The sequence below is a fragment of the Pseudomonas sp. NFACC25 genome, assembly GCF_900100935.1.
Classification (GTDB): domain Bacteria; phylum Pseudomonadota; class Gammaproteobacteria; order Pseudomonadales; family Pseudomonadaceae; genus Aquipseudomonas; species Aquipseudomonas marginalis.
Genome location: NZ_FMUC01000002.1, coordinates 515,816 through 743,457, shown reverse-complemented (window position 1 = coordinate 743,457; position 227,642 = coordinate 515,816). Strand labels below are relative to the sequence as shown.

The window sequence follows — 227,642 nt, the reverse complement described above, 5'->3', positions numbered from 1 at the left end:
ACCTCCAGCGTGGTGCAATCGATCTTTGTGGTGATCGTGCTGGATGCGGTGGCCGCGTTGTTCTTCATGGAGATGGGCTGGTGAGTCGTCTGCACCGTGCGCCCACCGAGGCGGTGATTGAAGTGCGTGGCCTGTGCAATCGCTTTGGCAGCCAGCGCGTACACGAGCATCTCGACCTGGATCTGTACAAGGGCGAAATCCTTGCGGTGGTCGGCGGCTCCGGCAGCGGCAAGTCGGTGCTGCTGCGCAGCATCGTCGGCCTGCGCCGGCCCAGTGAAGGCGAAGTGCGGGTGTTCGGTAAGAACCTGCCGAGCCTGCCGGAACATGAACGCTCGCTGGTGGAACGGCGCTTTGGCGTACTGTTCCAGAAGGGCGCGCTGTTCTCCTCGCTGACAGTGACCGAGAACGTCGCGCTGCCGCTGATCGAACATGCCGGGCTCAGCCGCCGTGATGCCGAGCACTTGGCGGCGGTCAAGCTGGCCTTGGCCGGACTGCCGCTGTCGGCGGCCGACAAATACCCGGCCTCGCTGTCCGGCGGCATGATCAAGCGCGCGGCCCTGGCACGCGCCCTGGCGCTGGACCCGGACATCCTGTTCCTCGACGAACCCACCGCCGGCCTCGACCCGATTGGTGCGGCGCAATTCGACCAACTGATCCTGACCCTGCGTGATGCGCTGGACCTGAGCGTGTTCCTGGTCACCCATGACCTGGACACGCTCTACACCATCACCGACCGTGTGGCGGTGCTGGCGCAGAAGAAGGTGCTGGTGGCCGATGCCATCGATATCGTCTCGGAAACGGACGACGCCTGGATTCACGAATATTTCCACGGCCCCCGAGGCCGCGCGGCATTGGATGCCGCTCAACCGCTCAACGAGGTATGACATGGAAACCCGAGCCCATCATGTGATGATCGGTCTGTTCAGCGTGATCGTGGTGGTCGGCGCGATGCTGTTTGGCCTGTGGCTGGCCAAATCCAGCGTCGACAGCGCCTTCCAGGATTACGAAGTGATCTTCAACGAAGCGGTCAGCGGTCTGTCCCAGGGCAGCTCGGTGCAATACAGCGGGATCAAGGTGGGCGATGTCATCAGCCTGCGCCTGGACCCCAAGGACCCGCGCCGCGTACTCGCGCGCATTCGCCTGGCCGGCCAGACACCGATCAAGGAAGACACCCAGGCCAAACTCGCGCTGACCGGCATCACCGGCACCTCGATCATCCAACTCAGCGGCGGCACGCCGCAAAGCCCGGAGCTCAAGGGCAAGGACGGCAACCTGCCGGAGATCATCGCCTCGCCATCGCCGATCGCGCGATTGCTCAATAACAGCAACGACCTGATGACCAGCATCAACCTGCTGCTGCACAACGCCAACGACATGTTCTCCGCGCAGAATGTCGAGCGCCTCAGCAACACCCTGGACCATCTGGAACAGACCACCGGCGCGATTGCCGACCAGCGTGGGGATATCAAGGTGGTGATGCAGCAATTGATGCAGGTAAGCAAGCAGGCCGGGGCCGCCCTGGAGCAGACCACGGCGCTGATGCGCAACGCCAATGGCCTGCTCAGTGATCAAGGCAAGCAGGTCTTCGGCAGCGCCGAACAGGCGATGAAATCCCTTGAGCAAAGCACCGCCACCATCAATACCTTGCTCACCAACAACAAGGACTCGGTGAACAGCGGCATGCAGGGTCTCAACGAACTGGCGCCGGCCGTGCGCGAACTGCGCGAAACCCTCGGTTCACTGCGCGCCATCTCTCGCCGCCTGGAAGCCAACCCCAGCGGCTACCTGCTGGGCAGCGACAAGAACAAGGAGTTCACGCCATGAAGCGTGCTTACCAAATGATCGCCCCTGTGGCCTTGGCGCTGATCAGCGCCTGCTCGATCCTGCCCAAGGCGGATCCGTCGGACGTCTACCGACTGCCCTCGGCCCAGGCCGCCAACCAGGGAGCGCCGGTCAGTTGGTCGCTGCGCCTGGCAAAGCCGCAGACCAGTGAGTTCCTCGACAGCCCGCGCATCGCCGTGGTGCCCAATGGCGATTTGATCAGCAGCTATGCGAACTCACGCTGGAGCGACCCAGTGCCCGTGCTGCTGCGCAATCGCCTGATGGACGGGTTCCAGCGCGATGGACGCGTGACGCTGTTGAGCACCGACGACACCAACCTGCAGGCCGATTATGAATTGGGCGGGCAGTTGCAGGCGTTTCAGAGCGAGTACCGGGGCAGTGCGGTAGCGGTGGTGATCCGCCTCGACGCACGCCTGGTGCGTGGGAGTGATCAGCGGATTATTGCCAGCCGGCGGTTTGAAGTGCAGCAGGCGGTGACTGACACCAAAGTGCCGGCGGTGGTGGCCGGGTTTGGGTTGGCGGGAGATCAGTTGAACAGGCAGGTGGTGGAGTGGGTTGTTCAGCAGGGCAATGGTGCGGGGAAACGCTGAGGGCCTCATCGGGGGGCCCCCTCCCACATGTGGATCTGTGAACACATTCAAATATGGGAGGGGGCTTGCTCCCGATAGCTATTTAAGCTTCAGCCAAAGAACCAGTAGCACACCGCGATCGCTGCGACCACACCAGCAAACTCAGCCAGCAACGCGCACCCTACGGCATGCCGCGCCCGCTGGATGCCGACCGAACCGAAGTACACCGCCAACACATAAAAGGTGGTCTCCGTACTGCCCTGAATCGTCGCCGCCACCAACGCCGGGAAGCTGTCCACCCCCTGGGTCTGCATGGTCTCGATCAACATCGCCCGGGCCGCGCTGCCGGAGAAGGGCTTGACCATCGCCGTCGGCAAGGCGTCGACAAAGCGCGTGTCCATGCCCGTCCAGGCCACCACATGGCGAATGCCTTCGAGGCCCAGGTCCAGCGCGCCGGAGGCACGCAACACGCCCACCGCACAGAGCATCGCCACCAGGTACGGCAACAGGTTCTTGGCAACGTCGAAACCTTCTTTGGCGCCTTCGACAAATGCTTCGTAGACCTTCACCTTGCGCAGCGCGCCGATCAGCAGGAACAGCATGATCAGGCCGAACAACGTGAGGTTGCCGAGGATTGACGACAATCCCGCCAATGCGGTGGCCGAGAGGGTCGCCAGCAGGGCCATGAACCCACCCAGTACCAATGCGCCTGGAACCAGGTAGGCCAGCACCACCGGGTCCCACAGCCGCAGGCGCTGCATCACCGCCACCGACAGCAGGCCCACCAATGTGGATGCGCTGGTGGCCAGCAGGATCGGCAGGAATACCAGGGTCGGATCGGGCGCACCTTGCTGGGCGCGATACATGAAGATCGTCACCGGCAACAGGGTCAGGGAGGATGCATTGAGCACCAGGAACAGGATCTGCGCGTTAGTCGCCGTGTTAGGGATGGGATTGAGCTCTTGCAGCGCCTTCATGGCCTTCAGGCCGATAGGTGTTGCTGCGTTATCCAGGCCCAAGCCGTTGGCGGCAAAGTTGAGGGTGATCAGGCCAATGGCCGGGTGACCGGCCGGCACTTCCGGCATCAGGCGCAGGAACAGCGGGCCCAGGGCCTTGGCCAGCCATTCGACAATCCCGGCTTTTTCGGCGATCCGCAAGAAGCCCAGCCATAACGTCAGGGTGCCGAACAACAGCACCATCACTTCCACCGACAATTTGGCCATGGCGAAAATGCTTTCGACCATCGCCGCGAAAATCCCGGCGTTACCGCCCACCAGCCATTGCGCCAGTGCTGACACCATTGCCACGACAAAGAAGCCAAGCCACAGGCCATTGAGCATCAGTTGAATCCCCCGAAAGATGGGGCGAATGATAGCGGGGCTGGCAGAAACGACAAACCCCGGAATTATCCGAGGTTTGTGTCAGCGCAATCGTACGATCAGCCGCGAGTGATCTCGCCGGCCGGCAGCGCTTCCTTGGTGCGCCAATGCGGCAGGGAGTTCCAGTAGCGCTCGCCCTTGGCGTCGTCGTACATGCCTTCCCAACGGGAGATGACCAGCACGGCCAGGGCGTTGCCGATCACGTTCAGGGCGGTGCGGGCCATGTCCATGATGCGGTCGACACCGGCGATGAACGCCAGGCCTTCCAATGGGATGCCCACGCTGCCCAGGGTGGCCAGCAGCACTACGAAGGACACGCCCGGCACACCGGCGATGCCTTTGGAGGTGACCATCAGGGTCAATACCAGCATCAGTTGCTGCCCGATCGACAAGTCGATGCCATACAGCTGGGCGATAAAGATCGCCGCGATGCTCTGGTACAGGGTCGAACCGTCGAGATTGAACGAGTAGCCGGTCGGCACCACGAAGCTGCAGATGGCCTTCGGCGCGCCGTAGGCTTCCATCTTCTCGATCACGCGCGGCAGCACAGTTTCGGAACTGGCGGTGGAGTAGGCCAGCACCAACTCGTCCTTGAAGATGCGCATCACTTTCAGGATTGAGAAGCCAAACAGGCGGGCGATCAGGCCCAGCACCGCAAAGGCGAAGAACAGGATGGCGACGTAAACCAGGATCACCAGCTTGGCCAATGGCAGCAACGAAGCGAAGCCGAAGTTCGCCACCGTCACCGCGATCAGCGCGAATACGCCGATGGGGGCGTACTTCATGATCATGTGGGTGACTTTGAACATGCTCTCGGACACGCCCTGGAACATGGTCACCAGCGGCTCGCGCAGATCCGGCTTGAGGCTCGACAGGCCCAGGCCGAACAGCACGGAGAAGAAGATGATCGGCAGCATCTCGCCACGGGCTACAGCGGCGAAGATGTTAGACGGGATCAGGTTGAGGATGGTCTGGATGAACGCATGCTCATGCTGCACCTCGGCGGCGGTCGCCTGGTACTTGGAAATATCGACGGTACCCAGGGTACTCATGTCGATGCCTGCACCCGGGTGGAACAGGTTGGCCAGCAGTAGGCCGACCACGATGGCGATGGTGGTGACCACTTCGAAGTAAAGGATGGTTTTGACGCCGATGCGCCCGAGCTTTTTCGCGTCACCGACACCGGCAATGCCGACGATCAACGAGGAAATCACAATCGGGATCACGATCATCTTGATCAGGCGGATAAAGATATCGCCCGCTGGCTGCAACACATTGCTGATCCACCAGGCCTTCTCAGCACTGAAATGGTTGAGCACTGCGCCGATTGCGATCCCCAATACCAAACCGATGAGGATCTGCCAGGCGAGGCTTAGCTTTGCCTTCTTCATGTCATTACCCTTACTTCAAGTGAACTTAAGGCAAATGCGCCAGCTGCAACGCTCGAGAGCGAAAAAGTGTGTGCATCTGCCTCCATGGAAGGTCACCGCAGCATGGCCGAAATGGCTTACTGGCAGGCGAAAAAAGGCGCAACTATTCCCATGCAAGGGGACGACGTCTAATGCCGTAAACGCCTACCCCATGCCAAATCGGCATGACTTTTTTTCATAATAACTGTCCGAACGGTCAGTTCAAATGTGACATTTTGTCCGGTGAATATGCCGTGAACCGGCCAATTCAGGCTCGCGCAGAGATTTTGCAGGTCTTGGAGAGGTTGGCAGAAATGCCCGGGAACTCTGCCGTCGAGCGTCGGAAACGTCCTATGGCGCGCGCAAAACTTTCTCGATAGATGGTCGCCCCGACACACCCAGAAATGGTTGGTCGAAAGCAAAATCAGGATTTGCGGCTATGGGCAGCATAGGAGGCGGGAATAAGAGTCACAAGCCCGCCGCAAGTTCAGCAAGCCGTGGGCTTGTGAACCTGCGTCGCAGCTTTTCGCCTGACCCGGCCCTTGCGCAGGCACTCCCTGTGCCCGTAGGTCACGCCGATCCCGATTGATCAGAGCAACCCGGCCCCCTGGTCATGCATCACCCTTGGCGGGCAATGCAGACAGAAAGAAGCGCGGGGCTTCTTTCCATGGACGCTGATTGCGCAGACGACAGACGCGTCAGACGCAACCTAGTACCAATTCGGATCTTTCTTCAGCTGCTCCATGAGGAGCTTTTGCATGCCTTCGTCCGGCTTACCGATAAACCGGTAATCGGCGTGCCGCGTCGGGGACTTGTCCGCCGGCAAACCGGCCGGGACTTCCACCAACATGGCGTAGGCATCTTCCTTGTCGAGGCTGAAGGCGACGATCAGGCGCTTTTGGAGGCATGTATCCGCAGTTTCGCAGAGCGGCCCCACCAGGTACTTGTCGCCATCTTCTTCCACGGCATTCATTTGCTCGGCCGTGCCCGAAAGGTTCATCACCCATTCCGGCAGGCGCTCTTCTTTCTTCACCACGCCTTGCCAGGTCTCGCGGTATTGCGGGTCCGCACTGAGCAATTCGTTGGCTCGGGATTGGCCGTCATTGGCGGCCATCGCCAGGCCGCTGCCGCCCAAGAGCAGGGCGGCAGCAATGGCTTTGAGGGACAAAGTGGTCATATTCAGCCTCGGCCGCGACGACCAAAGAAGAACGAAGCAATGAACATCACCAGGAAGACGACAAAGAGAATCTTGGCGATACCCGTGGCGGTGCCCGCGATACCACCGAAGCCCAGGACTGCAGCCACAATGGCGATGATCAGAAATGTGATTGCCCAACTCAACATGGTGATTCTCCTTACGCTTCTTTTAAGAGGTAACAGCGGTAGTGCCGGACGGGCGCTCGACATCAAGCGACCGACGTTCTTGCTTAAAACACCCAGCGCTCTTGAGTCGGCAGCTCGCCCAGGGTGGAATCCTGGTCGGCCACACGCAATTGCGGGGCGGTTACATCGGCGCTACGGGTGCCAATGGAACTGAAATGGGTCTGGGTCGTTACCGGACGGTCGAACGATGGGGCGTGCTGCTGACTCTGCTGCCATTGCTGCAACTGCTGGCCTGCAATCAGCGTGACCATCAGGGCCAGGCTGGCAAACAGCCCTTGTTGCAAGCGCAGTGGCGATACACGCAGTTGGCTGAGGCTTTGGCGAGTCATGCTGCATTTCTCCCACATTCTGATTATTCGTTGGGATAGCTATTGCAGAGCGCATGCCAGCTTTTTTATAAAATAAAAACCAATAAAATCAATAAGTTAAATATATGCACTAGGTCAATCGCCCAGCATCCTGCACGATGCCCTCTACTACGCCGTGCGAAATGCACGATGGTCAGTGGTCGGATGAAGGGATAGAAAGCACGGAGGGTGGTGCCGAAGGGGCAGACAGCATGAAAACGCTGTAAGGCGGGACTTCGCAGGAAGCCGCGCAGATAGCTGCACGACATCGCCTTTTATCGATCAGAATAAACCATGCAACTTGCCCGATTATTCCGGGACTAAACACCATCATTTATATAGTTAAGGAGCGCGGGACAGATGGAATCAGCCAAGGAACTTCAAGGCCGCATTCTTTTAGTGGATGACGAGTCCGCGATCCTCCGCACCTTCCGTTATTGCCTGGAAGATGAAGGCTACACCGTCGCGACCGCCAACAGCGCCGCCCAGGCCGATGCCCTGATGCAACGCCAGGTGTTCGACCTGTGCTTCCTGGACCTGCGCCTGGGTGAAGACGATGGCCTGGTGGTATTGGCCCAGATGCGTATCCAGGCGCCGTGGATGCGCGTGGTGATCGTGACCGCCCATTCCGCCGTGGATACCGCCGTGGACGCAATCCAGGCCGGTGCCGCCGACTACCTGGTCAAGCCTTGCAGCCCCGACCAACTTCGCCTGGCCACCGCCAAACAGCTGGAAGTACGCCAACTTTCCGCGCGCCTGGAAGTATTGGAAGGCGCCGTACGCCAGCAGAAAGACGGCCTCGACTCCCACAGTCCGTCAATGATGGTTGTGCTTGAAACCGCACGCCAGGTGGCGGGTACCGATGCCAACATCCTGATCCTCGGCGAGTCCGGCACGGGTAAAGGCGAACTGGCCCGGGCCATTCACGGCTGGAGCAAGCGCGCGAAGAAATCCTGCGTGACCATCAACTGTCCGTCGCTGACGGCAGAACTGATGGAAAGCGAGCTGTTCGGCCATAGCCGTGGCGCCTTTACCGGTGCCAGTGAGAGCACGTTGGGCCGAGTCAACCAGGCGGACGGCGGTACGCTGTTTCTCGACGAGATCGGCGACTTTCCCCTCACTCTGCAACCCAAGTTGCTGCGATTTATCCAGGACAAGGAGTATGAGCGCGTGGGCGACCCGGTCACCCGTCGCGCCGATGTGCGTATCCTGGCCGCCACCAACCTGAACCTGGAAGACATGGTGCGCGACGGTCGCTTCCGGGAAGACTTGCTGTATCGCCTCAACGTCATCACCTTGCACCTGCCACCGCTGCGCGAGCGCAGTGAAGACATCCTCACCCTGGCAGACCGCTTCCTGGCGCGCTTCGTCAAGGAATACGCCCGCCCGGCGCGGGGCTTCAGTGATCAGGCGCGCGAAGCACTGCTCAACTATCGCTGGCCAGGCAATATCCGCGAACTGCGCAACGTGGTGGAACGCGCCAGCATCATCTGCCCACAGGAAAAGGTCGAAATCATCCACCTCGGCATGGCCGAACAACCGACCAATAACGCCCCGCGCATTGGCGCGGCGTTGAGCCTGGACGAGCTGGAGAAAGCCCATATCGGCGCCGTACTGGCCACCAGCGATACCCTGGACCAGGCCGCCCGCACCCTCGGCATCGACGCGTCGACCCTGTACCGCAAACGCAAACAGTACAACCTGTGAGCTGCACCCTATGAAGCTAGCGATGAAACTGCGCACTCGATTGTTCCTGAGTATCTCAGCGCTGATCACCGTCGCCCTGCTGGGTCTGATCCTGGGTCTGGTCAGCGTCATGCAAATGGCCAAGACCCAGGAGTCCCTGATTCGCAGCAACTTCGTCACGCTGGACCTGGGGCTCAAGCTGCGCCAAAGCCTGGGCGACCAATTGATCATGATGCTGGAACATCGCCCCGATCCGCAGGCATTGCAAAGCTCCAAGCAGCATTACTTCGACCTGCTGGAGCAAGGCATCGCCCATGAGCAACGCGACGGCCATAGCCACGGCTTCAGCCAGGCGCGAGCCCAATACCAGGACCTGCTGGACGCCTTCGAGCAATCCCAGCAGGCGTCGCCACCACCGGGCAGCAAGGAAAAACTCACCGAAACCTTCAATGTGCTGCGCAACGGGCTGATTGCCGAACATAAGCAGGCCTTGGAAAACATCAGCACCAGCGAACACAAATCCCGCGCACGCGCCTTGCTGATCGCCGGTTTGCTGGGGTTGGTGGGCCTTGCCGTGCTGATCATCGGATTTGTCACGGCCCATGGCATCGCCCGGCGATTTGGCGGCCCGATCGAAGCGCTGGCAAAAGCAGCGGACAAAATCGGCCAGGGCGATTTTGAAGTGACGCTGCCGCTCTCTTCGGCAGCGGAAATGAACCTGTTGACCCGTCGCTTCGGCCTTATGGCCGAGGCGGTGCGCCAGCATCAGGCGACTAATGTTGACGAGTTGCTGGCCGGCCAGCAGCGCCTGCAAGCCGTGCTCGACAGCATCGACGACGGCCTGCTGATGATTGACCGCCAAGGCCGCCTGGAGCATCTCAATCCGGTTGCACAACGCCAATTGGGCTGGGACGAGGAACGCCTCGGCCAAGGCCTTGGCGAAGCCCTGGTGCGCCCGGAGCTGGATGAACAACTGCAACTGGTGTTGCGCGGCGGCACTCTGGAGCGCGCGCCGGAGGACCTGGAAGTCGAAGTCGAGGGCGAACTGCGCCTGCTGACCTACAGCCTCACCCCTGTCAGCCATACCCAGGGACATATCCTTGGCGCGGTGATGGTGCTGCATGACGTCACCGAACAGCGCGCCTTCGAACGGGTGCGCAGCGAATTCGTCTTGCGCGCCTCCCATGAACTGCGCACGCCGGTGACCGGCATGCACATGGCGTTCGGCCTGTTCCGTGAACGCGCGAAGTTCCCGCCGGAATCCCGTGAAGCGGACCTGCTGGATACGGTCAATGAAGAAATGCAGCGCCTGATGCAGTTGATCAACGACCTGCTCAATTTCTCGCGCTACCAGAATGGCCTGCAGAAACTCACCTTGGGCCCCTGCGACGTGACCGATCTGCTCGAACACGCCCGCGCGCGCTTTGTGGAGCCCGCCAATGCGCAACACATCGAACTGTTGGTAGAAGTGCAATCCGACCTGCCACGGCTGTATGCCGACCAGGCGCAATTGGAACGGGTGCTCGACAACCTGTTGGGCAATGCCCTGCGTCATACCGCCGACGGTGGGCAAATTCGCCTGCAGGCGCGACGTCATGGCGAGCGGGTGATTATCAGCGTCGAAGACAACGGCGAAGGTATCGCTTATGGCCAGCAAGGGCGCATCTTCGAACCCTTTGTCCAGGTTGGGCGCAAGAAGGGCGGCGCCGGCCTGGGGCTGGCGCTGTGCAAGGAGATCGTGCAATTGCACGGCGGCCGCATGGGGGTGTATTCGCGGCCGGGGCAGGGCACCCAGTTCTATATGGCGCTGCCCTTGTAGGCGCCAGCTTAGCGCCGGTTCAGGGCACGCAGGATGGCAGCACTTTCGGCATCCGGCACGCCATCGAACCGGGATGGCCGGAAGCGCATCTGGAACGCCGCGATCACATGGCGCGTGGCGACATCCAACTCACCCGTCTGGGGTGTCGGGTAACCGAGGAGCGCCAATTCTTCCTGGAACCAGGTAATGCTCGGCAATTCAGCGGCATACTGCACCTGGAAACGGGCGACGGCCTGGGCATCCGGCCACACACTCAGGCCTTCATCGGCCAGGCGCTTCCAGGGGAACAGCGGCCCCGGATCGAGCTTTCGCAGCGGCGCGATATCGCTATGGCCGATGATGTTCCTGGGGTCGATGCCATTGCGCTTGCTGATGTCCTTGAGCAGCACCACCAGCGATTTCACCTGGGCCTCCGAGTACGGGTACCACAAGCGGCCTGTGGGGGTGTCCTTGTAGCCAGGGTTTACGATCTCGATGCCGATGGAGCTGGAGTTGAGCCAGGTACGCCCCATCCACTCGCTTTCTCCCGCATGCCAGGCACGTTGGCTCTCATCCACCAGCTTGTAGATGGTGGCGCCGGCGTCGTCACCGATCAGGTAATGAGCGCTGACCTGGCCGTGGGTCAGCAGGGCGAGGGAACGCTCAAGGTTAGTGGAGGTGTAGTGCACGACCACGAACTGCACGCGGTTGTCGTGATTCGCCGAAGGGTGGCGGGTGTCCAGGCGCGGACCACTGGCGCAGCCGGCGAGCAGAAGAAATACACAGGCGAAGTACAAGGATTTCATGGCGGAAGACAGTACGCTGAAGACGATAATGCAACAGTGTAACGTACCGTTTGTGGCCAGCGGTCAAATTACACGATGGAACGCCTTTTACGCGGCCTGCACCTGATTACGCCCAGCCGCCTTGGCCCGATACAACGCCTCGTCGGCTCGCTTGAGCGCCAGCTCACTGCGCTCACCCGGCTGCAGTTGCGCCACGCCCATGGACACGGTAATCGTCACCGGCTCGCCCTTGAAGTGGAATGGGCAGGCCGCGATCGCGGCACGCAGTACTTCACCCACCGCCAAGGCGTCCGAGAGGGACGAGTCAGGCATCAGCAACACAAACTCCTCACCGCCAAAACGCGCGATAAAGTCATTGGGGCGCAGGCGCTTGCGCAGGACGTTGGCGATGATTTTCAGCACCTTGTCACCCGCCAGATGGCCGTAGCCATCGTTGATGCGCTTGAAGTGATCCAGGTCCAACATCGCCAGCGACAGGCTATTGCCACGCTGGTGCCAGGCATTGACCTCATGGTCCAGACGCTCGCTCCAGGCCGCACGGTTAGGCAAACCGGTGAGCGGATCGACCAGGGCCTTCTGGCGTTGCACCTCCAGGTGCTCACGGTAACCCTGGGCTTCCTGCTCCATATTGGCGACCCGCTCGGCCAGGCCTTTCAGGCGCGCCGCCACTTCCTGCTCGCGCTGGTCACGTTGTTGCTGGTGCTCGTCCATGGTCCCGAGCAAACCCTCCAGATGGCTTTCGAGCACCTGCTTGAGGCTGTCCAGGTCCGCGGCTTCCTGGACACTGCTTTGCAGGCCGTCGACCTGTTCGCGAATCTGCGTGTCCAACTCCCTGGCAGCGGAGCGGCTGTCGGCATGGCCGTCGCTGGCCACCTGCAGATGGCCCTGGAAGGCTTCAAGGCGTTCGTTGAGCTGTTTGAGGTAAGCCTCAAACTCGTGCTGACCGCTGTCGGTGATCGCCAGCATCAGCACCGCCAGGTCATCGAGGATCGGCAGCAATTCGTACCAATTCAAGCCGTGGGCCAAGCGTTCACGCATGGCTTCGGCCTGGGGCCGATGGCGCTCGGGCAGGGCCAGCTCCTCCAGCAGGCCGATCAGGGTGTCTTCGATGTGCTTGGCCACGGAGCTGTACGATGGCTCCGGTGAATCCGGCAAGGAGTAGAGGCCATCCGATTGAAGTTCGTCGGGGTCCGGTTCTTCGACGTCAAGAACCGGAGGGAACGATAGGCTGCCGATCACCGTCTCCGGCGGCGCCTCGACAGCAACCTGTGGCGTTTCGATAAAGGCGGCGAGCGCGCTTTCGGTGGCGGGCTCTTGCAACTGCGGCTCAGGCTCCCAGGGCTCGACAGGTGCTGGAGATACGTCGACAGCCGCAGCTACTGCGGCCCTTTGGGCAGGCGCCTCGTACACAAACTTTTCACTGGCGACATCGGCGGCCTTGGCGGGCGCTGCGGCTTCGGGCTGGGCGGCAAGCGGCGCCTGAGGCGGCGGCGCAAAGGCCCGCAACGCTTGCGTCAACTCGTCGGACTGCTCGGGCTCCTGGGGCTCGGCGGCGGGCTTGGGGGCAACAGGGGCCGGCGGCGGACTGGGGATGGGCTCGCTGGCCGGCGCCTCGCTCGAAGCGTCCTTGGCCCCAAACAGGCGTTGCAACAAACCCGGCCCGGGACGCACGGTTTCACCGTCCGGCTCCAGGTTATCCAGCGCCTGCCCTTGCAGGCTGCTCAACTCGCTGAGCAATAAGGGAATCTCGCGCGCCTGACTGACGCGGCCATCCAACTGCTTGGCAAAGGTTTTCAGCGGACGGGCGACCTCACGGGGCAGCGGCAGCTTTTGCAACTGCGTGACCAGGGAGGTCAGTGCGGTGCTCATCTGGTCGATCCGGGTTTCGCGGCGCTGCTCCGAATCCAGTACCGCCTTCTCCAGGCGCGGCAGCAAGGCGGCGAGGGCGGCGTCCATGTCGTCGGTACGCACGACGTCGCGCATTTCCTTCATGCACTGGTCAACCGCGCGGTCGGTGCCTTCTGCCGCCAGTGTGCTGCGCACCAGCCCACGACGCAGCAGGTCGAGGCGGGCAGCCCAACGGCGTTCGAGCTTTTCTTGTTGCTCGATGCTTAACAGGTATTTTTCTTTCCAGCGCTGGGCGTCGTCGCTCATGCAAGGGGTCCGCGAGGGCCGGGGCTCAACGCGGGCAATGCATCAGCCGTGAGCGAACCCGGCAGACGAATCTCTACCGCGACCGGCAGGTGATCGGAGATGGGCTGCGCCAGTACCTGCACACTCTCGAGTGTGAGGCTCGGGCTGAGCAGGATATGGTCAAGACAGCGTTGCGGGCGCCAGCTGGGGAACGTGGCTTCGACTTGCGGCGCCAGTAGTCCGAGGTCACGCAACGGGGAATTCAGCAGGAGGTCGTTCGCATGGGTGTTCATGTCACCCATCAACACCTGATGCTTGTAGTTGCCAATCAGGTCGCGCACGTAGGCCAACTGCAGGTTGCGCGTACGCCCCCCGAGCGCCAGGTGCATCATCACCACCACCAAGGCTTCAGGGCCTTCGCCAAAACGCACGAGAATCGCCCCGCGCCCCTTGGGGCCCGGCAATGGGTGATCTTCGATGGAGGTGGGCTTCAAACGACTGAGCACACCATTACTGTGCTGCGCCAGGCGTCCGAGGTTGCGATTGAGCTGCTGGTACCAGTAGGGGAAGGCCCCGAGGTGCGCCAGGTGTTCGACCTGATTGATATAGCCGGAACGCATGCTGCCGCCGTCGGCTTCCTGCAGGGCGACCAGGTCGAAATCATTCAACAGGTCGCCGATCTTCTGCAGGTTACCGGCCCGGCCGTTGTGGGGCAGCAAATGCTGCCAGCCCCGGGTGAGGTAGTGCCGGTACTTCTCGGTGCTGTTGCCCACCTGGATATTGAAGCTGAGCAGGCGCAGGCGGTTGTCTGCCGGCAAACCTGTGGACTCCAGGTGATGTTCGTTGACCTGCGGTTCACGCAGGCCAACCACACGTTCAGTACCCCAGCGGCGCATGAGGAGCCCCTTACTTGGCTGCGCGTTCTTTGGCGATCAACTGGTCGGCAACGTTGAGGGTCGCTTCAGGACCACCGGTAGTGCCCAGGTCGAAACGGTACTTGCCGTTGACAATCATGGTTGGTACGCCTTGCACGCCGTACTTCTGCGCCAGCTCCTTGGCTTGCTTGATCTGGCCCTGGATCGCGAAGGAGTTGAAGGTGGCCAGGAACTTGTCCTTGTCGACGCCTTGGGTAGCAATGAAGTCAGCCATTTCGTCCGGCTTGGTCAGGCGCTTGCCTTGTTTCTGGATGGCGTCGAATACCGCGTTGTGGACCTTGTGCTCCACCCCCATGGCTTCCAGGGTCAGGAACAGTTGGCCGTGGGCATCCCATGGGCCGCCGAACATGGCGGGGATGCGCTTGAAGTTCACGTCCTTGGGCAGCTTCTCGACCCAAGGGTTGATGACCGGCTCAAAAGCGTAGCAATGCGGGCAGCCGTACCAGAACAGCTCCACCACTTCGATCTTGCCCGGTACCGAAACCGGCACTGGGTTGGCCAATTCAACGTAGGTTTTACCGGCTTCAAGCGGCACATCGGCAGCTTGCGCGGTCATGCCGAAGAGGCTGGCAGTGACGAGAGCGGCGCTGAGGATCAGATTACGCATGCTTTACTCCTGGACAAATAAAGTCGCCTCACGCGACCTTTGTTGTGACAGGTCTACGCGGGCATGAGTTCGTTAGTGTAACGGCAGCGGCCACAAAAAAGGGCGGCCTCAGCCACCCTTTTTATGCTTGCATCGATGGATTAATCGAGCGTTAACGTTGCGTGCACCTTAGTGCAGGCCCTGGATGTAGCTGGAGACCGCCGCAATGTCTTCATCACTCAGCTTGCGAGCGATGGTGCGCATGATTGCCGCGTCGCCATCATTGGCTCGCCCGGCCTCTTCCTTACGGAAATCGGTCAGCTGCTTGGCAATGTAGGTAGCGTGCTGGCCGCTCAGGTGCGGGAAGCCGGCGGCGGCTATGCCCGCGCCATTGGGCGAGTGGCAACCGGTGCAGGCAGGCAGGCCTTTATCCAGGTCACCGCCGCGGAACAGTTTCTCACCACGGGCCACCAGTTTCGGATCAGCAGCTCCCACACTGCCTTTCTGGCTGGCAAAATACGCCGCGATATCCGCCAGGTCCTGGTCACTGAGGTTGGTCAGCAGGCCGGTCATTTCCAGGACCGTGCGCTTGCCATCCTTGATGTCGTGCATCTGCTTGGTCAGGTAACGCTCACCCTGGCCGGCCAATTTGGGGAAGTTCGGCGCCGGGCTGTTACCATCCGGCCCATGGCAGGCACCACATACGGCGGCTTTCGCTTGACCGGCAGTGGCATCACCTTTAAGGGGGCCCTCTGCGGCGACGGCAACACCGGTGATGCCCAAGGTCAACAGCAGACTCACGATCAGTTTGTTCATCAGCTAATCCAACTACGGCTAAGGGTTTAAGAGTTATCTACCGGGTTTACTCACCATCAACTCAATGATGGCCTGGTAATCCTCGGTACTGCAGTCCATGCACAAACCACGCGGCGGCATTGCCTTGAAACCCTGGGTCACGTGTTGCACCAGCGTGTCCATGCCCTGCGCCAGTCTTGGCGCCCAGGCTGCCTGGTCACCCCGTTTCGGGGCGTTCGGCAGTTGGCCGGCATGGCAAGCCACGCAAACTCGGTTGTACACCGCTTCCGGATCCTGTGTAGCCTGAGCGCCATACAGCGGAACCAGGGCACCGAAAGCGAGCAACCATCGGGTCATACATCGACCTTTTCAGGGTTTGAGAGCGTTTTGCGTTCTAATGCGCAATAAAGGTCTATCGCTCCCGTGAACTTCATCCTTCGCTGGGACAAAGCACACACAAAATCTGCGGCATTATATACTGGCGCTACTGAAACGGAAACGACACCGCTTGCCGCACCCTTTTTCGGCACCGCCCACATCGGAAATCTCATGCAACTCAAGAACCCCATCCTCGGCCTGTGCCAACAGTCCACCTTCATGCTCAGCGCCGCCAAAGTTGACCAATGCCCCGATGACGAAGGCTTTGAAGTCGCCTTTGCCGGTCGCTCCAACGCCGGTAAATCCAGCGCACTGAACACCCTGACCCACGCCAGCCTCGCGCGCACCTCGAAAACCCCGGGCCGCACGCAGTTACTCAACTTCTTCAAGCTAGACGATGATCGGCGTCTGGTCGACCTGCCGGGCTACGGTTATGCAAAAGTACCTATCCCGCTGAAGCTGCACTGGCAGCGCCACCTGGAGGCTTACCTGGGTGGCCGCGAGAGTTTGAAGGGGTTGATCCTGATGATGGACATCCGTCATCCAATGACCGACTTCGACCTGCTGATGCTGGATTGGGCGGTCGCCAGCGGCATGCCGATGCATATCCTGCTGACCAAGGCCGACAAGCTCACCTACGGCGCCGCCAAGAACACCCTGCTCAAAGTGCAGTCCGAAATCCGCAAGGGTTGGGGTGACACAATCACCATCCAGCTGTTCTCGGCCCCCAAGCGCATGGGCCTGGAAGATGCCTATACCGTGCTGGCCGGCTGGATGGAGTTGGCTGACAAAGGCGCGGAACTCGCCGAGTAACTTTTCTGCGGGCAAAAAAAACCCCGGACTTCGTATGGGGAGGGGAAGTTCGGGGTTCAAGTACCGGACCGCTAGGGCGGGGTCCGGATATCTGCCAACACTTAACACAACATAGGAGCATTGAAGGGCTTCACCACCCATTCAGTAACTCTGAGTAGCAGTTCACAGGTTAAGTTCCGGCAGGTTCAAAAAACTATTGGAAATAACTGCAGCGGATTTCCGATCTAAAGCATTCCGCCACCACGCCCGGTGGTGGCGGCGCCGCCAAATCAGTGCGCTTCGTCCCAGTTGTCGCCAACGCCAACGTCCACCACCAACGGCACATCCAACTGCGCCGCCGCACTCATGTGCTCGCGAATCTTCTCGCTGACCTCTGCCACCAGATCCTCACGCACCTCCAGCACCAGTTCATCGTGTACCTGCAGGATCACCTTGGCATCCAGGCCCGACGCGGTCAGCCAGTTATCCACCAGCACCATGGCTTTCTTGATGATATCCGCCGCCGTGCCCTGCATCGGCGCGTTGATCGCCGTGCGTTCTGCGGCCGCGCGCTCCTGGGGCTTGTTGGAGTTGATATCCGGCAAATACAGCCGACGTCCGAAGAAGGTTTCCACGTAGCCTTGATCGGCAGCCTGGGCGCGGGTGCGCTCCATGTACTCGCGAACGCCTGGGTAGCGGGCGAAGTACACATCGATGTAAGCCTTTGCGGTCTTGGTATCGACACCGATGTCCTTGCCGAGCTTCTGTGCCCCCATGCCGTAGATCAGGCCAAAGTTGATCGCCTTGGCACTGCGACGCTGATTGGAGGTGACCTCAGCCAATTCGACCTTGAACACCTCGGCCGCCGTGGCGGTATGCACATCCAGGTCGTTACGGAACGCATTCATCAGCCCCTCGTCCTTGGACAGGTGCGCCATGATCCGCAGTTCGATCTGCGAATAGTCCGCTGCCAGCAGTTTGTAGCCCTTGGGCGCGACAAATGCCTGGCGGATGCGTCGCCCTTCGGCGGTGCGCACCGGGATGTTCTGCAGGTTCGGGTCGCTGGAAGACAGCCGCCCGGTCGCCGCCACCGCCTGATGGTAAGAGGTGTGAACACGCCCGGTCCGCGGGTTGATCTGCTCCGGCAAGCGGTCGGTGTAAGTGCTTTTCAGCTTGCTCATGCTGCGGTACTGCATCAGTACCTTGGGCAGCGGATAGTCATCTTCGGCCAGCTTGGCCAGCACTTCCTCTGCCGTGGATGCCTGGCCCTTGCCCGTCTTTTTCAGCACCGGCAGGCCGAGTTTCTCGTAGAGAATCGCGCCGAGCTGCTTGGGCGAACCCAGGTTGAATGCTTCGCCGGCGATCTCGAACGCCTGGCGCTCCAGTTCGACCATCTTGTTGCCCAGCTCGATGCTCTGGACACCGAGCAGCTGCGCATCCACCAGCGCGCCCTGGCGTTCGATACGCGCCAGCACCGGTACCAGGGGGATTTCGATGTCCGTCAACACACTTGCCAGGCTCGGTATGGCGGTGAGCTGTGCGTACAGTGCCTGATGCAGGCGCAGCGTCACGTCGGCATCCTCGGCGGCATAGGGGCCAGCCTGTTCGAGCGGGATCTGGTCGAAGGTGAGCTGCTTGGCGCCTTTGCCGGCGATGTCCTGGAAACTGACGGTGTCGTAGTCCAGGTACTTCTTGGCCAGGCTGTCCATATCATGGCGGGTCGCAGTGGAATTCAACACGTAGGATTCAAGCATGGTGTCGAACGCGATACCGCGCACGCTGATGCCATTCGCCGGGTCGCCGCCAATGGCACAGTTGGCCAGGATATTCATGTCGAACTTGGCGTGCTGGCCGACCTTGAGCTTGCTCGGGTCTTCCAATAATGGCTTCAAGGCCAGCAGCACGGTGTCGCGATCCAGCTGCTGCGGCGCACCGATGTAGGAATGGGTCAGCGGGATGTAGGCGGCTTCATGGGGCTGCACGGCGAAGGAAACCCCCACCAGTTGCGCCTGTTGAGCGTCGATCCCGGTGGTTTCGGTGTCGAAAGCGAACAACGTCGCGTCGTTGAGTTTCTTCAGCCAGACATCGAATGTGGCTTGGTCGAGGATCGTGGTGTAGGTCGTTTCTGCGGGTGCCGCAGGAGTAGCTTCAATAACCTCTTCGGCAACAGGCGCGGCCTTGAGCTCCACTCGCTTGGCATCGCGCTGAATCTCATCGAACCAGCTCTTGAACTCCAGCAGGGTGTAAAGCTCCAGCAACTTTTCGCGATCCGGTTCAATCAGGTGCAAATCGTCCAGACCCACGTCCAGCGGCACATCGATCTTGATCGTCGCCAACTGATAGGAGAGGAATGCCATCTCCTTATGCTCTTCCAGCTTCGCCGGCAGCGTCTTGGCACCCCGGATCGGCAGGCTCGGCACAATATCCAACTGCTCATAAAGTTCTTTGAGGCCGCCGTTCACCCCCACCAGCAAGCCGGAAGCGGTCTTCGGACCAATGCCCGGAACGCCCGGGATGTTGTCGGACGAATCGCCCATCAACGCCAGATAGTCGATGATCTGCTCCGGAGCGACGCCAAATTTCTCCTTTACGCCCTCGATGTCCATCGAGCTACCGGTCATGGTGTTGACCAGGGTAATGTGCCCGTCGACCAACTGCGCCATGTCCTTATCGCCGGTGGAGATCACCACCGGACGGTCAGCGGCGGCACTGCTGCGGGCCAGGGTGCCGATCACGTCATCGGCCTCGACGCCTTCGACGCACAGCAAAGGGAAGCCCAGGGCGATCACGCTCTGGTGCAGGGGCTCGATTTGCACGCGCATGTCATCGGGCATGCTTGGGCGGTTGGCCTTGTATTCGGCGTACATGTCATCGCGAAACGTCCCACCCTTGGCGTCGAACACTACCGCGAACGGGCTGTCCGGGTACTGCTTGCGCAGGCTTTTGAGCATGTTCAACACGCCCTTGACCGCACCGGTCGGCAGGCCTTTGGAGGTGGTCAGCGGTGGCAGCGCGTGGAACGCGCGGTACAGGTAAGACGAACCGTCCACCAGGACGAGGGGGGCTTGGCTCATGAGCAGGATCAACCTTTTCGGCGGGTCAGGCGCTAGAATAGCCGGACCAATGAAAACAAAGGGACAAGGTTATCATGCGTACATTCAATCGCCTGCTGTTGACCGGCCTGATTGCACTCGCTCCGATGGCTGCCATGGCGGCAGACGGCGCGCCTTCGGGTGATCCGGAAGTGACCATTCGCACGGAAGGCGACCGGACCATCCAGGAGTACCGTCAAAACGGTTTCCTGTATGCAATCAAGGTGACCGTAAAAGGCGCACCGCCGTATTTCCTGGTACGCGCAGACGGAACCGACGCGAACTTCATCCGCTCTGACCAGCCGGATATGCTGATCCCGTCATGGAAGATCTTCGAATGGAAATGATTTCTTAACTTCAATTGGCGCCGCGCACCGCGGCGCCCGTACTGGCAGTTTTAACCATGTCTGTGTTCACCCCCCTGGCTCGGCCCGAGCTGGAAACCTTTCTCGCCCCCTACGGGCTCGGCCGCCTGCTTGACTTCCAGGGGATTGCCGCTGGTAGCGAAAACACCAATTTCTTTATCAGCCTGGAACAGGGCGAGTACGTCCTGACCCTGGTTGAGCGCGGCCCCGTGCAGGAGATGCCGTTCTTCATCGAACTGCTCGACGTGCTCCACGACGCCGACCTGCCGGTGCCCTACGCTCTGCGCACCACCGATGGCGTGGCCCTGCGCGAATTGGCCGGCAAACCGGCACTGCTGCAACCGCGCCTGGCCGGCAAGCACATCAAGGAGGCCAACCCACAGCATTGCGCCCAGGTCGGCGACCTGCTCGGCCATCTGCACTTGGCGACGCAGGGCGAGAAGGTGCTGGAGCGCAAGACCGATCGCGGGCTGGATTGGATGCTCAGCGAAGGTGCGCAGCTGATTTCGCACCTGGACGATGCGCAGCAAAGCCTGCTGCAAGCAGCATTGACTGAAATCGAGGCCCATAAGGCCGAGATCCTCGCCCTGCCACGCGCCAACGTGCACGCCGACCTGTTCCGTGACAACGCGATGTTCGAGGGCACGCACCTGACGGGTCTGATCGACTTCTACAATGCCTGCTCGGGCCCGATGCTGTACGACGTGGCGATCGCCCTGAATGACTGGTGTTCGGACGCCGATGGCGTGATTGATGGCCCGCGCGCCCGTGCGCTGCTGGGTGCCTACGCGGGCCTGCGGCCGTTCACGGCCAAGGAGGCCGAGCTATGGCCGACCATGCTGCGGGTGGCGTGCGTGCGGTTCTGGCTGTCGCGCCTGATCGCCGCTGAATCGTTTGCCGGGCAGGATGTGTTGATCCACGATCCCGCCGAGTTCGAGCATCGGTTGACGCAGCGTCAGCAGGTCAGCGTCCACCTGCCATTCGCGCTCTAAGGACCAACCCGGTCAAAATGTGGGAGCAAGCCCCCTCCCACATTTGATCTGCGCTGCGGCTTATAACGACTCCAGGCAACCTGCCAAGTCATTCCCCAATTTCTCCAGCACCTGCTCATAACCCTGGGCCGTGGCCGGGGTGTAGCCGCCCAGCGCATCCAATTCCGCCAGCTTCACCGGCAAACCTGCCACCAGGGTTTCGGCCAAACGCGGACGCAACGGCGGCTCACTGAACACACAGGTCTTGCCCACTTCCTGCAAACGCGTACGCATCGCCGCCACATGCTGGGCGCCAGGCTGCACTTCGGCAGCAACGCTGAACACGCCGGTGTGCTTGAGTCCGTAGGCGTCTTCGAAGTAATCAAAGGCTTCGTGGAACACGAAGTAAGGTTTGTCACCGATGCTCGCCAGGCGTTTTTTCAGGCGCGCATCCAGTGCATCAAGGCGCTCGTCGAAAGCCTTGGCATTACTCTGATAACGCGCGGCGTTCACGGGGTCGGCTGCACTGAGGTCAGCGGCCATACGCGCTGCGATCACCCGAGCGTTCACCGTGGACAGCCAAAGGTGCGCATCCAGGCTCCCCGGGCGGTGATCATGGTCATGTTCGTCGGCATCGTCGGCGTGGGAATGGCTATCTTCGGCGAACCTACGCAGTTTCATCCCCGGCAGGTCTTGAACCGCTACGGTCGGCGCGGTACGCCCCTTGAGCACGCGAGGCAGGAAGCCCTCCATGTCCGGCCCGATCCAATACAGCAGATCGACCGACTGCACACGCCGTACGTCGGATGGGCGCAAGGCGAAGTTATGGGGCGATGCACCCGGCGGCAGCAACACCTCCGGAACCGCCACACCGTCCTGCACGGCAGCGGCAATCAACTGCAATGGCTTGATGCTCGTGAGCACCTTGACCTCGGCCTGAGCGGCCCCAGCGAGGAACAAACTGGTGACAAATACGACAAAAACGGGAAAAAGTCGGGACACGATGACCACTCAATGACGTAGGAACGGGTAACATAATAACGTCTCTATCAAATATCTGTCGCCGCTCATGCCTAAAACACCGCTTGCCAGCCGTCCACACGACCACTCTCACTGCGTGCATACCGCGCTGTCGGAGGCCGACACCCTGTGCGCACAGAAAGGCTTGCGCCTGACCGCCCTGCGTCGCCGGGTGCTGGAACTCGTCTGGCAGAGCCACAAGCCCCTGGGTGCCTACGACATCCTGGGCGTGCTCAGCGAGCAGGACGGCCGCCGGGCCGCGCCGCCGACCGTGTACCGCGCGCTGGATTTCCTGCTGGAAAACGGCCTGGTGCACCGCATTGCCTCGCTCAACGCCTTTGTCGGCTGCAACCACCCGGAACACGCGCATCAGGGCCAGTTCCTGATCTGCCGCGAGTGCCACGCCGCCATCGAGCTTGAACAAAAGAGCATCAGCGACGCCATCATCAAGAGCTCCGCCGACGTAGGCTTCCGGGTCGAAGGGCAGACGGTCGAAGTGGTCGGCCTGTGCTCGGGCTGCCAGGGGGCTTGATGAGCAATGCGTTAATTCGCCTGGAGCAGGTCGGCGTCACGTTTGCCGGGCAAAACGTGCTGGACAACATCGCGTTGAGCGTCGAGCCGGGGCAGATCGTCACCCTGATCGGCCCCAATGGCGCCGGCAAGACCACCCTGGTGCGCGCCGTACTCGGCCTGCTCAAGCCCGACACCGGCAGCGTGTGGCGCAAGCCCAGGCTGCGCGTGGGCTACATGCCTCAAAAGCTGCACGTTGATCCGACCCTGCCCTTGTCTGTACTGCGGTTTTTGCGCCTGGTGCCCGGCGTGGACCGCACCCGCGCGCAGGCGGCCCTGAAGGAGGTCGGCGCCGAGCAGGTCATCGACAGCCCGGTGCAAAGCATCTCCGGCGGCGAAATGCAGCGTGTGCTGCTGGCCCGTGCCCTGTTGCGCGAGCCCGAGTTGCTGGTGCTGGATGAACCCGTGCAGGGCGTCGACGTCGCCGGCCAGGCCGAGCTGTACAGCCTGATTACCCGCCTGCGCGACCGCCATGGCTGCGGCGTGCTGATGGTCTCCCATGACTTGCACTTGGTGATGAGCACCACCGACCAGGTGGTATGCCTCAACCGCCACGTGTGCTGCTCCGGCCACCCGGAACAAGTCAGCAACGACCCGGCGTTCGTGGAACTGTTCGGCAAGAACGCCCAGAGCCTGGCGATCTATCACCACCATCACGACCATGCCCATGACCTGCATGGCGCTGTCGTAGACGATCCCGCGACGCCCCACACCCACGTTCATGGAGATAGCTGCAAGCATGGCTGATTTTCTGCTTTACGCCCTGCTGGCAGGCTTGGCTCTGGCGCTGGTGGCGGGCCCACTGGGCTCGTTCGTGGTCTGGCGGCGCATGGCGTACTTTGGCGACACCTTGTCCCACGCCGCGCTGCTGGGCGTGGCCATGGGCTTCCTGCTGGATGTGAGCCCGACCATCGCCGTGACCGTGGGCTGCCTGCTGCTGGCGGTGCTGCTGGTGACCCTGCAACAGCGCCAGCCACTGGCCTCGGACACCCTGCTGGGCATCCTGGCGCCAAGCACGCTGTCCCTGGGCCTGGTGGTGCTGAGCTTTATGCATGAAGTGCGCATCGACCTGATGGCCTATCTGTTCGGCGACCTGCTGGCGATCAGCCCCACCGATCTTGCCTGGATTCTCGGCGGCAGCGCCGCCGTATTGGTGCTATTGGTCGCCCTGTGGCGCCCACTGCTGGCCATCACGGTGCATGAAGAACTGGCCAGGGTCGAAGGTTTGCCCGTACCAGCGTTGCGCATGGCCCTGATGCTGCTGATTGCCGTGGTGATCGCTGTCGCGATGAAGATTGTCGGCGTATTGTTGATCACGTCGCTGTTGATCATTCCCGCCGCCGCCGCCCAGCGCCACGCCCGCTCACCGGAGCAGATGGCGATCGGTGCCAGCCTGTTGGGGATGCTGGCAGTGTGCGGGGGCCTGGCGTTGTCATGGTTCAAGGACACGCCTGCCGGACCGTCGATTGTAGTCACGGCGGCCGCCCTGTTTCTGCTGAGTTTTGTCCTGCCCCGTCGAGGGGTGTAGACTTGCTCGCTTTTTGCGCAAATAGAGAGTCGCAGGAATGAAGCTGTTCACCTCCCGTTATCTGCTCCTTGCCGCGTTTTCCCTGCTGCTGGGCGCCTGTCAAAGCACACCGCCCGCCGCCCCAGAGGCCCCGGATCCGCGTGCTGCGGCCATCGCGCAGCTGGAGCAAAACCTGGCCAGCAGTGAGCTGGCCACCGCCGAAGACCAACTGGCCGCACTGCAGGCCCAGTCGCCCAATGACCCGACGCTGGAACCCTACCAACGGCAATTGGCCGAGGCTTACCTGCAGCGCAGCCAGATCGTGCTGCAAAAAGGCGATGTAAACGCCGCCGCCACCGCCCTGAGCCGTGCCCGCGCGCTGATGCCCAAGGCGCCGGCGCTGACCGGTGGCGTCAACAGCGCCATCACCCACGCCCGTAAAGTCGAGCTGGATAAAGCCGAAGAGGCCCTCAAGGCCGCCGAAGCCAAGCCCGCTGCCAAGGTCATCGACCCGGCCGCGCCAAGCACCACCGTGGCGCTGAACCTCACTGATATTGAAGCGCTGCGCCATCAGCTGGATGCGATTGCCACCGATGTGGTGAATTACCAGTGTGATGTGACGATCCAGGCGCCACGCACCCAGGATTACCCGTGGCTGGCCACGTTGCTGACCAAACGGGTGAAGCGTATTGATTCAGGGTATGACCTGAAGATTCACCGGCAGATTCTTAAGCATATTCCGGCGCAGGTTGTGCTGACTCCGCGCAAGGCGGAATAACGCATCGGGGGCAAGCCCCTCTCACATTTGAATTGTGAGAGGGGCTTGCCCCCGATAGCGATCCAACAAGCAACCAATAAATTAAGCCGGAATCGCCTTAGCCTTCGGCTCACGATCCCAAACCCGATGCTGTGCAATCGCGGCAAAAAACGCCTTGAACGCCTTAGCATCCGACCCCACGATCAACCCCGCATCCGTCTCCAGCTTCAGCAGATCCAGCAGTGGCTTCGCGTCACTGGCAACCGCAATCGCCTTCAGGTGTTTGTAGGCTTCCAGAACGTAATGCAGCGCCACACCATCACCGCTCAGTGCTTTCACCGACTCTTTTCCGCCCGGGATAAACACGGCGTCAAACGCAATCGACGGCATGCCTTCCATCGACGCATCCACCGGCAGGCTCTTGCCATCGGCCGTCTTCACCGGCGCCGAGGTCGGCCCCAGCAACTTGGCATGGGCACCTTCTGCCGCCAGGGCTTTTTTCAGCGCATCGATAGCCGCGCCATCCACACCGTCAGCCGCGAGAATCGCGACTTTGCGCGTCTTGATATCGCCGGACAGCAGGTTCACCTGGCTCAATGCCGGCGACTCTTTCAGCGAAGACTCACGCGGCGCTACCGTGCCTTTGGTCGGCGCCGGCAGACCAAGGTTCTGCGCCACGCGCTTGGCCAGTTCCAGATCGATATTGGCCAGAATCTCGTTGACCTGCCGCGCGCGGATAAACTCACGCTCCACCTTGCCCAACTCGAAGCTGTAGGCCGCGATAATGTGCTCTTTCTCATGGTGGCTCATGCTGTGGAAAAACAGCGCGGCCTGGGAGAAGTGGTCGCCAAATGACTCACTGCGCTCACGTACCTTATTGGCATCGACGCGCTCGTAATAGGTTTCGAAACCGCCATCCTGGGCAGCCGGTGGCGTTTCTTTCGGCCAGCCGCCATCGATCGAGTTCGGCTCGTAAGCAGCACGGCCCTTGTCGATCACGGTGCGATGCTGGGCGTCGCGCTGGCCGTTGTGGAAAGGTACTACCGGCCGGTTGATCGGCAGCTCATGGAAGTTCGGCCCACCGAGACGGCTGATCTGCGTATCCGTGTAGGAAAACAGACGACCTTGCAGCAACGGGTCGTTGGTGAAGTCGATACCCGGCACGATGTGGCCCGGGCAAAACGCGACCTGCTCGACTTCGGCAAAGAAGTTATCCGGGTTGCGGTTCAGCACCATTTTGCCCAGCGGTGTGATCGGCACCAGTTCCTCGGGGATGATCTTGGTCGGATCGAGCAGGTCAAAGTCGAACTTATGCTCGTCTTCTTCCGCAACGATCTGCACACCCAACTCCCACTCAGGGTAGTCGCCGCTTTCAATCGCCTCCCACAGGTCACGACGGTGGTAATCGGTATCTTTACCGGCCAGCTTTTGCGCTTCGTCCCACACCAGGGAGCAGGTGCCGACCTTCGGGTGCCAGTGGAACTTCACAAAGCTCGACTTACCTTCGGTATTGATCAAGCGGAAGGTGTGAATGCCAAACCCCTGCATGGCACGCAGGCTTTTTGGAATGGCGCGGTCAGACATCGCCCAGATCACCATGTGCGCCGACTCCGGCTGCAACGAAACAAAATCCCAGAATGTATCGTGGGCCGAGCCGCCGGTAGGAATTTCGTTGTGCGGCTCAGGTTTTACCGCATGCACGAAGTCGGGAAACTTGATCGCATCCTGAATGAAAAACACCGGCATGTTGTTGCCGACCAGGTCGAAGTTGCCCTCGTCGGTGAAGAACTTCACCGCGAAACCGCGCACGTCACGCACCGTATCGCCCGAACCACGCGGGCCCTGCACGGTGGAGAAACGCACGAACACCGGGGTTTTATGCTCGGGGTTACGCAGGAAACCTGCCTTGCTCAGCGCGGAATGGTTTTCATAGGTCTGGAAATAGCCATGGGCGCCGGTGCCCCGGGCATGCACGATGCGCTCGGGGATACGCTCATGGTCAAAGTGCGTGATTTTTTCACGCATGATGAAGTCTTCCAGCAGCGAGGGGCCGCGGGCACCGACTTTCAAGGTGTTCTGGTTGTCGGAAATCTTCACGCCTTGGTTGGTACGCAGGGCCTGGCCGGTCGCATCGGAACGGAATTCCTCCAGGGCCTGCAGCTTGGCGTTGGTGTTGCCACGGTCCAGGGTGTCGGTGCCTGCAAGTTCACTCTTCGACGGGGTGGCTGGCTTCTTGGTACTCATCAGTCAAAACTCCTTATTCAAAGTGGCCAGAGCGGTCCCCGGCTCGTTTGAGCAAAACCCCAGGCACGGCACCTGGGAAATCGAGTTGCTTAAGTAGTGACTGACACGGTTTTCTGCCGTTCCTTTTTTATGACCTTTGATCGCGTTATTGCCAAATCACTGGTTGAATGCGAAATAAATGCTAAGAAACGCTATACGGACAGGCTAAAATGCGCGCCCGGCTAACCGCTGATCCCTTTTCAATGCGCCCCACAAGGTTCGCTACGTGATCGAGTTTCAAAACGTCCATAAAACCTACCGCGTCGCCGGTAAGGATATTCCCGCGCTGTACCCCACCAGCCTGCGCGTCGAAAACGGCCAGGTGTTTGGCCTGATCGGCCACTCGGGTGCAGGTAAAAGCACGCTGCTGCGCCTGATCAACCGCCTGGAAGAGCCCAGTGGCGGCCAGATCACGGTGGACGGCGAAGAAGTCACCGCCCTGGACGCCAACGGCCTGCGCCGTTTCCGCCAGCAGGTCGGGATGATCTTCCAGCACTTCAACCTGCTGGCGTCCAAGACCGTTGCCGACAACGTGGCCCTGCCACTGACCCTGGCCGGCGAATTGTCGCGCAAGGACATCGACCAACGCGTCGCCGAGCTACTCGCCCGCGTCGGCCTGTCGGACCACGCCAGGAAGTACCCGGCGCAGTTGTCCGGTGGCCAGAAGCAACGCGTCGGCATTGCCCGCGCCCTGGCGACCAAGCCGAAAATCCTGTTGTGCGACGAGGCCACCAGCGCCCTCGACCCGCAAACCACCGCCTCGGTCCTGCAACTGCTGGCCGAGATCAATCGCGAGTTGAAACTGACCATCGTGCTGATCACCCATGAAATGGATGTGATCCGCCGCGTATGCGACCAAGTCGCCGTGATGGATGCCGGCGTGATCGTCGAGCAAGGCTCGGTGGCCGACGTGTTCCTGCACCCCAAGCACCCGACCACCAAGCGCTTCGTGCAGGAAGCCGAGCAGGTCGATGAAGGCGAGCAGCGCGATGACTTCGCCCATGTACCGGGTCGCATCGTACGGCTGACGTTCCAGGGCGAAGCGACCTACGCGCCACTGCTGGGCACCGTCGCCCGGGAAACGGGGGTGGACTACAGCATCCTCGCCGGCCGCATCGACCGCATCAAAGACATCCCCTACGGGCAACTGACCCTTGCGGTCACCGGCGGTGACATGGAAGCGGCCTTTGCCCGCTTTACCGCCGCAGACGTCCACATGGAGGTGCTGCGCTGATGGACGTTTTCTTGAGTTTCTTCGCCAATATCGACTGGTCCGAAATCTGGCTCGCCACCGGCGACACCATGATCATGCTGTTCGGTTCGCTGTTCTTCACCGTGGTATTGGGCCTGCCTTTGGGCGTGCTGTTGTTCCTCACCAGCCCACGCCAGCTGTTCGAGCAAAAAGGCCTGTACGCACTGCTGTCGCTGGTCGTGAACATCCTGCGCTCGCTGCCGTTCATCATCCTGCTGATCGTGATGATCCCGTTCACCGTGCTGATCACCGGTACCTCCCTGGGCGTAGCGGGCGCGATCCCGCCGCTGGTCGTAGGGGCCACGCCATTCTTCGCGCGCCTGGTGGAAACCGCCTTGCGTGAAGTGGACCGCGGCATCATCGAGGCCACCCAGTCCATGGGGGCCAGCACCCGCCAGATCATCATCAACGCGCTGCTGCCCGAAGCACGCCCCGGCATCTTCGCGGCGATAACGGTGACGGCGATTACCCTGGTGTCCTACACGGCCATGGCCGGTGTTGTCGGCGCCGGCGGCCTGGGTGACCTGGCGATCCGGTTCGGTTACCAACGCTTCCAGACCGACGTGATGGTGGTCACCGTGGTAATGCTGTTGATCCTGGTGCAAATTCTGCAAACCGTCGGCGACAAGCTGGTGGTGCACTTTTCTCGAAAATAACGGCCATTGCCGGTCAAAAGCCGGCACATGCCCGAACAAGGAGCTTGTTGGATGAAAAAACTACTGGTTGCTTTCGCCGCCGTTGCCGCGTTTTCCGCCCACGCCGCCGAGACCCTGAAAGTCGCTGCCTCGCCGGTGCCCCACGCGGAAATCCTGGAATTCGTGAAGCCTGCCCTCGCCAAAGAAGGCGTGGACCTGCAAGTCAAAGTCTTCACCGATTACGTGCAGCCCAACGTCCAGGTAGCGGAAAAGCGCCTGGATGCGAACTTCTTCCAGCACCAGCCATACCTGGATGAATTCAACAAAGCCAAAGGCACTCACCTGGTGAGCGTCGGCGCTGTGCACCTGGAGCCTCTGGGCGCTTACTCCAGCAAGTACAAAAAACTGGAAGACCTGCCTGACGGCGCCAACGTGGTGATCCCGAACGACGCCACCAACGGTGGCCGCGCGCTGTTGCTGCTGGCCAAGCACAACCTGATCACCCTGAAGGACCCGACCAATATCCTGTCGACCATCAAGGACATCACCGCAAACCCGAAAAACCTGAAATTCCGCGAACTCGAAGCCGCCACCCTGCCGCGCGTGCTGACCCAGGTCGACCTGGCGCTGATCAACACCAACTATGCGCTGGAAGCCAAGCTGGACCCGTCCAAGGACGCCCTGGTGATCGAAGGCAATGACTCGCCTTACGTGAACATCCTCGTGAGCCGCGAAGACAACCAGGATTCGGACGCGATGAAAAAGCTGATTGCAGCCCTGCACACCCCTGAGGTGAAGCAATTCATCCAAGAGAAGTACAAAGGCGCGATCCTGCCGGCGTTCTGATCCGACTCGGTCTCCAACACGCTGGAGATCAAAAAATGTGGGAGGGGGCTTGCCCCCGATTGCGGAGTATCAGTCGCTGCATGAGCTGACTGACCTGCCGCCATCGGGGCAAGCCCCCTCCCACATGTGTTGTGCATTGCCTGTTACTTGCGCTGCAACAGCCCCGGCAGTTGCGCCACCAGCTTCTGGTTGTTCAACGGCGCACGGATAAAGCCGCGCTGGGTACCATCCGGACCGATCAGCGCGAGGTTGCCGCTGTGGTCGACGGTGTAGTTGGGCTTGTTGGTGTCTGCCGGGATGAACGGGATGCTCACGGCATTCGAAACCTTCTGCACATCCTCTACGTTCGCACCGGTGAGGCCTTGGAATTGCGGGTCGAAGTAGCCCAGGTACTGCTTGAGCTGGGTCGGGGTGTCGCGGTTCGGGTCGACGCTGACCAGGATTACCTGCAACTTATCCACAGCCTCCTTAGGCAACTCGCTCTTGATCTGGCGCAGTTGGGCGAGGGTGGTCGGGCAGATGTCGGGGCAGAAGGTGTAGCCGAAGAACAGCAGGCTCCACTTGCCTTTCAACTCGTTGACCAGCACCGGCTGGCCTTCCTGGTTGGTCATGCTCACCGACGGCAGCTGGCGGCTTTGCGGCAGCAGGATGATACCGGCATCAATCAATGCCGTAGGGTCGCCCTGGCCCTTGCCCGAGAGCACTTTGTTAACGGTCAGGCCCATGATCAACGCGACGATGGCCACCAGGATAAAGACGGTTTTTTGAGTTCGAGTCATAGGTTCAACAGTAAGTAGTGGTCTACGAGCAGGGCGATAAACAGCAGGAACAGGTACCAGATAGAGTACTTGAAGGTGTTGATCGCCGCGTGCGGCTGAGCGCCACGGTACAGCACCCAGGCCCATTGCAGAAAGCGTCCGCCCAAAACCAGCGCACAGGCCAGGTAGAGCGGGCCGCTCATGTGGATCACATAGGGCATCAGGCTCACCGCCAACAGGGCGAAGGTATAGAGCAGGATATGCACCTTGGTGTAGTGCTCGCCGTGAGTGACAGGCAGCATCGGGATATCGGCCTTGGCGTATTCCTCCTTGCGGTGAATGGCCAGGGCCCAGAAGTGCGGCGGCGTCCAGGCGAAGATGATCAGCACCAGCAACAAGGGCTCGGCGCTGACATGGCCGGTAACGGCGACCCAACCCAACAGCGGTGGCGCGGCACCGGCCAGGCCTCCGATAACAATATTTTGTGGCGTCGCCCGCTTGAGAAAACCGGTGTAGACCACCGCGTAACCGAGCAGCGAAGCCAGCGTCAGCCATGCCGCCAGAGGGTTGGTAAACGCCAGCAACAAGGCCAATCCTGCAACGGCTAGAAACAAAGCAAAGGCCAGCGCCGCCACCGGCGATACACGCCCCTCCGCCAACGGCCGCTTATGGGTGCGAGCCATCACTGCATCAATCCGTCGGTCCACCACATGGTTCACCGCCGCCGCACCACCGGCACACAGGGCTATTCCCAGGTTGCCGAAAATCAGTACCGCCCACGGCACACCGGCGCGGGTCGCGAGGAACATGCCGACCAGGGAGGTGATGAGCATCAGCACCACCACTTTCGGCTTGGTCAGCTCCAGGTAATCGCGCCAGATCGCCTGGCTGTGGCGCGCGCCGATCAAGGTCGCCATGGCATCTCTCCTTTAAGGGTGATGAGGCCCGATACGTGTTTGCGCGGGCTGAAGCGCCAGCCGAACGGCAACTGGTGACGCACCCGGACCAGACTGGTGCGGGCGTGGTAATTGACCAGCACCAGGGTCAATAACAGCGCCGCACCGCCGGCGTTATGGCCGACCGCAACCGGCAGTGGCAGGTGGAAATACACGTTGCTCAGGCCCAGGCTGATTTGTACCGCCAGGGCAATCAACAGCAGGCCCGCGAGCCGCGTCATACCCACCGCACGCAGCTGCCAGGCCAGCCCCGCAAGCACCAGGGTGACCAGCACCGCACCGATGCGGTGGGTCAGGTGGATAGCGGTGCGCGCGTCGCTGTCGAGTTGGCCGCCAAGGTAATTGGGGCCGATGTGCTGGGTCAGGTGAAAGCCGTTGGCGAAGTCCGCCGCAGGCCACCACTGGCCGTGGCAGGTGGGCAAATCGATACAGGCCACCGCTGCGTAGTTGGAACTGACCCAGCCGCCCAAGGCGATCTGACCGATCACCAGCACCAGGCCGGCCGTGGCCCAATATTGCAGGCGCCTGGGCACGATCAACGCGGGCAACACCCCAGACAAGCGCAGGGTCAGCAGAAACAGCAGGCTCAAGGTCGCAAAGCCGCCCAACAAATGCCCCGTCACCACCTGGGGCCACAGCTTCAAGGTCACCGTCCACATGCCAAACGCCGCCTGGGCAAACACCACCATCAACAGAAACAACGGCAGTTTCACTGGCTGGCCCGGATCACGCCGATGGCTCCACGAACGCGCCGCCAACAGCACAATCAACAGGCCCAGGGTGCCGGCGAAGTAGCGATGGGTCATCTCCGCCCAGCCCTTGTCAGCCTCCACCGGCGTATCGGGAAAATGCAATTCGGCATGGGCCAGCTGGGCCTCGCTTTGCGGCACGCTGATAAACCCGTAGCAGCCCGGCCAGTCCGGGCAACCGAGGCCGGCGTGGGTCAGGCGGGTGTAGGCGCCAAGCAGCACGACGATCAGCGCCAGCAGAGTGGCAAATAACGCGAGGCGAAATCCAGGTTTGGCCATGACGATGCCCTTATCCGATGTTCGACAGTTTCAACAGGTGGCGCAGGTCATTGAGCAAGTCCTTGCCCTTGACCTTGGCGTCGTAGCGCAGCACCAGGTTGCCGTGGGGGTCGACGATCCACAGTTGCGCAGCGCCCGGCGCGGCGGCGTTTTTGGTGAAGGTAGAGAGGTCCAGTGAGTAGCGCTGCAATTGCGGGTATTCAGCCTTGAGCTTGGCGTCATAGTCGGCAGCGACCGGTTGCGCACTGGCCAAGGCATGGCTGGCGCGTGAAGCGTCGCGCCCCAGGCCGATCTGCAACTGGCGCGCGAGGTACACCAGTTGCCGGCAATCGGCGGCGCAGGCGGCAGGCGCGGTGACCAGCAACTGCCAGCGCTGTTCATCGGCCTGCACGCCAATATCGGCGCGGGTCTGACCGTTACCGATCATTTCTCCGTGGTAGCTGCGACTGTCCGGCACCCAGAACTGCAGTTTGTACATGAAGGTGGCCAGCACCATCGGACCGATCACCATCAGCAGGATCAGCATCAGCTGCCAGCGGCCTTTGCGCCGATCAGGTACCTCAGACATGTTGAGTGGATTCGTGGCCGTTCCCATGGGGCTTCTCCTTTGTGGTGTGCCATCCGAGGTAGAGGTAAAGAGCCAGTAGCGCCAGGGACATGGCGAACCACTGCACCGCGTAGGCCAAGTGTTTTTCCGGCCCCATCGCAACGATGGGCCAGGTGGTTTCGTACGTGCCGGGGCCGGCTTCGGTACGCAGTTCATAGGCAAAACCGTTGCGGCCCAGCTCAGCCCACAGCGCGGCGGGGTGCAGCGCGGTCAACAGGCGCGGCCATTGCACGGTCGTGGGGTCCGCATGCAGCTGGAAGGTTTCGCCGGGCGCGACATACACCCAGGCGTCGAGATTCAAGGGCTGAGCGGGAGTAGTGAAGACGGGCGGGGTGCGCCGATCAGGCCACGGCAACCAGCCCCGATTGAGCAATAGCCACAGGCCGCTGGCTTGGTCATGAAAGGGTTGCAGCAACTCGACACCCGCCTTACCGTCGCGCATGCGGTTATCCAGCAATACGCTGTGCTCGGCATCGAACTGGCCGCGCAGATGCACGCGGCGAAAGGCCGGGTCCGCCATATCCCCGAGTTGCACACTGCTGATCGGCTCAGCGGCGCGGCGTTCGGCATAGCTGTCCACCAGCAACTGCTTCTCATGACCGCGCGACAGCTGCCAGACGCCCAGGCCCACCATCAAAGGCAGCAGAATCATCACCACCACGGTTGGTGCGATACCTGGACGAAAGCGTTTCATGGCGCTGGCTATACTTGTTTTCATTGCCCGCCCATCCCCTTGATGCCCACCAACGCCAGGAACCAGACCATGCTCAAAGCAGCCATTGCCCTGATGCTGATCGCGACCGTCGTGAGCCTGTTCAGTGGCCTGTTCTTCCTGGTCAAGGACGAGGGCAACTCCAACCGCCTCGTCACGGCCTTGACCGTGCGTGTGGTACTGGCCGTGATCACCGTGGCGTTGATCGCCTGGGGATTTTTCAGCGGCCAGCTGGTATCTCATGCGCCCTGGTAAGTCGCCTCACAGCACATAAACGAAGAAAAACAGCCCGATCCACACCACATCCACGAAGTGCCAATACCAACTGGCCGCCTCGAAACCGAACTGATGCTCGGCATTGAAATGCCCGCGCAGGATGCGCATCAGCATTACAAACAAAATGATGGTGCCGATGGTCACGTGGGCACCGTGGAAGCCCGTGAGCATAAAGAACGTCGCGCCGTATACCCCCGAACCCAAGGTCAGGCCCAGTTCTTTATAGGCATGGATGTATTCCTCGGCCTGGAACCCGAGGAATGCCAGGCCCAGCAAGACGGTGATCGCCAGCCAGATCTTCAGCGCGCCGCGATGCCCCTTGCGCAAGGCGTGGTGGGCAATGGTGATGGTCACGCTGGAACTCACCAGCAGGATGGTGTTGACCAACGGCAAGCCCCACGGGCTGATGGTGCCCTCCGGCGCGGGATAAAGTTTCGGGTCCGGGTTGTTGAGCAACGGCCAGGCAAACTCGAAGTTCGGCCACAGCATGTGCGCAATGCCTTTGGGGCCTTCGCCGGCCAACGCGGGGCCGGACAAGTGGCGCACGTAGAACAGCGCACCGAAGAACGCGATAAAGAACATCACCTCGGAAAAAATGAACCAGGTCATGCCCCAGCGAAACGAGCGGTCCATCTGGGCGCTGTACAAACCGGCGCGGCTTTCCTTGATCACCGCTCCGAACCAGCCAAACAGCATGTAGGCCAACAACAGCCCTCCGACGAAAAAGATCCACGGCCCGTGGGATTCCGGGCGTGCCGCCTTCAGGTCGTTGAACCACACGGCCAGGCCATACACGGTGACCAGCATGCCAATCGTGGCAATTATCGGCCATTTGCTTTGCGCTGGTACGTAGTACGTATCATGAGTCGACATGTATTCGCTCTCCTGATTGAGCGGGCAAACAGTAGCTAGCCGCCGGTACGAACAGCCACGGGCGGTTGGCGCGCAGTGATATCAAACAGCGTGTACGCCAGGGTCAAATGCTTCACATCCTTGGGCATGTCACGGTCGACAATAAAACGCACCGGCATCTCGATGCGCTGGCCCGGCTGCAGCACTTGCTGGGTGAAGCAAAAGCATTCGGTCTTGTGGAAATACATCGCCGCTTCGGCGGGGGAAATGCTCGGCACCGCCTGGGCGGTCATCGGCTTGTCAGTAGGGTTGTAGGCCACGAACAGCATCTCGGTGACGGCACCGGGGTTGACCACCACCTCATCAGCCTTGGAGTGAAACTCCCAGACCATGTCGATGGCATTGGTGGACAGGAACTGCACCCGTACCTGGCGCGTGAGGTCGACGACCTGCTCGCCTTCGTACTGCCCGGCCGTCTTGCCGTTGATGCCGAATGCCTTGCACATCACGTCGTAGATCGGCACCAGGGCAAAGCCGAAGGCGAACATCGCCACCACCAGGATCAGCAGGCGGGCAACCAGGCGCTTGAGAGGCACGGAGTCAGCCATGACCACCTCCGCTTACCCTGTTCATTTGACCTCCGGTGGCGTGGTGAAGGTGTGGTACGGCGCGGGCGAGGGCACGCTCCACTCCAGGCCTTCGGCGCCATCCCACGGCTTGGCCGGCGCGGGCGGGCCGCCACGGATGCACTTGATCACGATAAACAGGAAGAAGATCTGCGTGGCGCCAAACATGAACGCGCCAATCGACGAGACCATATTGAAGTCGGCGAACTGCAGGTTGTAGTCCGGTACCCGGCGCGGCATGCCGGCCAGCCCCACGAAGTGCATCGGGAAGAACGCCATGTTCATGCCCACGAAAGACAGCCAGAAATGCAGCTTGCCCAGGGTTTCGTCGTACATGTGGCCGGTCCATTTCGGCAGCCAGTAGTAGGCCGAGGCGAAGATGCCGAAGATCGCACCGGGCACCAGTACGTAATGGAAGTGCGCCACCACAAAGTAGGTGTCGTGGTACTGGAAGTCCGCCGGGGCAATCGCCAGCATCAATCCGGAGAAGCCGCCGATGGTGAACAGGATCACGAAGGCCACGGCAAACAGCATCGGCGTCTCGAAGGTCAGCGAGCCTTGCCACATGGTACTGACCCAGTTGAACACCTTCACGCCGGTGGGCACCGCAATCAGCAACGTGGCGTACATGAAGAACAACTCGCCGACCAACGGAATGCCCACCACGAACATATGGTGCGCCCACACGATAAACGAGAGGAACGCGATGCTCGCCGTGGCGTAGACCATCGACGTGTAGCCGAACAATGGCTTGCGCGAGAAGGTCGGGATAATCGAACTGACGGCGCCAAACGCCGGCAGGATCATGATGTACACCTCGGGGTGGCCGAAGAACCAGAACACATGCTGGAACAGCACCGGATCACCGCCACCGGCCGCACTGAAGAAGCTGGTGCCGAAGTGGATGTCCATCAGCATCATGGTCACACAGCCGGCCAGCACCGGCATCACCGCGATCAGCAGGAAGGCGGTGATCAGCCAGGTCCAGACGAACAGCGGCATCTTCATCAAGGTCATGCCGGGTGCACGCAGGTTGAGGATGGTGGCAACCACGTTGATCGCACCCATGATCGAGCTGATGCCCATCAAGTGGATGGCGAAGATGAAGAACGTCACGCTTTCCGGCGCGTAGGTGGTGGAGAGCGGGGCGTAGAACGTCCAGCCGAAATTCGGCCCGCCACCGGGCGTGAACAGGGTCGAGACCAGCAGCAGGAACGCCGCCGGCAGCAGCCAGAAGCTGAAGTTGTTCATGCGCGGCAAGGCCATGTCCGGCGCGCCGATCATCAGCGGAATCATCCAGTTGGCCAGGCCGACAAACGCCGGCATTACCGCACCGAACACCATGATCAGGCCGTGCATGGTGGTCATCTGGTTGAAAAACGCCGGCTCGACGATCTGCAGGCCAGGCTGGAACAGCTCGGCACGGATCACCATGGCGAACGAGCCGCCGAGCAGGAACATGGTGAACGCGAACCACAGGTACATCGTGCCGATGTCCTTATGGTTGGTGGTCAGCACCCAGCGCATCAAACCCTTGGCGGGGCCGTGGGCATGGTCACCGGCGTGGCCATGGTCATCGATCACAGCGCTCATGGCCGTTCTCCTGCAAGCGAGTGGGCGGGGCGGTTCGGGGCATACGCAATGAATGAAGTCATTTGCTTTCCGCCTGCTTGATGGCCAGCACGTCTTTAGGCGTGACCATGTCGCCTTTGTTGTTACCCCAGGCGTTGCGCTCGTAGGTCACCACGGCGGCGATATCCACTTCCGAGAGCTGCTTGCCGAAAGCCGCCATCGCCGTACCGGCCTTGCCGTGATAGACAAGATTCAGGTGGGCTTCCTTAGGCCCGGTGGCAATCTTCGAACCCTTGAGCGCCGGGAACATCGGTGGCAGGCCCTGGCCTTCGGCCTGGTGACAGGCCACGCAGGTGGTGTGGTAGACCTTGTCGCCACGGGCCACCAGCTCTTCCAGCGTCCACTCCTTGGAGGTCAGCTCCTTGAGCTTGGCGGCCTCTGCCTTGCGCTCGCCGAGCCAGGTGTCGTAGTCGGCCTTGGACTTGACCTCGACCACGATGGGCATGAAACCGTGGTCCTTGCCGCACAGTTCGGCGCACTGACCACGGTAGATGCCGGGCTTCTCGACGCGGGTCCAGGCCTCGTTGACGAACCCCGGGATGGCGTCACGCTTGACCGCAAAGGCCGGCACCCACCAGGAGTGGATCACGTCGGCGGCGGTCACCAGGAAGCGCACCTTGGCGCCCACCGGCAGCACCAGCGGCTGGTCGACTTCCAGCAGGTAATGTTCGCCCTTGGTGGCCTGGTTATGGATCTGCTCGGCGGGCGTGGCCAGGTTGCTGAAGAACTCCACGTCCTGGCCCAGGTATTTGTAATGCCACTTCCACTGATAGCCGGTGACCTGGATATCGATATCCGACTCGGTACTGTCGTAGATATTGATCAAGGTCTTGGTCGCCGGAATGGCCATCGCGACCAGGATCAGCAAGGGCACCACGGTCCAGAGGATTTCCACGGTGGTGCTTTCGTGGAATTTGGCCGCGACCTGGCCCGTAGAGCGGCGATGAAGGATCATCGACCAGAACATCGCGCCAAAAACGACAATGCCGATCACTACACAGATCCAGAAAATGGTCATGTGCAGGTCGAACACAGCGTGACTGACTTCAGTTGCCCCTGGCGCCATATTCGTTGTCCAGGCGGCGTGCGCCTGGCCGAATACCGACCACAACAGGAGGCCCATCCAAACATGTGGATGTCGCGTCATTGCGGGTTCCCCTTATCGTTCTTGTTATCCCGCCGGTTTGCACCTGCGTCGAAGGGAGCGGCTTCCATACTGCTTACAACCGCTTAGCCTTACCTGCTTATGCAGTCTGGCGTCATCAGCTAATCGCGTACAAACCCGAGTATAGACACGCTCTGCAACCCCGCAATGTGTAGGGGCAAATGAGCAAAAATGAGTGGCCAGGCCTAATAAAACCGGGTGCGGAATCGTTTATCCGACCAACGATGGCAATTCGATATAACGCCTGTGCATAACCATGAAATAATTATGACAAATGCGTCTTAGGCGCTCGTATAAACGAGCTACCTTATGCTGTCCCTATTCCTACGCCTGCTTCACTGGAGCCTTCATGAACACCGCCGCATTGCGCGAGCAGATTTCCCGTGCCCATCAACACGAATCCAGCACTGGCCAGTTGGCCAAGCAGCTGGAAGAGCAATTGCCGCACCTGCATTCGGCCATTTCCCTGGCTGATGGCGATCGCAACATTGTCATGACCCGCTTCGTCACGGCCTACATCGATCTGGTACCGGACCTGCTGGACGCCGCCAACGACGTGGCCCGCGAGGCCGGTATCGAAAGCCAGATCAAGCCAGTGCTGAAAATCGCCGAGCATTTCTTCCTGCAGCCCCCCGCCATCCTGGCCGGCCATGAAGGGCTCGACGGTCTGCTGGACGAGGCTTACCTGGCCCATCGCCTGGTGGAAGAGGTCAACGATTTGTACATCAAACACTTTGGCCAGCCACTGATTCCGGCAGATACCACCGTGGCCAACGTGATTGCCCATCAGTTGATCGGCGAAGCATTCGCCAACCAGCTGGATGAAGCCGTTCATCATGCGGTGGATGAAATGCTCAACGAAGACAGCTTTGCACTGGAGTCTGTCGAAGCATATCGCGAACAGCTGAAAAGCCCGGCAACGGAAGCCGCGTGGAAGCGCTGGCCGTGCCTGTCCCGCCAGCTGGGGGTTGAATTGGCACTGGACCAGCCAGCTTAAATCCTGAATTACACAGAGAACGAATGTGGGAGGGCAAGCCCCCTCCCACATGTTGATCCCACTCCCTCAGCCGATTGAGGGCGCCGAGCCGATCCCTGTCGTCGTCCTGACCCGGCCTTCGAGCCTGCGCTTCAACCCACGCGCCTCGATCACCAGCCTCGAGCCCTTGGCCGCATTCGCCCGGCCCCACTCCTCCAGCAACTCCAGGCAGGAATGGTCGATATAACTCAGGTTACTCAGCGGTACGTGCACAGTCGTGCCCGGAGGCACCGTCGCCAGCACCTGGGTCAACGCCGGCACTTTCAGGAAAGTCGCCGCACCGGTCAAACGCAGCTCCATTTCCCCCTCCAGGGGCAGGTCGATCAGACTGACTTTCAGGCGCGAGGCCTTGAGCGCCAGCTTGACCAGTGTGAGCCCGAAGCCCACCAGCACACCGGTCAGCAGGTCGGTGAAAATGATCGCCAACGCCGTGGCCGCGTAGGTAAACATCGGCATACGCCCATAACGACCGAGGGCCTTGAAGGCCTTGATGTCCACCAGCTTGATCCCGGTGTACACCAACACACCCGCCAGGCTTGCCACAGGAATGCTTTGCAGCACGCTCGACAGCAACAGTACGAACCCCAACAGCCATACGCCATGGAACATCGCTGACAACCGCGTGGTGGCACCGGCCTGCACGTTGGCCGAGCTGCGCACGATCACACCGGTCATCGGCAGGGCACCCACCAGGCCGCACAGCATGTTGCCCACACCTTGGGCGGATAATTCCTTATCGAAATCAGAACGCTGGCCGCTGTGCATGCGGTCGACCGCTGCCGCAGAGAGCAGGGTTTCGGCACTGGCGATAAACGCCACCGCAAACGCAGCGATCAACAACTGAGGGTCAGCCAGGCTCAACAGGTCGCTGGGACGCAGCCAATCGATGGCGTCGGCGAGATTCTCCGGGACTTCCACACGCTTGACCTGCAACGCCAGCACCAGGCTGGCCACCGTTGCCAGGCCCACGCCCAACAGGGCTCCCGGCACGAAACGCAGGGTTTGCGGACGGAATTTATCCCACAGGTACATCACCAGCATCGTCGACAACCCGAGCAATCCGGCCTGCCAACCCAGGCCGCCACCCAAGGTAGGAATCGCCTCCGCCAGCGCGGCGGGGAAGCCCGCCAGGTTATCCAGCCCTGAGGGCTTGGGCGCACCGTCGAGCATCACATGGATCTGCGATAGCACAATCAATACGCCGATCCCCGCCAGCATCCCGTACACCACCGCCGGCGCCGTGACGCGGAACCAGCAACCCAGGCGCAGGCGCCCGGCCACCAGTTGCAGGAAGCCGGCCAGCAGCAGGATCGGCCCGAGCATCAGCATCCCGTGCTGGCGCACCAGCTCGAACACCAAGACCGCCAGCCCCGCTGCCGGGCCGCTGACCTGCAGCGGCGAACCCGCCAGCCAGCCCACCACCAGGCCACCGATAATCCCGGTGATCAGGCCCTTGGCCGGCGGCATGCCGGACGCGATGGCGATCCCCATGCACAGGGGCAGGGCGACCAGAAACACAACCACGGAGGCGAGCAGCTCCCGTGGCAATACAGCTTTCAATTGAGCAGCACGCATGATGGCTCTCCCGAGGTATTCGCCGGGCGCGGCAAAGCCTGGCTGCATCCATGGCAGCCACCGCTTTACCCGGCAGGGAAGTGTTTAGAAGCGCGCTTTAGGCGTCGCGGAAGGAATCGGCCCTTCGCCGCTCAACGGTCGGAACGCCGACTGATCAGCATCGTAGGCTCGAATTTCACTGGTCTCGATGTTGTAGATCCAGCCGTGAATAAACAGCTGACCGTTGGCCATGCGCGACGCCACCGAAGGATGGGTACGCAAATGCTGCAGTTGGGCGATGACGTTTTCTTCGGTGAGCACTTTCATGCTCTCGCCTTCGTTGGCACAGTCGCAGTTGTCCTCGACCATGGACTTGGCGACTTCGGCGTGCCGCAGCCAGGCCCTTACCGTTGGCATCTTCTCCAGGCTGGCGGGGTTGAGGACCGCGCGCATGGCGCCACAATCGGAGTGCCCGCACACGATGATGTGCTGCACACCCAGGGCCAGTACCGCGTACTCGATGGCAGTGGAGACACCGCCGTTCATCTGCCCATAAGGCGGCACGACGTTACCGACGTTGCGGGTCACGAACAGGTCGCCGGGAGAGCTTTGGGTAATCAGCTCAGGCACGATGCGCGAGTCGGCGCAGGTAATGAACATCGCCCGTGGGCTCTGGGCCGTGGCGAGTTTCTTGAAGAGTTCTTCCTGCTGAGGGAAGACGTCGTGATGGAAATGCAAAAAGCCGTCAACGATATGTTTTAGCGCTGCATCGGCAGACTCTGCCACCTGAGGGGCTGAAGCCGACGCAGCCAACGGCTGTTTATCCTTGTCACTCATGATTCATCCTCTTGATTAATGCAGGGGAGTTTTCAGGTCAGTTCGACGCCAGGCCAGTGAAATAGTTGTAAAAGCCACAAACCAGGCTGCCGACTCATCAGTCACTCGCTGAACAAGGTAACCACCGAAACTTAACTCAAACTGAATGAACCGCTCTAGATCGCGGGTTTCAGTGATATCAAAACGCGACTATTCCTACAGGAACGGTGCATTCTGCCTTTTCAGTCTACAACAATGCCATCTGTCTGCCCGGTGGACAGAACGCCGTGCAATCCAGATTGAAGCCTTCTCTGCGATCGAGCCCCAGGCGTTTGATCGCCTTGCTGAAGCGCTGGGCCAGCAGGTCGGCGAACGGCCCCTCGCCCCGCATGCGGACGCCGAACCGACTGTCGTAGACCTCACCACCGCGCACCTGGCGCACCAGGCTCATGACATGGGCCGCACGCTGCGGGTAATGCGCCGCCAGCCACTCCTCGAACAGCGGCGCCACCTCCAGCGGCAGGCGCAACATCATGTACGCCGCACTCTGCGCACCGGCGGCATGGGCTTCGGTGAGCAGGCTTTCCAACTCGCTGTCGTTGATCATCGGGATCATCGGCGAGCACAGCACGCCCACCGGGATGCCCGCCCCGCGCATCACCCGTATGGCCCGCAACCGTGCCTTGGGCGCGGCGGTGCGCGGCTCCAGGATGCGCTTGAGCTCATCATCCAGGCTGGTGAGGCTGATCATCACCGCCACAAGGCGTTGCCTGGCCAGCTCCGCCAGCAGGTCCAGGTCGCGCAGGATCAACGAGCCCTTGGTAATGATGGTGACCGGGTGCCGATAACGCAGCAGCACCTCAAGGGTTTGCCGGGTGATCCTGTACTCGCGCTCGATAGGCTGGTACGGGTCGGTGTTGGAACCCAGGTTGATCGGCGCACACACATAGCCCGGCTTCGACAACTGCTGCTCCAGCACGTCGGCCGCGTTGCTCTTGGCGATCAGCCTGGTTTCGAAATCCAGCCCCGGCGACATGTCCCAATAGGCATGGCTGGGCCGTGCATAGCAGTAAATGCAGCCATGTTCGCAGCCACGGTAAGGATTGATGGAGCGGTCGAACGGCAGGTCCGGCGAGTTGTTGCGGGTGATGATGGTCTTGGCCGTTTCGATGCGCACTTCGGTGCCCTGGGTCGGCGGCACTTCCTGGTACCAGCCGTCGTCCTCGGCCACGCTGACGGTGGGCGCAAAGCGGTTGTGCAGGTTGGTGGCCGTGCCCCGACCACGGGGCGGCAGCGGAGTAGACATGAAAGCGCCTCGATACTGTTTTTATATACAGTACCGAGGCGCGAGGTTCCTGACCAGTGCCGTCTGGCGGTCAGTGCTTTTGGGTGACCTGCCCCAGGTCATCGCCCGAGGTGGTGCGCATGTCGTTCTTGCGCAGGTCGGCCACGTCACTGGCTTTCACCGCGGCCCCCTGGTTACCCCAACTGCCACGGATGAAGCTGACCACATCCGCCACTTCCTGGTCCGACAGGCGCCAGGCGAACGCCGGCATGGTAAAGGTCGACGGTGCCGTGTGAGTGGCCGGCAACGTGCCGCCGTTCAACACGATGTTGATCAACGACGTGGCGTCCGCCGTCTGCACCACCGGGTTGCCCGCCAACGCCGGGAACACCCGTGTGTAACCATGGCCATCGGTACGGTGGCAGGCCGCGCAGTTGTCGATATACACCGAGGCACCGGGCTTGCTGTCATCGCCCTTCCACAGCGCCTCGGCCACCTGCTTGTCATACTGGTGCGGCTGGTCCTGTGGGTCCACCGCCGGCAGGCTCTTGAGGTAACGGGCGATAGCGGTCAGGTCGTCCTGGGACATGTACTGCATGCTATGCACGACCACGTCGCTCATACCGCCAAACACCGCACTGCGATCACTGCGACCGGTCTTGAGGAATTGCACCAGCTGCGCCTCGCTCCAACTGCCGAGGCCGTCCTTGTGGTCACCGCGCAGGCTCTTGGCGATCCAGCCTTCCAGTGGCGCACTGCCGGACAGGAAGGCCTTGCCGTCAGTCGCGCTCAGGGCTTTTTCCTGCATGGTCAGGGCGCGTGGTGTATGGCACGCGCCACAGTGGCCAAGGCCTTCCACCAGGTAGGCGCCACGGCTGATCACCGGGTCTGCGTCGGCCACGACAGGCTTATCCACCACCTCAGGGGCAAACATCCAGCGCCACGCCGCCAGCGGCCAACGCATGCTCAACGGCCACGGAATGTCGCTGTCCTTGTTCACCTGGGCGACCGGTTCCACGCCCTTCATGAAGTACGCATACAACGCCTGCATATCGCTTTCGCTGACACGCGCATAGGACGGGTAGGGCATCGCCGGGTAAAGCGTACTACCACTCTTGGCGACACCGTGACGCACGGCCTTGTCGAAGTCCTCGAAGCTGTAGTCGCCCAGGCCGGACTTGTCCGGGGTGATGTTGGTGGAATAGATCACACCGATGGGGGTTTCCATCGGCAGGCCACCGGCGAACGGTTTGCCGCCCTTGGCGGTGTGGCAGGCCACGCAGTCGCCGGCACGGGCCAGGTATTCGCCCTGCTTGATCAGGTCGGTTTCGGCGGCACTGATCGAGCAGCTGCTGAGCAGGGCAAACGTCGCGATAACAAATGCTTTCATGGTCATCGCTCCTTATGCCTGAACCAGCGGGCCGGGGTTTTTCAGGTACTGCTCGCGGATCGCCCGGGCCGACCAGTAGGTCAATGCCGCCACCAGGCCGGTAGGGTTGTAGCCCAAGCCCTGTGGGAAAGCGGATGCGCCGGGGACAAACACGTTGTGTACATCCCAGCACTGCAAGTAGCGGTTCAGCGCACTGGTCTTCGGGTCGGTCCCCATGATCGCGCCACCGTTGAGGTGGGTGGTCTGGTACGACGCGGTGTTGAAGTGCTCACCGACTTTTTTGCCCAGCACCGCAATCGCCTTGGGGTTCATCGCTTCGGCGACCTTGCCCATTTTCTCGACCATGAAGCGGTTCATCTTGATGTCGTTTTCCTGCCAGTCGAACGTCATGCGCAGCAGCGGCAGGCCGTAGGCATCGCGGTAGACCGGATCCAGATCCAGGTAGTTACCCCGGTAGGATTGATGGGCACCGTGAGCATCCATCGACACCTGGTGGGTGTAGTAATCGGCGGTGGCGCGCTTCCAGGCACTGCCCCAGGCCGGTGTGCCGGGCGGGTTGGACGTACCGGCAATCGGCCGGCTGCCGGCCTGGTTGACCCACATCGGCGAACCGCCCACAAAGCCATGGGGCCCGTGATCGAAGTTGTCGGCGTTGAAATCATCGATGGCCACGCCATTGCCGCCGGCACCGATAAAGTTGTTGGTATGGGTGTCCTTGTCGAAGAACGCCTTGATGGTGGCCATGTTCTGGTAGGCAAAGTTCCTGCCCACCACACCCTCATTGGTCATCGGGTCGTAAGGCTTGCCGATGCCCGACAGCAGCATCAACCGCACGTTGTGGAACTGGAACGCGCCGAGGATCACCAGGTCTGCCGGTTGTTCGCACTCTCGGCCCTGAGCGTCGATGTAGGTCACGCCGGTGGCCTTGCTCTTGGTGCTGTCCAGATTGACCTTGAGCACGTGGGAGTTGGGCCGCAGCTCGAAATTCGGCACCTGGCGCAGCGCCGGCAGGATGTTCACGTTCGGCGAGGCCTTGGAGTACATGTAGCACACGTAGCCGCTGCAAAAACCGCAGAAGTTGCACGGGCCCATCTGCGCGCCGTAGGGGTTGGTGTAAGGCCCGGAGGTATTGGCTGAGGGCAGGTTGTAGGGCTTGTACCCGACGCTGGCGGCGGCTTTCTGAAACAGCTGTGCGGAGACTGTGTTCTTTTGCGCTTCCAACGGAAACGGGTTGGAACGGTCCGGCGCATAGGGGTTGCCGCCACGCCCTTCGCCCACCACCTGGCCTTTCACGGTCCAGGCCTGGCCTGAGGTACCGAAGACTTTTTCTGCATAGTCGAAAAACGGCTCCAGCTCTTCGTAGCTCACGCCGAAGTCCTGGATGGTCATGTCCTTGGGAATGAAATGCTTGCCGTAGCGCTCTTCGTAATGGCTGCGCATGCGCAGTTCAATCGGATCGACACGGAAATGCACGCCCGACCAGTGCAAGCCCGCACCGCCCACGCCGTTACCCGGCAAAAACGCGCCGAGCTGACGGTTAGGCAAGGCAACGTCATTCACGCTATGGCGAATCGTCACTGTCTCCTTGGAGATGTCCTGGAAGAGTTTTTTACGCACGCTGTAGGTCAGTTCGTCGATGACCTGGGGATAGTTGCCGTCCGGGTAAGTGTCCTGCATCGGGCCGCGCTCCAGCGCCAGCACGTTCAGTCCGGCTTCCGTCAGCTCCTTGGCCATGATCGCGCCGGTCCAGCCGAAGCCGACAATCACCGCATCCACTTTCTTCATGATGGTCGCCACGTTTATGCCCTCTCGCCGCGAATGGATACTGCCGGGAAGGGGTACTGCTCGTTGCGTTCCACCCAGTCCATGAAATCGGCGCGGGCGCCGGGGAAGCCGATCATGGTCCAGCCGACCATGCCTTTGTTGCCACCATGGATCGGGTCGCAGAAGAAGCCTTCCTTGGTGTTTTGCAGCAGCAGGTTGAAGAACATCTTCGGCGGCACCGCGTCAAAATGTGCCGTAACCTCACTGCCGCCCGCCTCCAGGCGCCGCAACATATCGTCTCGGGTAGCGCTGTCTTGCGCAGCAAAAACTTTGCCGTTGAACGCCTTCGACCAGGCATCCGTCGCGGCAATACCCAGGCGATAGATGTCCTTGGGCACCAATTTGCTCTGCCAGCCCATCTCCGGCGGCGCATCGGCATTAAACGGGCCTTGCATGAACCACAGGGCACCGCTGGCGTAAGGCGTGTTCATCTGCCGGTCGATGTACTCCGGCGCGCCAGCTTCCAGGGCGCCGGGGCCTTGGGCATCGGCCGGGATCAAACGCTCGACGGCAGCGTTGATAAACGCCCATTCCTCGGCAGTGAAATAGCTTGGCTCGTAGGCTTTTTCGCTGGCCGCAGGCTTGGCTGGCGCAGCCTCGACCGGCGCAGGCGTCGCCATCAGCATCGAACCGCCAAGGCCGGTGCTGGCAACCGTGACCACCGGGATCAAGGTCAAGGATTTGCGTAGAAAGTCACGCCGGGGGTTGTCTTGATCTTGATCAGACATGGTGGCACCTCATCATGTGGTCACGGGTTATCAGCCGCTTCTAGGGAGTGGCTTGGCGTTGTCGGGCGGCGAACTGGATCCAGGCGATCCAGGGAGATAGAGCGCAGCGCGCAAACAATAGTTACAAATGATAGCAGCCTAAGCATCGAGAGAATCGCTTCAGCGACTAAAGATTGAGGATTCACGATTCTTTGACGCACACCTCACACCTCCTTGACCCGCCGTGACCGACTCTGGGCGCCATCAACCACTCCCTATAGGGTGACGTCGCCCATGTACAAGCATCATTGGTTGCCGGCCCTGGGCCTGGCGTTCATGGCACTGTTCACCACAGCTTTTGCGCGGGCCGATGACGCTACGTCCCTTCGTTCTCCAGAATGGGCGCAGCCAGTGGGCGACCGCTACAACCTGCATCAAATGACGCCCACGCTCTATCGCAGCGCATTGCCGGATAGCAAGGCAGCGCCGTTGCTGGAACAGCTCAAGATCGGCACCGTGATCAACTTCCTGCCCGAGTCCGATAGCAACTGGCTGAAGGCGCCAGGCATCCGTCAGGTTCAGTTGAGTTATCGCACCAACCATGTGGATGACTCTGACGTGCTGGCGGCACTCAGGGCGATCAAGGAAGCGGAAGCTGACGGCCCGGTGCTGATGCATTGCAAGCACGGCTCTGACCGCACTGGCCTGATGGCGGCGATGTATCGCGTGGTGATCCAGGGATGGAGCAAGGAGGATGCGTTGAACGAGATGACCCTGGGCGGTTTCGGCACCAGTAACGGCTTCAAGGACGGCGTTCGCTACATGATGAGGGCCGATATCGACAAGTTGCGCACAGCCTTGGCGAATGGCGATTGCAGCACCAGCGCCTTTGCCCTGTGCTCGATGAACAGCTGGCTGAACCCGGCGAGCAAGGATCACGAGCTCGCCGAGGAAAAAACCGCACTGCTGGTTACCCCCTGAGACGCACTCCCAGGGGGTAGACGAGTCAGTCTTTCTTCAGCTTCGGGTTAGGGAAAAACTGCACCGCCTGAACCTTCGGGTCCGGCGCTTTCAACGCCGATGTATTGACCCGCGTGCCCAATTCCTTGGGCACCGACAGACCTTGATCATTCAGCGTATCGGTATACCCGCAGGCCACGCACTCACGATGCGGCACGCTGTCCTCGGTCCACATCTTCAACTTGTCCGGTTCGCTGCACGCCGGGCAGACCGCCCCGGCGATAAATTGCTTTTTGGTAATCACAGGCCCTTCACTCATGCTGCTGCGTCCTCACTCAGGCCGCTGTGGCGCAAGAGTGCGTCAATCGACGGGGCACGTCCGCGGAAGTCGACGAACAGCACCATCGGCGCCTGGGAACCGCCGCGCGCCAGGATCGCCTCGCGGAAGGCACGGCCGGTCTCGGCATTGAGCACACCATCTTCTTCGAATTTGGAGAAGGCGTCCGCCGACAGCACTTCGGCCCATTTGTAGCTGTAGTAGCCCGCGGCATAACCGCCAGCGAAGATGTGCGCAAAGCTGTTGGGAAAACGATTGTAGGCCGGCGGACGCATCACCGACACCTCATCGCGCACGCCTTCGAGCACCTGCGCCACGCTGCGGCCATCACCATGGGTGGCATGCAACTCGAAGTCGAACAGCGAGAACTCCAACTGGCGCACCATCATCAGGCCGGACTGGAAGTTCTTCGCCGCGAGCATTTTTTCCAGAAGGTCCTGGGGCAGTGGCTCGCCGCTTTCATAATGGCCGGAGATCAGCGCCAGGCCTTCCGGCTCCCAGCACCAGTTCTCCATGAACTGGCTTGGCAATTCCACCGCATCCCACGCCACGCCATTGATACCGGACACGCCGGCATGCTCGACGCGGGTCAGCAGGTGATGCAGGCCATGGCCGAATTCGTGGAACAGGGTGGTCACTTCATCGTGGGTCAGCAGGGCAGGTTTGCCGCTGTCGGCCGGAGTGAAGTTGCACACCAGGTTCGCCACCGGGCTTTGCAGCGCACCGTCGATGGTACGACGACGGTCGCGCGCGCCGTCCATCCAGGCACCGCCACGCTTGTTGGCGCGGGCGTAGAGGTCGAAGAAGAAGCGCCCGACGTGCTGGCCGTTTTCCTTGATTTCAAACAGGCGAACATCCGGGTGCCAGGTGTCGAAGCCTTTTTGCTCGGCAATCTCGATGCCGTACAAACGCTGCACGATGGCGAACAGGCCGCCCAGCACCTTGTCGATCGGGAAGTAGGCGCGCAGGGCTTCCTGGGACACACTGTAGCGCTGCTCACGCAGCTTTTCGCCGTAGAAACCGCTGTCCCAGCTTTGCAGGTCGGCGCAGCCTTGTTCGGCGGCGTAGGCCTTGAGCTGTTGCAGGTCCTGGGCAGCGAACGGCTTGCTGCGCTTGGCCAGGTCGCGCAGGAAGCTCAACACCTGGTCGCTGGACTCGGCCATCTTGGTGGCCAGGCTCAGCTCGGAGAACGAGGCGTAACCCAAGAGCTTGGCCAGTTCCTGACGCAGGTCGAGGATCTGTTCCATCACCGGGCCGTTATCGTTCTGACCGGCATTCGGGCCCTGGTCTGACGCACGGGTGCAGTAGGCCGCGTAGATTTCTTCACGCAGGGCGCGGTCCTGGGCGTAGGTCATGACCGCGTAGTAGCTTGGAAACTCAAGGGTGATCAGCCAACCGTCGAGGCCTTTGGCCTGCGCGGCAGCGGCCATCTGCGCCTTGGCCGAATCGGTCAGGCCGGCGAGGGTGGCTTCCTCGGTGACGTGCTTGGTCCACGCCTGGGTGGCGTCCAGCAGCTGGTTGGAGAATTTGCTGCCCAGCTCGGAAAGCTTGCTCTGCACTTCGGCGTAACGTTTTTGCTGCTCAGGCGGCAAGTCGATACCCGAGAGGCGGAAGTCGCGCAGGGAGTGTTCGAGGATGGTTTTTTGCGCCACGTCGAAACCGGCGGCTTCCGGGCTGTTGGCCAGGGCTTCGAAGGCCTGGAACAGCGCGCGGTTCTGGCCCATCTCGGTGGAGTAGGCGCTCAACGCCGGCAGGCACGCCTCGTAGGCTTCGCGCAGCTCGGCGCTGTTGCACACGGCGTTGAGGTGGCTGACCGGGCTCCAGGCGGCGCCCAGGCGATCATTCAATTCGTCCATGGCCAGCACCAGGCCGGCCCATGTCGGATTTTTACCCTGGCTTTGCAGGATGCCTTCGATGGCAACACGGTTATCGGCGAGGATCTGTTCGATGGCCGGCTGCACGTGCTCGGCACGGATCGCCGAGAACGGCGGCAGGTCGTAGGACTGCAGAAGAGGGTTGTTCGCGCTCACGGTTGGCACCTTGGCTGAAGAAACATGTAAGAACAAAGATGGGGCCATCTTAATTACAATCAACGCCCACCGCAGCTATCAGCACATAAGAGAGAGGCTATCGTGACCCTTCGCACCTATCAGAACCACACGCCAACCCTGGGCGCCGGGGCTTTTGTCGATATTTCGGCGGTGGTGATCGGCGATGTCGAAATCGGCACCGACAGCTCGGTCTGGCCGCTGACCGTGATTCGCGGCGACATGCACCGCATCCGTATCGGCGCGCGCACCAGCGTGCAGGACGGCTGCGTGCTGCACATTACCCATGCCGGACCGTTCAATCCTGACGGTTTCCCGCTGCTGATCGGCGATGACGTGACCATCGCCCACAAGGTCATGCTGCATGGCTGCACGGTGGGCAATCGGATTTTGATCGGCATGGGCAGCATCGTGATGGACGGCGCCGTGGTGGAAGACGACGTCATCATCGGCGCCGGCAGCCTGGTGCCACCGGGCAAGAAACTCGACAGCGGTTTTTTGTATGTGGGCAGCCCGGTTAAACAAATCCGCCCGCTGACTGACAAGGAACGCGCCTTTTTCACCTACAGCGCCGCCAACTACGTGAAGCTCAAAGACCTGCACCTGGCTGAAGGATTCGACCAATGACCCTCCCTTACCAAACCGTGCTGTTCGACCTGGATGGCACCCTCACCGACCCACGCGAGGGCATCACCCGCTCGATCCAGTACGCCCTAGGCAAACTGGGCATTGACGAACCCGACCTGAGCAAACTCGAACACTTCATCGGTCCGCCGTTGCTGCAAGCCTTCATGCAGTTCTACGACTTCGATGAGGCCAAGGCCTGGGAGGCGGTGAATTTCTACCGCGAGCGCTTCAAGGTCACCGGGCTGTATGAAAACCGCGTATTCGACGGCGTGATGCCGCTGCTCGAAGACCTGGGCAAGCAGGGCCGCCAGTTGTACGTCGCCACGTCCAAGCCCTGGGTGTTTGCCCGCGAGATCGCGCGGCATTTCGATTTTGCCAGGCACTTCAAGGTGATCTACGGCAGCGAACTGGACGGGACACGCACCAACAAGGTCGAGTTGATTGCGCATTTGATCAGCGAAGAAGGCCTGGACCCGGCGACCACCTTGATGATCGGTGATCGTAAGCACGACCTGATCGGGGCGCGCAGCAATGGCGTGGATTCGGCGGCCGTCGGTTATGGGTTTGGTAGTTTCGAAGAGTTGAACGCCGAAGCGCCGACCTGGCATTTCGAGACGTTGGCGCAGATGCATCAGGCGTTTTTGCAACGGCCCTGAGGCCGCCATCGGGGGCAAGCCTCCTCCCACATTGGGAGCGGCTTGCCCCCGATGAGGCTCTACCGATCAGTACCTTCCAACCGCCTCAACGCAGCCTTGCGCTGCCCCACCGGCAACTCGCCCATCTTCTCTACTGCGGCGTAAAACTTCAGCCAATCCCCGCCTTCCTGCCTGAACAACGCCGCAAACGCCGGCACCCACCGGTCATACAGCCCGAACGGCAACAACCGCGCATTGTTCATCGGCAGGTTCATCCAGGCGTCATAACGCTTGTCCCCGCCCCATTGGCTATCGCGCATCTGCCGGTACTCACGGCGCAACGCCTCGAATTCGGCCGCCTTGGCCTGGCGCATCGCCTCGACGGACAGCGGTTGCACGTAGAGTTTTTCCAGGCGCTTACGGGTATCGAGGATCAACTGGGTAAATTGGTCCCGCTGCTGCCGCGTCGAGCTGCCAAGCGGCGCCAGGCCCTGGGCCGCGCGCCACTGGCGGGTGCCTTCCTGCTCGACGAAGCTGGCAAACGACTCGTTGAATTCGGTGTCGTCCTGCACGTAGAACCGCTGGTGCGCCAGCTCATGGAAGATCAGCGTGGCCAGGCGTTCGTCGCCCCAGTTCATCATCGAATTCATGATCGGGTCGTTGAACCAACCCAGGGTGGAATAGGCTTCGACGCCACCCATCGATACGTCCATGCCTTGCTGGCGCAACAACGCCGCCTCACCCCGTGCCGCGCCCTGGCGGTAATAGCCGCGATAGGCCACGCAACCGGCAATGGGGAAGCAATGGGTTTGAGGCGCCAGGGAAAATTCCTGCGTGGCGAAGACATTCCAGACCACATAAGGTCGGCCAATATCGGCATACAGCCGGTAACTTTGGTTGTCAGGCAGATGCAGGTGTTCGCTGGCGAAGGTTCGGGCTTTCTGTGCTTGAGCCAGATGATCACGCAGCCCCTGTGGCCGCGACGGATCGGCGATGACCTCGGCAACCGGTTCCCGGGCTCGCAACAGCTGCCACTGGCCGCCCGCCAATTGGCTGTAGTAACTGACGCTGGAACAGCCACTGAGCAGCACGACTATCAACCCTGGAAGAAAACGCCTGACCATGCCCCGACCGCTCCTGGGTGATGTGTTCGCCAGACTATCGCGCCTGAAGGGGATTTTTCCACGGCGTGGCGTGTTTATACTCAAACCTCTCCTTGCGTTGAGTACCTGCCATGCGCCAGCTCCTGCTTCCCATCGTCGCCCTGTTGCTCAGCGCCTGCGCTTCGACCCCCCTGCCGCCGGTCGACCCGCATCAGGCCTGGGTCGATTTCGCTACGCCAACGCCGGGAGCCAAGCTGGTGATGGCGCAGCGCCTGGATGGTAAGAACCTGCCGGACGGACGCTACTTCCAGGTTTCACCGGGCAGTCACGAGTTGATGGTGCGCTTTGATTTCGAGGTGCCGACCGGCGGCAGCCTCAATGGCTTTGGGCAAACGGCCGACCGCACCTGTTTCATCACGCTGCAGTACGACCATTTCGAGGCTGGCCAACGCTATCGCCTGGAAGGGCGCTCATTGGCCTTCACGCCGAATATCCGGTTGTATAACGCCGCTCGCCAATTGCTGGCGGAAGAACGCAGCGTCAACTGTCTCTGATCAGTCGTTGTTCTTCTGATAGATGATGGCTTTGGTACCGTTCTCACAGCTGCCGACGACCATGGCGACGTCGTGCTTGTCAGCCTCTTCCTTGCTGACAATTTCCAAGGTGTAGGACGGAACCGCGTTCGCCTGGATCTTGACCTCAATCTCTTTCCTGAGCTCTTCGCAGTCTTTTGGTGCGGCCACAGCCGATGTGGCCAACACACCGCAAATGATCGCCAAAGCAAAACGTTTCATGTGTGAAGCTCCCTGAATGCATGCGCACGGGTGTGCGCCTAAGGCTGCATAGGCTATAGGACCACATTCGGGAAACACGAGTTCTGATTTAACGCAGAACAAAATGTGGGAGGGGGCTGGCCCCCTCCCACAGTGGACCTGCGGTGTCAGCTGACCAGCGTGGCATCCAGGCTGATCTTCGCATTCAGCACCTTGGACACCGGGCACCCTTCCTTAGCCTTCTTGCTCAATTCATCGAACTGCGCCTGGCTGGCACCCGGGATCTTGGCCTTGAGCACCAAGTGCACGGCGGTGATTGCGAAGCCGCCATCGACCTGGTCCAAGGTCACTTCGGCCTGGGTGTCGATGCTGTCAGCCTTGAGCCCGGCGTCGCCGAGAATCATGGAAAAGGCCATGGAGAAACAGCCGGCGTGGGCCGCGCCAATCAGTTCTTCAGGATTGGTACCCTTGCCGCCTTCGAAACGGGCCTTGAAGCCGTAGGGCGCTTCGCGCAGCACGCCGGTTTCGGTGGAAATGGAGCCCAGGCCAGTCTTCAGATCACCTTCCCAATGCGCGGATGCCTTTTTAACGATACTCATAGCTTTCTCCTCGAACGGTGGTTTTGCGTCGGTAAGGTTCTGAGGATAGACGCGCCGGCAAAGTTCAGTTGTAAGAGAAACCTAGCGATTAAGTAGGAAATTTCATTGCCGCTATTGAATCTCGGGTATATGCCCTCATTGCATAGAGCATGCACATGAAGCGGCAGGTTTTGGTTCGTCTAGGAAGCCTGCGCCCCCATTGGAGAAGCAGGCTTATGAAATCGCTGTCCGACGTAAAGTTTTCGACCCTCGACCTGGTGCCGGTGCGCGCCAACGGCAGCCCGGCGCAGTCGCTGCGCAATTCCCTGGATTTGGCCCAGCATGTGGAAAAGTTCGGCTACAACCGTTTCTGGGTGGCGGAACACCACAATATGGATGGCATCGCCAGCTCGGCCACCTCGGTATTGCTGGGCTACCTGGCCGGCGGTACCTCGACGATTCGCGTCGGCTCCGGCGGCGTGATGCTGCCCAACCATGCACCGCTGGTGATCGCAGAGCAGTTCGGCACCCTGGAAAGCCTCTACCCAGGGCGTATCGACCTGGGCCTGGGCCGCGCGCCCGGCTCCGACCAGATGACCGCCCGCGCCCTGCGCCGTGAACGCTCCGGCAGTGCGGATGACTTCCCGGAAGACGTGGCCGAACTGATGGCCTACCTCGGCCCACGCACACCGGACCAACGGGTGATTGCGGTGCCCGGCACCGGCACCAACGTACCGGTATGGCTGCTGGGTTCCAGCCTGTTCAGCGCGCAACTGGCGGGCGAACGCGGTTTGCCCTACGCCTTCGCCTCCCATTTCGCACCGCGTTTGATGCACGAGGCGATTCGCGTGTACCGCAACCACTTCAAGCCCTCGGCCGTGCTGGACAAGCCTTACGTGATGCTCGGCATTCCCTTGGTTGCCGCCGACACCGATGAACAGGCCGACTACCTGGCCACCTCGGTGTACCAGCGCATCCTTGCCTTGATGCGCGGGCAAAGCCTGGTGCAGCGCCCACCCGTGAAAACCATGGACGGCCTGTGGCTGCCCCATGAAAAAGACGCCGTCGGCAGTTTCCTCGGACTGGCAATGGTGGGCAGCCCGGCTAAGATCCGCGCCAAGCTGGAAGTGCTGATCGAACAGACCGGCGCCGATGAATTGATCTTCACCTGCGACCTGTACGAGCACGCTGATCGGATTCATTCCTACGAGCTGCTGGCGCAGTTGATGAAGGGCTAACCCCCCAGGCGAAAAAAAAACCGACGCACCTGTGGCTAGGGAGCTTGCTCCCTAGCCACAGGTGCGTCGGCTTCAAGCCTGCCACACGGGATTAACCGCGCTTGTAGACGATTTCCTTGGTACCACCTTCACAGGTGCCAACCACTTTAGCGTCGGTCGAGGCGCCTTTATCCACGACTTCCAGCGAATAACCCGAAGCGCCCTTGGCGTCGATTTTCGCTGCAATTTCACTTTTCAGCTCTTCACAAGGCTTGCCCGCCGCCAGGGCCGTGCCCGCAATGCTCAACAAACCTACCGCTAACAGGAACTTCTTCATCCGTCACTTTCCTTGCGCTGATTGAAACGAGCGTGCCGACGCTGCAGGCATCGGCACCCATTGTTTGTAGCGCAGGTTATGGCAATCGGCCAGCCGGCAAGTTCAACCGACGCGATCAACTACTGGCAATTCGGAACCCCACCTTGAGCGTGACCTGGTAGTGGGCAACCTTGCCGTCCTTGATATGACCACGGGTCTCCGTCACCTCAAACCACTCCAAGTGCTTGATGCTCTTGTTGGCTTCGGCCAGGGCATTGTTGATTGCGTCTTCGATGCTGGTGGTGGACGAACCTACCAATTCGACTTTCTTGTAGGTGTGATGATCAGACATGGTGTTTCTCCTGAGGGTCGTCAATAAAGCCTAGCAGTCATTGTTCATACTGCTTCTGGCGACGGTTCCTACCCGAAAGTTCAGATTTACTGCACTTTCTGAAAACGCTGGAGTCGGTATCTACACACGCCACTCAATCACTTCAGGAGAATCCACATGGCCAACACTTCTTTACGCAAAGCGTCGCTGGAAAGCATGGAAGCCGAGATTTCGAGCCTGCTCAAGTCCCTTGAGAGCCTCAAGGACGATGCGTCGGATGAGTCGCGCAAAACCCTGAAGGCCCTGAAAAGCAATGCCGAGAATGCCCTCAAGCATTCCCGTCACCTGATCAGCGATGCCTACGAAGAAAGCAAAGTCAAAATCCGCGAAACCGGTGTTGCTACCCGGGACTACGCACAAGAGCACCCATGGACCACCGCCGGCGTCGCCGTTGGCGCACTGGGCCTGCTGGCAGCTTACCTGCTGTGCAAACGCGGTGACTGATTGACCGGCTACACCGGCTGGCGCGCCAGCTCAGCCTTGAGCCAGTGCGCCAACTGACCCGCGCGCCCGTCTGCGGCGCGCTTGGGTAGCCACAACGCCAGGTGCGCCGGGGTTTCACTGAAACCCCACGGCGCCACCAGGCGACCTGCGCGCAGGTCCTCTGCTACCAGCGGTTCTGGCGCAATCGCCACGCCCAACCCCGCAACCGCCGCTTCCAGCAAATAATACAAATGCTCAAAACCCTGGCCGTGTTTCAGCGCGCCGGGCTCGATGCCGTGCTGTTGCGCCCAACTGGGCCAGGCTTGCGGACGGGACGTGGTGTGCAATAAAGCTTCGCCACACAAGGCGTGCGGCGGCGCCAGGCGCAGGCGCTCGTAGCCGGCAAAACGCGGGCTCATCACCGGGCCGATACGCTCGCTCGCCAGCTCATACACCTGCATATCCGCCGGCCACGGCGGTTCGGCGAAGACCAGCAGGGCGTCGAGGCCGGGGCGTCGAGGGTCGAGGTCGCCGTCGCCTGCCGACAGGTGCAGGCGCAGGTCCGGCAGGTCGGCATTCAAGCGGCCCAGGCGCGGGATCAACCAGCGCGCCAGCAGACTGCCTGAGCAGCCGAGCACGAAAGGTGCGTCGGCGCTGGCCTGGGTGAGTTCGGCGCACACGTCCCGCAAGCGCTCGAACGCCTCGGCGCTGGCATCTCGCAACCGCACACCTGCATCTGTGAGTTTAAGGCCGCGCCCGTCCTTGATGAACAGGCTGACACCCAAATGCTCCTCCAGCACTTTCAACTGACGGCTGACCGCACCGTGGGTCACGTGTAATTGCTCGGCAGCCTGGCTGACGCTGTTGAGGCGGGCAGTGGCTTCAAATGCGCGCAGGGCATTGAGGGGCGGGAGGTCGCGGCTCATCTGTGAGTTTTCCTGACAGGTTGCAGCGATCTTATCGGTTTTCAGCGCCGGATGTGAGGGGTAGAGTGGCCGTCATTGCTTCCCATACAGAATTCCTACCTGGAGCGTCCCATGACTCAGTCCCAGACCGATCTGCGCAACGGCCCTGACGCCAACGGCCTGTTTGGCGCGTTCGGCGGCCGCTACGTCGCCGAAACCCTGATGCCGTTGATCCTCGACCTGGCCCGCGAATACGAAGCGGCCAAGATCGATCCGGCGTTCAACGAAGAATTGGCCTACTTCCAGCGCGACTACGTCGGCCGCCCCAGCCCGCTGTATTTCGCCGAGCGCCTGACCGAGTTCTGCGGCGGCGCCAAGATCTACCTCAAGCGCGAAGAGCTGAACCACACCGGCGCGCACAAGATCAACAACTGCATCGGCCAGATCCTGCTGGCGCGGCGCATGGGCAAGAAACGCATCATCGCCGAGACCGGCGCCGGTATGCACGGCGTAGCCACGGCCACCGTGGCCGCGCGTTTCGGCCTGCAGTGCGTGATCTACATGGGCACCACCGACATCGAGCGCCAACAGGCCAACGTGTTCCGCATGAAGCTTTTGGGCGCTGAAGTGATCCCGGTGGTCGCCGGCACCGGCACCCTCAAGGACGCCATGAACGAAGCCCTGCGCGACTGGGTGACTAACGTCGACGACACCTTCTACCTGATCGGCACCGTGGCCGGCCCGCACCCGTACCCGGCGATGGTGCGCGACTTCCAGGCCGTGATCGGCAAGGAAACCCGCACCCAGCTGCAAGCCCAGGAAGGCCGCCTGCCGGACAGCCTGGTGGCATGCATCGGCGGTGGCTCCAACGCCATGGGCCTGTTCCACCCGTTCCTGGACGACACCAGCGTCGAGATCATCGGCGTTGAAGCCGCCGGCCACGGCATCGAGACCGGCAAGCACGCCGCCAGCCTCAACGGCGGCGTACCGGGCGTGCTGCACGGCAACCGTACCTTCCTGCTGCAGGACGACGACGGCCAGATCATCGACGCCCACTCGATTTCCGCCGGCCTCGACTACCCAGGCATCGGCCCGGAACACGCCTGGTTGCACGATATCGGCCGTGTCCAGTACACCTCGGTGACTGACGATGAAGCCCTGGATGCCTTCCACAAATGCTGCCGCCTGGAAGGGATCATTCCTGCCCTGGAAAGCGCCCATGCCCTGGCCGAAGTGTTCAAGCGCGCACCGACCCTGCCGAAGGATCACCTGATGGTGGTCAACCTGTCCGGCCGTGGCGACAAAGACATGCAGACCGTGATGCACCACATGGAACAGTCTCAGCAGGAGAAACACTAAATGAGCCGCCTGCAAACCCGCTTTGCGCAACTCAAGGAACAAAACCACGCCGCCCTGGTGACCTTCGTCACGGCCGGTGACCCGGGTTATGACACCTCGCTGGCGATCCTCAAGGGTTTGCCCGCTGCGGGCGCCGATGTGATCGAGTTGGGCATGCCCTTCACCGACCCGATGGCCGACGGCCCGGCCATCCAACTGGCCAACATCCGCGCGCTGGAAGCCAAGCAGAACCTGCTGAAAACCCTGCAGATGGTGCGTGAGTTCCGCAAGGACAACAACGATACCCCGCTGGTGTTGATGGGCTACTTCAACCCGATCCACAAATACGGTGTGCCTAAGTTCATCGCTGACGCCAAAGAGGCCGGCGTCGACGGCCTGATCGTGGTCGACATGCCGCCAGAACATAACAGCGAGCTGTGCGACCCGGCCCAGGCTGCAGGTATCGACTTTATCCGCCTGACCACGCCGACCACCGATGACGTGCGCCTGCCGACCGTGCTCAACGGCAGTTCCGGGTTTGTGTACTACGTATCCGTGGCCGGTGTGACCGGTGCTGGCGCTGCGACCCTGGAACACGTCGAGGAAGCCGTGACCCGCCTGCGTCGGCATACCGACCTGCCGATCAGCATCGGTTTTGGTATCCGCACACCGGAACAGGCGGCCGCCATCGCGCGCCTGGCCGATGGCGTGGTGGTGGGCTCGGCCCTGATCGATCACATCGCCAATGCCAGTAACGATCAACAAGCAATCGATGGCGTATTGAGCCTGTGCGCGGCACTGTCGGAAGGTGTGCGCAACGCCCGTAAGTAAGCGCCATGTAGCCAGAGGTAAAGTTCCTGATACAGAGGAATCAACGCGCGCAATCACGGCCTAAACAGCAAGACCAAGGGATTTCGAACCGCGTTCGAGATCCCTTTTTTGTATGTGTGCCCTGAGGAATACCCGATGAAAATGCCTAAATCCGTGATTGCAGGTCTTGGTGTGCTGGTGCTTGGCGCCAGCGCCCTGGTGCAAGCCGCGCCGCCTGACCAGCGGGGTGACGACCGTGGCGGCCCGCAAGGCCAGCACGAGCAACGTGGCGACGACCATCGCGGCCCGCAGGACAACCGTCGCGGAGGCCCGCCCCAGGACTTCGGCCCGGTACGCCAGATCATTCACGACAACCACGGCCAGTTCTCCCGTGGCGCACCGCCACCGCCGAATGTGCGCCTGGTGCGCGGCCAACCCCTGCCGCGCGGCTACTACGGCGAGCGCCTGGACAACCGTGCGCTGGCGCGCCTGCCGGTGTACCCGGGTTATGAGTGGCGCCGTTCGGGGCCGGATGTGGTGTTGATCGCGGTGGGTACCGGTATCGTCTATGAAATTCTGGACGGCGTGCTGAACTGATCCGGGCTTTTTCCATATAGGCTAGGCTTGAGGGGGAATACCCCCCCTCAACACACTTCGTGCCTATTGCCGTCTAACCACCTCTGCAAGTCACGCCTTCTTGCGTTGCCGGTCGTTAAGTTAGCTGCATCAGAAGTCATTATCGTCTCCCAGGAGTCCATCATGGCATTTGATCTCATCACCCCCTCGGACCGTCGTCATTCCACGTTGCAAAAGGGTTTCAACCTGCGCTGGCCATTGGGCAACGTCCAGGGCGAGTCTTCACCCAACGGCGCCAGCCAGATCTACCTCTGCCACAACCCACAAGACATCATCGACGCAGCCGCCCAGGCCCTGGCTGTGCCCAATGGCCGTATCACGGTGCGCAGCGGCGGGCATTGCTATGAAGGATTTGTCTCTAACAAGATGCCGGATGCGCCAGGCGAGGTGTTGTCGATCCTGGACATCGGCCAGATGAACCAATTGGCCTACGACCCCAACGGCCTGATCAGCTCAGTGCTGGTACCCGCTTCGCCCCATCGCTATGCATTCCGCCTGGAGCCCGGCTGCCAGAACTGGGACACCAGCGTCGCGCTGTACAAATTGGCAGGTAAGGCGCTGCCCAGTGGATCCTGCTATTCGGTGGGACTGGGCGGGCATATCTGCGGCGGCGGCTATGGGTTGTTGTCGCGTAAATACGGGCTGGTCTGCGACTGGCTGGACGGCGTCGACCTGCTGGTCGCCAATGGACCCGGCCCGGGTCTTGAACCTGTCCATGTGTCCCGTAACAGCCTCGACACCGATGAGCTGGACCTGTTCGCCGCCTGTTGTGGCGCCGGTGGTGGGCAGTTCGGCATCATCACCAGTTACTATTTCAAGACGCTGCCGCCAGCCCCGGAGGAAGTGCTCTGGCTGCCATTGGAATGGGACTGGTCAGACCTCACACGCGCCGCCCTCGAACGTTTGCTGCACGCCTATCAAAACTGGTTCGTGGACCATCAGGCCGACCCGGCAACCTGGGGCCTGGCCACCAAACTGGAAATGCGCCATCTGAACACTGGCAACGTGACCCTGGGCATCCACTACGTCGACAAGGACGGGAAGCTCGATGACCTGGCGCCTTTCGACGACTTTGTCAGCAGCATGCAGGCCGCGGTGGGCGTCAGTGCGACAGCGTCGCTCCTGCCGTTCCACGTCGTGCATCAGCCACGTGGCGGGCAAAAGGGCCGCCGGATCGATTCCCTGCAGAGTGCCCATGAGGCCGCCAGGCGTTTGGACTGGTTGTACGCCACCCAATCGCTCAACGGTTCCGGTGACAATCAGCGCGGCCGGTATAAATCGGCGTATCAGAAAGGCGGGTTTACACAGCGCGTGCTGGACGCGATCTGGACGACGCTGACCTTGCCGGACCCCCACCAATACCTGACCCAGAGCCTGATCCAGATCCAGTCGTTCGGCGGGCGCATCAACCAGATGGACGGCCCGATCCTGGCGCAGACGTCAGCCGCGCAACGCTCCTCGTACCTCAAATGGCAACCGCAGTGTTACTGGCACGCCGACGATGACGCCATCGACCGCGCCCATGCCGACTGGATCCGCGGCCTCTATTACGCTGCATTCACCAACGGTGCTCCCAATGACCCGGAGTTCGAGGGCTGCTACATCAACTACCCCGACCTGGACATGACCCACCTCGGTGGCAATCCCGCGAACCCCAGGAACCCTCTGTGGTATGGAATTTTCTTCCCCAACACGATCATCGAGAACCGCCTGCGCCGAACCAAGCAACGCTGGGATCCTTCGAATGTGTTCCGTAACGAAATGTCGGTGCCCTGAGCCCGGCCAACGGGCGGCCCGCAGGCCGCCCACGGCTTACAGCTCGATCCGCTCGACCTTGCCCACCAGCAGCACATAGGAGAGTGCGCCCAACAGCGCCAGCACGGCGATGTAAGTGATCGCCGGCGCAAACGAATCGCCGCTGGCCAGGAAACCGATGACGATCGGCGTGGCAATCGCCGCCAGGTTGCCGATGAAGTTGAACACCCCGCCGGTCAGTCCCAGCAGACGTGCCGGGGCAAGGGTCGAGACCAGCGACCAGGTGATCGAGGCCAGGCCATTACCGAAGAACGCCAGGGCGAGGAAGGCGATGACCAACGGTGTCGATTCGACGAAGTTGGCGCCAATGATCGCCGTCGAGATCAACAGGCCGCTGATGATCGGCAACTTGCGGGCAAACCCCACCGAAGCGCCACGGCGGATCAGCCAGTCGGAAAACAACCCCGAACACAACACGCCGACGAAAGCCGCGAGGAAGGGCAGTGACGCGAGCATGCCGGACTTGATGAAGTCCATGCCGCGGTATTTCACCAGGTAGGTCGGGAACCAGGTCAGGAAGAACCACAACGTGGAGTTCAGGCAGAACTGCCCCAGGTAGATACCCCACAACTTGCGCTTGCTCAGGACAATGCCCAGGTCGACCCAACTGAAGGGCGCCTTGCTCTTGCTCGCTTGTGCGCTCAAGTCCACCAGCCCGCCACCTTCGCGGATCAACTCGATTTCAGCGGCGTTGACGCCTTTGAAGTCACGGGGCTCGCGATACAGGGCATACCAGATCGCCGCCCACAGAATGCCCACGCCACCGGTCACGACAAACACCATGTGCCAGCCGTAATGGTGCTGCAACCAGGCCAGGACCGGCGTCAGGAACGCCAGCCCGACAAACTGCCCGGAGGTGTAGAAGCCAATGGCCGTGGCGCGCTCACGCTCGGGGAACCAGCTGGTGACCACGCGACTGTTGATGGGGTAAGCCGGTGCTTCCAGGGCACCCACCGCCATGCGTAGCACAAACAGCGCAATGAAGCTGGCGGCAAAACCGAGCATCACGGTGGCGATGGACCACAGCAACAGGGCGGCGGTGTAGAGGATACGCGGCGGCACCCGGTCCACCAGCCAGCCGCCGGGGATCTGCATGGCGGCGTACGTCCAGCCGAACGCGGAGAAAATCAGCCCGACATGTACCGGGTCGATACCCAGTTCGCTGGTCAGCGCCGGGGCGGCAATCGACAGGTTGCTGCGGTCGAGGTAGTTGATCACCACGGTGATAAACAGCAGCACCATGATGAAGTAGCGCTTTCGGGTAGGCGTGACTAAAGAAGCCTGCCCGCTCAAGGATTCAGGTTGCATGGTAGGTGCCTCTTCTTATATTTGTTGAGGAAGGGACTTCTGCAAAAACCGGATCAACATGTGGGAGGGGGCAAGCCCTCTCCCGCATGTCTGACCGTGTTCTTTCAGGCAGACATCACCACTCGGCAAAGCTGCCGTCGGCGTGGCGCCAGATCGGGTTGCGCCAGCGGTGGCCGATGGCTGCGCGTTCGATCACGTATTCCTCATTAATCTCGATGCCCAGGCCCGGCCCGTTGGGGATCTTCACAAAGCCCTGGTCATAGTCGAATACGCCCGGGTCGCGCACGTAGTCGAGCAGGTCGTTGCTCTCGTTGTAGTGAATGCCCAGGCTTTGCTCCTGGATAAACGCGTTGTAGCAAACCGCATCCAGTTGCAGGCACGCCGCCAACGCAATCGGGCCCAGCGGGCAGTGCAGGGCCAGGGCCACGTCGTAGGCTTCGGCCATGTTGGCGATCTTGCGGGTTTCGGTGATACCGCCCGCATGGGAAGCGTCCGGCTGGATGATGTCGACGTAGCCTTCGCTGAGCACGCGCTTGAAGTCCCAGCGCGAGAACAGGCGCTCGCCCAGGGCAATCGGGGTGCTGGTCAGGGGCGCCAGTTCCTTGAGGGCTTCGTAGTTTTCGCTGAGCACCGGCTCTTCGATAAACATCAGTTTGTACGGGTCGAGTTCTTTCATCAGCACCTTGGCCATGGGCTTGTGCACACGGCCATGGAAGTCGACGCCGATGCCGACGTTAGGGCCGACCGCATCGCGCACGGCCGCGACGTTGGCCAGGGCCAGGTCGACTTTTTCGAAGCTGTCGACGAACTGCAACTCTTCGGTGCCGTTCATTTTCACCGCGGTAAAGCCACGGGCTACGGCCTCTTTGGCGGCGCGGGCGGTGTCGGCCGGGCGGTCGCCACCGATCCAGGAGTACACGCGGATCTTGTCGCGTACCTGGCCACCCAACAGATCGCTGACCGATACGCCCAGGGCCTTGCCCTTGATGTCCCACAGCGCCTGGTCGATGCCGGCGAGGGCGCTCATGTGCACGGCGCCGCCACGGTAGAAGCCGCCGCGGTAGAGCACGGTCCAGATATCCTCGATATTGCGTGGGTCCTTGCCGATCAGGTAATCGGACAGTTCCTCGACCGCCGCGGCCACGGTGTGAGCGCGGCCTTCGACTACGGGCTCACCCCAGCCGGTCACGCCCTGGTCGGTCTCGACCTTGAGGAAGCACCAGCGCGGCGGGACGATAAAGGTCGTCAGTTTGGTGATTTTCATCTGTTATCTCTCTTATAGATGCAGCGCCAGGGGCGCGGAACTTGATCTCAGCTCAGGGCTTTCCAGGCGGCGACATAAGCCTGGGCGCGGCTCGCTACCTGATCCACTGTCATACCCGGTTTGAACAACCCGGAACCCAGCCCGAACCCCTTGGCGCCGGCGTCGATAAACACCTGCATGTTGTCCGGGGTAATGCCGCCCACCGGCAGCAGCAACGTGCCTGCCGGCAATACCGCCAGCCACGCCTTGATCACAGAAGGGCCCATTTGCTCGGCCGGGAACAGCTTCAACACGTCGGCGCCTTCGTCCAGCGCGGCGAACGCTTCGGTGGGCGTGGCCACCCCCGGCGACAGGTACAGGCCAGCGGCCTTGGCAGCGCGCAGGACCTTGGCATCGCTGTGGGGCATTACGATCACTTGGCCACCAGCGGCCTTCACCTGCTCGACCTGCGCAGGCGTCAACACCGTACCGGCGCCGATCAGGCAATCGGCGGGCAGGCTGTCGCGCAGGATGCGGATGCTGGTGTAAGGGTCCGGCGAGTTGAGCGGGACTTCGATCACGCGAAAGCCGGCGTCGTACAGCACCTGGCCGACCGCCTGGGCTTCGTCCGGGCGCACACCGCGCAGGATTGCGATCAAACCGTTTTGTGCCAGTGCTTGCTTGAGCATGTCAGGCCTCCGTTGCAGGTTGAGTGAGCCCGGCGGCCACTGCCAGTTGCCACAGGCCGCGCTCGGTCGCTTCCTGCGCCAGGCTGACGTGGGCGAAACCGCAGAGGGCGAGGGCGCGTTGGTAGCGCACGCAAAGCGGGCCGGCGCCCACCAGGATGATGGGGACGAGCCGCGCACTGGCTGGCAGACCGGCCAGTTCATGGCCGATCAGCAGGCCGGACAGGTAATCGGGCTGCTGCTCAGGGGTAAGTTCGGCAGTCAGCCCAAGGGTGCGCGCACTGAACAGGGTCGACAGCACGCCGCGCTGACCCTCTTTCGACAGCGCCACTTGAACGCCGCGGTCGAAAGCCTCGGCCTGGAACTGCGCGGATACCTTTTGCGTACGTCCCAGCAGGCTGTGCTTGCTCAGCACCGCGAACAGTTCACCGGTCATGAAGGTATCGAAGTGGGTGATGCAACCTTCCACCACCTCGACCCATTTGGAATGGCTGCCGGGCAGGCCGATCAACATTTCACCGTTGGCCGAGAGGCTTTGCAGCACACCCAACACCTGGGTTTCTTCACCGCGCATCACATTGGGCAAACCGACCTGCTCGATCACGCCGGGCACGATATGCACATCGACGCCGCGCAAGCTGCGCACCGTGTGCAACGCCTGGCCCAGGCTGGCGACGTCGACCGGCGTATTGCGATATGCGGCCTCGCTCCAGCCCTGGGCGCTGCCGACCATGCCGCAGGCGATCACTGGAAGATGGGGTTGGGCCTCGAGCCAGTCGCCGCATGCCGCATCGAACGCCAACTCGAAGCCATCGCTGCAGTGCACACCGCCGATGACCCGGGGCTCACTGGGCAAATGCATGATGCCCGACGCCAGCGAGCGCTGTTCCAGCACGACGCCTGCGGGCCCGAGTTTATAAGCACGAAGGGAGCTGGTCCCCCAATCGAGCGCGATCAATTGCGCCTGCATCGCTTCACCTGAAATGAGTGGGTGCTGAAAAAAGCAGATGGGCGAATATAAACCTATGGCCGGCAATATCTCAATATATAAATAACAGTCCCATATAGTGAGACGAAACAAGATAAATCCTACAACTTCCTCGCCTTTTACTGCGGGAAGAAGCGGGTTTTATCTGATAAAGAGAGGTTAAAAAACCGACAGATCCAGCTCGCGCATCGCACCCATCCAGATCGCGTGATCGGTGTGATCCTTCAGCTCATCGCCGGTTTCGGGGTGCAGGAACACCACCAGCCCATTGCGATGCAGCGCCAGCCACGGCAGCACCACGCCAATGTATTCGGCATCGAACGCCAGCTGGCAGCTCCAGTCCGGGTGCGGGCCTACGGGCCGTTCATGCACACGGCCCATGCGCAGCGGGAACAGTTTCGCGCCGTCTTCACATAGGGTGCGCGCCTGGTCGATGGTGCTGGCGTCAAAGTAGATATGGGCGTGGTAGCCCTTGATACGTTGCATGACGGACTCCGGATCCAATGTGCGGCAAATCCTAGACCGCAATCGACGGCAGGGCCAGTCCGGTCAGGGACTGCGCGCTGCTGGCCTGTTCTGCCTGCAACCAGTCGACGAAACGTTCGACCAACTGCCCACGCCGCTTGCGCTGGGGCTGCACCACGTAATAGCCAAAGCGCGAAATCACCGTATTGCCGATCGGTCGGCACAACCAGTTCTGTTCCAGCAGGTTATCCACCAAATGGCGCCAGCCGATCGCCACCCCTTGGCCGGCAATCGCTGCCTGGATCAATAAAGTGTAGTTGTCGAATCGCAGCTGGCCGGGCGTGGGCGCGGCGGTGATACCCAGCTCGCGAAATACGCCACTCCAGTCGAACCACTGACTGTTGTTTTCCTGGCGCAGGTGCAGCAACGGGTAGTCGGGCAAGGTGTGCACAGTCAAAGGACTGGCCTGCTCCTTGAGCCATTGCGGGCTGCACACCGGGAATACCTCCTCGTTGAACAACCACAGGCTGTCGCCCTGCTTGAAACGGCCATCGCCAAACAGCACCGCCACGTCGATGTCGCTGCGCAAGGTGGCGTGGTTGCGCTCGCTGGTTACCAGGCTCACGTCTACCTGGGGGTTGGCGGCGTGGAAGCGATGCAGGCGCGGCATCAGCCAGTAGGCGGCGAACGCAAAGTCTGTGGCCACTTGCAGCACTTCGTGCTGGTCCTGCTGGGTGATCACACTGAGGCCCTGGTTGATGCTCTGCAAACCGCCTTGCACATGCTCGAACAGCAGGGCGCCGGCGTCGGTCAGTTCGATGCCCCGATAGATGCGGTCAAACAGGCGGATCGTCAGTTGTTCTTCCAGGCGCTTGATCTGCTGGCTGATCGCCGGCTGAGTGGTGCCCAGCTCCATCGCCGCGGCGGTAAAGCTGCGATGGCGCGCGGCCGCCTCGAATGCGCGTAGCAGGTCGAGGGACAGGTCTCCAAGGGCTTCATACATAAGCTGTGCTTATCCTAGACATTGCTCGTCATGGGCTTTACCCCATTTTCCATGGGCTGCATGCTCATTCGCATAAACACTGCCTATGGAATGCCGAAGCCCCATGAAGCGCAAGAACATTCTTTTCATCATGGCCGATCAAATGGCCGCGCCGCTGCTTCCGTTCTACGGACCTTCTCCGATCAAGTTGCCGAATTTGAGCCGCCTCGCCGCACAGGGCGTGGTGTTCGACGCGGCCTATTGCAACAGCCCGCTGTGTGCGCCCTCACGCTTCACCCTGGTCAGCGGCCAATTGCCGAGCAAGATCGGTGCCTACGACAACGCGGCGGATTTTCCCGCCGATGTGCCGACCTATGCCCACTACCTGCGGCGCCTCGGTTATCGCACCGCGCTGTCAGGCAAGATGCACTTCTGCGGCCCCGACCAACTGCACGGCTATGAAGAACGCCTGACCAGCGACATCTACCCCGCCGACTATGGCTGGGCAGTGAACTGGGATGGGCCGGACGTACGCCCCTCCTGGTACCACAACATGTCCTCGGTGCTGCAAGCCGGCCCGTGCGTGCGTACCAACCAGCTGGATTTCGACGAAGAGGTGGTGTTCAAGGCCCAGCAATACCTGTTCGACCACATCCGCGAAGACGGTGACCAGCCGTTCTGCCTGACCGTGTCGATGACCCATCCCCACGACCCGTACACCATTCCCAAGCCGTTCTGGGATCTGTACGACGACAACGACATCCCGTTGCCCGCAACGCCGAACCAGGAAGATCTCGACCCGCATTCCCAGCGTCTGCTCAAGGTCTATGACCTATGGGACAAGCCGCTGCCTGTAGATAAGATTCGCGACGCCCGCCGCGCCTACTTCGGCGCATGCAGCTACATCGACAGCAATGTCGGCAAGCTGCTGCAGACCCTGGAAGACACCGGCCTGGCCGACGACACGATCATCGTTTTCTCCGGCGACCACGGCGACATGCTCGGTGAGCGCGGCCTCTGGTACAAAATGCACTGGTTTGAAATGGCCGCCCGCGTGCCGCTGCTGGTCAGTGCGCCGGGGCAATTTGCACCGGGCCGGGTGACCCAGGCCGTGTCCACCGCCGACCTGCTGCCCACCCTGGTGGAACTGGCCGGCGGCGAGCTGGACCCGCGCCTGCCACTGGACGGTCGCTCGCTGGTCCCGCACTTGCAGGGGCAGGGCGGGCATGACGAAGTCTTTGGCGAATACATGGCCGAAGGCACCATCAGCCCATTGATGATGATTCGCCGTGGCGCCTACAAATTCATCTACAGCGAAGACGACCCTTGTCTACTGTTCGATGTGCACAACGACCCGCACGAGCGGGAAGACCTCAGCCAGTCACCGGAACACCGGCCACTGTTAGAGGCGTTTTTGAATGAGGCGCGGGCCAAGTGGGACATCCCGGCGATCCACCAGCAGGTGCTCGCCAGCCAACGCCGTCGTCGCCTGGTGTTCGAGGCGCTGACCGAAGGCAAGCTGAAGAGCTGGGATCACCAGCCACTGGTGGACGCCAGTCAGCAATACATGCGCAACCATATCGACCTCGACGACCTGGAGCGCAAGGCACGTTATCCACAACCCTGCCAAAACCAATAAGTACAGAGGGAAGGCCATGCAAAAGTTAACTGCAGTAGTGGGCATGTTGGTGCTGAGTAGCGCCAATGCGTATGCGGACACCCGCTGTGAGACCGTGAAGATGGCCGATCCAGGCTGGAGCGACATTGCCGCCACCAACGCCATTACCGGTTTCCTGCTGAACGGCATGGGCTACAAGGCCAAGGTCGACACCCTGGCGGTGCCGATCACCTTCGGCGGGCTCAAGGACGGCCAGGTGGATGTGTTCCTGGGTAACTGGATGCCGGCGCAGCAGGGCTTCTACGACAAATTCGTGGCCAACGGCGATGTGGTGCAGTTGGCGAAGAACCTCGACGGCACCGAGTTCACCCTCGCCGTGCCGGATTATGTGTGGGATGCCGGGGTGCATGACTTTGCCGACTTGAACAAATTCGCCGACAAGTTCGACAAGAAGATCTATGGCATCGGTTCCGGCGCGCCGGCAAATATCTCGCTGCAGGAGATCATCAAGAAGAATGACTTCGACCTGGGCCAGTGGAAGCTGATCGAGTCCAGTGAACAGGCGATGCTCGCCGAAGTCTCACGGGCGGTGAAAAAACAGCGTTTCGTCACCTTCCTCGGCTGGACGCCACACCCAATGAACGTGCAATTGAAAATGCACTATCTCAAAGGCGGCGAGAAATACTTCGGTGACACCGGCAGTGTGTATACCTTGACCCGCAAAGGTTATGCGCAGGCCTGCCCTAACGTCGGCAAACTGCTGACCAACCTGAGCTTCACCCAGGAGATGGAGAACAGCATCATGGCTGAGGTGGCCAACAACAAGGTCAGCAATGCCGACGCGGCGAAGGCTTGGATCAAGGCGAACCCGGCTGTATTGGACAAATGGTTGGACGGCGTGAAAACAATGGATGGCCAGGATGCGTTGCCGGCAGTAAAGGCCAAACTCTAGGGCCTTGCGCTATTCCAATGTGGGAGGGGGCTTGCTCCCGATAGCGGAGTGCCAGTCAGAGAGATTTAGACGGGTCCACCTATATCGGGAGCAAGCCCCCTCCCACAAGGACCAGTGTGTACTGATACCCTGAGTCAAACCTTTTCAGCCGAGTTATAAATGCCCCGGCCCAACCGCCATACACTCTTCCCCTTCCTCAGCTGGCTCCCGCGTCAAACCCGAGCCACTGTGGGCCGTGACGCGCTGGTCGGCCTCAGCGGCGCCGTGCTCGCGCTGCCCCAGTCGATTGCCTACGCGCTGATCGCCGGTCTCCCACCGGAGTACGGTCTGTATGCCGCCATCATCCCGGTGCTGATCGCCTGCCTGTGGGGTTCATCCTGGCACCTGATCTGTGGCCCCACGGCAGCGATTTCCATCGTGCTGTACGCCAGCGTCAGCCCGTTGGCCGTGCCGGGGTCTCAGGACTACATCACCCTGATCCTGTTGCTGACATTCCTCGCCGGGGTATTCCAGTGGCTGCTGGGCATGCTGCGCTTTGGCGCGCTGGTGAACTTCGTCTCGCATTCGGTGGTGCTGGGTTTTACCCTCGGTGCCGCCGTGGTGATTGCCCTCGGGCAGTTGCCCAATCTGCTGGGCCTGGATTTACCGAGCCAGGCCACAGCGATCAATAGCCTGCTGGCGCTGATCGACCACGCTGGCGAGTGGGACCACGCCTCCCTTGCCCTTGGGCTCGGTACTTTGCTGTTGGGCGCGTTGCTCAAATACCTTGTGCCTCGCTGGCCAACGCTACTGATCGCACTGACCCTGGGTAGCCTGGCAACGTGGCTATGGCCGACGATGTTCGGACATGTGGCGCTGGTCAGTTCGTTTATCGGCAAGCTGCCACCGTTCAGCCCGTTGCCGCTGGATCCGGACATGATCCTGCGCCTGCTGCCCAGCGCCGTTGCGGTGGGCATGCTGGGGCTGGTGACCAGCCTGTCGATTGCCCGTTCGCTGTCGGCCCGTTCGCAACAATTGCTCGATGCCAACCAGGAAGTTCGCGCCCAGGGTTTATCCAATATCGTTGGCGGATTTTTCTCCGGGTATCTGTCGGCAGGGTCGTTCACCCGCTCCGGCCTCAGCTATGAGGCGGGCGCCTGTTCGCCGTTGGCCGGGGTGTTTTCCGCAGTATGGGTGGCCTTGTTTGCGCTGTTTGGCGCGGCATTGATCGCACATATTCCGATCCCGAGCATGGCCGCCAGCATCTTGCTGATTTCCTGGGGCCTGGTGGATCGTCGGGGTATTCGTGCGTTGTTCCGCGTGAGCCGCGCAGAGTTCGTAGTGATGAGTCTGACCTGTGTCGCCACCTTGTTGCTGGAGTTGCAAACGGCGATTTATGCGGGGGTGTTGGCGTCGTTGTTTTTCTACCTTAAGCGCACGTCGCAGCCACGGGTACAGCAATGGCGTGATGGGGAAGAGGATGTGTTGCGCGTCGGTGGGTCGATCTTCTTTGGCGCCAGCCATTACCTGCAAGTGCGCCTGCAAAGCTTGCAGGGTGAGCGGGTGGTGATCGAGGCGCAGCAGATCAACTTTATCGACTATTCCGGGGTGGAGATGCTGCACCAGGAGGCGCGTCGTTTAAACGGGCTGGGCCGTAGCCTGACATTGCGCCGCGCCAGGCCACAGGTGGTGGAAGAGTTGAAAAAACTGGAGGGGGCCGATAAATGCCCCATCCAGTTTGAAGATTGATTACTGCGCCAACTGTCGGCGCAGTTCAGCCAACACCGGCGCCGAATCCGGACGCACACCACGCCACAGGAAGAACGCTTCAGCCGCTTGCTCCACCAGCATGCCCAGGCCATCCATCGCCACGGCTGCGCCTTGCTCACTGGCCCAGCGGCAGAACGCGGTGGGTTGCTTGGCGTACATCATGTCGTAGCAAAATGTCTTGCCCGGTGCGATCAGGCTGCCGGCAATCGGCGGTACATCGCCTGACAGGCTGGCGGACGTGGCATTGATGATCACGTCCACCGGCTCACGCAGCCAGTCGAATCCACTGGCGGACACCGGGCCCAGGTCGTCGAACAGCTCGGCGAGCAATTCGGCTTTTTCCACGGTACGGTTGGCGATGATCAACGAAGCGGGCCGTTCAGCCAGCAACGGCTCCAACGCGCCCCTTACCGCGCCACCCGCGCCCAGCAACAGGATGCGTTTGCCTTGCAGATTCAAGCCGGCGTTTACCGTCAGGTCACGCACCAGGCCGGCGCCGTCGGTGTTGTCGCCGAGCAACGTACCGTCGGCCAGTTTGCTCAAGGTGTTCACCGCCCCGGCGCGCTGGCCCCGCTCGGTGAGGCTGTTGGCCAGGCGGTAGGCGTCTTCCTTGAACGGCACGGTGACGTTGGCACCTCGGCCCTGTTGGAAAAACTCACGGGCACAGCCGGTGAAATCCTCCAGGGGCGCGAGCAAGGTGCTGTAGTCCAGTTGTTCGCCGGTCTGCTCGGCGAACATACGGTGAATCAGCGGCGATTTGCTGTGGCCGATGGGGTTGCCGAACACCACATAACGATCCATCAGACAGCCGCCTTGGGCGCCGCGACGCCCAGCCAATCGCGGTCTTGCAGGAAGTAGTCGGTGAGGCGTGCTTCTTCGCTGCCGGCCTCGGCTTTCCAGTCGTAGCTCCAGCGCACTTGGGGCGGCAGCGACATCAGGATCGACTCGGTACGCCCGCCCGATTGCAGGCCGAACAGGGTGCCACGGTCGTAGACCAGGTTGAATTCAACGTAGCGGCCGCGACGGAATTCCTGGAACTGGCGTTGCTGTTCGGTATACGCGCTGGCTTTGCGACGTTGCACAATCGGCAGGTAGGCGTCGATGTAGGCGTCGCCGATGGCGCGGATGAAGGCGAAGCAGGTGTCGAAGTCCCACTCGTTCAAGTCATCGAAAAACAGACCGCCAATACCACGGGGCTCGTTGCGGTGCTTGATGTGGAAGTAGGTATCGCACCAGGCCTTGTAGCGCGAGTAAACGTCCGGGCCAAACGGCGCGCAGGCCTGCTCGGCCACGCGGTGCCAGTGAATGCAGTCTTCTTCGTTGCCGTAGTAGGGCGTGAGGTCGAAGCCGCCACCGAACCACCACACCGGCTCTTCGTCTTCTTTTTCGGCGATGAAAAAACGCACGTTGGCGTGGGACGTCGGCACGTGTGGGTTGTGCGGATGAATCACCAGCGACACGCCCAGGGCTTCAAAGCCGCGACCGGCCAGCTCGGGGCGATGCGCACTGGCTGACGGTGGGAGGCCGCTGCCGAACACGTGGGAAAAGTTAACGCCGCCCTTTTCGATGACCGAGCCGTTCTCGATCACACGGGTGCGACCGCCGCCGCCGGCAGGCCGGGTCCAGGCGTCTTCGATAAAGCGAGTGTCCGTCTCGAAGGTTTCCAGGGCGCTGCAAATGCGGTCTTGCAGGTCGAGCAGGTAGGCTTTGACAGCCTCGGTGCGAGTAGTCATGACATCACCTTGAATCGGGCAAAGCTACGCGAAGCCGTGGGGCGTCGGCGGCAAATGGGCGCACAGGATACCACTGCACTTGGACAGCACTGCACTTAGGAGCGCCGCAGTTGACGAAGATCAAGCTTAGGAGTCCGATAGGGGGCTACGCGAATTCGACCTCAGGAGAAGTGCAGATGGCCAAACGTATCCAGTTCAGCGCCCATGGCGGCCCCGACGTACTTGAATATGTGGACTACACACCGGCAGAGCCCGGCCCGCAGCAGGTTCGAGTGCGTAACGAGGCGATTGGCCTGAATTTCATCGATACCTATTTCCGCAGTGGCCTTTACGCGCCGCCGGCCCTGCCATCGGGGCTTGGCGCAGAAGGCGCCGGTGTGGTTGATGCGGTGGGCAGCGAAGTCACGCAATTTAAAGTCGGCGACCGCGTGGCCTACGGCAGCGGCCCACTTGGGGCCTACAGCGAGTTGCACGTGCTGCCCGCCGCCAACCTGGTGCACCTGCCGGACGACATCAGCTTCGAACAAGCCGCCGGCGCGATGCTCAAGGGCCTGACCGTGCAATACCTGCTGCGCCAGACCTATGAGCTCAAAGGTGGCGAGACCATCCTGTTCCACGCCGCCGCCGGTGGCGTGGGCTCCCTGGCCTGCCAATGGGCCAAGGCACTGGGCGTGAAGCTGATCGGTACCGTGAGCTCGCCAGAAAAAGCCGCCCTGGCCAGATCCCTCGGCGCATGGGAAACCATCGACTACAGCAAGGAAAATGTCGCACAGCGCGTGCTGGAGTTGACTGACGGCAAAAAGGTGCCCGTGGTCTACGACGGTGTCGGCAAGGACACCTGGCTGACCTCATTGGACAGCGTGGCGCCACGTGGCCTGGTGGTGAGCTTTGGCAACGCGTCGGGCGCGGTGGATGGGGTGAACCTGGGGATACTCGCGGCCAAAGGCTCGCTATACGTGACACGGCCGACCCTGGCGACCTACGCCAACAATCCGGCGAACCTGCAGGTGATGGCGGATGATCTGTTTTCGATGATCAAGAGCGGCAAGGTGCGCATTGATATCAACCAGCGGTATTCGCTGGCAGACGCGGCGAAGGCACAGACGGAGTTGTCGGGGCGGCGTACCACTGGGTCGACCATTCTGTTGCCTTGAGGGCTTCTTCGGGGGCAAGCCCCCTCCCACATTTGACCGTGTTGTCATGACGGACACGGTTCAAATGTGAGAGGGCGCTTGCCCGCGATGGGTGCGACGCGGTCTCAGGAAGGCCGCACCACCTCACCCGTTGCCAAATCGCGAATCAGGCTCGGGTTCTTGCGCCCACCCAGGGCACCACCCAGCACCAGATCCACCTGCCCGCGGAAGTACTGCTCCACACGAATCCGCGTGCGCGCCGCCGGACGGCCCTGGGGGTTGGCTGAGGTGGAAATCAACGGCCCCACCAGCGCGCACAAGTCCCGTACCAGCGGATGATCGCTCACCCGCAGCGCCACCGTGTCGTGCACACCGGTGACCCACTCCGGCAACAAATCCTGATGCGGCACCAACCACGTATTCGGTCCGGGCCAGGTGCTGGCCATGCGTTCGATCCAGGTATCCGGGAAGTCTTCGAACAGAAAGTCGAACTGGCGAATATTGTCTGCCACCAGGATCAGGCCCTTGTCCACCGAACGGTTCTTGATCGCCAGCAGCCGATCCACCGCCTCTTCGTTCCAGGGATCGCAACCCAGGCCCCAGACCGCTTCGGTTGGATAGGCAATCACCGCGCCTGCGCGAATTTCTCGTGCGGCTTCCAGCACACGCCACCTGTTGACCATTGTTTACTCTCCGGACTAAAGCTCTGGGCAGTTTACCGATCTTCTTTACAAAACCTAGTTCCAAAAAACTGGCCGCTACAAAAGCTGGCCACGCGCAAGCCAGCGCCCGCTTTCGCAGATCACCAGGCCTTCAAGTTCCAACTCCGTGAGGGTCGCCAACACCTGGGCCAACGGCCGCCCACTGGCCAGCGCGAGGGCTTCGCTGGTATGGGGCGCCGCGTGCAACAGCGCCACCAGCGGATGTATCACAGGCATCGGCGCCGGGCGTGACAATGCCTGCCAGCCACGCAAGCCTTCGAGGATGTGTTCAATGGTTTCCACCAGCATCGCCCCATCACGGATCAACTGGTGACACCCCTTGGCCCCCGGATGATGGATGGAGCCCGGGATTGCATACACCTCGCGCCCTTGCTCGGCCGCGAGCTTGGCGGTGATCAGCGAGCCGCTGGCCATGCTGGCCTCCACCACCAGCACGCCCAGGGACAGGCCGCTGATGATGCGGTTGCGCCGGGGGAAGTTACCGGCCTGGGGCGCGGCGTCCAGCGGAAACTCGGAAACCACGGCGCTGCCTTGGGCAATCATCGCCGCCGCAAGCCGTCGATGGCGCTGTGGATAAAGATTTTCCAGGCCCGTGCCGAGTACGCCGATTGTATGACCCCCCACATCCAAAGCGGCTTGATGGGCCGCACCGTCGATTCCCAGCGCAAGGCCACTGGTGATGACAAAACCGGCGCTCGCCAGGCTGCGGGAAAATGCGGCGGCCGTGTCCATGCCTGGGCGGGATGCACGGCGGCTGCCGACCATCGCCAGTTGCGGTTTTTCCAGGATCCCGGGGTCGCCGGCGACAAATAAAAGCGGCGGGGCATCATCTATCTGGGCGAGCAGTGCCGGGTACTCAGGTTGGTCCCACATCAGCAAATGCTGGTCCGGACGTTCCAACCAGGCCAACGCCTCACTGGCGCCGTCGCGGATCTCATGGCTACGGCGGGCATCGGCGCTGATGGGTGACAACCCCAAGGAGCGCCACGCGCTGGCCGGGGCACCGATGGCCTTTGAAGCGCTGCCGAACGCTTCGATCAACAACCTAAAACGCTTCGGGCCTACCTCCGGCAGCCTGTGCAGGCGTAGGCGGGCTTCCAGTTCTGAAGGGGAAATTTCATTGCAGTTTTTCGAAAGCATCTGATCATCCTTGACCGGAACAAGCTGTGGATAACTCTGTTGGTAACTTATTTAGCAGGCTATTTATTACGGTCGAGGGGCAGTCTCGAAATGGGGGGATAAGTAGCGATTTCCTCATGGGGTGAATCTCCTTTATTATGTGCGTTCGCGTGAAATGCCAGGGCCTTCGCGGCTTTCGGGCGTTTCACACCGGCCGTATGGGTCCATTCCCACTGCCGATTTGCCTTTACCTCACATGTGCAGCAATTACGCTTATGGCTATTTTGAACATCCTCGAATTCCCCGACTCGCGCCTGCGCACAATCGCCAAGCCGGTGGCCGTAGTGGACGACAAGGTTCGTCAGCTGGTCGATGACATGTTTGAAACAATGTATGAAGCGCCTGGTATCGGCCTCGCCGCCACCCAGGTCAACGTGCATCTGCGCGTCGTGGTCATGGACCTGTCGGAAGATCGCAGCGAACCGCGGGTGTATATCAACCCCGAGTTCGAACCGTTGACCGACGAGATGGGCGAATACCAGGAAGGCTGCCTCTCGGTACCGGAGTTCTACGAGAACGTCGAGCGCCCGCTGCGCGTGAAGATCAAGGCCCTCGACCGCGACGGCAAACCGTTCGAACTGATTGCCGAAGGCCTGCTGGCCGTGTGCATCCAGCACGAATGCGACCACCTCAATGGCAAGCTGTTTGTCGATTACCTGTCCACGCTCAAACGCGACCGGATCAAGAAGAAGCTGGAAAAAAAGCATCGCCAGCAAGCTTGATGCCCTCCTTCCAAAGGCTTGCTGCGGCAAGCCTTTTTCTTTTGTGACTGCTTTTAACCGAGACCTCCCATGACCGAGCCATTGCGCATTGTTTTTGCCGGCACGCCTGAATTTGCCGCCGAACACCTCAAGGCCCTGCTTGCCAGCCCTTATGACATCGTCGCGGTGTACACCCAGCCGGATCGCCCGGCCGGTCGCGGGCAAAAACTGATGCCGAGCCCGGTCAAGCAGTTGGCGCTTGAGCACAACATCCCCGTGCTGCAACCGCCGACCCTGCGTAACGCCGAGGCCCAGGCTGAACTGGCGGCGCTGCAACCGGACTTGCTGGTGGTGGTGGCCTACGGTTTGATCCTGCCCCAGGTCGTGCTGGATATTCCACGCCTGGGCTGTATCAACAGCCACGCCTCACTGCTGCCACGCTGGCGCGGTGCGGCGCCGATCCAGCGTGCCGTGGAGGCAGGCGACAGCGAAAGCGGCGTGACGGTGATGCGCATGGAGGCGGGTTTGGACACCGGCCCGATGCTGCTCAAGGTCACCACTCCGATCACGGCCCAAGACACCGGTGGCAGCCTACACGACCGCCTAGCCGAGATGGGCCCGCCCGCCGTGATCCAGGCCATTGCCGGTCTCGCTGCCGGAACCCTGCAAGGTGAGGTGCAGGACGACAGCCTGGCCACCTACGCCCACAAGCTGAACAAGGACGAAGCCCGCATCGACTGGAGCCGCCCGGCTGTGGAGCTGGAACGCCTGGTGCGTGCCTTCAACCCGTGGCCGATCTGCCACAGCACCCTCAATGGCGAAGCCTTGAAAGTGTTGGCCGCGACCTTGGCCGACGGCAAAGGCGCACCCGGTGAAATCATCGGTGCCAGCAAGGAGGGGCTGCTGGTCGCTTGCGGCGAACAGGCGCTGTGCCTGACCCGTCTGCAATTGCCCGGTGGCAAGGCGCTTAATTTCAGCGATTTGTACAACAGTCGCCGTGAGAAATTTTCCCTGGGCACGATCCTCGGGGTGGCAGCCCAATGAACCCGCGTCTGGCCGCCGCCAAGGCCCTGGCCGCCGTACTCAACGGCAAGGCTTCGCTGAACAGTTCGCTGCCCACGCAGTTGGACAAGGTCGAAGACCGCGATCGTGGTTTCACCCAGGACCTGGCCTTCGGCACCGCCCGCTGGCAACCACGGTTGTCGGCGCTGGCAGCCAAGCTGCTGCAAAAACCTTTCAAGGCGGCCGATGCTGATGTCGAGGCGCTGCTGCTGGTCGGTCTCTATCAGCTGCTCTACACCCGCGTGCCGGCCCACGCCGCCATCGGTGAAACCGTCGGTTGCGCCGACAAGCTGAAAAAGCCCTGGGCCAAGGCCCTGCTCAACGCGGTACTGCGCCGCGCCCAGCGCGAAAGCGAAGCGCTGCTGGCCGAGTTGGAACATGACCCGGTGGTGCGCACTGCTCACCCGCGCTGGCTGCAAAAATCCCTGAAGGCCTTCTGGCCAGAGCAATGGGAAGCCATTTGCGCGGCCAACAACGCCCACCCTCCGATGATCCTGCGGGTCAACCGTCGCCATCACAGCCGTGATGCGTACCTGCACTTGCTGACGAGCGCAGGGATCAACGCCACGCCATGCGTGTACAGCAGCGACGGCATCGTGCTGGAAGCGGCCACCGACGTGCGCAGTCTGCCGGGCTTCGCCGAAGGCTGGATCAGTGTGCAGGACGAGGCCGCGCAACTGGCCGCCGACCTGCTCGACCTGGCTCCCGGTCAGCGTGTACTGGACGCCTGCTGTGCTCCGGGCGGTAAGACGTGTCACATCCTCGAAGTCGAAAAGGACCTGGCCGGTGTAGTGGCGGTCGATCTGGAAGCCAAGCGTCTGGTGCGTGTACGGGAGAACCTCGCGCGCCTGGGCCTCAGCGCCGAGCTGATCGCTGCCGACGGCCGCGACACCGCCACCTGGTGGGACGGCAAACCGTTCCAACGCATCCTGCTTGACGCGCCGTGTTCCGCCACCGGTGTGATCCGCCGTCACCCGGACATCAAGCTCACCCGCCAACCCGACGACATCGCCGCCCTGGCGGTGCTGCAAGGCGAACTGCTCGACGCACTGTGGCCGACCCTCGAAGTCGGCGGCATCCTGCTTTACGCCACCTGCTCCACCTTGCCCACCGAAAACACCGAGGTGATCGAAGCCTTTCTCGCCCGCACCAGCGGCGCACGGGAACTGGACCTCGCCACGGCCGCCGGTATCAAGCAGCCCCATGGCCGCCAGTTACTTGCGCAGGAAGGCGGGCATGATGGTTTCTACTACGCCAAACTGATCAAGATCGCCGCCGCGCGCGGCTGAACGGGTTTAAGGGAGTGACCGGATGAAAATCATCATCCTTGGAGCAGGGCAGGTTGGCGGCACACTGGCCGAACATTTGGCCAGTGAAGCCAATGACATCACCGTGGTCGACACCGATGCCGAGCGCCTGCGCAACCTGGGCGACCGCCTGGATATCCGCACCGTACAAGGCCGGGCGTCGTTTCCCACCGTGCTGCGTCAGGCGGGTGCCGACGACGCCGACATGCTGGTCGCGGTCACCAACAGCGACGAGACCAATATGGTCGCCTGCCAGGTCGCCCACACCCTGTTCCACACCCCGACCAAGATCGCCCGGGTGCGTGAAGCCGCCTACCTGACCCGCGCCGGTCTGTTTGATAACGACGCTATCCCCGTGGACGTGCTGATCAGCCCGGAACAGGTCGTCACCCACTACATCAAGCGCCTGATCGAAATCCCCGGCGCCTTGCAGGTGATCGACTTCGCCGGCGGCAAGGCGCAACTGGTGGCCGTGAAGGCCTACTACGGTGGGCCGCTGGTGGGTCAGCAGTTGCGTCAACTGCGTGAACACATGCCGAATGTGGAAACCCGCGTAGCCGCGATTTTCCGACGTGACCGGCCGATCCTGCCCCAGGGCGATACGGTGATCGAGGCCGATGACGAAGTATTCTTCATCGCTGCCAAAGCGAATATTCGTGCCGTCATGAGTGAAATGCGTCGGCTCGATGAGAGCTACAAACGCATCGTCATCGCCGGCGGCGGGCAGATTGGCGAGCGTCTGGCCGAAGCGATCGAGAGTCGCTACCAGGTGAAAATCATCGAGATGAGCCCGGCACGCTGCCGGCATTTGTCCGACACCCTGGACAGCACGGTCGTACTGCAAGGCAGTGCCTCGGACCGCGACCTGCTGATGGAAGAAAACATCGCCGATGCGGATATTTTCCTGGCCCTGACCAACGATGACGAGGCCAACATCATGTCGTCGCTGCTGGCCAAGCGGCTGGGGGCCAAGAAGGTCATGACCATCATCAACAACCCGGCCTACGTCGACCTGATCCAGGGCGGCGATATCGACATCGCCATCAGCCCGCAACTGGCCACCATCGGCACCTTGCTTGCCCACGTGCGCCGTGGCGATATCGTCAGCGTGCACTCCCTGCGCCGGGGCGCGGCGGAGGCCATCGAAGCGATTGCCCACGGTGATTCGAAGTCGAGCAAAGTGATCGGCAAGGCCATCCGCGATATAGGCCTGCCGCCGGGCACCACCATTGGCGCAATCATTCGTGATGAGGAAGTGATCATCGCCCACGACGACACGGTGATCGCCACGGGTGACCACGTGATCCTGTTCCTGGTGGATAAAAAACATATCCGCGATGTGGAGAAGCTGTTCCACGTGGGATTGAGCTTTTTCTGATCAACCGGAGTGACCGACATGCTCGAATCCCTGGAAAAAATGCTCGCCAAGGGTGTGGATAATTCCCTGCTGCGCTTTGGGTTGGGCAAGGGTTATCTGGATCTGAAGGACAATGCCAAGGCGGCGGAGCATTTGCACAAATGCGTCGAGTTCGATCCGAAGTATTCGGCGGCGTGGAAGTTGTTGGGCAAGGCGCAGCTGGGGCAGGGTGATAACGCCGCGGCGCGACAGGCGTGGGAGAAGGGCATCGAAGCGGCCCAGGCCCATGGCGACAAGCAGGCCGAGAAAGAGATGACGGTGTTCCTGAAGAAACTCGAGCGCCAAAGCTAAGCAGATCGAAAATGTGGGAGGGGGCTTGCTCACGATAGCGGTGGTTCAGTCAACTATGCATTGGCTGACACACTGCTATCGGGAGCAAGCCCCCTCCCACATTTGGTTTTGGATTGGCTCTGGGTCAGTACCACCGCGCCTCACCCGGCGGGCGTTTCTTGAAGCGCTTCATGCTCCACATGTACTGGCTCGGGTAGGCGCCGACATAACGCTCCACCACTTTGCTCATCGCCGCGCAGGACGTGGCGGTGTCGGTGCTGTACATGTCTTCCGGCGCCGCTTCCAGGATCACTTTGTAGCCCGAACCGTCCGGCAGCCGCAGGGCATGCAGGAACACACCGACCGCCTTGTGGCCGGCGAGCATGTTCGGCACGAACTTGCTGGTGAGCGCCTGGGTGGCGAAGAACGGCACGAAGATCCCGGCGGACTCCGCGGGCTCCGGGTCGGCCGGAATACCCACCTGGCCGCCTTTGCGCACTTCCTTGATCACACTGAGGATGCCTTCCTTGGTGGACGCCGCCACGCGGTTACCCAGTTGTACGCGCTGCTTGCGCAGCAATTCATCCACCGCCTTGAGCTTGGGCGGACGGTAAAAAATGATCGGTTTGCACTGGCTGCAATAGAAGTGGTTCAACACCTCCCAGTTGCCCAGGTGGCTGGTGATACCGACCACACCTTTGCCCGAGGCCAGGGCTTCGTGCAGCACCTCGAGGCCTTCGACTTCACGCACCAGGTCGATGGAGCGCTGGGCCGGCCAGATCCAGGCGCAGGCGCTTTCGGTCAGGGACTTGCCGATGTCCTTCAGGCTCTGGCCAACCAGGCGCTCGCGCGCGGCGGGGTCCATGTCCGGGAAGCATTTAGAGAGGTTGATCCGCACCGTGTCACGGGAGCGGTTAGGGGTTTTCCACATGATCCAGCCGATGGCCGTGCCGACCGCTTGAACCGCGCGCCAGGGCAATAGGGCAAACAACCGAAGAGCGCCTACCAGCAAGGCGCCTTTAAACTTTTCCACAGGTCACTCCTGATCGTGTGTGGTGCGCAAAGCCGCCATTCTAACCGGCGTTGACCAAGTCCGCGTAACGGTCGCAGTCCTGGGTATGGTCCATGACCATGCCCGAGGCCTGCATGAACGCGTAACAGATGGTCGGGCCGACAAAGGTGAAGCCGGCTTTCTTGAGTGCTTTGCTCATGGCTTCAGCCTCCGGCGTAATAGCCGGCACTTCGCTGCGGTCCTTGAAATGGTTGACCTTGGGCACGCCGCCGACAAACGACCAGAGCCACCCCACCGGATCTTCAAGCGCCAGCCAGGCTGCGGCGTTGCGCCGGGTGGCATTGAGCTTGAGGCGGTTACGCACAATGCCAGGGTCAAGCATCAGCGCTTCGATCTCGGCATCGGTCAGCTGTGCCAGACGCAGGGCATCAAAACCAAACAAGACCTTTCGATAATGCTCGCGTTTGCGTAAAACGGTGATCCAGGACAGGCCCGCCTGGAACCCTTCGAGCAAAAGCAACTCGAACAAACCCTGCGCATCGCGCAGCGGCGTTCCCCACTCCTGATCGTGATAAGCCATGTACAGCGGATCTTCAGAACACCAAAAGCAGCGTGGCATAAGGCTCCAGGGGATGGTGGCGCGGCCGAATCGGGTATACTCCCGCTCTTTAAATCGCAGCCCAAGTAACAGGTGAATTTCGTGAGCCAGCCTACGCCAGCCGTGCGTACCTTCCAAGACTTGATCCTCGCCCTCCAGCAATACTGGGCCGAGCAAGGTTGTGTGGTACTTCAGCCCTACGATATGGAAGTAGGCGCCGGCACTTTCCACACCGCTACATTCCTGCGGGCCATCGGCCCGGAAACCTGGAACGCCGCTTATGTGCAGCCCAGTCGTCGCCCGACTGACGGCCGCTACGGCGAAAACCCGAACCGTCTGCAGCACTACTATCAGTTCCAGGTAGTCCTGAAGCCGAACCCGGACAACTTCCAGGAACTGTACCTGGGCTCGCTCAAGCACGTGGGCCTCGACCCGCTGGTGCACGACATCCGTTTCGTCGAAGACAACTGGGAGTCGCCCACCCTCGGCGCCTGGGGCCTGGGCTGGGAAGTCTGGCTCAATGGCATGGAAGTCACCCAGTTCACCTACTTCCAGCAGGCCGGTGGCATCGAGTGCTACCCGGTAACCGGTGAGATCACCTACGGCCTCGAGCGCCTGGCCATGTACCTGCAGGGCGTGGATTCGGTCTACGACCTGGTGTGGGCTGACGGCCCGTTCGGCAAAGTGACCTATGGCGACGTGTTCCACCAGAACGAAGTGGAGCAATCGACCTACAACTTCGAACACGCCAACGTCGACAAGCTGTTCGAACTGTTCGACTTCTATGAAAGCGAAGCCAAGCGCCTGATCGAACTCGACCAGCCGCTGCCGTTGCCGAGCTATGAAATGGTGTTGAAGGCCTCCCATACCTTCAACCTGCTGGACGCCCGTCGTGCCATCTCGGTAACCGCGCGCCAGCAATACATCCTGCGTGTACGCACCCTGGCGCGTTCCGTCGCTCAAGCCTACCTGCTGGCTCGCGCCAAGCTGGGCTTCCCGATGGCCACCCCGGACCTGCGTGATGAAGTGTTGGCTAAGCTGGAGGCTGCACAATGAGTGCTCAAGATTTCCTGGTTGAACTGGGCACCGAAGAGCTGCCACCCAAGGCACTCAATACCCTGGCCGATGCGTTCCTGGCCGGTATCGAAAAAGGCCTGCAGAGCGCCGGCCTGAAATTTGAAGCGAAAAAAGTCTACGCCGCACCGCGCCGCCTGGCCGTGTTGCTGACCGCGCTGGAAACCCAGCAGCCGGACCGCAGCATCAACCTCGACGGCCCGCCACGCCAGGCGGCTTTCGACGCCGAAGGCAACCCGACCCAAGCCGCACTGGGCTTCGCCAAGAAGTGTGGCGTCGAGCTGAGCGAGATCGACCAGAGCGGCCCGAAACTGCGTTTCAGCCAGGTCATCACAGGCAAGCCCACCGCCAGCCTGTTGCCGACCATCGTCGAAGACTCCCTGAACGACCTGCCGATTCCCAAGCGCATGCGCTGGGGCGCGCGCAAGGAAGAGTTCGTGCGCCCGACCCAGTGGCTGGTGATGCTGCTCGGTGACCAGGTCATCGATTGCACCATCCTCGCCCAGAAAGCTGGCCGTGATTCCCGTGGCCATCGCTTCCACCATCCACAAGCGGTGCGCATCACTTCGCCGGCTAACTATGCCGCCGATCTGCGTGCTGCCTACGTGCTGGCCGATGCCAACGAGCGTCGCGAGCTGATCAGCAAACGCACCGAAGAACTCGCCCGCCTGCAGGAAGGCACCGCCATCGTGCCGCCAAGCCTGCTCGACGAAGTGACCGCGCTGGTTGAATGGCCGGTGCCGCTGGTGTGCTCGTTCGAAGAACGTTTCCTCGATGTGCCGCAGGAAGCGCTGATCACCACCATGCAGGACAACCAGAAGTATTTCTGCCTGCTGGACGTGGACGGCAAGTTGCTGCCGCGCTTTATCACCGTGGCCAACATCGAAAGCAAGGACCCGCAGCAGATCATCGCCGGTAACGAGAAAGTCGTGCGTCCGCGCCTGACTGACGCCGAGTTCTTCTTCAAGCAAGACAAGAAGCAGAAGCTGGAAGACTTCAACCTGCGCCTGCAGAACGTGGTGTTCCAGGAAAAACTTGGCAGCGTCTACGACAAGGCCGTGCGCGTTTCCAAGCTGGCGGCCTACATTGCCCCACGCATCGGCGGTGATGCCGCCTGGGCTGCGCGTGCAGGCTTGCTGTCCAAGTGCGACCTGGCCACCGAAATGGTCGGCGAGTTCCCGGAGATGCAGGGCGTTGCCGGTTACTACTACGCCCTCAACGATGGCGAGGCGGACGATGTCGCGCTGGCGCTGAACGAGCAGTACATGCCGCGTGGCGCCGGCGCCGAGCTGCCGACCACCCTGACCGGTGCGGCCGTGGCCATCGCCGACAAGCTGGATACCCTCGTCGGTATCTTCGGTATCGGCATGCTGCCTACCGGTAGCAAAGACCCGTATGCCCTGCGTCGCGCGGCCCTCGGCGTGCTGCGTATCCTGATCGACAAGAAACTCGACCTCGACCTGACCCAGGCCGTGGTGTTCGCGGTCGGCCAGTTCGGTGGCAAGGTCAAGCAAGCCGGCCTGGCCGAGCAAGTGCTGGAGTTCGTGTTCGACCGCCTGCGTGCGCGTTATGAAGACGAAGGCGTGGACGTTTCCGTCTACCTGTCGGTACGTGCCCTGCAACCGGGTTCGGCGCTGGACTTCGATCAACGCGTACAAGCCGTACAGGCGTTCCGTAAGCTGCCGGAAGCCGACGCCCTGGCCGCTGTGAACAAGCGTGTGTCGAACCTGCTGGGCAAGGCCGAAGGCCTGGGCAACGCCGATGTCGACCCAGGCCTGTTCGCCGACGCCAAGGAGTTCTCGCTGAATTCTGCCATTGCCAAGGCAGAGAACGCGGTGAAGCCGCTGATCGCCGAACGCAATTACGCCGAAGCCCTGGCACGCCTGGCGACCTTGCGTGAGCCGGTGGATGCGTTCTTCGAAGCGGTGATGATCAATGCCGAAGATGCCGGCGTGCGGAAAAACCGCTACGCCATGCTGGCGCGTCTGCGTGGCCTGTTCGTCAACATCGCTGACATTTCGACACTGAGCTGACCATGTTGAAACTGCTGATTCTCGATCGGGACGGGGTGATCAACTACGACTCCGACGCTTACATCAAGTCGGTGGCGGAATGGATTCCACTGCCCGGTTCGATCGAGGCCATCGCGCAGTTGAGCAAAGCCGGCTGGACGGTGGCCATCGCCACCAACCAGTCCGGCATCGCCCGCGGCTATTACGACATCGCCACCCTGGACGCCATGCACACGCGCTTGCGCACGCTGGTGGCGGAGCAGGGCGGGGAAGTGGGGCTGGTGGTGTACTGCCCTCACGGGCCGGATGAGGGCTGCGATTGCCGCAAACCCAAGCCTGGCATGTTGAAAACCATTGCAGAACATTACAAGGTGCCCTTGGCTGGGATATGGTTCGTCGGGGACAGCCTCGGTGACCTGGAGGCGGCCAAAGCCGTCGACTCTCAGCCAGTTTTGGTAAAGACCGGGAAAGGCGAAAAGACCCAGGCGAAAAACCTGCCGGTAGGCACCTTGATTTTTGACGATCTGGCGGCGGTTGCCGCAGAACTTATCAACAACTAGCCGCCCTCGACTTCCTGGCCAAGGACTGTTCGGGAGTGCGCTTTTAACAGGCGGGCCATGTCCCGCAACGGTAAATGCCGCCATGTCGATTTTGCAGGCCATCAGAACCTTTTTCTTTTACCTGCTGCTGGGCACCAGTTCGTTTCTCTGGTGCACCCTGAGCTTTTTTATTGCGCCGTTCCTGCCGTTCAAGGCGCGCTATCGCTTTATCAACGTCTATTGGTGCCGCTGCGCGTTGTGGCTGACCAAGGCGTTCCTGAACATTCGTTTCGAGATCAAGGGCGCTGAAAACGTACCGGAGCAGCCGTGCGTGATTCTGTCGAACCACCAGAGCACCTGGGAGACCTTCTTCCTCTCGGCTTACTTCTCGCCGTTGAGCCAGGTGCTCAAGCGCGAGCTGCTGTACGTGCCGTTCTTCGGCTGGGCCATGGCCATGTTGCGCCCGATCGCCATCGACCGTGACAACCCCAAGGCGGCGCTCAAGCACGTCGCCAAGAAGGGCGATGAACTGCTCAAGGATGGCGTGTGGGTGCTGATCTTCCCGGAAGGTACGCGGGTACCCTTTGGGACAGTAGGCAAGTTCTCTCGCGGCGGTACCGCATTGGCAGTTAACGCAAACCTGCCGGTGCTGCCGATTGCGCATAACGCCGGCAAGTTCTGGCCGAAGGCGGGTTGGGCAAAACGCGCAGGCACCATCACTGTGGTGATAGGCGAGCCAATGTACGCAGAAGGGGAAGGCCCACGCGCCATTGCCGCGCTGAATGACCGTGCCCAGGCATGGAATGAAGCGCAGCAGCGGGCCATGGGTTCCCTACCGCCAGAGCCGATTGTGGTGGAGACGCCGGTGGTATGAGCATCTGTGGATAACCTGTGTACGCTTTGTTGGCGAATTGGCTTTTTTTGGTCCTAATAAGTTGATTTAGTTAGATATTTCCAAATCCATTAAAATCGCAAAAAACGTGCATAAGTTTTTTCCTTCATTAAAAAACCGGTCCTTGAGACCGGTTTTTTATGCACAGCGGAAAAGTACGTTTTAGCAGTCGTCCAGCAAGGGCAACTGCAGGCGGAAAGTGGTGCCTTTGCCCACGGTGCTTTCACACTCGATACGGCCCCCATGACGCTCCACCACCGCCTTGACCATGCTCAGTCCCAACCCCAGCCCTTCGCTGCCTTGGGCCGAGTCAAAGCGCTTGTACTGGCTGAACAGTTCAGGCAAATCCTCGGCGGCTATGCCTGGGCCCTGGTCGCTGATGCGGCATTCCAGCCAGCCTTGCGCGCTGCTGTGTCGCAGCCGGACAGTGGTACCGGACGGGGAATATTTGATCGCGTTCTCCAGCACATTGAACAATGCGCGGGTGAGCAGCGATTGATCGGCTGACACCATCCCTTCGTCGGCCTCGTCCAGATCGTGGACCAGGTGAATCCCCTTGAGCTGGGCGATCACGGCCACTTGATCAAAGGCATCCATTACCAACATGGCGAACAGCGTAGGCTCGAACTGGTAGCCATCGGCCTCAGCCCTCGCCAGTTGCACAAATGATTCGGTCAGGCTCAAGGCGCGGCGTACTTGTTGCTCTATCTGTGCAAATATCGGCGACTCACTGTCGTGCACATCCAACAGGGCGAGGATCGCCGAGTGGGGGGCGCGCAAGTCGTGGGAGAGGAAGCGCAGCATGGTTTCCCGATGCTGCTGGGCCTCGCGCTCCTTGCTCAGGTCGGTGAGGCTCAGCAGCCATCCCAGCGCGACATCCCCTTCGGCCGGCAGCAAGGGGGCAAGCTCCATGCGCAGGCTGCGTTGGTGGATATCACGAAACTCAACGAGTTCCAGTGTCGAGAGGGTAGGGCGTACGCCATTGTGCAGCGGCGGATAACCCAGGTCGGCCAGTTGCTCCAGAAGGTTATGGTTGATCAAGTCATTGCCGAACACTTCCCGGGCGATGCGGTTGGCCAACAGGACATTACCTTGGGTGTCTGTGATCAGCGTCGCCACCGGCAGGCATTCCAACCCATCGGCCATAAACCGTCGGGTGTCCCGCGTACGACTGACGGCTTGCTCCAAGGCAAAGATACGGCCCTGTAATACGTCACCCTTATTGGCAGGTGCACGGCGGCGTTCGGGCAAGACTTTGGGTTCGTTATCCAGGCGCGCCAATTCCCAGCCGAAGTAGGCCAGGATCACGCTGAGACGCCGCCAATTCCAGATCAGGTAGCTGAGCAGCAAACCGATCAAACAGGCCGCGGGCGACCACCAGTAGCCCAGGCGCAATAAGGCCGCTGAACCCACCAAGGCCATGCACATGCACCCCAGGGTCATCCAAAGCGCATAGCGTGGGCGGTAGAGCAGCAGGCCCAGCAACATCGCCACCAGGGACGTTGCGATCAGTGCGGCCAGCCAGCCGGGCAAGTCCACAATACTTCGATCTTGCAGCAAGCCATTGAGCACATTGGCCTGGATCTCCACACCCGCTGTGGTGCCAGCCATAGGAGAGAGCGGTGTGACAAAGCGATCGCCCATGCCCGACGCTGTCGCCCCCACCAGAATCAGACGGCCCCGCAACCGCTCAGGAGGGACCTCACCACGTAATACGCTGACATAAGACACGCTCGGGAAATGGGTGTCGGCAGCAATAAACGGGATACGGACCGCATGCTCCCGGTGCCAATCCTGGGTGATCGATGGCAGAGGTTCCCCGGGCATCTCGGCCGATTGCCCGCTCATCGCGAAAGCCAGCCACGCTAACTGAAGCGCCGTGGCACCGGCTGGCCCCTCGCGCATATACAGCCTGCGGACCACGCCATCGCTATCCGCCTCCACATTGATATGCCCGACACCCTTGGCACATTTGAGCAGCGACAGCATTTGTGCCCCAGACTGGCTGTAGCTGGCCGAATCGTCACGAGCCAAGGGCAACAATACGTTGCCGGCGTTGCACACCGCGTCGGCCAGGCGCTTGTCATTGACCGGGTTACCGGGCTCGCTGAAGATCACATCAAACAGGATACCGGCCGGCTGCGCCGCGCTCAGGCGATCGATCAGGTCGGCGTGCACACTGCGCGGCCAGGGCCACTGGCCGAGTTTCTTCAGGCTAGGGTCATCGATGGTTACCAGCAGGATGCGCGGATCCACCGGCAGGGGCGCCAGACGTCGAAGGCTGTCGTATAGCGGGTTGTTCAAGGCCAGGCCAGGACTCATCGAGAGGTAGGCAGTGATTGGCAACAGCAGCAAACCGATCCATAACCACTCACGTACCAGACCGTGGAACAGGCGCTGGGCATGGGTGGGTTGGCGCTTTTCGGCCTTTCCCCAGAGCATCATGGATCAACGCGCTTGAGTTGTTGGCGTGCGATAGAAGATGGCATAGCCCCCCGATTCCTCCTCAGGCGTTGCACGGCGTAAGCCGACACGCGTACGTGATAGAACGACGCATTGAGCCCAGTGAAGCTCATTTTCGACACGGTGGAAAAAATTTCCTGCTGGATGTTCATAACGGCGGGGAGTCCAAAGGGCATCCACTATCGGGGCACAGGAGTTTACGACAGCGCATGCGTCGGCTGATCCTTTTCCTTAACGCTTGGAGCCGGTATCTTTCCCACATAGGTATGGAGGGCTTTCAATGGCGTATTCGCTTATTGATCCCAGCGTACCGAGAGATCCAAGGGGTCGACGAACCTGAGCACAATTCTTCAGATTCATTGACCGGCATCTGCGCAGTACGTGCCCCTCAATACGACTGCCGTACTCTTCAAGAAGAAAGGACCCCCCCATGCGTGTCGCAATACTGGATGACGAACCCGCTGAATTGCGACGGGTGGAACAGACACTGCGACAAATCCCCAGCACCGCCGAACAACCCTGGACACTGCATTGCTTCGAGCGCGGCGAAGACCTGCTGCGACAATTGCGCCGGGAGACCTTCGACCTGCTGATACTCGACTGGCAACTGCCCGACATCACCGGTATTGCCTTATTGCGCTGGACCCGTGAACACATGGAGTCGCCACCTGCAGTCATCATGCTCACCAGCCGTGATGCCGAAAGCGATATCGTCAGCGCATTGAACAGCGGGGCCGACGACTACGTCAGCAAACCCTTTCGACCTAACGAACTGAAGGCACGAGTGACAGCCGTTCTACGTCGGCATGGCCTGCAGAGATCGGCAACCCCTGAAGTGCAGAGTTTCAACGACCTGACCTTCGACGATGCAGAGTTGACCGTCACACGCGCAGGCAAACCGATCAACCTTACCGAACGCGAATACCGCCTGGCGAGCTGCTTGTTCGCCAACCTGGCTCGGCCGCTGTCACGCGAGTACCTTTATGAGCGGTTCTGGACCCATGAAGAAATGGTGTCCTCGCGGCCACTGGATACGCATATCTATCGGCTACGCAACAAGCTCGGGCTTACCGCTGATAGAGGTTGGCAGCTGTTGACGATCTATGGGTATGGGTATCGGTTGGAGAGTGTGGCGGCGGCTTCTTCTCATGGATAAAAACCACGATGTTCCACGTGGAGCATTTTGCAGAAGTTGATTTCCCACGCAATAAAAAAGGCCAACGTTATGCTTTGGCCTTTTTTATTTTGGTGTTGTGCCTGGTGTGGACTCACAAAATAGATGATGAGCCCTCAGTGTTCGAAAGCCACTCAAGGCGCTGGATACGCAACTCTAGAGGTCTTCGACGCCTGCTCTGGTTAAATCCGTAGTGGATATGCGCCCATCAAACTCAAACCAGAAACTGGCCCCGCCGCTTTCAGATCGACCCTGCATGAGTTTGGTCAAAAGATCATCGTTGAAATGTTTGTGGTACGCATTGCCGAACAACAGTTTCGTGCGTGGGTTGTCAATCAACAGCGCCAGCAGTAAATACTGTTCGGTCCAGTAGATCTGGTGATCGATCAACCACTTCTGTGGAAGACCAAAGGGCAGAAAAACATCATGAACATGGACAAATATTTTCCTGGTTATTTTCGGTAGCAAGCGAAGGTAAATATGCAGGCAATCGCTACCTGTTTTGACCGTGTGGGTGGAATCGATAAACAGGATATCGCCATCTTGCAGCGTGGAATTCAACATCTCAACGGTCAAATCCTGGGCACGTATCGTTTCCAATTGAAGGGCGCCCTCGTTGCTCAGCGACGTGATAAAGGGCCTCGGAAAAGGTTCTATGCAGTGCAACCGTCCCGTTCCGTTTTTGCCCAGCGCCTCCAGGGCAATCAGTGATGAGAACCCACTGCCTATCTCCACAATGGTCTTCGGGCGGATCTGCCTGACATAGGCGTAATAGGCCATGGCATCACTGCATGTGAATTGGCCGTTTTTCCAGAAATAGGAGGTACAAGTTCCGTGATCATCCACTTCAGCAGGATTGAAATCCACTGCGTACGGAATCAGCTTGATCAACTCCGCCCGGAGTTTTTCCTGATCAAACAGGACACTGTGCAGATACGGTGGTTCTGATTCGTTGTATTCATAGGAGCTATACGTTTCGGAAATCGATGGTGTACTTGAGTAAAAATTGCAAGGGATGAGATTAAGGCCAAGCGTTTGCAGTCGCTCTCTATCCTGGGGATCAGCCCAAAGCAGCTTTTGCATCACAGCCAAAGCGGCATCAAACTCTTCATCCGTTACCAGCGTCATCTTCCAGAACCCCGTCCCGAGCTATTTTTGCCAGTGTAGCGCGCTCGCACCCGAGGAGCCTTACTGATAGCAGCGTTGGCACTTTATGCAACTGATCAAGCGTCCCTGAAGATGGTCTAGCGCAGTAAACAAGGTGGCGCTGTTATAACTGCCTGGGTTTTGAATTCTTTGGATTAGCCGGGGTTCATCAATCAGATCGGCGTTCTTGTTTCTGTGTTTCACAGGATTCCGTGAACCAAAAAAAAGGCCCGCTGTAAGCGGGCCCTTTTCAAAAATGGCAACCTAACCCTAGGGGCTGGTCGAACATTTATTTGTGAAACATCGCAACTATCCTTTCAACCTACACCGGAATCAGAAGTCCAAGTTAGACACTGCCAGGGCATTGCTCTCGATGAAGTCACGGCGAGGTTCGACCGCATCACCCATCAGGGTGTTGAAGATCTGGTCTGCGCCGATGGCGTCCTCGATGGTTACGCGCAGCATACGACGCTGAGCTGGGTCCATGGTGGTTTCCCACAGCTGATCCGGGTTCATTTCGCCCAGACCTTTGTATCGCTGGATCGTGTGGCGCTTGGTGCTTTCCGCCATCAACCAGTCCAGGGCTTCCTTGAACTCCTTGACCGCTTTCTTACGCTCGCCACGCTGAATATAAGCACCGTCGTCCAGCAGGGTGCTCAGTTGCGCGCCGAGGGTCACAACGGTCTTGTAGTCGTTGCTGCCGAAGAAGTCGCGGTTGAAGGTGACGTAGTTCGACAGGCCGTGGGAGATCAATTCGACCTCTGGCAGCCAGACGTTACGTTCACGGTCTTCACGCAGGCTGGCTTTGTACACCAGGCCGGATTTTTCGACAGTGCGCAGGCGCACTTCGTACTGGGCCAGCCATTCCTGCATGTGTGCGTGGTCGCCCAACTGCTCCAGGCTTACGGACGGCAGGTAGATGAAGTGCTCGGTCAATTCCTGTGGGTACAGGCGCGACAGGCGCTTGAGTGTCTTCATCACCATACGGAAGTCGTTAACCAGACGCTCCAGCGCCTCGCCGGAGATACCCGGGGCTTCGTCGTTCAAGTGCAGGCTGGCATCTTCCAGGGCCGACTGCGTCATGTACTCTTCCATGGCGTCGTCGTCTTTGATGTATTGCTCTTGCTTGCCTTTCTTCACTTTGTACAACGGCGGCTGGGCGATGTAGATGTAGCCACGCTCGATCAGCTCGGGCAACTGACGGAAGAAGAAGGTCAGCAGCAGGGTACGGATGTGCGAACCGTCGACGTCAGCATCGGTCATGATGATGATGTTGTGATAGCGCAGCTTGTCGATGTTGTACTCGTCTCGGCCAATACCGCAGCCGAGTGCCGTGATCAAGGTGCCGACTTCCTGGGAGGAAATCATCTTGTCGAAACGAGCCTTTTCGACGTTGAGGATCTTACCCTTCAACGGCAGGATGGCCTGGGTGCGACGGTTACGACCCTGCTTGGCGGAACCGCCAGCAGAGTCACCTTCCACCAGGTACAGTTCGGAGAGGGCAGGGTCCTTCTCCTGGCAGTCAGCCAGTTTGCCTGGCAAGCCGGCAATATCCAGCGCACCTTTACGGCGGGTCATCTCGCGGGCTTTACGCGCCGCTTCACGGGCACGTGCGGCGTCGATCATCTTGCCGACAACCAGCTTGGCTTCGTTCGGGTTTTCCAGCAGGAAGTCGGAGAAGTACTTACCCATCTCCTGTTCAACCGCAGTTTTCACTTCGGAAGACACCAGCTTGTCTTTGGTCTGGGAGCTGAACTTAGGGTCCGGCACTTTCACCGAGATGATTGCGGTCAGGCCTTCACGGGCATCGTCACCGGTGGTGGCGACCTTATGCTTCTTCGCCAGGCCTTCGGCTTCGATATAGGTGTTCAGGTTACGCGTCAGCGCCGAACGGAAACCCACCAGGTGAGTACCACCGTCACGCTGTGGAATGTTGTTGGTGAAGCACAACAGGTTCTCGTTGAAGCTGTCGTTCCATTGCAGGGCGATTTCCACGCCGATGCCGTCTTCACGCTGGATGTTGAAGTGGAACACCTGGTTGACCGCAGTCTTGTTGGTGTTCAGGTATTCAACGAACGCACGCAAGCCACCTTCGTATTTGAACAGCTCTTCCTTGCCGCTGCGCTCATCCTTGAGGACGATGCCGACACCGGAGTTGAGGAAGGACAATTCACGAATCCGCTTGGCCAGGATGTCCCAGCTGAAGTGGATGTTCTTGAAGGTATCAGCCGAGGGCTTGAAGTGGATCTGGGTACCAGTGGTTTCGCTGTCGCCAACGATTTTCATCGGTTCCTGCGGTACACCGTGGACGTAGGTCTGCTCCCAGATCTTGCCACTGCGGCGAACCGTCAGGATCAGCTCTTCGGACAGAGCGTTCACCACCGACACACCCACACCGTGCAGACCACCGGAGACTTTGTAGGAGTTGTCGTCGAACTTACCACCGGCGTGGAGCACGGTCATGATGACCTCTGCCGCCGAAACACCTTCTTCTTTGTGCACATCTACCGGGATGCCGCGACCGTTATCGCGCACGGTAATGGATTCGTCCGGATGGATGATGATGCTGATGTCGTCGCAGTGACCGGCCAAAGCTTCGTCGATGGAGTTGTCGACCACCTCGAACACCATGTGGTGCAGACCGCTACCGTCATCAGTGTCGCCAATGTACATACCGGGACGTTTGCGTACGGCATCCAAACCTTTCAGCACTTTAATGCTGGTCGAGTCGTACGTGTTTTCTTCGCTCATGCCTTCACTCCCGATGGTCGTGGGTCTGGGTGATACGGCCTTGTTCCACGTGGAACAAAGCGACTGGCGTTTCCGTCTGCCAGCCTTCCCTCAATAATTCGTGGTCTACACAGGTGATAAACACCTGGCAGCGTAAATCTTCCAACAAGCGGCATAACGCACGGCGGTGTTGCTCGTCGAGTTCAGACGGCAAGTCATCCACCAGATAAATACACTGACCACGTCGGGCTTGGCTAACCAGATGCCCCTGGGCGATCCGCAGTGCACACACCACCAACTTCTGCTGGCCGCGGGACAAGATATCCGCAGCATTGTGTGCGCCTAATCTAAGACGCAAATCAGCCCGTTGGGGTCCGGCCTGGGTATGGCCAATTTGCTGATCCCGCTGCAGGGACGTCGCGAGCACTGCACTCAGCTCACGGTCTTTGTCCCAGCCACGGTAGTAACTCAGCGTCAGCCCCTCGAGATCCAACAACTCACTCAAGGTCTGCTCAAAGACTGGTTTCAAGGCTTTGATATAGGCACGGCGGTATTCATCTATTTCATCGCTGGCCAGGCACAATTCCCGGTCCCAGGCCGCTTGCGAAGCGGCGTCAAGTGTACCATGCCGCAGCCATGAGTTCCGCTGCCGCAGGGCCTTCTGCAGGCGCTGCCACGTGGCCATGAATCGCGGTTCCACGTGGAACACTCCCCAGTCGAGGAACTGCCTGCGGATCTTCGGCGCGCCTTCCAACAAGCGGAAGCTGTCAGGGTTGATCAGTTGCAACGGCAGGATCTCTGCCAGTTGTGCGGCACTGCGAGCATTTTGCCCGTCGATGCGAATCTGGAACTCACCGCCGCGATCACGAGAAATCCCCAGGCTGCTGTGCCCACCCTCTGCCAGTTCGACTTGGCCAAATACCGTGCAAGCCAGTTGTTCGTACTGAATCACCGGCAACAAGCGGGCACTGCGAAAGGAACGGGCAAGCCCGAGCAGGTGGATGGCTTCCAGCACGCTGGTTTTGCCACTGCCGTTGGCGCCGTGGAGGATATTGATGCGGGGGGAGGGGGAGAAGGTCACCGGGTGCAGATTGCGCACCGCGGTGACCGAGACGCGACTAAGGGACATCTAGCTTCTGCTGGGCATGATTACAGGCGCATCGGCATAACAACGTAAGCCGAGTCGTCATTATCGGATTCCTGCACCAGGGCACTGCTGTTGGAGTCGGACAGGATCAGGCGAACCTGTTCGGTGGTCATCACACCCAGCACGTCCAGCAAGTAGCTCACGTTGAAGCCGATTTCCAAAGAACCGCCGTTGTAGTCGACGCCCACTTCCTCTTCCGCTTCTTCCTGCTCCGGGTTATTGGCCTGGATTTTCAACTGACCGTTGGCCAGCTGCAGACGAATGCCCCGGTACTTCTCGTTGGACAGGATCGCAGTACGGCTGAACGCTTCACGCAGGGCCTGGCGATCACCGATCACCAGCTTGTCGCCGCCTTTAGGCAGAACGCGCTCGTAATCCGGGAACTTGCCGTCGACCAGCTTGGAGGTGAAGGTGAACTCGCCGGTGGTCGCGCGGATATGGTGCTGACCCAGCACGATGCTGACATTGCCATCCGGCTCGGTGAGCAGGCGCGCCAGTTCGAGAATCCCCTTACGCGGCACGATCACCTGGTGACGGTCAGGTTGACCGATATCGGCGCGCATCGAGCACATCGCCAGACGGTGACCGTCAGTGGCCACGGCGCGAATGATGCCTTCCGACACCTCCAGCAACATGCCGTTGAGGTAGTAACGTACGTCCTGCTGGGCCATGGCGAAGCTGGTGCGCTCAATCAGACGACGCAGTTTGCTTTGCTCCAGGCTGCAGGTCAGTGAGCCAGGGCCTTCTTCCACAGTCGGGAAATCATTGGCCGGCAACGTAGACAGCGTGAAACGACTGCGACCCGCCTTGACCACCAACTTCTGCTCATCAACCTTGATGTCGATCAGCGCGTCGTTCGGCAGGCTTTTGCAGATGTCCATCAGCTTGCGCGCGGGTACTGTGATCTCGCCAGGTTCAGCGGGCTCTTCCAGTTGCACGCGACCGACCAGCTCGACTTCCAGGTCGGTACCGGTCAGGGACAATTGCTGGCCTTCGACCACCAGCAATACGTTGGAGAGCACCGGCAAGGTCTGTCGGCGCTCGACGACGCCTGCGACCAGTTGCAGGGGTTTCAACAGGGCTTCGCGTTGAATGGTGAAATGCATGGTCTAGTCCCTTGCCTTAATAAGCTGCGCTGGTGTCATCAAGTAGTCAGTGTACGCAGCAGGTTCTTGTAGTCCTCGCGAATATCCGCGTCGGATTCCTTAAGTTCGTTGATCTTGCGGCACGCGTGCAAGACCGTGGTGTGGTCGCGGCCGCCAAACACATCACCGATTTCCGGCAGGCTATGGTTGGTCAACTCCTTGGAGAGTGCCATGGCCACCTGACGAGGACGCGCCACCGAGCGCGAACGGCGCTTGGACAGCAGGTCGGAAATCTTGATCTTGTAGTACTCGGCCACGGTGCGCTGGATGTTATCCACACTCACCAGTTTGTCCTGCAATGCCAGCAAGTCTTTCAGGGATTCGCGAATCAGCTCGATGGTGATGTCGCGGCCCATGAAGTGAGAGTGCGCAATGACACGCTTGAGCGCACCTTCCAGCTCACGCACGTTGGAACGGATGCGTTGGGCGATGAAAAACGCAGCGTCGTGGGGCAGATCGACTTTCGCCTGATCGGCCTTTTTCATCAGGATCGCTACGCGGGTCTCCAGCTCCGGCGGCTCTACCGCAACGGTAAGGCCCCAGCCAAAGCGCGACTTCAAGCGTTCTTCCAGGCCTTCGATTTCCTTCGGGTAACGGTCACTGGTCAGGATGACCTGTTGGCCGCCTTCGAGCAGGGCGTTGAAGGTGTGGAAAAACTCTTCCTGGGAACGCTCCTTGCGCGCGAAGAATTGAATGTCATCGATCAGCAATGCATCAACGGAGCGGTAGAACCGCTTGAACTCGTTGATCGCATTGAGCTGCAGGGCCTTGACCATGTCTGCCACGAAGCGCTCCGAGTGCAGGTACACAACCTTGGCATTCGGGTTCTTCTTTAATAGGTGGTTACCCACAGCGTGCATCAAGTGGGTCTTACCCAAGCCAACGCCGCCATACAGGAAGAGCGGGTTGTAACCATGCTTGGGGTTATCGGCGACCTGCCAGGCGGCCGCGCGGGCCAGCTGGTTGGATTTACCTTCGACGAAGTTCTCGAAGGTGAACGTGCGGTTCAGGTAGCTGGTGTGCTTGAGCGCACCTTCGACCTGCACCGTGCGCTGCTCGGCGCGGACCGGAGCCTGCTGTGAACTGGCACCCGCCATCGGATCGAAGCTGTCGCGGGACGGCTCTTCATTGATAGGCGCGTTGTTCTGCGACGAGGCTTTCGAAGGCGTCTGCGCAACCGGCGCTGGCGAGTTATTAACAGGCGCCACAGGGGCTTGAGCCTGCGAGGCACTCGCTGCGAGCGGAGCATTCGGTGCAGCACGAGGTGCCGAGCTGCGTTTGCTGCCTATTAATAAGGAAAGCACGGGCGCAAGGCCATTGCCGTGTTCATCGAGCAATTCGAGAACGCGGCTCAGGTACTTCTCGTTGACCCAGTCGAGAACAAAACGATTGGGCGCATAGACACGCAACTCGTCGCCTTCGGCTTCGACCTGTAGCGGGCGGATCCAGGTGTTGAATTGCTGGGCAGGCAGCTCATCGCGCAAAAGCTCCACGCACTGCTGCCAAAGTTCCACTGACACGGATATCCCCTAAGTTGAAAGCCGGTGAGGCAAAAACAGCCGCCATTGTAGCGGCCAGCAGCCCACTTATCCACATGTAGGTTGCTCACAGGCCAGCCAAAATCAATGCCTTAACTGCAAAAAATGCGACAGATGGTCTGTGCATAAGCTCTGTGGATAAGCGCGCCTGAGCTCGTTGTACAAGTGGGGTCGAAAGTCTGTGGGTAACTGGCCTGTGGATAACATGCCATTCCACACACAGCTTATCCGACAGCGCAGCACAGGCAGAGCACCGCTTCTCCCCCATGTTGTCATTCTCTGTACAGCACGTGGAATATGGCCTTAAGGCAGTTATCCACAGAGGATGGCCTGCCTAGCTTTTATAAGCTTTACAGAAAAGCTTTAAATAACTTCCTTCTTTATTTTTATATCTATGGCATTGCTCATGGAAGCAGAACGGAAAGAAAAGGTCTGGAGGCCCGTAAAGATCTAATTGAAGGAAAAGCTGGTTGGAAATTGACCTAGAGGCTTGCTTTCTCTAGAATCGCCGGTCTCTTAAAACGGGGGCCATTCCGGCCCGTTGTGGACGAACCAGGTAACAACGCCATGAAACGTACTTTCCAACCAAGCACCATCAAACGCGCCCGTACCCACGGCTTCCGTGCTCGCATGGCTACCAAGAACGGCCGTGCTGTCCTGTCGCGTCGCCGCGCCAAAGGTCGTGCGCGTCTGGCAGTTTGATAATCCGGTACTGGTGGTGAGTCAGGACTTCAGTCGGGAAAAGCGTCTGCTAACCCCCCGGCACTTCAAGGCAGTCTTTGACTCCCCCACCGGCAAGGTTCCGGGGAAAAATCTCCTGCTCCTTGCGCGTAACAACGATCTTGATCACCCCCGTCTCGGGTTGGTGATCGGCAAGAAGAGCGTAAAGCTCTCCGTTGAGCGCAATCGCCTCAAGCGTCTGATGCGCGAATCGTTTCGCCTCCACCAGGACACTCTGGTTGGTTGGGATATTGTTATCGTCGCGCGCAAAGGCTTGGGGGATGTAGAAAACCCCGAATTGATTCAGCATTTCGGCAAGCTCTGGAAACGTCTGGCGCGTACCAACAAACCAGCACCAGCAGTCAGCACCGAAACTGTAGGGGTAGACAGCACCGATGCGTAAACTGGCACTCGTTCCGATCCAGTTTTATCGCTATGCCATTAGTCCTCTGATGGCCAGCCACTGTCGTTTCTACCCCAGTTGTTCCTGCTACGCGTTAGAGGCCATAGAAAATCATGGTCTTCTGCGCGGTGGCTGGCTGACCTTTCGTCGTTTAGGTCGCTGTCATCCGTGGAATCCCGGTGGTTATGACCCGGTTCCACCTATCCCTACCTCCCGTTCTTCTTCGATGGCCGAGTAATCATGGATATTAAACGCACGATCCTGATCGTCGCCCTGGCAATCGTGTCCTACGTCATGGTCCTTAAGTGGAACCAGGACTATGGCCAGGCTGCCCTGCCGACTCAGAATGTTGCTGCCAATGCTGTTCCAGCGGGGCTTCCCGATACAGTAAGTGGCACCAATACTGCCGCCAGTGATGACATTCCACGGGCAGCGGGCGAAACAAAAGCACCTGCCGAAGTTGCAGTTGCCGCAAGCACCGACCTCATCCAGATCAAGACGGATGTGTTGGACCTGGCTATCGACCCGCAAGGTGGCGATGTTGCCAAGCTGACACTTCCGCTGTATCCGCGTCGTCAGGATCACCCGGAAATCCCATTCCAGTTGTTCGATAACGGTGGCGAACGTGTTTACCAGGCACAAAGTGGCCTGATCGGCACCAACGGCCCTGATGCGAGTGCAACCGGTCGTCCGATTTTCTCTGCGGAGAAGAAGAGCTATCAACTGGCAGATGGCCAAGACCAACTGGTCGTGGACTTGAAGTTCAGCAAGGACGGCGTCAACTACATCAAGCGCTTCACACTCAAGCGCGGCCTGTACGACATCGTTGTCACCTATCTGATCGACAACCAGAGCGCCCAGCCTTGGACCGGCGCAATGTTTGCGCAGCTCAAGCGTGACGCCAGTTCCGATCCATCGTCCAGCACTGCGACGGGTACCGCGACTTACCTGGGCGCTGCCCTGTGGACAAGTTCGGAGCCGTACAAAAAAGTATCCATGAAAGACATGGATAAAGTGGCCGAAGACAAAACCAAGGCGCCGATCACCTATAACGTGAACGGTGGCTGGGTAGCCTGGCTGCAACACTACTTCGTGACCGCGTGGATTCCTCAGCCCGGCCAGAACAATGCAGTACTGGCGCGCAAGGACAGCAAAGGCAACTACATCATCGGCTACACAGGCCCGGCGATGACCGTCGCTCCAGGTGCCAAGGCTGAAACCAGCGCTACGCTGTACGCCGGCCCGAAAAGCCAGGCCGTGCTGAAAGAGTTGTCCCCAGGTCTGGAACTGACTGTGGATTACGGCATCCTGTGGTTCATTGCCCAGCCGATCTTCTGGCTGCTGCAACATATCCACAGCATCGTCGGTAACTGGGGCTGGTCGATCATCTTCCTGACCATGCTGATCAAGGGGATCTTCTTCCCACTGTCGGCCGCCAGCTACAAGTCGATGGCGCGCATGCGTGCCGTGGCCCCTAAACTGGCCGCGCTGAAAGAACAACATGGCGATGACCGGCAGAAAATGTCGCAGGCCATGATGGAGCTGTACAAGAAAGAGAAGATCAACCCGCTGGGTGGATGCTTGCCGATTCTGGTACAGATGCCGGTATTCCTGTCGCTGTACTGGGTACTCCTGGAAAGCGTGGAAATGCGCCAGGCACCGTTCATGCTGTGGATAACTGACCTGTCGATCAAAGACCCGTTCTTTATCCTGCCGATCATCATGGGCGCGACCATGTTTATCCAGCAGCGCCTGAACCCGACGCCGCCGGATCCGATGCAGGCCAAGGTGATGAAAATGATGCCAATCATCTTCACCTTCTTCTTCCTGTGGTTCCCGGCTGGCCTGGTTCTGTACTGGGTGGTCAACAACGTGTTGTCGATCTCTCAACAGTGGTACATCACACGTAAAATCGAAGCGGCTACCAAAAAAGCCGAGGCGTAATTTACTCTGTGGATAACCACTCAAGACGCCCCCTAGTGGGGCGTTTTGCTTTCCGTCACTTTTATTCTGGAACCTGCTGATGAGCGCTCCTCGTGAAACCATCGCTGCTGTCGCTACCGCTCAGGGTCGCGGCGGTGTCGGTATCGTTCGTATTTCCGGACCGCTCGCCGGGATTGCCGCGAAGGCCATCAGCGGACGAGAGTTGACGCCGCGCTATGCCCATTACGGCCCGTTCCTCGGCTCTGATGAGGAAGTATTGGACGAAGGCCTGGCCCTGTATTTCCCGGGACCCAACTCCTTCACGGGTGAAGACGTGCTGGAATTGCAGGGGCACGGTGGCCCGATCGTTCTGGATATGTTGCTGCAGCGCTGCCTGCAGTTGGGTTGCCGCCTGGCTCGCCCGGGTGAGTTCAGTGAGCGGGCATTCCTCAACGACAAGCTCGACCTGGCACAGGCCGAGGCGATTGCCGATTTGATCGAGGCCAGTTCTGCGCAAGCTGCACGCAATGCGCTGCGCTCTCTGCAGGGCGCTTTTTCCCTGCGTGTGCATAACTTGACCGAACAGTTGATCAGCCTGCGCATCTACGTCGAGGCGGCGATTGATTTTCCTGAAGAGGAAATCGACTTCCTTGCCGATGGCCATGTATTGGCGATGCTGGATAAGGTCCGTGATGAGTTATCCACAGTCCTGCGGGAAGCCGGGCAAGGCGCGTTGCTGCGAGACGGCATGACCGTCGTGATCGCCGGGCGTCCCAATGCCGGCAAATCCAGCCTGCTCAATGCGCTGGCGGGGCGTGAAGCAGCCATTGTCACCGAGATCGCCGGCACCACCCGGGATATCCTGCGCGAACATATCCACATCGATGGCATGCCGTTGCACGTCGTCGACACCGCCGGTTTACGCGATACCGATGACCAGGTGGAAAAGATCGGCGTGGAACGCGCGCTCAAAGCCATCGGCGAAGCGGACCGGGTACTGCTGGTGGTGGACGCCACCGCGCCGGAGGCTGTGGATCCTTTTGCATTGTGGCCGGAATTCCTCGAGCAACGGCCGGACCCGGCCAAAGTCACCTTGATTCGTAACAAAGCCGATCTGACGGGTGAAGCCATTGCGATGGAAACCAGCGCTGATGGCCACGTCACTATCAGCCTGAGCGCCAAGTCTGCGGGTGAGGGCCTGGAATTGCTGCGCGAGCATCTCAAGGCCTGCATGGGTTACGAGCAGACGTCGGAAAGCAGCTTCAGTGCGCGCCGCAGGCACCTGGAGGCGCTGCGCCATGCAAGCTCGGCATTGGAGCACGGCCGGGCGCAGTTGACCTTGGCGGGGGCGGGGGAGCTGCTGGCTGAGGATCTTCGCCAGGCGCAGCAGCTGTTGGGAGAAATCACCGGCGCATTCAGCTCCGATGATTTGTTGGGACGGATCTTCTCCAGCTTCTGTATCGGCAAGTAGGAGCAGGCTTGCCAGCGATAGCGGCCTGAAGAGCATTTTGATTCTTCAGGCCTTCATCCATCACCAGTTGTACGAAACAGTCCCAAGCAGTGTACGACTGTCACCCCAGTAGCAGCGGCCCGCGTCGTTGCATCCAGAAACATACTCCTTGTCGAACAGGTTCTTGGCGTTCACGTCCACTGACCAGTGCTTGTCGATCTGATAGCCGACGGCTGCGTCCACCAGAGTGACGCTCCCAGCATCCAGCTTTCCGTACAGGCTTGGCTGGGTGTAAGAAAACGTACTGTCGAAATAGCGCACACCGCCGCCCAGGGACAAGCCCTTGAGTTGGCCATCGAGGAAGCGGTACTTGCCCCACACCGAGGCCTGGTTGCGCGGAACCCCCGTCATCTGATGCCCCTCGACCAGCGAGGTAGCCGAGTCCTTGGTAATACGAGCGTCAGTGTAGGTGTAGGCTGCGGTCACATTCAGGTTGGGCGTGATGTTGCTGTTCACCTCGACCTCGGCCCCTTTGGCCCGGCTTTCGCCCACCTGGCGGTAGCTGTTGGTGGTGGCGTCGAGGTAGGTGTCATCTTCCTTGCGCAAGTCATACACCGACAGGGTCATCGCCGTATCCCAGCCGACCGGTTCGTACTTCACCCCCACTTCGTACTGACTGCTGGTGATCGGCTTCAACGGTAAGCCGGCGTTGGAGATCTGCTGTACAGGCACAAATGCGGTGGAGTAGCTGACGTACGGCGTCAGGCCGTTGTCGAACTGGTACATCACCCCGCCCTGGTAGGTAAACTTGCGGTCTTCGGAGCCGGTGTCGCTGGCCTTGTTGACCTTGTCGCGGAAATCACTGTCGACCCAGTCCTGGCGGCCGCCCAGCAGGAACAACCAGTGGTCATACTTGCTCTGGATTTGTGCATAAACACCCTTCATCTGCTGCTCGAGCAAGGTGTTTTGCACAGCCACCGGGGTAAGCGGCTCACGCAGGTACACGGGGTTATACACATTGATGGTGCCGGCGAAGCCTGCGTCCCAATCCTGGTTGAACGAGGTGCGGTCATAGCTGGCGCCGAACAGCACGGTATTTTCCAGGTCACCGACCTGGAATTTGCCTTCCAACTGGTTATCCAGGGAGTAGACCATCGACTTGTTGTAGCGGTCGTAGGCCGTCATGTTCAGTTGGGTGCCGAAACCGCCATTGTTCAATGTGCCCGGCCAGGTTTCGTGACGGTTGATGCGCGATTGCATGTACCGCGAGTTCTGGCGGAACTGCCACTCATCATTGAAGCTGTGGCTGAATTCGTAGCCGCTGCTCCAGGCTTCACGTTCGAACGTATTCCAGTCCGGGTCGCCGAGCATGGTGTGCTTGGACAGCTTTCCGTTCGGATTTGTAAGCAAGGTCCCCGCGGCGGGTAGGCCGAGTTCGAGATTGGTGTGGTCCTTTTGGTAATTGGCCAACAGAGTGAGCGTGTTGAAGTCGTCGAAATTCAGGGTCAGTGAAGGCGCTATATACAGGCGATCATCAGGAACATGGTCAGTCTGCGTATCAGACTTGCGGCCGAGCATCACCACCCGGCCAAGGATATTGCCGCTGTCGTTGAGTGGACCAGAGATATCCACACCCAACTGACGCCGATTATTCGAGCCATAACCGAGCTGCACTTCACCCTGCGGCGTGGCAGTCGGATGTTTGCTCACCAGGTTCACTAAACCGCCAGGCGCGTTTTCACCGTACAGCAGGGAAGAGGGCCCACGGAATATTTCGACCCGCTCCAGGCCATAGGGCTCACTGGTGGTGTCGTACCGATTGCCTTGTACACGCAGGCCATCTCGCAGCAGGCCGTAGCCGTAATCCGTGGCATTGAAACCGCGGATGAAGAACAAGTCACCTGCGAGACCGTCGCCAGCAGCAAAGGGCGGCGCGAAGATACCTGGCACGTAGCCCAATACTTCAGTCAGGGTCTGCGACTTCTGGTCCTTGATGCGCTGGCCGGTGACGACCGATACCGAACGCGGTGTTTCCGACAGAGGCGTGCTGGTCTTGGTACCGATACGGCTGTTTTGCGCTTTGTAGCCCACATCCCCGGCAATCTCCTGATTGAACCCAGCCTGTTGATAAGTGCTGACAGTGGTGGGCGCGAGCGTGAGTTGCCCTGTAGGAATGGCCTGCAGGACATAGCTGCCTGGCGCCTGGACTACCGCTTGTAACCCCGAGTTCTGCAGCAACAGTGCAAAGCCTTGCTCAACCGAATAGTCACCTTCCAGCCCGGTGGTGTTCAAGCGCGCGGTTTGTTGGGGCGGGAAAGACAGAATAACATTCGCCCTGGCGGCAAATTGGCTCAAGGCATTGTCCAGGGGACCAGCCGCAATGGCGTAATGCTGCACCGTGCTGGCGGCCATGGCGTCACTGGATAGCAAAACACCGGCTGTGGCTGCTGTGCCGAGCAGTAGGCTGCACGTCATACCGTGGTAGGAAAGTCGCTGGCGGAGCTTGGTGCGAAGGCGCATAGGTGGGTAAGCCCTGAAGGTGGCGTCGTGATTACCTTTAGGGCCGTGCCAGGTAAAAAAAAGATAACCCCTTGTGAGGATATTTTTTCCGATCAAGCGATTCGCTTCACCGAAACCCAATAGCGAGTGAAGTATTTCACCTGAATGGGCAAGGTTGCCTGCAGATTCGCCAGCACCGCATCGGTGGAATCGAGGCGGAAAGTCCCGGAAACACGTAGGCGTGCACTAGCCAAGTCGCATTTCAGGACGCCCGGACGGTAGCGGGCAAGGTCTTCGATCACATCCCCGAGGCGAGCATCCAATACGATCAGCTGGCCATCGACCCAGGCAGCCTGGGACCCGCTATACGTGTGGCCAAGCCCTACGTTTTGACGATCAAAGTCAGCGCTTTCACCGGCACCGAGCAGTCGAGCATGGTTGGGCCGGTCACCAGGGGCCACACTTACGCGATCCTCCAGAACACCGACACGCGTGGAATCCGGCAACTGGCGCACTGTAAACCGAGTACCCAATGCCTGGACTCGGCCCTGGCGGGTTTCGACATAAAAGGGCGTGTGCCCGCCCAACTTGCCGGTGTGGATAAGTACTTCACCTTCACGCAGCCGGATCAAACGTTGGCGCCCGTCGAAGATCACGTCAATCGCCGTGCTGGTATTCAGATCAATCCGTGTGCCGTCAGCCAATGCGATACGCCGGCGTTCCCCCACAGAGGTCCGGTAGTCGGCCCAAACATTGCCCAGGGAGGTGTGTTGCTGGACATTCCAGCCCAGGCACCCGGTACCGCCCATTACCAGCATCCACTTCAATACCTGGCGACGTTGTTGCGTGGTCGACAATGCCCGGCGGGTGAAATCCTGGGGCAGGGCGCCGAGACTGCGCTGCAATTGCTCCATCTGGTTCCACGCCGCCTGATGGGACGGATCGCCGTTGAGCCATTGTTGCCAGGCAAGGCGTTCAGCAGCCGTAGGCGTTTGGGATTGAAACTGTACATACCAGTGAGCAGCGGCCTCGAAGGTCTTGCGATCGGGGGCGGCCATTACAGGCTGGCCATGATCAGCGAGCATTCAGTCAATGCACGGATCATGTGCTTCTTCACCGTGGTCAGCGACACCTGCAGTTGATCGGCGATCTGTTGATAAGTCAGCCCCTCGATCTGCGACAACAGGAAGATCCGTCGCGTTCGCTCGCCGAGTCCGGACAGGGCTTTATCCACAGCCACCAGCGTCTCGATGATGATGGCTTTGTCTTCCTCACTGATGGCCGTGGCTTCAGGCCGTTCGGCCAAGGTCTGCTTGTAGGCCTGCTCGATGGCATGCCGGCGATAACGATCAATCACCAGGCCCCTGGCGATGGTTGCCAGGTAGTCACGCGGTTCAACGATCTGCGCCGCATGCCGCCCAACCAGAATGCGCACGAACGTATCGTGCGCCACATCGGCTGCATCGCACGCGTTATGCAACTTACCTTTGAGCCACCCGTGCAACCAGGAGTGGTGCTGCTCGTAGATGTTCTGAACCGCAGCCGTGTGTGAAGAAGGGGACATAGGGCATGACAAGCTAGGTTAATGATAATCGCTATTATTAACTACCTGGCTGTTTTCTCACAATAGATCTCTTTTTGACGTGCTCACCCCCGAATAGAAAGATTCGGTTGGCTTCGTCGTGGGCGAAATTCACACCATTGCACGGATTTCTGTGGATTAAGCCCTGTGAATAACCGCCCCTGTGCCCAGTTGATAACAGGGCTCGAAACCTGAGTAAAAACCCCTCTGTGGATAACCACCTGTTTAATCCACAGGCTTAAAGCACTTATCCAAGGGCCTCATTGGCACATGACCACAGACTTTTGAATCGCTGTACACATTGTAAATAAAGGCCTGTAGAGATCTATCCACAGAAACGTTGCCCAGTAGAAATAAACATAAAAACAAAGATTTAATAAATTTCTCTCTTTTAATTTCTATTGTCTGTGATTCATCCACAGCTGGTTAAATTTTGTGCAAAGGGTTCTTTAGGAAGGGCGAAGTCCCTATACTTGCCGCCAAAGCTCCAAAACCCTTTCAACAAACAATTCCTGATTACCTACATAAGCAGGCACGAGGTGCGTGGTGGATTTCCCTTCCCGTTTTGAAGTGATCGTCATCGGCGGCGGTCATGCCGGTACCGAGGCAGCACTGGCGTCAGCACGCATGGGCGTAAAAACCCTGTTGCTGACGCATAACGTGGAAACCCTCGGCGCCATGAGTTGCAACCCTGCCATTGGTGGGATCGGCAAAAGCCATCTGGTCAAGGAAATCGACGCCCTTGGTGGCGTGATGGCCGAGGCTACCGACAAGGGTGGTATTCAATTTCGCGTGCTCAACAGCCGCAAAGGCCCGGCCGTGCGTGCCACTCGGGCCCAGGCAGACCGCATCCTGTACAAAGCCGCGGTCCGCGAAACCCTGGAAAACCAGCCCAACCTGTGGATATTTCAACAAGCCGCCGATGACTTGATCGTCGAACAGGACGTGGTTCGCGGTGTTGTCACCCAAATGGGCCTGCGTTTCTTCGCAGAATCCGTGGTGTTGACCACCGGTACGTTCCTCGGCGGACTTATCCACATCGGCATGCAGAACTATTCGGGTGGCCGCGCCGGTGATCCGCCGTCGATTGCCCTGGCAAAACGCCTGCGCGAATTGCCGCTGCGCGTCGGTCGCCTGAAAACCGGGACCCCACCGCGTATCGACGGGCGTTCCGTGGATTTCTCGGTGATGACCGAACAAGCGGGCGATACTCCGATTCCGGTAATGTCGTTCATGGGTTCCAAGGAGCAACACCCCAAACAGGTGAGCTGCTGGATTACCCATACCAATGCGCGCACTCACGAAATCATTGCCGCGAACCTCGACCGTTCGCCGATGTACTCCGGGGTAATCGAAGGTATTGGCCCGCGTTACTGCCCGTCGATCGAAGACAAGATCCACCGCTTTGCCGACAAGGAAAGCCACCAGGTCTTCATCGAACCCGAAGGCTTGACCACCCACGAGCTGTACCCGAACGGGATTTCCACTTCCCTGCCGTTCGATGTGCAAATCCAGATCGTGCAATCGATTCGCGGCATGGAAAACGCACACATCGTGCGTCCGGGCTACGCCATCGAATACGACTACTTCGACCCGCGTGACCTGAAGTACAGCCTGGAAACCAAGGTTATCGGCGGCCTGTTCTTCGCCGGGCAAATCAACGGCACCACCGGCTACGAAGAAGCCGGCGCCCAGGGTTTGCTGGCCGGGACCAACGCCGCATTGCGTGCACAAGGCAAAGACAGCTGGTGCCCGCGTCGCGATGAAGCGTATATCGGCGTGTTGGTCGACGACCTGATTACCCTGGGAACCCAGGAACCGTATCGGATGTTCACTTCCCGAGCGGAATACCGCCTGATCCTGCGCGAAGACAACGCCGACCTGCGCCTGACCGAAAAAGGCCGTGAACTGGGCCTGGTCGACGATGCGCGCTGGGCGGCCTTCTGCAAAAAACGCGAAAGCATCGAGCTTGAAGAGCAGCGCCTGAAAAGTACCTGGGTTCGCCCCGGGACCGAGCAGGGCGACGCGATTGCGGAAAAATTCGGCACGCCGCTGACTCATGAATACAACCTGCTGAACCTGCTGTCCCGTCCGGAAATCGACTACGCCGGTCTGGTCGAAGTGACCGGCGGCGGCGCCGATGATCCACAGGTTGCCGAGCAGGTCGAAATCAAGACCAAGTACGCCGGTTACATTGACCGCCAGCAGGACGAGATCGCTCGTCTGCGCGCCAGTGAAGACACCAGGCTGCCTGTGGATATCGACTACACCGGTATTTCCGGATTGTCGAAAGAAATCCAAAGCAAGCTGGGGATAACTCGCCCCGAGACCCTCGGGCAGGCTTCACGTATCCCGGGCGTCACCCCTGCAGCTATTTCGCTGTTGATGATTCATTTGAAAAAACGCGGCGCGGGCCGTCAGTTGGAGCAAAGCGCTTGAGTTCGTTGGTCACCTCGCAACACGCCGAAGAGTTATCCACAGGTGCGCGCCAATTGGGCGTGGACTTGACCGAGGCCCAGCACGATTTGCTGCTGGGCTACCTGGCCCTGTTGATCAAATGGAACAAGGCTTACAACCTGACGGCCGTGCGTGATCCCGACGAAATGGTTTCCCGTCACTTGCTCGACAGTCTGAGCGTGATGCCGTTTATCGAAAACGGTCGTTGGCTCGATGTCGGCAGTGGTGGCGGTATGCCTGGCATCCCGCTGGCTATCCTGTTTCCCGAGTCGCAAGTGACCTGCCTGGACAGCAACGGCAAGAAAACCCGCTTCCTGACCCAGGTCAAACTCGAACTCAAGCTGGATAACCTGCACGTTATCCACAGTCGCGTCGAAGCCTTCACGCCTGAGTTGCCCTTCAACGGAATTGTTTCCCGGGCGTTCAGCAGCATGGAGAACTTCAGCAACTGGACTCGTCACCTGGGCGACCACGACACCCGCTGGCTGGCAATGAAGGGCGTCCATCCAAGCGATGAGCTGTTAGCATTGCCGGCAGACTTCCACCTCGATAGCGAACACGCCTTGGCCGTACCCGGTTGCCAAGGCCAACGCCATCTGCTGATACTGCGCCGCACGGCATGATTGGGAACACAAGCAAGAATGGCTAAGGTATTCGCGATAGCGAACCAGAAAGGTGGCGTGGGCAAAACCACCACCTGCATCAACCTCGCAGCATCCCTGGTTGCCACCAAGCGCCGGGTGCTGTTGATCGATCTCGATCCACAGGGCAACGCCACCATGGGTAGCGGTGTGGATAAACACGGCCTGGAAAACTCGGTCTACGACTTGCTGATTGGCGAGTGCGACCTGGCCCAGGCCATGCACTACTCCGAGCATGGCGGTTATCAACTGCTGCCGGCCAACCGCGATTTGACTGCGGCGGAAGTGGTGCTGCTGGAAATGCAGATGAAGGAAAGCCGTCTGCGCAGCGCGTTGGCACCGATCCGCGAGAACTACGACTACATTTTGATCGACTGCCCACCGTCGCTGTCGATGCTCACGCTTAACGCATTGGTGGCTGCCGATGGGGTGATTATCCCCATGCAGTGCGAGTACTACGCGCTGGAAGGGTTGAGCGACCTTGTGGATAACATCAAGCGTATCGCCGAGCTGCTCAACCCGAACCTGCAGATCGAAGGCCTGCTGCGAACCATGTTCGATCCGCGCCTGAGCCTGATGAACGATGTGTCGGCGCAGCTCAAGGAACACTTTGGCGACCAGCTGTACGACACCGTGATTCCACGCAACATCCGCCTGGCCGAAGCGCCAAGCTATGGCATGCCCGCGCTGGCGTACGACAAATCATCCCGTGGTGCCATTGCCTACCTGGCATTGGCCGGCGAGATGGTTCGTCGTCAACGCCGCAACTCACGCACCGCTGCAGCCCAGCCAACTTAAGGAATCCCCATGGCCGTCAAGAAACGAGGTCTCGGACGTGGACTGGATGCACTGCTGAGTGGTCCGACCGTCACATCGCTTGAAGAACAAGCGGTGCAGGCTGACGAACGCGAGCTGCAGCACCTGCCCCTGGACCTGATCCAGCGCGGCAAATACCAGCCACGCCGGGACATGGACCCCCAGGCGCTGGAGGAACTGGCCAATTCGATCAAGGCCCAGGGCGTGATGCAGCCGATTGTGGTGCGCCCGATCGGCGGCGGCCGCTTTGAAATCATTGCCGGTGAACGCCGCTGGCGCGCCAGCCAGCAGGCGGGCAAGGACACCATCCCGGCGATGGTGCGCGATGTAACGGATGAAACCGCCATCGCCATGGCGTTGATCGAGAATATCCAGCGTGAAGACCTCAATCCCATCGAGGAAGCGATCGCCTTGCAGCGTTTGCAGCAGGAATTCCAGCTGACCCAGCAACAGGTCGCCGAGGCCGTGGGTAAATCCCGTGTCACCGTGTCCAACTTGCTGCGCCTGATCGCGCTGCCGGAAGTCATCAAGACCATGTTGTCCCATGGCGACCTCGAGATGGGCCACGCCCGTGCTTTGCTCGGTCTGCCGGAAAATCAACAGGTTGAAGGGGCGCGACACGTTGTCGCACGAGGGCTCACCGTTCGTCAGACCGAGGCCCTGGTTCGCCAGTGGCTCAGCGGCAAACCTGCACCGGTAGAAACAGCCAAACCTGATCCGGATATTGCGCGTCTCGAGCAGCGCCTGGCCGAGCGCCTGGGCTCTGCGGTACAAATTCGCCACGGTAAGAAAGGCAAAGGGCAATTGGTCATCGGATATAACTCCCTTGATGAGCTTCAGGGCGTCCTTGCCCACATCCGCTGAAACATTTGCTTATGTAGCGCGTGATCGGAAATCACTACCCGGCAGTTGAATAGGGGCAGAACCGCCCCTATACTCTGCGCGCATTTTGTCGGCACAAATTATGCCAAGTTATTGATTTCCGGCAGCCGACTATTGAGGAGCAAGAGTGATGGAAACCCGCACGCCAAACACGTTGCCCTTCCATCGCTTGGCTGTTTTTCCGGTTTTATTGGCTCAATTTGTCATCTTGCTGATCGCCGCATTGGCGCTTTGGTACTGGCATGGAGTCGTAGCCGGATATTCAGGACTCTGCGGAGGCCTGATAGCCTTGCTGCCCAATATGTATTTTGCTCACAGGGCCTTTCGGTTTTCCGGCGCCCGAGCAGCCCAGGCTATCGTCCGGTCTTTTTATGCCGGCGAGGCGGGGAAACTGATTTTGACGGCAGTGCTGTTTGCACTGACCTTTGCAGGTGTGAAGCCATTGGCGCCGCTGGCTGTATTCGGCGTCTTCGTGTTGACCCAACTGGTCAGCTGGTTCGCTCCCCTGCTGATGAAAACAAGACTTTCGAAACCTTAGGGCGTTTGAGGCAACCATGGCAGAAACAACCGCTTCGGGCTATATCCAGCACCACTTGCAGAACCTGACCTTCGGTCAGCTTCCCAACGGCGGCTGGGGCTTTGCCCACTCCGCAGCAGAAGCCAAAGAAATGGGCTTCTGGGCTTTCCACCTGGATACTCTGGGCTGGTCGGTCGCTTTGGGTCTGATCTTCGTCCTGATTTTCCGCATGGCGGCAAAGAAGGCGACTTCCGGTCAACCAGGTGCTTTGCAGAACTTCGTTGAAGTACTGGTCGAATTCGTCGATGGCAGCGTGAAAGACAGCTTCCATGGCCGTAGCCCGGTGATTGCACCGTTGGCACTGACCATCTTCGTCTGGGTGTTCCTGATGAACGCCGTCGACCTGATCCCGGTTGACTGGATCCCTCAGTTGGCCATGGCGATTTCCGGCGACCCGCACATTCCATTCCGTGCCGTATCGACCACTGACCCGAACGCTACCCTGGGCATGGCCCTGTCGGTATTTGCGTTGATCATTTTCTACAGCATCAAGATCAAGGGCATCGGCGGCTTCATCGGCGAGCTGACCCTGCACCCGTTCGGCAGCAAGAACATCTTCGTTCAAGCCCTGCTGATCCCGGTGAACTTCCTGCTGGAATTCGTCACCCTGATCGCCAAGCCGATCTCCCTGGCCCTGCGACTGTTCGGCAACATGTATGCCGGCGAGCTGGTGTTCATTCTGATCGCTGTGATGTTCGGCAGCGGCCTGCTCTGGCTCAGCGGCCTGGGCATTGTTCTGCAGTGGGCGTGGGCTGTGTTCCACATCCTGATCATCACCCTGCAGGCCTTCATCTTCATGATGCTGACCATCGTCTACCTGTCGATGGCGCACGAAGAGAACCATTAAGGCCAGTCTCGACTAGCCTGATGTCCTTCCCGGTGAAACGGGAAGGTGGCCCACCAGGGCTATGAAACGATTTGTTTTACCGCTTTAAAATCTAAAAAACCTAAACCATACGACGTAAAAGTCGGGAGGAAAGATGGAAACTGTAGTTGGTCTAACCGCTATCGCTGTTGCACTGTTGATCGGCCTGGGCGCCCTGGGTACTGCCATTGGTTTCGGCCTGCTGGGCGGCAAGTTCCTGGAAGGCGCAGCGCGTCAGCCAGAAATGGTTCCAATGCTGCAAGTTAAAATGTTCATCGTTGCCGGCCTGCTCGACGCCGTGACCATGATCGGCGTTGGTATCGCTCTGTTCTTCACCTTCGCGAACCCCTTCGTTGGTCAACTCGCCGGTTAATCACTCGTTTTTCGAGTGATTGGTGTGTTGTGCAACGAATGAGCGAGGTATTGGCGTGAACATTAATGCAACCATTATTGGTCAGTCCTTAGCGTTCTTGATTTTTGTCGTTTTCTGCATGAAGTTCGTATGGCCTCCGGTCATCGCGGCTTTGCACGAACGTCAAAAGAAGATCGCGGATGGACTGGACGCTGCCGCACGAGCAGCTCGCGACCTGGAGTTGGCCCAAGATAAAGCGGGTCAGCAACTGCGCGAAGCGAAAGCTCAAGCAGCCGAAATCATTGAGCAAGCCAAGAAACGCGGTAACCAGATTGTTGAAGAGGCTGTTGAAAAAGCCCGTATCGACGCTGACCGTGTGAAGGTTCAGGCTCAAGCCGAGATCGAGCAGGAACTGAACGGTGTCAAAGATGCGCTGCGTGCCCAACTGGGTGCTCTGGCCGTCGGCGGTGCTGAGAAGATCCTGGGTGCCACAATTGATCAAAACGCGCACGCGGAGCTGGTTAACAAACTGGCTGCTGAAATTTAAGCGAGGGCGATCATGGCAGAATTGACCACGTTGGCCCGACCTTACGCTAAGGCAGCCTTCGAGCACGCCCAGGCCCACCAGCAGCTGGCCTCTTGGTCAGCCATGCTCGGCCTGGCTGCAGCAGTGTCGCAAGACGGCACCATGCAGCGCGTGCTCAAGGCCCCGCGACTGACGAGCGCAGACAAGGCCGCCACTTTTATTGAAGTGTGCGGCGACAAGTTTGATGTGAAAGTGCAGAACTTCATCAATGTCATCGCCGAAAACGACCGTCTCCTGCTTTTGCCGGAGATTGCCGCTCTGTTCGACCTGTACAAGGCCGAGCAAGAGAAATCGGTAGACGTTGAAGTGACCAGTGCTTTTGCATTGAACCAAGAACAGCAAGACAAACTCGCCAAGGTTCTCAGTGCACGACTCGACCGGGAAGTGCGCCTGCAAGTTGCGGAAGACCCATCCCTTATTGGGGGTGTTGTCATTCGCGCCGGCGACCTGGTTATCGATGGCTCGATTCGCGGCAAACTCGCGAATCTTGCCGAAGCATTGAAATCTTGAGTTTGAAGGGGCAGCAGAGCAATGCAGCAACTCAATCCTTCCGAAATAAGTGAAATTATCAAGGGCCGCATCGACAAGCTCGATGTGACCTCCCAAGCCCGTAACGAAGGCACTGTCGTCAGCGTATCTGACGGCATCGTGCGGATTCACGGTCTGGCCGACGTTATGTACGGCGAGATGATCGAGTTTCCGGGCGGCGTCTACGGTATGGCCCTCAACCTGGAGCAAGACTCCGTAGGTGCCGTGGTATTGGGCGCGTACACCAGTCTGGCTGAAGGCATGAGCGCCAAGTGCACTGGCCGCATCCTGGAGGTTCCGGTTGGTAAGGAATTGCTGGGTCGCGTAGTCGACGCACTGGGTAACCCTGTTGACGGTAAAGGTCCACTGGGCAACACCGAGACCGACGCGGTCGAGAAAGTTGCTCCAGGCGTGATCTGGCGTAAGTCGGTAGACCAGCCTGTACAGACTGGCTACAAGGCTGTCGATGCCATGATCCCAGTCGGCCGTGGCCAGCGTGAGCTGATCATCGGTGACCGTCAGATCGGTAAAACCGCTCTGGCGATCGACGCGATCATCAACCAGAAGAACAGCGGCATTTTCTGCGTCTACGTAGCGATCGGTCAGAAGCAATCGACCATCGCCAACGTGGTTCGCAAGCTGGAAGAAAACGGCGCCCTGGCCAACACGATCATCGTGGCTGCCAGTGCTTCGGAATCTCCTGCGCTGCAATTCCTGGCACCGTACTCCGGTTGCACCATGGGTGAATTCTTCCGCGACCGCGGTGAAGACGCGCTGATCGTTTATGACGATCTGTCCAAGCAAGCAGTGGCTTACCGCCAGATTTCCCTGCTGCTGCGCCGTCCACCAGGCCGTGAAGCCTACCCAGGCGACGTGTTCTATCTCCACTCCCGTCTGCTGGAGCGCGCATCCCGCGTTTCGGAAGAGTACGTAGAGAAGTTCACCAACGGCGCAGTGACCGGCAAAACCGGTTCCCTGACCGCACTGCCGATCATCGAAACCCAGGCTGGCGACGTTTCCGCGTTCGTTCCGACCAACGTGATTTCCATCACCGACGGTCAGATCTTCCTGGAATCGGCCATGTTCAACTCGGGCATCCGCCCTGCAGTGAACGCCGGTGTTTCGGTATCCCGTGTGGGTGGTGCCGCTCAGACCAAGATCATCAAGAAGCTCTCCGGTGGTATCCGTACCGCTCTGGCTCAGTACCGTGAACTGGCCGCATTCGCCCAGTTCGCTTCTGACCTGGACGAAGCGACCCGTAAGCAACTTGAGCATGGTCAGCGCGTTACCGAGCTGATGAAGCAGAAGCAATACGCCCCAATGTCGATCGCTGACATGGCGTTGTCGCTGTATGCCGCTGAGCGTGGGTTCCTGACCGACGTTGAAATCGCCAAGGTCGGCAGCTTTGAACAAGCGCTGATTGCTTACTTCAACCGCGATCACGCCGAATTGATGGCGAAGATCAACGTGAAGGGTGACTTCAATGACGATATCGACGCTGGCATGAAAGCCGGTATCGAGAAGTTCAAGGCCACCCAAACCTGGTAAGCCGCAGCGGGAGCCGCAAGGCTCCCGCTTGCTAACCTGATAGGTGTTACATGGCAGGCGCAAAAGAGATTCGCAGTAAGATTGCGAGCATCAAAAGCACGCAAAAAATTACCAGCGCCATGGAAAAAGTGGCGGTCAGCAAAATGCGCAAGGCACAAATGCGCATGGCTGCTAGCCGTCCTTATGCGGAGCGTATCCGCCAGGTAATTGGGCATCTGGCCAACGCCAACCCGGAATACCGCCACCCGTTCATGATCGAGCGCGCCGTCAAGCGTGTGGGTTATGTGGTAGTGAGCAGTGACCGTGGTTTGTGCGGTGGTTTGAATACCAACCTGTTCAAGGCCCTGGTCAAGGACATGGCGGTAAACCGCGAAAACGGCGTCGAGATCGATCTGTGTGTTGTTGGTAGCAAGGGTGCGGCCTTTTTCCGCAACTTCGGCGGTAACGTCGTTGCAGCTATCAGCCACCTGGGTGAAGAGCCGTCGATCAATGATTTGATCGGCAGTGTGAAGGTGATGCTGGATGCTTACCTGGAAGGCCGGATCGACCGCCTCTCCGTGGTATCCAACAAGTTCATCAACACCATGACCCAGCAGCCAACCGTGGAGCAATTGATTCCACTGGTGGCGACTCCGGATCAGGAACTCAAGCACCACTGGGACTACCTCTACGAACCAGACGCCAAAGAGCTGCTTGACGGCTTGATGGTGCGCTACGTGGAGTCGCAGGTGTACCAGGCGGTGGTCGAGAACAACGCAGCTGAACAAGCGGCGCGGATGATCGCGATGAAAAACGCTACCGATAACGCCGGTGATCTGATCAGCGATTTGCAGCTGATCTACAACAAGGCGCGTCAGGCTGCGATCACCCAAGAGATCTCGGAAATCGTCGGCGGCGCTGCCGCGGTTTAACGGTTCAAATATTCAGAGGATCCAGCTATGAGTAGCGGACGTATCGTTCAAATCATCGGCGCCGTTATCGACGTGGAATTTCCACGCGACAGCGTACCGAGCATCTACAACGCGCTGAAAGTACAAGGCGCGGAAACTACTCTGGAAGTTCAGCAGCAGCTGGGCGACGGCGTAGTTCGTACCATTGCGATGGGTTCCACCGAAGGCTTGAAGCGCGGTCTGGACGTTATCGACTCTGGCGCTGCCATCTCCGTACCGGTCGGTAAAGCGACCCTGGGCCGGATCATGGACGTACTGGGCAACCCGATTGACGAAGCTGGCCCGATCGACACCGAAGAGCGCTGGGGCATTCACCGTCCAGCACCTTCGTTCGCGGAACAGGCTGGCGGCAACGACCTGCTGGAAACCGGCATCAAGGTTATCGACCTGGTTTGCCCGTTCGCCAAGGGCGGTAAAGTCGGTCTGTTCGGTGGTGCCGGTGTAGGCAAGACCGTAAACATGATGGAACTGATCCGTAACATCGCCATCGAGCACAGCGGTTATTCCGTGTTCGCCGGTGTGGGTGAGCGTACTCGTGAGGGTAACGACTTCTACCACGAGATGAAGGACTCCAACGTTCTGGACAAAGTGGCACTGGTCTACGGTCAGATGAACGAGCCGCCGGGAAACCGTCTGCGCGTAGCACTGACTGGCCTGACCATGGCCGAGAAGTTCCGTGACGAAGGTAACGACGTTCTGCTGTTCGTCGACAACATCTACCGTTACACCCTGGCCGGTACTGAAGTATCCGCACTGCTGGGCCGTATGCCTTCCGCAGTAGGTTACCAGCCGACCCTGGCTGAAGAGATGGGCGTTCTGCAGGAACGTATCACTTCGACCAAGGAAGGTTCGATCACTTCGATCCAAGCGGTATACGTACCTGCGGATGACTTGACCGACCCATCGCCTGCGACCACCTTCGCCCACTTGGACGCCACCGTCGTTCTGTCCCGTGACATCGCTTCCCTGGGTATCTACCCAGCGGTCGATCCACTCGACTCGACTTCGCGCCAGCTGGACCCGAACGTGATCGGCCAGGAGCACTACGACACCGCTCGCGGCGTTCAGTACGTGCTGCAGCGTTACAAAGAACTGAAGGACATCATTGCGATCCTGGGTATGGACGAGCTGTCGGAAGCCGACAAGCAGTTGGTAAACCGTGCTCGTAAGATCCAGCGCTTCTTGTCGCAGCCGTTCTTCGTGGCTGAAGTCTTCACCGGTGCTTCGGGTAAATACGTTTCCCTGAAAGACACCATTGCTGGCTTCAAAGGCATCCTCAACGGTGACTACGACCACCTGCCAGAACAAGCGTTCTACATGGTCGGCGGCATCGAAGAAGCGATCGAGAAAGCCAAGAAACTGTAATCCAGGCGCCCGGAAACGGGCGCTCATCAGGTTGAGGCAATCAGATGGCTATGACAGTCCATTGCGATATCGTCAGCGCGGAAGGGGAAATCTTCTCCGGTCTGGTAGAAATGGTGATTGCACACGGCGAACTCGGTGACCTGGGTATTGCCATGGGCCACGCGCCATTGATCACCAGCTTGAAGCCAGGTCCGATCACTCTGACCAAGCAAGGCGGGGAAAAGGAGGTGTTTTACATCTCCGGTGGTTTCCTTGAGGTTCAGCCGAACATGGTCAAGGTACTTGCCGACACCGTGCAACGTGCTGGCGACCTGGATGAAGCCTCCGCTCAGGAAGCCGTCAAGGCTGCCGAGAAGGCCCTGAACGAAAAGGGTGCGGACTTCGACTACAGCGCTGCTGCTGTACGTCTGGCCGAGGCTGCAGCTCAGCTGCGCACGCTCCAGCAGATCCGCAAGAAGTAAGCGGCGACGCCGTGATGCTTATGCGCGATTGATTAAAAAGGGTAGCCTCGGCTACCCTTTTTCTTTTTTAGCACAACACATCTTTGGTCTGAAGCCGGACCGCCCAGGATTGGTAGCCATTCATGTCTCTTGAAATCGTCATTCTCGCCGCAGGCCAGGGCACCCGCATGCGTTCGGCCCTGCCCAAGGTGCTGCACCCGGTCGCGGGCAATTCCATGCTTGGGCATGTTATCCACAGCGCTCGTCAACTGGACCCGCAACGTATCCACGTGGTGATCGGCCACGGTGCTGATGTGGTGCGCGAGCGCCTGGCGGCGGATGACCTGAATTTCGTATTACAGGACAAACAACTGGGCACCGGCCACGCCACCGCGCAAGCTGTGCCGTTCATTACCGCCGACACCGTGCTGATCCTCTACGGTGACGTGCCGCTGATCGAAGTGGAAACCCTGCAACGCCTGCTCAAGCATGTGGTGCCCGGCCAGATGGGCCTGCTCACCGTTGAGCTGGATGACCCCACCGGTTACGGGCGCATCGTGCGCGGTGCCGACGGCAAGGTCGCGGCGATCGTCGAGCACAAGGACGCCAGTGAAGCCCAGCGGGCTATCACCGAAGGCAACACCGGCATCCTTGCGGTGCCTGCCAATAAGCTCGCCGACTGGATGAGCCGCCTGTCTAACAACAACGCCCAGGGCGAGTACTACCTCACCGACGTGATCGAGATGGCCGTGAGTGATGGCCTGCTGGTCGCCACCGAGCAGCCCCACGACCCGATGGAAGTACAGGGCGCCAATGATCGCAAGCAGCTTGCAGAGCTCGAGCGTCACTACCAACTGCGTGAAGGCCGCCGCCTGATGGCCCAGGGCGTGACCCTGCGCGACCCTGCGCGTTTTGACGTACGCGGTGAGGTCACCGTCGGCCGCGATGTGCTGATCGACATCAACGTGATCCTCGAAGGCCGCGTGATCATCGAAGACAACGTGGTCATCGGCCCGAACTGCGTGATCAAGGACAGCACCCTGCGCAAGGGCGTGGTGGTCAAGGCCAACAGCCATATCGACGGCGCCGTAATGGGCGAGGGCAGCGATGCCGGGCCTTTTGCGCGGTTGCGTCCGGGCACTGTGATGGGCGCCAGGGCGCACGTCGGCAATTTCGTCGAACTGAAAAACGCACGCATGGGCGATGATGCAAAGGCCGGCCACCTGGCTTACCTGGGGGATGCGGTGATCGGTGCGCGCAGCAACATCGGCGCAGGCGCGATCACCTGCAACTACGACGGTGCCAATAAGTACCAGACCACTATTGGTGAGGACGTCTTCATCGGCTCGAATAACTCGCTGATTGCACCTGTGACGATAGGTGATGGTTCGAACACTGCTGCGGGCTCAACCATCAACCAGGATGTGGATAAGTCCCAACTGGCCGTGGCCCGTGCACGCCAACGTAACATCGACGGCTGGAAACGCCCGGTCAAAATCAAGAAGACCTGAGTTATCCACAGCCTTATCAGCAGCGTTATCCAGATGTGGGAGGGGGCTTGCCCCCGATGGCGGATTTTCAGTCAATGTTTCAGTCGACTGATCTACTGCAATCGGGGGCAAGCCTCCTCCCACATTTGTGTGTGTTGCTTGAAAAATCTGTTTCCGACGCTTGACGATATCTTCTCAATAGGTTTTGATTGCCTTCGTTATCTTTCGAAACGAAACTTATAATTACCATGTCGAAACGAAATACACCCCAACGACGCCACAACATCCTGACCTTGCTCAACGAACAGGGCGAAGTCAGCGTGGACGAACTGGCCAAGCGTTTCGAAACCTCGGAAGTCACTATCCGCAAGGACTTGGCCGCGCTCGAAAGTAACGGCCTGTTGCTGCGTCGCTACGGTGGCGCGATCACCATGCCTCAGGAACTGGTGGGCGACCCCGCCCAACCGGTCTCGGCCTACAAACGTGCGATCGCCCGTGCTGCGGTGATGCGTTTGCGTGAACACGCCCGCATCATCATCGACAGCGGCAGCACTACCGCCGCCATGATCCCGGAACTGGGCCACCAGCCCGGCCTGGTGGTCATGACCAACTCCCTGCACGTGGCCAGCGCCTTGAGCGAACTGGAGCACGAACCGGTGCTGTTGATGACCGGCGGCACCTGGGACCCGCATTCGGACTCGTTCCAGGGCCAGGTCGCCGAGCAGGTGTTGCGTTCCTACGACTTTGATCAACTGTTCATCGGCGCCGACGGCATCGATCTGCAACGTGGCACCACCACCTTCAACGAATTACTGGGCTTGAGCCGTGTGATGGCCGAGGTCGCCCGTGAAGTGGTGGTGATGGTCGAATCCGACAAGATCGGCCGCAAGATTCCCAACCTGGAACTGCCCTGGAGCAGCGTCCATACCCTTATTACCGATGATCGCCTGCCGCTTGAGGCCCGCGACCAGATCCAAGCCCGCGGCATTACGCTGATATGCGCGGCAATCATCTAGGAGAAGCACCATGTGTGGAATTGTTGGCGCAGTCGCCGAACGTAACGTTACTGCCATCCTGCTCGAAGGTCTCAAGCGCCTGGAATACCGGGGCTACGACAGCGCGGGTGTGGCCGTCTTCACCAACGCCGGCAAGCTTGAGCGCATGCGCCGCCCAGGCAAGGTCAGCGAGTTGGAGCAGGCGTTGGCCGGCGAGCCGCTGGTGGGTCGCCTGGGGATTGCCCACACCCGCTGGGCCACCCACGGCGCACCGTGCGAGCGCAACGCCCACCCGCACTTCTCCGGTGACTTGGCCGTGGTGCACAACGGCATCATCGAAAACCACGAAGTGCTGCGCGAACAGCTCAAGAGCATGGGCTACGTGTTCACCTCGGATACCGACACCGAAGTCATCGCCCACCTGCTCAACCACAAGCTCAAGGACCACAGTGACCTGACCGCCGCCCTCAAGGCCACGGTCAAGGAGCTGCACGGCGCCTATGGTCTGGCCGTGGTCAGCGCCAGCCAACCTGACCGCGTGGTCGCCGCCCGCAGTGGCAGCCCGCTGGTGATCGGCCTGGGCCTGGGCGAGAACTTCCTCGCCTCCGACCAACTGGCCCTGCGCCAGGTGACCGACCGCTTCATGTACCTGGAGGAGGGCGATATTGCTGACATTCGCCGTGAAAGCGTGGCGATCTGGGACGTGAACGGTAATTCCGTCGAACGCGAAGCCGTGCAATACCGCGACGGTGCCGAGGCTGCCGACAAAGGCGAGTTCCGCCACTTCATGCTCAAGGAAATCCACGAACAACCGGCCGTGGTGCAGCGCACCCTGGAAGGCCGCCTTGGTGACAAGCAAGTGCTGGTCAACGCCTTCGGCCCGCAAGCCGCCGAGCTGTTCGCCAAAGTGCGCAATGTGCAGATCGTGGCCTGTGGCACCAGCTACCACGCCGGTATGGTTGCTCGTTACTGGCTGGAAGAACTGGCCGGCATCCCGTGCCAGGTCGAAGTCGCCAGTGAGTTCCGCTACCGCAAGGTGGTGGTGCAGCCCGACACGCTGTTCGTGACCATTTCCCAGTCCGGCGAAACCGCCGACACCCTGGCCGCGCTGCGCAATGCCAAAGAGCTGGGCTTCCTCGCCAGCCTGGCGATCTGCAACGTCAGCATCAGCTCCCTGGTGCGTGAGTCCGACCTGACCCTGCTGACCCAGGCCGGTCGCGAAATCGGCGTGGCCTCCACCAAAGCCTTCACCACCCAGTTGGTCGGCCTGTTGCTGCTGACCCTGTCCCTGGGCCAGGTTCGCGGCACCTTGGCTGCCGGCGTCGAAGCCACTCTGGTGGAAGAACTGCGCCGCCTGCCGACCCGCCTGGGCGAAGCCTTGGCCATGGACAGCACCGTGGAAAAAGTCGCCGAGCTGTTCGCCGACAAGAACCACACCCTGTTCCTCGGCCGTGGCGCGCAGTACCCGGTGGCGATGGAAGGCTCCCTGAAGCTCAAGGAAATTTCGTACATCCACGCCGAAGCCTACCCGGCCGGTGAGCTCAAGCACGGCCCGTTGGCCCTGGTGGACGACGACATGCCGGTGGTCACCGTCGCGCCGAACAACGAACTGCTGGAGAAGCTCAAGTCCAACCTGCAGGAAGTCCGCGCCCGTGGCGGCCAACTGATCGTGTTCGCCGACGAAAAAGCCGGCATGACCAACGGCGAAGGCACCCACGTCATCAACATGCCGCACATCCACGACACCCTGTCGCCGATCCTCTACACCATCCCGCTGCAACTGCTGTCGTACTACGTCGCCGTGCTCAAAGGCACCGACGTCGACCAGCCGCGCAACCTGGCGAAGTCGGTGACGGTGGAGTAACCCGCTCCACCCTGGAGGCCCGCCCGGGTCTCCAGGTACCCGCGAAAGGACGCGCCTTCGATGAACACCCCCTCACAAATCCACGAGCGTTTGCACAACCGCCGATTCACCGTCGCCAATAACACCCACGGGCTATCCGGCGCGGGAACGGTGTTTCATTACCTTGTTGAGGGAGATGCCATTTCCAGTACCTACCAAGGCGGTCGCATCCGCCTGGGTACGCAGGTCGGCCGCGTCACAGGCCCAGACGTTATCGAGCTGCTGTATCAGTGCCTGACACTGGAAGGTGAGCTGCTGGCCGGCTGGTCGCGGGGCATCATCGGTGTCGATGCTGCCGGGCGTACCACGCTGAGTTTCGTGTGGGGTTGGTTGTCGGGGGCGACGGGAGGCGGGGAGTCGAACTACGTGGAGCTGGTTGTATAGGCCAAAAAGAATCAGAAAAAAAATCAGAAAAATGTTTAGCAGATAGTTGTATAAAATCTTGGATTTATCCCGTTATTATTGGACCTTAAAGGATAACAGATTCGAAAAAAAATCGGAAAATGGTGAGGAAAATGACGCAGAAGTTCATGTCCGGTAATCACTGGTTGGAACCTGTCTGGCCATCGCCAGGTTTTCCTGCGTCGATTTTACGTACGGCAGAGACGCTATCGTTTCGTGCCGGAAAACTCACGGGTTTGCTCCCCGAAAACACCGCTATTCGCATCGGCGGCCTGATGCGGATCACCAATAGTTACTACAGCAACCTGATTGAAGGCCAATTCACCGAGCCTGCTACGTTATCTACACGAGTACCCAGGCGCGACTCCAAAGAACTGCGTGAGCTGGCCGAAAGTCACATCGGCGTTCAGGCGTTACTGGAGCGAACAGTACGTCGGCCGAAATCAATTGACGCGCCTTGGAGCGTGTTCTTTGCCCCTGAATTCATTTCTGTCATTCATCGCCGCCTTTTTACAGGTGCCAGCGACGACGACTTGCGGCTGAGTGATGGGCGCTTAATGGTGCCGGGTCAATTGCGTGATAGTGCACAACGCAATGTCTTGGTGGGTGATCATGCAGCGCCTGCCTGGGAATCCGTCGCCCCCATGCTCACCCGCCTTCAACAGGTATATGGGGGGCAACCTGATCTGACGTCGCGAATTCTCAGCGCTCTTGCTTATCACCATCGTCTTGCGTTTATTCACCCATTTGAAGATGGCAATGGCCGAGTCGTGCGCATGATTACGCACTTGCAGTTGATGCGCCTTGGGCTAGCGTCCCCGCTTTGGTCACTTTCTCGGGGGCTGGCACGAAAACAGGATGAGTACTATGGACGCTTGCGTGCAGCGGACCAGCCGCGTCGCGGTGATCTCGACGGTCGTGGTCAGCTGACTCAAAGTGGGTTGTTCGAATTTGTAGAGTTCATGCTGCAAGTCTGCATTGATCAGATGGAGTATGTAGAACAAGCGATGGGCCTGGTAAGTCTGCGTCAGCGGCTTGAGAGAGTGATTGGGCTTGAGGAGCGATTCATTGGGGCTGGAGTGAAGCCGGAAATGGCCAAGGCCATCCATATCCTGCTAACTCAAGGTGAGATTGCCCGAGCGGACTTCAAAATCTTTTCTGGGCTGCATGATCGCGTAGCAAGTGATCAGCTTAAAAAGTTAATTGATTTGGGCGTAGTTGAAGCGCCGTCTGCCAAGTCACGCTCGATTTTTCCCGGCCTACCCGTATGGTTCGCGCAGATGATATTCCCTGATCTTCATCGGCGCTTTTACTGAGCCAGGGGTCAGAGGCGGCTTATCACGGCACAAACTCCACCCTCAACCCCCGACTCGCACTGCGCCCCTGATCATCACTGACCCGCAGCCGATACTCCCCCGACTTAACCGGCCGCCAGTTCAATGTGGCTTGCGGCGGGCCCTGGCCGATCAAGGTTTGATCAGTAAACCAGTACAGCGTCGCCGCATCGCTGGCCGCATTCGCGTTCAGCGGGATGCTTTCCTGGGGTTGGGACAGGCGCAACTGATAGCTCACTTGAGTCAGCGGCGAGCGAATCTGCGGGGCTTCGCTCTGGTCGCTGATGCGGTTGGGCTGGCAGTTTTTCATCACGTTGGGTGGCGTGCGGCGGGGCAGGCCGGCGGCGCGGTACAGGCGTTGTATGTCGCTGGGCCAGAATTCGAAGACTTCCTCGCGGGTGTATTGCGCCTCGAACGGCGGGCATGCGGCCTTGCCGGTACGGGTGTCGATCAGTACCGGGCGGTGCAGGTTGGACACGCGAATCGGTGACACGCCGGGGATGTACCAGGTCTTGCGGGTTTGCGGGCACCAGCGGTTGGGCAATTCGCCCGAGGCGGCGCAGACGTCGATGCGCACCAGGCCGGCGGGTGGTTTGTCGGCCTTGATCACGACGTTGGGCAAGGCCAGGGGCAGGGCGTCGGCGATACGGAAGAACAGCGGCGCGGCGGTCTTGGCACCGATAAACGCCGGGTTGGGGCGACCATCGAAGTTGCCCACCCACACCACCAGCACGTAGGGGCCGACCAGGCCTGCGCTCCACGCATCATGGAACCCCCAGGACGTGCCGGTTTTCCAGGCGGTGCGCCAGTGCCGCGCGGGCAGGCCATCCGGGCGTGGGTTACGGCGCAGCATGTCACGCACCATAAAGGCCGCCTGCGGGGTGAGGAGCTGCGGGCCGGTAGCCTGGGGCTGCTCCTGCAGATAGCGCAACGGCCGCAGATGGCCGTCGCCCGCCAGCATCACGTACAGCCTCGCCAGTTCCTCGGGGGTCATCTCACCGCCACCGAGGGCCAGGGCCAAGCCGTAATGGCTTTCACCGCGCAGGCCCTTGACCCCGGCGCGTTGCAGCAACCCATACAACGACGGCGACTTCACCTGGCTGGCCAGCCACACCGCCGGGATATTCCGGCTACGGATCAATGCATCCCGTGCGGTCAGCGGCCCGACAAAACTGCCGTCGAAATTTTCCGGCTGGAAGTAGCCGAAGTTACTGGGCAAATCCTTGAGGATACTCATGGGGTGGATCACCCCTTGATCCAGCGCCAGCCCGTAGAGAAACGGCTTGAGGGTCGACCCCGGCGAGCGGCGTGATAACACGCCGTTGACCTGGCCGTGGATGCCTGTGGATAAGTAATCCGCCGAGCCCACCAGCGCCTTGACGCTCTGGTCGCGGCTGTCGATCAGGATGGCCGTGGCATTTTCCACACCGGTGCTGCGCCGCTCGGCGATAAAGCCGCTGATCAGGCGTTCGAGCAGTTGCTGCAAGGGCAGGTTGAGGGTGCTGTTGAGTTCGTTGCCGGGCTGGGATGCCAACAGCTGCTCGCTCAGATGCGGCGCCAGGAAGGGGATCTGCTGGCGATTGCGGGCTTCCAGGGGCAGCTCGAGCAAACTGGCGTTACGCGGGTCTTGTGGATATGTTTCGCGCCAGTCATTCATCAAGCGCAGTCGCGCGTTTTGCAGTGACGGCCCGAAGCGTGCGCGCCGCCCCGGCTGCTGGGGAATCACCGCCAGCGCCAAGGCTTCGGACAACGACAACTGCGCCGCTGCCTTGCCGAAGTAGATGCGACTGGCCGCTTCGGCGCCTTCGATATTGCCGCCCATGGGCGCCAGGTTCAGGTACGCCTCAAGAATGTCGTGCTTGCTGTAGCGCGCCTCCAGCCACAGGGCCAAGGCCATCTGCTGCAATTTGCCGGGTACCTGGCGGGTGTTGAGATCCCACAGGCGCCGCGCCAATTGCATGCTCAAGGTCGAGCCGCCCTGGCGTTGGCCGCCGCTGTAGGTGGCCAGGGCCGCGCGCAGCAACGCCGGGGGATTGATCCCCGGGTGCCAATGGAAATTGCGGTCTTCCTTGAGCAGCAAGGCCTCCACCAGTGACGGCGAGATGCGCTCCAGCGGCAGCCATAAGCGGTATTGGCCGTCATCCGCCAGGGTCATGCGCAGCAGCGAACCGTCATCGGCCAGCACCACCCGTGACGACGTCACAGCCTGTTCCAGCGGAGCGTGGGGCCATAGCCGCAGCCCCGCCAGCACCAGCGCCGCTGCCAGCAGCGGCGCCAGGTGTTTAAGGCTTGGTAATTTCAAGCTGGCCTACTTTGCCGCGCCCTTGCAGGGTGGGTTCGTACATGCCTTCGGCGTAGGCCGGTGGCGTATTGAACGTGCCGGCGTTGGTGGCGCGCACGCGATAGACGAAGGTGCCTACGTCGCGCAGTGCCGTGCCGTACAACACCACCCGATCATCACGCACATCCACGTAGTCCGGCTGCCAGTTGCTCAGCTCGGTTTCGCCGATGGGCGCTTGCCAGGCATCGGCTTCTTGTTCGCTTTCTTCTACGTATTCGGACGCTTCGCCTTCACTGTCCTCGCTGCTGGCGGCTTCCGGCTCCGGCGGCAAGTTATACACAGGCTCGACGCCACCGGGCAGCAGGTCGACCACCGCCACTTGCTGCACCTGGTCACGGTCGGTGGCACGCAGGCGCAAGCGCACCAGGAACTCATCGCCCACCGCCACTGTGCTCACCGGCTCGCCTTTGAGGTCGAGGTATTCGTGGATGATCTCCAGCCCGTTGTTGATCGGCTTGAGCTTGGCTCCCTTATCGAAACCGGCTTCGCTGAGCATGTAGAACGCCGCCGGGCCGTCGGATTTTTCCATCAGCAGTTTTTGCGTGGCGCCCGGTACCGCCGCGCGCGGTGGCTGGCCGGCCATTTCCAGCAGTTGTTGCTGCTTGTCGCCCAGCCAGGCGGTGGCCTTGAGGGTCATATCGCTTTGCGCGCGCTGGCCGTAGTTGTCCAAGGCACGCAGCAACAGCGCTGCCGACAGCGAGTTGTAGCGCTGTTCGTTGAGGCGCTTGCCGAGTTTATCCAGCAGGGCGGTAGGAACATCGTCCAGCAACTCGGGGAAATGGCGAGCGAGCAGATGCAGGTGCTCGGCATCGTGGACCAGCGGGTCGTAATACAGGCCGTCGCTGTCCCACTTATCCACAAGCGAACGCCAAGGGATCTTGCGGAACAAGGTGTCGGCCTGGCGATCCTGCTTGAGCAGTTTGTAGCTGGCCGCCAGGTAGGCGGCGCCCAGGTCGTTCTGCCAGCTGTCCTTGAAGTAGCTCTCGTAACGCTCGCGGATATCGCTCAAGGCGCCGCTCACCAGAATCCCCTGACGACTCAGCAGGTAACTGGCGTAGGCGCGGTTGCGCAATTCCGACAGGCCTTCGCTCGGGCCGTTGGCCAGGTCCGTCAGATAGCTGTTGGCGCGCAGCAGCAGGTCTTCCGGCACCGGTAGCCCGCGCTCCTTGGCTTCGATCAGGAAATCGGTGGCGTACAGGCTGGCGTAGGGCGCCACATCCGGGTTGGCGGCCCACAAACCGAAACCACCGGCCTGGTTCTGGCGCTGACGCAACATGCGCACCGCGCTGCTGAAGGCCTGTTCTGCCTCGGGTGCGGTGCCGCCCCAGATCAACGCCGGCATAGCCTTGGACACCAGTTGTTCGGTGCAGGCATAACCGTAGTCATCCAGGTAATGCTTGAGGCCGTTGGCCCATACCAGCGGCGAGGCGGCCACACCCAGTTGTACGTCGCGCAACTGGCTGAACAGTTCACGGGTGGGCTTGAGCTCTTTGCTGGCGCTGTCGAAACGGCCCAGGCTCAGGGCTACGCGATGCTCGCTCAGGGGACGGATCGAGGTGGTTTCCGCCACCTGGATCCGCTTGCCATCCGGCAACACGGCGACAAAGCGCAAATCCGCCGAACCGAGGGTTTCGCCGACCTTGATCTTGAACTCGGCGGTGCCCTCTTTGCGCGGTTGCAGGGACAAGGTGCTGGCTTTGTCGCCCTGCACCACCAGGCCGGCGCTGGTCTGCACTTCAAACTTCACGTCCGCTGCCGCCTCGAGGTTGCTGAATACTCCGGCGCTGACGTTGAACACATCACCCGGCGCCACGAAGGCTGGCACGTTCGGCGTGATGACGATCGGGCCACGGACCTCGGTATTGGCCTCGCTGACGCCCACGCTGTCGGCGTCCACAGCCACCGCGAACAGGTGCAGCTTGCCGTTGAAGCTGTCCGGCACCTGGTAATGCAGCACGGTTTCACCGGCGGGCAAGTCCACCAGCCCGGACCACCAGGCCACTGGCGGCTGGTGTTTACGCTTGAACGGGTTGAGGTGGTTGGCCAGGGCGCCTTCCGTATCGCCACCGGGCGCCGCCCCACTGAGCAGGCGGCTGAATTCCGGCAGGATCAGGTCAAGGATCTGACTGGTGCCGACTTCCAGCGCACGTTTCTGGAAGAAGAAGCCCAGCGGGTCGGGCGTCTGGTAGCGGGCTACCTGCAGGATGCCTTCGTCCACTGCATACACCACCGCGCGGCCCGGGCGGTCGGCGTTGACCTTGATGTCCAGCGTCTGCCCCGGCTCGATTTTCGTCGGGCCCTCGACCTTCAACGCCATGCGCCGCGCATCGAGGTTGATGCTGAACGGCACCACCCCGTAGGACAGCGGGCTCATGTAGACCTCGGACGAGCCGATGTCGCGCACAAACTGCACGTTGACGTAGGCATTGCCCTCAAGCCCCGCAGGCACGCGGATATGTTGCACGCTGTTGGTACTGTCGGCCTTGAACCACTGCTGGACGTAGACCTTGTCCCGCTCGATGGTGATCAGGCCCGCACCGGTGTAAGGCGCGCGGATGCTGATCGCGATCTCATCGCCGGTGGCGTAGCTGCGTTTATCCAGGCGCAGTTGCAGCTCGGCATTGCGTTCCAGGGAGCGCGAGGTATTCCCGCGTCCGGCCACGCTGTAGTCGATCTGGTTGAGCAGGTTGCCGTTGGCGTCCTTCACTTGCAGGGTGAAATCCCCTGGGGTGGCGGTGTTCAGGGTCTGCCTGGCGCCGTCCTTGGTCATCACCAGCGGCGAGGCCGGTTGGCTGATGTTCTTGATACGCGACTCGTACTTGTAGGTGCCGTTGGACTGTTTCACCAGTACCGACACGTAGCGGTGCTCGACCACTTCGCTGGTCAGGCCATCCACCGCCAACGGGGTGAGGTCTGGCGCGACGGTCAGCCATTGCACCTGGCGCGGGGCGTCCTTGGCGACGTACGACAGCGAGTCCTGACTTTTCACACCCACAAGGTAGGGCGCGGACGACACCAGCAAGGCACTTTGCGCCGCCACGTTACGGCCCCCTTCGGCCTCGAACACCTGGGTCATCACTTGCAAGCGATAGGTGCTGTTGGCGAAGCGTTGCAGGTTGAGGTCGAGCACCGCCTGGCCGTTGTCGTCGACGGTGGTTTCGGCCAAGTCTTCGGTGTTGGCCTCTTCCAGGGCATCGTTGAGGCGGAAGCGGTAATCGGGGTAACGGTCGAAGGCTGCGAGCGTGGGGCTCAGGGACATTTTCGCGGTCACGCGCCGGCCTGCCGCCGGGGCGCCGAACAGGTGCATCGCGGTGACCTTGGCCACCACCTGGTCCGGTGGAATCCAACCTTGCACCGGTGTGTCGTGCAGGCTCAGGCTGACCTTCATGCGGTCCGGTTCGAAATCGCGGACCTTGAAGCTGACACTGCCGAGGTCGGTGCGGGTCTGTTTCTGGCCAATCAACTGCAAGGTCGCGGTGTAGTCACCGGCGGGGGCGACTTCGCTGCTGGGGAAATCAAAGGTTTCAAAACCGCTGGCAGACAGCTTCAGCGGCTGGCGAATCACTTCCAGGCCGCGCGGGTCGGTGATCTGCAGCTCCACGGGCAGGCCTTGCAGGGCACCTTTCCAGTTGCCGCTGCGCACGATCATGCCCAGGTGCGCGGTCTCGCCAGGGCGGTAGAGGCCACGGTCGGTGAACAGGTAGGCACTGAGGCGATCAATCGCGCCGTCTTCTTCCAAACCGCCTACGTCGAAGCGCGACAAATCCAGCTGCTGGGATTGACGGGCGATCGGCAGGAACGACTGGTCATTGCCGCGGGTGACCACATACATCAGCGGCGTTTTCTCACGGCGCAGTTCATCCAGCTTGGCGAAATGCACGTGGCCTTCACCGTCGGTGTGGCCGCTGCTTACCGGCAGACCGTTGCGGCCAATGATGTCGACCTGGGCGTCGGACACCGGCGAACCGTTGCCGATGGACTGCACATACACGTCATGGCTGCCATCGCTGGAGCGCTTGGCGATGATGCCGAGGTCGGTGACCACGATAAAGCGCAGGTCAGAGGTGGTGCTGCGCGAATAGTCGAACGTGCGCTCCGCCGGCTCATCCTGAGGGCTGAGCTTGAGCACGAAAATGCCGCGACGGCCTCCGTTGGCGGTGAGGTAGTGGCTCAGATCGACGTTGTCATACACGGTTTTCGCCGGGTCCGAGGACGACAGTGCAATATCCAGGGACTGGCGTTCAACCATGCGGTCGAAATACTCGTTGCCGAAATTGGGCCGGGCAAAGCTGCCGCTGCTCTGGTCCACCAGGTGCTGCAATTGGTTGGGCAGCAAGCGCGCGATTTCCACATGGGCGCCAGGTACACCACGGGCCATGAAACCCAGGCGTTTTTCGCCATTGAGGCTGAGCAACGCGCCGTCGGAGAGGAACTGCAAGGTGCGCGGATAAGCCGGCATGCTGATCAGCGAGGCCGTCGGGTTTTTCGCCAGGTAGCCACCGATGGCTTCCAGGTTGGCGGGCACGCGCACATACAGCGCACGGCCGGCCGGGGCCTTGAACTTGAAGGCGTGCAGGGTGTTCAGCGGTTCGACGCTGGGCACGTGGGTCAGCGTGACCTTGGTACTGCGGGCCAGCAGGGCATCGTCGATGTCGTTGCTGTTATAGGGACGGGTGTCGTCCTGGGCTTTTTCCGGCAACAGCCAGGCCTGGACCTTACCGGCAATGGTGTCATCGGCCACGGCACTGGAGCTGCTGAACATCAGCACCGGCTCAGGCTCGCCGCGTTCGTTATCCACAAAGCTCACTTCGGCGCCGGTAAAGGTCAGGCGATAGCGGCCGGGCACGGTGACTTCCGCCACCAGCGGCGCGGTGCTGGCGTTGCCGCCGTCGCGGGCCTTGATGCCTTCATCCAACTTGGCGCTGACCGGCGTGCTTTCCAGCGGTGTGGCCAGGGCGGCGGAGCGTACGTAGGCGTTCAGCCTGGTCTCGTCGAAGCTGATGTCCGGGCGGTTGGGCAACTGGGCGTCGCGGTAGGCCAGGCCTTTGCCGAGAGTGACCGAAACGCGCTTGCGCAGGCTGTCTTCATCGACCGGGTGGGAAAAATGGAAGGTCGCCACCAGTTGTTTCAGCGTCGGGTTCGACGGGTCTTGATACAACTCGTTGTGTGCCAGGGTGGCGCGGAACGGCTGGGTGGAGAACTGGCTGCTGTACTGGCTGAGCAGTACGCCATCGGCCAGCAAACCTTTCCTGGCCAGATCAAGGGTGTAACCCGCTTCGATAGGCCAGTCTTTCTCCGGCACGAACAGCAGCGTGCGGTCATCGGACCAACGCCAGCTCCCGGCCATATTGGGTTTGAGGGTGATGCCTTCGGTGACCGGCTTGCCAATGGCGGCCAGCGGGGCCACCGATTCGGCAAAACGCACTTGCAAGTTATCCACAACCGGCGGTTGCTGGGTGTAGTCCGTCAGGTTGGGTTTGTGCAGCGAATAGCCCACGGTGTGGGGTTGCGGCAGGTTGGAGTACCAGTGCCAGCCATAGAAGCCAGCGGCCGCCAGCAGCACCAGGCCCAATATGCCGGCACCGGCCTGGCGCGGATAAGCGCGGGCTTTGTTACCCAGGTTCGCCAGGCCACGGCCGATGGCGCGCAGCCACAGCGGCGGATGCCATTGGCCGAAAACGGCCCCCACCACAGTCAGAAACACACCGACAACACGACGGCTGATGGCTTTGAGCGAATCGAACATGGTGAGCATCCCTGGCTAAGTGCGGCGTATCTTACAGGGTCTTTGATACAAAAGATGACGCCGATACGCCGCACGGCGGGGATGTTTACCGAGTCAGCTGCGCACGAATGCCGACAGCAGCGCGTAATCATTGGCGTCGGCAGCGCGAAGCGACTGGATGTAGCGGTGGCGAACTTCGTTCACGATTACCAGGTTACCGCGCCCCCAGGAGAAGGGAGCAAGACCACATTGCCTCAGCAGGCAATCGGTCATGAGGCGAGCATGTCTACCGTTGCCATTGGGGAAAGCGTGTAGCCACACAAGTCGATGATGAAAGCGCACGGCAATCTCTTCTGGCGGGAATACGTTGTGCTCCAGCCAATAAGCCACGTTGTCGAGCAATTGACGCAAGTTGACGGCAATCTGCGTCCAGTCACAGCCAATGTTTTTATCGGATTTGCGGAAAGTGCCGGCCCACTTCCAAGTGTCGTCGAACATTTTCACGTGCAGTTCGCGGCAGAAATGATCATTCAGCACATCCAGCTTTTTTTGCCGAGCTACCCAACGCGAGGCTTTGAGGATGTTTTGCGCCTCCCATTCATCCAGTTCGCCTTGGGTGGCGATGTGTCTCGGTTTCAGCCCAGCGACTTCGTCCGGATCGAGCGGGGTTTGACCGGGTTTAAGTTCCAGTTCTATTGCCATAGGCGTGTCCATGGACCGTCGAGCAATTCTTTGCGACGTTCATCAATCTGACGTTCGATGAAGGCATCAGAAGGACGTTGATCTTCGAGGCTCATGGAATGAGCGACGCCTAGGATTTCTTGCTTGGCCATGAGTTCGGCGCGGTCTTGGATGACTTCATGCAGGGGCTTTTTGGGGACAAGGCCGTACACGAGTTCACAGTCCAGTGCTGCCGCGAGCTTTCTTAGCTGTGCAAGCGAAATGCGATCCTCAGCTTCGGAACGCTCGGACTTGGTCAACGTCACTGAAGACACGCCCGCCATTTCGGCCTGGGCTCTTAATGAGCGACCCAACGATTCTCTGATAGAACGCAACCATCCGCCTGGCGGAACGGGTGCGCCTTTAACGGTGTTAAAGGGTTCAATAGCGCGTTCTACTTGAGAAAGGCGCAGCTTGTAGAGGTTGGAAGTACCCATGGTGAAAGACCTTTGTAAGCCTATAGGCTATCAATATTGAAATAAATATTAGCCTATAGGTATACATTAATCACAAAAAATAAGCCTATAAGCTAACAAAATACAGGATTCTGTTTGCCTATAGGCTTACAAAGCAATTCAATTTGTTAGCTTTCAAGAAGTTCAGGTCCACCAGTAGCGCACGAGGTGGAAGAAAATCGGCGCCGCAAAACATACCGAATCCAGGCGATCCAGCATGCCGCCGTGGCCTTCGATCATATGCCCCCAATCCTTCACCCCCCGGTCGCGCTTGATTGCCGACATGACGATGCCGCCGGCGAAGCCGAGCAGGTTGATCAGCAAGGCGATCAGGAACGACTGCCACGGGTTGAACGGCGTGGTCCACCACAGCGCCGCACCGATCAGGGAGGACAACAGAATCCCGCCGACAAAGCCTTCCACGGTTTTCGACGGCGACAGGTTGGGCGCGATCTTGTGTTTGCCGAACAGCTTGCCGCACACGTACTGCAGCACGTCCGAGAGTTGCACCACGATCACCAGGTAGGCGATCAGCAGCAGGTTGCGGCCTTCGTAGCCGGGGATGTCGAGGGTCAGCAGGGCGGGCACGAAGGATACGCAGAACACCGCAATCATCAGGCCCCATTGCACTTTGGAGGCGCGTTCCAGGAAGTGCGTGCTGTCGCCGCCGAGGGAGGCGAGGATCGGCAGCAGCAGGAACACATACACCGGGATAAAGATCGAGAACAGCCCGTACCAGTCCGAGTAGATCAGCAGGTATTGCAACGGCAACGCCAGGTAGAACGCGGCCACCAGGGCCGGGTAGTCGCTGCGCCGGGTGGGCGTGAGGGTCAGGAATTCGCGCAGGGCGTAGAACGACACTGCATAGAACAGCAGGATCACCGCACCGGTACCAAGCCAGAAGGCGATACCGATGACCACCACCATCACCCACCAGGCGTTGATGCGGGCGTTGAGGTTGTCGATCACCGCATTGGGCGTGCCACGGGTGCGCAGTTTGAGGATGAGGCCGATCAGCGAGGCGAGCACCAGGATCGCGCCGATGCCGCCGAATAACATCAGGGTTTGGCTATCCATCTCAGGAATGCTCCGGGGCGAGGGCGAGCAGGGCGTCGCGGGTTCGGGCAAGGAACGCGGCTTTGTCTTCGCCTTCTTCCAATTGCAAGGGGGCGCCGAAGCTGGTGGTGCACAGCAAAGGCAGCGGAAGCACGCGGCCCTTGGGCATGACCCGGTTGAGATTGGCGATCCACACCGGGATCAACTCGGCCTGTGGGTAACTTTTGGCCAGATGGTAGATGCCGCTTTTGAACGGCAGCAAGCCGTCCTCCAGATTGCGTGTGCCTTCGGGAAAGATGATCAGCGAGTCGCCGCCTTCCAGCGCGGCGAGCATGGGCTGCAGGGGGTTATCCACAGGGTCCTTGCGCTCGCGGTCGATCAGCACGCCATTGAACACGCGGTTGATGATGTAGCGGCGTAGGGCGCTTTTGTTCCAGTAATCGCTGCCGGCCACCGGGCGCGTGAATTTGCGCAGGTTCTGCGGCAGCGAGGCCCACAGCAGCACGAAGTCGCCGTGGCTGCTGTGGTTGGCGAAATAGATACGTTGCACCGGCACTGGCGCGCAACCCAGCCACAGGCTGCGGGCGCCGGTGACGGTGCGGGCCATGGAGGTAATCAGCGTGGCGACCACGGGTTCGAACATGGGGATTCCTTATGCGGCGAAAGGCAGCCAGGGGCTGGCGAGGATCACGGCGAGGGTCAGCAGCGCTTGCGCGCCCAGCAGCCAGGCTTGTTTGCGCAGCAATTTGAGGGCGCCGCGACGGCGCTCGGTCCAGGGCCGGCCGGCCCGCTTGGGCGATTGCAGGCCAAGGGTCTGCAGGGCTTGATCGAGGTCCGCCGTGCGCTCGATGTCGCGGGCCAGCAGGGCGAACAGGTCGGCGTCAAAGGCCACCCGCAGCGCCCAGTACTTTTGCAGCAGCCCCAGGATAATCATCCACAGGCTGAGCAGCAGGCAGATGGTTGAAACACTCGCCATCAGCAACTGGGCCAGGCCGAATAACACCCCGGCCACGGTCAGGCCTGTGGATAACTGATCCAGCGAACGGCCACGGCGCAGCAGGCTGGCGACCACCTGGAGTTCCATATCAGCGGGCATGGGGCAAACCCTCCAATGCTTGACGATGAGCAGGATGCAGGACCACATGGGCCCGCGCTGTACGAATAATAGCCAGCGCTTGGTCCACCGTGGCAGCGCGCCCACTGTGCAGCAGCCAGGCGGCGATGGCGGTGGCGCTGCGTGAGTAGCCAAGGGCGCAGCACACCAGCACCGGGCCGCTTGCACGCAGGCGCTCGATGGCCTCGGCGGCTTGCTGGCAGTCGGCGGGTGTCGGGGCGATCAGGTCCAGCACCGGGATGCTTTGATACGCACGGCCTTGTGGATTAATCGGCAATTCGGCACAGAGGTCGACGATGGCGCTGAATGAATTTTGCTCTTTCGCACTGGGAATTCGCCCCAGCCAGACGTTATCCACAATCAGGTCCGGCTGTGGGTGTTTGCGTGTCCACAGGCGCGAGTTTATCCACGCCGCGGCCAGGTAGGGTGCGTACAGCCAACGCGCAGCAGGTGTAAGCCGGCCATCGCTGCGTTTTTGAAAGCCCGCAGCGCCGAGCACCAGGTAATTCGCCTTGATCAGGCCCAGGGACACCGCGGGCCAGAGCAGCCATAACCAGCCGCCGCCCAGGGAAAACGCCAGAATCGCCAGTGCCAAGGCTCCCAGGCCGTAGCGCAGGCCCACGCGCCAGCGCTTCGAATCCCGGGTCAGCCGTGCATTCAGCAAGGGGCTTGGGTGTTCCACCGGCCACAGCCACACGCATAGCCAGCCGGCGAGGGCGCCTGTGGGTAAGTCGATAAAGTGATGTTGATAAGTGGTCAGCACCGAAATACCGATCAAGGCGAACCAGCCATGCACCAGCCAGCGCCATAACCCTTGGGTGTGGCGCTGATACATGACCCACAGGATCACCAGCAGCGCGATATGCAGCGAGGGCGCCTGGTTGAAGGGTTTGTCGAACCCCGCCAATACGGCAAACAGCCAGCCGAACACACCATCCAGCTCCGGCCGCTCGAAGGTGAAGCGCAGCGGCCAGATCAGGAAGCAACTTACGGCGATGACCTGCGCGCTGAGCAGGCGCAGCGCGTGTTGCTTCAGCTCATGGCGGCTGTTGGGCAGCAGCAGGGAGAAACCGTAAAGCAGGTCGATGGACCAATAGGGCACGATGGTCCATGCCCAGAACGGCATATGGGTTTCCCAGCCGAACACCAGGGTGCCGACATCGCTGCGCTGGCTTGTAACCCACGTGGCGAAGCCGTAGGTGCTGAAAAACAGCGGCGCCAACAGCAGCAGCCACAGCACCGCTGGTTTCAATAGACCGGGTTCGCGCATGGTCAGATCTTCTGGGCCAGGGACACGGTAAAGATGCCCCACTCATCCACACGCTGGGTGATCTTGCGAAAGCCCGCGGCTTCTACCAACTGATCCATTTCTGCCTGGCTGCGACGGCGCATCACCCAGGCCTGGCCCTGGCGATGGCTGGTCAGTGCGCGGGCGATCAGTTCCAGTTGCGGGTGCCATGGCTGGCCGGTGTAGACCAAGTAACCGCCGGGCTCCACGGCTTCAGCCAGGCCGGCCAACGAACCACCGACCATGGCGTTATCGGCAAACAATTCATACAACCCGGACACCACCGCCAGCGTCGGCTTGGGTTGCAGTGCCGCCAAATCCAAGCGGTCAAACGCATCGCCTTTGACGAACTGCGCGATGTCTCCCAGGCCCTTCTCACGAATCAGCGCGCCACCGTCACGCACGTTGATGTCGCTGTAGTCGCGCAGCAGGATCGATTCCGGCAGCGGCGACACGCCCTGCAAGGCTTCAAGAATGTAGCGCCCGTGGCCGGCGGCGATGTCGACGATGCGCACTTCGCGCTGTTCATCCCTCAGCTTGGCCATGGCCAGGCGCAGCAGTTCCTCGACGTTCAACTTGCGCTGGCGAATACCGCGCCAGCCGATGGAGTTGAGGTAGTTGGTGTCGATCATGCGGCCCAGCCCGCCTTTGCCGGTGGGCGTGTTGCGGTACACGTAGTCCAGGGTGCTGCCGGAGTCGAAGCCGGTGTCGAAGCCCAGCTTGACGCCGTCCGACAGGTTCTTGCCCAGGCCCATGCTGGCGCGGGTCAGGCGCCAGTACAGGTCGCGCAGGGAATTGCGCGGCAAGGGCGCTGCGAGGGATTCGGATTCGGCGCAGGTGGCGCCCAGTTTGTCGGCGTCCAGCAGGGACGCACGGTCCAGCGGGTGTGCGAAGTTCTGCAGGATAAAGCGCCTGGCGCTGCTCACGGCCACCGCGCGGTCGCGCTCGCCGAGGGTGTCGTGGAAAAAACCGGGGAGGATATGCAGTTCTTTTTTCAGGCTGCCAAGGCGGTCGAAAAATTGCTGCTGGGGTTTGCGGTGCACCACAAAGTCGGCGCCCGAGACCAGCACTTGGGTCGGCACCTGGATCGCCTGGGCATCGGCGACAACCCGGTCGGCGGCTTCGTACAGGCCCAGCAGCACGTTCACCGAGATGGCCTTGGTGATCAGCGGGTCGCTGTCGTAGGACGCCACGCGCTCCGGGTCATGGCTGAGGAACTTGGCCTTGACGTAGCTGTTGACGAAGAAGTTGCCGCGAAACCTGCGCATGAGCGCCAGGCCCGGCCGGGCAAAGGGCACGTACAGCTTGACCTTGAACGCCGGGGACGCGAGCACCAGGGCGCGGATTTTCGGCGCGTAGTCATGCACCCAGGTGGCTGCGATCACCGCGCCGACACTTTGGGCAATCACGGCACAGTCTTCTTCCTCGATGCCATAGGTGGCGCCGATATGGTCGCGGAAAGTTTGCACATCACGGGCGCTGGTGGCGAAGCTCGGGCTGTCGCCGCGTTCGCCAGGCGATTGGCCGTGACCCCGTGCGTCCCAGGCGAAGAAGTCGAACTGCGGCAAGTCCAGTTCATCCACCAGGTGCGCGATACGCCCCGAGTGCTCATGGCCGCGATGGAACAGCAGGATCGCCTTGCGCGGCTCGCCGTCCGCCGGCGCGCTGGCCGGCCAATGACGGTAGAAAAGCTCGACGCCGTCATGGGTACTGAAGGTGTGCTCTTGCTGTTCGCGCATTGCAAAATCCTTATGCAGAAGGGGAGATAGGTTGTTCTTCTTTCAAACCCTGGCGCACCCGGTTGACCAGGGTGTAGGCGAGCAGGGCGGCGACCAGCCACATCACAGTGTCGACCCAGCCAGCGCCGAGCCAGCCCAGCGCTACACCGGTGGCCAGCACGCCGAGGACAAACGCGCGGTCACTCTTGCCCATCGGCCCGTCATAGCGCCGTGACGCGCCGACCATCGGCCCCAGCACCCCGGCGTATTCGCTGAACACCGCCAGCAGCGCCACCAGCAGCACCGGCACCAGGCTCACGCCGGGGATCAGCGCGAAGGGCAGGATCAACGCACTGTCGGCAATCACGTCGCACAATTCATTGAGGTAGGCGCCCAGGCGCGACTGCTGGCCGAATTCCCGGGCGAGCATGCCGTCGATGGCGTTGAGGGCCATGCGCAGGATCATCCACAGCGGGATCAGCGCAAACAGCCACAGGTGCTGGGCGAAGCTGGCGATCAACAGGCCGACCAGCAGGGAAATGACCCCGGCGAGCACGGTGATCTGGTTGGCCGTGGTGCCATTGTCATAGAGGCGCTGCACGAGGGGACGCAGCAGGTTCTGAAACCGCGGTTTGAGCTGATAGATCGAAATCATGGGGGTGACGCTTCCTTGTCCGAGAGCCCGCGAAAAACTGCCTGGAGTGTGCCGATTATTCATGGCCTATACCAGTGATGGCGCGTGTTTATGGGGGTTTAGTCACGATCTGGAAAGCACTGAAGGACAAATGTGGGAGGGGGCTTGCCCCCGATGGCGGTCTACCGGTTGATGCATGTGCCGGCTGACCCATCGCCATCGGGAGCAAGCCCCCTCCCACAGGAGATTTCTGCCATGTTCAAAAACCCTGTTTAACGAACAAAAATTTCACGCCGCGTGTTATATCGTAACGAATTGTGTACAAGCGGGCGTGAGTGGATGCAAGTGGATCTAGAGGCGGACGGCGCTTCGGTGGAAGGCCTGCCGCGTTTTCAGCAAGGGCTGTTCCATGCCCGCCGATTGCGGCAAGCCGGTATCAGTCTGACAGTACTGGCCGTAGTCGGTTGGGTGCTGGCGTTGTTTGTCGCGCTGTTTGCACCGTTGTCGATCTGGCCGGTGGTGTTGATCAACTGCGCATCGGCCCTGCTGGTGCTGGTGGCAGGGCTGCAGTCGGCGTGGTGGGTGGCCGATTGGCGGGCCCAGGCGCTGGAGGCGCCGGCGGCCGAATTGCCCGTTGAAGAAACGGGTCGCTACGCGCGCCTTGTGGAACGCTTTGGCCGGCAGATCGGCGCCCCGGTCTTGTGGCTGGGCGGCTGGTCGCTGCTGGCGCTGGTCAGCATCATCGAATTCTGGAACCTGGGCCTGTCCTCGGCGCCTGTCGGCCAAGCGGCCAGCGTGGGGGCGGCATTGGCGTTGGCGCTGGCGTTTGGCTTGCTGGTGTTCGAACGGCGCCTGGCTCAGGAAACCACGGCCCAGTGGCCGGAAGCCGCGCAACTGGCGCAGTTGAGTCGGGTGGCGATTATCTGCCTGGTGGTCAGTGCCATTTGCCTGCTGTTTGCCGGGGCTGAGTCGGTCTGGCCGTTGCGCCTGGCGGTGCTGGTCGGGCTGTTGCCGGCGCTGGTGGCGGTGGAGTTTCTATTAAGAGGCCTGCTGTCGCTGTTCAGCCCGCGCCAGCCGCGCCTTGAACCACGGTTGATGGCGCAAAGCTTCATCGCCGGGTTGCTGCGCTGGCCGCCACAACCGCTGCTGGCGTTGCAGCGCGAATTACACAACCGTTTCGGCATCGACCTGCGCCAGATCTGGGCGTTTACCTACATGCGCCGGGCGTTTTTGCCGGTGCTGCTGGTGGTGCTGGCGGTCGGCTGGGCGCTGACCGGCGTGCATGAAGTGCCCCTGCAAGGCCGTGGGATTTATGAGCGCTTTGGCAAACCCGTCGAGGTGTTCGGCCCTGGCCTGCATGCCGGGTTGCCGTGGCCTTTGGGTCGTGTGTTAAACATCGAGAACGGCGTGGTGCATGAGTTGGCCACCAGCGTCAGCGAGGCCGCCGCACCGGAGCTGGCGTCAGCCGAAGGCCCGGCACCGCTGGTTGCCAATCGGCTGTGGGACGCCAGCCATGTGAATGACAAATCCCAGGTGATCGCCAGCAGCAGCGGCGACAAGCAGAGCTTCCAGATCGTCAATATGGATGTGCGCTTCGTTTACCGCATCGGCCTCACCGACCAGGCCGCACTCGCCGCCACTTATAACAGCGCGGATGTGCCGACCCTGATCCGCAGCACCGCCAGCCGCATCCTGGTGCACGATTTTGCCTCGCGTACCCTCGACGAATTGCTCGGCGAACAACGCACCCGCCTGGCCGACGAAATCGGCCGCGCCGTGCAGGCGGATTTGCAGAAACTCGACAGCGGCGTGGAAATCCTCGCCACTGTCGTGGAAGCCATCCACCCACCGGCCGGCGCGGCCAATGCCTACCACGGCGTGCAAGCCGCGCAGATCGGCGCCCAGGCCCTGATCTCCCGCGAGCGCGGCGCCGCCAGCGAACACACCAACCAGGCCTTGCTGCAAGCCAGCACCGCCCGCGACCAGGCCTTGGCCACCGCCCGCGAAGTGAATGCCGGTGCCCAAGCCGCCGACCTGCGCTTTACCGCCGAACAAAAGGCCTACGCCGCGGCCGGTCGGGCCTTTGTGCTGGAACAGTACCTGGGCCAACTCAGCCTGGGCCTGGCCCACGCCAAGCTGCTTATTCTGGATCACCGCCTGGGCGCCGAAGGTGCACCGACGATTGATCTGCGTTCTTTTACTTTGCCGGCCGACCCTTCGCTGCCGCGTAAAGCCGTTCAATAAGGAGTCTGTCTGTTGAGCGCTCATTCTCACGATCATGGTCACCACCACGGCCACCATCACCCTCATCACGGTGATGAACAGGCGGCGGGTCCTTTCCCTTGGCGGCGTATGGCCTGGGCGGTGTTGCTGGTGCTGTTCGCGGTGGCGGCGGCGAGCCTGGTGCAGGTGCGCTCCGGCGAAGCCACGGTGATTACCCGCTTCGGCAACCCGTCGCGGGTGTTGTTGGAACCGGGCCTGGGCTGGCGCTGGCCGGCGCCGTTCGAAGCGGCGATCCCGGTGGACTTGCGCCTGCGCACCACCTCCAGCGGCTTGCAGGATGTGGGCACACGCGACGGCCTGCGGATTATCGTGCAGGCCTATGTGGCGTGGCAGGTGCAGGGCGATGCCGACAATGTGCAGCGCTTTATGCGCGCGGTGCAGAACCAGCCGGATGAGGCGGCGCGGCAGATTCGCACCTTCGTCGGCTCGGCACTGGAAACCACGGCGGCCAGTTTTGACCTGTCGAGCTTGATCAACACCGACGCCAGCCAGGTGCGCATCGCCGATTTCGAGGCGCAGTTGCGCCAGCAGATTGATCAACAATTGCTCACCACCTATGGCGTACGAGTGGCGCAGGTGGGGATCGAGCGCCTGACGTTGCCGTCGGTCACGCTGACCGCCACCGTCGACCGCATGCGTGCCGAGCGTGAAACCATCGCCACCGAACGCACGGCCGTGGGCAAGCGCGAGGCCGCGCAGATTCGCTCCGCGGCTGAGCGTGATGCGCGCATCGTGCAGGCCGATGCCACGGTGAAAGCCGCCGACATCGAAGCCCAGTCGCGGGTCGAAGCCGCGCAGATTTATGGGCGTGCCTACGCCGGCAATCCGCAGCTGTATAACCTGCTGCGCTCCCTGGATACCCTGGGCACGGTCGTGACCCCCGGCACCAAAATCATCCTGCGCACCGACGCCGCGCCCTTTCGCGCGTTGGTGGACGGGCCCAAGGACGTTCAGCCATGACCGAGCGTGACAGCCCGGACAGCCCCTGGATCCAGGCCGGGCGCCTGACGTTCCTGGCGTTGTACGCGGTGACGGTGTTGGCCGCATTGGCATGGGCGTTTTCCAATGTGCGGCAGATCGACCCGCAGAACCGTGCGGTGGTGCTGCACTTCGGCGCCCTCGACCGCATCCAGAATGCCGGGCTGCTGCTGGCCTGGCCGCAGCCGTTCGAGCAGGTGGTGTTATTGCCGGCGGCCGACCGGGTGATCGAGCGTCGGGTGGAGAACCTGTTGCGTTCCGATGCGGCGGTGCAGGCTGATCGTGTGGCCAGTTTCGCCACGCCCTTGAGCGATGCCCTGGCCGGCTCCGGCTACCTGCTGACCGGCGATGCCGGAGTGGTGCAGCTGGATGTGCGGGTGTTCTACAAGGTCACCGAACCCTACGCCTTTGTGTTGCAGGGCGCGCATGTGCTGCCGGCCCTGGATCGCCTGGTGACCCGCAGCGCCGTGGCCCTGACGGCGGCGCGCGATCTGGACACGATCCTGGTGGCGCGCCCCGAATTGATCGGTACCGACAACGGCGCCGCCGAGCGTCGCGAGCGGCTGCGGGGTGACTTGGTGCAAGGCATCAACAAGCGCCTGGCCGAGTTGGCCGCCACCGGTCTGGGGCTGGGCATCGAGGTGACGCGGGTCGATGTGCAATCGAGCCTGCCGGGCCCGGCGGTGAACGCATTCAACGCCGTACTCACCGCCAGTCAACAAGCCGACAAAGCCGTGGCAAACGCCCGGACCGAAGCGGAAAAACTCACCCAGACCGCCAACCAGCAGGCCGACCGCCTGGTGCAGGTTGCCCACGCCCAGGCCAGTGAACGCCTGGCCAATGCCCAGGCGCAAACGGCCACGGTCGCCAGCCTGGCCCAGGTCAAAGACCCGGGCTTGCTGTTGCGCCTGTACCGCGAGCGTATGCCGAAGATTCTCGGCCAGGCCGGTTCGGTGACCACGGTCGATCCTAAAGACGACTCCCGCTTGATCATCCAGGGAGCCGAACAATGAGCGCACCCATGCTGACCTCTGCCGAACAGCGCAGCGCTGCCCGACAATTGACCCTGGCCATGCTCGCCCTGGGCTTGCTGACGCTGGGCCTGGTATGGCGCTGGCTGGCGCCGGACCAGACGGGCGTCAGCCAGTTGCTGCTCGGTGTGGCCTCGTTGCTGGTGGCGGTGCCGGTGATGCGCTCGGCCTGGTACAGCCTGCGTTTTCCCAGCCTGCATGGCATTACCGACCAACTGATCGCCCTGGCGATGCTCGGCGCCTGGGCCACCGGCGATCTGCTCACCGCCGCGCTGCTGCCGATCATCATGATCTTCGGCCACGTATTGGAAGAGCGCAGCGTGATCGGCTCCCAGGAGGCGATTCATGCCCTGGGTAAACTGACCCGCAGCCATGCGCGGCGGGTGCAGGCCGACGGCAGCATCATCGAAGTGGATAACGGCACCCTGAGCACCGGCGATATCGTCGAGGTGCGTGCCGGTGATCGGGTGCCCGCCGATGGCGTGGTGCTGTCGGGCCAGGCGAGCCTGGACACGGCGCCGATCACCGGTGAGTCGGTGCCGTTGGAAGCCAGTGTGGGTGTGCAGGTGTTTGGCGGGGCGATCAACCTCGATGGCCTGTTGCGCCTGCAAGTGACGCGTACCGGCAATGAGTCGACCCTGGGCAAAGTCATCGCGCTGATGCAGAACGCCGAACGTTCCAAGCCGCCGATCACGCGGCTGCTGGAGCGTTACGCGGGCAGCTATATGGTGTTGGTGTTGCTGCTGGCGGCAGTAACCTGGTTTGTGACCAATGACGCCCAGGCGATGCTCGCGGTGCTGGTGGCGGCGTGCCCCTGCGCCCTGGTGCTGTCGGCACCGGCAACGGCGATTGCCGGGATTGCCGTGGCGGCCCGGCACGGGATCCTGATTCGCAGCTCGGCGTTCCTCGAAGAGTTGGCGGACCTGACCTCGCTGGTAGTGGACAAGACCGGCACCCTGACCTTCGGCACCCTGCGCTTGCAGTCCATCGAGACCTCGTCGACCGACCGCCAGGCGCTGCTCAACCTGGCGGCCAGCCTCGGTTCGGCCAGTAGCCACCCGGTCAGCCGTGCGTTGGCGGGGTTGGCGACTCAGGCGCAACTGCTGGCGCTCACGGATATTCGCGAGCGCCAGGGCCTGGGCGTTGTGGCACAGACCGAGCAGGGCGAAGCGGCGTTGGGCCGTCCCGAGTTGTTCGAGCAATTGGGTATTGTCACGACGACGGTGCCGAACCATGACGGCCCGATTGCCGGGCTGGCCCTGAACGGGCAGTTCCTGGCCTGGCTGCTGCTGGCCGACAGCGTCAAGCCGGAGGCGCGCCAGGCCCTGCAAGAGTTGCGGGATTTGGGCCTGGGTCGCCAACTGCTGCTGACTGGCGACCGTCAAAGCGTGGCCGACAGCCTGGCGCTGGACGTGGGCATCAGCGATGTCGAAGCCCAGGCGTTGCCGGAAGACAAGCTCAACCGCGTGCTGGGGGAAATCGGCAGCGGCTTCCGGCCCATGGTGGTCGGTGATGGGATCAACGATTCCCTGGCGCTCAAGGCTGGCGTGGTTGGGGTGGCCATGGGCGCGGGTGGGGCGGACATTGCGCTGGCCTCGGCGGATGTGGTGTTGATCGGCAGCGACCTGCGGCGCCTGGGCACCTGTGTGCGCTTGAGTCGCCAGTGCCGGCGTACGTTGCAGGTCAACGTGGTCATCGGCCTGGGCTGGACCTTGGCTATCGTGGTGTTTGCCGCCTTTGGCTGGTTGGGTGCTGCGGGGGCGATGATTGCGGCGGTGCTGCATAACCTCAGCACCTTGCTGGTACTGGGCAATGCCGGGCGTTTGCTGCGGTTTCAGGAGCCGCTGTCGAAGCTTGAGGATTAATTTCAGAAATATTTGCACACGGCTGTAACGCCGATAAGGGGCCTCACTCTAGTGCTGTGTCGAGACTGGGCAATCCGTTCAGACCGACGCCACTACCGATCATGAGGAATACGAGAATGAAGATTAAATCCGCTGCTGCTGGTGCTGCCCTGGCGATGGCCGCCGCCACCATGTTTGCTGGTGTTGCGACCCAGGTACAAGCCGCCGATGCGCAAGTGCATTGCTACGGCGTGACGTCCTGCAAAGGCATGAACGACTGCAAAACCGCTGAAAACGCCTGCAAAGGCCAGGCGGTGTGCAAGGGCCACGGCTTCAAGGCCATGACCAAGGCCGCCTGTGACGCAGCGGGCGGCAAAGTCGGCGAATAACCGGCAAACGAGTGCAACCGCAGCGGCAGCCCCCACCGCTGCGGACACTTTGCCCAGGAGCGAGTCATGTCCGCGTCCCTTCCAAGTCTGGGTTACGGCCTGGGTTTACGCAGTGAGTACTACCAGCAGATCCTTGAACAAGCGCCGGCCGTGGATTGGTTCGAAGTGATCTCCGAGAACTATCTGGTGCAGGGCGGTAAAGCCTTGTACTACCTGGATGCGATAGCCGAGCGTTACCCGTTGGTGATGCACGGTGTGTCCCTGTCCATCGGCGGCCCCCACCCCGTCGACATGGACTACCTGAAACACCTCAAGCAGCTCGCGGAGCGCATCCAGCCCGCGTGGATTTCCGATCATTTGTGCTGGAGTCGTGGCAGCGCGCACCAGTTGCATGACCTGCTGCCCCTGCCTTACACCGAAGAAAGCCTCTACTACGTAGCTGCTCGCGTTCGCCAAGTGCAGGATGTGTTGCAGCGCCCGCTGGTGCTGGAAAACGTCTCCAGTTATGTGCGTGCCAAGGCGGATGAATTCACCGAATGGGAATTCCTCAATGCCCTGGCCCACCTGTCGGGCTGCCAGTTGCTGCTTGACGTTAACAATGTGTATGTCAGTGCGCGCAACCATGGCTTCGATGCCTGGACCTTTATCCGCAACCTGCCGCCCGACAGCATCCGCCAGCTGCATCTGGCAGGGCATATGGATTACGGCGACTACGTGGTCGATACCCACGACCATCCGGTGTGCGATCCGGTGTGGGCGTTGTATCAACAGACCCTGGAGCATTTCGGGCCGGTCTCGACGCTGTTGGAGCGCGATGACCATTTCCCGCCGTTCGAAGAGCTCCTCACCGAGCTGGAAAAGGCCCGCAAGCTAGGCGCCGCAGCCTTGGCCCGGAGGTCGTTATGCGCCTGATCGACTGGCAGTTGGCCTTTGAACAGCACCTGTCAGCGCAGACGCCAGATACCACCAATGGCTTTGCCGCCACGTTATTGGGTGGGCCGACGCTGGACGTGGACACCGGCCTGGCGATCTACCACAACGCTTATCTGGCACGGCTGCAGGAGGTGTTGCGGCACGACTTCAGCGCCATCCGGTATTGGCTGGGGGATGATGAGTTTGCGCTGCTGACGCAAGCCTATGTGCGTCGTTATCCCTCGGCTCACTACAGCCTGCGCTGGCTGGGCGAACGGTTTCCGGCGTTTATCCACGAGCACCTGGTGGCCGAGCAAAGTGCGCCGCTGGTTGAACTGGCCCAGTTGGAGTGGGCCTTCACCCTGGCGTTCGATGCGCCGCAGGGTGAGCCGCTGACCCAGGATGATATGGCGGTGCTGCCGCCCGAGGATTGGCCCGGTTTGCAGGTCTTCCTGACACCATCCGTACAGCAGCGGCTTTGCCACTTCAACACCGTGGCCATCTGGCGTGCCAGCAAGGATGGCGCGGATTTCCCCGACAGCCACACCTTGGACTTCGCACAGATCTGCCTGGTATGGCGCGATCAGAATGTGTGCCGTTATCGCAGCCTGGGACCGGCCGAGGCGTTTGCGCTGGCGGGGATGGTGACGACCGGTTGGCGCTTCGCAGAACTGTGTGCGCAACTGGCAGTCACTTATGGAGAGGGTGCACCACTGCAAGCGGTGACATGGCTGAAACAGTGGATCCAGGACGGTTTGCTCCAGCGCCGGGCCCCATAGAAGAACGCTATCAAATCGATAGCCTCCTACTTTTTATCGGGATGGTCTACCCTCATTCCAGACGTCTGAAACAAGGGGGGACTACTCATGCTCGCGCAACTTCCACCGGCCTTACAGAATCTACAGCTGCCGCTGCGTCTTCGACTCTGGGATGGCCATGAATTCAACTTGGGCCCCGAGCCCAGTGTGACCATCGTGGTGAAGGACCCCACGGTCGTACCCAAACTGTCCCACCCCACGCTCGACTCGTTGGGCGAAGCCTTCGTCGAGGGCAAACTGGAGCTGGAAGGCTCCATCAGTGAAGTGATCCGGGTCTGTGATGAGCTGAGTCATGCCTTGGTCGAGGATGAGGGCGGGAGTCTGCCGGTGCGCTCGATTCACGACAAGGTCACCGACGCCGCGGCTATTTCCTACCATTACGACCTGTCCAACGCGTTCTACCAGCTCTGGCTGGACCAGGACATGGCGTACTCCTGCGGGTATTTCGAAACCGGCAGCGAATCCATCGACCAGGCCCAGCAAGACAAATTCCGCCACCTGTGTCGCAAGTTGCGCTTGCAGCCCGGCGAGTACCTGCTCGACGTAGGCTGTGGCTGGGGCGGGCTGGCACGTTTTGCGGCGCGTGAGTTCGGGGTGAAAGTGTTTGGTATCACCCTGAGCAAGGAACAGCTGGCATTGGCCAAGGAGCGGGTGAAAGCCGAGGGCCTGGAAGACCAGATCGACCTGCAACTGCTCGACTACCGCGATCTGCCCCAGGATGGTCGTTTCGACAAAGTGGTGAGCGTGGGCATGTTCGAGCACGTCGGCCACGCCAACCTGGCGCAATACTGCAAGACCCTGTTTGGTGCCGTACGCGAAGGCGGCCTGGTGATGAACCATGGCATTACCGCCAAGCACACCGACGGCCGGCCCGTAGGCCGTGGCGCCGGGGAGTTTATCGAGCGTTATGTGTTCCCCAACGGCGAGCTGCCGCACCTGGCGATGATGACTGCCGAGATCAGCGAAGTCGGGCTGGAAGTGGTCGATGTCGAAAGCCTGCGCCTGCATTACGCGCGCACCCTGGACCATTGGAGCGAGCGCCTGGAAGACAACCTGGAAGCGGCGGCGAAGCTGGTGCCGGAGCAGGCGTTGCGCATCTGGCGGCTGTACCTGGCCGGGTGTGCCTATGCGTTTGCGCGGGGCTGGATCAACCTGCACCAGATCCTCGCGGTGAAGCCTCACGCGGATGGCAGCCATGAACTGCCGTGGACGCGGGAAGACATTTATCGCTGAAAGTGAATGATTACTGTAGGAGCGAGGGGGACGCCTCGCTCCTACAGAATCGGTGAGATCAAGCGCGCCACCCGCATGCCCAGTTGCTGCAGGCGGCGGGTCTCGCGGCTTTCTTCCTGGCTCACTTCATGGGCCTGGGCGAAGTCGTCCAGCAGCATCTGTTCAACCTGCTTGGCGAAGGCTTCGTCGACCGTCAGCAACATCACTTCGAAATTCAGCCGGAATGAACGGTTGTCCATGTTCGCACTGCCGATGGCGCTGATCTCGTTGTCCACCAGCACCACCTTCTGATGCAAAAAAACCGGCGTATAGCGGAACACCCGGACACCGGCGCGCACCGCCTCGATCGCATACAGGCTGGACGCGGCGTACACGATGCGGTGGTCGGGCCGCGATGGCAACAGCAGGCGCACGTCCACGCCCCGCAGGACCGCCAGGCGCAGGGCGGCGAACACCGCTTCGTCGGGGATGAAATACGGGCTGGTGATCCACACGCGCTCGGTGGCCGCATGGATGGCCTCGACGAAAAACAGCGAGCAGGTTTCATAGGGATCGGCTGGGCCGCTGGCGAGCAATTGGCAGAGCACGCCGTCTTCGGGGTAGGCGTCCGGCAGGATCAGCGGCGGCAGCTCGCGCGCGGCCCAGAACCAGTCCTCGGCAAACGACTCCTGCAGGCAGGCCACTACCGGGCCGGTAACTTGCACATGGGTATCGCGCCACGGCGCCAGCGGCGGTTTTTTGCCCAGGTATTCATCGCCCACATTGTGCCCACCGACAAACCCGGTGACACCGTCCACCACCACGATCTTGCGATGGTTGCGGAAGTTGACCTGGAAACGGTTGAGCCAACCGCTGCGGGTGGCGAATGCCTTGACCTGCACCCCGGCGTCGCGCAGCGATTGCACGTACTGATGGGGCAGGGCGTGGCTGCCGATGCGGTCGTACATGACGTAGATGCCCACGCCTTGGGCAGCCTTTTCCTTCAACAGCGCCTGTAACTGACGACCGAGTTCATCGTCATGAATGATGAAGAACTGAAACAGCACGGCGGTTTTGGCACCGCGAATGGCGTCGAAGATTGCACGGAAAGTGGCCTCGCCGTTGATCAACAAGCGCACTTCATTGTTTGCCAGGCACGGCATGCGCCCCAGCTTGGGCATGGCACGCAACGAGGCGTAGGCACTGGAGTTGCGCGCGGCGAGAGCCTCCTCGACCCACGGGCGCCAGTTCAGCTCGGTGATCGCGGTGTGCATTTCCTGGTTGGCCTGGCGACGGGCCTGGATATACGCGTCGAAGGTGCTGCGGCCAAAGATCAGGTAGGGGATCAAGGTGAGATAGGGCATGAACATCAGTGACAGGGCCCAGGCGATCGAGCCTTGGGCGGTCCTGACGGTCAGCACCGCGTGGATCGCGGCGAGAGTCCCGAGCAAGTGCAGCGTGGCGATGAAGTAGGCGAGCAGGTGCGGGCCAAAGAAATCCATGGACGACGGTACTCCAGACAATCCAATGGCTAACAGACCATGAACGGCGGCGAATGTCGCTATTTTATTTGCCGTGCAACACTGGCACTTTTGCGGCGTCTAACGCCCACAATTGCCCAGGAGTTACCCGATGAATGCTCGTCTGCTTGGTTTGGCCATGGTTGTTGGTTTGTCGTTGCCGGTGGCAGCGCAGGCGCAGATGCTGGCGCCGGGCTTGTGGGAATTGACCACCAGCAATATGAAAGTCGATAACCAGGACCTGCCGGACCTGTCGCTGATCCTCGGCCAGCTCAAGCAACAGATGACCCCCGAACAGCGCGCCATGCTGGAAAAACAAGGCATCACCATGGCCGGCAAAGGCGTGCAGGTGTGCCTCACCCCGGCACAAGTCGCCTCTGATTCGATCCCCCTGACCGACCCGCAATCGGGCTGCAAACAGGAAGTGACCGACAAGACCGGTAACCAGTGGAAATTCCGTTTCAGTTGCCCGAAAGCCCAGGGCACCGGCGTCGCTACCTTCCAGAGCCAGAAAGAATTCACCACCACCGTCAACGGCACCTTCAATGCCACCGGCGTTCAACAGAAGGGCAGCCTGGATACCCACGCCCAATGGCTGGGCACCGATTGCGGCACGGTCAAGCCTCGCGCTTAACGCAGAAAGTACAGCGGTAAACCCTGGCAGCTATCGACCACCTGGCCGTTGTGCCAGGCCAGGTGGCCGGAGACCAGGGTGGTGCTCACGCTGTGGCGAAAGCTGCGTTCGGCGAACGGCGTCCAGCCGCAGCGGGCAAGAATCGGCTCGTCCCTGACCGGTTTTCCTTCGGGCTCCGGTTTGATCAGCACCAGGTCGGCCCAATACCCTTCGCGCAGGTAACCCCGGTCCGGGATGGCAAACAGGTCGGCGACACGGTGGCTGGTCTTGGCCACCAGGGTGGTCAGGGGCAGCAGCCCATCGGCGACCAATTCCAACAACGCTGGCAGCGCGTGTTGCACCAGGGGCAGACCCGCGGGCGCTTCACGATACTCCAACTGTTTTTGCGCCCAGGTATGCGGCGCATGGTCAGTACCTATTACATCCAGACGATCACTCAGCAAGGCCAGGCGCAGGGCGTCGCGGTCGGCGCGGGTCTTGATCGCCGGGTTGCATTTGATCTGGTGGCCGAGGCGGTGATAGTCACGGTCATCGAACAGCAGGTGGTGCACGCAGACTTCAGCAGTAATGCGTTTTTGCGCCAGGGGTTTGTCTTCGAACAATACCAACTCGCGGGCGCTGGTCAGGTGCAGTACATGCAGGCGCGTGCCGTGACGCTTGGCCAGTTCCACCGCGAAGGAGGATGAGCGATAGCATGCTTCGGCATCGCGGATCAGCGGGTGGGCGACGGCGGGGATCCTGTCACCAAAGCGCTCACGCATGCGCTGCTCGTTGGCTTGGATGCTCGGCGTGTGTTCGCAGTGGGCCAGCAGAATGGTCGGCACTTCGGCAAACAGCCGTTCCAGGATCCGTGGGTCGTCCACCAGCATATTGCCGGTGGAGGCGCCCATGAACACTTTGACCCCGGCCACTTCGCGCGGGTCGAGGGCGGCGACGGTGTCGAGGTTGTCGTTGCTGACCCCGAAGTGAAAGCCGTAGTTGGCCACCGAGTGCAGGGCCGCGCGGCGCTTTTTATCGGCCAGGGCTTCCAGGTTCAGCGTGGCCGGGTTGGTGTTGGGCATGTCCATGACGCTGGTGATGCCGCCGGCTACCGCTGCGCGGGACTCGCTGTAGAAGCTGCCCTTGTCCGGCGCGCCGGGGTCGCGAAAGTGCACCTGGTCGTCAATCATGCCCGGCAGCAGCCACTGGCCTTGGGCGTCGATGGACACGGGCGCGGCGTTCCCGCCGATGCTGCTGGCGATCTTTTCGATACGGCCATGGGCGACCAGCACGTCGGCGTCGAATTCCTCGCCTTCGTTCACCAGGCGGGCGTTGCGGATCAGCAGGCGGCTCATGGCTCAGAACTCGTTTTGCAGGGCTTTGTAACCGCGCACCAGGTCGACGTTGGTACGTGCCACGTCTTCGGAAAACTCCGAGGCGCTGACACTCACCGGCGGGAATTGCGACAGGTCGGTATTCGGCCCGATGCGGGTGGTGGAGGGTACGTAGAAGGCGGCGGGCAAATCACGGCCGTCGACCACCGAGTTGTGGCGTACCACGCAGCCATCGCCGACGGCGCAGTTGAACAGCACGCTGTTGAAACCGATAAACACCCGGTCGCCGACGGTGCAGGGGCCGTGGACGATGGAGCGGTGGGCGATGGATGTGAATTCGCCGATGGTCACGGCGGCGCCGGACTTGGAGTGGATGACCACGCCGTCCTGGATGTTGGAATTGGCGCCGATGGTGATCGGGTCCATGGCGCCGCCGGCGTCGACTTCGTCGGCGCGGATCACGGCGTAGGGGCCGACAAACACGTTCTCGCCGATGATGACTTTGCCGCAGATGATCGCGGTCTTGTCGACGTAGGCCGATTCGGCAATCACCGGCAGATCGCCGGAAGGGTTCTTGCGGATCATGCAACTGGCTCCGTCATGATGTGAACGTAGGCGCCGTCGATGGCGTTGTAGAAACAGGTGGGGCGGCCGGTGTGGCAGGCCGGGCCTTGCTGGTCGACGATCAGCAGTACCGCGTCGCCGTCACAATCCAGGCGCGCTTCCACCAACTGTTGCCAGTGGCCGGAGCTTTCGCCTTTGCGCCACAGCTGTCGACGCGAGCGCGACCAATAGCAGACCTGCCCGGTATCCAGTGTTTCGTTGAGGGCCTGGCGGTTCATCCAGGCCAGCATCAGCACTTCGCCGCTGCCGTGTTGCTGGGCGATGGCGGCGATCAGACCGTCGCTGTTCCACGGCAGGGCGTCGAGCACGGCGGCGAGTGGAAAGCGGCTGCCGACGGCAGCCCCTTCCAGTTCGAGCATGCTCAGGGTCATGGCTTGCTCAATGCTGCGCACAGGGTGTTGAGGTTGTACTCGAACAGCCCGGTGAAGGAACTCGCCGGCCCTTCTGCGGCCAGGGCGTCGGAGTACAGCGTGCCGCCAATCTGCGCGCCGCTTTCATCGGCGATCTGTTTGAGCAGGCGCGAGTCCTTGATGTTTTCCATGAATACGGCCTTGACCTTGTCCTTGCGAATCTGGGTGATCAGCGCTGCGACTTCGGCGGCCGACGGTTCACGTTCGGTGGACAGGCCTTGCGGCGCGAGGAACTGGATGCCATAGGCCTGGCCCAGGTAGCCGAAGGCGTCATGGGAGGTAACGATGCGACGGTTACCCGGCGGCAGCGCGCCGAACTTGGTCTTGGCTTCGGCCAGCAGGCGGTAGATTTCTTTCAGGTAGGCCTGGCTGTTGCGCAGGTAGTCGGCCTTGTTGGCCGGGTCGGCAGCCACCAGCGCCTTGGTGATGTTGTTCACATAGATTTCGGCGTTGGCCAGGTTGTGCCAGGCGTGCGGGTCGGGGATGGTTTCGCCGTCTTCCTCCATGGTGTGGGAAATCACGCCTTTGCTGGCGGTGACCACCGTGGCCTTGGTTTCGGTGCTGGTCACCAGGCGGTCCAGCCACGGCTCGAAGCCCAGGCCGTTCTTGATGATCAGCTTGGCCTTGAGCAGCGCCTTGGCGTCGTCAGGGGTGGGTTCGTAGGTATGGGCATCGGCGTCGGGGCCGACCATGTTGCTGATCTGGATGTGGTCGCCACCGATCTGGTGGGTGATGTCATCGAGAATACTGAAGCTGGTAACCACCTGGAGTTTGTCGGCGGCCTGGGCCATCGACAACGGCAGCAGCAGACTGAACAGCACGAGTAGAGCGCGCATCGGGAAACACCTCATTGGGATGTAAGCAAAGGCGGGCGGCGCAGCAAGCCGTGCACCGGACCGAAGACCACGGACAGCAGGTACCCACCGCCAGCCACCAGCACAATCGCCGGGCCGCTGGGCAGCGAGAAGTAGAACGACAGCAATAAACCCAACCACACCGACAGGCATCCCAGCACCGCCGATACCGCGATCAACACCGGCAGGCGCCGGCTCCAGAAGCGTGAAGCGATGGCCGGCAGCATCATCAAACCCACCACCATCAAGGCGCCGATGGCCTGGAAGCCAATCACCAGGTTCAGGACCACCAGGGTCAGGAACAAGCCGTGGGCCAGGGGGCCAAGGCGGCTGACGGTTTGCAGGAACAGCGGGTCGAGGGTGTCCAGCAGCAGCGGTTTGTAGATCAGCGCCATGGCGATCAGGCTGAACCCGGAAACCCAGAGCATGCCGGTCAGGGTGGTTTCGTCGACGGCCAGGGCCGAGCCGAACAGCAGGTGCAGCAGGTCCAGGCGCTTGCCGGCCAGACCCAGGATCAACACGCCGGCGGCGAGGGAGATGGGGTAGATAGCCGCCAGGCTGGCATCTTCGCGCAGGCCGGTGCGGCGGGTGATCCACGCCGACAGGCCGGCCATGCCCAGGCCAGCGCCCAGGCCGCCGATGGTCAGCGCGGGGAGGCTCAAGCCCGCGAACCAGAAGCCCAGTGCGGCGCCGGGCAATATGCCGTGGGCGACGGCGTCACCGATCAGGCTCATGCGGCGCAGGATCAGAAATACGCCGAGCGGAGCGGTGCTGCAGGCGAGCACCAGCCCGCCGATCAGGGCGCGACGCATGAAGACGAAGTCGAGGAAAGGCATCCACAGGTGGGCGGCGAAGTGCATCAGGCCACCTGCATGTGCGGCTGCGGGCGGATCAACTCTTTGCTGGAACCGAACACGCAGCCGCTGCTTTTGATCTGCACCACTTGTTGGGTGTGTTGGCGTACGGAAGCCAGGTCATGGCACACCACCACCAATGTCCGGCCTTCGGCGTGCCAGGCGTGGATATGGCTCCAGCACAGCGCCTGGCCTTCTTCGTCCAGAGCGGCATGGGGCTCGTCAAGCAGTAACACTGGCGACTCGGCAAGGCTCATGCGAGCGAGCAATGCGCGTTGTAGTTGGCCGCCTGACAACGCCATCAGCGGGCGCTGTTCCAGGCCACTGAGGCACCAGTCTTCCAACACTTTTTGCAGGCGCTCGCTTCTTTGCTGCGGGGTGAGGCGCGTGCCCCAGAAGCCGGCGGCGACCAGTTCTTGCAGGCTGATGGGGAACTGGCGGTCAAGGTGCTGTTGCTGCGGCAGGAACGACAGGCCACCTCGGCGTGGAACATCCACGGTCACTTTGCCCGCCAACGGTTTTTGCAAGCCGGCGATGACTTTGAGCAGGCTGCTTTTGCCGCAGCCGTTGGGGCCGATCACGCCGGTGAGGCTGCCTTTTTCCAGGGTGAAATCCACGGCGGGAGTGAGCGGTTGGCCAGGGGCGCCCCAGCGTAAAGCGGTGCAGGTGATCATGCAGGGTTTCTCGTCCAGCGGCTTTCAGCCACGGCATCGTGCGCGTGCAGGCTTTCGGCGTGGATCACTTTGAGGTGGAAGGCTTTGACCGCATCCGAGCGTTTCAAGGCGAGGTTAAGGCGGCGGGCGGCGTCTTCGCAGAACATCAGGTTCTGCCCGTTGGCCAGGGCGAAGGCTTGTTCGTCCGCGCGTTTTACGGCGGTTTGTACGGCGGTGCCGAGGGCGGCTTCGGCCGCGTTGATCAGCTCGGTCGGCGCCAGATGCTCGCCTTGCAGGTGCACGTGCAACTGCGCGCTGCTGCGCTGGCTGTGGGGCGTGGCGACGATACCGTTGGCGCTGCCGAGCCAGGACAGCACGTCTTCATGCTGCAACGGCGTGTTAGCGAAGTCTTGGAGAAATTGCTGCTGAATCAACTGCCTGGCGAGGGCGGCGGAACAGGGGCAGGTTGAAGAATAGGTAACGTCAATTTTTAGTTCCACGTGGAACATCTGGTTTTCCAGGCGCGCTTCGATGCTCACCGGGTAGCCCTTCCAGCCGGCCAATGGGCTGACCAGTGCTGGGCGTTTCAGCAGTAAATTCGTGTGCAGACGCAGGTAGGCGTTCTTAGATAAATCTTCATGACTGTCGAGAAACCGCTGCAGTACATTGCGCAGAAGTGCAGGCGTAACGGGCTGCTGTTCGAGCATCTCCAGTGCCAGGTACAGGCGTGACATATGAATGCCACGGGCGGCGCCATCGTCCAGGCTGACGCCGGCATCGGCGCTGGCGCTCAGGCGTTGGCCGTCAATGAGGATCGGCAGGGCGATGCCGCACATGCCCACCCAGTCGAGTGGCAAGGCTTGGCGTGAAGCCTGCGCGGCAATATCCGGCAGAGTCAGCGCATTCATAAGCAGGTCCATCGTTGGAAATAATTCGACATGTTATAGTATAACAATAGAGTCGACGATGAATTTTCTGCCCCGGCCTTTTTTCACTCATGTGGAGTACGGACGCTCCTCCATTTGCGGTATTTGTCATGCACAGACGTCAGCTCCTCAACCTGCTCCTGGCCAGCCCTTTATTTGCTTTGCCGTTCGCCGCCCACGCGACCCAGATCCGCAATGCACGCCTGTGGCGTTCGGACGACAAGCTGCGCCTGGTGTTCGACCTTAGCGGCCCAGTGCAATACAAGACCTTCTCCCTGACTGCTCCGGAACGCGTGATCATCGACCTGAGCGGCGCGGGTCTCAGTGGTGACTTTTCTCAACTTGAGCTGAAGAACAGCGGGATCACCTCGATTCGCTCGGGGCATTTCGGCAAGGCGGATACGCGCATCGTGCTCGACCTGGCCGCGCCGATGCAGCTCAACAGCTTTGTATTGCCGCCTCAGGACGGGCAGGGGCATCGCCTGGTGCTGGACCTGACCAGCGCCACCCGTGCACCGCGTCAAATCGCGGCTGAGGCGGTGCCCTTGGTGGCCGCGGTGAACAAGGCGCACCCCAAGCGCGACATTATCGTGGTGGTCGACCCCGGCCACGGCGGCAAAGACCCCGGCGCTGTCGGGTCCAAGGGCCAGCGCGAAAAAGACGTGGTGCTGTCTATCGCCCAACTGCTGGCCAAGCGCTTGAAGCGCGAAAAGGGTTTTGACGTGAAACTGGTGCGTAACGACGACTTCTTTGTGCCGCTGCGCAAGCGTGTGGACATCGCCCGTCAGCACAAGGCCGATATGTTCATCTCGGTGCATGCCGATGCCGCGCCACGGCTCACGGCCTCGGGCGCCTCGGTGTATGCGCTGTCGGAGGGCGGCGCGACCTCGGCCACGGCGCGCTTTATGGCCCAGCGTGAAAACGGCGCGGATTTGCTGGGCGCCACCACCTTGCTCAACCTCAAGGATAAGGACCCGATGCTGGCCGGGGTGATTCTTGATATGTCGATGAACGCCACCATCGCCTCCAGCCTGCAACTGGGCAGCTCGGTGCTGGGGAGTCTGCAAAGCATCACCAGCCTGCATCAGAAGCGTGTGGAACAGGCGGGGTTCGCGGTGCTCAAGTCACCGGACGTGCCGTCGATCCTGGTGGAGACCGGCTTTATCTCCAATGCCCAGGACGCCCAGCGCCTGGTGACGGCGCGTCATCAACAAGCGGTTGCGGATGGCTTGTTCGAAGGCCTGAAAAATTACTTCCAGAAGAACCCGCCGATGAACAGCTATATGGCCTGGGTTCAGGAACAGAAGAATGCCCAGGCCTAACAGCCGGTAATTCGGCTGCACGTGAATTTGGCAGTGGCGCCCCCGGAGCTGGAAAACCGGTTGATCGTGGTCCAGCCCACCCGCCGCGTGTAGCCAACCCATGCCTCTCCATCCGACGCCAGGCCGGTAAAGAACGTCAGTTGTCCGTAGCGGCTGTTGGTTTGTGCCCAATAACGTTTCCCGATCACCTCGAAACCACGCAAATACGTGGTGGTGCCCACCGTTGCCACGCTGTAGGCATTGCCCAGGGGGTCCACACAGGCCAACAGGTTGGCGCTGCGCGTGCACGTGGCCAGCAAGCTTGGCGCTTGGGCACAGGCAGGCCCTGCGACTGCCAGTAACAGGGCGCACACCAGGTATTTCATAGGGGGGCTCGGGGCTGGGAAGTGTTCAAGCATTGCGCCCTTCATCGTAATGAGCAAGGGGGATTGGCTTATTTGTATTGTTATACTATAACATAAATGCACAGCCTGACCCGTGAACCGCTCCCCATGACCGAACAAGACCTGCTGGCCCAACCGCCCGCCGACTACATGAATGAAGCCCAGCAGGGCTTTTTCCGCGAACTGCTGCTGACTCAGCGCCATGAACTTCAAGCGCGCATCGAGGGCGAATTCCTGGTGCTGCGCGAGCAGGAGCCCAACAGCGACCCGGCCGATGTGGGCAGCGCCGAAGAACAGCGCCAGTGGCAACTGCGCTTGCTGGAGCGGGAAAAGAAGCTGCTCGACAAAATCGACGACGCCCTCGAACTGCTCGCCCGCGGCGAATACGGCTGGTGCCGCGAAACCGGTGAGCCCATCGGCCTGCAACGCCTGCTGCTGCGTCCCACCGCCACCCTGTGTATCGAAGCCAAAGAACGTCAAGAGCTGCGCGAACGCCATAAACGGGCGATTTGACCGGCCAACCCTGATGAGGATTACCTGATGCCCAATCGTCTCCCCGTTACCGTGTTGTCCGGCTTTCTCGGCGCCGGTAAAAGCACGCTGCTCAACTACGTCCTGCGCAACCGCGAAAACCTGCGCGTGGCGGTGATCGTCAACGACATGAGCGAAATCAACATCGACGGCAGCGAGGTGCAGCGCGACGTTACCCTCAACCGTTCCGAAGAAAAACTGGTGGAGATGAGCAACGGCTGTATCTGCTGCACCTTGCGTGAAGACTTGCTCGAAGAAGTCGGAAAACTCGCCAAGGAAGGTCGCTTCGATTACCTGCTGATCGAATCCACCGGTATCTCCGAGCCGTTGCCGGTGGCTGAAACCTTCACCTTCCGTGATGAAAACGAGCAAAGCCTGGCCGACATCGCGCGCCTGGACACCATGGTCACCGTGGTCGACGGCATGAACTTCCTGATCGACTACCAGGCTGCCGAAAGCCTAGCCTCACGGGGCGAAACCCTCGGTGAGGAAGACGAACGCTCGATCACCGACCTGTTGATCGAGCAGATCGAATTCGCCGATGTGATCCTGATCAGCAAGATCGACCTGATCAGCAGCCATGAGCGCGAGGAACTGATGGCGATCCTTGAACGTCTCAACGCCCAGGCGGAAATCATCCCGATGGTCATGGGCGAGGTGCCGCTGCACAAGATCCTCAACACCGGCCGCTTCGACTTCGAACGTGCCGCGCAGGCGCCGGGCTGGTTGCAGGAGTTGCGGGGTGAACATGTACCGGAAACCGAAGAGTACGGCATCGCCTCCACGGCCTACCGCGCACGTCGGCCCTTCCACCCGCAACGCTTCTTCGACTTTATCGACCGGCCTTGGGTCAACGGCAAATTGCTGCGTTCCAAGGGCTTTTTCTGGCTGGCCAGCAAGCATCAGGATGCGGGCAGCTGGTCCCAGGCCGGTGGCTTGATGCGCCATGGCTTTGCCGGACGCTGGTGGCGCTTTGTGCCAAAAAGCCAATGGCCCCAGGACGAAGAAAGCGTCGCCGCCATCATGGGCAACTGGCAGCTCAGTACCGGCGACTGCCGTCAGGAACTGGTGTTTATCGGACAAAACATCGACTTCGCGCGGATGCGTGCCGAGTTGGACGCGTGCTTGCTCACCGATGAAGAACTGGCCCTGGGTGTCGAAGGTTGGCGCCTGCTGGCTGATCCGTTTGGTCCCTGGTATGAAGAGGCCGCCTGATGCTGGCACCGCTTATCCCCTTGCGCCCGGTGGTTCGCCAGACCTGTGGTGAAACCCCGCTGGCGCTGTCCGATATTCTCGAAGACGGAGTGAACCTGGCGCTGTGGCAGCGCCAATTGCCGTTGCATATTGCCGAGTTCGGCGCCTTGCTGGTGGCGCTCAATGAGCCGTTGGCCGAGTCCTTGGTGATCGAACTCAACAACGAAGACGCCGAGCCGAACCTGTGCGGTCTGGCATCCAGTTGCCGCAATCTTGAAGGCTACGAAGGTTTTGTCGCCGATGTGTCGTGGCTGGTCAGCGCCTTTGCGTGCCTGCTCGGCGCCAAGCGCATCGGTGTGCGCCTGCGGCTGCTGGATAAAGCCATGTGCCCGCGTTTTCACGTTGACCATGTGCCGGTACGGCTGATCACCACCTATGCCGGCATCGGCAGCCAGTGGTTGCGCGAAGGGGTGATGGACCGCCGCAAGCTCAGCCAACCGGACGCCGAACCGAGTGAGCGCATCGAACAGATCCAGTGCGGTGAAGTGGCCCTGCTCAAAGGCAGCAAATGGCATGGCAACGAAGATCACGGCCTGATCCATCGCTCCCCCGCGCTGAAAGCGGATGAGCGCCGATTGATTCTGACGCTGGATTGGCTCGCGTAACCGCGTAGGATCAAACCCTCTACACGGTCCGAAAGATGGCACCCATGCTGCAGAACATTCCCACCCACGTGATTGCCGGGCCCTTGGGCGCCGGCAAGACCAGCCTGATCAAGCACCTGCTTGCCCAACGCCCGGCCAACGAGCGCTGGGCGGTGTTGATCAACGAGTTCGGCCAGATCGGCCTGGACGCGGCATTGCTGAGCCTGGGTGACGATGGCATTGCCCTGGGTGAAGTCGCCGGTGGCTGCCTTTGTTGTGTGAATGGCGCACCGTTCCAGGTCGGCCTGGGCCGGTTGCTGCGTAAGGCCAAGCCGGATCGGTTGTTTATCGAACCCTCGGGCCTGGGCCATCCTGCACAGTTGCTCAAGCAGTTGCGCGAAGCGCCGTGGCAGCAGGTGCTGGCGGTTCAGCCCTGTGTGTTGGTACTGGATGCCCAGGCGCTGGCAGCGGGCAAACCCTTGCCGCCAGCGCAGCAGGAAGCGCTGGCCAGTGCCGGGCTGTTGGTATTGAACAAGGATGAAGGGTTGGATGCTGCGCAACGCGAGGCCGTCGAACGACAGCTACCCGACCGCGATATTTATTGGACGCGCCAGGCGCACGTGCCGCTCGGCAAACTGCCAGGCTTGAATGCGCAGGCTGAAGCGGCTGTGGATAACTTTGCCGTGCCTAAGGGGCTGGCTCAATTGCCGGCTATCTGGAGCGATCCAGCATCGCCGATCTGCCTGAGACAGGTCCAGGAGGGCGGTTGGAGTATCGGTTGGCGCTGGCACCCGAGCCAGCAATTCGATTCCGAGCGTCTGCACCTGTGGCTGACATCCCTTGAGTGGCGCCGCGCCAAACTGGTTATCCACAGCCGTGATGGATGGATCTCGGCCAACGCTGTGGATAACAGCCCGCTGACCTGGCAACCCAGCGAATGGCGTCGCGACTCACGTATCGAATTGATCTTCAGTGCACCCCAGGACGTAGCCGCGTTGCAAGCTGCACTGGCCGCCTGCCGTTACTGACGGTTCTTGGTGGCGTGGTCCTGGCGCCATTGGCTCAGCTCGATCACATTGGCGCTGGGCAGTGCTTCCTTGACCTCGAACGGGTAGGGCGCCAGTTCGATCTGCGCACTGTGGGCGCCGAATTGCGTGATGGTCCCGCTGTGACGGGTCTCGCCCGTGACGGTGAACTCGAAATTGTAGATACGCGCCAGACGTCGCCGACCGTTGGCATCCCTCACAAAACCGATGCGCTTCAACGCCACGGCGCCGTCGAGCAATTCGATATCGAGCTTGGCGCAATGCTGCTTGACCCGCGCCAACGCCCGCTCTCGCAGGCCGTGGTTGTGCCATACCCAGGCGGCGCCGGTCGCCAGCAGCATCAACACGAAGATGTTTCCCAGGGTCAGCATGCGAAAAACTCCAACAAAGTGAGAGCAGCTTAACTGTGTCGTCGGTCTGTCGTACAGGCTGCGTTTAGTCGCATACTGCGCGGCCAGAATTTCAATGGCTTTACGGAAATCTCCTGCATGAAACGCACACCTCATCTGCTTGCGATCCAGTCTCATGTGGTCTTTGGCCACGCCGGAAACAGCGCCGCCGTGTTCCCCATGCAGCGGGTCGGGGTGAACGTCTGGCCGCTGAACACGGTGCAGTTCTCCAACCATACCCAGTATGGTCAGTGGGCGGGCGAAGTGCTGGCGCCGCAGCAGATTCCTGCGTTGGTGGAAGGCATTGCCGCCATCGGCGAGCTGGGCAACTGCGATGCGATCCTGTCTGGCTACCTGGGCAGTGCGGATCAGGGCCGCGCGATTCTTACCGGTGTGGCGCGCATCAAGGCCATCAACCCCAAGGCCCTGTACCTGTGCGACCCGGTGATGGGCCATCCGGAAAAGGGCTGCATCGTGCCGCAGGACGTCAGCGATTTCCTGCTGGATGAAGCGGCGGCCATGGCCGACTTCCTGTGCCCCAACCAACTGGAACTGGACAGCTTTGCCGGGCGCAAGCCGCAATCGCTGTTCGACTGCCTGGGCATGGCCAAGGCATTGCTGGCCCGTGGCCCGAAGGCGGTGCTGGTCAAGCACCTGGATTACCCGGGCAAGTTGCCGGATGGTTTCGAGATGCTGCTGGTAACCGCTGAGGGCAGCTGGCACCTGCGTCGGCCGCTGCTGGCGTTCCCGCGCCAGCCGGTGGGCGTGGGCGACCTGACGTCGGGGCTGTTCCTGGCGCGGGTGTTGCTGGGCGACAGTCTGTTGGCGGCTTTTGAGTTCACGGCCGCGGCGGTGCACGAAGTACTGCTGGAAACCCAGGCCTGCGCCAGTTACGAGCTGGAACTGGTCCGCGCCCAGGACCGCATCGCCCATCCTCGCGTACGTTTCGAGGCGACGCCGATCAGCCTGTAAGTACACAGAACCCAATGTGGGAGGGGGGCAAACCTCCCCCATTTTTGGTTGGACTTACAGCGCGTCAGCCTTGATTTCCTGGTAGCGCTTCTCGAGTTCCTGGCGGATCTGCCGGCGCTGCTGGGCCTGCACGAACCGGCGCTTGTCTTCACTGTTATGGGGTTGCAGCGGTGGCACGGCAGCGGGTTTGCGCTGGTCGTCCACGGCCACCATGGTGAAGAAGCAGCTGTTGGTATGACGCACCGAGCGCTCGCGGATGTTCTCGGTCACCACCTTGATGCCCACTTCCATCGACGTATTGCCGGTGTAGTTGACCGATGCAAGGAATGTCACCAGCTCGCCGACATGGATCGGCTCGCGAAAAATCACCTGATCCACCGACAGCGTCACCACATAGCGACCGGCATAACGGCTCGCACAGGCGTAGGCCACTTCGTCGAGGTACTTGAGCAAGGTGCCGCCGTGGACATTGCCTGAGAAGTTGGCCATGTCAGGGGTCATCAATACCGTCATCGACAGCTGGGCGTTTCCGGGTTCCATAGCACACTCACGGGTTGTAGGCATTGGTTGGGGGGCACCTCTGCGGGTGCTGGGATCTTTGCAGCGCCATCCCTTACGGGACGCCGGTGGGCGGCTTGCCGTCACGCGTTCACCGATCTGTTTCCATATATTGCACCGGCTTTCCGGCGGAAGTCGCGGTGTTAACCTTCAAAAGCCCATCTCAGGGCATTTCTTACGATCAAGGCAGACTTTTCCTTCCGCACTTTGCGATTTTTCAAAGGCGCGTGCGGAAGTGGGAAAAGCGCCAGTACCCTCAAGGAGCCCCTCGCCATGCACGCCATCAGCTTTATCCAGGACTTGGCCGTGATCATGCTGGTGGCAGGGGTGGTCACCGTCCTGTTTCACCGCCTCAAGCAACCCGTAGTGCTGGGGTACATCGTCGCCGGCTTCATCATTGGCCCGCACACCCCGCCGTTCGGCCTGATCCACGACGAAGACACCATCAAGACCCTCGCCGAGCTGGGGGTGATCTTCCTGATGTTCTGCCTGGGCCTGGAGTTCAGCCTGCGCAAGCTGTTCAAGGTGGGGGCCACGGCGTTTATCGCAGCCTTCCTGGAAATCATCCTGATGATCTGGATCGGCTACGAGATTGGCCGCTGGTTCGACTGGAACACCATGGACTCGCTGTTCCTCGGCGCGATCCTGGCGATTTCCTCCACCACCATCATCGTGAAGGCACTCAATGACCTGAAGATGAAAAACCAGCGCTTCGCCCAACTTATTTTTGGCGTGCTGATTGTGGAAGACATCCTCGGCATCGGCATCATCGCCTTGCTCTCGAGCATCGCCGTCAGCGGTACGGTGAGTTCCGGCGAGGTGTTCTCCACGGTCGGCAAGCTCTCGCTGTTCATGATCGTCGCGTTGGTCATCGGTATTTTGCTGGTGCCGCGCCTGCTGGCCTACGTGGCCAAGTTCGAAAGCAACGAAATGCTGCTGATCACCGTGCTGGGCCTGTGTTTCGGTTTCTGCCTGCTGGTGGTCAAACTGGAGTACAGCATGGTGCTGGGGGCGTTTCTGATCGGTGCGATCATGGCCGAGTCCCGGCAATTGGTTAAGATCGAGCGCCTGATCGAGCCGGTTCGCGACATGTTCAGCGCGATTTTCTTTGTGGCGATCGGCTTGATGATCGACCCACAGATCCTCCTGCAATACGCCTGGCCGATCGCGGTGATCACCGTGGCTGTGGTGCTGGGCAAGATGCTGTCCTGCGGCCTGGGCGCCTTTATCGCCGGCAATGACGGCCGTACCTCACTGCGCGTAGGCATGGGGCTGTCACAAATTGGCGAGTTTTCCTTCATTATCGCCGCGCTGGGCATGACCTTGCAGGTAACCAGCGACTTCCTGTATCCGGTGGCGGTGGCCGTTTCGGCGATTACTACGCTGCTCACGCCGTACCTGATTCGCGGCGCCGACCCTTTGTCATTGAAGATCGCCGCCGTGATGCCCAAGCGCCTGATCCGGGTGTTCGGCATGTACGGCGAATGGTTGCGCAGTATTCAGCCGCAAGGCGAGGGCGCCATGCTGGCGTCGATGATCCGCAAGATCATCCTGCAGGTGGGCGTGAACCTGGCGCTGGTGATCGCGATTTTCTTCGCCGGAAGCTTTTTCGCGGTGCGCATTGGTGGGTATCTGGAAGGTTGGATCAGTGATCCAAGCTGGCAGAAGGCGTTGATCTGGGGTGGGGCCTTGCTGTTGTCGCTGCCGTTCCTGATTGCGGCGTACCGCAAGCTCAAGGCGCTGTCGATGTTGCTGGCGGAGATGAGTGTGAAGCCGGAAATGGCCGGGCGACATACCCAGCGTGTGCGACGGGTGATTGCGGAGCTGATCCCGATTTTGTCGCTGCTGGTGATCTTTGTGCTATTGGCAGCCTTGTCGGCCAGTATTCTGCCGACCAACAAGTTGCTGGTGCTGATTGCCGTGGTCACAGCGGCGGTGGCGGCCGTGCTCTGGCGATGGTTCATCCGTGTGCATACGCGGATGCAGGTCGCCTTGCTGGAGACGCTGGATAACCATAAGGATACGCCGGAGCACTAGTGGGGGCCGCTACGCGGCCCGGCGCGGGACAAGCCCGCTCACCACCGCAAGCCCGTTCGCCACGGGGGTCAGGTGTCAGCTTTCCAGCCAGACGTCCCGCGCCCAGTGCCACACCGATTCCCAGGTCTCTTCGGTGACGAGTTCTTCTTCGCCGGACCACAGCACCACGGTGCCGTCTTCTTCGACGCAGTAGTAATCGTCACCGTCCTGGCAGATCGGGATCATGCTGCGGTCAACACCGGCATCCCAGGCGTTGGCAGCCACGTCCGGCAGGTAGGTGTGGGATTGCGGGTCGGTGACGGTCACCGGCTCCAGGCTGCCGTACACCACATCGCTGACGGTCAGCAGGAATTCACGAAAGACAAACGGGATGTCGATGAACAGCTGTTCCTCGATTTCCACCAGTTGATCTTCGTCAGGCAACTCCAGAGGAACCGGGACCGGTTCATTGGCTTCACGCAATTGTTCGATGATTTCTTCCACGGCCGGGATCCTCTTGCTGATGGCGCGGTTTATAGGGGCGTTTTATACAGTAGCTCGCCATAAGTGCAACCGTGAAATAGAAAACCCCGGACAGGTCCGGGGTTTTGTTACGGCTTGCTCAAGCGCGTGGGTATCAGCCGTTCTGGCGGATACCGGCGACCAGCCATGGCTGGTTGTCGCCTTGGGCACGTTCCATGTTCCAGCTTTCGCTGAACGCTTCACCCTGGTCGAAACGCGAAGTCTTCGACACGCCACTGAAGGTCAATGTTGCGATGGTCTTGTCGGCGCGATCATCCACACCTTCCAGTTGCACGTGCAGGTCGTCGATATAGGTCGACTGGAAGCCGTCGCCCAGGTCGGCGCGTTCGCGCTTGAGGAACTCCAGCAGTTGCGGGGTCACGAACTCGGAGATCTTGTCCATTTCGTTGGCGTCCCAGTGCTGCTGCAGGGACTGGAAGTGGCTGCGGGCCGCTTCGACGAAACGCTCTTCGTTGAACCACGCCGGTGCGTTGATCACCGGGCGGGCTGCGGCAGGCGCTGCCGAACCACCGAAGATCGAACCCATGGCTGGCTTCTGCTCGAACACTTCACGCTGCATCGGCGCGCCGGCCGGAGCCATGTGCTCCTGCTGCTTGCGGCGACGGGCGGCGATGAAACGGAAGACCAGGAAGGCGATGACCGCCATGATCAGGATGTCGAAGATCTGCATGCCCTGGAAGCCGCCGCCCATGAACATGGAAGCGAGCAGGCCACCGGCCGCGATACCGGCCAGCGGGCCCAACCAGCGCGAAGCACCGCCGGCCTTGGCAGCGGCGCCGGCAGCACCGGCTGCGCCTGCGGTAGCGGCAGCACCGCCGGCACCGGCGGATGGAGCCATTTGGCTGGTCTGGTGAGTCGGCGCCGCGCCCGAGCTTTTGCCGCCACCGAAGCGTTTGGCGTTGGCGTCGAGGCTCATCGTCAGGCCGATGCACAACGCCATGGCGATGCTAAGAAAACGTTTCATAAAGGGAATTCCCATTTGTGGATTGCACGCGCGCCATGTTGCACAGGTGTAGTGACAGTGGCTAGCGACATAATGTTTCGGGCTTTTGCGTAAGACCGAAACAGAATGGTCTGTAGGACGTATTACAGATATTGGCCCGCGCTCATTAAAAACAAGGGCGGGCCAATAACCTTCATGTAGGCAAATGTTTCAGACCGCTTCGAGCTTCGCGTAGCCCATCATCAGCCATTTGCTGCCTTCGGCGAAGTTCACCTGTACCCGAGCCTGGGCACCGGCGCCTTCGAAGTTGAGGATCACGCCTTCGCCGAAGATCGCATGCCTGACCTGCTGGCCCAGGCTGAATGGGGTTTCCGGAATCTCGGAACCGGCGAACATGCTGCTGGAGTTCTGCTGCTGGCCCCCGCCGAACGGGCGGCTGACGCTGTTGGACAGGCGCACTTCCTGGATCAGTCCCTTCGGCACTTCACGTACGAAGCGCGACACCTTGTTGTAGGTCTCGCTACCGTACAGGCGTCGGGTCTCGGCGTAGGTCATCACCAGGTTCTGCATTGCGCGGGTGATGCCCACATAGGCCAGGCGGCGTTCCTCTTCAAGACGGCCGGGCTCTTCCAGGCTCATCTTGTGGGGGAACAGGCCTTCTTCCATGCCCACCAGGAACACATACGGAAACTCCAGGCCCTTGGCGCTGTGCAAGGTCATCAACTGGATGCTGTCTTCATGCTCATCGGCCTGGGTGTCGCCGGCTTCCAGGGATGCATGGCCGAGGAAGGCGGCGAGCGGGGTCAGCTCTTCGTCTTCCTCGGTGTTTTCGAACGCGCGGGCGGCGCTGACCAGTTCCTCGAGGTTTTCTACCCGGGCCTGGCCTTTCTCGCCTTTTTCCGCTTCGTGATAGGCAATCAGCCCGGATTGCTCGATCACCGTCTGGGTCATCAGGTGCAGGGGCATTTCCGAACACTTGGCCGCGAGGTTCTCGATCAATTCGACAAACACCCCCAGCGCCCCGGCAGCACGGCCGGTCAGGCCTTTATTGGCGATGAGCAGGCGCATGGACTCCCACATCGACACATCGGCATGGCGCGCGTGGTCGCGAATCGCCTCGACGGTTTTCTCGCCGATGCCACGGGCCGGGATATTGATCACCCGCTCCAGTGCCGCGTCGTTGCCACGGCCTTCGAGCAAACGCAGGTAAGCCATGGCGTTCTTGATTTCCGCACGCTCGAAGAAGCGTTGGCCGCCATAAATGCGGTACGGGATGCGCTCGCGCAGCAAGGCTTCTTCCAGCACCCGCGATTGGGCGTTGGAACGGTACAGAATCGCGATATCGCTACGGGCAAGCCCGGTTTTCAGCGCGCTTTCGATGGTTTCCACCACGTAGCGCGCTTCATCGTGCTCGTTGAACGCGGCATACAGGTTGATCGCCTCGCCTTCGCCGCCGTCGGTCCACAGCTCTTTGCCCAGGCGCCCGGTGTTGTTGGCGATCAAGGCGTTGGCGGCCTTGAGGATGCCGGCGGTGGAGCGGTAGTTCTGCTCCAGGCGGATGGTGACCGCGTCCGGGAAGTCCTCGGAATACTGGTAGATGTTCTCGATTTTCGCGCCACGCCAGCCGTAGATCGACTGGTCGTCGTCGCCCACCACCATCAGGCTGTCGCCGCCCTTGGCCAGCAGGCGCAACCAGGCGTACTGCACGGCGTTGGTGTCCTGGAACTCGTCCACCAGAATGTGACGGAAGCGTTTCTGGTAATGGGCCAGCAAACCCGGATTGTCGCGCCACAGGTCGAGGGCGCGCAGCAGCAGCTCGGAGAAGTCGATGACGCCGGCGCGTGCGCAGGCGGCCTCGTAGGCTTCATAAATGCTGCGCATGGTGGCCAGGAACAAATCGCCGCTGGCCTGGATGTGCTGCGGGCGCAGGCCTTCGTCTTTCTGGCCGTTGATAAACCACTGGGCCTGGCGCGCCGGCCAGCGCTGCTCGTCGAGACCCAGCTCGCGGATCACGCGCTTGACCAGGCGTTGCTGGTCATCGCTGTCGAGGATCTGGAAGGTCTGGGCCAGGCCCGCTTCCTGCCAGTGTGCCCGCAACAGGCGGTGCGCCAGGCCGTGGAAGGTGCCCACCCACATGCCGGCCGGGCTGATGCCCATCAACTGCTCGATGCGGTGGCGCATCTCGGCAGCGGCCTTGTTGGTGAAAGTCACCGACAGGATCGAATGCGGGGACGCGTTCTCGACCTGGATCAACCAGGCGATACGGTGCACCAGCACTCGGGTTTTACCGGAGCCGGCACCGGCCAGGACCAACTGACGGCCAACGGGGGCCGCTACGGCCTGGCGTTGGGCATCGTTGAGGGAGTTCAGCAAAAGAGAGAGATCATCGCGCATCGACGCATTCTATGGGCCTAAGGGGGCTCGGGCAAATCCCAATGCCGGGTGGTCGACGCAAAACGTCTCGCGTGGTCCCGGCCGGGCAAACATTCTGGCAGGGCTGATGACCGGTAAGTCATGGGCCACAGCCCGCGCCGGGCCTCGCTCAAGGGGTCTGGCCCCAAGGTTTGCGGCTGTTCACAGGGTGACTTTTATGATCTGGAGCAGTTTGGCCCAAGCGCTTGCTTGTGTATGCTCCGTCGACGTTTCGGGCTCACCATTATAAGAACACTGCCTATGACTCTCAGCACCGACCTGCTCGGCCCCTCGGCGGCGCCCGCGCAGGTTATCCGCAAACATTACGCTACCGAGATGGCGGTCGAGCGCACACGCCTGCTCTATCAGGGCTCGTTGCTGCCCACCTTATTAATGCTGGTCAACGGCCTGGTCTGCGCCTGGCTGCTGTGGAACCCCAGGCAATACCTGCTCGACAGCATCTGGCTTGTGTGGCTGCTGGCCCTGGTGGCCATGCGCGTGATCCAGGTGGCGGCCTTTGATTCGGCCATGCCCAGCCGCCAGGCCCAACCGATCTGGCGGCGCATGTTCATGCTCGGCTCGGCGGTCAGTGGCCTGACCCTGGCCACCGCGGCCATTGCCCTGGTGCCGGTGGACAGCTTTATCCAACAGGCCTGGGTGTTCGGCCTGATCGGGGCGGCGACGCTGTCAGCCAGTGTCGCCTACGCCGTGAGCTTTCCGGCGTTCCTGTCCTTTGCCTTGCCGTGCCTGGTGCCGGCCATTGCCTATCTGTTCTGGAATGGCGCCCCGCAGCAACAGGGCTGGGGTGTGCTCGGCCTGATCCTGCTGGCCTCCCTGAGCGTGGTAGCGTGGCAGGTCAACCGCCTGATCCAGCGTGGGCTGTTGCGGCGCTTCCAGAACCAGGCATTGATCGAGCATCTGCAGCAGGCGCAGCAACGCAGCGAGCAACTGAATCAGGATCTGGTGCGCGAAGTCGAGCAGCGGCGTCAGGTCGAGCAGGAGCTGCGGGATGCGCAAATCGGCCTGCAGGACCGCGTGGCGCAGCGCAGCCAGGAACTGGACGCCGCCAGCCTGGCCCTGAATAAAAGCGAGGCGCGCCTGGCCATGGCCCTGCAAGCCAGTGAGCTGGGCCTGTGGGACTGGAACCTGCAAACCGATGAGGTTCACCACACCCAGCTCAAAGAGCTGTTCGGCCTCGAGCCCGAGTACGTCACGGCCATGCTCGGCCACCTCAAGCCGCGCCTGCACCCCGACGACCTGCCGCTGCTCAAGCGGGCACTGGTGGAGCACCTCAAGGGGCGCACTGAGGATTACCAGGTGGAATACCGCGTGCGCCATGGCGATGGCCACTGGGTGTGGATCGAAGACCGCGGGCGCGCCGTGGAGCGTGCACCCAGCGGGCGAGTGATTCGAATGCTCGGCACCCGCCGCGACATCAGCGCCGGCAAGGCCCTGGAAGAGCAGCAGCGGTTGGCCTCGACCGTATTCGAGGCAGCCAGCGAAGGCATCGTCATCCTTGACCCGGACTACGCGCTGATCGCGGTCAACCAGGCTTTCAGTCGCGTCACCGGCTTTGACATTGATGACATGCTCGGCCGCAACGTCGTGGAGCTGCCCAGCAGCCGTGATGCCCGGCGCCACTTCCCGGTCATCCGCCAAGCCTTGCTCAGCCATGGCACCTGGCAGGGTGAGCTGGTGGAAACACGCAAGAACGGCGAGTTGTACCCGCAGTGGCTGCAACTGAATGTAGTGCGTGATGTTCGGGGAAAGGTCAGCCATATCGTGGGCTTCTTCGCCGATCTGTCAGCGCGGCGCGAATCCGAGGAGCGCATGCGCTACCTCACCCACTACGATGAGTTGACCGGCCTGGCCAACCGCTCGCTGTTCCGCGAACGGCTGCGCGAGGCCCATCAGCGTGTACGCCAAGGCGGGCGCAGCCTGGCGTTGCTGCATATCAACCTCGACCGCTTCAAGTTGCTCAATGACAGCCTGGGCCATGAAGTGGCCGACCAGTTGCTGCAAAAGATGGCCCGTCGGTTGATCAATGCCTTGCCCGAGGCCGATACCATCGCGCGTTTGTCCGGCGATGAGTTCGCCGTGCTGTTCGACGCCTACGGCAACCTGTCGAGCCTGGCACGGGTGGCCACGCGGCTGCTGGCCAAGCTGCGGGTACCGGTGACGGTAGAAGGGCATGAGTTGGTGGTGAGTGCGTCGATGGGGATCAGCCTGTTGCCGGATAACGCGCGGGAAATTTCCGCGCTGGTCAGTCAATCGAACATGGCCATGCAGCACGCCAAGCACCTGGGCGGCAATAACTTCCAGTTCTACACCGACAGCCTGCAAGCCAGCACCCTGGAGCGTTTGCAGCTGGAAAACCATCTGCGCAAAGCCATCGATGAGCGTCAGCTCACGGTGTTCTACCAGCCGAAACTGTGCCTGGCCACCGGCAAGCTTGACGCTGCCGAAGCGCTGATCCGCTGGGAGCATCCGCAGTGGGGCATGGTGCCGCCAGGCGATTTTATCGGCCTGGCCGAAGAAACGGGCCTGATCGTACCGCTGGGCGAATTCGTGCTGCGCCAGGCGTGCTGGCAGGCCTGTGAGTGGCAGCGCCAGGGGCTGCCACCGATCCGCGTGTCGGTGAATCTCTCGGTGCACCAGTTGCGCCAGGGCAAGCTGGTCAGCCTGGTGCGCCAGGTATTGGAAGAGACCGGCCTGGACCCGCAATACCTCGAACTGGAACTGACCGAGAGCCAGTTGCTCGACAGTGTTGAACACATCATTGCGACCTTCCAGCAACTGCGCGACCTGGGCGTGAAGCTGGCGATCGACGACTTTGGCACCGGCTATTCATCCCTCAGTTACCTCAAGCGTATCCCTGTGGATTACGTAAAGATCGACCAGACCTTTATTCGCGGCCTCGGCCAGGGACGGGAAGACGCCGCCATTACCCGAGCGATCATTGCGATGGCTCACGGTCTGGCGCTCAAGGTGGTGGCCGAAGGCGTGGAAGATCAGCAGCAGCTGGATTTCCTGCGTACAGAACGATGCGATGAGGTGCAGGGCTACCTGATCAGTCGGCCGATGGAGGCCGAAGGGCTGGCAGATTTGTTACGCAACAATGCAGATTTTCCCTGAAGACAGTCCGCACGCCCATATGGCTACAAGGCAGCTGCCCGCTGATTCAAAGGGCATCAGGGCGATTTAGTGATGCATCGGGCGGGCAAAACGGCAATTCTTGTAGTATAACTACAAGCTTGCTACATCCCTGGCCCTGCCAATAACAAGAGTCCTGCCCTTTGAACCTGTTGCAACATATCGCCCAGTCGCGCCACCTGTTACGCAAATCGGAACTCAAGGTTGCCGATCACGTGCTGCTTGACCCTGCGGCCGTGATGCACAGTTCCATGGCCGACCTGGCCCACAGCGTGGGCATCAGCGAGCCGACCATCGTGCGCTTCTGCCGCGCCATCGGTTGCTCCGGGTTCCAGGACTTGAAGCTCAAGCTGGCCCAGAGCCTGGCCGCCGGCGCGAGCTTCGGCCAGTTTGCGATCCACGAAGACGATTCCGTCGCCGACTACAGCCTGAAAATCTTCGACACCACCCTGCACACGCTCATGGAGGTGCGCGAGAAGCTTGACCCGGTGGAGCTGCAAAAGGCCGTGACCGCCATGTCCCAGGCCCAGCGCGTCGAGTTCTACGGGTTCGGTGCTTCCGGTGCCGTGGCTGCCGATGCCCAGCACAAGTTCTTCCGCCTGCTGCTCACCGCCGCGGCCTACAGCGACCCGCACATGCAGGCGATGTCGGCGGTGACCTTGAAGCCGACCGACGTGGCGATCTGCATTTCCCAGTCGGGCCGCTCCAAAGACCTGCTGATCACCGCCAACCTGGTGCGTGAAAGCGGCGCGACATTGATTACCTTGTGCCCGAGCCAGACGCCGTTGGCGGAGCTGTCCACGGTCAACCTGGCGATCGATGTGCACGAAGACACCGAGATCTACACCCCGCTGACGTCGCGTATCGCGCACCTGGTGGTGATCGACGTGCTGGCGATGGGCGTGGCCATGGCGCGGGGCCCGAGCCTGGTCAACCACCTCAAGAGCGTGAAGCGCAGCTTGCGCAGCCTGCGGTTGTCGCCCAAGTCCGTCAAAGCCCTCGACGACTGATCCAGGGCCATACACGCTCAAAATGTGGGAGGGGGCTTGCTCCCGATAGCAGTGGGTCAGTCAAAGAGAAATCTGCTGATGTACCGTAATCGGGAGCAAGCCCCCTCCCACATTTGGTTTGTCTACCTATCCGGAAGATTCATCGTCCTGTAACCCCCGCGCCGTTAAACCGTCATCGCTACAACCCATCCTGTACTCCCCGTACTCGCATTGGGAGACTCCAAATGGCCCGGCCCTACGAAGACAGCAACAGCTCCGTCAAGACCCGTCGTCAACAGGAAGACCAGCGCCGCATGGCGTTCCGTCGCGCAATCGAAGACCGCTGCGACCAGCGCCAGCTGCAGCAGAGCATCAGTGACTACCCGGAACTCCACTGGCAGGCACCCGCGGCTGCCCAGCGAAACGTTCAGCCAACGCGCTGATCTGCACCCGTTCGCTGCGGATAAAGCCCAGGAACGCATGGGCCACCGGTGACAGGCGCTTGGCCTTGGCCTGTACCAGGCACCAGCTGCGGTACAGCGGCAGTTCTTCCACCGGCAGCTCCTTGAGTCCGCCGGTGGCCAGTTCCATATTGACCGCATGGCGCGTCAGCAAGGCCACGCCCAGCCCGGCGCATACGCATTCACGTTGCGCCTCGGCCGAGGCCACTTCCACCGTCTGGGTGAAGTGCACGCGTTTCTCCTTGAAATACTCCTCGCAGGCCAGTCGCGTGCCGGAGCCCGGTTCGCGCAGCAATAGCGTGTAGGGTTCCAGGTCCTGCAAACGCAACGGCCCTTGCAGGCTCAAAGGATGATCGGGGGGCGCCACGGCCACGATCGGGTTGTTGAGGAACGGCAGGAATTCCAGGCCCATGTCCTGGGGCACCATGGACATGATCACCAGGTCGTCACGGTTGTCGGAGAGGCGGCGGATCACCTGGGCGCGGTTGACCACCGTCAAGTGCAGTTGCACCTCGGGATGCTGGCGTTTGAACGCCGCAAACAGGTGCGGCACGAAGTACTTGGCGCTGGATTCAATCGCGAGCTTCAACTGGCCCTGCAACGAGCCTTGCATGTCCGACAGCTGCATATCGAGGTTTTCCAGGCGCCCGAAAATATCCCGGCTGGCCCGTTGCAGGGCTTCGGCCGCCTCGGTCATGTAGAGCTTCTTGCCGACATAATCGAACAGCGGCTGGCCGACCAGCTCTTCGAGCTGGCGAATTTGCAGGCTCACGGCCGGTTGGGTGAGAGACATTTCCTCGGCCGCGCGGCTGTAAGAGCGCAAATCGCACACCTCATTGAAGATCTGCAATTGACGCAATGTCATACGCATCAGTGACTTACGCATTATTTAAATCCTCTCGCCCCAGGTCGACCGGCCAACTATAAGTCTTTACTTATGAGCGACCCAATAATTATTGATTTTTGTTAATCCCTCCACGGGCTTAGTGTGTGGCTGCGACTGGCTTGAAACATTTAGTCACGCGCCGACCCGGCTCCAGCGGGTCGAAGAACGCAGCAATCGGCTCAAGGGAATTTCCAAGTGATAAAAAAGATCCTGATCGCCAACCGTGGTGAAATTGCCGTACGAATCGTGCGTGCCTGCGCCGAGATGGGCATTCGCTCGGTCGCGGTTTACTCGGACGCCGACCGCCATGCGTTGCACGTCAAGCGTGCCGACGAAGCCCACAGCATTGGTGCCGAGCCGCTGGCCGGCTACCTGAACCCGCGCAAGCTGGTGAACCTGGCGGTGGAAACCGGTTGCGATGCGCTGCACCCCGGCTACGGCTTCCTGTCGGAAAACGCCGAGCTGGCAGACATCTGCGCCGAACGTGGAATCAAATTCATCGGCCCTTCGGCTGAAGTGATTCGCCGCATGGGCGACAAGACCGAAGCCCGCCGCAGCATGATCAAGGCCGGTGTGCCGGTTACGCCCGGCACCGAAGGCAACGTCGCCGACATCACCGAGGCCCTCACCGAAGGCGACCGCATTGGTTACCCGGTGATGCTCAAGGCCACCTCTGGTGGTGGCGGTCGCGGTATCCGCCGTTGCAACAGCCGCGAAGAACTCGAGCAAGCCTTCCCCCGCGTGATCTCCGAAGCCACCAAGGCGTTCGGTTCGGCGGAAGTGTTCCTGGAAAAATGCATCGTCAATCCCAAGCATATCGAGGCGCAGATCCTCGGTGACAGCTTCGGCAACGTGGTGCATCTGTTCGAGCGCGATTGTTCGATCCAGCGCCGTAACCAGAAGCTCATCGAAATCGCCCCGAGCCCGCAGCTCACCCCGGAACAGCGCGCCTACATCGGCGACCTTTCGGTGCGTGCGGCCAAGGCCGTGGGCTACGAGAACGCCGGCACCGTGGAGTTCCTGCTCGCCGAGGGCGAGGTGTACTTCATGGAGATGAACACCCGGGTGCAGGTGGAGCACACCATCACCGAAGAAATCACCGGGATCGACATTGTCCGCGAGCAGATCCGCATCGCCTCGGGCCTGCCGTTGTCGGTGAAACAGGAAGACATCCAGCACCGTGGTTTTGCGTTGCAGTTCCGCATCAACGCCGAAGACCCGAAGAACAACTTCCTCCCAAGCTTCGGCAAGATCACCCGTTACTACGCGCCCGGCGGCCCCGGCGTGCGTACCGACACGGCGATCTACACCGGCTACACCATCCCGCCGTTCTACGACTCCATGTGCCTGAAGCTGGTGGTCTGGGCGTTGACCTGGGAAGAAGCCATGGACCGCGGCCTGCGTGCCCTGGACGACATGCGCCTGCAAGGCGTGAAGACCACGGCCGCCTATTACCAGGAAATCCTGCGTAACCCGGAATTCCGCAGCGGCCAGTTCAACACAAGTTTTGTGGAAAGCCACCCTGAGCTGACCAACTACTCGATCAAGCGCAAACCCGAAGAGCTGGCCCTGGCCATCGCCGCCGCCATCGCCGCCCACGCAGGCCTGTGAGGAACATTCCAATGACTAAAAAAATCTTCGTAACCGACACCATCCTGCGCGACGCCCACCAATCGTTGCTGGCGACCCGCATGCGCACCGACGACATGCTGCCGATCTGCGACAAGCTCGACAAAGTCGGCTACTGGTCCCTGGAAGTCTGGGGCGGCGCCACCTTCGACGCCTGCGTACGCTTCCTCAAGGAAGACCCGTGGGAGCGCCTGCGCAAACTGCGTGCCGCGTTGCCTAACACGCGCCTGCAAATGCTCCTGCGCGGCCAGAACCTGCTGGGCTACCGCCATTACAGCGACGACGTGGTCAAGGCCTTCGTGGCCAAGGCTGCCGTCAACGGTATCGACGTATTCCGCATCTTCGACGCCATGAACGACGTGCGTAACCTGCGTGTGGCCATCGAAGCGGTCAAAGCCGCCGGCAAACATGCCCAGGGCACCATCGCCTACACCACCAGCCCGGTGCACACCGTCGAGGCCTTCGTGGCCCAGGCCAAGCAGCTGGAATCCATGGGGTGCGACTCGATCGCGATCAAGGACATGGCCGGCCTGCTGACGCCGTACGCCACCGGTGAACTGGTCAAGGCGCTGAAAGCCGAGCAGAGCCTGCCGATCTTTATCCACTCCCACGACACCGCCGGCTTGGCCGCGATGTGCCAACTCAAGGCGATCGAAAACGGTGCCGACCATATCGACACTGCGATCTCCAGCTTCGCCTGGGGCACCAGCCACCCGGGCACCGAGTCTATGGTCGCCGCCCTTAAAGGCAGCGAATTCGATACCGGTCTCGACCTGGAGCTGCTGCAAGAGATCGGCCTGTACTTCTATGCCGTGCGCAAGAAGTACCACCAGTTCGAAAGCGAATTCACCGCCGTCGACACCCGTGTGCAAGTCAACCAGGTGCCGGGCGGGATGATTTCCAACCTGGCCAACCAGTTGAAAGAGCAGGGCGCTCTGAACCGCATGAGCGAAGTGCTGGCTGAAATTCCACGGGTGCGTGAAGACCTCGGCTTCCCGCCGCTGGTGACCCCGACTTCGCAGATCGTCGGCACCCAGGCGTTCTTCAACGTGCTGGCCGGTGAGCGCTACAAGACCATCACCAACGAAGTGAAGCTGTACCTGCAAGGCGGCTATGGCAAGGCGCCGGGCACGGTGAACGAGAAGTTGCGTCGCCAGGCCATCGGCAGCGAAGAAGTGATCGACGTGCGCCCGGCCGACCTGCTCAAGCCGGAGATGACCAAGCTGCGCGGCGAAATCGGCGCACTGGCCAAGTCCGAAGAAGACGTGCTGACCTACGCCATGTTCCCGGACATCGGGCGCAAGTTCCTCGAGGAACGCGACGCCGGCACCCTTACGCCTGAGGTGCTGCTGCCTATCCCTGAAGCCGGCGGCGTGGCCCGTGCCGGTGGCGAAGGCGTGCCGACCGAGTTCGTCATCGACGTGCACGGCGAAAGCTACCGCGTGGACATCACCGGTGTCGGTGTGAAAGCCGAAGGCAAGCGCCATTTCTACCTGTCCATCGACGGCATGCCGGAAGAAGTGGTGTTCGAACCGCTCAACGAATTCGTCGGCGGCGGCAGCAGCAAGCGCAAGCAGGCCAGTGAGCCGGGGCATGTCAGCACGGCGATGCCGGGCAATATCGTCGATGTGCTGGTCAAGGAAGGCGACGTGGTCAAGGCCGGCCAGGCCGTGCTGATCACCGAAGCGATGAAGATGGAAACCGAAGTGCAGGCTGCGATTGCCGGCAAGGTGACCGCCGTTCACGTGGCCAAGGGCGACCGGGTGAACCCTGGCGAAATCCTGATTGAAATCGAAGGCTGATCCAGCCTTCGACACGACCGTTTAATCCTCGGGGGGGCAGGTGCCCCCCTTTTTTTTGCCGATTTTTTAATGGTCAACGGAGGGTGCGGCGCTCTGCTTGCGCTTGAAGCCGACAAAAATACCTTCAGGTTTGTAGAGCAGTTCAGGTTCCAGGGTGGTCAGGTTGCTGGTAACGGCGCTGAATGTTCCCTTGATGGATGCCGCATCCGCGATACGTAGCTGGCGCGTGAGCAGTGCTTCACTTTCCGGCTGTACATCAAGTTTCAGGGTGGCGTTATCCAGCGTTAACGTATTGCCGACTTTCAGCGTGGAGTGGGCTTGGTCCGCGCCCACTTTGAACGCCATGGTCGATCCTGGTTTGAGGTGCAGATCCTTCCTGATCCGGGTCCGTGGTGTATTTTCAGGATCGAGCAGCAGGGTACCCGCGACATTAAGGGAGTCGACGGTGCCGCCGGAATAGCTGCCGCCCGCATCAATATCCAGGGTCCCCTTGATAACGCTGCGGTTGGTCAAGGCAGCATCGCCGTACACCTTGCCGTGCCGATTGTCGTGCAGTGCACCGGTCAGTTCCCAGGCGCCCTTGCCGACCCACAGGTGTTGCATTCGGGTCGCACCTTCGAACGTGCCGCCTTTGGTGTCTTCGAGAACCACCTGGTTGGTACCGCTGCCGCCATCGACTTCGCCTTTGAAGCGGCTGCCATTTTTGACAACCAACAGGTCGTCACCGCCGCCCATGTCCAGGGCGACTCCATTGCCACCTGCAATCAGGCCATGGTTGATCACCTCATCGGCCTTTTCTCCCTTCAGGGCCACACCTGTGCCGGATTGGGCCGTGATGCTTCCTCGATTCTCCAGCCAGACAGAGGTAAGTCCGGAGCTGCTCAGGCCATGACCCGGTGAATTGATGTGCACGTCCGGGCTGTTGACGATGTCGACGGCTTTGATGATGTGTGACTTCTCAAGGTTGGACGGGGTTTGGGTGAGGCCGGCGATCTCGTCGATATTCATCCCGTCGCGGCGCGGGGAGTTAGGCGTGGTGATGACTTTGACAATATTGGTGTCGAGCTGGCCATTTGAGGCCTGGCGGGCGGCGTGCCCGAACGAGCGCGGAGTGGTTGGAGGCGCGGTGTGTGGCTCGGGTGCTGCGGCGGGCGGAGTGGCAGCCTCGGCGAAGGCGTTGGCGCTTTGTGCGAAGAGTGCACCAAGGGGAGGGAAAAACGAAAGTGTCGATATCATGATTTCCGGCCTCTTTTGTATAGGAGACCGGAGTGTAGCCAGCAAAAAGTGGTGCTTAATGTCAGCCTTCAAGACCTGTGTGAGTGTGAAGGTTCTTCAGTTTCTGTCTTAAAACGCGCTTTGCCATTGGCCCATTAGTCCATGGTTGCGGCTGTTGTCGCCCACTTCGGCGGTGTACGCGATGCTCAGGGTCTGGTGCTCCGAAAGACGCATGTCCAGCCCCGTGCGCAAGGCCAGGTTATCTCGGTCCAGCGAGGTACCGCCGATGCTGAACGCGCTGTTGAAGTCCTCGCGGGTTTCCCTGGCAAAGGATTGGCGTACGCGGCTGTTGGTGTCGCCATACAAGTGTTTCCAATGGACGCTCAGGTGCGGCTTGAGGGTGATCCGGTCGGCCACTGCGATGTCGCGGCTCAAGCGCAGGCCGAAGGTGCTGCTGAGGTTTTGCTGGGTTTGGGTGCCCACGTTCAACGCGCTATGGCCACCTTTCTCGGAGAAGCGGTCACGGTGATACCGCTGGAAGCCGATTCCGGCAAACGGTTCGGCATGCAAGCCGTCGGTGACGAACCGATGGCCCAGTTCGGCGAATGCGTTCTGGCTCTGGGCCTTGTACTTGCCCGTGAGGCGTTCGCGGTAATCGATGAAGTCGAAGTCCACACTGCGCGTGTTCTGCCCGGAATGGCTGCTGTACAGCGCGCCCAGGCGTAAAGCCCATGGACCGTCCTGGCGCACCGCATAGGCGCCCAGGTGCCAGCTGTCCACTTCACCGTTGAAATGCCGGGCGCTCAGGTCGCTGCCAGACTTGCCGCCCACCACGCCGACCCGCCAGGCGTCATCGATTGCTCCATCTGCACCCAGCAACAGGCCCTGGCTGCTTTGTTTCAAGCCGGCGCTGCCGTGTTGGGCATCGAGGGCACCGCTGCTGGCCAGGCCTTGGACCCAGACACGCCCGTCCTCACCGGTGTGGTTATCCAATTGGCGTATGGCTGTCAGCAGGCTGGCGTGCCAGCGTTTCATGCTGTTTTGAGTGGCCGTGCCCAGGTTGGCGTTCTGGCTGCCGGCCAATTGCTCCAGCAGCGTACCCAAGCGACCTGGCTCCAGGCTGCTCAAGTACCGCCCGTAGTTTTCACGCTGGTACTTTTCCCAGTCACTCAACTCCTCCGATGCCAGCGCGGCATCCACTGCCGAGTCCAGCACGCGGGCAACGCTCAGGCCGTTACGACTGTTGGCTCGGTCGATGAAATAGAAGTCTTCGGGGGTGGGAGTGGCCGGGTCGAAATGAGTTTTCTGGTGATGTTTCGCAATCTGTTCGAACCACTCGCTGTCGGGTTGCATGTCTTCACGGGCCTGTGCGTACTGAGCACAGGTGGCCCCCAGCGCGAGCGTGATGGCGAGTACGAGTTGTTTCTGAATGAGTGGCATGTAAACCCACCTCCTGATGTATGAGGCGGGGAATTTAGCGGGGCACCCGGGGGATAACTGTCAGGCCAAGCACCGCGTGTTTGCGGGAGATGTCTCTAGTCCGATGCGATAAAAATTCAGCTCGATTGGCGCAGTAAGCCTGAGGGCGATAGTGACTTCAATGACCTCACTCTCGCCTCGCATACCCCTTGCCATAGTGCCGCTCCATGCGTGCCTGGATCAGTTCCAGGCCGAGGGACATCACCCAGTAAATGATCGCAGCGGTGGTGAGCATCTCGATATAACGGTAGCTGGAGCGCCCGTAGGATTGCGCCAGGAACATCACTTCCCACACGCCCATCACCGAGATCAGCGACGAGTCCTTGAGCATGGAGATGAACTGGTTGGTCGCCGGCGGGACGATGGTGCGCATGGCCTGGGGCAGGGTGACGTGCCAGAAGATCGCACTGTCGCGCATGCCCAGGGCCAATGCGGCTTCCCGTTGTCCATGAGGGACGCCCAGGATGCCGGCGCGGAAGATCTCGCTCAGGTACGCGCCGTAGTTCAGCGACAGCGCGATGATCCCCGCGACGATGGCGCCCGGCACCAGGCCCAGCTGCGGCAGGCCCAGATAGATCAGCAGGATCTGGATCAGCAACGGCGTGCCACGGAAAAACGACGCGTAGAAGCTGGCGATACCAAAGGCCACGGCACTTTTGGACAGGCGCCCGAGCGCGGTGATAAAGCCCAGCACCGACGAGGCGGCAATCGCACACAGGCACAGGAACAGCGTCAGCGCTGCGCCTTGCAGGAAGCCATTGGGTGCCAGGTGCAGGCCGACCAGGTTGGGCAGCTTGTCGAGAATGATCGAGAACTTCAGGTCAAAGCTCAGGAAGAAACTGGCAAACAGGGCGAACAGCGCCGCCCAGGTCAGGTAAAGCCGCGTGCGAAAGCCCAGCAGGGCGCGCGCAGGTTTTGGGGGAACACTCATTGGCTGATATCGGCACCGATCCATTTTTGCGACAGTTTGCTCAGGGTGCCGTCCTGTTTCAACTGGGCAAATACCTCACGCACCTTGGCGTCCCACTGGGCGTCGCCTTTTTCGATGGCGACCGAATTGGGTTCGGCGTACAGCGGCGTGCCGGCGAGCTTGAAGCGTTTGTCTTCGTTCAGGCGCGGCTGGGCGGTGACCAGGTTGGTGAGGATTGCATCCAGGCGTACACCGGCGCCCAGGCCAAGGTCCTGGAAGGCGACGTTATCGGTGTCGTACGGGGCGATCTGCACGTTCTCGAACGGGTACTGCAACTGGGTGTCCTCGGCGCCTTCGATCACCAGGTTCTTGTTCAGGTAGCTCTCGTAGCTGGAGGCGCTGGTGAGGCCGACTTTCTTGCCGCTCAGGTCCTTGGCGCCGTGGATGCTGTCATCCTTGGCATTGACCACGATCACGGCAGGGGAGGCGTAATACTCCACCGGGAAGTCGAAGACCTCGGCGCGGGCCTTGCTCGGGGTCATCGAGCAGATGCAGATGTCATAGCGACCGCTCCAGCGGCCGGCGGCGATCACGTCCCACGACGGCGTTTCCAGGCGCAGTTTCACACCGAGCTTTTGCGCGACAGCCTTGGCCACATCGACATCGAAGCCGTCGAGCTGGTTTTGCTCGTTGAGGAACGAGAACGGCGGGTAGCTTTCCATCAGCACGCCCACCAGTTCTTTTTTCTTCTCAACCCGGTCCAGGGTCGCGCCGCCAAAGGCTTGGGTGGAGGCAGCCAGTATCGTCAGGCCCAAGGCCAATAGCGGTTTAAGTTTCAAGGAGGCACCTGAATAAAAAAGAGGTTGTTATGAACCGAACGGAACGTATTAAATAGTTATAAGAACGACTCTCATAGTGAGTTATTTTCATAAGCTTATGAGTAAAAAGCATATGGGCGCAGTAAGCACAGTAATTCTGGACGGCGGCATGGGCCGTGAACTGCAACGCCGCGGTGCGCCCTTCAGGCAGCCGGAGTGGTCGGCGCTGGCATTGAGCGAAGCACCGCAGGCGGTGGAGGCGGTGCATGCGGCCTATATCGACAGTGGCGCCAACGTGATTACCAGCAACAGCTATGCGGTGGTGCCGTTCCATATCGGCGAGGCGCGCTTTGCTGCCGAAGGCCAGGCCCTGGCGGCGCTGGCGGGTGAATTGGCCAGACGGGCGGTGCAGGCTTCGGGCAAGGCCGTGCGTGTGGCCGGCTCGTTACCGCCGCTGTTTGGTTCGTATCGGCCCGATCTGTTCGAGCCGCAGCGCGTGTCTGAGTTGCTGACGCCACTGGTGCAGGGCCTGGCACCCCATGTCGACTTGTGGCTGGCGGAGACCCAGAGCTCAATCGTTGAAGCGCGGGCGATTCATGCGGGCCTGCCGAAGGATGGCAAGCCGTTCTGGCTGTCGTTTACCTTGAAGGACGAAGACACCGACGAAGTACCGCGCCTGCGCTCCGGCGAACCGGTGGCGGACGCGGCCGAAGCCGCCGCGCAGTTGGGCGTGCAAGTGTTGCTGTTCAATTGCAGCCAGCCGGAAGTGATCGGCGCGGCGATCGATGCCGCACGCCAAACCTTCGAGCGGCTGGGTGTGGCGATTCAGATCGGCGCCTACGCCAACGCCTTCCCGCCCCAGCCCAAGGAAGCCACGGCCAATGATGGCCTGGACCCCTTGCGCGAGGATCTCGACCCACCGGGCTACCTGCAGTGGGCCGCGGACTGGAAAAAGCGCGGTGCCAGCCACTTGGGCGGGTGCTGCGGGATCGGGCCGGAGCATATTGCGGTGCTGGCCCAGAAGCTGGGGTAAGCCTTAAAGCGCCTGGCGGCGACACTCCGCCAGGCCCTTCAACTGCCCGGAACCTGCCTGGTTCGCCTCCGACAACCACGCCTCAAACCCCGCGCCCACCGTCGGCCATTCCGAATCCAAAATCGAATACCACGCCGTATCGCGGTTCTGCCCCTTCACCACCATATGCTGGCGGAACACCCCTTCAAAGCTGAACCCCAACCGCTCCGCCGCATATTTGGAGCGGGCATTGCCGTTGTTGCACTTCCACTCCAGGCGGCGGTAACCCTGTTCGAACGCGTATTTGGCCAGGAGGTACACCGCCTCGGTGCTTTTGGGTGAGCGCTGCATCGGCGCGCCGAAGGTGACATGCCCGATTTCGATACGGCCCTGGGCCGGGACGATGGACATCAGGCTGAGGATGCCCTGCACCTGGCCGGACGCACGGTCGACCACGCTGAAGAAATACGGGTCGCTGTTCGCCGCATGGTTGTTCAACCACGCATCAAACGCGGCGCGCTCGGCAAACGGGCCGTAAGGCAGGTAATCCCACAACTTGGGGTCGGCGCCGGGGCCTTCGAGGGCTTGCCACAGTTGGTCGGCGTGGCGGGCCGGATCGAGTTTTTCCAGGCGGATAAAGCGCCCTTCGAGCAGTTGCGCGGTGGGCGCCGGGGCGCCTTTCCAGTCGGCGAGGGAAGTGGACATGCTGCGCTCCTTAAAGACCTTTGCGAAATTGAATGAAGCCAGGGCGTTCGGCGATGCGCTCGTAGAGCTGGATCGCGGTGGCGTTGGTCTCGTGGGTCAGCCAGTGCACCTTGCAGCAGCCGTCGGCCTTGGCAGTGGCGTAGACGAACTCGATCAGTTTACGGCCGACACCGGTGCCGCGCTGGGCCGGGTCCACCAGCAGATCCTGCAGGTAGCAGGAGTTTTCGATGCTCCAGTTGGAGCGATGGTAGATGAAGTTGACCATGCCCACCGCCTTGCCGTCCTGCCAGGCCAGCGCAGAGTGGGTCGGCTCATGGGCATCGATCAGGCGCTGCCAGGTGCTTTGGCTGACGGCGTCCGGCAGTTCGGTGTTGTAGAACGTCAAGTACGCCTGCCACAGCGGCAGCCAGGCGGCGTGGTCGGTTGCGGTGACCTGGCGGATCTCGATCTGGCTCATTCTGAAACTCCTTGGGGAATAAAGCGCGCGAGGGTCTGGTCGCGTATATCGGCGCTGGCGGCCAGGCCGTCGCGCACGCCGGCGATGTCCGCCGCGCTGCGGTTCTGGCTGAGTTTGCGTTTGCCGATCAGGCGCTCGATCGGCAGGCTGAAGCCGACAATGGCCTTGAGCATGCCGTCAATGTAATCAGCCGGGGCGTCGCTGACCTTCCATGGCTGGGCGCGATTGCCCTCGTGGCGGTCAGTGAGGGCGCTGACCACGCCGAGCAGGCGCTCGGCATCGGTAAATACCTCGGCCTTGCCATAGGCATGCACCGCGATGTAATTCCAGGTGGGCACCACTTTGCCGTGCTCAGCCTTGGCCGGGTAAAACCCCGGGCTGATGTAGGCCTCGGCGCCGGCGAAGATCACCAGGGCTTCGCTGCCGTCTTGCAGGTCTTGCCACTGCCGATTGGCCTTGGCCAGGTGCCCGTACAGCGTGCCGTTGGGGCCTTCATCCGGGTTGAGCAGCAGCGGCAAGTGGCTGGCCTGCAGGCCTTGCTCGCCAAAGGTGACCAACTGCGCCAGGCGTGTGTGCTGGATCAGTTGCTGTATTTCGGGCAAGTCGTCGAGGGCAAAGGCGCGGGGTGTGTACATGAATATTTTCCTTGGCGAATGCCTGCATCCTAGGCAGGCTAATGGTTCGTTGTAAGAGCCATCTTCGGCCAATTTCATAGGTCCAATATGATGTCGCCCATTTCGCCGCCGCTGTCCTTCAACCCTGCCGGTATCGAGCTGGATCGACGCCAAGGCCTGACGCGCCAGCTTTATGAAGCCCTGCGTCAGCGCGTGTTGGATGGGCGCCTGGCCAGCGGTACGCGCCTGCCCGCGAGCCGTGACCTGGCCGCTGCGCTGTTGATTTCCCGAAACAGCGTGGTGCGCGCCTACGATCAGTTGTACGCGGAGGGGTTTATCGAAGGCCGTGTGGGTGACGGCACCTATGTCGCCCAATTACCCACGGCAAAAAAACTATCCACAAAAGTATCCACAGGCTTATCAACAAACTTATCCCCAGACTTATCCACAAAATGGACGGAATTGCCGCAACACCTCAATGGCGAAGTTATCCACAGGCCGGCCTTGGGGCGCGTGCAAAATAACCATTTGCCACAGCCGCCGGCGGGTCCGCCCAAGGCATTTCGCGTGGGCGTGCCAGCCTTCGATCTATTCCCTTTCGAGGTCTGGGCCAAGCTCAACGGGGCGTTCTGGCGCAAGCCGGACCTGGCGCAGCTGTGCTATGGCGACCCGGCGGGTGACAGCCGCCTGCGCGGCTTGATCGCCGCTTACCTGCGCAGCTCACGGGGCATGCAATGTACGGCTGAGCAAATAGTGATCACCAGCGGTGCACAACAGGCAATCAGCCTTTGTGCACAGTTGCTGGTAGAGCCTGGTGACGGGGTGGCGGTTGAAAACCCGGGCTATCGGGCCGCCGGTCACGCGTTCGCCCTGGCCGGTGCCAACCTGCAGGGCGTGCCGGTGGACAGCGACGGCATCGATTGCCAGGTCCTGAATACCTTGGGTGATTGCCGCCTGGCCTATGTCACGCCCTCCCACCAATATCCGCTGGGCGTGGTGATGAGCCTGGCGCGGCGCCTGGAGTTGCTGGCTTGGGCCGAGCGCACCGGCGGCTGGATCGTGGAGGACGACTACGACGGCGAATACCGCTACAGCGGCGCCCCCCTGGCGCCGCTGGCGGCTTTGGACCGCAGCGGCCGCGTGCTGTACGTCGGTACCTTCGGCAAAGTCGCATTCCCGGCCTTGCGCCTGGGCTATCTGGTGTTGCCGCCAGGCCTGGTTGATGCTTTCTCACGGCGCCGTGCGGTGGATATGCGCCACTCGGAAGTCAGTACCCAGGCGGTGATGGCCGAGTTTATGGCGGCCGGGCACTTCCAGCGGCATATCCGCCGGATGCGGCGCGCGGCATTGAGCCGGCGCAATGCCTTGCTCGCCGGGTGGCCGCGCGGTCTGCCGGGGGTGGGCGAGTTGCCCGTTATCGCCGCAGGGCTGCACATGACCGTGCGCGTGGACAGCCTGGCCCGCGAACAACAGCTGCTTGAGCAGGCCCGTGCCGTGGGCGTCGAAGTCAATGGTTTAAGCAGTTACTGGCTGGCGCACTCCACCATTCCGGCAGACCAGCGCGCCGGCCTGGTGCTGGGGTTTGCCGCCGTACCCGAGGCGGCCGTTGCCGAGGCCCTGACCGCTTTGCGCAGAGCCTGGCAGCACGATTGACGGTCAGGTCTGGAAAAACAACGAGCGGGCCAGGATCGGGCTGATTTCACTGCGATAAATCGCGATCTGGTCACGGTCGCTCAAGCCCGTGCGGTGCACAGCGCCCCCCAGTTTCTGCTGGTCGCGGGTCTTGAGGTGGCCGGCGGTGTAGTGCTCCAGCGCCGCCTGGGGAGACTCATAGTGAAAGTGCGCATACCAGAGCACCGCATGGGTCTGGTGATCACGCACCTCGTATTCGTCCAGGTAGTTTTTGCCGGGGCCCTTGAGCCGCCGCCGCGTGACCACTTTGGCGATTTTCACCAGGCCTTGGCTGTGCAGCCACTCCACCCGTGCCGCCGTGGGTGGTTGTTGTTTGGTCATGCTGATGCGAGTGTTTGTGCCCATTTCGTATAGCCGTTGTGCGGCGTCATTGAGGCGACGGTTGAGGGCGGCGGCGGGCGGGCGGTCGCTTTCCGTGAGGTTGAGCCGGGTGAGCGCCTCTTCGATCGTGGCCATTGCGTGTTCCAGGCGTGCGGCGTACTGGTGGAACATCTCTTCGATTTCCACCGGAATACGCCCGGCTTTCTTCGCGTGGTCCAGGGTGCGCAGGGTGGCGGCGGGCTCTTCATTCAGCAGGCTCTGGGCGGTGTCGATGCTGGTGCCCAGGTCGATCACCTGGGGCTCTCGGGGGCTTGAGGGTGTGCTCTGGCGTTCAACCCAGACCCCAGGGGTTTTTTCGTGAAAGGTCGCGATGAGCTTGCCCGTCACCGGGGCCTTGACGTCCACCAGGCCGCTTTCGGCTTCACGGGGCTCGCCCACCACCACCCCGTTGAAGCGTGTCTTGATGACTTTGCGCTTGGGTGTCGGGGGGGCTTTTGATGGGCCAGGCTTGGGCTCCAGGGCTTTTCGTTGCCTGATCAACAGCGCCAGCTCATGCACCGCCTGTTGGTTGAATTCATCGATGCGTTGGCGCAGGTTTTCCAGGGGTTCTCGCTGCACCTGTTCCGGGTGTTCGGCGTGCAGGTCCAGCAGGCGTTGGTCGACAATCGCGAACTGGTCGACCAGGCTGTTGAGCACTTCAATACGCTCGTGCAGGTCGCTGATGCTGGTTTCCACCAGGGTCTCGATCCACGTTTGCACCGTGAGATCGGCGTTATCCACGATGTCATTGAGTTGCGCACGGGCGTCGGTGAAGGCCTCCCCGCTGCCTTCGCCAATACACAGGTAGCGGCTGAGGGTGAGTTGCATGGCCTTGAGGTCGTGCAGCTTGAAGTCGGGCAGGGCCTGCACGCTGGTCTGGATGACCTTGGCACCCTCTATGCCCAGGCTTTCCAACTGGCGATAGCGCGACTGCGCATACTCCATGCGGTTGATCATATCCAGGTTCAGCTTCGCCATTGTCTGTGCGATCTCGTTACGCTGCTTGATGTCCAGGGAGGTGAGGGCTTCCATGTCTTCCATCGACACCAGCAACTTGCCGCGAAAGACCGGCAAGCGTTCCGCGATGGCCGAGCGGGTCAGCAGCAGTTGTTTGTTCAGGTAGTCGATCATCGAACTCTGGTAGTTGGGTACCGAATCGATGACATTCAGCGAACGTAACTGGCGAATGGGCACGTCATAGTCGGCCAGGCGGCTGTCGACCTTGTCGAGGAACGCCTGGCGCTGGCGATCGGAGGAGGGCCCGGGCACCGGGTCTATCGCGGCGTGGGCCTGGGCGACTTCAGCTTGCCCGCGCCGTTCGTCAGCATCGAATTGGTTGAGTTTCTGCCGGAGGTCGGTGATCCGCGAAGGTACTTTGCCGCGAGCCGATTGCCGGCGATTCCTGAAACCGGCACCGCGCAGGCGCAGGCGAGTGTCGACAAACCATTGCCCGGCCAGGTTGCTCACCAGCAGCGGGCCGATGTTAGTGGGGCGGCCCGGATCGACGATCATGACATTGTCGTGCTCATCCACCGCCACCTCGAACCAGCGTGCGCCCACCGGCGCGTACCATTTATCGGCAAGCGCATAGAGATGCAGGTGCGGCCCTGTTTCCTTGACGGCTTCCCCCAGCCCGTCGGGCCTGGCCACTTTGAGGCGGTCCAGTGTGGCCCCCAGGCTTGTCGGAGAACGTTGGAGTGCGCCGCTGTTGTACAGCGGGCCTTGATGGCGAGCGGGCGGTTCGGCGTCGGGCAAGTCGGGGCGGCGCATCACGGGGATCCGGTGCTCCGGCGGCAGTCTGGTTTCAGGCGCCTGGGTCGGGGTGGCTTCCTGTTTCGGCAACGTGGCCTTGGGCGTCTTTCGTACCGGCGGATGGCGCAGGGCGACGTGCAGCACCAGGGCCATGCCCAGGTTGAGCAGCAGATCCACCTGGGCTGTCCAGGACACCTGCCCGTCAGGCTCCGGCTCCGCCTGGGCGGTCGCCTGCAGGTCGTCCATGATTTGCCAGATCCAGGCCGCGATGCCCACGGTGCGGCCCATGAATGGCAACGCCGCGCTGAAAATCAGCCAGCCGGCTTCTCGATAGCTTGCCCAGCGTTTCCGGGCGTTGGACACCGATTGCCGCGTCGCCAATTCAACCATCGCGTTGGCGTTGTCCCTGAACAGCGTCGCCAGGCTGTCGTTGCCCACCACTTCATCGCTCAAGGCCAGGGGGCCGCTCATTTGCACCACCACGTGCGGCTCCACCAACCCGCGCACCACGGTCCACGGCGAAGGTAATGCGGCAGGGAAGACATACTGCTCGTAGTTGAAGCGCACATCTTCGGCCAGCCAGGCCAACACCGAGTCGCGCAGGGTGCGGTGATGCTTGATGGCATACAACAGGTTTTGCCGTGACGGGTACTGGATCAGCACCGGCTCCAGCAGTGGGCGGTACAACAGGCAAGGGCCTTGGGTGTGGTCGCGGGGGCCGATCACAAACATATTCGCCACCCCGTCCTGCGCCTGGCTGGTGCGCAGGGTGGGAATGAACGCCAGGCGCCGGATGACGATCTCTTGCCCCTCGACCTGCCGTTCATGGGCGTGTGCCTGCACCGCGGCAGCGATATAGCGATAACCGCGATCATCGATGCCGTGCAGGCCCTGGATCTTCCACTGCAAGGCCAGCAGTGGCAGTTGCACCCGCAAGTGCGAGGTGTAGAGGGTTTGCCGAAGCCTCGATTGAACGGGGTCGTCGAGCAGGGTGTGTTTGATCAGCGTCGGGTAACGCTCACCGATGTCGAGGGTTTCGATCACGTCCTTGAGGTAGTTGTACGTCAGCCATTGCGGCCCCTCGCCGCCGTTGTAGTGCACGCTGGGCGTACCGGTGGGCAGCCCGGTGAGGTTTTCCAGGGCCAGGTCGATCAGGCTGCGCCGGGTGATGTCACTGGTTCCGGGCAGCACGAAGGTGCCCCAGACCACCGGGCTTTCGATGCTGATCTCTATCTTGTCCAGGTTCAGGCTCGCGCCATTTGCATGGGCCTTGATCCGGTTTTGCAGTTGCTGCCGGGCGTAGTCGCGGATCGGCGGGATACCGTCCTGGAAAGACTGCCCGTGGTTGTGGGTATGCAGTTCGGCCAGTTCGATCACGTAACGGCTGTAGGTCGATACGTCCAGGTCCGAGGCATTGGCAAGCCAGTCGGGAAGTTGCTCGTGGATCTGGTGGATGCTCGACAATGAGTGATCGCTCAAGTCTTCAATCACCGGCAGGATGCGCGCGACGGCCTGGCCAGTGACGGCAGCCGTGGCGGGGGCTTCAAGGTCGGCGGAGCCAATTGACCCGATGGCCTGCAATTGCAGGGCGATCAGGTTGCACGCCAGGCTGTCGAAAAAATCCCCGGCGGGTTCGTACAATCGCCATTGCACGGTTACCTCCCCATCAGCTTGAGTCAGTGCCGCGGGCAAGGCTTCGCCGAGCTTTTGCAGTGACTCGAATTTCTCGTAGCCGTTGATCAGCGAATACGTCAGGACCCGCTGGCGTTGCTCATGTACCCCGATCAGCACCGCGATATCCGACAGGCCGACGTGAGTGGAGCGGTTGTTTTTAAGGCCATCTATATCGATCAGGTAAGCGTGTGTCTGGAATGTGTCGAAGTTCCGACGCTTGGCCCGGTCCGGAAAGTGGAACAACGTCCTGGCCATGGCGCAATCGTGTTCATCCCAGCCGTCCTGCGCGGTGACGTTCCAGACTTTGCGCAGGGAATGGGAGAGCGTTTGCCAGCGTGGGCCCGCCAGGCCGTTGGAAGCGTTCCAGTAATCAAGTTGCTGCTCCTGGAAGGCGGTAAAGATCAGCGCCGCCAGCTCATTGATCAGCCGCGCAATGGCATCGATCTGCACCGGCAGGTGCACGGCGGGCTTGGCCTCGGGCTCCAGGGTGAGGAAGTGTTCGCCGTCGATATAGATCACCGGCTCGGGCGCCAGGGCCTGGTTGGCCAGCACCGAGGTCAGCGATTGCGCGGTGGCGGGTGCGGATTGGATGACATCGCCAACGATGCGCCAGCGCGGCGTGATGACCATGGCCAGGTCAGGGTCGATAGCGAGTGTCGGGTATTGCTCCATGAGGGACGAACGCAACAGGTTGGCGGCGACGTCGCGGATCGACGGGCCGACGCTCAGTTGCGTCAGCAGCTCATAGCTGCTGGGCGGGCGATTGTTGCTAGGGGGTGAATCGTTGGGCATCTGCAGCTCCTTGGCCTGGGTCGGCATGAAGAGCTGCAAGGTAATTGGCGCTGCGGCCGGGCGGTCGGTAGATAAGTCATCGTGGCCGGGAAGCACTTCCCGGTCACGTTTGCTCAGGTCCCGGACTTGATCCTGGACCAGGCGCGGGTCCTGGCGCGTTCGGCGTCGCGTCCCAGGGGTTTCAAGGTATAGAGCGTGGCCATCGCGGCTTCGGTGGGGTACAGGTTGGGGTTGTTGCGGATCGCCGGGTCCACCTGCCCGGTAGCGTCTTTGTTCGGGTTGGGGTAGCCGACAAAATCGCTGATCGGCGCAATGACGTGCGGTTGCAGCAGGTAGTTGATGAAGGTGTAGGCGTCCTGGGGGTTCTTCGCGCCCTTGGGAATGGCGAGCATGTCGAACCAGATCGGCGCGCCCTCCTTGGGCAGGCGCATGTCGACGATCACGCCGTTCCTGGCCTCCTTGGCGCGATTGGCGGCCTGGGAGAAGCTGCCGGAGTAGCCGACGGCGACGCAGATGTCGCCGTTGGCGATATCGGCCATGTACTTGGAGGAGTGGAAGTAGGTGATGTACGGGCGGATTTTCAGCAGCAAGGCTTCGGCTTTTTCATAGTCCTTGGGGTTGTTGCTGTTGGGGTCCAGGCCCAGGTGCTGCAAGGCCAGGGGCAGGATCTCCGAGGGTGAATCCAGCAGCGCCACGCCGCACTGCTTGAGCTTGCTGATGTTCTCCTCCTTGAAGATCAGGTCCCAGCTGTCCACCGGTGCATTGGCGCCGAGTGCGGCCTTGACCTTGTCGGGGTTGAAGCCGATCAGGATGGTGCCGTACATGTAGGGCACGGCGAATTTGTTGCCCGGGTCGTTGGCCTCGATCAGCTTCATCAACTTGGGATCGAGGTGGTTCCAGTTCGGCAACTGGCTGCGGTCCAGGGCCTGGAACACACCGGCCTCGATCTGTTTGGCCAGGAACACATTGGATGGCACCACCACGTCATAGCCGGAATTGCCGGTGAGCAGCTTGGCTTCCAGGGCTTCGTTGGTGTCGAAGATGTCGTAGACCAACTTGATCGACGGGTTTTGGGCCTTGAAATCTTCCAGGGCCTTGGGGGTGATGTAGTCGAACCAGTTGTAGACCCGCAGGGTTTTTTCTTCAGCGTGGGCGGCGGTGCTTAATACGGCGGCGCAGAGCACAAGCGACTTGAGCATATTCATCAGGCAGTCCCCTCAAAACCTTCGAGCACGTTGACGGCATTGATGCCGATTTCTTCTACCGCGTAGCCGCCTTCCATCACGAACAGCGTCGGCTTGCCCAGGCGGGCGATACGCTTGCCCATGGCCAGGTAGTCGGGGCTGTCGAGCTTGAACTGCGAGATGGGGTCGTCCTTGAACGTATCGACGCCCAGGGACACCACAATGACGTCGGCGCCGTAGCCCTCAATAGCCTGGCAAGCCTGTTCCAGTGCGGCGCTCCAGGTGTCCCAGCCCGAACCGGCCGGCAACGGATAGTTGAAGTTGAAACCCTCTCCGGCCCCGTCGCCCAGCTCATCGGCATAGCCGAGGAAAAACGGAAACTCGGCTTCCGGATGCCCGTGGATCGAGGTGAACAGCACATCGCTACGCCCATAGAAAATCGATTGGGTGCCGTTACCGTGGTGGTAATCCACGTCGAGGATCGCGACTTTCTGGTGGCCCTGGTCGAGAAATGCCTGGGCGGCGATGGCGGCGTTATTGAGGTAGCAATAACCGCCCATCAAGTCGCTGGCGGCGTGGTGTCCAGGTGGCCGGCACAGCGCGAAGGCACTGTGGGCGCCTTGCTGGATCTCCCGTTGCGCGGTCAGCGCCACCTGCGCCGCACTGTAGGCCGCCTGCCAGGTGCCGGCGGTAATCGGCGCGCCGCCGTCGAAGCTGTAGTAACCCAACTGGCCGTGCAGGCTGGTGGGCAAGACAGCGCGCAGGGTGCGGGCGGGCCAGGTATAGGGCAGCAGGTCGCCGTCCTGGCCGAACTCGACCCAACGGGCCCAGGCACCTTTGAAAAAATCCAGGTACTCGCGGCTGTGGATGCGTTGCAAGGGGGCCAGGCCAAAGTCCTGCGGCGCTTGCACCGGGCCGAGCTGGCGGTCCTTGACCCGCTGCAGCACATGGTCGGCGCGGGCGGGCATTTCGAAGCAGGGCATCAATTGCCCGTCCATCAATTCACAACGGCCGTGGTGCAGATGATGATCGTCCGAGTAGATTGTCAGCATTGTTGTTGTTCTCCGCAGGCTGCTTGGGATGCCTTGCAGTGTTGCGGCGTGGGCGGCTTTGGAGAACGGCAGGAGCGGCCAAAAGGGGATAAATATGGCCAAAGCCTGTGTCCGTTATTCGCCCCATGTCGGTGCGCGCGACTCAAGCGCGGAACTGACTCGGTGCCACGCCGCTCCAGCGTACGAAGGCGTGCCTGAAACTTGCGGTTTCACTGAAGCCCAACTGCTCGGCGATGCGATAGATCGGCAGTTGGTCCTCGCCCAGCAACTGCTTGGCCCGCTCGAAGCGTAACTCGTCCAGCAGTTCCTGATAGCTGCAACCCAGGTCATGCAGATGCCGGCGCAAGGTGCGCGGCGAACAGTTCATCTGCCCGGCCAGGCCATCGATGCCGGGGGCGGCGTTCAATTGGGCGGCCAGCAATTGACGTACCCGGCCGAGCCAGGCCTGGCGCCCGGTGAATTCGGTGTTCTGTTTGCGGCAGCGCTCGCCCATGGCGCGGTGGGTGATGGGGTCGGCCAGCGGCAACGGCTGGTCGAGCCAGTGCCGGTCGAAAGCGAAGGCATTGGCACTGGCGGCAAAGGCAAGAGGGCAATCGAAGTGCTCGGCATAACGTGCGCGATAGTCGGGGGCGCGGTGTTCGAAACGCGCACCGAGCAACGGCAGGGCATGGCCCAGCAGATCGTCACAGATGACCTTCAACGACACCAGGCAGAACTCGACATTGAAGGTGGCCAGCGCCGGGTTTTCCCGATACCCGTCGGCGGTGAACCAGATGCGCTGGCCGTCGTCTTCCAGGCTCAGCTCGAAAAGTGTTCCCAACAGCGCCGGATAGCGCAGGGCCAGGCGCAAAGCGTCACCGAAGGTGGCACTGGTCAGCAGCGCATAGCCGAGCATGCCGTAGGATGACACGTGCATGCGCCGGCCCAACTCCAGGCCGATATCGCGGCGCAGGGCCACGGCATTGGCACATACGCGCATCTCCTGGTTGGTGGTGATGCGCGTGTCGGCGCGGTTCAGGTCGGCGCCGCAGATACCGCTGCCGGCCAGCAGCACGTCGCGGCTCACGCCCTCGTCCCTGAAGGTGTCGAGTACCAGGGAGACGGCGTTGAGCGTAGTCAGGTGCGAGTGCAGCATGGGGGAGTCCTGCCAGGGTTTGCCCAGAGGCAGCAAGGAGTGTGCCGCTTACTTGTGGTCAAAAAATAGCCGTTTGGCCGCCTCCAGGCTGATCTCGCTGCGGTAATAGTCGATTTGCTGCTGCTCGTTCAGGCCTTTGACCGAGTCGGCCGCCGAGCCTTGTCGATATTCATGGGTGGTTTTCAACCGTGCGCTCAGGTAGGCCTTGGCAGGCGTCCAGTCGGTCGAATAATGAAAGTGCGCGTACCAGAGCACTTGATGGGTCGCGCGCTCGGTGATGATGTATTCGTCCAGGTAGTCCGGTGTGCTGCTTTTGAGCCGGCGACGCCTCACGGATTTCTTGATGACGATCTCGTCGCGCTCACTCAGCCATTCGACGCCTTTGGTGGTTGGGGGGTGCTGTTTGATCATGCGCGTCATGCTTTCGGATGCGCGCAGGTACAGGTCCTGCGCGGCGTCGTTGAGCTGCTTGCCAAGGGCGGTTGCCGATTGGGTTTGATCCGCTGTGATGGTGCTGTTGGCCAGGGCCTGCTCGATGTGCCGGCTGGTTTCTTCCAGCAGCAACGCGTGACGGTGGTACAGGTATTCGATGCCGACGGCGGTGCGCCCGGCTTGGCGTGTTTGCTCGATGGCCCGTTGCTTGAACGCGGGCAAACCGTCCAGCAGCGTGCGGCCCTGTCCGAGGCTGGACTGAAGCTCGGGCACCGCCTGCTCGGTGTGTGCAGGGCTCAGCCGTTGCACCCAGACGTTGGGGCTTTTCTCATGGAAGGTGGCAATGACCTGTCGGGTCAGCGGTGACTTGATATCCACCAGATCGGTTTCAAGGCCGACCGCCGTCAGGCGGGGCTCGCCGATCATCACGCCGTTGTAACGGGTATGGATGAATTTCTTCAAGGGCTTGGGGGGCGTCGGTGGAGGGGTGGGCCGATTGCGCAGGATGTCCCGCTCAGCGTGCAGCTGGGACAGATGGGTCAAGGCCTGCCTGGAGAAATCCTTGACCTGTTTGCGCAGGCGTTCCAGCGGGGAGAGGTGGGTCAGGCTGGAAAACTCCTGGGAGAAGTCCTCCAGGCGCTCGTCAATGACCTTGAATTGTTCGATCAGGCTGCTCAGGGATTCGATGCGTTCGTCCAGCCGCGCCTCGCTGCGTTCGTTGAGGGTGTCGCGCAGGGCCTGGACCGACAGATCGGCGTTGTCGACAATCTCATTGAGGTTGGCCCAGGCCTGGGGTGCACGGGTCGCGCTGTCCTCCGGCAGGCACAACCTGCGCGCCAGGGTTATCTGCAGGGCCTTGAGGTCGATGCTGGTGTAGGCCGGCAGTTTTTTCCTGGCGCTCTGGATCAACTGCACGCCCTCCTTGGCCAGGGCCTTGAGTTGAGTGAAGCGCGCATGGGTGTAGTCCAGGCGCGTGATCATGTCTTCACTCATCTCGGTCATTTGTCGCGCGTCTTCGACGTACCGCGTCGGGTGCCGGGTGTCGGGGTGTTCGAGCTGGTCAAGCACGACCCTGAGCTGGGGGGTGAAGGTGGTCTGGGCCTCCCTGATCGCGGCTTCGGTAAGCTCCAGTTGCGCTCTTATATAACCCAGGGCTTTTTGCTGGTAGTCGGGGACCGGGGTGAACACACTCAGGGTCTTGAGGTGTTGCAGTGCCGCTTCGTAATCCGCGCTTTGCTGGTCGAGGGTGTCCATGTAGTGCTGGCGTTTGACTTCGGCAGCGTTACCGGAGACGTCGGTCATGGCCTGGCGGGCCTGTTGCAGCGCTCTTTGTGCGGTCTTCTTGGCGTTTTCGAAGGCCTCGAGCTTGGCCCGTACTTCGGCGGCCTTGAGGGTCGCTTCCGCTTCGGCTTTGTTGAGCATGCGCTTGGGGCCGCCGCCGCGCAGGCGCAGGCGGGTGTCGACGAACCATTGGCCGGCGGCGTTGTGAATCAGCGGCGGTCCGGTTCGATCCGGCTGCCGAGGGTCGATGATGACCACGTTGCCCTCGTCGTCCGCGCTCACTTCAAACCAGCGCTCGCCGACCTGTGCGTAGAAACGCTCGGCGACGCGGGTCAGGTGGCGGGTCGGCCCCGGGCGGGTGTCGACGCTGCTCGCTGCGCCAGGCTGGCTGACTTTGAAACGGTCCAGCACCCGCCCCAGGGTGGCGGGCGACCGATTGAGCGCGCCGCTGGTATGCAGCAGTGGAGTGTGACCCGGTGGGCTTTCATTACCGTCGATGGCGTCCAGCTGTTTGATCTCGACCCGCTGCCCTGCCGAGGGCTCGGTCGGCCTGGATTCCCGCTCGGGCCGAGCGCCGCGGGGACGCAGGCGCGTGCTGATATGCAGGGTAATCGCCATCGACAGGTTCAGCAGCACGTCGGTGAAAGTGGTCCATTGGACCGCGGTGTCATCCTGCTCCGTGGCCCCGACAAACTGTTGCAACTGATCGACGATCTGCCAGATCCACAGGCCTGTCGCCACGCTGGGGCTGGTAAAGGGCAGCGCGGCATTGAGGAGCGTCCAGCCTGTTTGCTTGAGGGTCGCCCAGCGGTTCTCGGTATTGGAGGTCGACTGGCGGTCGGCCAGCTTGACCAGGGCCTGGGCGTTGGCTTCAAACAGGCCGGCGAGCAGGTCACCCTTGAGTGGGTCTTTGCCCAGGCCGATGGGGCCGCTCATGGTTTCCAGTGTCGAGGCGTCCACCAGAAAATCGGCGACGGCCCAGGGGGAAGGCAATTCTCCCGGGAACACATAGTTGGCGTAAGCATCGCGCGCGCTGTCCGGCAACCAGGCCAGCACCGAACGGCGCAGGTCGGGGGACTGGGCAATGGCGTACGTCAGGTTGGCCGGGGACGGATATTGCACCAGGGCCGGCGTGAACAGCGGTCGATAGAGCAGGCAGGGACCGGCGGCGGGATCTTGCGGGCCGATGACGTACATGTTTTCGACCTCATCGGCAGTGGCGTCGTCCCGCCGTTGCGGGATGAACGCCAGAGGCCGCATGATGATGGTCTGCCCGTCTACCGTGTGATCCGAGGCATCGGCTTGCATCAGGGCGGCGACGTATCGATAGCCGCGGTCATCGATGCCGTCCTGCTGCTGAATCTTGCCTTGCAGGGCCAGCAACGGCAGCTGGATGCGCAGGTGCTGGATGTAGAGGTTCTTTCGCGATGAGGCCTCGCGAGGGATTTCCAGCAGCTTGCTTTTGATCAGCGCCGGGTAGTTCCGGCCGATGTCCACCCGGGAAATGAGGCTCTCGATGTACTCGACGGTCAGCCAGTCCGGCAGATTTTGGCCGTTATGCAGCTGCAAGGTCTTGTTGCCGACCGGGATGGCGATCAGGTTGTGCAGCGCCAGTTCGGCGAGGTTGAAGGTGGTGGTCTCGGTCATGCCGGGCACCGTGAAAGTCCCCCACACCACCGGCTGCTGGACTTTCAGGGTGAGCGTATCCAAGGCCAGGGCACCGGCTTGCGGATGGTCCTTGAGGATTTCCGCCTTGAGGTGATTGAGCGCGTACTGCTCGATGGGCGGGATATCGTCCTGATACGACTTGCCGCCGGTGCTGCTGTTCAGGGACGCGAGGTCCTTGAGATGCCGCGCATAGACGTTCAGGTCGGACGTCGACGCCTCCTGCAGCCAGCCCGGCAACGCCTGCTGATACCACTTGCGGCCGGGGCCGGGGCCGGTGGCCAACTCGGTGGCACCGGGTGGCGGAGCCGTGTCCGGGTGGAGCAGGTCGGAAACGTCCAGGCTGCCGATGGCCTCGACCTGCAAGGCAATCAGGCTGCAGGCCTGGTGATCGAAAAAATTGCCGTCAGGTTCGAACAGGCGCCATTGCAACTGTGTGCGGGGTGCCGAGGTGTCCAGGCGAGCGGGCAGGCTTCGGCCCAGCTGTGCCAGGGACGTGAACTTCTCATAGCCCTTGAGCAGCGAGTGGGTGAGGATAACGTCTCGCCCGGCCTGCTTGCCGATCAGGACCGACAGCGCGAGCCGGTTGAGGTGGGTCACCTGCGCGCCGTCGACCTGATCGATGTCGAGCAGGTAGGCGTGGCTGGTGTATGGGTCGTCGAGCCGTCGCACATCGTAGGTGGGCGCGTGAAACAACTGGCGCGCCATGGCGCAGTCGCTTTCGTTCCAGCCCGGTGCCCGCTGGACATTCCACACCGCGCGCAATGAGTTGGACAGCTGATGCCAATGGGGGCCGCTGCCGTTGCTTTTGTTCCAGAACGCCAGCTGTTGCTCCTGCCAGGCCGCCAGCATGACGGGGGCCAGGGTATTGAGCAGATGGGCGATGTCACCGATGCGCACCGGCAAATGGGTTGGCGGCTCGGTGAGCGGTTGTTGGGTCAGGAAGTGTTCGCCTTCGATGTACAGGGTCGGTTCGCCGAGCACGGCCTGATCGGTCAGGCTGTCGCTCAGTGTGCGGTAGGCGGTGGTAGTGGCGCAGGCCTGTTCGTCGATGATTTCCCAGCCGGGGGTGCCGATCAGGCAGATATCGGGGTCGATTGCCAGTGTGGGGTAGCGGGCCTGCAGCGCCTGGCGCAACAACACCGCCGCCACCTCCCTGAATGACGGGCCTGTTAGCAGTTGGGTGAGCAATTCCAGTGGCTGTTGTGAAGCGATTGAGATGGGCGTGGTCATGGGGCATCCCTGTCTTGCCGGTTGATGGGAACGGCCCGAGGTGTTCGCTCGGGTGTTCCATCCTAGGGGCCGGCCAGCCAGGGAAGGGGGTGACTATCTACAGTGCGGCGGTGGGGTCAGCTCAGTTCGCCGCACAGGTCCAGCTCTACCAGTCGCCGGACTTCGGCGATGGATAGCCCGGCCCCGAGCAACGCGTTGAGCTTGCCGAATACCGCTTCACGGGTCATGCCGCCACCTGACAACACGCCCACGCCACGCAGGCGGCTGCCGGCTTCATACACATCCAGTTCCACGCCGCCTTCATGGCATTGGGTGATTGCCACGACCACGATGCCGTTTTCTTCGGCGCGCTGGAGGCTGGCAAGAAACTCAGGGTTATCGCTGGGCCCGGTGCCGCTGCCGAAGCATTCCAGCACCAGTGCCTGGATGCCGCTGCCGAGCAATGCGTCCAATGGTGCTGCGGCGATGCCCGGTACCAGCGGCAATACGCCGACATTGGCCAGGGCCTTCGGCTGGCGGTAATCCAGCGCGGCGGGCAGCGCTTCGGCCTTGGCCACACCGCCGTTGCGCTGCAGCGCGGCGAACGGATGGCGACCAAAGCTGCGGATCTTCGCGCAGCGGGTCGGGGCCATCAGCGCGCCGTGGAAGTACAGGTGCACGCCGGGCGCCAGGCCCTCGCCCAACGCCAGCAGGGCTCCGCTGACGTTTTCCCAGGCATCGCTGTCGGGTACGCCGGCAGGCAACATCGAGCCGGTGAACACCACCGGCGCCGGCAAGCCCAACAGCTGGAAGCTCATCGCCGCCGCGCTGTAGGCCAGGGTGTCGGTGCCGTGCAGGATCAGCACGGCATCGCAACCGTCATCCACGGCCTCGACCACGGCGGTGCGCAGGCGCTGCCAGTAGGCGGGGGTCATGTTGGCGCTGTCGATCAGCGGGGACATTTCCCGGAAGCGCCAGGCGGGTACTGACACGTTGGCGAGCTGTTCGCGCATGCGCGCTTCAAAACCGGATGCGGGGGCCAGGCCATTGGCGCTGGCCTGCATGCCGATGGTGCCACCGGTGTAGAGCACCATGAGGTTATTGGCTGGGGACATCGAAGATTCTCCTGAACGAAAAACGCCGCCGGGCCCAGAGCATGCCCAAGGCCGGGCGGCGTGTCATCTGTCTACGCTCAGCGTTGCACTTGAGCGTTCAGTTCCGCCGCTGGGGTCGCTTGCGGTTTTACCGGATTGGCCGGCCAGGCCTTGCGGTCCAGGTCCAGGTCTGGGAACTGGCTGGAGTCGAACACCGGGGTCTTGATGCCTGCCGCGCGCTGGTTGTCGTAGTCGTTCAGGATGCGCATGGCGATCTTGAACAGGAACGCCAGGGCGAACAGGTTGACGAAGGCCAGCATGGTCATGGTGATGTCGGCGAAGGCGAACACGGTGCTCAGGTTCTCGATCGAACCCCAGAAAATCAGCACCAGCACCAGCGCGCGATAGCCCATCAGCACCTTGCGGTTGTTGCCCACCAGGAAGCGCAGGTTGCTCTCGCCCAGGTAGTAGTTGTACATGATCGAGGTAAACACGAACAACGCCAGGGCCACCGAGATAAACATGCGGCCCCAGTCACCCACCACAGCGGCCAGGGAGTTCTGGGTCAGGGCAATGCCGTCGCCTTCGAAGCCTGGGGTGTAGAAACCGGAGAGCAGGATCAGCAGCGCGGTGCAGGTGCAGATCACGAAGGTGTCGAGGAACACGCTGAACGCCTGGACCACGCCTTGGGCGATCGGGTGTTCTACCGAAGCGACGGCCGCTACGTTGGGCGCACTGCCCAGGCCGGCTTCGTTGGCGAACACGCCGCGTTTCACACCCATGATGATTGCGCTGCCCACCAGGCCGCCGAAGGCTTGGTCGAGGCCGAAGGCGCTTTTGACGATGGTCGCGAGCATGGCCGGTACGTGGTCGAATTGCAGCACGATCACATACAGGGTCACGGCGATGTAGACCAGGGTCTTGACCGGTACCAGCAGGTCGGCGATCGAGGCGATGCGCTTGATCCCGCCGATGAACACCAGGCCCAGCAATACTGCCAGGGCCAGGCCGGTGTAGGTGGTGTCCAGGCCAAACGCGTTGTTCAGCGAGTGGGTCACGGCGTGGGCTTGCAGGCCGTTGAAGGCAAAGCCGAAGGTCACCAGCAGCAGGAACGCCATGACCATCCCCAGCCAGCGCTTGTGCAGGCCGTGCTGGATGTAATAGGCCGGGCCGCCACGGTAGGTGCCTTCCGCGTCAGTGCGCTTGTACAACTGGCCGAGGGAGCACTCGATAAAGCTCGAAGACATGCCCACCAGCGCGGTGACCCACATCCAGAACACGGCACCCGGGCCGCCCAGGGTCACGGCAATGCCGACACCCGCGATGTTACCGGCACCGACGCGACCGGCCAGGCTGAGCATCAGCGCCTGGAACGAGCTGAGTTGGTCGGAGCTGTTTTTCAGGCTGTCGCGAAACACCGAAAACATGTGGAAAAAGTGACGCAATTGAACGAAACGCGAGCGGATCGTGAAATAACCGCCGAGCCCGACAATGAGCACGATCAGTACTTTCCCTGAGAGGAAGTCGTTGATGACTTCGAGCATGGAGTGTTCCTCGCTGATTTTTCTAATGGCAAACGCAGGACGGTCCTACCCCTCGCATAGCACCAGGCAGTGCGCGACGGTTCGACCCCAATCCTTTTGCGGGTGTTGTTATTCATGCGCTATCGCGTGTATCCGGGCTCGTTACCGACGGCCGCAGACGCGAAGAGGGGCGGCACTATACCTAGGCGAACGTGATCCGTCTGCTCGGGCTGATTAAAGGTTTCAGCCAAGCTGTTACAGGCAAGGAGGGTTTGCAGGGCGATATTGGATTTTTTATGGGCGTCATTTCACAACCTTGAGGCAAAAAAAAGGGCCTGAAGAACGAGCCTTCAGGCCCTCAAAAGGTGAGAGGTGTCTAGTCCCTCAACCTGGTGAGCGGTGCAACAAACGCTTAGGCCTTCAACGGGACCAGGCGTGGGGCAATCATGTTTTCGGGGCGCAGGATGTCGTCGAGCATGGCGTCGTCGAGCAAGCCTTCTTCGCGCACCAGTTCCAGCACGCCGCGGCCGCTTTCGAGGGCGATACGCGCAATGCGGGTGGCGTTTTCATAGCCGATGTACGGGTTCAGCGCGGTGACCAGGCCGATGGAGTGTTCCACCAGTTCGCGGCAGCGGGCTTCGTTGGCGGTGATGCCGACGATGCAGTGCTCGCGCAGCATGTCCATGGCGCGTTGCAGCAGGCGGATCGAGTCGAAGATCTTGAAGGCGATCAGCGGCTCCATCACGTTCAGTTGCAGCTGGCCGCCTTCGGCCGCCATGGTCAGGGCCAGGTCGTTGCCGATGACTTGGAACGCGACTTGGTTGACCGCTTCCGGGATCACCGGGTTGACCTTGCCGGGCATGATCGAGCTGCCTGGCTGGCGCGCCGGCAGGTTGATCTCGTTGATGCCGGTGCGTGGGCCGCTGGACAGCAGGCGCAGGTCGTTGCAGATCTTCGACAGTTTCACGGCGGTACGCTTGAGCATGCCGGAGAACAGCACGAAGGCGCCCATGTCGGAGGTGGCTTCGATCAGGTCGGCAGCCGGGACCACTGGCTGGCCGCTGATAACGGCCAGGCGTTGTACGGCCAGGGCCTGGTAGCGTGGGTCGGCGTTGATGCCGGTGCCGATGGCGGTACCGCCCAGGTTCACTTCGGTGAGCAGCTCTGGCGCCAGGGTTTTCAGGCGGGCCAGGTCTTCACCGAGGGTAGTGGCGAACGCACGGAATTCCTGGCCGAGGGTCATCGGCACGGCGTCCTGCAATTGGGTGCGGCCCATTTTCAGCACGTGGCTGAACTCGACGCCCTTGGCGGCGAATGCCTGGATCAGGCTGTCGAGGCTGGCCAGCAGCGCGTCGTGGCCCAACAGCAGGCCCAGGCGGATCGCGGTCGGGTAGGCGTCGTTGGTCGACTGCGCCATGTTCACGTCGTTGTTGGGGTGCAGGTACTGGTATTCGCCCTTGTTGTGGCCCATGGCCTCCAACGCGATGTTGGCGATGACTTCGTTGGCATTCATGTTGGTTGAAGTGCCGGCGCCGCCTTGAATCATGTCCACCACGAATTCTTCGTGGAAATCGCCGCGGATCAGGCGGGCACAGGCTTCGCTGATGGCAGCGTGCTTGGCTTCGCTGAGCTGGCCCAACTCGCGGTTGGCGTCAGCCGCCGCTTGCTTGACCATTGCCAGGCCGACCACCAATTTCGGGTAATGCGAAATCGGAACGCCCGAGAGGCGGAAGTTATTCACCGCTCGCAGGGTCTGGATGCCGTAATACGCTTGGGCAGGTACTTCGAGTACGCCAAGCAGGTCTTTTTCTGTGCGGAATGATGCAGCGGAGGACATGACGGAAATCATCTCGATATGGACCCGGAACAGGCCGGAACGCTGCGAATGCTAGGCCTGTAGGAAATTTTGGGCCAATGCTGTTAAACACTGGCCTATGCATAAACGGCATAATGTGAGTGTGACCCGGCTATCATGGCGGGCGTGTGTGCCAAAATGGTGCGTATCCGTGGGAGGCAGTGATGAACCTTGAGAGCAAATGGTTGGAAGACTTCAGCGCCCTGGCGGCGACTCGCAGCTTTTCCCAGGCGGCGGAGCGGCGCTTTGTCACCCAGCCGGCGTTCAGCCGACGTATCCGCAGCCTTGAGGCCGCATTGGGCCTGACCCTGGTCAACCGCTCGCGCACGCCGGTTGAGCTGACGGCGGCGGGGCAGTTGTTCCTGGTCACCGCGCGTACCGTGGTCGAGCAGCTCGGCGAAGTGCTGCGCCATTTGCATCACCTGGAAGGCGGGCAGGGCGAAGTCATGCAAGTGGCCGCTGCCCACTCCCTGGCGTTGGGTTTCTTCCCGCGCTGGATCGCACAACTGCGCAACGACGGCCTGAACATCGCCACGCGGCTGGTTGCCACCAACGTCGGTGACGCCGTGCACGCCCTGCGCGAAGGCGGTTGCGATTTGATGCTGGCCTTCTACGACCCGGATGCGGCCATGCAGATGGACGCCGAAATCTTCCCCTCACTGCACCTGGGCAACACCGAAATGCTCCCGGTATGCGCGGCCGACGCCGACGGCAAGCCGCTGTTCGACCTCGAAGGAGAGGGCAGTGTGCCGCTGCTGGCCTACAGCGCCGGGGCGTTCCTCGGCCGTTCCGTGCACCTGTTGCTGCGCCAGCGCGCGCTGCGCTTTACCACGGTGTACGAAACCGCCATGGCCGACAGCCTCAAAAGCATGGCCCTGGAAGGCCTGGGCATCGCCTGGGTGCCGCAACTGAGCGTGCGTGCCGAACTGGCCCGCGGTGAGTTGGTGGTCTGCGGCGGGCCGCAATGGCACGTGCCGCTGGAAATTCGTCTGTATCGCTGCGCGCTGGTGCGCAAGGCGAATGTGCGGTTGTTGTGGCGCAAGTTGGAAGGTGGCGCGGCGACTGCCGGCGGGGCGGCAGGCTAGAGGAAAGTCAACAGGATTGGCTTTCTTTGTAAGATGGGCGGTATAGCCGCATCAAGGGATGTTCTTGAGGTAATTACGGATATTTTCTCTGTTTTTGTCGCTGAAGCGGTAAGCCTGCCCCTGAGGCTGCTGTATGCCGTCACCTCCATTCATAATTGATGGCTGGTAACCCCATATACGGCGGAATTGTGGGATTTTCCGTATTACCTCGAGCGCGACGCTCTCGCCGTATAGCGATGAAATCGTTTTGCCCTCCTTATTAAAGTATTTTTCGGCGTCTTCATGGGTCGCGCCGAACATGTGGCCTACTTCGTGAGCTGGAACGACAGAGTGCGCTTTCGCGATTGCGTAATCGCTAACGCCGGTTCCGGCAACACCTTTTGCTAAATCATCTTTGGTTAAAAGCAAGAATTTGTTTATATCTGGATCGAATCCGAGTTTGTCTCGCAGGTCTTCAACTTCTTGAGCCCAGGCTTGGCCTGCTTTTCCAAAGTCTTCATGTTTGTAGTTCATGTGGCGCATTTCGTGTGGGGAGAGGAAAGAAAAATGTATGTCTCTGCCGGAAATTTCTTCAAGTTCAGTTTTCAGCCAGGAGAAATGTTCATTGAACAGCTGGTTACGATCTACACCTTTTAGATCTTCATGAATCACGATGTGTAAGTTGATGGGACGCTTGCCGGTTGAAGTGTGATGGTGATCGTCCACTGAGCGTTTGCTTCTTGCAGAGTCAGCCGTTTGGTGCTGCAAACCCGGCCCTGGTACTTCGGGTCGCATTTCAAGGGAAAACTTCTGATCATTAATGGTCATGTTCAGGCGGTGCGGGTTTAGCCGGTCGGTGGATACTCGGTCGGGGGCAAAATATGAGGCGGGTTTTTGTTCGGGGTGCTTGGATAGGGCTTGGTTGTTTTCAGGCGTGATGGTTTGCATTGCTGGGAGGGTTGGGGGGTTAATAGTGCTCAAGTTATTTCTCCTTGTTGAGGCGGTTAAAATAGGCGTGCGAAACAGAACTTTGAAAGTGCAGGATTGTTTGTTTTTTTTTCTGAGAGGCCTGTTTTTTTCAATCCCTGACGTTGTAGGCGGCAAGGCTTTTATTCTCGGGGAAAATGCATTTAAAGCTGTAGGGCGGAGCGCGGCTTGATTGACTTTCAGGTCAGCAAAGCCGGGATTGGCAGCTGTCATGACAGATGGTCATTCCAGGGGCTGTTTATCTGGATTATTACGGTATACTGCGCGGCCTTCGGCCGGTCCAACCGGCCACATTTCGTACAACAAGCCACGCCGGATTTCCCGCGTGGCTTGTTGTTTTTTGACGCGCCTGCGGGCGCCCAGAGAGAAGAGGCACGACGATGAGTGCATTGGTTGGCGTGATCATGGGCTCCAAGTCCGATTGGTCCACCCTTAGCCACACCGCCGATATGCTGGAAAAACTCGGCATTCCGTATGAAGTGAAAGTGGTCTCTGCCCACCGCACCCCGGATTTGCTGTTCCAGTATGCCGATGAAGCAGAATCCCGTGGCATCGAGGTGATCATCGCCGGTGCCGGCGGTGCCGCACACCTGCCGGGCATGTGTGCGGCCAAGACCCACCTGCCGGTGCTTGGCGTACCGGTGCAGTCGGCAATGCTCTCGGGCGTGGATTCGCTGTTGTCCATCGTGCAGATGCCGGCCGGTATCCCGGTGGCCACCCTGGCGATCGGCAAGGCCGGTGCCATCAACGCAGCCCTGCTGTCCGCCAGTATCCTGGGCGCCAAGCACCCGCAGTTCCACGCGGTGCTGAAGAAATTCCGTGCCGAGCAGACAGACAGCGTGCTGGACAATCCAGACCCACGTATCGCCTGAGGGTGTTGACGATGAAAATCGGTGTAATCGGTGGCGGCCAACTGGGCCGTATGCTGGCCTTGGCGGGCACCCCGCTGGGGATGAACTTCGCTTTCCTGGACCCGGCGCCGGACGCCTGTGCGGCAGCCTTGGGTGAACACCTGCGCGCTGACTACAGCGACCCGGACCACCTGCGCCAACTGGCCGACGAAGTCGATTTGGTGACGTTCGAGTTTGAAAGCGTACCGGCCGAAACCGTGGCCTTCCTGTCGCAGTTCGTACCGGTGTACCCGAGCGCCGAAGCCTTGCGCATTGCCCGTGACCGCTGGTTCGAGAAAAGCATGTTCAAGGACCTGGGCATTCCGACCCCAGCCTTCGCCGATATCCAGTCCCAGGCGGACCTGGACGCTGCCGTCGCCAGCATCGGCCTGCCGGCCGTGCTGAAAACCCGCACCCTGGGCTACGACGGCAAGGGCCAGAAAGTCCTGCGCACCGCTGCCGATGTGGTCGGCACCTTCGCCGAACTGGGCAGCGTGGCCTGCCTGCTGGAAGGCTTCGTGCCGTTCACCGGCGAAGTCTCGTTGATCGCCGTACGTGCCCGGGATGGCGAGACGCGCTTCTACCCGTTGGTGCACAACACCCACGACAGCGGCATCCTCAAGCTGTCCGTGGCCAGCACCGATCACCCGTTGCAGGCCCTGGCCGAAGACTATTCCAGCCGCGTGCTCAAGCAGCTGGATTACGTCGGTGTGATGGCGTTCGAGTTCTTTGAAGTCGACGGCGGCCTCAAGGCCAACGAAATCGCCCCGCGTGTGCATAACTCCGGGCACTGGACCACCGAAGGCGCCGAGTGCAGCCAGTTCGAAAACCACCTGCGCGCTGTCGCGGGCTTGCCATTGGGCTCCACGGCCAAGGTCGGTGAGAGCGCGATGCTCAACTTTATCGGCGTGGTACCGCCGGTGGAGCGCGTGATCGCCATCGAAGACTGCCATCTGCATCACTACGGCAAGGCCTTCAAGGCCGGGCGCAAGGTCGGCCACGCCAACCTGCGCTGCAAGGACCGCGCAACGCTGCAAGCGCAGATCCTCAAGGTCGAAGCGCTGATCGCCGAGCAATAACCCGGGGATCGGCGGGAACCATTGGTTATCGCCGTCCTCTGATTGCAGGATGCCAAAGCCTGTCTAGGCTTTGGCATAGCTCACTTCATTCAGAGGGAAATGCCATGGGTATCATCGGAACCATCTTTATCGGCTTGATCGTCGGCCTGTTGGCGCGTTTCCTCAAGCCCGGCGACGACAGCATGGGCTGGATCATGACCATCCTGCTGGGTATCGCCGGTTCCCTGGCCGCGACCTACGGTGGCCAGGCGCTGGGCATCTACCAGGCGGGTCAAGGCGCAGGCTTTATCGGCGCACTGGTCGGCGCAATCATCCTGCTGGTGATCTACGGCCTGATCAAAAAGAAGTAATCAGCCGACAAAGTCCTCTGCGCTGCGCAGGCGCAGAGGGCTAGAATGCTCGCCACTTGTACTTGCCGAGCCTCTCCATGCGCCGTCTCCTGTTGACTCTTCTTCTGCTGGGCTCTGGCCTGGCCCATGCCGGTGAATTGCCGGAAACCGACTGGCTCGACCTGATGCCGCTGTCGGACCAGAAGGCCCTCGAGGCCATGCCCGAGATCGATCACAACTCCCCCGAAGCCCAAGGCACGTTCACCGACAAAGGTGGCCTGAAGCAGAGCAAAGGCTTGCCGGCGGTGATGTATTCGACCAAGACCGTGGCCGCCATGAACGGCAGGAACATCCGGATCGGCGGCTACCCGGTGCCGTTGGAAACCGACGCCAAGGGGCGCAGCACGCTGTTCTTCCTGGTGCCATACCCGGGCGCCTGCATCCACGTGCCGCCACCGCCGCCTAACCAGTTGGTGCTGGTGCGTTATCCCAAGGGTTTGAAGCTGGATGATATCTACACGCCGCTGTGGGTGACCGGCACGTTGAAGGTGGAGACGGTGAACAACGATTTGGCCGACGCCGCCTATGCGCTGGATGCGGGCAAGGTGCGGGTCGTAAAGGAATCCGATCTATAAGCTTCCGCTGAACCCAATGTGGGAGGGGGCTTGCCCCCGATAGCAGGGTGCCAGTCACTGTCTTTGGTGACTGATTCACCGCTATCGGGGGCAAGCCCCCTCCCACATTTGGAACTCCATCTACCGGGTAACACCGGTGATGCTCACACCCAGCGTGTGGCTTTCACCCGGCGCCAGCGTCACCACATCATCCAGCACATTCGCCGTCTCGATGCACAGCATGCCCTGCCAGCCATCATCGGCCATGTCGTCGAAGGCCTTGGCGCGTTCGGTCCAGGGGTTCCAGATCACGGTGGATTTCGAGCCTTGGCTGGTGAGCTGGATGCGACGCTGCCAGTCCTGATCGAGGATGCTCAGCGACGGGGGCGTATCGAGGTAGATGCGGTCGGTCTCGGCAGTGAAGTGCAGCAGGCCGGACTGGGTTTTCTCGCTCCAGCCATCGGCGGTATCGATGTACGCCGAGCCGTCCAGGCCTTCGACCTGCACGTTGCGTACGTCGCTCACGGCGAAGTAGGTATGCAGCGCCTGGCTGAGCGTGACAGTGCCGTCGCCACGGTTGTGGCTGGTCAGGCGGATGTGCAGTTGGTCGTCCAGCAACAGGCTCAGTTTCAGCTCCACCTGATGTGGCCAGCCGGGGAAGCCGCCTGCAGGAACCGGTAGTTCAAGGTCCACTCGCAGCGCTTCACCTTCAAGGGAGGTCCCGGCCAATACCCAGGTCGTGGTACGCACGAAACCGTGAGCGCCCGCAGGCTGATCACTTTGGCGCATCGCCTTTACGCTGGACGGGTTGCGGTCGAACACCCCAAACCAGGGCCAGCACACTGGTACGCCAGTACGAATGCCCTTGCCCTTCTTGAACACCGCCTCAGGGTTCGGCCAGATCAGCGGCTGCTCGCCTTCACGCCCGTAACTGAAGATATGCGCGCCCTGCTGGGCAATCATCAGCTCGGCGCCGTTATGGCGGATGCGCCAGCAGTCCAGTTCGTCGACTTTCACGGTCTCAACGTGGGGCGTAGGCATAACAGGCACTCTCAATGGCAGGCAATGGGGCAATTGACCGTCAAAACCCCGCGAGGTTTAACGCGCGCGCGATGGCACCGAGCGTGTGCGGCCGCTGCCATCGATAGCGACAAATACAAACACCGCCTCGGTGACCTTGCGCCATTCGCTGGACAGCGGGTCGTCGCTCCACACTTCGACCATCATCTGGATCGAGCTGCGGCCGATTTCCAGGGCCTGGGTATAGAAGGACAATTGCGCGCCCACTGCCACCGGCACCAGGAACGCCATGCGGTCAATGGCCACGGTGGCCACACGCCCGCCTGCGACCTTGCTGGCCATGGCGGTACCGGCGAGGTCCATCTGCGCGACCAGCCAGCCGCCGAAGATATCGCCAAAACCGTTGGTTTCACGCGGGAGCGCGGTGATTTGCAGGGCGAGATCGCCTTGCGGGATAGGATCTTCTTGTTCGAGTTCGATCATGCCGGGGGGCCTCTGACCCGTGACGCTTTTATAGGTGGAGCAAGGTGGATAGCCGACTGTTAGAAAAACGTTTCAGCACAAACATACTCCGTTCGATACGTTTCTCGTAAGGCGTACTAAAGGGAAACTCTGCCAAATCGGCTGGATGGCACCCAACGACGTTTTGGCGCAGCAGCCCCTCAAGCCTGGGGTTCTTGCGCTTGCAAGGGCCGAGTATATCGAGACCCTGGCGCCACGACGACCTCCCGGCGCTCATTTGGTCGGTAAATAGCCGCTGTATCGCGGCTTTTGCGCGCAACTGTTCTCCTGGCGCTGTGCTTTTACAAGCGATTTGCTATCTTGCCAGACCGCCGCCGGTCCCGGGCGTGTCGTCCTTATCAAGCTGACTACTATAAGAGAAGCCTTGCCATGTCCTCCGTGCCTGCAAGCAGTGCGCAACCGTCGCGCCCGCTGACCCGCAACGACTACAAAACCCTGTCGCTGTCTGCCTTGGGCGGGGCGCTGGAGTTTTATGACTTCATCATTTTCGTGTTTTTCGCCACCGTGGTCGGAAAACTGTTCTTCCCTGTCGATATGCCCGAATGGCTGCGCATGATGCAGACCTTCGGCATCTTCGCCGCCGGTTACCTGGCACGCCCGCTGGGCGGCATCATCATGGCGCACTTCGGTGACCTGCTGGGCCGCAAGAAAATGTTCACCCTGAGCATCTTCATGATGGCCGTGCCGACCCTGATCATGGGCCTGCTGCCAACCTACGCGCAGATCGGCCTGTGGGCACCGGTCCTGTTGCTGTTGATGCGCATCATCCAGGGCGCAGCGATTGGCGGTGAAGTCCCCGGCGCCTGGGTGTTCGTCTCCGAACACGTACCGCCGCGCCATATCGGCTACGCCTGCGGCACCCTGACCAGCGGCCTGACCGCCGGGATCCTGCTGGGCTCGCTGGTCGCTACCGCGATCAACACTATTTACAGCCCTGAGCAGGTCTCGGATTACGCCTGGCGCATTCCGTTCCTGCTCGGTGGCGTGTTCGGCCTGCTGTCGGTGTACCTGCGCCGCTGGTTGCATGAAACGCCGATCTTCGCCGAGATGCAGCAACGCAAGACCCTGGCCGCCGAGCTGCCATTGCGTGCCGTATTACGTGACCACCGCGGTGCCATCGTGTTGTCGATGCTGCTGACCTGGCTGCTGTCGGCCGGCGTCGTGGTGGTCATCCTGATGACCCCGACCGTGCTGCAGACCATCTACCACTTCAGCCCTACTGTTGCGCTGCAGGCCAATAGCCTGGCCATCGTGACGTTGAGCCTTGGCTGCATTGCCTCCGGCGCCCTGGCTGACCGTTTTGGTGCCGGGCGTGTACTGGTAAGCGGTTGCGCCTTGCTGCTGGCGACCTCCTGGACGCTGTACCACAGCCTCATGACCCACCCGGACTGGCTGTTCCCGCTGTACGCCTTGACCGGCCTGTTCGTCGGCACCATTGGCGTGGTGCCTTACGTGATGGTGAAAGCCTTCCCGCCCGTGGTGCGCTTCAGTGGCCTGTCGTTTTCCTACAACGTGGCCTACGCCGTATTCGGCGGGCTGACGCCCCTGGCGGTGTCGCTGCTGATGAAGGAAAGCCCGATGGGGCCGGCCTACTACGTGGCTGTCCTGTGCGTGATGGGGATGGTGGTGGGTGGGTATCTGTGGAAGCGCGGGCGGTAACCCCGTTTAGCGCTTTTACCGGTAACCATGTGGCGAGGGAGCAAGCTCCCTCGCCACATGCCTTGCGTTTTATAACAATTACAGCTTGTTTCCAAGAAGTCGCTTAGTCGCCCTAACCTCCTCGTACGTCCCGACCTTCTCTCCTTTTGTTGTGTGATCTCCAATGCTGGCCTTTCATCCAATTGTCATATTTCAGACATAGAGTGTTCACACGGCCTCTCGATACTTGGCCCCGATCCAACTATCCCTATCTGCTAGGAGCAAGGCATGAAACTGAAACGTTTGATGGCGGCAATGACTTTTGTCGCTGCTGGCGTTGCGACCGCCAACGCGGTGGCTGCAGGTGTTGATCCGGCAATCCCGGCTTACGTCAAGACCACTGGTGTGTCGGGCAACTTGTCCAGCGTCGGTTCCGATACCCTGGCCAACCTGATGACCCTGTGGGCCGAGGGTTACAAAAAGGAATACCCGAACGTCAACATCCAGATTCAAGCTGCCGGCTCCGCCACCGCGCCACCTGCGCTGACTGAAGGCACCTCCAACCTGGGCCCGATGAGCCGCAAGATGAAGGACACCGAACTGGCGGCCTTCGAGCAGAAGTACGGCTACAAGCCAACCGCTATCCCGGTTGCCGTGGACGCCCTGGCCGTGTTCGTGCACAAGGACAACCCGATCCAGCACCTGACCATGGAACAAGTCGACGCGATCTTCTCCTCGACTCGCCTGTGCGGTGGCAAAGCCGATGTGAAAACCTGGGGTGACCTGGGTGTGACCGGCGACCTGGCCAACAAGCCAGTGCAACTGTTCGGCCGTAACTCGGTATCCGGCACCTACGGCTACTTCAAGGAAGAAGCCCTGTGCAAAGGCGACTACAAGCCTAACGTGAACGAACAACCCGGCTCGGCTTCCGTCGTGCAGTCGATCAGCTCCTCGCTGAACGGCATCGGTTATTCGGGCATCGGCTACAAGACCGCCAGTGTGAAGACCGTGGCCCTGGCCAAGAAAGGCAGCACTGACTTCATCGAAGACAGCGAAGAAAACGCCCTGAACGGCAAATACCCGCTGTCGCGTTTCCTCTACGTTTACGTCAACAAAGCCCCGAACAAGCCTCTGGCCCCGCTGGAAGCCGAGTTCGTGAAACTGGTTCTTTCCAAACAGGGCCAGGAAGTGGTCGTCAAGGACGGCTACATCCCACTGCCAGCCAAGGTTGCCGCCAAGGCCCTGGCTGACCTGGGTCTGAAAGAAGGCAACTGATTGCCTCTGCGGGGCCGGGATACCGGCCCCGCATCCAAATTTTCTAGTCCGCTGCCAGCCCTGCTTCGCGGCGGATTTGTTGCGTCACTGCACTGTCATCTTTCTGTCATACAGGATCGCTAGGGTGTGCGCATGAATGATCTGGCCAATTCCACCATGACGACAACTTCTCCCCCCAAGCGCATTGATTTCAATACGCCTGAGCTGCAACGCAAGCGCCGTATTCGCGCGCTCAAGGATCGCCTGACCCGTTGGTACGTGCTGGTGGGCGGCCTCGCCGTTCTGGGTGCGATCACCCTGATCTTCTTTTTCCTCGCCTACGTGGTCGCGCCACTGTTCCAAGGCGCCTCGCTGACCAAGGAAGACGCACTGACGCCCGCCTGGATGCAGGACGCCGGCAAGCCGTTGTTGATCTCCCTGGAAGAGCAGAACCAGGTCGCCATGCGGGTTTCCGACAAGGGCCAGGCGCTGTTCTTTGACGTCACGAGCGGTGCCGAACTCAAGCGTGTCGACCTGCCGCTTGCGCCCGGCGTGAGCGTGGCTTCCATCGGTGAAGACCAGCCGGGCAGCCCGCTGGTGATCCTCGGTTTGTCCAATGGCCAGTCCCTGGTGTTCCGTCACACCTATAAGGTGTCGTACCCGGACGGCAAGAAAACCATCACGCCTGCGATTGAATACCCCTACGGTGAAACGCCGATCGTGCTCGACGATGCCGGCCGCCCGTTGGAGCATGTTGCCCTCAACGCCACCGATTCGTCGCTGGTGGTGGCAGGCTCGGCCGGTTCGCACTTGAACGTGCTGACCCTGAGCCGCGAAGAAAACATGATGACCGGTGAAGTCACCAGCGAGCAGAAGCGTGTCGAGCTGCCGCAAATGACCGAGCCAGTGAAGGCGATCTTCATCGATCCACGCCAGCAGTGGCTGTACGTGATCAACGGACGTGCCCTGGCGGATGTGTTCAGCCTGCGCGACAGGAGCCTCAACGGTCGCTACAAATTACTGGAAGATGGCACTGCCGAAGTCACCGCCAGCACCCAGTTGGTGGGCGGCATCTCGCTGATCGTCGGTAACTCCAAAGGCGGCCTGGCCCAGTGGTTCATGGCCCGCGACCCGGATGGCGAGCAGCGCTTCAAGCAGATCCGTACCTTCCAAATGGGCACTGCGCCCATCGTGGAAATCACTGCTGAAGAGCGGCGCAAAGGCTTCACTGCCCTCGACGCCTCCGGCAAATTCGGCGTGTTCCACAGCACCGCCCACCGCACCCTGCTGGTGGATCCGGTGGTCGACGGCCAGGGCGTGTTTGGTATGTCGCCGCGCGCCAACCGGGTGATCGTCGAAGCCGGCGGCAAGCTGCAGCCGCTGCTGCTGGACAACCCGCACCCGGAAGTGTCCTGGAGCGCGTTGTGGAGCAAGGTCTGGTACGAAAACTACGACGAACCTAAGTACGTCTGGCAATCGACCGCCGCCAACACCGACTTCGAACCCAAGATGAGCCTGGCGCCATTGACCTTCGGTACCCTGAAGGCGGCGTTCTACGCCATGCTGCTGGCGGCGCCACTGGCTGTTGCCGCGGCGATCTACACCGCTTACTTCATGGCCCCGAGCCTGCGCCGCAAGGTCAAGCCGGTGATCGAACTGATGGAAGCCATGCCGACGGTGATCCTCGGCTTCTTCGCCGGCCTGTTCCTGGCGCCGTATGTCGAAGGGCATCTGCCGGGGATCTTCAGCCTGCTGATGCTGTTGCCGATTGGCATCCTGGTGGCCGGGTTTGTCTTCAGCCGCCTGCCTGAATCCATTCGCCTGCGGGTTCCCGATGGTTGGGAAAGCGCGATCCTGATCCCGGTGATCCTGTTCGTGGGCTGGCTCTCGCTGTACATGAGCCCGTACCTGGAAACCTGGTTCTTCGGCGGCGACATGCGCATGTGGATCTCCCACGACCTGGGCATTACCTACGACCAGCGCAACGCCCTGGTGGTCGGCCTGGCCATGGGCTTTGCGGTGATCCCGAACATCTACTCCATCGCCGAAGACGCCGTGTTCAGCGTACCGCGCGGCCTGACCCTGGGTTCCCTGGCCCTGGGCGCCACACCGTGGCAGACCATGACCCGCGTGGTGATCCTGACCGCCAGCCCGGGCATCTTCTCGGCGCTGATGATCGGCATGGGGCGCGCCGTGGGCGAGACCATGATCGTGCTGATGGCCACCGGCAACACGCCGGTGATGGAGATGAACCTGTTCGAAGGCCTGCGCACCCTGGCGGCCAACGTCGCGGTGGAAATGCCCGAGTCGGAAGTCGGCGGCAGTCACTACCGCGTGCTGTTCCTCTCGGCGCTGGTGCTGCTGCTGTTCACCTTCATCATGAACACCCTCGCCGAGCTGATTCGTCAGCGTCTGCGCAAGAAATACTCGTCGCTTTAAGAAAGGTAGAAGTCTGTGAAACAGAACTCCCTGAATGGATGGTTCAAGAGCGGCGCTCCGGGCGTCTGGATCAGCGGTGGCGCGGTGTCCATCGCGGTCATCATGACCATTGGTTTGCTGGCCGTGATTGCCGTGCGGGGCCTGGGCCACTTCTGGCCGGCCGACCTGATCCAGGCCAACTACAACGTGCCGGGCCAGGAAAACCATATCGTCATCGGCGAAGTGGTGCAGAAAGAAGAAGTGCCGCGCGAGCGCCTGAAAAGCGCGGGCCTGCCGGTGCCCGATGCGGGCCCTGAATTCATGACCCGCGAGCTGATCAAGGTCGGCAACCGCGACCTGAACGGCAACGACTTCACCTGGATCGTCGGCGAATGGTTGAAGGACCAGAGCACGCCGAAGAACCTGATGACCATCGAACGTCGTGAGTGGGGCAACTTCTACGGCACCCTGGTCAACGTCAAGCAGGATGGCAAGGTCATCGCTGAAGGCGAGGCCGCGTGGCCGGAGCTGCAAGCCCGCGTGGACCGCGTGAACAAGCTGGCGGCCCAGCTCAAGACCCTGGAGAAGTCCGACATCGGCGCGATCAACGCCGGCCTCGAGCGCATCCGCCTGCATGGCCGCAAACTGGAACTGGAAGGCAAGCTCGACGCGGCCGCCCAGGCCGACATGGAGGCCGACCGCGCCGAGCTGAACGCGCGTTACCAGGACATCGAAGCGCGCCTGGCCGACCTGCACGCCCAGTTCAACCGTGACGCCTTGACCGCTCGCGATGGCAACGGCAAGGAAATTGAAATCGGCATCGGCAAGGTGGTGCACGCCTACCAGCCGAACGCCATGGGGACCGTGACCAAGATCGGTTTCTACGTCAGCAAGGTGTGGGAATTCCTCAGTGATGACCCGCGGGAAGCCAACACCGAAGGCGGGATCTTCCCGGCGATCTTCGGCACCGTGATGATGACCCTGATCATGGCGATGATCGTGACCCCGTTCGGCGTGCTGGCGGCGGTGTACCTGCGTGAATACGCCAAGCAGAACACCCTGACGCGCATCATCCGCATCGCCGTGAACAACCTGGCGGGTGTACCGGCCATCGTCTACGGCGTGTTCGGCCTGGGTTTCTTCGTGTATGTATTGGGTGGCTCGGTCGACCGTCTGTTCTTCGCGGAAGCGCTGCCGGCACCGACCTTCGGTACACCGGGCCTGCTCTGGGCCTCGCTGACCCTGGCGCTGCTGGCGGTACCGGTGGTGATCGTGGCCACCGAAGAAGGCCTGGCACGGATTCCGCGTACGGTGCGTGAAGGCTCCCTGGCGCTGGGCGCGACCAAGGCGGAAACGCTGTGGAAGATCGTGCTGCCGATGGCCAGCCCGGCGATGATGACCGGCATGATCCTCGCCGTGGCCCGCGCCGCCGGTGAAGTGGCGCCGCTGATGCTGGTCGGCGTGGTGAAACTCGCCCCGTCGCTGCCGCTGGACGGCAACTACCCGTACCTGCACCTGGACCAGAAGATCATGCACCTGGGGTTCCATATTTATGACGTCGGTTTCCAGAGCCCTAACGTCGAGGCCGCACGGCCGCTGGTATACGCCACCGCCTTGCTGCTGGTGCTGGTGATCGCCACGCTCAACCTGTCGGCAGTGTGGATTCGTAACCACCTGCGTGAGAAGTACAAGGCGCTGGACAGCTGATCTGAATTGAACGCGGACTTATTTGTGGGAGGGGGCTTGCTCCCGATTGCGGTGTGCCAGCCAGCACACATGTTCCTGATGCACCGCTATCGGGGGCAAGCCCCCTCCCACACAACAGCACAGGGAGCATCCCATGCAACACGACACCCATTCCCACGGCATCAACATGTCTGCCCTGGGTCGCGACAAACAGAGCCTGAGCCTGGCCCAGGAAACCGTGGCCATCGAAGTACCGGGCCTGAGCCTGTATTACGGTGACAAGCAGGCGCTGTTCGACGTCAGCATGAACATCCCCAAGCAGCGCGTGACCGCCTTCATCGGCCCGTCGGGCTGCGGCAAGTCCACGCTGCTGCGTACCTTCAACCGCATGAACGACCTGGTGGACGGTTGCCGTGTGGACGGCGCCATCAACCTCTACGGCACCAACATCTACCGCAAGGGCGAAGACGTGGCCGAACTGCGTCGCCGTGTGGGCATGGTGTTCCAGAAGCCTAACCCGTTCCCCAAGACCATCTACGAAAACGTGGTCTACGGCCTGCGCATCCAGGGCATCAACAAGAAGCGCATCCTCGACGAAGCGGTTGAGTGGGCCCTTAAAGGCGCGGCGCTGTGGGACGAGGTCAAGGACCGCCTGCATGAGTCGGCACTCGGCCTGTCCGGCGGCCAGCAGCAGCGTCTGGTGATCGCGCGCACCATCGCCGTGGAGCCGGAAGTGCTGCTGCTCGACGAACCGTGCTCGGCACTCGACCCGATCTCGACGCTGAAAGTCGAAGAACTGATCTACGAGCTCAAGTCCAAGTTCACCATCGTTATCGTGACCCACAACATGCAACAGGCGGCGCGGGTTTCCGACTACACCGCGTTCATGTACATGGGCAAGCTGGTGGAGTTCGGCGATACCGACACCCTGTTCACCAATCCGGCGAAGAAGCAGACCGAAGACTACATCACCGGTCGCTACGGCTAGGAAGCTGTGGTTCTGATTGCACTGACGCTGCGGTTCTCCGCACCTTACCGGACGCTCCAAGGACGCCAACATGATTAGCAAAGAAGGCCTTACCCACCATATCTCCGCGCAGTTCAACGCCGAGCTCGAGGAAGTGCGCAGCCACCTCCTGGCGATGGGCGGGCTGGTGGAGAAGCAAGTCAACGACGCCGTCACTGCGCTGATCGAGGCCGACTCGGGCCTGGCCCAGCAAGTGCGCGAGATCGACGACCAGATCAACCAGATGGAACGCAACATCGACGAAGAATGCCTGCGCATTCTCGCCCGTCGCCAGCCGGCGGCATCCGACCTGCGCCTGATCATCAGCATTTCCAAGTCGGTGATCGACCTCGAGCGGATCGGCGATGAAGCCACCAAGATTGCCCGCCGCGCCATCCAGTTGTGCGAAGAGGGTGAAGCGCCGCGCGGTTATGTGGAAGTGCGTCATATCGGCGACCAGGTGCGCAACATGGTCCGGGATGCCCTGGATGCCTTCGCGCGCTTTGACGCCGAGCTGGCATTGTCGGTAGCGCAGTACGACAAGGTCATCGACCGTGAATACAAGACCGCCCTGCGTGAGCTGGCTACCTACATGATGGAAGACCCGCGCTCTATCTCGCGGGTCTTGAGCATCATCTGGGTGTTGCGCTCCCTGGAGCGGATCGGTGATCACGCGCGCAATATCTCGGAACTGGTGATCTACCTGGTGCGCGGTACCGACGTACGGCACATGGGCCTCAAGCGCATGAAGGCCGAAGTTGAGGGTTCAGCCGATCAAATCCCTAATGTTCCGGGCGAACCTGACGATAAGTAAGGTTGCCCGAGAAATTAACGCCCGGCCTCTGGTCGGGCGTTTTCGTTTGTGGCGCCTGAATTTTTTGCGAATCGGGTAAAAGAAAGTCCGAACGTGACTACAGAGTTTTGGCAAAATGCCATTAGTCAGGCGTTTTGCGTGCCGAAGTTTTTATAGGATGAAGGGTCGATGAGTAAAGTCAGTGTATTGGTGGTGGATGACGCCTCGTTTATCCGCGACCTGGTGAAGAAGTGCCTGCGCAACTACTTCCCCGGGATCAAGCTTGAAGATGCGGTAAACGGCAAGAAGGCCCAGACCATCCTGATGCGCGAGAGCTTCGACCTGGTGCTGTGCGACTGGGAAATGCCGGAGATGTCCGGCCTGGAGTTGTTGACCTGGTGCCGCGAGCAACCGCACCTCAAGGCCATGCCGTTTGTGATGGTGACCAGCCGTGGCGACAAAGAGAACGTGGTCCAGGCGATCCAGGCCGGGGTTTCCGGTTACGTCAGCAAACCGTTCACCAACGAGCAACTGCTGAACAAGGTCAAGCAAGCCCTGCACAAGGTCGGTCGCCTCGACGCCCTGGTCGCCAGTGCGCCGACCAAGATGAACTCGGCCTTCGGCAATGATTCCCTGAGTGCCCTGACCGGTGGCAAGCCCGAAGCCGTACGTGCAGCCCCCGTTGCGGCGGCTGCCTCTGCGCCAAGCAAAGGCCTGCTTAACAACGCCCCGCCGGTCCAAGCGCCAGGCGCTGCACCCACTGGCGGCCGTGGCCAGGGCCAGTTGCGCCTGTCCAGCGGCACCCAGCAATGCGTGATCAAGGCACTGAGCATCAAGGAAGCGCTGCTGGTGGTGCGTCGCGGTGAAGTCCTGCCTCAGGTACTGGAAAGTGCCGTGCTCGACCTGGAACAGGGCGACAACGCCGAGGTGGCGCGTCTGAACGGCTACCTGCACGCCATCGTCGCCTTCGAACCCAAGCCGGACAGTGACTGGCTGCAACTGACCTTCCGCTTTATCGACCAGGATGCGCAGAAGCTTGACTACATCTCTCGCCTGATTGCGCGCGGTACGGCGCAGAAGCATTTTGTGCCGGGGGCCTGACCTTCAGTCCGAAGGGGCGTGCCCCGGGATTGTCATGATCCCTTGCTAGCTTGCTGTTCATTCACTCCGGCAGGTTCGCGCCATGCTCCTTCGCCTTTTGCTGTCCTGCATATTGGCCTTGGTCGCCAATTCGACCCAGGCCATGACCCTGTACAAATCCACCGATGCCAACGGCATGGTGTTTTTCAGCGATCGGCAAACCCCCGGCGCCCAGGCGTTCGTGATCCAGGAACGTAGGGTCGAGCGCGTACAGCTGCCGGTACTCTACAGGCCAAAACCCGTTTACCCGCGACAAGCCTACCGCTACCCCTTGCCCTGGCGTGGCGGCCCGTTCCGCTTGACCCAAGGCCCCAACGGCAGCTTCAGCCACACCGACGCCAAAAGCCGCTACGCCATGGACATCGCCATGCCCGAAGGCACGCCGATCATCGCGGCACGCAGCGGTGTGGTGATGAAAATCGAGAATAGCCAGATCGGACGCGGCAACGATGCGTCAGGCAATTTCGTGCGCGTGCAGCACGATGACGGCACCCAGGGTGTGTACCTGCACCTCAAGCAAGGCTCGGTGAGTGTCAGGCCGGGGCAGCGTGTGGCGGTGGGCAGCGCGCTGGGGTTGTCGGGCAATACCGGCAACAGCAGCGGGCCGCACCTGCACTTTGTGGTGCAACAGAGTACCGCGGCCGGGCTGGTGTCGATTCCTTACGAATTCAACCAGCCGGTCGGGACATTGCCCAATTTTGCATTGGGCAATTGAGGGTCAATCCAGCAGCAGGACCTTGGCCAGCACGATCTTCGGCCCTTTCATCTTCTTGATGATGATCCGCAAGCCTTCAACCTCCAGCACTTCTTCCTCTTCCGGCACCCGTTTGAGGGTGTCGTAGATCAGCCCTGCGAGGGTTTCGGCCTCGATGTGGTCCAGGTCGACGCCCAGCAGGCGTTCCACCTTGAACAGCGGCGTATCGCCCCGTACCAGCAGTTTGCCAGGCTGGTAGGCGAGGATGCCGCGCTCGGCCTTGCGGTGTTCGTCCTGGATATCGCCCACCAGCACTTCCAGCACGTCTTCCATGGTCAGGTAGCCGATGATCTTGCCGTCGGCTTCTTCCACCAGGGCAAAGTGCGCGCCGCCTTTGCGGAACTGCTCCAGCAACTGCGACAACGGCATGTGCCGCGACACACGTTCCAGCGGGCGGGTCAGCTCGGCCAGGTTGAACGATTCGGGGATGTGGTCCAGGGCCGCCAGTTCCAGCAGCAGGTCCTTGATGTGCAAAAGCCCGACAAACTCGTTGCGCACAGCGTCATACACCGGATAGCGGCTGAATTTATGGCGACGGAACAGCGCGAGGATTTCCTTGAGCGGGGCGTTGAAGTCCAGGGTCACCAGGTCTTCACGGGAGTTGGCCCAGTCCACCACTTCCAGCTCGCCCATTTCCACGGCCGAGGCCAGTACACGCATGCCTTGGTCGCTCGGGTCCTGGCCACGGCTGGAGTGCAGGATCAGCTTGAGCTCTTCGCGGCTGTAATGGTGTTCGTGGTGCGGGCCGGGTTCGCCTTGGCCGGCGATGCGCAGGATCGCGTTGGCGCTGGCGTTGAGCAGGTAGATCGCCGGGTACATGGCCCAGTAGAACAGGTACAGCGGCACCGCCGTCCACAGTGACAGCAGTTCGGGCTTGCGAATGGCCCAGGACTTGGGCGCCAGTTCACCGACCACGATGTGCAGGTAGGAAATCACGAAGAACGCGGCAAAGAACGACACGCCCTTGATCACTTCCGGCGATTCGACGCCTGCGGCGCCCAGCAGCGGTTCGAGGATGTGCGCGAACGCCGGCTCACCGACCCAGCCCAGGCCCAGGGAGGCCAGGGTGATACCCAGCTGGCAGGCCGACAGGTAGGCGTCGAGCTGGCTGTGCACGGTACGCAGGATCTGCCCGCGCCAGCCGTTGGTGTGGGCGATGGCCTCGACCCGGGTCGAGCGCAGCTTGACCATGGCAAATTCCGCCGCAACGAAAAAACCGTTGAGCAGTACCAGGATCAGAGCAAAAAGAATCATGCCGAAATCGGCGAAGAGTGTGGCGAGGGTGATACCAGGGGAAGGGTCCATGATTGGGTTTTGCAGGTTCCGTGTGTTCAATAAGGGGTGACAGAAGGGCCTGAAAGGCAGGCGCAAGTCGGCCAATGTAGCGGCTGACGGGGCGCTTGCCTAGTGGGTGCCGCCGGGTGGGGTGTGGAATGCCTTATTCGAAACAGCACAATTCCAATTGTGGGAGGGGGCTTGCTCCCGATAGCAGTGTGTCAGTCAGCATATCTGATACTGATGCACCGCCATCGGGAGCAAGCCCCCTCCCACATTTGGTTTTGTGCTGTGTTTGAGTTATTCGTCATTTCCGACGAGCCGCGAACGGGTCATCTGTCCTGGCGGAAAGTGGCAGGTGAACGTACTGCCATGCCCCAGCACACTGCTGATTTCCAGGCGCGCGCGGTGGCGCAGCAGCACATGCTTGACGATGGCCAGGCCCAGCCCGGTGCCGCCGGTGTTGGAGTTGCGGCTGGAATCGACGCGGTAGAACCGCTCGGTCAGGCGCGGCAGATGCTTGGCGTCGATGCCGATGCCGGAGTCCTGCACGCTCAGGTGTGCGCCTTGCTCGTCGGCCCACCAGCGAATGCGGATAGTGCCCTTGTCCTGGGTGTACTTCACCGCGTTGAACACCAGGTTGGAGAACGCGCTGCGCAATTCGCCTTCGCTGCCTTTGAGCAACACCTGCGGGTCGGCATCCAGGCTGATCTGCTGCCCACGCTCGCCCGACAGGGCCTTGGCGTCATTCTTGATGGTCTGCAACAGGCTCTGGACGGCCACCGGTTGGTTGTCCGACGGATAATCCGTGGCCTCGAGCTTGGCCAGCAACAGCAAGTCGTTGAGCAGGGTCTGCATGCGTGAACCCTGCTGCTGCATTTGCTGCAGGGCACGGCTCCAGCGCGGGTTGATCTCCTCGACGTTGTCCAGCAGCGTCTCCAGGTAGCCGCAGATCACCGTCAACGGCGTGCGCAGTTCGTGGGAGACGTTGGCAACGAAGTCTTTGCGCATCTGCTCCAGCTGATGGATGCGGGTTACGTCGCGCACCAGCATCAGGTGTTCGTTGTTGCCGTAGCGGGTCAGGTACAGCTGGATGCGCACGCGGTCGTTGGTGGGCGAGGGGATTTCCAGGGCTTCTTCGTAGTTGTCCTGCTCGAAGTATTCCTTGAAGCGCGGGTGACGCACCAGGTTGGTTACCGGCTGGCCGCTGTCCTGGGGCGTCTTGAGGCCCAGCAGGGTCTCGGCGGCGCGGTTCCACCATTCCAGGTTGCCGTCGCTGTCGAGCATGATCACCGCGTCCTTGAGCGCAGCGGTGGACTCTTGCACCCGGTCGATCACGGCTTGCAGGCGCCCGCGTACCCGTTGGTCGCGGCGTTGCAGGTGGTAGATGCTGTCGAACACCTCACCCCACAGGCCGTAGCCATCGGGCGGTGCTTCGTCGGGTTTGTGCTGGCGCAGCCATTCATGCAGGCGCAGCAATTGCTTGAGGGTCCAGCCCAGGTACAGGCCGATACCGATGGCCAGGCTCCAGCCGTAATAGCCGCTGACCAGGCCCACCAACAGGCAGGCGGTGATCAACAGGAGCATGTGGCGGATCAGGGTGCCATGCCAGTTCTGGTTCACTTAAACATGCGTCCTTGTCAGCTGTTAAGGAAGGAAAGTGACTGGCTCAGCCCTTGGTGGAGAACCGGTAGCCGGTGCCGCGCACGGTTTGTACCAGATTCTCGTAGGCATCGCCCAAGGCTTTGCGCAGGCGACGGATATGCACGTCGACGGTGCGTTCCTCGACATACACGTTGCCGCCCCACACCTGGTCCAGCAACTGGCCACGGGTATAGGCACGCTCCTGGTGGGTCATGAAGAACTGCAGCAGGCGGTATTCGGTCGGGCCCATCTCGGCCGGCTTGCCGTCGATGGTCACGCGGTGGCTGATCGGGTCCAGCAGCAGGCCACCGACTTCGATAGGCGCTTCGCCATCGGTCGGGCCGGCACGGCGCAGCACGGCTTTCAGGCGCGCTACCAGTTCCCGTGGGGAAAACGGCTTGGTGATGTAGTCATCGGCGCCGACTTCCAGGCCCTGGATCTTGTTGTCCTCTTCGCCCTTGGCAGTGAGCATGATGATCGGGATATCCCCGGTCAGCTCATCGCGCTTGAGGCGGCGGGCCAGTTCGATGCCGGAGGTGCCGGGCAGCATCCAGTCCAGCAGGATCAGGTCCGGCTTGCGGTCGACGATAATGGCATGGGCCTGCTGGGAGTTCTCCGCCTCCAGGCAGTCATAGCCGGCCATTTCCAACGCAACGGCGATCATCTCGCGGATGGGCGCTTCGTCGTCAACAATCAGAATGCTCCTGCCAACCATGCCTAAAATCCTCTTGTCATTTAACTGTCTTGCGCCGCATTAGATAACGGAATTATTGCAGTCGTGTGACAGTAATTTAGTCGCTTGGGCAATTCGGGGCACTCTGGACTACGCTTTGGGTCCGAATCCTGACAACCACAAAAGGAAGGTTCCGATGACTCACAGTACTTTTTCCTGGAAGGCCCTGCTGGTCACGGCGGCGTTGACGCTGCCGACACTGGCATTCGCGGCGGAGCCGGCGATGACCCAGAACGGTCTGTTAGTGGATCACAGTGGGAAGACCCTTTACACCTTCGACAAGGACGCCGATGGCAAGTCAGTGTGCAAGGACCAGTGCGCGACCAACTGGCCGCCGCTGAAAGCAGAGTCTACCGACAAATCAATGGGCGATTGGACCGTGATCACCCGTGATGACCAGACCAGTCAATGGGCTTACAAAGGCAAACCTGTCTACACCTACAAGGATGACCACAAGGCCGGCGACAAGAGCGGTGATGGCAAGGGTGGGGCATGGCATGTGATCAAGCCCTGATTTCGCGGCGCTGCTGAAACCATCGGGGGCAAGCCCCCTCCCACATTTGAATGTGTTCACACCTCAAAAGGTGGGAGGGGGCTTGCCCCCGATGAGGCCCGACCAGGCACTGCAAAAACCTCAGCGAAACGCGTAATCCGCCACAATCCCGACAAAAATCGCCAACCCGGCCCAGTGGTTGTGCAAAAACGCCTTGAAGCATTTCATCCGGTCCCGGTCGCGGGT

At 61.0% G+C, this 227,642-nt stretch carries 207 protein-coding genes (2 of these 207 running past the window's edge); 102 read left to right on the top strand and 105 right to left on the bottom strand.

The annotated features are described in order from the left end of the window. The 4 genes in view from BLQ09_RS07535 to BLQ09_RS07520 are tightly spaced (at most 1 nt apart) and all read left to right on the top strand, a layout consistent with a single transcriptional unit that may run on beyond the window. Nucleotides 1-84, top strand: the 3' end of a protein-coding gene (locus BLQ09_RS07535) for an ABC transporter permease (protein WP_027608014.1). Its footprint begins 1,065 nt before the window's first position; only the last 84 of its 1,149 coding nucleotides appear in the window; the start codon falls outside the window, past its left edge; its stop codon occupies nt 82-84. Further along, nucleotides 81-884 (top strand): ABC transporter ATP-binding protein, encoded by an 804-nt coding sequence (locus BLQ09_RS07530; protein ID WP_027608015.1) that lies wholly within the window; start codon nt 81-83, stop codon nt 882-884. The genes BLQ09_RS07535 and BLQ09_RS07530 overlap by 4 nt, the downstream gene beginning before the upstream one ends. 1 nt (nt 885) lies before the next feature. Further along, entirely contained in the window at nt 886-1,824 is a 939-nt protein-coding gene (locus BLQ09_RS07525) for an MlaD family protein (protein ID WP_027608016.1), read from the top strand. Beyond that, nucleotides 1,821-2,432, top strand: a complete 612-nt coding sequence (locus tag BLQ09_RS07520) for an ABC-type transport auxiliary lipoprotein family protein (RefSeq protein WP_092356052.1) — start codon at nt 1,821-1,823, stop codon at nt 2,430-2,432. Before BLQ09_RS07525 ends, BLQ09_RS07520 begins: the two co-directional genes overlap by 4 nt. Nucleotides 2,433-2,521: 89 nt before the next feature. Here the strand turns inward: BLQ09_RS07520 and BLQ09_RS07515 are convergent, their stop codons facing one another. The 5 genes from BLQ09_RS07515 to BLQ09_RS07495 form a co-directional block, all read right to left on the bottom strand. Further along, a complete protein-coding gene (locus tag BLQ09_RS07515) occupies nt 2,522-3,751 on the bottom strand; it encodes a nucleoside recognition domain-containing protein (protein ID WP_027608018.1) in 1,230 nt (409 codons plus the stop codon). A 98-nt stretch (nt 3,752-3,849) separates the two neighbouring features. Next, complete coding sequence (gltP, locus tag BLQ09_RS07510) at nt 3,850-5,181, bottom strand: glutamate/aspartate:proton symporter GltP (protein ID WP_027608019.1); 1,332 nt, start codon at nt 5,179-5,181, stop codon at nt 3,850-3,852. Between the two features lie 727 nt (nt 5,182-5,908). Further along, nucleotides 5,909-6,376 carry an inhibitor of vertebrate lysozyme family protein gene (locus BLQ09_RS07505; RefSeq protein ID WP_027608020.1) on the bottom strand — a complete coding sequence of 156 codons (468 nt, stop codon included), beginning with the start codon at nt 6,374-6,376 and terminating at the stop codon, nt 5,909-5,911. 2 nt (nt 6,377-6,378) lie between these two features. Beyond that, the gene (locus tag BLQ09_RS07500) at nt 6,379-6,543 is read right to left on the bottom strand and encodes a DUF1328 domain-containing protein (protein WP_003170804.1); all 165 of its coding nucleotides are present in this window, start codon (nt 6,541-6,543) and stop codon (nt 6,379-6,381) included. Nucleotides 6,544-6,626: 83 nt separating this feature from the next. Further along, nucleotides 6,627-6,911, bottom strand: coding sequence for a hypothetical protein (locus tag BLQ09_RS07495; RefSeq protein WP_027608021.1), 285 nt, complete (start codon nt 6,909-6,911; stop codon nt 6,627-6,629). A gap of 378 nt (nt 6,912-7,289) precedes the next feature. On the opposite strand from BLQ09_RS07495, the gene algB reads away from it, so the two are divergent. Together algB and BLQ09_RS07485 are read left to right on the top strand one after the other, a co-directional pair. Continuing rightward, nucleotides 7,290-8,636: a sigma-54-dependent response regulator transcription factor AlgB gene (gene algB, locus BLQ09_RS07490; RefSeq protein WP_027608022.1), complete on the top strand. Its 1,347-nt coding sequence runs from the start codon at nt 7,290-7,292 to the stop codon at nt 8,634-8,636. A 10-nt stretch (nt 8,637-8,646) separates the two neighbouring features. Next, nucleotides 8,647-10,434 (top strand): KinB sensor domain-containing domain, encoded by a 1,788-nt coding sequence (locus tag BLQ09_RS07485; protein ID WP_092356049.1) that lies wholly within the window; start codon nt 8,647-8,649, stop codon nt 10,432-10,434. 8 nt (nt 10,435-10,442) lie between these two features. Here BLQ09_RS07485 and BLQ09_RS07480 read toward each other — a convergent pair whose 3' ends face one another. The 6 genes from BLQ09_RS07480 to BLQ09_RS07455 all read right to left on the bottom strand — a co-directional run bounded on the left by BLQ09_RS07480 (nt 10,443) and on the right by BLQ09_RS07455 (nt 16,025). After that, nucleotides 10,443-11,219, bottom strand: a complete 777-nt coding sequence (locus tag BLQ09_RS07480) for an N-acetylmuramoyl-L-alanine amidase (RefSeq protein ID WP_027608024.1) — start codon at nt 11,217-11,219, stop codon at nt 10,443-10,445. 87 nt (nt 11,220-11,306) lie between these two features. Continuing rightward, nucleotides 11,307-13,373 (bottom strand): GGDEF domain-containing protein, encoded by a 2,067-nt coding sequence (locus BLQ09_RS07475; RefSeq protein ID WP_092356046.1) that lies wholly within the window; start codon nt 13,371-13,373, stop codon nt 11,307-11,309. Next, entirely contained in the window at nt 13,370-14,248 is an 879-nt protein-coding gene (locus tag BLQ09_RS07470) for an endonuclease/exonuclease/phosphatase family protein (RefSeq protein ID WP_065937860.1), read from the bottom strand. Before BLQ09_RS07470 ends, BLQ09_RS07475 begins: the two co-directional genes overlap by 4 nt. A gap of 10 nt (nt 14,249-14,258) precedes the next feature. After that, nucleotides 14,259-14,894, bottom strand: coding sequence for a thiol:disulfide interchange protein DsbA (gene dsbA, locus BLQ09_RS07465; RefSeq protein WP_027608027.1), 636 nt, complete (start codon nt 14,892-14,894; stop codon nt 14,259-14,261). A gap of 168 nt (nt 14,895-15,062) precedes the next feature. Beyond that, nucleotides 15,063-15,689: a c-type cytochrome gene (locus BLQ09_RS07460; RefSeq protein ID WP_027608028.1), complete on the bottom strand. Its 627-nt coding sequence runs from the start codon at nt 15,687-15,689 to the stop codon at nt 15,063-15,065. Nucleotides 15,690-15,722: 33 nt separating this feature from the next. Further along, nucleotides 15,723-16,025 carry a c-type cytochrome gene (locus BLQ09_RS07455; RefSeq protein WP_027608029.1) on the bottom strand — a complete coding sequence of 101 codons (303 nt, stop codon included), beginning with the start codon at nt 16,023-16,025 and terminating at the stop codon, nt 15,723-15,725. A 192-nt stretch (nt 16,026-16,217) separates the two neighbouring features. On the opposite strand from BLQ09_RS07455, the gene yihA reads away from it, so the two are divergent. Next, complete coding sequence (gene yihA / locus BLQ09_RS07450; RefSeq protein ID WP_027608030.1) at nt 16,218-16,859, top strand: ribosome biogenesis GTP-binding protein YihA/YsxC; 642 nt, start codon at nt 16,218-16,220, stop codon at nt 16,857-16,859. Between the two features lie 269 nt (nt 16,860-17,128). Here the strand turns inward: yihA and polA are convergent, their stop codons facing one another. Further along, entirely contained in the window at nt 17,129-19,912 is a 2,784-nt protein-coding gene (gene polA, locus BLQ09_RS07445) for a DNA polymerase I (protein WP_092356043.1), read from the bottom strand. 74 nt (nt 19,913-19,986) lie between these two features. Here polA and BLQ09_RS07440 point away from each other — a divergent pair, with 74 nt between their 5' ends. Further along, nucleotides 19,987-20,277: a DUF2782 domain-containing protein gene (locus tag BLQ09_RS07440; RefSeq protein ID WP_027608032.1), complete on the top strand. Its 291-nt coding sequence runs from the start codon at nt 19,987-19,989 to the stop codon at nt 20,275-20,277. Between the two features lie 56 nt (nt 20,278-20,333). Beyond that, nucleotides 20,334-21,287 (top strand): homoserine kinase, encoded by a 954-nt coding sequence (locus BLQ09_RS07435; protein WP_027608033.1) that lies wholly within the window; start codon nt 20,334-20,336, stop codon nt 21,285-21,287. Between the two features lie 60 nt (nt 21,288-21,347). Here BLQ09_RS07435 and BLQ09_RS07430 read toward each other — a convergent pair whose 3' ends face one another. Next, a complete protein-coding gene (locus BLQ09_RS07430; protein WP_092356040.1) occupies nt 21,348-22,277 on the bottom strand; it encodes a zinc ABC transporter substrate-binding protein in 930 nt (309 codons plus the stop codon). 58 nt (nt 22,278-22,335) lie between these two features. On the opposite strand from BLQ09_RS07430, the gene zur reads away from it, so the two are divergent. The 4 genes from zur to BLQ09_RS07410 are packed head-to-tail and all read left to right on the top strand — an operon-like array spanning nt 22,336 to nt 25,141. Next, a complete protein-coding gene (gene zur, locus BLQ09_RS07425) occupies nt 22,336-22,818 on the top strand; it encodes a zinc uptake transcriptional repressor Zur (RefSeq protein WP_026136513.1) in 483 nt (160 codons plus the stop codon). Then, nucleotides 22,818-23,603, top strand: a complete 786-nt coding sequence (gene znuC, locus BLQ09_RS07420; protein ID WP_092356037.1) for a zinc ABC transporter ATP-binding protein ZnuC — start codon at nt 22,818-22,820, stop codon at nt 23,601-23,603. Before zur ends, znuC begins: the two co-directional genes overlap by 1 nt. Next, nucleotides 23,596-24,384: a zinc ABC transporter permease subunit ZnuB gene (gene znuB / locus BLQ09_RS07415; RefSeq protein WP_027608036.1), complete on the top strand. Its 789-nt coding sequence runs from the start codon at nt 23,596-23,598 to the stop codon at nt 24,382-24,384. The genes znuC and znuB overlap by 8 nt, the downstream gene beginning before the upstream one ends. A gap of 37 nt (nt 24,385-24,421) precedes the next feature. Beyond that, complete coding sequence (locus BLQ09_RS07410) at nt 24,422-25,141, top strand: PA5502 family lipoprotein (RefSeq protein ID WP_027608037.1); 720 nt, start codon at nt 24,422-24,424, stop codon at nt 25,139-25,141. Between the two features lie 81 nt (nt 25,142-25,222). Here BLQ09_RS07410 and katE read toward each other — a convergent pair whose 3' ends face one another. Continuing rightward, on the bottom strand, nt 25,223-27,364 hold the full coding sequence (katE, locus tag BLQ09_RS07405) for a catalase HPII (RefSeq protein WP_027608038.1): 2,142 nt from the start codon (nt 27,362-27,364) through the stop codon (nt 25,223-25,225). A 265-nt stretch (nt 27,365-27,629) separates the two neighbouring features. On the opposite strand from katE, the gene BLQ09_RS07400 reads away from it, so the two are divergent. The 3 genes from BLQ09_RS07400 to BLQ09_RS07390 are packed head-to-tail and all read left to right on the top strand — an operon-like array spanning nt 27,630 to nt 30,136. Beyond that, on the top strand, nt 27,630-28,637 hold the full coding sequence (locus BLQ09_RS07400) for a methionine ABC transporter ATP-binding protein (protein ID WP_027608039.1): 1,008 nt from the start codon (nt 27,630-27,632) through the stop codon (nt 28,635-28,637). Beyond that, a complete protein-coding gene (locus tag BLQ09_RS07395; protein ID WP_065926851.1) occupies nt 28,637-29,311 on the top strand; it encodes a methionine ABC transporter permease in 675 nt (224 codons plus the stop codon). Before BLQ09_RS07400 ends, BLQ09_RS07395 begins: the two co-directional genes overlap by 1 nt. 51 nt (nt 29,312-29,362) lie before the next feature. After that, nucleotides 29,363-30,136, top strand: a complete 774-nt coding sequence (locus tag BLQ09_RS07390; protein WP_027608041.1) for a MetQ/NlpA family ABC transporter substrate-binding protein — start codon at nt 29,363-29,365, stop codon at nt 30,134-30,136. A 143-nt stretch (nt 30,137-30,279) separates the two neighbouring features. Here BLQ09_RS07390 and BLQ09_RS07385 read toward each other — a convergent pair whose 3' ends face one another. From BLQ09_RS07385 to BLQ09_RS07365, 5 genes are read right to left on the bottom strand one after another with little or no spacing between them, the layout of a single operon-like run. Further along, nucleotides 30,280-30,915 carry an SCO family protein gene (locus BLQ09_RS07385; RefSeq protein WP_027608042.1) on the bottom strand — a complete coding sequence of 212 codons (636 nt, stop codon included), beginning with the start codon at nt 30,913-30,915 and terminating at the stop codon, nt 30,280-30,282. Continuing rightward, nucleotides 30,912-31,811, bottom strand: a complete 900-nt coding sequence (cyoE, locus tag BLQ09_RS07380) for a heme o synthase (protein ID WP_027608043.1) — start codon at nt 31,809-31,811, stop codon at nt 30,912-30,914. Before cyoE ends, BLQ09_RS07385 begins: the two co-directional genes overlap by 4 nt. Continuing rightward, on the bottom strand, nt 31,799-32,878 hold the full coding sequence (locus BLQ09_RS07375; protein ID WP_092356034.1) for a COX15/CtaA family protein: 1,080 nt from the start codon (nt 32,876-32,878) through the stop codon (nt 31,799-31,801). The genes cyoE and BLQ09_RS07375 overlap by 13 nt, the downstream gene beginning before the upstream one ends. A gap of 10 nt (nt 32,879-32,888) precedes the next feature. Beyond that, on the bottom strand, nt 32,889-33,473 hold the full coding sequence (locus tag BLQ09_RS07370) for a hypothetical protein (protein ID WP_065937872.1): 585 nt from the start codon (nt 33,471-33,473) through the stop codon (nt 32,889-32,891). Beyond that, a complete protein-coding gene (locus BLQ09_RS07365; protein ID WP_092356031.1) occupies nt 33,439-34,203 on the bottom strand; it encodes an SURF1 family protein in 765 nt (254 codons plus the stop codon). Before BLQ09_RS07365 ends, BLQ09_RS07370 begins: the two co-directional genes overlap by 35 nt. Nucleotides 34,204-34,248: 45 nt before the next feature. Here BLQ09_RS07365 and BLQ09_RS07360 point away from each other — a divergent pair, with 45 nt between their 5' ends. Then, nucleotides 34,249-34,452: a twin transmembrane helix small protein gene (locus BLQ09_RS07360; protein ID WP_016978774.1), complete on the top strand. Its 204-nt coding sequence runs from the start codon at nt 34,249-34,251 to the stop codon at nt 34,450-34,452. A gap of 6 nt (nt 34,453-34,458) precedes the next feature. On the opposite strand, the gene BLQ09_RS07355 is transcribed toward BLQ09_RS07360, so the two are convergent. From BLQ09_RS07355 to coxB, 4 genes are read right to left on the bottom strand one after another with little or no spacing between them, the layout of a single operon-like run. Then, entirely contained in the window at nt 34,459-35,346 is an 888-nt protein-coding gene (locus tag BLQ09_RS07355) for a cytochrome c oxidase subunit 3 (RefSeq protein ID WP_027608047.1), read from the bottom strand. Between the two features lie 35 nt (nt 35,347-35,381). Continuing rightward, entirely contained in the window at nt 35,382-35,933 is a 552-nt protein-coding gene (locus tag BLQ09_RS07350) for a cytochrome c oxidase assembly protein (RefSeq protein ID WP_027608048.1), read from the bottom strand. A gap of 21 nt (nt 35,934-35,954) precedes the next feature. Continuing rightward, the gene (gene ctaD / locus BLQ09_RS07345) at nt 35,955-37,544 is read right to left on the bottom strand and encodes a cytochrome c oxidase subunit I (protein ID WP_024072609.1); all 1,590 of its coding nucleotides are present in this window, start codon (nt 37,542-37,544) and stop codon (nt 35,955-35,957) included. A 58-nt stretch (nt 37,545-37,602) separates the two neighbouring features. Further along, nucleotides 37,603-38,730: a cytochrome c oxidase subunit II gene (gene coxB / locus BLQ09_RS07340; RefSeq protein ID WP_092356028.1), complete on the bottom strand. Its 1,128-nt coding sequence runs from the start codon at nt 38,728-38,730 to the stop codon at nt 37,603-37,605. A gap of 367 nt (nt 38,731-39,097) precedes the next feature. On the opposite strand from coxB, the gene BLQ09_RS07335 reads away from it, so the two are divergent. Continuing rightward, the gene (locus BLQ09_RS07335) at nt 39,098-39,745 is read left to right on the top strand and encodes a hypothetical protein (RefSeq protein WP_027608050.1); all 648 of its coding nucleotides are present in this window, start codon (nt 39,098-39,100) and stop codon (nt 39,743-39,745) included. A gap of 66 nt (nt 39,746-39,811) precedes the next feature. On the opposite strand, the gene BLQ09_RS07330 is transcribed toward BLQ09_RS07335, so the two are convergent. The 6 genes from BLQ09_RS07330 to BLQ09_RS07305 form a co-directional block, all read right to left on the bottom strand. Further along, nucleotides 39,812-41,359, bottom strand: a complete 1,548-nt coding sequence (locus BLQ09_RS07330) for a SulP family inorganic anion transporter (RefSeq protein WP_027608118.1) — start codon at nt 41,357-41,359, stop codon at nt 39,812-39,814. An 84-nt stretch (nt 41,360-41,443) separates the two neighbouring features. Continuing rightward, nucleotides 41,444-42,175 carry a carbonic anhydrase gene (locus tag BLQ09_RS07325; protein ID WP_027608119.1) on the bottom strand — a complete coding sequence of 244 codons (732 nt, stop codon included), beginning with the start codon at nt 42,173-42,175 and terminating at the stop codon, nt 41,444-41,446. A gap of 226 nt (nt 42,176-42,401) precedes the next feature. After that, nucleotides 42,402-43,460: a PA0069 family radical SAM protein gene (locus BLQ09_RS07320; RefSeq protein ID WP_027608120.1), complete on the bottom strand. Its 1,059-nt coding sequence runs from the start codon at nt 43,458-43,460 to the stop codon at nt 42,402-42,404. A gap of 70 nt (nt 43,461-43,530) precedes the next feature. Beyond that, a complete protein-coding gene (locus BLQ09_RS07315) occupies nt 43,531-44,829 on the bottom strand; it encodes a cytochrome c (protein ID WP_092356025.1) in 1,299 nt (432 codons plus the stop codon). A 12-nt stretch (nt 44,830-44,841) separates the two neighbouring features. Then, nucleotides 44,842-46,626 carry a GMC family oxidoreductase gene (locus BLQ09_RS07310; protein ID WP_027608122.1) on the bottom strand — a complete coding sequence of 595 codons (1,785 nt, stop codon included), beginning with the start codon at nt 46,624-46,626 and terminating at the stop codon, nt 44,842-44,844. A 2-nt stretch (nt 46,627-46,628) separates the two neighbouring features. After that, on the bottom strand, nt 46,629-47,381 hold the full coding sequence (locus BLQ09_RS07305; protein WP_027608123.1) for a gluconate 2-dehydrogenase subunit 3 family protein: 753 nt from the start codon (nt 47,379-47,381) through the stop codon (nt 46,629-46,631). A 273-nt stretch (nt 47,382-47,654) separates the two neighbouring features. Between BLQ09_RS07305 and BLQ09_RS07300 the strand changes: the two genes are divergently transcribed. After that, nucleotides 47,655-48,341 carry a phosphatase domain-containing protein gene (locus tag BLQ09_RS07300; RefSeq protein ID WP_027608124.1) on the top strand — a complete coding sequence of 229 codons (687 nt, stop codon included), beginning with the start codon at nt 47,655-47,657 and terminating at the stop codon, nt 48,339-48,341. Nucleotides 48,342-48,366: 25 nt separating this feature from the next. Here the strand turns inward: BLQ09_RS07300 and BLQ09_RS07295 are convergent, their stop codons facing one another. After that, nucleotides 48,367-48,639: a YheV family putative zinc ribbon protein gene (locus BLQ09_RS07295; RefSeq protein WP_027608125.1), complete on the bottom strand. Its 273-nt coding sequence runs from the start codon at nt 48,637-48,639 to the stop codon at nt 48,367-48,369. Then, nucleotides 48,636-50,735 carry an oligopeptidase A gene (gene prlC, locus BLQ09_RS07290; protein WP_169898816.1) on the bottom strand — a complete coding sequence of 700 codons (2,100 nt, stop codon included), beginning with the start codon at nt 50,733-50,735 and terminating at the stop codon, nt 48,636-48,638. Before prlC ends, BLQ09_RS07295 begins: the two co-directional genes overlap by 4 nt. A 54-nt stretch (nt 50,736-50,789) precedes the next feature. Here prlC and BLQ09_RS07285 point away from each other — a divergent pair, with 54 nt between their 5' ends. Beyond that, nucleotides 50,790-51,332, top strand: coding sequence for a gamma carbonic anhydrase family protein (locus tag BLQ09_RS07285; RefSeq protein ID WP_027608127.1), 543 nt, complete (start codon nt 50,790-50,792; stop codon nt 51,330-51,332). Next, nucleotides 51,329-51,988: an HAD family hydrolase gene (locus BLQ09_RS07280; protein ID WP_027608128.1), complete on the top strand. Its 660-nt coding sequence runs from the start codon at nt 51,329-51,331 to the stop codon at nt 51,986-51,988. Before BLQ09_RS07285 ends, BLQ09_RS07280 begins: the two co-directional genes overlap by 4 nt. 59 nt (nt 51,989-52,047) lie before the next feature. Here the strand turns inward: BLQ09_RS07280 and BLQ09_RS07275 are convergent, their stop codons facing one another. Next, nucleotides 52,048-53,091 (bottom strand): aminopeptidase, encoded by a 1,044-nt coding sequence (locus tag BLQ09_RS07275; protein ID WP_027608129.1) that lies wholly within the window; start codon nt 53,089-53,091, stop codon nt 52,048-52,050. A gap of 110 nt (nt 53,092-53,201) precedes the next feature. Between BLQ09_RS07275 and BLQ09_RS07270 the strand changes: the two genes are divergently transcribed. After that, nucleotides 53,202-53,624: a PA0061/PA0062 family lipoprotein gene (locus BLQ09_RS07270; RefSeq protein WP_027608130.1), complete on the top strand. Its 423-nt coding sequence runs from the start codon at nt 53,202-53,204 to the stop codon at nt 53,622-53,624. Here the strand turns inward: BLQ09_RS07270 and BLQ09_RS07265 are convergent, their stop codons facing one another. Continuing rightward, nucleotides 53,625-53,864, bottom strand: a complete 240-nt coding sequence (locus BLQ09_RS07265; RefSeq protein ID WP_017734725.1) for a DUF1161 domain-containing protein — start codon at nt 53,862-53,864, stop codon at nt 53,625-53,627. 146 nt (nt 53,865-54,010) lie between these two features. Continuing rightward, the gene (locus tag BLQ09_RS07260; protein WP_027608131.1) at nt 54,011-54,442 is read right to left on the bottom strand and encodes an OsmC family protein; all 432 of its coding nucleotides are present in this window, start codon (nt 54,440-54,442) and stop codon (nt 54,011-54,013) included. Between the two features lie 215 nt (nt 54,443-54,657). Between BLQ09_RS07260 and BLQ09_RS07255 the strand changes: the two genes are divergently transcribed. Next, complete coding sequence (locus BLQ09_RS07255) at nt 54,658-55,659, top strand: LLM class flavin-dependent oxidoreductase (protein WP_021491416.1); 1,002 nt, start codon at nt 54,658-54,660, stop codon at nt 55,657-55,659. Between the two features lie 91 nt (nt 55,660-55,750). On the opposite strand, the gene BLQ09_RS07250 is transcribed toward BLQ09_RS07255, so the two are convergent. Next, complete coding sequence (locus BLQ09_RS07250; protein ID WP_005783407.1) at nt 55,751-55,975, bottom strand: DUF1161 domain-containing protein; 225 nt, start codon at nt 55,973-55,975, stop codon at nt 55,751-55,753. A 115-nt stretch (nt 55,976-56,090) separates the two neighbouring features. Then, on the bottom strand, nt 56,091-56,306 hold the full coding sequence (locus BLQ09_RS07245; protein WP_027608132.1) for a dodecin: 216 nt from the start codon (nt 56,304-56,306) through the stop codon (nt 56,091-56,093). A gap of 156 nt (nt 56,307-56,462) precedes the next feature. On the opposite strand from BLQ09_RS07245, the gene BLQ09_RS07240 reads away from it, so the two are divergent. After that, nucleotides 56,463-56,789 carry an ElaB/YgaM/YqjD family protein gene (locus BLQ09_RS07240; RefSeq protein WP_003170746.1) on the top strand — a complete coding sequence of 109 codons (327 nt, stop codon included), beginning with the start codon at nt 56,463-56,465 and terminating at the stop codon, nt 56,787-56,789. A gap of 8 nt (nt 56,790-56,797) precedes the next feature. On the opposite strand, the gene BLQ09_RS07235 is transcribed toward BLQ09_RS07240, so the two are convergent. Then, nucleotides 56,798-57,694 (bottom strand): LysR family transcriptional regulator, encoded by an 897-nt coding sequence (locus BLQ09_RS07235; RefSeq protein ID WP_092356022.1) that lies wholly within the window; start codon nt 57,692-57,694, stop codon nt 56,798-56,800. Between the two features lie 111 nt (nt 57,695-57,805). On the opposite strand from BLQ09_RS07235, the gene trpB reads away from it, so the two are divergent. The 4 genes from trpB (at nt 57,806) to BLQ09_RS07215 (ending at nt 62,233) form a co-directional block, all read left to right on the top strand. Continuing rightward, nucleotides 57,806-59,032: a tryptophan synthase subunit beta gene (gene trpB / locus BLQ09_RS07230; RefSeq protein WP_027608134.1), complete on the top strand. Its 1,227-nt coding sequence runs from the start codon at nt 57,806-57,808 to the stop codon at nt 59,030-59,032. After that, a complete protein-coding gene (trpA, locus tag BLQ09_RS07225; RefSeq protein ID WP_027608135.1) occupies nt 59,033-59,842 on the top strand; it encodes a tryptophan synthase subunit alpha in 810 nt (269 codons plus the stop codon). Between the two features lie 135 nt (nt 59,843-59,977). Next, entirely contained in the window at nt 59,978-60,418 is a 441-nt protein-coding gene (locus BLQ09_RS07220; RefSeq protein WP_027608136.1) for an anti-virulence regulator CigR family protein, read from the top strand. A gap of 162 nt (nt 60,419-60,580) precedes the next feature. Continuing rightward, nucleotides 60,581-62,233, top strand: coding sequence for an FAD-binding oxidoreductase (locus BLQ09_RS07215; RefSeq protein WP_092356019.1), 1,653 nt, complete (start codon nt 60,581-60,583; stop codon nt 62,231-62,233). Nucleotides 62,234-62,269: 36 nt separating this feature from the next. Here BLQ09_RS07215 and BLQ09_RS07210 read toward each other — a convergent pair whose 3' ends face one another. The 6 genes from BLQ09_RS07210 to BLQ09_RS07185 form a co-directional block, all read right to left on the bottom strand. Beyond that, nucleotides 62,270-63,580: an MFS transporter gene (locus BLQ09_RS07210; RefSeq protein WP_027608138.1), complete on the bottom strand. Its 1,311-nt coding sequence runs from the start codon at nt 63,578-63,580 to the stop codon at nt 62,270-62,272. Nucleotides 63,581-63,695: 115 nt separating this feature from the next. Continuing rightward, nucleotides 63,696-64,844, bottom strand: a complete 1,149-nt coding sequence (gene dgoD, locus BLQ09_RS07205; protein WP_003170741.1) for a galactonate dehydratase — start codon at nt 64,842-64,844, stop codon at nt 63,696-63,698. 47 nt (nt 64,845-64,891) lie between these two features. Beyond that, nucleotides 64,892-65,512, bottom strand: coding sequence for a 2-dehydro-3-deoxy-6-phosphogalactonate aldolase (locus tag BLQ09_RS07200; protein WP_027608139.1), 621 nt, complete (start codon nt 65,510-65,512; stop codon nt 64,892-64,894). 1 nt (nt 65,513) lies between these two features. Next, a complete protein-coding gene (locus tag BLQ09_RS07195; RefSeq protein WP_027608140.1) occupies nt 65,514-66,479 on the bottom strand; it encodes a 2-dehydro-3-deoxygalactonokinase in 966 nt (321 codons plus the stop codon). 177 nt (nt 66,480-66,656) lie between these two features. After that, entirely contained in the window at nt 66,657-66,983 is a 327-nt protein-coding gene (locus BLQ09_RS07190; protein WP_027608141.1) for a DOPA 4,5-dioxygenase family protein, read from the bottom strand. A gap of 31 nt (nt 66,984-67,014) precedes the next feature. Beyond that, a complete protein-coding gene (locus tag BLQ09_RS07185; RefSeq protein ID WP_092356016.1) occupies nt 67,015-67,965 on the bottom strand; it encodes a choline sulfate utilization transcriptional regulator in 951 nt (316 codons plus the stop codon). 103 nt (nt 67,966-68,068) lie between these two features. Here BLQ09_RS07185 and betC point away from each other — a divergent pair, with 103 nt between their 5' ends. The 3 genes from betC (at nt 68,069) to BLQ09_RS07170 (ending at nt 72,242) form a co-directional block, all read left to right on the top strand. Beyond that, the gene (gene betC, locus BLQ09_RS07180; RefSeq protein ID WP_092356014.1) at nt 68,069-69,583 is read left to right on the top strand and encodes a choline-sulfatase; all 1,515 of its coding nucleotides are present in this window, start codon (nt 68,069-68,071) and stop codon (nt 69,581-69,583) included. A 16-nt stretch (nt 69,584-69,599) separates the two neighbouring features. Beyond that, entirely contained in the window at nt 69,600-70,514 is a 915-nt protein-coding gene (gene choX / locus BLQ09_RS07175; protein WP_092356011.1) for a choline ABC transporter substrate-binding protein, read from the top strand. Nucleotides 70,515-70,673: 159 nt separating this feature from the next. Further along, complete coding sequence (locus BLQ09_RS07170; protein WP_092356008.1) at nt 70,674-72,242, top strand: SulP family inorganic anion transporter; 1,569 nt, start codon at nt 70,674-70,676, stop codon at nt 72,240-72,242. Here the strand turns inward: BLQ09_RS07170 and aroE are convergent, their stop codons facing one another. Next, nucleotides 72,243-73,064 (bottom strand): shikimate dehydrogenase, encoded by an 822-nt coding sequence (aroE, locus tag BLQ09_RS07165; RefSeq protein WP_092356005.1) that lies wholly within the window; start codon nt 73,062-73,064, stop codon nt 72,243-72,245. It lies immediately after the preceding gene. Next, nucleotides 73,064-73,996 (bottom strand): oxygen-dependent coproporphyrinogen oxidase, encoded by a 933-nt coding sequence (hemF, locus tag BLQ09_RS07160; RefSeq protein ID WP_092356002.1) that lies wholly within the window; start codon nt 73,994-73,996, stop codon nt 73,064-73,066. Before hemF ends, aroE begins: the two co-directional genes overlap by 1 nt. A 176-nt stretch (nt 73,997-74,172) precedes the next feature. Between hemF and BLQ09_RS07155 the strand changes: the two genes are divergently transcribed. After that, a complete protein-coding gene (locus BLQ09_RS07155) occupies nt 74,173-75,150 on the top strand; it encodes a quinone oxidoreductase family protein (protein WP_027608148.1) in 978 nt (325 codons plus the stop codon). Nucleotides 75,151-75,254: 104 nt separating this feature from the next. On the opposite strand, the gene BLQ09_RS07150 is transcribed toward BLQ09_RS07155, so the two are convergent. Together BLQ09_RS07150 and dprA are read right to left on the bottom strand one after the other, a co-directional pair. Next, nucleotides 75,255-75,812: an L-threonylcarbamoyladenylate synthase type 1 TsaC gene (locus BLQ09_RS07150; RefSeq protein WP_027608149.1), complete on the bottom strand. Its 558-nt coding sequence runs from the start codon at nt 75,810-75,812 to the stop codon at nt 75,255-75,257. Nucleotides 75,813-75,887: 75 nt separating this feature from the next. Continuing rightward, complete coding sequence (gene dprA / locus BLQ09_RS07145; RefSeq protein ID WP_092355999.1) at nt 75,888-76,991, bottom strand: DNA-processing protein DprA; 1,104 nt, start codon at nt 76,989-76,991, stop codon at nt 75,888-75,890. A gap of 254 nt (nt 76,992-77,245) precedes the next feature. Between dprA and def the strand changes: the two genes are divergently transcribed. From def to BLQ09_RS07120, 5 genes are all read left to right on the top strand, one after another. Beyond that, the gene (def, locus tag BLQ09_RS07140) at nt 77,246-77,752 is read left to right on the top strand and encodes a peptide deformylase (protein WP_005783383.1); all 507 of its coding nucleotides are present in this window, start codon (nt 77,246-77,248) and stop codon (nt 77,750-77,752) included. Nucleotides 77,753-77,821: 69 nt separating this feature from the next. Further along, nucleotides 77,822-78,775, top strand: coding sequence for a methionyl-tRNA formyltransferase (gene fmt, locus BLQ09_RS07135; RefSeq protein ID WP_027608151.1), 954 nt, complete (start codon nt 77,822-77,824; stop codon nt 78,773-78,775). Continuing rightward, on the top strand, nt 78,772-80,082 hold the full coding sequence (rsmB, locus tag BLQ09_RS07130; RefSeq protein WP_092355997.1) for a 16S rRNA (cytosine(967)-C(5))-methyltransferase RsmB: 1,311 nt from the start codon (nt 78,772-78,774) through the stop codon (nt 80,080-80,082). Before fmt ends, rsmB begins: the two co-directional genes overlap by 4 nt. Before the next feature lie 22 nt (nt 80,083-80,104). Continuing rightward, nucleotides 80,105-81,478, top strand: coding sequence for a Trk system potassium transporter TrkA (trkA, locus tag BLQ09_RS07125; protein ID WP_027608153.1), 1,374 nt, complete (start codon nt 80,105-80,107; stop codon nt 81,476-81,478). 18 nt (nt 81,479-81,496) lie between these two features. Then, nucleotides 81,497-81,808, top strand: a complete 312-nt coding sequence (locus BLQ09_RS07120; RefSeq protein ID WP_027608154.1) for a tetratricopeptide repeat protein — start codon at nt 81,497-81,499, stop codon at nt 81,806-81,808. 124 nt (nt 81,809-81,932) lie between these two features. Here the strand turns inward: BLQ09_RS07120 and BLQ09_RS07115 are convergent, their stop codons facing one another. Both BLQ09_RS07115 and BLQ09_RS07110 read right to left on the bottom strand, forming a co-directional pair. Continuing rightward, on the bottom strand, nt 81,933-82,820 hold the full coding sequence (locus BLQ09_RS07115) for a lysophospholipid acyltransferase (RefSeq protein ID WP_027608155.1): 888 nt from the start codon (nt 82,818-82,820) through the stop codon (nt 81,933-81,935). Nucleotides 82,821-82,860: 40 nt separating this feature from the next. Next, entirely contained in the window at nt 82,861-83,418 is a 558-nt protein-coding gene (locus BLQ09_RS07110) for a DNA-3-methyladenine glycosylase I (protein ID WP_027608156.1), read from the bottom strand. An 81-nt stretch (nt 83,419-83,499) separates the two neighbouring features. On the opposite strand from BLQ09_RS07110, the gene glyQ reads away from it, so the two are divergent. From glyQ to BLQ09_RS07090, 4 genes are all read left to right on the top strand, one after another. Then, a complete protein-coding gene (glyQ, locus tag BLQ09_RS07105; protein WP_003187265.1) occupies nt 83,500-84,453 on the top strand; it encodes a glycine--tRNA ligase subunit alpha in 954 nt (317 codons plus the stop codon). Then, the gene (gene glyS, locus BLQ09_RS07100; RefSeq protein WP_074848083.1) at nt 84,450-86,504 is read left to right on the top strand and encodes a glycine--tRNA ligase subunit beta; all 2,055 of its coding nucleotides are present in this window, start codon (nt 84,450-84,452) and stop codon (nt 86,502-86,504) included. The genes glyQ and glyS overlap by 4 nt, the downstream gene beginning before the upstream one ends. Before the next feature lie 2 nt (nt 86,505-86,506). Then, the gene (gene gmhB, locus BLQ09_RS07095; RefSeq protein ID WP_166655292.1) at nt 86,507-87,043 is read left to right on the top strand and encodes a D-glycero-beta-D-manno-heptose 1,7-bisphosphate 7-phosphatase; all 537 of its coding nucleotides are present in this window, start codon (nt 86,507-86,509) and stop codon (nt 87,041-87,043) included. A gap of 82 nt (nt 87,044-87,125) precedes the next feature. Beyond that, nucleotides 87,126-87,896, top strand: coding sequence for a lysophospholipid acyltransferase family protein (locus BLQ09_RS07090; protein ID WP_027608159.1), 771 nt, complete (start codon nt 87,126-87,128; stop codon nt 87,894-87,896). Between the two features lie 180 nt (nt 87,897-88,076). Here the strand turns inward: BLQ09_RS07090 and BLQ09_RS07085 are convergent, their stop codons facing one another. Beyond that, entirely contained in the window at nt 88,077-90,359 is a 2,283-nt protein-coding gene (locus BLQ09_RS07085) for a CHASE2 domain-containing protein (protein ID WP_092355994.1), read from the bottom strand. Nucleotides 90,360-90,807: 448 nt separating this feature from the next. Between BLQ09_RS07085 and BLQ09_RS07080 the strand changes: the two genes are divergently transcribed. After that, nucleotides 90,808-91,533: a response regulator transcription factor gene (locus tag BLQ09_RS07080; protein WP_027608161.1), complete on the top strand. Its 726-nt coding sequence runs from the start codon at nt 90,808-90,810 to the stop codon at nt 91,531-91,533. A 174-nt stretch (nt 91,534-91,707) separates the two neighbouring features. On the opposite strand, the gene BLQ09_RS07075 is transcribed toward BLQ09_RS07080, so the two are convergent. The 5 genes from BLQ09_RS07075 to dnaA form a co-directional block, all read right to left on the bottom strand. Continuing rightward, nucleotides 91,708-92,679, bottom strand: a complete 972-nt coding sequence (locus tag BLQ09_RS07075; RefSeq protein WP_092355991.1) for a class I SAM-dependent methyltransferase — start codon at nt 92,677-92,679, stop codon at nt 91,708-91,710. Nucleotides 92,680-93,030: 351 nt separating this feature from the next. Continuing rightward, nucleotides 93,031-95,448 carry a DNA topoisomerase (ATP-hydrolyzing) subunit B gene (gyrB, locus tag BLQ09_RS07070; protein ID WP_027608163.1) on the bottom strand — a complete coding sequence of 806 codons (2,418 nt, stop codon included), beginning with the start codon at nt 95,446-95,448 and terminating at the stop codon, nt 93,031-93,033. Between the two features lie 4 nt (nt 95,449-95,452). Beyond that, complete coding sequence (recF, locus tag BLQ09_RS07065; RefSeq protein ID WP_027608164.1) at nt 95,453-96,556, bottom strand: DNA replication/repair protein RecF; 1,104 nt, start codon at nt 96,554-96,556, stop codon at nt 95,453-95,455. A gap of 20 nt (nt 96,557-96,576) precedes the next feature. Beyond that, nucleotides 96,577-97,680 carry a DNA polymerase III subunit beta gene (gene dnaN / locus BLQ09_RS07060; RefSeq protein ID WP_005783345.1) on the bottom strand — a complete coding sequence of 368 codons (1,104 nt, stop codon included), beginning with the start codon at nt 97,678-97,680 and terminating at the stop codon, nt 96,577-96,579. 38 nt (nt 97,681-97,718) lie between these two features. Continuing rightward, nucleotides 97,719-99,239 (bottom strand): chromosomal replication initiator protein DnaA, encoded by a 1,521-nt coding sequence (gene dnaA, locus BLQ09_RS07055; RefSeq protein WP_027608165.1) that lies wholly within the window; start codon nt 99,237-99,239, stop codon nt 97,719-97,721. 585 nt (nt 99,240-99,824) lie between these two features. Here dnaA and rpmH point away from each other — a divergent pair. The 5 genes from rpmH to mnmE all read left to right on the top strand — a co-directional run bounded on the left by rpmH (nt 99,825) and on the right by mnmE (nt 103,774). Continuing rightward, nucleotides 99,825-99,959: a 50S ribosomal protein L34 gene (gene rpmH / locus BLQ09_RS07050; RefSeq protein WP_003213577.1), complete on the top strand. Its 135-nt coding sequence runs from the start codon at nt 99,825-99,827 to the stop codon at nt 99,957-99,959. A 16-nt stretch (nt 99,960-99,975) separates the two neighbouring features. Further along, on the top strand, nt 99,976-100,380 hold the full coding sequence (gene rnpA, locus BLQ09_RS07045) for a ribonuclease P protein component (protein WP_053128141.1): 405 nt from the start codon (nt 99,976-99,978) through the stop codon (nt 100,378-100,380). Continuing rightward, nucleotides 100,373-100,618 carry a membrane protein insertion efficiency factor YidD gene (gene yidD / locus BLQ09_RS07040; protein ID WP_010207715.1) on the top strand — a complete coding sequence of 82 codons (246 nt, stop codon included), beginning with the start codon at nt 100,373-100,375 and terminating at the stop codon, nt 100,616-100,618. Before rnpA ends, yidD begins: the two co-directional genes overlap by 8 nt. Nucleotides 100,619-100,620: 2 nt before the next feature. Then, nucleotides 100,621-102,324, top strand: a complete 1,704-nt coding sequence (gene yidC / locus BLQ09_RS07035) for a membrane protein insertase YidC (RefSeq protein WP_027608166.1) — start codon at nt 100,621-100,623, stop codon at nt 102,322-102,324. 79 nt (nt 102,325-102,403) lie between these two features. Next, nucleotides 102,404-103,774 carry a tRNA uridine-5-carboxymethylaminomethyl(34) synthesis GTPase MnmE gene (mnmE, locus tag BLQ09_RS07030; protein WP_043293853.1) on the top strand — a complete coding sequence of 457 codons (1,371 nt, stop codon included), beginning with the start codon at nt 102,404-102,406 and terminating at the stop codon, nt 103,772-103,774. A gap of 60 nt (nt 103,775-103,834) precedes the next feature. Here the strand turns inward: mnmE and BLQ09_RS07025 are convergent, their stop codons facing one another. From BLQ09_RS07025 to BLQ09_RS07015, 3 genes are all read right to left on the bottom strand, one after another. Further along, on the bottom strand, nt 103,835-106,273 hold the full coding sequence (locus tag BLQ09_RS07025) for a TonB-dependent siderophore receptor (protein WP_092355988.1): 2,439 nt from the start codon (nt 106,271-106,273) through the stop codon (nt 103,835-103,837). Between the two features lie 92 nt (nt 106,274-106,365). Next, nucleotides 106,366-107,310, bottom strand: coding sequence for a FecR domain-containing protein (locus BLQ09_RS07020; RefSeq protein WP_027608170.1), 945 nt, complete (start codon nt 107,308-107,310; stop codon nt 106,366-106,368). Then, nucleotides 107,310-107,816 (bottom strand): sigma-70 family RNA polymerase sigma factor, encoded by a 507-nt coding sequence (locus BLQ09_RS07015; RefSeq protein ID WP_027608171.1) that lies wholly within the window; start codon nt 107,814-107,816, stop codon nt 107,310-107,312. The genes BLQ09_RS07020 and BLQ09_RS07015 overlap by 1 nt, the downstream gene beginning before the upstream one ends. 564 nt (nt 107,817-108,380) lie before the next feature. On the opposite strand from BLQ09_RS07015, the gene mnmG reads away from it, so the two are divergent. The 18 genes from mnmG to BLQ09_RS06925 all read left to right on the top strand — a co-directional run bounded on the left by mnmG (nt 108,381) and on the right by BLQ09_RS06925 (nt 125,947). Beyond that, on the top strand, nt 108,381-110,273 hold the full coding sequence (gene mnmG / locus BLQ09_RS07010; protein WP_027608172.1) for a tRNA uridine-5-carboxymethylaminomethyl(34) synthesis enzyme MnmG: 1,893 nt from the start codon (nt 108,381-108,383) through the stop codon (nt 110,271-110,273). Continuing rightward, entirely contained in the window at nt 110,270-110,914 is a 645-nt protein-coding gene (rsmG, locus tag BLQ09_RS07005) for a 16S rRNA (guanine(527)-N(7))-methyltransferase RsmG (RefSeq protein ID WP_092355985.1), read from the top strand. Before mnmG ends, rsmG begins: the two co-directional genes overlap by 4 nt. An 18-nt stretch (nt 110,915-110,932) precedes the next feature. Next, the gene (locus tag BLQ09_RS07000; protein ID WP_016978715.1) at nt 110,933-111,730 is read left to right on the top strand and encodes a ParA family protein; all 798 of its coding nucleotides are present in this window, start codon (nt 110,933-110,935) and stop codon (nt 111,728-111,730) included. A 9-nt stretch (nt 111,731-111,739) separates the two neighbouring features. Continuing rightward, on the top strand, nt 111,740-112,612 hold the full coding sequence (locus BLQ09_RS06995) for a ParB/RepB/Spo0J family partition protein (protein ID WP_027608174.1): 873 nt from the start codon (nt 111,740-111,742) through the stop codon (nt 112,610-112,612). Between the two features lie 148 nt (nt 112,613-112,760). Beyond that, nucleotides 112,761-113,168, top strand: a complete 408-nt coding sequence (locus BLQ09_RS06990) for a F0F1 ATP synthase subunit I (protein ID WP_010565865.1) — start codon at nt 112,761-112,763, stop codon at nt 113,166-113,168. A 16-nt stretch (nt 113,169-113,184) separates the two neighbouring features. Beyond that, complete coding sequence (atpB, locus tag BLQ09_RS06985; protein ID WP_017736231.1) at nt 113,185-114,054, top strand: F0F1 ATP synthase subunit A; 870 nt, start codon at nt 113,185-113,187, stop codon at nt 114,052-114,054. Nucleotides 114,055-114,187: 133 nt separating this feature from the next. Then, nucleotides 114,188-114,445, top strand: coding sequence for a F0F1 ATP synthase subunit C (gene atpE / locus BLQ09_RS06980; protein ID WP_002555987.1), 258 nt, complete (start codon nt 114,188-114,190; stop codon nt 114,443-114,445). 55 nt (nt 114,446-114,500) lie between these two features. Then, a complete protein-coding gene (locus BLQ09_RS06975) occupies nt 114,501-114,971 on the top strand; it encodes a F0F1 ATP synthase subunit B (protein ID WP_008439543.1) in 471 nt (156 codons plus the stop codon). 12 nt (nt 114,972-114,983) lie between these two features. After that, the gene (locus tag BLQ09_RS06970) at nt 114,984-115,520 is read left to right on the top strand and encodes a F0F1 ATP synthase subunit delta (RefSeq protein WP_027608176.1); all 537 of its coding nucleotides are present in this window, start codon (nt 114,984-114,986) and stop codon (nt 115,518-115,520) included. A 21-nt stretch (nt 115,521-115,541) separates the two neighbouring features. Next, nucleotides 115,542-117,086 carry a F0F1 ATP synthase subunit alpha gene (gene atpA, locus BLQ09_RS06965; RefSeq protein WP_003177064.1) on the top strand — a complete coding sequence of 515 codons (1,545 nt, stop codon included), beginning with the start codon at nt 115,542-115,544 and terminating at the stop codon, nt 117,084-117,086. A gap of 50 nt (nt 117,087-117,136) precedes the next feature. Further along, a complete protein-coding gene (gene atpG, locus BLQ09_RS06960) occupies nt 117,137-117,997 on the top strand; it encodes a F0F1 ATP synthase subunit gamma (RefSeq protein ID WP_003195829.1) in 861 nt (286 codons plus the stop codon). Nucleotides 117,998-118,024: 27 nt separating this feature from the next. Beyond that, a complete protein-coding gene (gene atpD, locus BLQ09_RS06955) occupies nt 118,025-119,401 on the top strand; it encodes a F0F1 ATP synthase subunit beta (RefSeq protein WP_003177062.1) in 1,377 nt (458 codons plus the stop codon). 44 nt (nt 119,402-119,445) lie between these two features. Then, a complete protein-coding gene (locus BLQ09_RS06950) occupies nt 119,446-119,862 on the top strand; it encodes a F0F1 ATP synthase subunit epsilon (protein WP_003177061.1) in 417 nt (138 codons plus the stop codon). Nucleotides 119,863-119,984: 122 nt separating this feature from the next. After that, nucleotides 119,985-121,352, top strand: coding sequence for a bifunctional UDP-N-acetylglucosamine diphosphorylase/glucosamine-1-phosphate N-acetyltransferase GlmU (gene glmU, locus BLQ09_RS06945; RefSeq protein ID WP_027608177.1), 1,368 nt, complete (start codon nt 119,985-119,987; stop codon nt 121,350-121,352). A 227-nt stretch (nt 121,353-121,579) separates the two neighbouring features. Beyond that, nucleotides 121,580-122,347, top strand: a complete 768-nt coding sequence (locus tag BLQ09_RS06940; protein WP_027608178.1) for a DeoR/GlpR family DNA-binding transcription regulator — start codon at nt 121,580-121,582, stop codon at nt 122,345-122,347. Nucleotides 122,348-122,357: 10 nt separating this feature from the next. Beyond that, a complete protein-coding gene (gene glmS, locus BLQ09_RS06935) occupies nt 122,358-124,190 on the top strand; it encodes a glutamine--fructose-6-phosphate transaminase (isomerizing) (RefSeq protein ID WP_027608179.1) in 1,833 nt (610 codons plus the stop codon). Nucleotides 124,191-124,250: 60 nt separating this feature from the next. After that, on the top strand, nt 124,251-124,613 hold the full coding sequence (locus BLQ09_RS06930) for an avidin-fold protein (protein ID WP_092355982.1): 363 nt from the start codon (nt 124,251-124,253) through the stop codon (nt 124,611-124,613). 131 nt (nt 124,614-124,744) lie between these two features. Continuing rightward, entirely contained in the window at nt 124,745-125,947 is a 1,203-nt protein-coding gene (locus tag BLQ09_RS06925) for a Fic family protein (protein ID WP_256221397.1), read from the top strand. Between the two features lie 22 nt (nt 125,948-125,969). Here BLQ09_RS06925 and pbpC read toward each other — a convergent pair whose 3' ends face one another. The 10 genes from pbpC to BLQ09_RS06875 all read right to left on the bottom strand — a co-directional run bounded on the left by pbpC (nt 125,970) and on the right by BLQ09_RS06875 (nt 141,037). Further along, nucleotides 125,970-128,267, bottom strand: a complete 2,298-nt coding sequence (gene pbpC, locus BLQ09_RS06920; protein ID WP_092355980.1) for a penicillin-binding protein 1C — start codon at nt 128,265-128,267, stop codon at nt 125,970-125,972. Next, complete coding sequence (locus BLQ09_RS06915) at nt 128,248-134,052, bottom strand: alpha-2-macroglobulin (RefSeq protein WP_092356097.1); 5,805 nt, start codon at nt 134,050-134,052, stop codon at nt 128,248-128,250. The genes pbpC and BLQ09_RS06915 overlap by 20 nt, the downstream gene beginning before the upstream one ends. A gap of 93 nt (nt 134,053-134,145) precedes the next feature. Beyond that, nucleotides 134,146-134,733 (bottom strand): mobile mystery protein B, encoded by a 588-nt coding sequence (locus BLQ09_RS06910; protein WP_027608184.1) that lies wholly within the window; start codon nt 134,731-134,733, stop codon nt 134,146-134,148. Continuing rightward, nucleotides 134,724-135,188, bottom strand: coding sequence for a helix-turn-helix domain-containing protein (locus BLQ09_RS06905; RefSeq protein WP_027608185.1), 465 nt, complete (start codon nt 135,186-135,188; stop codon nt 134,724-134,726). Before BLQ09_RS06905 ends, BLQ09_RS06910 begins: the two co-directional genes overlap by 10 nt. Before the next feature lie 162 nt (nt 135,189-135,350). Beyond that, nucleotides 135,351-136,283 carry a phosphatidate cytidylyltransferase gene (locus BLQ09_RS06900; RefSeq protein ID WP_017528659.1) on the bottom strand — a complete coding sequence of 311 codons (933 nt, stop codon included), beginning with the start codon at nt 136,281-136,283 and terminating at the stop codon, nt 135,351-135,353. A gap of 1 nt (nt 136,284) precedes the next feature. Beyond that, nucleotides 136,285-136,905: a lysophospholipid acyltransferase family protein gene (locus BLQ09_RS06895; RefSeq protein ID WP_027608186.1), complete on the bottom strand. Its 621-nt coding sequence runs from the start codon at nt 136,903-136,905 to the stop codon at nt 136,285-136,287. Between the two features lie 9 nt (nt 136,906-136,914). Then, the gene (locus BLQ09_RS06890) at nt 136,915-137,358 is read right to left on the bottom strand and encodes a hypothetical protein (RefSeq protein WP_027608187.1); all 444 of its coding nucleotides are present in this window, start codon (nt 137,356-137,358) and stop codon (nt 136,915-136,917) included. Further along, nucleotides 137,348-138,646 carry a phosphatase PAP2/dual specificity phosphatase family protein gene (locus BLQ09_RS06885; RefSeq protein ID WP_027608188.1) on the bottom strand — a complete coding sequence of 433 codons (1,299 nt, stop codon included), beginning with the start codon at nt 138,644-138,646 and terminating at the stop codon, nt 137,348-137,350. Before BLQ09_RS06885 ends, BLQ09_RS06890 begins: the two co-directional genes overlap by 11 nt. A 2-nt stretch (nt 138,647-138,648) precedes the next feature. Beyond that, nucleotides 138,649-140,403 carry a bifunctional alpha/beta hydrolase/class I SAM-dependent methyltransferase gene (locus tag BLQ09_RS06880; protein ID WP_027608189.1) on the bottom strand — a complete coding sequence of 585 codons (1,755 nt, stop codon included), beginning with the start codon at nt 140,401-140,403 and terminating at the stop codon, nt 138,649-138,651. A 10-nt stretch (nt 140,404-140,413) separates the two neighbouring features. Then, nucleotides 140,414-141,037 (bottom strand): CDP-alcohol phosphatidyltransferase family protein, encoded by a 624-nt coding sequence (locus BLQ09_RS06875; protein WP_027608190.1) that lies wholly within the window; start codon nt 141,035-141,037, stop codon nt 140,414-140,416. 318 nt (nt 141,038-141,355) lie between these two features. On the opposite strand from BLQ09_RS06875, the gene hflK (BLQ09_RS06870) reads away from it, so the two are divergent. The 8 genes from hflK (BLQ09_RS06870) (at nt 141,356) to cfaB (ending at nt 150,504) form a co-directional block, all read left to right on the top strand. Further along, nucleotides 141,356-143,260, top strand: coding sequence for a protease modulator HflK (hflK, locus tag BLQ09_RS06870; protein ID WP_092355977.1), 1,905 nt, complete (start codon nt 141,356-141,358; stop codon nt 143,258-143,260). Nucleotides 143,261-143,272: 12 nt separating this feature from the next. Next, the gene (gene hflC, locus BLQ09_RS06865; protein ID WP_027608192.1) at nt 143,273-144,259 is read left to right on the top strand and encodes a protease modulator HflC; all 987 of its coding nucleotides are present in this window, start codon (nt 143,273-143,275) and stop codon (nt 144,257-144,259) included. Beyond that, on the top strand, nt 144,256-145,290 hold the full coding sequence (hflK, locus tag BLQ09_RS06860) for a protease modulator HflK (protein ID WP_092355974.1): 1,035 nt from the start codon (nt 144,256-144,258) through the stop codon (nt 145,288-145,290). Before hflC ends, hflK (BLQ09_RS06860) begins: the two co-directional genes overlap by 4 nt. Then, nucleotides 145,287-147,173: a cation-translocating P-type ATPase gene (locus BLQ09_RS06855; RefSeq protein ID WP_092355971.1), complete on the top strand. Its 1,887-nt coding sequence runs from the start codon at nt 145,287-145,289 to the stop codon at nt 147,171-147,173. Before hflK (BLQ09_RS06860) ends, BLQ09_RS06855 begins: the two co-directional genes overlap by 4 nt. Nucleotides 147,174-147,289: 116 nt before the next feature. After that, nucleotides 147,290-147,541 carry a BufA2 family periplasmic bufferin-type metallophore gene (locus BLQ09_RS06850; protein ID WP_027608195.1) on the top strand — a complete coding sequence of 84 codons (252 nt, stop codon included), beginning with the start codon at nt 147,290-147,292 and terminating at the stop codon, nt 147,539-147,541. 66 nt (nt 147,542-147,607) lie between these two features. Continuing rightward, a complete protein-coding gene (locus BLQ09_RS06845; protein ID WP_027608196.1) occupies nt 147,608-148,453 on the top strand; it encodes an MNIO family bufferin maturase in 846 nt (281 codons plus the stop codon). Then, the gene (locus BLQ09_RS06840) at nt 148,444-149,232 is read left to right on the top strand and encodes an HvfC/BufC N-terminal domain-containing protein (protein ID WP_027608197.1); all 789 of its coding nucleotides are present in this window, start codon (nt 148,444-148,446) and stop codon (nt 149,230-149,232) included. The genes BLQ09_RS06845 and BLQ09_RS06840 overlap by 10 nt, the downstream gene beginning before the upstream one ends. Nucleotides 149,233-149,319: 87 nt before the next feature. Next, a complete protein-coding gene (gene cfaB / locus BLQ09_RS06835; protein ID WP_027608198.1) occupies nt 149,320-150,504 on the top strand; it encodes a C17 cyclopropane fatty acid synthase CfaB in 1,185 nt (394 codons plus the stop codon). Between the two features lie 41 nt (nt 150,505-150,545). Here the strand turns inward: cfaB and cls are convergent, their stop codons facing one another. Further along, nucleotides 150,546-151,985 (bottom strand): cardiolipin synthase, encoded by a 1,440-nt coding sequence (gene cls / locus BLQ09_RS06830; RefSeq protein WP_092355967.1) that lies wholly within the window; start codon nt 151,983-151,985, stop codon nt 150,546-150,548. Nucleotides 151,986-152,115: 130 nt separating this feature from the next. On the opposite strand from cls, the gene BLQ09_RS06825 reads away from it, so the two are divergent. Next, entirely contained in the window at nt 152,116-152,637 is a 522-nt protein-coding gene (locus BLQ09_RS06825; RefSeq protein ID WP_092355965.1) for a DUF3617 domain-containing protein, read from the top strand. Here BLQ09_RS06825 and BLQ09_RS06820 read toward each other — a convergent pair. From BLQ09_RS06820 to folE2, 7 genes are read right to left on the bottom strand one after another with little or no spacing between them, the layout of a single operon-like run. Then, entirely contained in the window at nt 152,634-153,971 is a 1,338-nt protein-coding gene (locus BLQ09_RS06820; RefSeq protein ID WP_092355962.1) for a dihydroorotase, read from the bottom strand. The two genes, BLQ09_RS06825 and BLQ09_RS06820, sit on opposite strands and share 4 nt — an antisense overlap. Before the next feature lie 3 nt (nt 153,972-153,974). Beyond that, entirely contained in the window at nt 153,975-154,535 is a 561-nt protein-coding gene (locus BLQ09_RS06815; RefSeq protein ID WP_027608202.1) for a gamma carbonic anhydrase family protein, read from the bottom strand. Beyond that, on the bottom strand, nt 154,532-154,945 hold the full coding sequence (gene hisI, locus BLQ09_RS06810; RefSeq protein ID WP_027608203.1) for a phosphoribosyl-AMP cyclohydrolase: 414 nt from the start codon (nt 154,943-154,945) through the stop codon (nt 154,532-154,534). The genes BLQ09_RS06815 and hisI overlap by 4 nt, the downstream gene beginning before the upstream one ends. Continuing rightward, nucleotides 154,942-155,820, bottom strand: a complete 879-nt coding sequence (locus BLQ09_RS06805) for a metal ABC transporter substrate-binding protein (protein ID WP_027608204.1) — start codon at nt 155,818-155,820, stop codon at nt 154,942-154,944. Before BLQ09_RS06805 ends, hisI begins: the two co-directional genes overlap by 4 nt. An 11-nt stretch (nt 155,821-155,831) precedes the next feature. Beyond that, a complete protein-coding gene (locus BLQ09_RS06800; protein WP_027608205.1) occupies nt 155,832-156,698 on the bottom strand; it encodes a metal ABC transporter permease in 867 nt (288 codons plus the stop codon). After that, complete coding sequence (locus BLQ09_RS06795) at nt 156,698-157,366, bottom strand: metal ABC transporter ATP-binding protein (protein ID WP_027608206.1); 669 nt, start codon at nt 157,364-157,366, stop codon at nt 156,698-156,700. Before BLQ09_RS06795 ends, BLQ09_RS06800 begins: the two co-directional genes overlap by 1 nt. Then, a complete protein-coding gene (folE2, locus tag BLQ09_RS06790; protein ID WP_092355959.1) occupies nt 157,363-158,253 on the bottom strand; it encodes a GTP cyclohydrolase FolE2 in 891 nt (296 codons plus the stop codon). The genes BLQ09_RS06795 and folE2 overlap by 4 nt, the downstream gene beginning before the upstream one ends. Nucleotides 158,254-158,381: 128 nt before the next feature. Between folE2 and BLQ09_RS06785 the strand changes: the two genes are divergently transcribed. Continuing rightward, nucleotides 158,382-159,593 (top strand): N-acetylmuramoyl-L-alanine amidase, encoded by a 1,212-nt coding sequence (locus BLQ09_RS06785; protein ID WP_092355956.1) that lies wholly within the window; start codon nt 158,382-158,384, stop codon nt 159,591-159,593. Here the strand turns inward: BLQ09_RS06785 and BLQ09_RS06780 are convergent. Further along, entirely contained in the window at nt 159,590-159,958 is a 369-nt protein-coding gene (locus BLQ09_RS06780) for a hypothetical protein (protein ID WP_027608209.1), read from the bottom strand. The two genes, BLQ09_RS06785 and BLQ09_RS06780, sit on opposite strands and share 4 nt — an antisense overlap. A gap of 126 nt (nt 159,959-160,084) precedes the next feature. Between BLQ09_RS06780 and dksA the strand changes: the two genes are divergently transcribed. The 4 genes from dksA to BLQ09_RS06760 are packed head-to-tail and all read left to right on the top strand — an operon-like array spanning nt 160,085 to nt 163,373. After that, a complete protein-coding gene (gene dksA, locus BLQ09_RS06775) occupies nt 160,085-160,489 on the top strand; it encodes an RNA polymerase-binding protein DksA (protein ID WP_065937939.1) in 405 nt (134 codons plus the stop codon). A gap of 27 nt (nt 160,490-160,516) precedes the next feature. Continuing rightward, nucleotides 160,517-161,722, top strand: a complete 1,206-nt coding sequence (zigA, locus tag BLQ09_RS06770) for a zinc metallochaperone GTPase ZigA (RefSeq protein ID WP_027608211.1) — start codon at nt 160,517-160,519, stop codon at nt 161,720-161,722. Beyond that, on the top strand, nt 161,722-162,366 hold the full coding sequence (locus BLQ09_RS06765; RefSeq protein ID WP_092355953.1) for a DUF1826 domain-containing protein: 645 nt from the start codon (nt 161,722-161,724) through the stop codon (nt 162,364-162,366). The genes zigA and BLQ09_RS06765 overlap by 1 nt, the downstream gene beginning before the upstream one ends. A 44-nt stretch (nt 162,367-162,410) precedes the next feature. After that, nucleotides 162,411-163,373 (top strand): CobW family GTP-binding protein, encoded by a 963-nt coding sequence (locus BLQ09_RS06760; RefSeq protein ID WP_092355950.1) that lies wholly within the window; start codon nt 162,411-162,413, stop codon nt 163,371-163,373. Here the strand turns inward: BLQ09_RS06760 and BLQ09_RS06755 are convergent. Further along, a complete protein-coding gene (locus tag BLQ09_RS06755) occupies nt 163,367-163,762 on the bottom strand; it encodes a DUF3301 domain-containing protein (protein ID WP_027608214.1) in 396 nt (131 codons plus the stop codon). The two genes, BLQ09_RS06760 and BLQ09_RS06755, sit on opposite strands and share 7 nt — an antisense overlap. A 117-nt stretch (nt 163,763-163,879) precedes the next feature. Between BLQ09_RS06755 and pdxY the strand changes: the two genes are divergently transcribed. Beyond that, nucleotides 163,880-164,752, top strand: coding sequence for a pyridoxal kinase PdxY (gene pdxY / locus BLQ09_RS06750; RefSeq protein WP_065926771.1), 873 nt, complete (start codon nt 163,880-163,882; stop codon nt 164,750-164,752). A 54-nt stretch (nt 164,753-164,806) separates the two neighbouring features. Here pdxY and BLQ09_RS06745 read toward each other — a convergent pair whose 3' ends face one another. Then, nucleotides 164,807-165,292, bottom strand: a complete 486-nt coding sequence (locus tag BLQ09_RS06745) for an acyl-CoA thioesterase (RefSeq protein ID WP_003177014.1) — start codon at nt 165,290-165,292, stop codon at nt 164,807-164,809. A 291-nt stretch (nt 165,293-165,583) separates the two neighbouring features. Between BLQ09_RS06745 and BLQ09_RS06740 the strand changes: the two genes are divergently transcribed. After that, nucleotides 165,584-167,347 (top strand): cation:proton antiporter, encoded by a 1,764-nt coding sequence (locus tag BLQ09_RS06740; protein WP_092355947.1) that lies wholly within the window; start codon nt 165,584-165,586, stop codon nt 167,345-167,347. A 75-nt stretch (nt 167,348-167,422) separates the two neighbouring features. Here BLQ09_RS06740 and BLQ09_RS06735 read toward each other — a convergent pair whose 3' ends face one another. The 3 genes from BLQ09_RS06735 to uvrD form a co-directional block, all read right to left on the bottom strand. Further along, nucleotides 167,423-167,830: an SMI1/KNR4 family protein gene (locus BLQ09_RS06735; protein ID WP_017739032.1), complete on the bottom strand. Its 408-nt coding sequence runs from the start codon at nt 167,828-167,830 to the stop codon at nt 167,423-167,425. 133 nt (nt 167,831-167,963) lie between these two features. Continuing rightward, the gene (locus tag BLQ09_RS06730) at nt 167,964-168,833 is read right to left on the bottom strand and encodes a Tim44 domain-containing protein (RefSeq protein ID WP_027608217.1); all 870 of its coding nucleotides are present in this window, start codon (nt 168,831-168,833) and stop codon (nt 167,964-167,966) included. Nucleotides 168,834-169,022: 189 nt separating this feature from the next. Next, entirely contained in the window at nt 169,023-171,206 is a 2,184-nt protein-coding gene (uvrD, locus tag BLQ09_RS06725) for a DNA helicase II (protein WP_027608218.1), read from the bottom strand. 279 nt (nt 171,207-171,485) lie between these two features. On the opposite strand from uvrD, the gene BLQ09_RS06720 reads away from it, so the two are divergent. The 3 genes from BLQ09_RS06720 (at nt 171,486) to BLQ09_RS31480 (ending at nt 175,809) form a co-directional block, all read left to right on the top strand. Further along, complete coding sequence (locus tag BLQ09_RS06720) at nt 171,486-174,359, top strand: EAL domain-containing protein (RefSeq protein WP_092355944.1); 2,874 nt, start codon at nt 171,486-171,488, stop codon at nt 174,357-174,359. A gap of 161 nt (nt 174,360-174,520) precedes the next feature. Beyond that, nucleotides 174,521-175,387 (top strand): transcriptional regulator HexR, encoded by an 867-nt coding sequence (gene hexR, locus BLQ09_RS06715; RefSeq protein WP_010168370.1) that lies wholly within the window; start codon nt 174,521-174,523, stop codon nt 175,385-175,387. Nucleotides 175,388-175,611: 224 nt separating this feature from the next. Continuing rightward, nucleotides 175,612-175,809 (top strand): PA3496 family putative envelope integrity protein, encoded by a 198-nt coding sequence (locus BLQ09_RS31480; RefSeq protein WP_074848013.1) that lies wholly within the window; start codon nt 175,612-175,614, stop codon nt 175,807-175,809. Here the strand turns inward: BLQ09_RS31480 and BLQ09_RS06705 are convergent. Further along, the gene (locus BLQ09_RS06705; RefSeq protein ID WP_027608220.1) at nt 175,739-176,713 is read right to left on the bottom strand and encodes a LysR family transcriptional regulator; all 975 of its coding nucleotides are present in this window, start codon (nt 176,711-176,713) and stop codon (nt 175,739-175,741) included. The two genes, BLQ09_RS31480 and BLQ09_RS06705, sit on opposite strands and share 71 nt — an antisense overlap. 195 nt (nt 176,714-176,908) lie before the next feature. Here BLQ09_RS06705 and BLQ09_RS06700 point away from each other — a divergent pair, with 195 nt between their 5' ends. Both BLQ09_RS06700 and oadA read left to right on the top strand, forming a co-directional pair. Beyond that, nucleotides 176,909-178,324 (top strand): acetyl-CoA carboxylase biotin carboxylase subunit, encoded by a 1,416-nt coding sequence (locus BLQ09_RS06700; RefSeq protein WP_027608221.1) that lies wholly within the window; start codon nt 176,909-176,911, stop codon nt 178,322-178,324. Between the two features lie 11 nt (nt 178,325-178,335). Beyond that, on the top strand, nt 178,336-180,144 hold the full coding sequence (gene oadA / locus BLQ09_RS06695) for a sodium-extruding oxaloacetate decarboxylase subunit alpha (RefSeq protein ID WP_027608222.1): 1,809 nt from the start codon (nt 178,336-178,338) through the stop codon (nt 180,142-180,144). A gap of 66 nt (nt 180,145-180,210) precedes the next feature. Here oadA and BLQ09_RS06690 read toward each other — a convergent pair whose 3' ends face one another. The 4 genes from BLQ09_RS06690 to BLQ09_RS06675 all read right to left on the bottom strand — a co-directional run bounded on the left by BLQ09_RS06690 (nt 180,211) and on the right by BLQ09_RS06675 (nt 184,587). Beyond that, the gene (locus tag BLQ09_RS06690; RefSeq protein ID WP_027608223.1) at nt 180,211-181,380 is read right to left on the bottom strand and encodes a hypothetical protein; all 1,170 of its coding nucleotides are present in this window, start codon (nt 181,378-181,380) and stop codon (nt 180,211-180,213) included. 108 nt (nt 181,381-181,488) lie between these two features. Further along, complete coding sequence (locus BLQ09_RS06685) at nt 181,489-182,799, bottom strand: autotransporter outer membrane beta-barrel domain-containing protein (RefSeq protein ID WP_092355941.1); 1,311 nt, start codon at nt 182,797-182,799, stop codon at nt 181,489-181,491. 166 nt (nt 182,800-182,965) lie between these two features. Beyond that, nucleotides 182,966-183,736: an amino acid ABC transporter permease gene (locus BLQ09_RS06680; RefSeq protein ID WP_027608225.1), complete on the bottom strand. Its 771-nt coding sequence runs from the start codon at nt 183,734-183,736 to the stop codon at nt 182,966-182,968. Between the two features lie 29 nt (nt 183,737-183,765). Beyond that, complete coding sequence (locus BLQ09_RS06675) at nt 183,766-184,587, bottom strand: ABC transporter substrate-binding protein (protein WP_027608226.1); 822 nt, start codon at nt 184,585-184,587, stop codon at nt 183,766-183,768. A 112-nt stretch (nt 184,588-184,699) separates the two neighbouring features. Here BLQ09_RS06675 and BLQ09_RS06670 point away from each other — a divergent pair, with 112 nt between their 5' ends. Then, entirely contained in the window at nt 184,700-185,599 is a 900-nt protein-coding gene (locus BLQ09_RS06670) for a homocysteine S-methyltransferase family protein (RefSeq protein WP_027608227.1), read from the top strand. A 3-nt stretch (nt 185,600-185,602) separates the two neighbouring features. Here the strand turns inward: BLQ09_RS06670 and BLQ09_RS06665 are convergent, their stop codons facing one another. The 3 genes from BLQ09_RS06665 to BLQ09_RS06655 are packed head-to-tail and all read right to left on the bottom strand — an operon-like array spanning nt 185,603 to nt 187,375. After that, a complete protein-coding gene (locus tag BLQ09_RS06665) occupies nt 185,603-186,283 on the bottom strand; it encodes a GNAT family N-acetyltransferase (protein WP_027608228.1) in 681 nt (226 codons plus the stop codon). Nucleotides 186,284-186,293: 10 nt separating this feature from the next. After that, nucleotides 186,294-186,740, bottom strand: a complete 447-nt coding sequence (locus tag BLQ09_RS06660; RefSeq protein WP_027608229.1) for a GNAT family N-acetyltransferase — start codon at nt 186,738-186,740, stop codon at nt 186,294-186,296. After that, on the bottom strand, nt 186,737-187,375 hold the full coding sequence (locus tag BLQ09_RS06655; protein WP_092355938.1) for an FMN-binding negative transcriptional regulator: 639 nt from the start codon (nt 187,373-187,375) through the stop codon (nt 186,737-186,739). Before BLQ09_RS06655 ends, BLQ09_RS06660 begins: the two co-directional genes overlap by 4 nt. A gap of 90 nt (nt 187,376-187,465) precedes the next feature. Between BLQ09_RS06655 and BLQ09_RS06650 the strand changes: the two genes are divergently transcribed. Next, the gene (locus tag BLQ09_RS06650) at nt 187,466-189,007 is read left to right on the top strand and encodes a MocR-like pyridoxine biosynthesis transcription factor PdxR (protein ID WP_092356094.1); all 1,542 of its coding nucleotides are present in this window, start codon (nt 187,466-187,468) and stop codon (nt 189,005-189,007) included. 3 nt (nt 189,008-189,010) lie between these two features. Here the strand turns inward: BLQ09_RS06650 and BLQ09_RS06645 are convergent, their stop codons facing one another. The 8 genes from BLQ09_RS06645 to aspA form a co-directional block, all read right to left on the bottom strand. Continuing rightward, on the bottom strand, nt 189,011-193,624 hold the full coding sequence (locus tag BLQ09_RS06645) for a dermonecrotic toxin domain-containing protein (RefSeq protein WP_092356091.1): 4,614 nt from the start codon (nt 193,622-193,624) through the stop codon (nt 189,011-189,013). A 113-nt stretch (nt 193,625-193,737) separates the two neighbouring features. Beyond that, nucleotides 193,738-194,829 carry a polyamine ABC transporter substrate-binding protein gene (locus BLQ09_RS06640; protein ID WP_027608233.1) on the bottom strand — a complete coding sequence of 364 codons (1,092 nt, stop codon included), beginning with the start codon at nt 194,827-194,829 and terminating at the stop codon, nt 193,738-193,740. Then, entirely contained in the window at nt 194,829-195,860 is a 1,032-nt protein-coding gene (locus tag BLQ09_RS06635) for a histone deacetylase family protein (RefSeq protein WP_092355935.1), read from the bottom strand. The genes BLQ09_RS06640 and BLQ09_RS06635 overlap by 1 nt, the downstream gene beginning before the upstream one ends. A gap of 142 nt (nt 195,861-196,002) precedes the next feature. After that, nucleotides 196,003-196,995 (bottom strand): AraC family transcriptional regulator, encoded by a 993-nt coding sequence (locus BLQ09_RS06630; protein ID WP_092355932.1) that lies wholly within the window; start codon nt 196,993-196,995, stop codon nt 196,003-196,005. A 48-nt stretch (nt 196,996-197,043) separates the two neighbouring features. After that, the gene (locus BLQ09_RS06625; RefSeq protein ID WP_092355929.1) at nt 197,044-201,606 is read right to left on the bottom strand and encodes a coiled-coil domain-containing protein; all 4,563 of its coding nucleotides are present in this window, start codon (nt 201,604-201,606) and stop codon (nt 197,044-197,046) included. 116 nt (nt 201,607-201,722) lie between these two features. Then, nucleotides 201,723-202,700 carry an asparaginase gene (locus tag BLQ09_RS06620; protein ID WP_092355926.1) on the bottom strand — a complete coding sequence of 326 codons (978 nt, stop codon included), beginning with the start codon at nt 202,698-202,700 and terminating at the stop codon, nt 201,723-201,725. 77 nt (nt 202,701-202,777) lie between these two features. Beyond that, nucleotides 202,778-204,223 (bottom strand): alanine/glycine:cation symporter family protein, encoded by a 1,446-nt coding sequence (locus BLQ09_RS06615; RefSeq protein WP_027608238.1) that lies wholly within the window; start codon nt 204,221-204,223, stop codon nt 202,778-202,780. 391 nt (nt 204,224-204,614) lie between these two features. Next, nucleotides 204,615-206,039, bottom strand: a complete 1,425-nt coding sequence (aspA, locus tag BLQ09_RS06610) for an aspartate ammonia-lyase (protein WP_025854459.1) — start codon at nt 206,037-206,039, stop codon at nt 204,615-204,617. Between the two features lie 182 nt (nt 206,040-206,221). On the opposite strand from aspA, the gene BLQ09_RS06605 reads away from it, so the two are divergent. After that, the gene (locus tag BLQ09_RS06605) at nt 206,222-207,142 is read left to right on the top strand and encodes a LysR substrate-binding domain-containing protein (protein ID WP_092355923.1); all 921 of its coding nucleotides are present in this window, start codon (nt 206,222-206,224) and stop codon (nt 207,140-207,142) included. A 51-nt stretch (nt 207,143-207,193) separates the two neighbouring features. Here the strand turns inward: BLQ09_RS06605 and BLQ09_RS30940 are convergent, their stop codons facing one another. Next, nucleotides 207,194-208,321, bottom strand: coding sequence for a hypothetical protein (locus tag BLQ09_RS30940; RefSeq protein WP_139202105.1), 1,128 nt, complete (start codon nt 208,319-208,321; stop codon nt 207,194-207,196). A gap of 167 nt (nt 208,322-208,488) precedes the next feature. On the opposite strand from BLQ09_RS30940, the gene purE reads away from it, so the two are divergent. The 4 genes from purE (at nt 208,489) to BLQ09_RS06575 (ending at nt 211,041) form a co-directional block, all read left to right on the top strand. Then, nucleotides 208,489-208,980, top strand: a complete 492-nt coding sequence (purE, locus tag BLQ09_RS06590) for a 5-(carboxyamino)imidazole ribonucleotide mutase (protein WP_003176980.1) — start codon at nt 208,489-208,491, stop codon at nt 208,978-208,980. 11 nt (nt 208,981-208,991) lie between these two features. Further along, on the top strand, nt 208,992-210,077 hold the full coding sequence (locus tag BLQ09_RS06585; RefSeq protein ID WP_027608240.1) for a 5-(carboxyamino)imidazole ribonucleotide synthase: 1,086 nt from the start codon (nt 208,992-208,994) through the stop codon (nt 210,075-210,077). 104 nt (nt 210,078-210,181) lie between these two features. Beyond that, a complete protein-coding gene (locus BLQ09_RS06580; RefSeq protein ID WP_016978642.1) occupies nt 210,182-210,427 on the top strand; it encodes a GlsB/YeaQ/YmgE family stress response membrane protein in 246 nt (81 codons plus the stop codon). 77 nt (nt 210,428-210,504) lie between these two features. Continuing rightward, nucleotides 210,505-211,041: a DUF3299 domain-containing protein gene (locus BLQ09_RS06575; protein ID WP_027608241.1), complete on the top strand. Its 537-nt coding sequence runs from the start codon at nt 210,505-210,507 to the stop codon at nt 211,039-211,041. Nucleotides 211,042-211,161: 120 nt separating this feature from the next. Here the strand turns inward: BLQ09_RS06575 and BLQ09_RS06570 are convergent, their stop codons facing one another. Then, complete coding sequence (locus tag BLQ09_RS06570) at nt 211,162-212,061, bottom strand: D-hexose-6-phosphate mutarotase (protein ID WP_092355914.1); 900 nt, start codon at nt 212,059-212,061, stop codon at nt 211,162-211,164. 57 nt (nt 212,062-212,118) lie between these two features. Continuing rightward, the gene (locus BLQ09_RS06565) at nt 212,119-212,523 is read right to left on the bottom strand and encodes an acyl-CoA thioesterase (RefSeq protein WP_003176975.1); all 405 of its coding nucleotides are present in this window, start codon (nt 212,521-212,523) and stop codon (nt 212,119-212,121) included. A 408-nt stretch (nt 212,524-212,931) separates the two neighbouring features. Between BLQ09_RS06565 and BLQ09_RS06555 the strand changes: the two genes are divergently transcribed. The 8 genes from BLQ09_RS06555 (at nt 212,932) to BLQ09_RS06520 (ending at nt 223,212) form a co-directional block, all read left to right on the top strand. Continuing rightward, nucleotides 212,932-214,221, top strand: coding sequence for an MFS transporter (locus BLQ09_RS06555; protein WP_027608244.1), 1,290 nt, complete (start codon nt 212,932-212,934; stop codon nt 214,219-214,221). Nucleotides 214,222-214,488: 267 nt separating this feature from the next. After that, nucleotides 214,489-215,475 carry a phosphate ABC transporter substrate-binding protein PstS gene (locus BLQ09_RS06550; RefSeq protein ID WP_016978637.1) on the top strand — a complete coding sequence of 329 codons (987 nt, stop codon included), beginning with the start codon at nt 214,489-214,491 and terminating at the stop codon, nt 215,473-215,475. Between the two features lie 384 nt (nt 215,476-215,859). Next, complete coding sequence (locus BLQ09_RS06545) at nt 215,860-217,893, top strand: ABC transporter permease subunit (protein ID WP_175472302.1); 2,034 nt, start codon at nt 215,860-215,862, stop codon at nt 217,891-217,893. A gap of 15 nt (nt 217,894-217,908) precedes the next feature. Continuing rightward, the gene (gene pstA, locus BLQ09_RS06540) at nt 217,909-219,579 is read left to right on the top strand and encodes a phosphate ABC transporter permease PstA (protein ID WP_027608246.1); all 1,671 of its coding nucleotides are present in this window, start codon (nt 217,909-217,911) and stop codon (nt 219,577-219,579) included. Nucleotides 219,580-219,712: 133 nt separating this feature from the next. After that, nucleotides 219,713-220,546, top strand: coding sequence for a phosphate ABC transporter ATP-binding protein PstB (pstB, locus tag BLQ09_RS06535; protein WP_027608247.1), 834 nt, complete (start codon nt 219,713-219,715; stop codon nt 220,544-220,546). A 70-nt stretch (nt 220,547-220,616) separates the two neighbouring features. Beyond that, a complete protein-coding gene (gene phoU / locus BLQ09_RS06530) occupies nt 220,617-221,378 on the top strand; it encodes a phosphate signaling complex protein PhoU (protein ID WP_027608248.1) in 762 nt (253 codons plus the stop codon). A gap of 168 nt (nt 221,379-221,546) precedes the next feature. After that, complete coding sequence (locus BLQ09_RS06525; protein WP_027608249.1) at nt 221,547-222,458, top strand: response regulator; 912 nt, start codon at nt 221,547-221,549, stop codon at nt 222,456-222,458. 82 nt (nt 222,459-222,540) lie between these two features. After that, the gene (locus BLQ09_RS06520; RefSeq protein ID WP_092355908.1) at nt 222,541-223,212 is read left to right on the top strand and encodes a peptidoglycan DD-metalloendopeptidase family protein; all 672 of its coding nucleotides are present in this window, start codon (nt 222,541-222,543) and stop codon (nt 223,210-223,212) included. 3 nt (nt 223,213-223,215) lie between these two features. On the opposite strand, the gene BLQ09_RS06515 is transcribed toward BLQ09_RS06520, so the two are convergent. The 3 genes from BLQ09_RS06515 to phoB form a co-directional block, all read right to left on the bottom strand. Next, complete coding sequence (locus BLQ09_RS06515; RefSeq protein ID WP_027608251.1) at nt 223,216-224,556, bottom strand: hemolysin family protein; 1,341 nt, start codon at nt 224,554-224,556, stop codon at nt 223,216-223,218. A gap of 270 nt (nt 224,557-224,826) precedes the next feature. Next, on the bottom strand, nt 224,827-226,113 hold the full coding sequence (phoR, locus tag BLQ09_RS06510) for a phosphate regulon sensor histidine kinase PhoR (protein WP_222935532.1): 1,287 nt from the start codon (nt 226,111-226,113) through the stop codon (nt 224,827-224,829). A gap of 82 nt (nt 226,114-226,195) precedes the next feature. Further along, entirely contained in the window at nt 226,196-226,885 is a 690-nt protein-coding gene (gene phoB, locus BLQ09_RS06505) for a phosphate regulon transcriptional regulator PhoB (RefSeq protein WP_003176964.1), read from the bottom strand. Nucleotides 226,886-227,039: 154 nt separating this feature from the next. Here phoB and BLQ09_RS06500 point away from each other — a divergent pair, with 154 nt between their 5' ends. Continuing rightward, the gene (locus BLQ09_RS06500) at nt 227,040-227,417 is read left to right on the top strand and encodes a COG4315 family predicted lipoprotein (RefSeq protein ID WP_027608253.1); all 378 of its coding nucleotides are present in this window, start codon (nt 227,040-227,042) and stop codon (nt 227,415-227,417) included. 120 nt (nt 227,418-227,537) lie between these two features. On the opposite strand, the gene ubiA is transcribed toward BLQ09_RS06500, so the two are convergent. Beyond that, nucleotides 227,538-227,642, bottom strand: partial view of a 4-hydroxybenzoate octaprenyltransferase gene (ubiA, locus tag BLQ09_RS06495; RefSeq protein WP_092355902.1) — the 3' portion only. Its footprint extends 786 nt past the window's final position; only the last 105 of its 891 coding nucleotides appear in the window; the start codon falls outside the window, past its right edge — the gene reads right to left on this strand; the stop codon is at nt 227,538-227,540.

Bases quoted from the DNA above. Each gene is read 5' to 3' on its own strand.
- BLQ09_RS07525 (WP_027608016.1), top strand. From the start codon at position 886: ATGGAAACCCGAGCCCATCATGTGATGATCGGTCTGTTCAGCGTGATC.
- BLQ09_RS07520 (WP_092356052.1), top strand. From the start codon at position 1,821: ATGAAGCGTGCTTACCAAATGATCGCCCCTGTGGCCTTGGCGCTGATC.
- BLQ09_RS07515 (WP_027608018.1), bottom strand. From the start codon at position 3,751: ATGCTCAATGGCCTGTGGCTTGGCTTCTTTGTCGTGGCAATGGTGTCA.
- gltP (WP_027608019.1), bottom strand. From the start codon at position 5,181: ATGAAGAAGGCAAAGCTAAGCCTCGCCTGGCAGATCCTCATCGGTTTG.
- BLQ09_RS07505 (WP_027608020.1), bottom strand. From the start codon at position 6,376: ATGACCACTTTGTCCCTCAAAGCCATTGCTGCCGCCCTGCTCTTGGGC.
- BLQ09_RS07500 (WP_003170804.1), bottom strand. From the start codon at position 6,543: ATGTTGAGTTGGGCAATCACATTTCTGATCATCGCCATTGTGGCTGCA.
- BLQ09_RS07495 (WP_027608021.1), bottom strand. From the start codon at position 6,911: ATGACTCGCCAAAGCCTCAGCCAACTGCGTGTATCGCCACTGCGCTTG.
- algB (WP_027608022.1), top strand. From the start codon at position 7,290: ATGGAATCAGCCAAGGAACTTCAAGGCCGCATTCTTTTAGTGGATGAC.
- BLQ09_RS07485 (WP_092356049.1), top strand. From the start codon at position 8,647: ATGAAGCTAGCGATGAAACTGCGCACTCGATTGTTCCTGAGTATCTCA.
- BLQ09_RS07480 (WP_027608024.1), bottom strand. From the start codon at position 11,219: ATGAAATCCTTGTACTTCGCCTGTGTATTTCTTCTGCTCGCCGGCTGC.
- BLQ09_RS07475 (WP_092356046.1), bottom strand. From the start codon at position 13,373: ATGAGCGACGACGCCCAGCGCTGGAAAGAAAAATACCTGTTAAGCATC.
- BLQ09_RS07470 (WP_065937860.1), bottom strand. From the start codon at position 14,248: ATGCGCCGCTGGGGTACTGAACGTGTGGTTGGCCTGCGTGAACCGCAG.
- dsbA (WP_027608027.1), bottom strand. From the start codon at position 14,894: ATGCGTAATCTGATCCTCAGCGCCGCTCTCGTCACTGCCAGCCTCTTC.
- BLQ09_RS07460 (WP_027608028.1), bottom strand. From the start codon at position 15,689: ATGAACAAACTGATCGTGAGTCTGCTGTTGACCTTGGGCATCACCGGT.
- BLQ09_RS07455 (WP_027608029.1), bottom strand. From the start codon at position 16,025: ATGACCCGATGGTTGCTCGCTTTCGGTGCCCTGGTTCCGCTGTATGGC.
- yihA (WP_027608030.1), top strand. From the start codon at position 16,218: ATGCAACTCAAGAACCCCATCCTCGGCCTGTGCCAACAGTCCACCTTC.
- polA (WP_092356043.1), bottom strand. From the start codon at position 19,912: ATGAGCCAAGCCCCCCTCGTCCTGGTGGACGGTTCGTCTTACCTGTAC.
- BLQ09_RS07440 (WP_027608032.1), top strand. From the start codon at position 19,987: ATGCGTACATTCAATCGCCTGCTGTTGACCGGCCTGATTGCACTCGCT.
- BLQ09_RS07435 (WP_027608033.1), top strand. From the start codon at position 20,334: ATGTCTGTGTTCACCCCCCTGGCTCGGCCCGAGCTGGAAACCTTTCTC.
- zur (WP_026136513.1), top strand. From the start codon at position 22,336: ATGCCTAAAACACCGCTTGCCAGCCGTCCACACGACCACTCTCACTGC.
- znuC (WP_092356037.1), top strand. From the start codon at position 22,818: ATGAGCAATGCGTTAATTCGCCTGGAGCAGGTCGGCGTCACGTTTGCC.
- znuB (WP_027608036.1), top strand. From the start codon at position 23,596: ATGGCTGATTTTCTGCTTTACGCCCTGCTGGCAGGCTTGGCTCTGGCG.
- BLQ09_RS07410 (WP_027608037.1), top strand. From the start codon at position 24,422: ATGAAGCTGTTCACCTCCCGTTATCTGCTCCTTGCCGCGTTTTCCCTG.
- katE (WP_027608038.1), bottom strand. From the start codon at position 27,364: ATGAGTACCAAGAAGCCAGCCACCCCGTCGAAGAGTGAACTTGCAGGC.
- BLQ09_RS07395 (WP_065926851.1), top strand. From the start codon at position 28,637: ATGGACGTTTTCTTGAGTTTCTTCGCCAATATCGACTGGTCCGAAATC.
- BLQ09_RS07390 (WP_027608041.1), top strand. From the start codon at position 29,363: ATGAAAAAACTACTGGTTGCTTTCGCCGCCGTTGCCGCGTTTTCCGCC.
- BLQ09_RS07385 (WP_027608042.1), bottom strand. From the start codon at position 30,915: ATGACTCGAACTCAAAAAACCGTCTTTATCCTGGTGGCCATCGTCGCG.
- cyoE (WP_027608043.1), bottom strand. From the start codon at position 31,811: ATGGCGACCTTGATCGGCGCGCGCCACAGCCAGGCGATCTGGCGCGAT.
- BLQ09_RS07375 (WP_092356034.1), bottom strand. From the start codon at position 32,878: ATGGCCAAACCTGGATTTCGCCTCGCGTTATTTGCCACTCTGCTGGCG.
- BLQ09_RS07370 (WP_065937872.1), bottom strand. From the start codon at position 33,473: ATGGGAACGGCCACGAATCCACTCAACATGTCTGAGGTACCTGATCGG.
- BLQ09_RS07365 (WP_092356031.1), bottom strand. From the start codon at position 34,203: ATGAAAACAAGTATAGCCAGCGCCATGAAACGCTTTCGTCCAGGTATC.
- BLQ09_RS07360 (WP_016978774.1), top strand. From the start codon at position 34,249: ATGCTCAAAGCAGCCATTGCCCTGATGCTGATCGCGACCGTCGTGAGC.
- BLQ09_RS07355 (WP_027608047.1), bottom strand. From the start codon at position 35,346: ATGTCGACTCATGATACGTACTACGTACCAGCGCAAAGCAAATGGCCG.
- BLQ09_RS07350 (WP_027608048.1), bottom strand. From the start codon at position 35,933: ATGGCTGACTCCGTGCCTCTCAAGCGCCTGGTTGCCCGCCTGCTGATC.
- ctaD (WP_024072609.1), bottom strand. From the start codon at position 37,544: ATGAGCGCTGTGATCGATGACCATGGCCACGCCGGTGACCATGCCCAC.
- coxB (WP_092356028.1), bottom strand. From the start codon at position 38,730: ATGACGCGACATCCACATGTTTGGATGGGCCTCCTGTTGTGGTCGGTA.
- BLQ09_RS07335 (WP_027608050.1), top strand. From the start codon at position 39,098: ATGAACACCGCCGCATTGCGCGAGCAGATTTCCCGTGCCCATCAACAC.
- BLQ09_RS07330 (WP_027608118.1), bottom strand. From the start codon at position 41,359: ATGCGTGCTGCTCAATTGAAAGCTGTATTGCCACGGGAGCTGCTCGCC.
- BLQ09_RS07325 (WP_027608119.1), bottom strand. From the start codon at position 42,175: ATGAGTGACAAGGATAAACAGCCGTTGGCTGCGTCGGCTTCAGCCCCT.
- BLQ09_RS07320 (WP_027608120.1), bottom strand. From the start codon at position 43,460: ATGTCTACTCCGCTGCCGCCCCGTGGTCGGGGCACGGCCACCAACCTG.
- BLQ09_RS07315 (WP_092356025.1), bottom strand. From the start codon at position 44,829: ATGAAAGCATTTGTTATCGCGACGTTTGCCCTGCTCAGCAGCTGCTCG.
- BLQ09_RS07305 (WP_027608123.1), bottom strand. From the start codon at position 47,381: ATGTCTGATCAAGATCAAGACAACCCCCGGCGTGACTTTCTACGCAAA.
- BLQ09_RS07300 (WP_027608124.1), top strand. From the start codon at position 47,655: ATGTACAAGCATCATTGGTTGCCGGCCCTGGGCCTGGCGTTCATGGCA.
- BLQ09_RS07295 (WP_027608125.1), bottom strand. From the start codon at position 48,639: ATGAGTGAAGGGCCTGTGATTACCAAAAAGCAATTTATCGCCGGGGCG.
- prlC (WP_169898816.1), bottom strand. From the start codon at position 50,735: ATGGCCCCATCTTTGTTCTTACATGTTTCTTCAGCCAAGGTGCCAACC.
- BLQ09_RS07280 (WP_027608128.1), top strand. From the start codon at position 51,329: ATGACCCTCCCTTACCAAACCGTGCTGTTCGACCTGGATGGCACCCTC.
- BLQ09_RS07275 (WP_027608129.1), bottom strand. From the start codon at position 53,091: ATGGTCAGGCGTTTTCTTCCAGGGTTGATAGTCGTGCTGCTCAGTGGC.
- BLQ09_RS07270 (WP_027608130.1), top strand. From the start codon at position 53,202: ATGCGCCAGCTCCTGCTTCCCATCGTCGCCCTGTTGCTCAGCGCCTGC.
- BLQ09_RS07265 (WP_017734725.1), bottom strand. From the start codon at position 53,864: ATGAAACGTTTTGCTTTGGCGATCATTTGCGGTGTGTTGGCCACATCG.
- BLQ09_RS07260 (WP_027608131.1), bottom strand. From the start codon at position 54,442: ATGAGTATCGTTAAAAAGGCATCCGCGCATTGGGAAGGTGATCTGAAG.
- BLQ09_RS07255 (WP_021491416.1), top strand. From the start codon at position 54,658: ATGAAATCGCTGTCCGACGTAAAGTTTTCGACCCTCGACCTGGTGCCG.
- BLQ09_RS07250 (WP_005783407.1), bottom strand. From the start codon at position 55,975: ATGAAGAAGTTCCTGTTAGCGGTAGGTTTGTTGAGCATTGCGGGCACG.
- BLQ09_RS07245 (WP_027608132.1), bottom strand. From the start codon at position 56,306: ATGTCTGATCATCACACCTACAAGAAAGTCGAATTGGTAGGTTCGTCC.
- BLQ09_RS07240 (WP_003170746.1), top strand. From the start codon at position 56,463: ATGGCCAACACTTCTTTACGCAAAGCGTCGCTGGAAAGCATGGAAGCC.
- BLQ09_RS07235 (WP_092356022.1), bottom strand. From the start codon at position 57,694: ATGAGCCGCGACCTCCCGCCCCTCAATGCCCTGCGCGCATTTGAAGCC.
- trpB (WP_027608134.1), top strand. From the start codon at position 57,806: ATGACTCAGTCCCAGACCGATCTGCGCAACGGCCCTGACGCCAACGGC.
- trpA (WP_027608135.1), top strand. From the start codon at position 59,033: ATGAGCCGCCTGCAAACCCGCTTTGCGCAACTCAAGGAACAAAACCAC.
- BLQ09_RS07220 (WP_027608136.1), top strand. From the start codon at position 59,978: ATGAAAATGCCTAAATCCGTGATTGCAGGTCTTGGTGTGCTGGTGCTT.
- BLQ09_RS07215 (WP_092356019.1), top strand. From the start codon at position 60,581: ATGGCATTTGATCTCATCACCCCCTCGGACCGTCGTCATTCCACGTTG.
- BLQ09_RS07210 (WP_027608138.1), bottom strand. From the start codon at position 63,580: ATGCAACCTGAATCCTTGAGCGGGCAGGCTTCTTTAGTCACGCCTACC.
- dgoD (WP_003170741.1), bottom strand. From the start codon at position 64,844: ATGAAAATCACCAAACTGACGACCTTTATCGTCCCGCCGCGCTGGTGC.
- BLQ09_RS07200 (WP_027608139.1), bottom strand. From the start codon at position 65,512: ATGCTCAAGCAAGCACTGGCACAAAACGGTTTGATCGCAATCCTGCGC.
- BLQ09_RS07195 (WP_027608140.1), bottom strand. From the start codon at position 66,479: ATGCAGGCGCAATTGATCGCGCTCGATTGGGGGACCAGCTCCCTTCGT.
- BLQ09_RS07190 (WP_027608141.1), bottom strand. From the start codon at position 66,983: ATGCAACGTATCAAGGGCTACCACGCCCATATCTACTTTGACGCCAGC.
- BLQ09_RS07185 (WP_092356016.1), bottom strand. From the start codon at position 67,965: ATGTATGAAGCCCTTGGAGACCTGTCCCTCGACCTGCTACGCGCATTC.
- betC (WP_092356014.1), top strand. From the start codon at position 68,069: ATGAAGCGCAAGAACATTCTTTTCATCATGGCCGATCAAATGGCCGCG.
- choX (WP_092356011.1), top strand. From the start codon at position 69,600: ATGCAAAAGTTAACTGCAGTAGTGGGCATGTTGGTGCTGAGTAGCGCC.
- BLQ09_RS07170 (WP_092356008.1), top strand. From the start codon at position 70,674: ATGCCCCGGCCCAACCGCCATACACTCTTCCCCTTCCTCAGCTGGCTC.
- aroE (WP_092356005.1), bottom strand. From the start codon at position 73,064: ATGGATCGTTATGTGGTGTTCGGCAACCCCATCGGCCACAGCAAATCG.
- hemF (WP_092356002.1), bottom strand. From the start codon at position 73,996: ATGACTACTCGCACCGAGGCTGTCAAAGCCTACCTGCTCGACCTGCAA.
- BLQ09_RS07155 (WP_027608148.1), top strand. From the start codon at position 74,173: ATGGCCAAACGTATCCAGTTCAGCGCCCATGGCGGCCCCGACGTACTT.
- BLQ09_RS07150 (WP_027608149.1), bottom strand. From the start codon at position 75,812: ATGGTCAACAGGTGGCGTGTGCTGGAAGCCGCACGAGAAATTCGCGCA.
- dprA (WP_092355999.1), bottom strand. From the start codon at position 76,991: ATGCTTTCGAAAAACTGCAATGAAATTTCCCCTTCAGAACTGGAAGCC.
- def (WP_005783383.1), top strand. From the start codon at position 77,246: ATGGCTATTTTGAACATCCTCGAATTCCCCGACTCGCGCCTGCGCACA.
- fmt (WP_027608151.1), top strand. From the start codon at position 77,822: ATGACCGAGCCATTGCGCATTGTTTTTGCCGGCACGCCTGAATTTGCC.
- rsmB (WP_092355997.1), top strand. From the start codon at position 78,772: ATGAACCCGCGTCTGGCCGCCGCCAAGGCCCTGGCCGCCGTACTCAAC.
- trkA (WP_027608153.1), top strand. From the start codon at position 80,105: ATGAAAATCATCATCCTTGGAGCAGGGCAGGTTGGCGGCACACTGGCC.
- BLQ09_RS07120 (WP_027608154.1), top strand. From the start codon at position 81,497: ATGCTCGAATCCCTGGAAAAAATGCTCGCCAAGGGTGTGGATAATTCC.
- BLQ09_RS07110 (WP_027608156.1), bottom strand. From the start codon at position 83,418: ATGCCACGCTGCTTTTGGTGTTCTGAAGATCCGCTGTACATGGCTTAT.
- glyS (WP_074848083.1), top strand. From the start codon at position 84,450: ATGAGTGCTCAAGATTTCCTGGTTGAACTGGGCACCGAAGAGCTGCCA.
- gmhB (WP_166655292.1), top strand. From the start codon at position 86,507: ATGTTGAAACTGCTGATTCTCGATCGGGACGGGGTGATCAACTACGAC.
- BLQ09_RS07090 (WP_027608159.1), top strand. From the start codon at position 87,126: ATGTCGATTTTGCAGGCCATCAGAACCTTTTTCTTTTACCTGCTGCTG.
- BLQ09_RS07085 (WP_092355994.1), bottom strand. From the start codon at position 90,359: ATGATGCTCTGGGGAAAGGCCGAAAAGCGCCAACCCACCCATGCCCAG.
- BLQ09_RS07080 (WP_027608161.1), top strand. From the start codon at position 90,808: ATGCGTGTCGCAATACTGGATGACGAACCCGCTGAATTGCGACGGGTG.
- BLQ09_RS07075 (WP_092355991.1), bottom strand. From the start codon at position 92,679: ATGACGCTGGTAACGGATGAAGAGTTTGATGCCGCTTTGGCTGTGATG.
- gyrB (WP_027608163.1), bottom strand. From the start codon at position 95,448: ATGAGCGAAGAAAACACGTACGACTCGACCAGCATTAAAGTGCTGAAA.
- recF (WP_027608164.1), bottom strand. From the start codon at position 96,556: ATGTCCCTTAGTCGCGTCTCGGTCACCGCGGTGCGCAATCTGCACCCG.
- dnaN (WP_005783345.1), bottom strand. From the start codon at position 97,680: ATGCATTTCACCATTCAACGCGAAGCCCTGTTGAAACCCCTGCAACTG.
- rpmH (WP_003213577.1), top strand. From the start codon at position 99,825: ATGAAACGTACTTTCCAACCAAGCACCATCAAACGCGCCCGTACCCAC.
- yidD (WP_010207715.1), top strand. From the start codon at position 100,373: ATGCGTAAACTGGCACTCGTTCCGATCCAGTTTTATCGCTATGCCATT.
- yidC (WP_027608166.1), top strand. From the start codon at position 100,621: ATGGATATTAAACGCACGATCCTGATCGTCGCCCTGGCAATCGTGTCC.
- mnmE (WP_043293853.1), top strand. From the start codon at position 102,404: ATGAGCGCTCCTCGTGAAACCATCGCTGCTGTCGCTACCGCTCAGGGT.
- BLQ09_RS07025 (WP_092355988.1), bottom strand. From the start codon at position 106,273: ATGCGCCTTCGCACCAAGCTCCGCCAGCGACTTTCCTACCACGGTATG.
- BLQ09_RS07020 (WP_027608170.1), bottom strand. From the start codon at position 107,310: ATGGCCGCCCCCGATCGCAAGACCTTCGAGGCCGCTGCTCACTGGTAT.
- BLQ09_RS07015 (WP_027608171.1), bottom strand. From the start codon at position 107,816: ATGTCCCCTTCTTCACACACGGCTGCGGTTCAGAACATCTACGAGCAG.
- BLQ09_RS07000 (WP_016978715.1), top strand. From the start codon at position 110,933: ATGGCTAAGGTATTCGCGATAGCGAACCAGAAAGGTGGCGTGGGCAAA.
- BLQ09_RS06995 (WP_027608174.1), top strand. From the start codon at position 111,740: ATGGCCGTCAAGAAACGAGGTCTCGGACGTGGACTGGATGCACTGCTG.
- BLQ09_RS06990 (WP_010565865.1), top strand. From the start codon at position 112,761: ATGGAAACCCGCACGCCAAACACGTTGCCCTTCCATCGCTTGGCTGTT.
- atpB (WP_017736231.1), top strand. From the start codon at position 113,185: ATGGCAGAAACAACCGCTTCGGGCTATATCCAGCACCACTTGCAGAAC.
- atpE (WP_002555987.1), top strand. From the start codon at position 114,188: ATGGAAACTGTAGTTGGTCTAACCGCTATCGCTGTTGCACTGTTGATC.
- BLQ09_RS06970 (WP_027608176.1), top strand. From the start codon at position 114,984: ATGGCAGAATTGACCACGTTGGCCCGACCTTACGCTAAGGCAGCCTTC.
- atpA (WP_003177064.1), top strand. From the start codon at position 115,542: ATGCAGCAACTCAATCCTTCCGAAATAAGTGAAATTATCAAGGGCCGC.
- atpG (WP_003195829.1), top strand. From the start codon at position 117,137: ATGGCAGGCGCAAAAGAGATTCGCAGTAAGATTGCGAGCATCAAAAGC.
- atpD (WP_003177062.1), top strand. From the start codon at position 118,025: ATGAGTAGCGGACGTATCGTTCAAATCATCGGCGCCGTTATCGACGTG.
- BLQ09_RS06950 (WP_003177061.1), top strand. From the start codon at position 119,446: ATGGCTATGACAGTCCATTGCGATATCGTCAGCGCGGAAGGGGAAATC.
- glmU (WP_027608177.1), top strand. From the start codon at position 119,985: ATGTCTCTTGAAATCGTCATTCTCGCCGCAGGCCAGGGCACCCGCATG.
- BLQ09_RS06940 (WP_027608178.1), top strand. From the start codon at position 121,580: ATGTCGAAACGAAATACACCCCAACGACGCCACAACATCCTGACCTTG.
- glmS (WP_027608179.1), top strand. From the start codon at position 122,358: ATGTGTGGAATTGTTGGCGCAGTCGCCGAACGTAACGTTACTGCCATC.
- BLQ09_RS06930 (WP_092355982.1), top strand. From the start codon at position 124,251: ATGAACACCCCCTCACAAATCCACGAGCGTTTGCACAACCGCCGATTC.
- BLQ09_RS06925 (WP_256221397.1), top strand. From the start codon at position 124,745: ATGACGCAGAAGTTCATGTCCGGTAATCACTGGTTGGAACCTGTCTGG.
- BLQ09_RS06915 (WP_092356097.1), bottom strand. From the start codon at position 134,052: ATGTTCGATTCGCTCAAAGCCATCAGCCGTCGTGTTGTCGGTGTGTTT.
- BLQ09_RS06910 (WP_027608184.1), bottom strand. From the start codon at position 134,733: ATGGCAATAGAACTGGAACTTAAACCCGGTCAAACCCCGCTCGATCCG.
- BLQ09_RS06905 (WP_027608185.1), bottom strand. From the start codon at position 135,188: ATGGGTACTTCCAACCTCTACAAGCTGCGCCTTTCTCAAGTAGAACGC.
- BLQ09_RS06900 (WP_017528659.1), bottom strand. From the start codon at position 136,283: ATGGATAGCCAAACCCTGATGTTATTCGGCGGCATCGGCGCGATCCTG.
- BLQ09_RS06895 (WP_027608186.1), bottom strand. From the start codon at position 136,905: ATGTTCGAACCCGTGGTCGCCACGCTGATTACCTCCATGGCCCGCACC.
- BLQ09_RS06890 (WP_027608187.1), bottom strand. From the start codon at position 137,358: ATGCCCGCTGATATGGAACTCCAGGTGGTCGCCAGCCTGCTGCGCCGT.
- BLQ09_RS06885 (WP_027608188.1), bottom strand. From the start codon at position 138,646: ATGCGCGAACCCGGTCTATTGAAACCAGCGGTGCTGTGGCTGCTGCTG.
- BLQ09_RS06880 (WP_027608189.1), bottom strand. From the start codon at position 140,403: ATGCGCGAACAGCAAGAGCACACCTTCAGTACCCATGACGGCGTCGAG.
- BLQ09_RS06875 (WP_027608190.1), bottom strand. From the start codon at position 141,037: ATGATTTCGATCTATCAGCTCAAACCGCGGTTTCAGAACCTGCTGCGT.
- hflK (WP_092355977.1), top strand. From the start codon at position 141,356: ATGCAAGTGGATCTAGAGGCGGACGGCGCTTCGGTGGAAGGCCTGCCG.
- hflK (WP_092355974.1), top strand. From the start codon at position 144,256: ATGACCGAGCGTGACAGCCCGGACAGCCCCTGGATCCAGGCCGGGCGC.
- BLQ09_RS06855 (WP_092355971.1), top strand. From the start codon at position 145,287: ATGAGCGCACCCATGCTGACCTCTGCCGAACAGCGCAGCGCTGCCCGA.
- BLQ09_RS06850 (WP_027608195.1), top strand. From the start codon at position 147,290: ATGAAGATTAAATCCGCTGCTGCTGGTGCTGCCCTGGCGATGGCCGCC.
- BLQ09_RS06845 (WP_027608196.1), top strand. From the start codon at position 147,608: ATGTCCGCGTCCCTTCCAAGTCTGGGTTACGGCCTGGGTTTACGCAGT.
- BLQ09_RS06840 (WP_027608197.1), top strand. From the start codon at position 148,444: ATGCGCCTGATCGACTGGCAGTTGGCCTTTGAACAGCACCTGTCAGCG.
- cfaB (WP_027608198.1), top strand. From the start codon at position 149,320: ATGCTCGCGCAACTTCCACCGGCCTTACAGAATCTACAGCTGCCGCTG.
- cls (WP_092355967.1), bottom strand. From the start codon at position 151,985: ATGGATTTCTTTGGCCCGCACCTGCTCGCCTACTTCATCGCCACGCTG.
- BLQ09_RS06825 (WP_092355965.1), top strand. From the start codon at position 152,116: ATGAATGCTCGTCTGCTTGGTTTGGCCATGGTTGTTGGTTTGTCGTTG.
- BLQ09_RS06820 (WP_092355962.1), bottom strand. From the start codon at position 153,971: ATGAGCCGCCTGCTGATCCGCAACGCCCGCCTGGTGAACGAAGGCGAG.
- BLQ09_RS06815 (WP_027608202.1), bottom strand. From the start codon at position 154,535: ATGATCCGCAAGAACCCTTCCGGCGATCTGCCGGTGATTGCCGAATCG.
- hisI (WP_027608203.1), bottom strand. From the start codon at position 154,945: ATGACCCTGAGCATGCTCGAACTGGAAGGGGCTGCCGTCGGCAGCCGC.
- BLQ09_RS06805 (WP_027608204.1), bottom strand. From the start codon at position 155,820: ATGCGCGCTCTACTCGTGCTGTTCAGTCTGCTGCTGCCGTTGTCGATG.
- BLQ09_RS06800 (WP_027608205.1), bottom strand. From the start codon at position 156,698: ATGCACTTCGCCGCCCACCTGTGGATGCCTTTCCTCGACTTCGTCTTC.
- BLQ09_RS06795 (WP_027608206.1), bottom strand. From the start codon at position 157,366: ATGATCACCTGCACCGCTTTACGCTGGGGCGCCCCTGGCCAACCGCTC.
- folE2 (WP_092355959.1), bottom strand. From the start codon at position 158,253: ATGAATGCGCTGACTCTGCCGGATATTGCCGCGCAGGCTTCACGCCAA.
- BLQ09_RS06785 (WP_092355956.1), top strand. From the start codon at position 158,382: ATGCACAGACGTCAGCTCCTCAACCTGCTCCTGGCCAGCCCTTTATTT.
- BLQ09_RS06780 (WP_027608209.1), bottom strand. From the start codon at position 159,958: ATGAAATACCTGGTGTGCGCCCTGTTACTGGCAGTCGCAGGGCCTGCC.
- dksA (WP_065937939.1), top strand. From the start codon at position 160,085: ATGACCGAACAAGACCTGCTGGCCCAACCGCCCGCCGACTACATGAAT.
- zigA (WP_027608211.1), top strand. From the start codon at position 160,517: ATGCCCAATCGTCTCCCCGTTACCGTGTTGTCCGGCTTTCTCGGCGCC.
- BLQ09_RS06765 (WP_092355953.1), top strand. From the start codon at position 161,722: ATGCTGGCACCGCTTATCCCCTTGCGCCCGGTGGTTCGCCAGACCTGT.
- BLQ09_RS06760 (WP_092355950.1), top strand. From the start codon at position 162,411: ATGCTGCAGAACATTCCCACCCACGTGATTGCCGGGCCCTTGGGCGCC.
- BLQ09_RS06755 (WP_027608214.1), bottom strand. From the start codon at position 163,762: ATGCTGACCCTGGGAAACATCTTCGTGTTGATGCTGCTGGCGACCGGC.
- pdxY (WP_065926771.1), top strand. From the start codon at position 163,880: ATGAAACGCACACCTCATCTGCTTGCGATCCAGTCTCATGTGGTCTTT.
- BLQ09_RS06745 (WP_003177014.1), bottom strand. From the start codon at position 165,292: ATGGAACCCGGAAACGCCCAGCTGTCGATGACGGTATTGATGACCCCT.
- BLQ09_RS06740 (WP_092355947.1), top strand. From the start codon at position 165,584: ATGCACGCCATCAGCTTTATCCAGGACTTGGCCGTGATCATGCTGGTG.
- BLQ09_RS06730 (WP_027608217.1), bottom strand. From the start codon at position 168,833: ATGAAACGTTTTCTTAGCATCGCCATGGCGTTGTGCATCGGCCTGACG.
- uvrD (WP_027608218.1), bottom strand. From the start codon at position 171,206: ATGCGCGATGATCTCTCTCTTTTGCTGAACTCCCTCAACGATGCCCAA.
- BLQ09_RS06720 (WP_092355944.1), top strand. From the start codon at position 171,486: ATGACTCTCAGCACCGACCTGCTCGGCCCCTCGGCGGCGCCCGCGCAG.
- BLQ09_RS31480 (WP_074848013.1), top strand. From the start codon at position 175,612: ATGGCCCGGCCCTACGAAGACAGCAACAGCTCCGTCAAGACCCGTCGT.
- BLQ09_RS06705 (WP_027608220.1), bottom strand. From the start codon at position 176,713: ATGCGTAAGTCACTGATGCGTATGACATTGCGTCAATTGCAGATCTTC.
- oadA (WP_027608222.1), top strand. From the start codon at position 178,336: ATGACTAAAAAAATCTTCGTAACCGACACCATCCTGCGCGACGCCCAC.
- BLQ09_RS06690 (WP_027608223.1), bottom strand. From the start codon at position 181,380: ATGATATCGACACTTTCGTTTTTCCCTCCCCTTGGTGCACTCTTCGCA.
- BLQ09_RS06685 (WP_092355941.1), bottom strand. From the start codon at position 182,799: ATGCCACTCATTCAGAAACAACTCGTACTCGCCATCACGCTCGCGCTG.
- BLQ09_RS06670 (WP_027608227.1), top strand. From the start codon at position 184,700: ATGGGCGCAGTAAGCACAGTAATTCTGGACGGCGGCATGGGCCGTGAA.
- BLQ09_RS06665 (WP_027608228.1), bottom strand. From the start codon at position 186,283: ATGTCCACTTCCCTCGCCGACTGGAAAGGCGCCCCGGCGCCCACCGCG.
- BLQ09_RS06660 (WP_027608229.1), bottom strand. From the start codon at position 186,740: ATGAGCCAGATCGAGATCCGCCAGGTCACCGCAACCGACCACGCCGCC.
- BLQ09_RS06655 (WP_092355938.1), bottom strand. From the start codon at position 187,375: ATGTACACACCCCGCGCCTTTGCCCTCGACGACTTGCCCGAAATACAG.
- BLQ09_RS06650 (WP_092356094.1), top strand. From the start codon at position 187,466: ATGTCGCCCATTTCGCCGCCGCTGTCCTTCAACCCTGCCGGTATCGAG.
- BLQ09_RS06645 (WP_092356091.1), bottom strand. From the start codon at position 193,624: ATGCCCAACGATTCACCCCCTAGCAACAATCGCCCGCCCAGCAGCTAT.
- BLQ09_RS06640 (WP_027608233.1), bottom strand. From the start codon at position 194,829: ATGAATATGCTCAAGTCGCTTGTGCTCTGCGCCGCCGTATTAAGCACC.
- BLQ09_RS06635 (WP_092355935.1), bottom strand. From the start codon at position 195,860: ATGCTGACAATCTACTCGGACGATCATCATCTGCACCACGGCCGTTGT.
- BLQ09_RS06630 (WP_092355932.1), bottom strand. From the start codon at position 196,995: ATGCTGCACTCGCACCTGACTACGCTCAACGCCGTCTCCCTGGTACTC.
- BLQ09_RS06625 (WP_092355929.1), bottom strand. From the start codon at position 201,606: ATGACCACGCCCATCTCAATCGCTTCACAACAGCCACTGGAATTGCTC.
- BLQ09_RS06620 (WP_092355926.1), bottom strand. From the start codon at position 202,700: ATGTCCCCAGCCAATAACCTCATGGTGCTCTACACCGGTGGCACCATC.
- BLQ09_RS06615 (WP_027608238.1), bottom strand. From the start codon at position 204,223: ATGCTCGAAGTCATCAACGACTTCCTCTCAGGGAAAGTACTGATCGTG.
- aspA (WP_025854459.1), bottom strand. From the start codon at position 206,039: ATGTCCTCCGCTGCATCATTCCGCACAGAAAAAGACCTGCTTGGCGTA.
- BLQ09_RS06605 (WP_092355923.1), top strand. From the start codon at position 206,222: ATGAACCTTGAGAGCAAATGGTTGGAAGACTTCAGCGCCCTGGCGGCG.
- BLQ09_RS30940 (WP_139202105.1), bottom strand. From the start codon at position 208,321: ATGACAGCTGCCAATCCCGGCTTTGCTGACCTGAAAGTCAATCAAGCC.
- purE (WP_003176980.1), top strand. From the start codon at position 208,489: ATGAGTGCATTGGTTGGCGTGATCATGGGCTCCAAGTCCGATTGGTCC.
- BLQ09_RS06585 (WP_027608240.1), top strand. From the start codon at position 208,992: ATGAAAATCGGTGTAATCGGTGGCGGCCAACTGGGCCGTATGCTGGCC.
- BLQ09_RS06580 (WP_016978642.1), top strand. From the start codon at position 210,182: ATGGGTATCATCGGAACCATCTTTATCGGCTTGATCGTCGGCCTGTTG.
- BLQ09_RS06575 (WP_027608241.1), top strand. From the start codon at position 210,505: ATGCGCCGTCTCCTGTTGACTCTTCTTCTGCTGGGCTCTGGCCTGGCC.
- BLQ09_RS06570 (WP_092355914.1), bottom strand. From the start codon at position 212,061: ATGCCTACGCCCCACGTTGAGACCGTGAAAGTCGACGAACTGGACTGC.
- BLQ09_RS06565 (WP_003176975.1), bottom strand. From the start codon at position 212,523: ATGATCGAACTCGAACAAGAAGATCCTATCCCGCAAGGCGATCTCGCC.
- BLQ09_RS06555 (WP_027608244.1), top strand. From the start codon at position 212,932: ATGTCCTCCGTGCCTGCAAGCAGTGCGCAACCGTCGCGCCCGCTGACC.
- BLQ09_RS06550 (WP_016978637.1), top strand. From the start codon at position 214,489: ATGAAACTGAAACGTTTGATGGCGGCAATGACTTTTGTCGCTGCTGGC.
- BLQ09_RS06545 (WP_175472302.1), top strand. From the start codon at position 215,860: ATGCAGGACGCCGGCAAGCCGTTGTTGATCTCCCTGGAAGAGCAGAAC.
- pstB (WP_027608247.1), top strand. From the start codon at position 219,713: ATGCAACACGACACCCATTCCCACGGCATCAACATGTCTGCCCTGGGT.
- phoU (WP_027608248.1), top strand. From the start codon at position 220,617: ATGATTAGCAAAGAAGGCCTTACCCACCATATCTCCGCGCAGTTCAAC.
- BLQ09_RS06525 (WP_027608249.1), top strand. From the start codon at position 221,547: ATGAGTAAAGTCAGTGTATTGGTGGTGGATGACGCCTCGTTTATCCGC.
- BLQ09_RS06520 (WP_092355908.1), top strand. From the start codon at position 222,541: ATGCTCCTTCGCCTTTTGCTGTCCTGCATATTGGCCTTGGTCGCCAAT.
- BLQ09_RS06515 (WP_027608251.1), bottom strand. From the start codon at position 224,556: ATGGACCCTTCCCCTGGTATCACCCTCGCCACACTCTTCGCCGATTTC.
- phoR (WP_222935532.1), bottom strand. From the start codon at position 226,113: ATGCTCCTGTTGATCACCGCCTGCCTGTTGGTGGGCCTGGTCAGCGGC.
- phoB (WP_003176964.1), bottom strand. From the start codon at position 226,885: ATGGTTGGCAGGAGCATTCTGATTGTTGACGACGAAGCGCCCATCCGC.
- BLQ09_RS06500 (WP_027608253.1), top strand. From the start codon at position 227,040: ATGACTCACAGTACTTTTTCCTGGAAGGCCCTGCTGGTCACGGCGGCG.